Source organism: Clostridium thermosuccinogenes (genome assembly GCF_002896855.1).
GTDB classification, from domain to species: domain Bacteria; phylum Bacillota; class Clostridia; order Acetivibrionales; family DSM-5807; genus Pseudoclostridium; species Pseudoclostridium thermosuccinogenes.
Window position 1 is genome coordinate 57,672 of record NZ_CP021850.1, and the last position, 230,686, is coordinate 288,357.

The window sequence follows — 230,686 nt, forward strand, 5'->3', positions numbered from 1 at the left end:
GCCCAGGACAGCACTCTGGAAAAGGCAGTAAACCAAGTAGGCGCAGTAAGATAGGGGGATAAAACTATATGATGAGAGCACTCTGGACAGCAGGTTCAGGAATGACCGCACAGCAGTTTAATGTTGATGTTATATCCAATAACCTGGCAAATGTAAATACAACGGCTTATAAGAAAGACAGGGCAGAATTCAGGGATCTTTTATATGAAACTTTGGAACGGGCATATGTATTAGAAAACGAAGGCAGGCCTGTCAATCTGCAGGTGGGACATGGAACTACCGTAGCCGCTACGGCGAAGGACTTTAGCAAAGGTAATTTTGAAAGGACGGACAACCCCTTGGATTTCGCAATCGATGGCGATGGATTTTTTACCGTATGGGGGCCAAAGGGTGAAGTGGCATATACGAGAGACGGCAGCTTCAAATTAAGCGCATCGGATTATGAACTGAAGCTTACTACGTCCGAAGGCTATCCTGTTCTGGATGACATGGGAAATGATATTGTTTTCAGCTCTGATTTCAATGTGTCCAAGCTGGTGGTTTCTTCCACCGGTGAGCTGAGTTATATCGACGAGACAGGAAACACCGTGCCTCTTGGTCAGACCATCGGAATCGTTTCCTTCCCGAATGTGAATGGTCTTGAAAGCATAGGTGGAAACCTTTATTCGTGGACTTCAGCGTGTGGAGAGCCAATATCAAATTATGACGCCACAAACAAGAGCCTGATCGTTCAGAACTTTTTGGAAGCATCCAATGTTAAGGTAGTGGAAGAAATGGTGAAGCTCATAGTAGCCCAGAGAGCCTATGAGTTGAATTCAAAAGCGATACAGTCAGCGGATGAAATGTTGGGCCAGGCCAACAACCTGAAGAGATAATGGTTGACTGCTGATCCGTTTTTGTGGAAGCGGTCCGGCGGTCGTTAATATATGGCAGAACAGGTATCAAGGTGATGAATTATGGATATAAGTAAAATAGGCAATAATCTGATGGACAGCATGATACATGAAGCAAAGAGCATCAAGGTTGATGAAAGCGATTTTGAAGCCAGGCTTCAGAAGGCTATGGATGAAGGCGATAAAAAAGCTCTGAAACAGGCTTGTGCAGATTTTGAGTCCATATTTCTGAGCATGCTTTACAAGCAAATGAAAGCGACGATACCAAAGTCGGATCTTGTTCCGGCGAGCGCAGGCAGGGATATATTTGAATCCATGCTGGATGAAAAGATTGTGGAGAAGGCTGCTGAAAGCGGAGGAATCGGCCTGGCGGATTCATTGTATAAGCAGCTCAGCAAACAGGCAGAAAATCGGTATAAGGTTGCAGGTGAGGATGAATAGGGCGTTGAGAAAGATACCCGCATTGATCATATTTACATTAATAATAGCAATTATGTCCTTCATATTAATATATGCAGGACATTTTTTGTTTGAAGAAAAAGTGGATGAAGAGAAAAAAGAAGAACCGGGTCCGGTGGAAATTCTGCCGCCACCGGTTAATTATCTGAGGCTTAAGGAAACAATAAACGGCAACAAGCAGGAGATAAACATATTGGAAATCGACCCCGGCAGTGAAAAAGTTAGAGTTAAACCCGTACTATCCTTTGACAGCATCTTCGGCTTCGAAAAATTGACTGAAATAGCCGCAAGGAGCAATGCCTACGCTGCAGTAAATGCAGGCTTTTTCTACGAATATGGGCAGCCCTCGGGGATGGTTATGATAGACGGAAAGCTGATTTCAGCATCTACCGGGGAGTATCCTGTTTTTATAATAGCGGGAGGGAAGGCGGAATTGAAGGAAATTGACATGGAATTGCGCCTTTCTTACGGCACAGGGGAAATCGAAATTGACAGCATGAATACTTTAGGAAATAGTGGAAAAGCTGTTGTATATACACGTGAATTTGGAACAACCAACAGAGCGGAGACGGAAAATATCACAGTTACTGTTCGAAACAACAAGGTGGAAAGCATCTCCGAGTATTCAGGAGAAGTGAGCATACCAAAGGACGGTTTCCTTCTTACCTTTTACAAGCCTTACAGGTATGATTTGAGCAATATGCCGATACAGGAAGGGGAAAGGGTAGAACTTATACAGGCTCCTGCCTTGGGAGAAGATGCCCAGGCATACGAATGCGGCGATTGGATAGTTAAGGATGGACAGATAGTCATAGGAGAGCGCAGCAAATGGGTAGGCTCGTTGGAAAACCGGGACCCCCGCACAGCTATAGGCATCAAGGCGGATGGTACCATAGTTTTGATGACGGTGGACGGGCGACAGCCTGAACACAGTGTTGGATTTACAGGAAAGGAGCTCGGAGATTTCCTTCTGAAGTACGGTGTTGTAAATGCAGCGATGCTGGATGGTGGAGCATCTACTGAAATGGTGCTGGAGGGAAATATCGTGAACAGGCCTTCGTACAAAGGTGCCGAAAGGCTTGTTGCCGGAGCGTTTGTGGTAATAATGGAAGATTGATGGTTGACAATTATGACCAGATGATATAAATTAGTAATATGAGGTGATTGTCATATGCTTTCAAACATGGAAGTCCGTAAAATACTTCCTCACAGATACCCTTTTCTGCTGGTGGACAGGGTTGATGAACTGGAGCCTGGGAAGAGGGCGGTTGCAATAAAAAATGTTACGGCCAATGAGCCTTTTTTTCAGGGCCATTTTCCGGATTATCCGATAATGCCCGGTGTGCTTATAACTGAAGCTCTCGCCCAGACCGCAGGCATAGCAGCTTCCGTACCGGAGAAAGACGAAGGCAAACTGGGAGTGCTGGCCGGAATTGATTCAATGAAGTTCAAAAAGCAGGTGATGCCGGGGGATACTCTGAAGCTGGAAGCTGAAATATTGTCAAACAGGATGGGCGTTGTTAAAGCAAAGGTGCGGGCATCGGTGGACGGACAGACTGCAGCAGAAGGAGAGATAAAATTTGCCATGGTAAAGGTGGATAAATAGCTTTTTGCTTTGCTACTCATAACAATCAGTACATCCGTTATTAGCTGAATATATTTCAAAACTACATAGGTCTAATATTGCTAAATGGGGGTGGGATTTGATCCCACCCCCATTTGTTTAATCAGCAGCTGCTAAACGCCTACCGCCGCAGCTTCTGTATTTTTGCTGAGGAACATTTCACCGACTTTGTATATATCTCCTGCTCCCATAGTGATAATAATATCTCCGGGAGCAGAATTAGCGGTAAGATAGTCGACAATAGTGTCAAAACTGCCCAGGTAGATGGCATCCTGCCCATTATTCCTGATTCTGTCCGCCAGCATGCTGGCATGGACAGTTCCGTTATCCGCTTCCCGGGCAGCATAGATATCGGCGATGATTACGGAATCGGCATATGTAAAAGCTGTGGAGAAGTCATCCATCAATGTCTGCGTTCTCGTATAGGTATGGGGCTGGAATACACACCATATCTTCGATGCCTTGACGGCTTTCGCTGCCTTTAGAGTCGCACGTATCTCAGAAGGATGATGAGCATAGTCGTCTATAACCCTTATTCCATTGACAAATCCCTTTGTCTCAAACCTTCTGTGAGTACCTCTGAAAGCCGCAAGCCCTTCTTTTATTGATGGGATGCTTAAGCCCAGAGAATAACAGGATGCTATAGCTGCAAGGGAATTGCTGACATTATGTAATCCTGGTACGCTGAGCTTTATTTCGTCGATTTCCTCGCCATCATGCAAAAGGGTATAGGATGCGCATCCTCTGTCATCAAATTTAATATCTTTCGCGCTCCATGTGGCGTCTTTCGATCCTACCCCGTAAGTCACCTTGTTACGGGTTACTTTATCCATCAGGGTTCTTATGTTTTCATCATCAACACAAGCGACAACATAGCCATTTTCGGGAACACTGCACATAAACTTCAAAAAAGCGGATTTTATGTGTTCTATGTCTTTGAAATAATCTACATGATCGAGTTCTATATTTAAGACAACTGCCAGGAAGGGATGAAATTTCAGGAAGCTCTCATAGTATTCGCAGGCTTCTGCTATAAAATATTCATCTCCACCGAGCCTCGTATTTCCTCCAATCGATTCCAGTTCTCCTCCAATATTTACAGAGGGATCCTTTCCGGCTTTCATCATGATGGTAGTTATCATCGATGTAGTAGTTGTTTTGCCGTGAGTTCCGGATATTGCAATGCTGTAAGGATATGATTTCATAATTTCGCCCAGAAGGGCAGCCCTGTCGATCACGGGTATGCCCATGTTCCTGGCCTTGACAAGTTCGGGATTATCTTCTTTGACAGCAACGGTGTACACGACCATGTCGGCACCGGTAACATTTTCTTCGCTATGATAAGGATATATTTTTGCTCCCATTTTTTTCAGCTTATCTGTTATGTATGAAACCTTTTTGTCAGAACCGGATACTTTGTATCCCAGATCCAACAGAATTTCTGCCAAACCACTCATGCTGCTTCCGCCTATACCTATAAAATGTATATGCTCTATATTTTGTGAGTCAAGCAAGGTTAATCGTTTCAAAATAAACACTCCTTCAATTGAAAAATGTGCAGCATATAATAATACTTCTTTTTCTAAATAATACACCTTTTTTGGCTATTTGTAAAAACGCAAAATTCCCAATTATTATTATATGCATAATCTGGCATAATTATTAACAATAATTAGAAATTTTTATTAAATATCAATTATTCTGTTATTTTTCCGAATAATTAAAATAAAAAGTGTTAAAATATTCGTAATTATATAGTATAATATATCTAATAATTTTCTGAATTGAGGTTGAAATGATGGATAAACTCCCAAGAAATGAACGCATAGCGACATTAGTAAAATTGCTTTCCGACTCCCCGGGCAAAATTTTTACCCTAGGAGGCTTTGCTGAAATGTTCGGGTCTGCAAAGTCAACCATCAGCGAGGATATTGATATAGTAGGGAACATATTGTCAAAACTGGATTTGGGTCATGTGGAGACAATATCCGGAGCCTTGGGAGGAGTGAGATTTATTCCTTCAATGAGCAAAGACAGGGCTGTACGTATCCTGGAGGGCCTTTGTGCTGAGCTATGCAGGAAGGAGCGCCTTCTTCCTGGGGGGTTTATTTACATGCTGGATATAATATATAATCCTGAGTGGATCGACGATATAGGTTATATTTTTGCCGGGCATTTTTTCCCCAAATCCATAGACTACGTAGTAACTGTGGAAACAAAGGGAATACCTCTGGCTCTTGCTACCGCAAAGCACCTTGGCGTGCCCCTGGTAATAGTCAGACGCAATAGTGAGGCTGCCGAAGGAGCATCCGTAAGCATCAATTATGTATCCGGTTCTTCGAAGAAGCTTCAGACAATGGTGCTGTCCCTAAGATCCCTCAAGAGAAACTCCAGGCTGCTTTTTGTGGATGATTTCATGAAGGGCGGAGGTACGGCAAAAGGGATTGCTGAACTGGCAAAGGAGTTTGAGTGCGAAGTTGCAGGAATCGGGGTGCTTGTCGAAACCGCGGAACCAAATAAAAAGTTGGTAGAGGAATATTTTTCATTGCTGCTGCTTCAAAAGGTTGACGAGGAAGCAGGTGTAATCGATATTAAACTAAGCCCCAATTGGAGCCGGATATAATGTTGGTATAATTAAGTTAAAAGTAGACAATATATTATTGAATATTAAAAATATATAAAAAATAATTTATAAAAGAAGGAAATATGAAATTTATATCGAATAATTATATATACATTATATTACGGAAGGTGGTAGCATCTTATGGAGATCACGGACATTCGCATTAGAAAGATCGATGTTGAAGGCAAGATGAAAGCGGTTGTTTCTGTAACATTTGATAACGAGTTTGTTGTCCATGATATAAAGGTTATAGAAAGTCAGAACGGCCTATTTATTGCAATGCCAAGCAGAAAAACTCCGGACGGTGAATTCAAAGATATCGCACATCCTATAAATGCGGCTGCAAGAGAAAAGATACAGAAAGCAATCCTGGAAAAATATGAGACTACTGCATCAGCCGAATAATTGGTAAGATAAGATTTCATTTCCACGAAATTAAGTTCTTGTTTATTAACAGCTGAATTATATTAACATTGCACATGATGAGGACAAACCTTTCGCTCAACGTGAAGGGTTTTTTTATTATTCCGGGTTTTGGAAACAGCTTTAATTTTAGGGGTTTTAATACGTCACTAAATTTGCTTGTTGAAAAAGGAAAGGAAAAGTGAGAAAATATAACCGGAAAAAAGGAGGGTAATGGAAATGGAATATATTGCGGCCCTTATCCTGGCAGCAGGAGAAGGAAAAAGGATGAAATCTAACACTTCAAAGGTTTTACATAAAGTTGCGGGAAAACCTGTTGTAGAATGGGTTTACGAGTCGGTGAAAAAGGCAGGAATAGAAGACAGCATATTGGTTGTGGGGCATAAAGCCGACCAGGTTAAAGAATATATGAAGGACAGAGTAAAATATGCTTTTCAGGAGAAGCAGCTGGGTACCGGCCATGCGGTCATGCAGGCAGAGGAGTTCCTTGCCGGTAAAGACGGTTATGTGCTGGTGCTTTATGGAGATACACCTCTGATAACATCGCAGACAATTTCAGATACATTAAAATTCCATAAAGAAAATAACAATTCTGCCACGGTTATAACGGCAGAATTAAGCGACCCTACAGGCTATGGAAGGATAGTAAGGGATGATAAAGGGAATGTATTGAGGATAGTTGAGCATAAGGATGCCAATGATGAGGAAAGAAGCATAAAAGAGGTTAATTCCGGAATGTACTGCTTCACTATAAAATACCTCCTCGAGGCTCTTAAGGGATTGAGCAATAATAACAGCCAGGGAGAGTATTACCTTACCGATACTCTGGAAATACTTATTAACAGAGGCTTAAAGGTAGGCACCATTAAAGTGGCAGACTCCAGCGAGATTCTTGGAATAAACGACAGGGTTCAGCTGGCAGAAGCTTCTGAAATCATGAGAAGGCGCATACTTACAAAGCTTATGAGGTCCGGAGTTACGATAATTGACCCTGCTTCGACATACATAGATGATGGTGTGGAAATCGGTATGGATACCATAATATATCCGGGAACAATACTGGAGAAGGGCACTGTTATCGGAGAAAATTGCATTATTGGGCCAAATAGCAGGATAGTAGGCGCCACAATAGGCAATAATGTTGAAGTGAATAATTCTGTAGTGCTGGAAAGCACGGTAGGGGATGACACACATGTCGGTCCTTTTGCTTACATGAGGCCGGGAAGCACAGTGGGAAGGCATGTAAAGATAGGAGATTTTGTTGAGATAAAGAACTCAAATATAGGGGATGAAACCAAGATATCTCATCTTACCTATGTTGGAGATGCAGACGTCGGAAAGAATGTAAACTTAGGCTGCGGCGTTGTATTTGTCAACTATGACGGCAAGAAAAAGAACAGGACGGTTGTTGGCGATAACGCTTTTATTGGATGCAATGTGAATTTGGTATCTCCGGTGAAGGTCGGGGAGGATGCCTATATAGCTGCCGGATCAACCATAACGGAGGAGGTTCCGGAGAACTCTCTGGCTATTGCTAGGTGCAGGCAGACAATAAAGGAGAACTGGGTAATCAACAGAGGTATGCAGAGGAAGAAGGATTAATTATATTTAGGTAGTGTCAAAAGTTCTATGAAAGAATAAAATTTTGACGCCAGAAATGAGAGTATTTACCAAATATGCACATTGGAAACCAAATAAGCAACAAGAAAAACCATGGGAATATAATACCTGTGGATTTGATGGATAACCCGCCCGAGGCATGGATAACAAGTGGATAAAGCATTGGCAACGAAAAGCGTGTTGCCAACACTTTATCACACAAGTTACCCACACCCCTCAAATCAGCGGGTTACCCACAAACTCCACAGGTTCGGCGGCGACTGTTTTGCTATGCTATGCTACAAAAATAAGAGGATGAATTTCGTTCCTTAAGCAGATTGTTGGGCTTTGATGTATTCTTGGGACATTTTAATGAGTGTAACCCACCTGGCAGGCATATTAGGCCGGTCTTTGAGCTCTTCTAAGACCACCGGCACCCTGCCTTCCAGAGAGGAATGAGGCCTTAGGAAGTTGAAGTAGGCTACAAACAGTGTAAGGAAGGATACTGAACCTGCATAGTTGTTAAAACCGTTGGTGGGTCTGTAGTTTCCCTTGAAGGTGCGGTTTAACCTTTCGATGATCTGCTTTAAAGGCCTGTATTCTTCGGAGATAGGGTCGTCGTTGGTAAGACCGATTACCTGCTTTATGTCAAAGTGGATGCCGTACTGGGCGAAATAGTGTTGAGCAAGCATGTAAATAGGGTTCCCGTCAAAGATCAGGGTAAGATCCTCAGGAAGCTTATCGAACTTGGACAATGCTTCGTCAAGAGCATAAATTGCAGCTTTAACATCACGGTTGGCAGAGACGGGGTATGAGAGGATAATCTTCTTTACTGCGTCGAATATAAAGAATACGTAATGCCATTTGCCCAGAACCTTTATGTACGTCTCATCCCCGCAGATGGAATCTGAGAGATCATACTTGTAGTTGTCAATGAAGGGTTTAATGTTTGTGGCAACAGCATCGGCATAATTTGATACCGACTGATGAGAAACACTTACACCATGTACTTCACGCATAAGGGCAGCTGTCATCCGGGTAGAAAGGCCAAAATTGACATGGTATGTAAGTATCAGCCCCAGGACGTGAGGAGAGACATAAAGCCTTGATATATCTACACTCGGAGGCTGGGAAGGCTTTCTTACCAAAGGCTCAAAGTCAATATCAAACTCCCTGTAGATGTAATGGAGCTTGAAATCATGTGGAGAAGACTTGTAGCGCTGCTTGTCTTCCTCGGACATGGAATTGAGCCTGTCAAGGTAATAGGGGCACTTGGAGTTGGTGCACTTATGTACGTTGAAGTCCTTACGCTCTTTCTTAAGTTCCAGTGTCCTTCCACAGTGGGGGCAGAGGAAGATGAGATTTTTTAGGTAACGGTTTTTCTTGTTGAAAGTGCACTTGCAGACTTTGCATAAGTACTGGCCTTTACCACCGGTATTGTCGTAAAGGTATTCATGAGGAGCTCCACATCTTGGGCAGGCCATAGTATCAGGGACTGTAGAAGCTTTTCTCCTTGTAATAGGGGTTATAAGCTTACCGGTTTCCTTGAGATGATTTGAAATAAGCTGCTTATAATCAAGCTTCTCAAGTGTCTCAATAATCGGCATGGTATCCACCACAAGCTTGCGGTAAGGCTTCCTAACAGGCTCATCGTAGTACTTGCGGACGGATCCTTTACTAAAGAGTGCACACATGAGGTAAATGATAATTTTAGCTTGTATTTGAATGTATAGTAGTAAAACTGTTATAATGTTGTTCAAAGGTACTTAACTCCTTTCTTTGGGGGTTGTCCAGCAACAACATTATACCAAAAAAAGGGCAAGTACCTTTGCCTTTCTATACATTCTTAATTTCCAGTTAAATGAGGGTAAAACCCTTAATAATATAAAAGCAAGTAAAACCAAGGGTTAGAGGTCAAAAGCATATCAAAACTTTTGACACTACCTATATTTAGGAGAGGGTAAATCTATGAATTTGCATGGAAAAGATATTAAAATTTTTTCTGGAAATTCCAATAGGGCTTTGGCAGAAGAGATAGCGGAAAGAATCGGGTTGCCTGTAGGTAAAGCGACGGTTGGGAAATTCAGCGATGGAGAGACCAGCATAAATATCGGAGAGGTTGTAAGAGGATCGGATGTTTTTATCATCCAGTCAACCTGTGATCCTGTGAATGACAATCTCGTTGAGCTCCTTATAATGATAGATGCCATGAAAAGAGCTTCTGCGGGCAGGATAACAGCAGTCATTCCATATTACGGTTATGCAAGGCAGGACAGAAAAGCCAGGGCCAGGGATCCGATTTCAGCTAAGCTGGTGGCCAACTTAATAACAGTGGCCGGCGCCGACAGGATTCTGACAATGGATCTGCATGCCCCTCAGCTTCAGGGCTTCTTTGATATACCGGTGGATCACCTGCACGGAGGCCCCATATTGGCCGAGCATTTTAAAGCTAAGTTCCAAAGTCTTGATGATGTCGTAGTGGTTGCGCCGGATGTAGGCGGAGTTACCCGTGCCAGGAAGTTCGCCGAGGTTTTGGAAGTACCTCTGGCAATTATCGATAAAAGAAGGCCCAAAGCCAATGTATCTGAAATAATGAACATAATAGGTGATGTGGAGAATAAGAGGGTAATCCTCATTGATGATATCATAGATACCGGAGGCACTATAGTAAATGCAGCCAATGCACTTAGGGAAATAGGGGCTAAGGAAGTATACGCCTGCTGTACCCATGGTGTGCTGTCCGGACCGGCAATTGAGAGAATACAAGCATCCCAACTGGAAAAGCTTGTGATGCTTAATACTATACCCTTGCCGGAGGAAAAAAGGATAGACAAGATTGTGCAGCTATCTGTGGCAGGAATATTAGCTGAAGCCATCGAAAGGATTTACAGTGATAAATCCATAAGTACACTGTTTACGCAGCGCTAAAGTTTTTACATGAGGTGTTCGCTTTGGAGGATATTTTTATAATCGTGGGTTTGGGAAATCCCGGCCCACGGTATGACAATACAAGGCATAATGTGGGATTTGATACGATAGACCTGCTTTCTGCCAAACATGGAATAAAAGTTAGCAAGTTAAAGCATAAGGCACTAATAGGCGACGGTATGATTGAGGGAAAAAAGGTAATCCTCGTCAAACCGCAGACTTTTATGAATCTCAGCGGAGAAAGCGTGAGAGACATTCTGGAATGGTACAAGGTGCCTCTCAAAAACCTGATTATAATATATGACGATATTGATCTGGCGCCAGGAAAGATCCGCATACGCCCCAAAGGAAGTGCGGGCACACATAACGGCATGAGGTCTGTCATATATCAGATACAATCGGATGAATTTCCCCGGGTCAGGATAGGAATAGGCAAAGCGCCTGAAGGATGGGATCTGGCTGATTATGTTCTCAGCAAATTCAATCCGGATGAAAGGGAAGTTATATCCGAAAGCATATGCAACGCTGCCGATGCTGTTGCCACGATAATAAAATCGGGAACAGAAACAGCAATGAACAGGTTTAATGGATAGGGCGGCAAACAGTAAGTAACAACCAACAACTATATTGGATGGTGAATATGAAGTTTTTAACGGACCCGCTCCTTCAAATTCAGGAATATAATGAAGCTTTAAACAGCATCAAAAATTATACAATGCCGGTCGGTATAAACGGACCGGCTGATTCTCAAAAGGTACATATCTCATACTCCATATTAAGTCACACAGGGTACAGAGGACTTTTCATAACCTTTAACGAAATGCAGGCACGGAAAATGTATGATGATTTTTCCTGCTTCCTTGGCGATGATGTGGTTTTCTTTCCTTCAAAGGAAGTGATGATGCATGATGTGGAAGCCAAGAGCAATGATGCTGCATTCCAGAGGATAGAAGCCCTGGGAAGGATAATTGAGGGGAACTGGAAGGTCATAGTTACCTCTGCCGAGGCAGTGGCTCAAAAGCTCGTGCCCTTGGAACAGTTCAAAAGCAACTTTATAAAAATGGGGTTGGGCGACAGAATAAATATCGATGAGTTTACTCAAAAGCTTATTTCCATGGGTTATGAAAGGGTGGCCGTAGTTGAGGGGAAAGGGCAGTTTTCCATACGCGGAGGAATTATTGACGTATTTTCCATAGACAGCGAGCAGGCGGCACGCATAGAGCTTTTCGACGATGAGATAGATTCGATGAGAAGCTTTGATATACGCTCCCAGCGCTCCATCGAAAGACTGGACAGCGTAAGGATAATACCTGCTCGGGAGGCCATATATCCTGCGGAAAAAAGAGCGGACATAATGCGGCATATTAAAGAAGACCTTAAGGAATACACTGAAAAGGCCAGAAAGAGCGGGGCTGAACACCTGAAGCAGATCAAATCAAAAATTGAGGCGGATATCGACAGGATAGAGAGCGATTACTATTTTCCCGGAATTGACAGGTATATACCCTATATAATTGACAATCCTTCCTTTATAGCGGATTATGCCCCCGATGCGGTCATCTTCATGGATGAACCGGCTAGATTTGCAGAGAGGGTGGACAATATCCTGCTGGAGCATCATGAGATCTGCAGGAACCTGATGGAAAAGGGGCAGATACTTCCCAAAAGCTTTGAAATATACTATGATGCTGACAGTTTAAAGGGGAAGCTGGAAAAGGGCAGGATGGTATACCTAAATACCATGCCCCTGGAAAATAAAAGGCTTAAAGAATCTAAAAGCTACAGCATACCTGCAAAATCAGTGACATCCTACCAAGGCCACCTAGAGCTACTGATAGAGGATATAAAAGCATGGAAAGCAAAAAAAAGCAGCATTGTCATACTGTCCGGGCCAGGAGGAAGAGGAAAGCGCCTTTCTGAGTCGCTCATGGAAAAGGAGATCGAAGCTCCTTATGTTGAGGAACTGCCTGAGGATATCCAGCAGGGACAGATACTAATAACTCACGGCAGCTTAAACAAGGGATTTGAATACCCATCTGTGGGTATTGTAGTAATAAGCGACCGGGAAGTATTCGGGCAGGACAGGAGGAGCAGGAAGGGTTCGTCGAAAAAAAGCGGAGTTAAGCTTAAAACTTTCACCGATCTAAATATTGGTGATTATGTAGTTCATCAGGCCCATGGCATAGGCCAGTATGTAGGTATGCAAAAGCTGGTTGTAGATAATGTAAAAAGGGACTATTTGAAGATAAAATATCAGGACGGAGGATATCTATACATACCTACAAACCAGATGGATCTCATACAGAAGTATATAGGTGCGGAGGGAAAAACACCTCGGCTTAATAAGCTTGGAGGGACGGACTGGGCAAAAACAAAGAAAAAGGTTAAGGAGTCCCTGCAAGAGCTGGCCGGTGAGCTTGTAAAGCTGTATGCCCAGCGGCAGGCGGTGAAAGGTTTTGCTTTTTCTAAAGACACGGTATGGCAAAAACAGTTTGAGGAAATGTTCCCCTATGAGGAAACCGAGGACCAACTTAAGTGCATAGAGGAGATAAAAGCGGATATGGAAGCCCCAAGGCCTATGGATCGGCTGCTCTGCGGCGATGTGGGCTACGGGAAGACCGAGGTTGCCATAAGAGCAATTTTCAAGGCTGTTATGGATGGGAAACAGGTTGCGTATCTTGTGCCTACAACTATCCTTGCTCAACAGCATTACAACAATTTCAGGGAAAGGATGAAGGAGTTCCCTGTAACTGTTGAGGTAATCAGCCGCTTCCGTACCCAAGCCGAACAAAAACGGATAATAAAGGGTTTGAAGGCAGGCAGTATAGATGTGCTGGTGGGTACCCATAAGCTTCTTCAGAAGGATATACAGTTCAAGAATCTGGGGCTCCTGGTTGTGGATGAGGAACAGCGCTTTGGAGTAACCCACAAGGAAAAGCTTAAGAGCCTGAAGACCAATGTGGATGTTTTGACTCTTACGGCGACACCTATACCAAGAACCCTGCACATGTCGCTTATCGGCATCAGAGATATAAGCGTAATTGAAGATCCCCCCGAGGAACGCTATCCTGTTCAGACTTACGTAATGGAGTATAATCCTGATGTCATACGGGATGCGATAAACCGTGAATTGGCCCGGGGAGGACAGGTATTTTATCTTTACAACAGGGTCCGTTCTATACAGCTGAAAGCGACCGAAATACAGAACCTCGTACCTGATGCCAGAATCGGAGTTGCTCATGGGCAGATGGACGAAAAGCAGTTGGAGGATACCATGTTCAGCTTCTTAAACAAGGAGTTTGACATCCTTGTGTGCACTACCATTATTGAGTCGGGGCTGGACATGCCAAATGTCAATACGATAATTGTGGAAGATGCAGACAAATTAGGCCTGGCCCAGCTGTACCAGATAAGGGGGAGGGTTGGACGCTCAAACAGGCTCGCTTATGCTTATATAACCTATAAGAAGGATAAGGCTCTTTCGGAGGTGGCGGAAAAAAGGCTTCAAGCCATAAAGGAATTTACGGAGCTGGGTTCCGGATTTAAGATCGCCATGAGAGACCTTGAGATAAGAGGGGCAGGAAACCTTCTTGGTCCCGAACAGCATGGACATATGGAATCTGTCGGCTATGACATGTACTGCAAGCTGCTGGATGAAGCGGTAAGGGAGCTGAAGGGAGAACCCTTGAGAGAGGAGGATGAAGAATTATCCATAGATATCAATGTCAGCGCCTATATAGATGATGAGTATATAAGCGCGGAGGACCAGAAAATAGACATGTATAAGAGGATTGCATCCATCCAGGATGAAGATGATGTGATGGATGTAGAGGATGAGCTTATGGACCGCTATGGAGATATCCCTGAGCCCGTGAGAAATCTTATACAGATAGCTTATCTTAAAGCTTTGGCAAAAACCTGCGGATTCATTTCGGTGCAGGAGAAGAATGATGCCGTGATTTTACAGTATAAAGCCGGAGTGCATGTGGATTTAGGATTATTAAGTGCCCTGATGGACAAATATAAAAGGAGAATACTGTTTACTGCCAGCAGCGCTCCTTATATATTACTTTCAGGATATCGGATGTTAAAAGGCAGGATTTGTTGGAAAATATTAAGATTCTGTTACAGGACATTATTAAATTGAAGTGTAAACAATAATCAATTATAATAAAGAGGGAGTATCTGACCAAAGGGTTGGTATCGACTTATTTAAATTAGATGAGGAGAGATAAATTTGAAGAAACTATGGATTTATGTCATAGCTGCGATACTTGTAGTTGCTCTTGCGACTGCCGGAGCTATATACTATTTGAATGACAATAGCTATGTTGCAAAAGTTGGAGATGAAAAGATAACCAATACTGAATACAAGTTTTTTCTTGGTTTGATCAAGTATCAGCTTATGAATCAGCTGTATATAACAGATTGGAGCAGCAAGGTAGGAAACCAGACTGCTGAAGAGATGGCAAAGGAATATGCCTTGGAAATGGCGAGAGAACATAAAATAGAGCTGATGCAGGCGAAAAAGAACAATGTAAAGCTTGATAAGGAGGAGGAAAAATCTCTGAAAGCAAGCTTTGACAACATAATAGCCCAGACAGGTAGCCGGGTGGAAGCAGAGAATACAATAAAAGAGCAGTTCGGAATAAGCTGGTCCGAATATAAATCCATAATGAGAGATGTAGAGCTGGCAAACAAGTTCAAAGCAACCGAAGTAGGTAAGTTCAATCCTACGGACGACGAGGCAAAGGCATATTATGATGAGAATAAAGATAATTATGACAAGGCAACTGTAAAGCATATATTGATCTCAATCCTGGATGATTCCGGAAACAAGCTGCCGGAAGATGAGCAGAAGAAAGCAGAAGAGAAGGCTAAGGACATTCTGGAAAAGGTCAAAAAAGGAGAAGATTTTGCAGCTTTGGTAAAAGAGTATTCCGACGATACCGCATCGGTTGACGACGGCGGAGAGTATACTTTTACCAAGGGTATGATGGTGAAAGAGTTTGAGGATTGGTCCTTTGATGAAAAACGCAAAGCCGGGGATACGGATATTGTAAAGACGGAATATGGATATCACATAATGTTGTTTGTGAAAAGGGAAATGGTACCCTTTGATGACGTTAAAAACAGCATTATAGGAATATTGAAGGAAGAATCCTACTCAGACTTGATGGAGAGCTGGAAGCAGGATTCGGAATTCAGTATTGTAAAAAATGAAGGGGAATATAATTCAATTAAAATAGATTAAACTGTTATGCTATTATCTTATGTGAGTAAGTTTCGAGATTAAGAAGTGTTTGGCTAGCTTCTTTACAAGTGCAGTGGATAGAGAAGACTTTCTATCCACTGCACTTATTTTTTATACAATGAGGGAAAATAAGAAAAACATCAAAACGAGGACCGTGTGCAATACGGAAGACGGGATATGAAGTGATGCGTTGTAAAGCTCATAAAAAGCCGAAAGACGGGGCTTTATACCGGTTTATTTTAAAATAGAAGCAGAAAGAAAAAACAAGAAAATGGCTAGGTGACCGGATAAAACAAGCTTATAAAATATATCATTTAAGGCTGAATGAAGTATATCCGGCATAACTCCACTGGTATCATGCAAATGGTATCATAAAAAACGACGAGACCGGGTATATGCCGGCCTATTTGTGTAGACAAAATCAAACGAACACATGCCGGAAAAGTTGAGATTTTCTCTTAACTTTTCCTAGCATGTTTTTATGGATTTCACAATGTATGCAAATCCGGCTTAAGATACTGGATTTCTAAATACAACACAATTAACCTATTATGTATAAAATTTCGGTAAAGAATAAATAATATGTGTAAAGAACTTTGCACCTAAAATGTTGTATTTTAACTTTTATTATGCAGGTTACTAATCAAACTAATCTTATTTAAGGAGGTAATAGCATTTGAAAGCAACAGGGATTGTTAGAAGGATAGACGACCTGGGAAGAGTTGTTATTCCCAAAGAAATCAGAAGAACATTAAGAATTAGAGAAGGAGATCCTCTGGAGATATTTACTGATAAAGACGGAGAGGTCATATTGAAAAAATACTCTCCTATCGGTGAATTGAGCGACTTTGCAACTCAGTATGCCGAATCCCTCCATAAAACAAGCGGACACATTACTTGCATCACAGACCGGGATACAATTATAGCAGTATCAGGAGCGTCAAAAAGAGAGTTCCTTGAGAAGCCGCTGAGTCCGGACCTTGAAAGAATCATAGAGGAAAAGACAACCTTGGTCGTGAAATCACCGGATGATAAGGCTATATCCATAACTGCGGATGAAAGCCCCGATAAAAAGTATACTTCACAGGTAGTAACACCTATAATATCAGAAGGAGATCCTATAGGAGCGGTTATCCTGCTGTCCACTGATCCGGATACCCGTATGGGCGAAGTGGAAGCTAAACTTGCTCAATCCGCCGCAGGATTTTTGGGCAAGCAGATGGAACAGTGAGATCAATCGTGTAAAAATAACAGGTAATCGGTCTGATTACCTGTTATTTTTATCTTCACTTTTCATCCCAAGGCTACATCCAGCAGCATCATTAATGCAAAACCGAGCATCACGCCTGCCGTTGCCATGTGGGAATTGCCTGAGGACTGAGATTCAGGTATGAGTTCTTCCACCACGACAAATATCATGGCTCCTGCTGCAAAGGCGAGGGCATATGGGAGAGCCGACCCCATAGTCAGAACTGCCGAGGCTCCTATGATACCTGCGATAGGTTCAACAACACCGGATGCTTGACCATACATAAAGCTCTTTGTACGGGACAGGCCTTCCCTGCGTAAGGGTATGGATACTGCTGCGCCTTCGGGGAAGTTTTGTATTCCCATACCTATAGCCAGGGCTATAGCTCCGGCTATGGAAGCTGAAGAAGACCCTGATGCAACTGCTCCAAATGCGACTCCAACCGCCAAGCCTTCCGGTATATTATGTAGGGTAATGGAAAGAACCAAGAGAACGCTTCTCTTCCAGTTTGTTTTGATACCTTCTGCATCTTCCCTGGGCAAACCCAGATGTAAATGGGGCAGGATCATGTCAACAAACTGAAGAAAGAATCCTCCCGCAAGAAAACCGGTTATGGCAGGTATCCATCCCGGTATTCCTGAGGCTTCAGCCATCTCTATTGCAGGATTGAGCAAAGACCAGAAGCTAGCAGCAATCATGACCCCAGCAGCAAAACCCAGCATGACATCCAGGACCTTCTTATTTATGTTCTTGAAGAAAAAAACCAATCCGGCACCAAGAGCTGTCATGAACCAAGTAAAGCATGTGGCAATAAGTGCAAGCATCACCGGGTTAATATCTTTCAAAAGGTCTATCAACATACCACATCTCTCCTTTAAACCTGTCACTATATAAAAACTGTGCAGTTAATCTAATAACAATATTACACAATACACCAATGTATGTACATATATATTTATACCCCTATAGCTATGATTAACACAGTGGAGGTGAGAACTATTGCCGGGGAAATACCTTCGGCTTATGTGCTGCCTTATATCAATGTAAATTAATTTGCTTTATTTAATTTGCTTGAATAAAGGACTGCTGCTTAGGCTTTTACAACCTTCATGCTGTCGAAATGCCGTATGTTTGATTTATTATAATTAATGGCTAATGAGGATGATAAAAATGTATAGATTCGAAGGTCGGTCATACGGATCATTTGCCAAGCTGAATCCATTTATCACTTAGTTCTGTTTATGCAGGTATAAGTTGAATTTTGTGCTTTATACCCTTATAATAAGCATATGATGCGCTGTGGTATATTATGGGATGATAATCCGGCACTGGGATTGCCGGATAAATTAATTCTACTTTATTGTTATGAAATTTAGGTGGGAAGCAATTGCCGGAAAGCTTGCTTAATCCAAAGGGCAGCAAACAGGCTTAAAACTGAAAGGCCATGTTCCTGCGGTTTTAGCATATTGAATTATGCGCTGCCATAGGAGGTTGAAGGAGCCTTAAAGCTATTGTTTTCCAGCGTAACAATGTAGTATTAAATTGCTGCTATGGAAAATCTACTAATGTACTTATAGATAAAGGTGCTAAGGAGATGGTGCTATGCTGAAGGATAAATATGAATTTTCTGATCTGCTCGATATTATGGCCCGTTTGCGATGCGAGGACGGATGCCCGTGGGACAGGGAACAGACCCATGACAGCTTGAAAAAGTATTTGATAGAAGAAACTTACGAGGTTCTGGAAGCAATTGACCTAAAGGACAAGGATAAAATTTGCGAGGAGCTGGGGGATGTTTTGCTCCAGGTGGTTTTTCATGCCCAGATAGGCAAGGAGGAAAATGAATTTAGCATTGATGATGTGATCACGCGAGTGTGCCGCAAGCTTGTTCAGCGCCATCCCCACGTTTTTGGCGAAGTCAAGGCAGATACTTCGGAGCAGGTGCTGGAAAACTGGGAAGCTATTAAAAAGAAGGAAAAGGGCATTAAAAGCCATACAGGAGTTCTAAAAGATATTCCGTCAAACCTGCCCGCTCTTATGAGAAGCTATAAGGTTCAGCAAAAGGCAGCCCTTGCAGGGTTTGACTGGGATAACATAGATGATGTGATAAATAAGGTTTATGAAGAGATATCTGAATTAAAGGATGTATATAAAAGTGAAAATATGGAAAGAATATCTGATGAAATTGGAGATGTTTTCTTTTCCATAGTAAATTTGTCAAGGTTCCTGAATGTTCAGCCTGAACTGGCTCTCACCGGAACTATAAACAAATTTATTAAAAGGTTTGAATATATGGAAAAAGAATGCGCCAGGAATGGAAGAAAGCTGGAGGATATGAGCCTTGCGGAAATGGATGATTTGTGGAATAAGGCAAAGGAGCATTTCTCCGGTGAACAGTCCTGACAGCCATAATTTAAGCTTTTATTATAAAAAGGAGGATGACATATGAACAAATCAGAGCTTATACAGAGCATGGCTGAAAAAAGTGAATTATCAAAAAAGGATGCAGAAAAGGCATTGAATGCTTTTCTTGAGAGTGTTGAGGAAGCCCTTGCAAAAGGCGACAAGGTTCAGCTGGTAGGTTTTGGCTCCTTTGAAGTAAGAAGAAGGGCTGAGAGAAAGGGTAAAAATCCTCAGACAAAAGAAGAGATAATTATTCCTGCATCCAACGCACCTGTATTTAGAGTAGGCAAAGCGTTGAGAGATGCTGTAAACAAATAGTTTGAAAGAAAAGGCTTCTTTTACGAAGTCTTTTTCTTTAGAAGTAATGGGGGTATAAGATGAGAATTGATAAGTATTTAAAGGTCTCGAGGCTTATTAAAAGACGCACCCTTGCCAATGAAGCTTGTGAGCAGGGCCGGGTCAAAATTAACGGGAAAACAGCAAAGCCCAGCTCCGAAGTCAATGTGGGTGACATTATAGAAATACAGTTTGGAAACAGCCTCACAAAGGTTGAAGTTACATCGGTGGCGGAGCATGTTACCAAAGCCGGTTCAAAAGAAATGTACATAATTAAGTAGGCATCAATACCTCTAAACCCTTGAGCGAGTCGCCAGGGGTTTTTTTGTACGCATTTTTTCTTTGGTACATGCATAAATATTGAATATGAGAGCGTAGATTATGTATTCAGGAAGGAAAGTGAAGGGGGAGGTCTTGACATGATAGAGGAGAAAAAGATTTCAAAACCAAAGGTGCAAAACCTTATTCTCGAGAATAGAGAAAGACTTAGTGTTACCGGTGTAATTGATGTGGACAGCTTCAATGACGAGTGTGTTGTCGTTGATACTGAACTGGGATTATTGGTAGTAAGGGGCGAAGATCTGCGGATCAGCAAACTGAATCTCGACAGTTCGGAACTCAATATTGAAGGAGAAATCATAAGCTGTGAATATACGGAAAGTGAAGGTTCCAAGAAGGGCGGAGGCTTTTTCAGTAAAATGTTCAGATAGTGTTTACGCTTTATAAATCATTAGGATAGTATGTGCCATGGGACATAAGTAATCCTGCAAAAGGGGTCAGTGTTATTTGGAAGTATCTGTTATCAATCAGGCTAATATTTTTTTGTTTGCAGTTGCAGGCGGCATGCTGATCGCCTTCATATATGACATCTTCAGGATTAAAAGAAAAACCGTCAAAACCAGGAGTTTCGGAGTTTTTATAGAGGATTTCGTGTTTTGGGTACTGGTTGCTCTGATAATGTTTGCTGTTGTCTATTTTAGCAATGAAGGCGAAGTAAGAGGATACATTTTTTTAGGGGCCGCCATCGGCATTGTGTTATATTCCCTCCTATTGAGCAGGCTTGTTATGAAGCTTTTCCTTGCAGTTATTGGTATATTGAAAAGGATATTTAAAGGTATATGGTTTGTTGTATCCTATCCCTTCAGAATTATAATAAGAATATTAAAAGTGCCTTGTGGTTTTATGGCAAAAATCAGCAGGAAAGCCGCAAGAAGGGTAAACCGTGTAAGGAAAAGCCAATTTGCAAAGCTTTATATATGGAAGAAGATGATCAAGAATAAAATAAAAAAAATATGAAGCAGGAGGATTTTAAAGGATAGCATAGAATAAATAATATAACTAAGTAGAAATATGCCTTACAATCTGAACCACGTGGAAATTTTTTGCAGCAGACAGAAAATATAATGATCGCTGCTTTTATTTTATAGTGTTATTATTCCAAAGGCCAGGCTGTTTCCGGTTAAGTCTATAGGAAGGCGCCTACAGGAAGGGAGTATTGCGGGTGAACAAAAGAAAAAAGAAGTCTGCACTGGGGACTTTTGCTGTATTAGGCTTTTTAGTGTACTTTGCATATACCATGGTAACCCAGCAGAGCATGATCAATGCCAAAAATAAGGAACTTGCAAGTTTGCAGCAGAAAATAAACAGTGTGAAAAGTGAAAATGATGAATTGAGAAAGAAAAAGGAAATGCTGGATACCGATGAGTATTATGAAAAGGTGGCCAGGGAGAAGCTTGGTATGGTAAAGCCCGGGGAGAAGGTATTTTTCGATATAAACAAATGAAATTGTGTGGGGAGCGTTAAAGGAATTTAGAATACCGGAAGTGTTAAAAATTCTTTTAACCCAGCAACTACATACTTGACTAAGTACGTAGGAATACTATATAATCGAATTGTTTTACAATAGAATATTTGTATATTTTTAAGGAGGATTTCTTATTCTATGCCAGTTCAGGTTGGTCAGGTAGTCGAAGGCAAAGTATCCGGTATTACAAGTTTTGGTGCCTTTATTCAGCTCCCGGATGGAAAAACAGGGTTGGTGCACATCTCAGAAGTGGCCGACGAGTATGTAAAGGATATAAATAATCATCTTAAAGGAAATCAGATGGTTAAGGTAAAAGTTCTTTCAATTGATAATAATGGTAAGATAAGCTTGTCAATTAAAAAGGCACTGGAGAAGAGACCTGAACTTAGATCAAGCAAGCCCGCGGAAATAGAGTGGAGCAGGCCAAATAACGAGAATCTATCCTTTGAGGACAGACTCGCAAAATTTATGAGAGATAGCGATGAAAAAATGCATGATCTAAAAAAGAATTTTGAGTCTAAGCGCGGCAGTGGAGGATATAAGAAATCCGTGCAGTTTTAGCTCGAAAATAATTCATATTTGGAATCAATTGAATGTTGACAGTAAACATATAGTGCTTTATAATATTTAAAGTCCTCATTATTTGAGGACATATAAATTAGCCGCTGTGGCGGAACTGGCAGACGCACAGGACTTAAAATCCTGCGGGCCTAAAAGCTCGTACCGGTTCGATTCCGGTCAGCGGCACCATGTATGTTTAAAAGACATCAATTTTGACGGTAGAATTGATGTCTTTTTAATTAGCATGGAAGGATTAGGCGGAATTTTCCAGATGGCTACATGGATTAAAGATGTTGATATGTGGGAAGAGTTTAAAAAATGGAATGATTCTGCAAGTTTCAAAATAGTATTTTGATTTTGCATTACGGCAGGGTGTGGAAATTTGGCCGCATGCAAGCCAAAATAAAATCAAGGATAATTTCTACTGCGGATTAAGCATTTAATAGCGTGTTTTTATGCATAAAAAATTTTAATTTGGTATAAAATTCTACTTGCAATTCTTGAAATGTTGTGCTATACTTTTATGTGTCGCTTGGAAAGGCGATAAATTAAATATCGCGGGGTGGAGCAGCTGGTAGCTCGTCGGGCTCATAACCCGAAGGTCGTAGGTTCAAATCCTTCCCCCGCAACCAAATTAAAACCGCTAAGCCTTACGCTTAGCGGTTTTGTTATATGTGTGCAATAGTTAACATAATTCAACTATAACTGATGTTCAGCATTTCCAAGAATACGCTTATGTGATAATAAAATTAATATCAAAAAGAAAAAAGCTTATGTGAAAAGATGTGTTTGAAGACGGATAACAGCTTGCTATAGTGGAGATGACAATTTTGGCCCGCTATGGCAAACTGGAAGCGCCGGTGGGTTTAGGTATGCATTAAGGAATATGCACGATATCCTTTCGTGATCTGGGAACCTTTTACTTCATAACTGATGAAATGGGCAAAATAAAACAACAACTGAAAAAGTTGTTGAGACTAAAAATCACTTAATATTTTTGAAAATTCCCGGTGGATCAAAGTAAATGATGTAATTTCCTCGTTTTTTGAACTTGCCGTATATGCTGTTGTAGCTGGCAAACGCCTTTTCAAGAAAATCCTGGGTGACGCTTAAGTACTCCGCCATTTCATAGAGGTTATTACAGCCGGCTTCATAAGCCTTTATGATATTTTTAAGAGATACGAGTCTGCTGAATGCCCACCGTTTTGCTTTGGTTTCCTGCTTTTGGATAATGGCTTTGCTGACCGAAGGATCCGTAAGGAGGTTGCCGCAGGATGTATAATAGTGGCCTAACTCCTCTGCCAAAACGCAGGTTTGCTCCGATTTTGTCTTGAGGCATTCATTTAAAGCGATTAACGGCTGATTGGTTCCGTCATCATAATACAGTCCGGATATTGATTCCGGAAGTTCGGCTCTTTGAACATTTATTCTGGATTTAAATGCTTCATTCTCGAGTTCTTCCAATTTATTCATCCTTATCAGTCCTTTTTACTTTGTTTGCCTTTTCTGTATGCCTCTAAAAATGCATTTACTGCTATCACTTCATCATCGGTGAGCGGTTTGTCGTAACCGTCTAACCGATGGGCTGCCAAAGTCTTAATACCGGAGGTGTCCTTTATTTCTGTCCGTCCCAAAAGATAATCCGTTGAGACATTGAAATAATCCGCCACCTTTTGGATCTTATCAACCGACGGAGAATTTTTATCCCATTTGTAAATAGCGCCCTTTCCGAAACCTAACTCCATTTCGAGTTTTGAAGGATTTATGCCTTTTTTTGCACACAGATCCTGAATTATTTCCAATATGCTCATACTATACCTCATTTCTATAATACTGAAATATTTCAGTTTAAAAGATTGACATGCTGAAAATTATCAGTATAATAAAATTAAACTGAATATTTTCAGTAATATATATATAGTCACTGAAATATTTCTGCTCAGTTGTGCGCTACAACACCATTTTAGAATATTTTCAGTGACCGGTCAAGGGCTTGCTCTGAAAATTTTCAACAACTACATAAACATAGCAGAGCTTTAGAGATGAACGAATATAATTGCTGATTCAAAGGAGGATGATGATAAAATGAAGGGCTGACTATAGACGTACTTTTCCACCACGGAAATCCAATGAAGCATGCAATAGCAGCTTTTGCAGGCAGCTTCGTCAGAAGTATATCATATATGCAGTTCATGCTGCGGTCGATTTCATTATCAAAAAATAATGTAGGTATTTAATAGGAGGGATTATAGTGATAACAAAAGAGGAATTGAATGCGATAACACAAAACCTGGATAAACAGGTTAAAAAGGCAGTTGAAAAATTTTTATACACCAATGGTTTGGTAGAGGATTATCAGAGAGATTATTTCAAAGATACAGAAAAACTGCTGTATGCGTATCCGGATTTAAAGCTGAAGGTTGAGCAGGATATGGAGGATCTTAAAAGTGGCGTCCTGGCAATGAAAGTAAACAGGTCGAAGGATATTATAAGGTTGTCTGCAAATTCCGGAAGCTGGAAACCGGAAGAATATGTGCAGGAAGAGATAATTCGCAGCAGAAAAGCAAGCATGGAGAGGACACGGCTTCAGGTGCAGAGGATTGACAGAGCGTTGGAAACCATAAAAGATGATCAATACTATGATATAATTCCGATGAGGTACTTTGACAGAATAAAAATAGAAGAAATAGCCGATAGGCTGGTGTGTGATGAATCCACAGTAAGACGCAACAAAAACAGGCTTGTAAACAAGATTAAGATAGTGCTTTTCGGAGCCGATGCTCTATAGGATGGATGCCTGTTTTGTGCACGAAACATGCCCTTTTAATATGAAGTATGTGTGCTATAATAAAATTACAATAGGTTATTAATGATTAAGCCGTCCGGTTAGCCGGTACGGTTTATTTTTTTGCAAAGACTTGGATTCAAGTCTTTTTTTTATGTAAAAATCGTCACTTTGGTATTTCGGACGTTAACTGCAAAGAGAAGAAGACCGGTCTGAAAATATTTTTGAAAGGGGGGATGCCTCATGCCTGCATTGTGGAAGCCATAAATTCCGGATACAGCATCAAAGCAGTTAGAATGCTTAAGAAAAGCAAAAGGAGAGGGGGATGAGCAGAAAGCATGATATCTATCATAAAGCAGGATATAGCAGATAAGTTGACGGAAATATATCCTGATGGGTATACGGTATATGACGAATATATGCCGCAAGATTTTGAAAAACCGTCATTTCTCATTGTCTCCACCGGACAAAGCTACAGCAAAAGGATGAACAACAAATATAGTGGCAAGGTTTCCTTTGATGTGGCTTATTTTTCGGATAAGGATGCAACAGAGGTTAAAAAGGACTGTCTGGATAAACAGATGAGTCTATTAAGGGCTTTTTCTTCAATGAATGCTTTCCATGCTCAGAATATGCAGGCAAATATTACAGATAACATTTTGCATGTCACATTCGATGTCAGGTATTGGGAGATTAAAGAAAAAACAAGCACAATGATGCAAACACAACAAACAAATACGTATCTTTAAGAAAGGGTGATTAAATGTCAGGAACATGGAATAGTCAAAATAAAATACTTCCCGGCGCATACATAAATTTCCTCACCAATGCTCCGTTATCCATTACACCGGGTGACAGGGGCATTGTTGTATTACTGCAGGAAATGGGAGCAGGTGCGTTCAGGGATATGTATACCGTAACAGCATCGGAGAATGATTATCCGGATGGTATTGCCGATGAGGATAAACTGCTTGCAAACGAGGCATTAAAAGGTGCCCGGACAGTAATCGTCTACAACCTGGGGACAGCGCATACGGATGATACGATTACTACAGCTTTGTCAGATCTTAAGACGGTTGCATTCAATACTTTAGCCTATCCGTATGACGGTGCGGCATATGAAGCAAATAAAGCAGCCATTGCGGCATGGATAAAGTCAATGCGGGAGGATGAAGGTGTCAAGATACAGGGTGTGCTGGCCAATTACGCAGCCGATAGCGAAGCAATTATAAATGTAACCCATGGGGTGAAATTGTCGGATGGCACAGAGCTATCACCGGCACAGACTACAGCATGGGTGGCAGGCATAACTGCCGGGGCAAATATCAATGAGTCGAATACCGGCAGAAAGTATGACGGAGCAATTGATGTCGTGCCCAGGATGACAAAAACGGAGATGGAGGCTGCCATTACTGCAGGCCAATTCATTTTTAAAGTTGATACAGCCCAGAACGTTACGGCAGTTTATGATATCAACAGCCTCACCACATCTGCACCGGAAAAGGGTGCCCAGTTTAAGAAAAACCGGGCAATCCGCACCATTGACGGTATAAACAATGATATTGTTGAGATATTCGAATCCAATTACAAAGGCAAGCTCAACAATAATGCCGATGGCAGATCCTTGCTGAGGGCAAGCCTTATTGAATACTTCAATGAGCTGCAGAGGTTGCAGGCGATCCAGAACTTTACGCCTGAAGATGTGACCGTAGAAGCCGGATCAGATACTGACGCTGTAGTTATAAACTGCTATATACAGCTTGTTGATTCGGCTGAGAAGTTTTATATTACAGTAAACCTGTCATAAGGAAGGAGGAATAAAACGTGGCAGATAATTATATTAGGTTATCCGATACCATTTCTTCTCATGAGGGCAAAGCCTATATTACAATAAATGGAGTCAATAGGGAGTTGTTTGAGGTATCCGCCCTGTCCGCGCAGATTGATATGATAGTGCAGGAGAAAAGAATGCTTGGGCATAGGATGACACAGCATAAGGTGGTAGGTGCATCGGGAACCGGAAGCCTGACGATGTACTTTATGAACAGTGAAATGCTCAAGCAGGCAATACAGTACATCAGAACCGGCAACTACAGGGGATTAAAGCTGCAGGTCAAGAATGAGGACCCGCAGTCTACAGTAGGAAAGCAGGAGGTAGTACTGTTAAATGTAATTTTGAACAGCATACCTGCTGCAATCCTTGATGATGGTTCGGATGATCCGATAACCTTCGATACGGATTTCACATTTGATGACATTGAAAGTCTTCATTCTTTTAAATTGCCAGAGAATTACAGATAAGGGGTAGGTATAAACCTACTCCTTTTCTAATTTTAAATTATGGAGGGATAGTATGAGTTCGTTAAAAGCATTTTTGAATCCAATTAAAGTGGAAAACAAGGAAGTGATTGTGTCCAACAGGTTTCAGGAGGATGGAAAGCCCGTCCCCTTTGTGATAAGGCCAATCACTCAAAAAGAAAATGAGGAATTGATAAGGAAATACACAAAAAAGGATAAAAAGGGCCAGGAAACGTTTAACCGCACCGAATATATTCATGCATTAACGGCAAGTGCTGTTGTATTTCCGGATCTCAAGAACGCAGAGCTCCAAAAAAGCTATGGAGTTTTGGGAGAGGCAGAGCTGCTAAAGACAATGCTCTATGTAGGGGAGTTTGCTGAGCTGGCAAAGGAGGTCCAGGCGTTGAGCGGCCTCGATGTGGATATTAACGAGGATATTGAAGAAGTAAAAAACGAATAAAGCAAGGTGATGCCGAGTTCAATCTGGCTCACTTTGCTTTGCAGAAGCTTCATATCCTGCCGTCTGCCCTGGTGGATATGAGTGAAAAGGAAAGGACCTTTATTTATGCCAGCATACAGTTAAGGATAGAAGATGAAAAGAGGGAAAAAAGCAAGATTAATAAAGCTAGGGCAAAAGGGGGGAGGAGAAGATAATGGTCACTCTTAAAGCTATGCTCCTTCAAATAGAAGGTTGGAATGAGGCTATTGAAATTTTTAACAGAAAAATAGAGGTGACAGCACAAAAAATGCTGAAGGCGAGCGGGGAGGCAGATCAGCTTGACGACAAGCTGAAATCTGCCGGAGCCAGCGCCGGCATAATAAGTAAGGCTTTGGACAGTTTGAAAAATCCCTCTTTTATAATAGACAAAGTGGTTGAGGGGATGAAAATAATGGATCAATTCACCAATGCTGCCACCAAGCTGAAGTATATCAATAGCGACCTTAAAACACAGGCAGAGCTTCAGGATAAGGTTTTTGCCGCCGCTAACAGGTCCCGATCTGCCTACTCTGATATGGTCGATGTTATAGCCAAATTGAAGCCTATAACAGAGAAGCAGTTTTTATCCAATGATGAGTTGATTGCCTTTGCCGAATTAGTGCAGAAAGGCTTCAGGATAAGTGGCGCAGGCACAGAAGAGCAATCATCCGCCATGTCACAGCTAATCAATTCTATGGCAGCAGGAGGATTGCAGGGTGGTGAATTTGAGTCCATCATGAAAGACGCCCCTGTGATTGCAGATGCGATAGCAGAGTATACCGGAAAGAGTAAGGATGAACTTAAAAAGCTATCGGCAGAAGGTTTGATTACTGCTGATATAATTAAAAATGCAATATTTTATTCGGCAGATGATATCAACTCCAGATTTGATGCCATGAGCTCCGAGGCTGAATTAATACCTATGACCTTCGCTGATGTATGGAACAGGGTGAAAAATTCTGCGCTACAGGCGTTTAGCGGTGTAATGGAGAGCATTAGTAAGCTCATAAACAATAAAGCCTTTACTTCGTTACTGGGCATGGTTACCGGTGCATTGAATGTTATTGTCTTCCCATTGGATAAAATTTTAAAAGCGATATCCTATATTGGAGACGTAATCTCCTATCTATGGCCAATTATTGAACCAATACTTACTGCTGTAGGATCTGCACTGCTATTTTGGACTACCACACAAATTCCTCTGCTTACTTCCAAGATATCATTGATGGTTATGGAGCTATGGTCGGCGGTTCGGCCAATATTGGCGCAGGCAGCAGCCTGGGCTATGGCTAACATGCCTATTTTATTATTAGGAGCGATGATCGGTCTACTTATTTATGCGATTTTAAAATACGGGGATTGTGTCATCGAGGTGGTTGGCGTAATCGGCGGGGTAATTGGAGGTATCGTAGCAGTTTTGCTTAATGTTGGTCGGACTATTGTTAATATTCTTATCAGCCTTGCAGAATTCATAAAAAATGTTTTCAAAAATCCCGTATATAGCATAAACAGGCTATTTGTTAATTTGGCAATTAGCATACTGGATCTTATTCAGTCTATTGCTAAGGCTATTGATAAAGTTTTCGGAACAAGTTTGGCCGACGGGCTACAAAGTTTTAAAAACTTTTTGAATAACCAGTTGAGTATACGGGTGGGTCCGAAGCCGGAGGATTACACGGAAGAAGAAAAACACAATATGTTGGATATCGTTGATACTGTAAATTTTGGTTACGACATAGGTAAAAAAGCAGGTACGACCAGTGTTCAGGAGTTATCTGGTCAATTAAGAAGCTTGTTTTCTCATGACGGCTCCATAAGTATACCTCATTATGACACTTTTGATGGATTCGAAACTCCAATGGACCCATTGACAGTTGCAAATTTTGATTACAACATGGACACCATAAGCATGCCTAATTATGATCCTTTTAAAGGTTTCGGAACTCCGATGGACCCATTGATAGTTGAAGGCGTCGGTCCGGGAGGTAAAGTTGAAGTTGATATGTCGGATGAGGACATGAAATACCTGAGAGACATTGCTGAAAGAGATTACATTAACAAATTCAGCACGGCCACATTGGCTCCCAGCATTTCCGTGAGTTTTGGAGATGTGCATGAAACGGCAGATGCCGACAAGCTGGCAGGCAGAATACAAAAGATATTGGCAGAGGAGATTGCTATGGCTGCAGAGGGGGTTTATGCTTAATGTATGCTATATTTTTTGACAAGGACAACATAACATACAGGTTGCCCGTGAATCCTGAGCAGATAGAGATAACTTCCACCCAGGCTATTGAAAGGTATGAGATATTAAAATCAGGACAGGTGGCAATACCAACACATATGGAGCTGAAAGAATATAGCTTTGAGTGTGAGCTGCCCCATACTGTTACGCATTATACGGAAACCTCCAGAGGCTTCAAGAATGCGGATTACTACCTTCGGTTGTTTGAACAGTGGAGAAAAAACCTTGAACCGGTAAGGTTTATTGCCTGCAACGGAATGGGTGATGATATCAACTCTCTGGTGCTGATAGAAGACCTCAGAATAACTGAAAAAGCTGGGGAAGAAGGCGATAAATATGTAAGCTTTAGCCTGCTGGAATACGTAGATTTGGAAAAGCAGATAATCCCAAAGCCAGCCGATCAGTTACTGCCTGGAGTTATAAAGGAAGAGCCCCCAAAGGGGGGCAATCCCAAACATAACGGAACTTATACGGTTGTAAGAGGTGATAGCCTGTGGGCTATTGCAAAGAAATTTTACGGTGATGGGTCCCTGTACACAAAAATTGTGGAAGCCAACAGGGACAAAATAAAAAATCCCTCTTTGATCTATCCCGGACAGAAGCTGGTGATCCCCGAATGAGTATGGAGTTCCTCGTTAAAGTAGATAACAATGTATATGAAATAAGCGGGCTTGTTACATCCATATCATATTCAGACAGGCTGAATGACGGATGCAGCAAGCTCGAATTTTCATATGTTGGTGATATCCTGAAAGTTAAAAATGGGAGTGTCATAAGTTTTAAATATGATAATGTCGGCATCTTTTATGGATATGTATTCAAGCATGGACAAAATAAGAGAAAGGAGATTACTGTCACTGCGTATGACCAGCTGAGATACTGCAAGGCAAAGGATACCATTGTGGTCAGGGGTGATTCGGTGACCAGCCTTGTGAAAAAGATGTGCAATTATTTTGGACTCAAAACAGGGGCTCTTACCAATACAGGTTATACGCTTGCCACAAGTATTCAAGATGACAAGACCTGGCTTGACATTATATATTCCGGAATAGATGACACTCTTACCAATACCGGCAGATGGTATTCATTGAGGGATGAGTTTGGCAGCATAGCGCTGCGGGATCTGGTGGATCTGCAGCTTAACCTTGTGCTGGGAGATGAAAGCCTTGTTTATGACTATAAGTATGACAAGTCCATTGATGATGAGTTTTATAATCAAATCAAGATAGTGAGCGATAATGAGTCTACGGGGAAAAGGGATGTTTACATTACAAAAGACAGTGGTTCAATAGCCAAATATGGCCTGCTGCAGTATTTTGAGGTGCTTAATAAAAATGCGAATCCCTCCCAGGCGAAGTCAAAGGCGGATATGCTTCTAAAGCTGTATAACAGGGAGGTTGAGACAATAAGCCTGGACTGCCTGGGGGATACAAGTGTACGAGCCGGGTCCAGTTTTTATGGTCGGATTGGTGATATAGAACTCAACAGAAGATTGATTGTCCGTTCAGTCACGCATAAATTCCTGCCGGTTCATACGATGTCTCTGGAGGTGGCAATATGATAAATGAAATTAAAACTATAGTGCAGAACTACCTGAACAACGCTAAGCTGTGCAGCATTATGCTGGGAACGGTAACCGATGATGGGATTAAGGTCAGCGATAAGCTGGTCATTCCTAAGGAACTTGTTGTCGGAAATTTAAAAAACTCCGTTCTCGTTGGACAGAAGGTCAGGCTTTTGAGGAATCACGGAGGACAGCAGTTCTATATTTTGGAGGTGGTGGCTGAATGATACCTCAGGGTTTTATTGATTTTGACCTGATAGCTGCCAAGACTGCAGGAACTACCAGAACTTATAAACTATCGGGCAATAGGATACAAGGTTTTGCAGACGGGCTGGAAGCTTTAGAACAAGCTATATATAAGGTGCTCAATACTGAGAAATATGAGTACCCGATATATAGCTTTTCTTATGGCATTGAGCTGGAAAACCTTATAGGAAAGGACCCTCTGTATGTCCAGGTGGAACTAAAAAGAAGGATCCTAGAGTGCCTTCTTAAGGATGAACGAATACAGGGAGTTGACAATTTTAAGTTTGAAACTTCCGGGGACCGCCTGTTTTGTGTTTTTGACGTAATAAGTACCTATGGAAAAATCACAGTGACAAAGGGGGTGGAAATCTGATGTTTGAAGACATGACTTATGAAAACATACTGAAAGATATGTTGAGCAGGGTGACATCCGATGTGGACAAAAGAGAAGGCTCGGTTATTTTTGACGCACTGGCCCCATGTGCCTATAAATTAGCGGAAACTTATTTTAAGCTGAACAATTTTATTGATCTGGTAAGCGCTGATACTGCTGTGGGTGAATATCTGGACCGTGTTGTGGCGGACTATGGGATAAAAAGAAAGGCTGCCACCTATGCAGTAAGAAAGGTTGAAGCAACAGCGCCAGTTGACATCGGTACGCGATGGGGACTGAAGGACACAACATATGTTATCACAGAGAAAATGTCGGATACTGAATACAAAGCGAAGTGCGAGCAGTTGGGTTCCATCGGGAATCAATATTCCGGCCTTCTGGATAACATTGACAATGTGCCTGATGTGGCTGCAGCCCTGACAGACATAATCATTTCCGGTGAGGATGAGGAAACTGACGATAGCCTAAGAGCAAGATTCTATAACCAGATCCGCACTCCAAGCACTTCCGGAAATGCAGACCATTACAGAAAGTGGGCTATGGAAGTTGCCGGATGTGGAGATGCGAAAGTGCTTCCTCTCTGGAATGGAAACGGGACCGTCAAGGTGTTGGTGGTTGACGAAAATATGGCGGTAGATGAGGCTTTGCCGGCTGCCGTGGCAGCACATATCGAGACAGTACGTCCGATAGGGGCAGCGGTAACAGTGGAAAGCCCGCAGGAAAAGGTCATATCCATATCGGCAGGTGTTGTTCTCGATGGTTCCAAGACACTGAATGATGTTTACAACAGCTTTTCTAAAGCATTCTCAGAGTATCTTAAGGATATTGTTTTTAAGAACTATAGCATAAGTTACGCACGCATAGGGAGCCTTTTGTTATCTACGGACGGTGTGGCAGATTATGTAAATCTGCTTGTGAACGGTGGTGCTGCGAATATAACAATTGGCGAAACTGAGGTGCCCGTAGCCGGAACAATTGCCTTGACGGAGGTGGTATAGCATGAATCTGATGGATCTGCTGCCTGACTATTATAAAGGCAATCTTACGATGGAAGAGCTGCAGGATATTTTAAGCGCAGATATGGACAATCTGGCAACGGCCTTCGATAAGACGATAAACCAGTGCTTTGTGAACACTGCTACTGACCTATTGAGCCGGTATGAAAAGATTTTCGGGCTTCAAGTTGATGTCAATAAACCCGATGAGTTCCGACGTGAACGCATCCGGGCAAAGATTAGGGGTACCGGAACGGTAACAAAGCAGATGATAAAGGATGTGGCGAGCTCTTATTCCAATGGTGAAGTGGAGGTAATAGAAGACCCTTCTAATTACAGCTTTAAAATAAAGTTTATTGGCACAAAGGGAATTCCTGCGAATATGACCGACCTGACATTGACCATTCAGGAAATCAAACCAGCTCACTTAGCTTTTGAATTTGAATTTACTTATAATACCTGGAAGGATGTTGAGGGTATGACCTGGAGTGAGGCAAGTACTTATACATGGAATGAATTAAGAGTGAGGTGATTATATGGCTGAATATACAAATAATTATAATTTGGAGAAGCAGCAAGCGAATGAATATATCAGCATCGAGGGAATAAATGATAACTTTGATATAATTGATGCTCAAATGAAAAGCAATGAGGAAGCAGCTTCTAAGGTGCAAACAGACCTCAATGAGCACATGAAAGACAATATGAAGCATATAGTCTACGCTGTAGCAAGCGGTACAAATACTTATACGGCTGCAATCAATGGTATTACATCGCTTGTTGAAGGGATGAGCATTAAAATCAAGTTCCCCAATGCAAACACAGGAGCAAGTACCCTTAATATTAACGGTCTGGGAGCAAAAGAAATACGTAAGAGCAATGGAAATGCTTTGTCCAGTGGAAACATAAAGGCAGGACAGATATGCCATCTGGTTTACACTGGTTCGGTTTTTCAGTTATTGGGTGAAGGGGGTGAGTATGGAACAGCCACATCCGATAAAGTATTAGCTGGTTATACTATAGGGACAGAAAGTGGAGTTATGGAAGGTACGATGCCCAATAATGGACCTGCTGCAGCAGATACAATCAACCTTACGAACCAAAACCAGGAGTATACTATTGCACAAGGGTATCATTCCGGATTACGCAAAATAAAGGCTGCAATTAGTGGATTGGCAGCAAATGTAATAAAAGCTGGCACCACGGTGGGTGGTATAGTAGGTACATTTACATCAGATGCGAATGCAGCAGCAGGTCATATATTGTCTGGAATGACAGCGTATGTCAATGGTAATAAGATTACAGGCAATATTCCAAGCAAAGGTGCGGCAACATATACACCGGGAACAACCAATCAGACTATTGCAGCTGGACAGTATTTATCAGGAACTCAAACTATTATAGGCGATGCTAATTTAGTAGCTGCAAATATAAAAAGTGGTATTTCTATATTTGGAGTTACAGGCTCTTATCAAACTCCTGTAATAAAAAGCATACAAAGAGGTTCATACACCTTTGATGATACAACTTCTTCTGTAAATATAACTATATCTGCAGTAGATTTAAATGCAGCCATTGTATTGTTTTCTCATAAGTATATAAGTGGAATAACAACGCCTTATAATGTACTTATTTGGGCAAGACTTACTAGCCCGACTACACTTGAATTAGCAAGGGCGCAAGCACAAGGTCAACAACAAGTGGAATGGCAAGTAGTTGAGTTTAATAATGTAAAAAGCGTACAAAGAGGTACTGTAAATATGAATTCATCTGCTACGGTTACTATAAATGCAGTTGATTTGAGTAAATCGTTGTGTTTTGCATCTTTTAAAGATTCAGGGTCGGGAGGTGATATGAGTAATGCATTTGTGGCAATTAAATTTAATAGTACAACTCAATTGTCGTTAAGCGCATACGCCACAATTTCTAATACACGAAGTGTGCATTGGCAAGTAATAGAATTTAAGTAATGGAGGTGTATATATGTTTTACTATGCTCAGTTAAATGAAAACAATATATGTGTTGGAGTGTCTATGCTTTCAGGTGAAGTTAATGCTTCAAATATGGTGCAAATTTCTGATTATTCAGAAGATTATATTTATCGAAAGTATGATGCTGAAGCTCAGACATGGGGCACAGAGAAGTATGAGCCAGAAACTAATACTAGGCTAACAGAGTTTGAAGAAGCTAGACAACGCATATCCGACATTGAAATGGCATTAGCTGCTATTATGGGAGGTGCTGTATGATGCCAGAATGGAAAAAGAACATATTTGTGAGAGTTATAAGTACAAGAATGACAACCGAAGGCAGGACAGCAGAGGATATTTTGCTTGACTACCCAACACTAACGGAAGCAGAAAAAGCTGAAATTCTGACAGGGCTTGCTTAACGGCAGGCCCTTATTATTTTTTCGAAAGAGGGTGTCTTATGGGAGAAGGCGAGCATAAATGTATAATGGAGGAAAGAGTGAGGGCATTGGAGACAGATCAGGCTGAAACCCGTATTTATGTCAAGGAAATCCGTGAGGATATACAGGAAATTAAAGCAGACATCAAGAAGGCGGCTCAGCACCCTCAACCTAAAGAAGACAGCAGGATTTGGAGTCAAATTGTGATAGAGCTCATTAAACTGGTAAAGTACTGTGTTGCTGTTCTAGGAGGTGTTATAGGCGCCGCCAAGATTATCGGAAAGGGTGGCTAATAGTACGCCTATTAGTGTGCCTATTAAAGTGAAGGAGGTAAAAGATGAAGGTATATATTTCGCCCAGCACGCAGGAAAAGAATATCGGAGTTGGAAATTATGGTACGGAAGAAAAAAGGATGAATGAAATTGCGGACATCGTTTGTCCTCTCCTGGAGTACAACGGATTCACAGTCAAAAGGAACAGGCCGGAAATGACATTATCACAGATTATAGCCGATTCCGATGCGTGGAAACCAGATATACATGTGGCAATACACAGCAATGCAGTGGGTGGAAGTGGTGCAGGACAGGCTAGAGGTTGTGAGGTTTACGGATATCTGATTGATGGGAGGGTTACCAACAGCCAGAGGCTTTCAGAAGCAATATATAAGGAAGTGTCTGCTATTACTCCCACGTCCGACAGAGGAGTAAAAAACGGAGTGCCTCTTAATCTTGCTGAGATTGTGACGGTCAAAGCTACCAGTTGTATTGTTGAGGTTGCCTTCCACGACAATATGGAGGATGCTATCTGGATAATGAACAATATACCTCGGATTGGCGAGGCAATAGTAAAAGGTATCTGCAATTACTTTGGTGTAAGTTTCAGAAAGCCTTCCGATACTGTGGATTGGAAAGCAAAATATGAGAATCTTGTGGCACAATTGAAAAATCTTGTGAAAGGGTTAGATTGATGGGTGAAATGAAAAACTTCATGATAAATGACTGGCCGACTATATTGATTATAGCGGCCTTTTTAATTTGGATAGGGTATCTGGTAGTCTGCAAAAAATGGGATCAGCTAAGGGGCATAGCATACCAGCTAATGCTGCAGGCTGAAAAGGCAATTACCGGAACCAAGAAAGGTCAGGAAAGATTTGAAGCTGTATTTAAACAGGTTTACAGTCTGATTCCTCCCTGGATGCAATTTTTCTTTCCCGAAACCATAGTGAGAGAAAAGCTGCAGGAGTGGTTTTACGACATCATGAATTATCTGAATGATAAAGGTGCATAGCAATGTTATTATAAACATGATATCCGGTGTTTTTTCAAAGCTTCACAACAACCAATTCTAGGCTGTTTCATCCTTTTTGCTTCCTCAATACAGAAAAAGTTGAAACCTTTGATTTATATACAATAAAGGTGTAGTATAGGTATGTAGGCATAAATATAATTTTTATTTTAAAAATCAAAGGGGGCTTTTGCATGATATTATCTACACAAACCTTCTATCTGAGCGAGCTTTTTGGTGATGAAACGGCAGTCAGGATGCTTGCTGAAGCAGGATATGATGCTCTGGACTATTCGATGTTTAGGATTACCGAGGACAGCCATATTTTGAATTCGGAAGGATATAAGGAATATGCGTTGAATCTGAAAAGAACGGCAGAGGAAGCCGGGGTACACTTCAACCAGGCTCATGCTCCATTTCCATCAGTTCGTTATGGTAATGATGAGTACAATGCCGACATGTTCAGGAAAATTGTACGTTCCATGGAGGTAGCATCAATCCTCGGGGCAAAGATAATAATCGTGCACCCTTTTGCCTGCCCTAAGGAAGTTGACCAAAAGGGTGAAAATATAGCTTTCTACAATCGTCTGATGCCTTATTGCAAGGAGTATGGAATAAAGGTTGCCCTGGAAAACATGTGGGGATATGACGAAAGGAGGGGCTGTATCGTTCCCAATGTGTGCAGCACCGGAGCGGAACTGGCTGAATACGTCGACGAATTGGACAGTGAGTGGTTTGTAGCATGCCTTGATGTTGGACACAGTGGTCTTATAGGGGAAGAAGCCTCAACAGCTATAAGGGTATTGGGAAAAGAGAGGCTTAAGGCGTTGCATGTACACGATAATGATTATAAAAGGGACTGTCATGTTATTCCGTTCGTGGGAAAAATGAACTGGGAGGATATTACGAAAGCCCTGGCGGACATTGGATATGAGGGTGATTTTACTCTTGAGGCGGACTCTTTTCTTTATGGCTATGATAAAGAATTTATTAGCTCTGCTGTAAAATTTATGCATGATACCGGCAGATATTTAATCAGCAGAATTGAAAATGCGAAAAAGTGAGATAAGCTTTAGAAAACGCACTGGGAGCGCTCAATGGGGAATTTGAAAAGTTGACTCCGGACCGATGGGAGAAAAGCGCACCTACCATTGACTGATTCGCTGATGGCCTGACGATAGGCCGAAATGGCAGCAAAATGGTAGGGTGCGCTTTATTGTATGAATGAAAGGGAATGGGTTAAGCTTTTGGCGTATTTGCCATTTCCCCATTGAGTTATATCCTGCTTTAAAATGATAAAAGTTTACAAAAAAAATGTTTACTTTACAAGGACGATAGCATGAACTATGATAGAATATAAAACATAATCAGCTAATTTGTACTTTGAAAATTTAGTGGTTAATACTTGGGGCAAAGTAGGGGTCAACGCGTTAAGTGCCGGTTGGATGGGAAGTTGCCGCCGGACGAAAAATCCTTATGGCAAAGGCGCCATAGTAAGTGATTTGCGGTGTTGATTCTGCATTCCGTTGCCACATAAGTGAGTCTTCTCTTTATGTGGCATATACCACTTAGAAGGGGAGATTTTTTTGAAAATATTAATATGGAAGCTCAAATCATCTCTGGATGAATTTGGAAATGCCCGGACTATTGCAATGTCCGGAATGTTGGTCGCTCTCAATGTAATTCTGACCTTTTTTGATATTTCCTTATCAAATGTGCTGAGGATCAGCTTTTCCTTTCTGCCGCTGGCTATGGGCGGCATGCTTTACGGGCCTGTTGTCGGAGGTGCAATGGGTGTGGTAGGGGATATCCTTGGATATCTTGCCCGTCCTGACGGTCCGTTTTTTCCGGGATTCACGCTAAATGCCCTGCTTTCGGGGGCTCTTTATGGACTTTTCCTGTATAAGCGGCCTGTGAAACTGAAAAGCGTTATAGCTGTGTCTTTGCTGATTACTGTGTCAATTAATCTGTTGTTGAACCCCGTCTGGCTCAGCATGATGTATGGGAATGCGTTCATCGTATTGCTTACAGGACGTATTGTCAAGAATGTGATAATGTTTCCCATTAATACGGCACTGCTTTTTGCTGCCTTGAAGCTCGTTGAAAGGGTAAAAATCCGGAGCAATTCTTAAATAAAAGAGCCAAGGGACATTTTGCTCCTACAGGAGGTATCCGGATTTACAAAAGGCGGCTATCTCTGATTTCCCTCCGGCACATAATTGTGGTCGACAGTGATTATCGAATGATAAGTTCTGTTAAACTCGTGGATTTTGTCCGATATCAATTCGGCAAGCTCATCATCGCTTAATTCGAAGTCATAGGGTACCACTACATCAAATATCAGGTTGGAATGGGTTAGGCCAAAAACCACGCGAAAATCGTGCATGCTTATTTTGGGGGAGATCTTCTGGAGGATGTCTTCTACAATGGCCTTCAGTGCGTTGATTCTTTCATCGTCGGTGACGACAGGATCGAGATGAATGACCATATGAATGCCTTCATCCTTCAGAAAATCCCTTTCGATATTGTCAATAATATCATGGCTTGCCATAATGTCCTGATCGGCAGATACTTCACAGTGCACTGAAGCAAAGCATTTGCCCGGCCCATAGCTGTGTACTGTCAGGTCATGCAGGCCGATAATGCCGTCATAGCTAAGGATTTTTTTGTAGATCTTATCCACCAGTTCCTTGGTAGGTGCCATTCCCAGCAATGGACTGATGGTCTCCTGAATAAGCTTGACCCCGGAAAACAGTATAAAAAGTGCAACAGCAGCTCCCATATAGCCATCCAGGTTATATCCGGTGGAGCGGGTTATGATTGCAGCGGCCAGTACTGCTGATGTGGAGAATATATCATTCCGGCTGTCCACAGATGTCGCCATAAGAGTTGTGGAATCTATCATCCTGCCTATCTTGCGGTAGAACATGGATTGCCAGAGTTTTATGAGGATGGAGACTATCAGAACCATTATGGAAATAGCGTTGAAATTAGCCTCCTGAGGATTTATGATTTTTTCAACAGAGCTTTTGAACAACTCAAAACCCAAAAAAAGGACTAAAAATGAGACAATAAGACCCGATATATACTCCATGCGGGCATGGCCGTATGGATGTTTTTCATCTGCCGGTTTTCCTGATAGCTTGAAACCTGTGAGGGTTATCAGCGATGAGCCGGAGTCGGATAGGTTATTTATGGCATCTGCGGTAATGGATATGCTGTTAAAGAGCATGCCCACAGTCATTTTAAAAATAAAAAGAAGTATGTTGGTGGCAATGCCTGCAATACTGGCAAATTTTCCGTAGCGCTCTCGCACCTTGGAGCTGGATATGTTTTTATAATCTTTTACAAACAGCCTTATTAATAAGTTTGTCAATATTACACCTCTATTCTGAAAAATATAAATCTTCGACATATAAGTTAATTATACCCTCGAAAGTATAAAAAAAAGCAACAAATTACCTGGCTTGCACCTGTAATTCCCTAAAGGTGATCACAAGCAGCATTTTCTTAATACTATAGGATATTTGGGATTCCCTTGACCGGTGCAACATGTTCAAGCAATTTGTTTCTTTTTCGCGTGGATTCTTTGCTGCTTCTTCTGAGCAGAGGGTTCTTACCAGCAGTTGCCTGCCATGCCCGGGATCTATTTTTGCCCATAATAGGCGTTGGCGCCATGCTTTCTTAGAAAATGCCTGTCCAGCAAAGCTTGATGGATGGGATCGGCTTTGGGGTTTAACATAAGAGTATTATAAGCCATCATAGCTACTTCTTCCAGGACTACTGCATTATGTACTGCTTCATGGGCATCTTTGCCCCATGTGAAGGGACCGTGGTTATTCACCAATACACCGGGAACATGCATGGGGTTTTTATACCGGAAGGTTTCAATTATGACATTTCCCGTCTCCTTTTCGTATTCGCCATTTATTTCTGCAGGAGTCATTTTTCTGGTGCATGGAATCTCCCCGTAAAAATAATCCGCATGGGTGGTTCCCAGGACAGGTATGCTTCTGCCCGATTGAGCCCATACGGTAGCCCATCTCGAATGGGTATGGACTATGCCTCCTACCTCCTTAAAGCTTCTATACAAAGCAAGATGGGTAGGAGTATCGGAAGATGGATTCAGGTCTCCTTCGACAACATTGCCGTCAAGATCCAGAACGACAAGATGTTCAGCCTTGAGTTTTTCATAGGGGACACCACTGGGTTTTATAACTATCAGGTTTTTCTCGCGGTCGATCCCGCTCACATTGCCCCAGGTATAAGTAACAAGGCCTCTTTTTGGAAGCTCAAGATTGGCTTCCAGCACTGCCTGTTTCAGGTCCTCCAGCATATAAGCAACTCCTCCTTTATGCACTGGCATTTTCCATGCTAAACCAAGAAGCTTTATATCTACTATACCAATTTAAATAATTCTAAGGAAAATATGATAAAATTCGGATTCAATTATATCATTTTACAGTTGTACGCACAAGTGCATGATGTTGTACTTCTATTGGCATGTATGCTGATAAAGTAAATCTTTCAGTGGAGAATTGCTAAAACAGCAGATTCTTTGACATGCACAGTTTATTAAGCCTTTAGGGCTTAGAGTTTGAAAAGCCGGAGGCTGGGATATATAGCGACAGAAATGATGCCTTGAATTTAGTGAATTCGAAGAACCACCTCTAGATAGATATTGCGTAATGCCTGGGGTGTTAAATCATTAATGCATTTTGTAGGAAATCCTCGTAGGAAATTTGCGGAATGGAAACAGGTTATCAAAACCACACGGTTGGAACGACGGGTTTGATGCGGTATGTCATATATAAAGGCTGCCGTCATATTCATGATAGCAGCCTGAAACTGTTAATAGAGAGACAAACTCAATCTTTCGGCATCGCCCTTTACAGAAACTGACTATGGGAAGATAAACTTAAGTTTTCTATCATCACCCATCACAGATATTTTCCATAGAGAGGTAATTTCAGTTTTCAGCATCAATCATTGTGGATGATGTACATAGAGAGATAAAATCGATTTTTCAGCATCACCTAATACAGATACCGACTATAGAGATAAACTCAGTTTTTCGTCATCATCCAATACAGGTGTTGTACATAAAGAGGTAAATTCAGTTCTTGCATCATCCATTACGAATGCTGTCCATGGAGATGGGTTTTCCGCCAAGGATTCTTGACTGTTCTGCCGCAAGAGCAATAAAATGGCTTTCCACGGATTTGTCAATGCTGGTTAACAGGTTATCGCTCCTACCTGAAATCAGGGAATCAATGAAATCCTCCACCATGCGTACATCTCCTCCCCCGTGGCCGGACAGGTTTTCAGCGATCTCTGTGATGTCTATCCTTTCATGCCGGCCTCCAAAGGGATAAACATCTATTATGTTTGTGCCCATATCAGCATTGATTTCGCCCAGGGTGCCCATGACTTTAGTATGGCGGTAGATTTTGTCGGTGAAGGCGCACATTGTAAAGCTGATGGTGGATCCATCCTCCATCCTCATATTAACCACCTGGTGGTCGACCACATTGTTATCGCAGTGGTATACGCAGCGGCCGTAAGGTCCGGTTTTCAAGGCATGACGTATGCTTTCCACGGTGGGATGCAGTGCCAGAACATCCAGAGGCCAGCCGGTGTTTCCGCTCAATATCCCTGTTGCTTTATTGGTTATATAGATTTTTTCCGCATCATAGGGGCAGTTTTCCTTGGCTTTGCAGCCATCGGTACAGCGCAGGGCAGCACCTGCAGGAGCTTTTTCCGCCTTGAAAAGGTAGGTATCGCCGAAGGAGGTCACCGTATTGCAGGTCTTACCGGTCAACCAGAGGAGTATATCCATATCATGGCAGCACTTTTGCAGGATCATAGGGCTGCTTAAGTCGGAATTACGCCAGTTTCCCCGCACGAAACTGTGAGCCTGATGCCAGTAGCCTACGTTTTCAATGGCCTGCACGGATACGATTTCTCCTATAATACCAGAATCTATAATTTCCTTTAACTTTGAATAGAACGGCGTATAGCGGAGCACATGGCACACGATGACCTGCCTTTTAGTTTCGTGGGCAACCTTGACAATTTCACGGCACTCATTAAGATCAGGAGAAATGGGCTTTTCCAGCAGTAGATGATATCCTTTTTTTAGTGCGGGTATGGCATGCCCGAAATGCTGCCTGTCCTGAGTACAGATGAACATCATGTCAGCCAGTTTATCCTGGGCGAGCATTTCCTCAGCACTGTTAAAACAGCGATCTTCCGGTATGTTATAGGTTTTTGCCACTTCCTCCAACTTTTCACGATCGATATCAGCGATGGCGACAATCTCCATTTTATCGGGAATGATCCTGGCAACCGGGGCATAGGTATCTTTACCGCGGCTGCCCAACCCTGCGATGGCGACAGTTACTTTTTTGCTCATTTCACAGCACTCCTTTTTTGTATTCTGGTTGTTCTTGTAGAATTCCGACTATCCACAAACTTGCCTCGATGTCCCTATAATAGTAAATTTATTGGTTGATGCAAAGGCTTGATTGTTGCAGATATTTGCATATATGTTGCCACGTCTTTTAATTTTGGTGTACAATGACAGAAGGAGCTTGCAGGGATAATCAGATGTTGGAATGCGGGAACAAGGGGATGACTGCAGGACGATTGCAAGCTTGCTGAGAGGGGAATGTGTATGAATTACATATCCGAATACTATGACGCCGAAACCAAGCCCAGCACCAGCCTATCGGTATATCAATGCGGCTGGCAGGATTGCGGCCCGGGACACTCCTATGGACCTGCCATCCGGGACCATTATGTAATTCACTATATTATCCGCGGCAGAGGCGAATACCATGCTGACGGCAAAGTCTATCAGCTTGCCAGGGGGGACGGATTTTTGATCGTTCCCAACCAGTCCACCTTTTACCGTTCCGATCTGGAGGACCCTTGGGAGTATTTTTGGGTTGGATTTCACGGATCAGAAGCTAAAAATCTATTGGAACAGGCCAATTTGAACAGGGAGTCCCTGATCTTTCGTTATGATAGGGATGATATGTTGAGGCACCATCTGGCCAGCATCCATGATGTCACCAAGCGTAAGAACTGCCTGGGACAGCAGGCGATGGAATATGCCATGATAGGATATCTTTACCTGTTCATTTCCTGCCTCATAAAAGAAAACAGCTCCAACAGCGGAGCCAGCCAGAAACAGGACTATTTTGCCCGGGCACTGCGCTTTATCGAGGAAAACTTTTCTTATGATATATCTGTCGAAGATATCGCAAGCTTCGTGGGAGTGGACCGCACTTACCTTTACCGTATTTTCATTGAGCAGCTCTCCATATCTCCCAGCCGTTATCTGATGGATTACAGGCTTAACCGGGCGGCACGCATGCTGGCGGCCACAGATCTTTCACTGAAAGAGGCGGCTTATTCTGTAGGATTTCGAGATGTTGCCCATTTCTCCAGGTCCTTTCATAAAAAATATGGTATGTCTCCCCTTAAGTATCGCAAAATGAGGGGTGAAAAATCCATTTAATTTTCACATTTGTGAAAGCCACCTTGCAGCAACTCAGCAATCCCGATTTATAAAGTTATAAAAGGAGTGGAGTCAAGATGTATAAAATACTTATCAAGGAAAAGGTATTAAAAGACAGGAAATATTTTAAAAGCTGCCATGCATCCACACTTACGGTGCTTCCGAATGGAAATATACTATCCGCATGGTTCGGAGGAACGCAAGAGGGAGCCGATGATGTTGCCATATGGGGAGCAGTGCGGGAAAACGATTCATGGTCGGAGCCTTTCAAAATTGCGGATGAGGAAGGACTGCCCCACTGGAATCCTGTGCTCTTCACAAGAGGCGGCAGGGTATTCCTCTTCTACAAGGTAGGGCATGAGATCAGTGATTGGTACACAAGGTATACGGTTTCGGAGGATAACGGTAAAACATGGTCTGAGCCTGTTGAACTGGTAAAGGGTGACAGGGGAGGAAGAGGACCTGTGAAAAACAAAATGCTGGTTCTTTCCAACGGAGCATGGATTGCGCCTGCTTCAACGGAAAAAGGCATGTGGAAAGCCTTTGCGGATATATCCTATGATGATGGGCGGACATGGTTAAGAAGCGAGGATATCTGTATCGATTTCCTGAAGCATAGCCCGGCTGATACTGATAATGCAACGGTTTCTGAGCAATCCTTTCTGAGGAGGGGAGTGATACAGCCAACCCTTTGGGAATCGGAGCCAGGCAAAGTCCATATGCTTCTTAGGAGCACGGAAGGGTTCATATATAGAAGCGATTCGGAAGACTACGGAAAAAGTTGGTCGGAAGCATATCCAACAGCGCTTCCTAACAACAACAGCGGCATAGATCTGGTAAGGCTGGGTAATGGCGTGCTGTACCTCGCATACAACCCTATAGGGGAGAACTGGGGACCGAGAACACCCATAGTGCTGGCTGCTTCCTCAGACAATGGCATCTCATGGAAGGAGCAGCTGGTGTTGGACGATGGCCCCGGAGAATTTTCCTATCCGGCGGTTATTTCCGACGGGGAGGATATTTTAATTACATACACGTGGAAGAGGGAAAATATCGCTTTCTGGAGGATATCCACCCAGGTGTGATTTAAAAGCATGGAGCAAGGAAGAATGGCGGGAATTTGCTTTTTCGATGGTGCCGTGAGGTGGATTTGCATGGGATAAGACAATAAGCCTGTTTCAGAATGTCCGGCTTTAAAAGAAAAGGAGGATGGGTATGAATTTCAGAGACAAAGTATGTGTTGTGACAGGTGGAGCGCTCGGCATCGGCCGATGCCTTACAAGAGAATTTGCAAAAGCTGGGTCAAAGGTGGCTTTTATCGATATGAATAAGGAGGCTGGAGAGGAGAATCTCGAGTTTATAAAACAAAAGGGAGGAGAAGCTCTTTTCTATTGTGGAGATGTTGCACGGGAAGAAGATTTGATTAATTTTAAAGATGAAGTAATCAACCGTTTCGGGAGGGTTGATTATCTCATTAACAATGCCGGGTTGAGCCGGAGGGGCATTCTGTCATCCTGCAGCTATGACGACTTCAACTATGTATTGAAGGTGGGAATCACTGCTCCCTACTACCTCACAAAGCTATTTCTTCCACATTTCAGCCGGGGAGGCTCCGTCGTGAATATTTCCTCCACCCGGGCCATGATGTCCCAGGCTGATACCGAAAGCTACACTGCGGCAAAGGGAGGAGTTTCGGCCTTGACTCATGCCCTGGCAGTAAGCCTTGCCGGGAGAGTCAGGGTTAATTCGGTTTCTCCCGGGTGGATTGATACCGGAGCTTATCATGATGAAAACTATCACCCTGCCTATACGGAGGCTGATACCGCCCAGCATCCGTCGGGCAGAGTGGGAGAGCCGATGGATATAGCCCGGGTAGTTATGTTCCTATGTGATGAGGAAAACAGCTTCATCACAGGGGAAAACATCACGGTGGATGGAGGTATGACCAAATTGATGATTTACAGCGGGGATGAAGGTTGGGAATACAAGGTGACTAAACGCACATAAGGATCTGCCTTTAGTTGATTTTGCTCTGTTTGAATCAAATATTATTTTAGTTTATTACTATATTGCCAAAAGGGGCTTAATGTGGAAGAATTATATGTATATTAAAATAGTACATTATTTCTATATTCGGAGGGTCTTTCAATGATTGCAAAGCTAAAACCTACCCCCCGTCAGCTGGAATATCAGGACTGGGAATTTGGACTTTTTGTGCATTTTGGCATCAGGACTTTTTATGAGGGCCACAGGGACTGGGACGGCAAGGAGATGGATGCGGCCGCATTCAATCCTACCCAGTTGGATTGTGAACAGTGGATAAGTACGGCCAAGGAAGCGGGGATGAAATATGCCGTTCTTGTGGCAAAACATCATGATGGTTTCGCCAACTGGCCTTCAAAATACACGGATTTTTCCGTGGCAGCGTCTCCCTGGAAGGAAGGAAAAGGGGATGTCGTAAGGGAATTTGTCGACGCATGCCGCAAATATGATATGAAGGTTGGCCTATACTACTCTCCTGCCGACGCATCCACCAACAAAATCAAGAGAACGGATAAAGAATATGACGATTACTTTATTTCCCAGATAAGCGAATTGCTTACGGGATATGGGGAAATAGACATACTGTGGTTTGACGGCTGCGGTTCCGAAAACCATCAGTATGACTGGAAACGCATAATAGGGGAAATAAGAAGAATGCAGCCGAACATCCTCATATTCAACATGGGAGATCCGGATTTCCGCTGGGTAGGAAATGAAGCTGGAATTGCGCCATACCCCTGCTGGAACGTGGTGGATTCGGTGCCCTTCTCCATTCAGACAGACAGGCTGGACCGCTTTGACGATAGAGGTTATATGTGGCTCCCTGCCGAATGCGACTGCATGATGAGGGAGCACAACTGGTTTTACAGCGATAGCGATGAGCAGGACGTAAAAAGTCTTGATCGTTTGATGGGGATGTACTACTATTCAGTGGGAAGAGGGGCAAATCTGCTGCTCAACATCGGGCCGGACCGGAGAGGACTTCTTCCTGACAAGGACAGGCAGAGGCTTATAGAATTCGGAAACGAGATTAGAAGGCGTTTTTCCAACCCGCTGGCTTCCACATCCGATTTTGCAAAAGACGGTCTGAAATGGTCATATAACTGTACCAAGCCTGTATTATTTGATCATATGGTTATAAAAGAGGATCTGAGAGAAGGGGAAAATGTCCGGAGATTTCGAATTGTTGTTGTACCCTATCCCTATGGGCAGGAGATTACAATTTATGAAGGTATGAACATAGGACATAAGGCCATATGCAGTTTCCCTCCAATAAAAGCCGGAAAGGTTATGCTGGAAATAACCGAAGCGGACGAGGAACCAACCATATCAAGCATTGAGCTGTACTATGCCGGTGGAAAATGCTAAATTTCAGAGATGCCATCATCACAGTTTTTCTTTAATATAAGGCCTACCGGAGTGCTTTCGGAGAGCAAAAAGAAGTAAGAGCAGGAGGCCTTGGAAGGTTAGGCCAACACAGCAAGGATAAAAAGCGTAAGGAGGTTGGCCGGCTTGAGAGAAAATGAGATAGCGTTTTCAAAAGAGGCTTTTGCTATCCTTTGACATGAAAAAGACATGCCCTACCTTGAGTGAGGTGCATGTCTTTTTTTGATATTAAGGCTGCTTTGGATTTGGAAAGAGGTTCTTTTGTAAAGAGCGAGTAAAATTTGCAGCCGAAGCGCTAAAAGTTTCCATATTGCAGTTTTATACGTTAAACAGGAGCTCCGAGTAAGTCGGGAATGGCCACAAGTCTTTCGGAACGATGGCTTCCAGCAGGTCGGCGTCCGCACGCAGAGCTTCCATCGCAGGGATTACAAGGTTTTTGTATGCCACCGCTTCCTTATAGGCGTCATGTTCTGCGCAAGCTTCTTCCACAGCTTTTTCCAGAGCAGAAATGTTGCTGCTGAAAGAGTTGATAACTCCGGATATTTCGGTGAGGGCTGACACCTGAGCAGAAACATCAACCGGACATCCTGTTGCTTTTATAGAGTTTACAGTGTCGGACAAATCCTTGCAGTACCGGAAGGCTGCAGGCAGTATTTCGGTTTTTGCCATGGACAACATGGTTAAAGCTTCTATGTTGATAGTTTTGATGTAGTTTTCCAGCATTATCGCATATCTGGATTCAATTTCGGTTTTCGACAATACTCCATGTCTTGTAAAGAGCTCCACATTCTTTTCCTTTATAAACATCGGGATGCAATCGACAGTGGATTTCAAGTTGTAAAGGCCCCTCTTTTCAGCTTCGGCAACCCATTCCTCAGAATAGTTGTTGCCATTGAAAATAATGCGTTTATGTGTTTTTACCACTTCCGACAGGAGGGCTTTTAATTCTGCATGGAAATCTTCAGCCTTTTCCAGGCGGTCGGCAAATCTCATGAGCACGTCGGCAACAATTGTGTTAAGAACATAGTTGGGGTCGGCAATGGAAGCTGAGGAACCCACCATGCGGAATTCGAACTTGTTTCCTGTAAAGGCAAAGGGTGAGGTTCTGTTTCTGTCGGTGGCATCCTTGGGGAGCTTAGGCAGGCTGGTTACACCTATTTCCAAGGTCTCGTAAACTTCTTTCCCTTCAGCCTTGCCGTTTTCAAGCTGTAACAATATATCTGTAAGCTGGTCGCCCAGGAATATGGAAACTATTGCCGGAGGCGCTTCGTTGGCACCCAAGCGGTGGTCATTTCCGGCGCTGGCAACGGAAAGACGCAGAAGATCTGCATACTCATCCACAGCTTTTATAACAGCGCATAGGAATACCAGGAACTGTGCGTTTTCACAGGGTGTGCTGCCCGGGTCCAGAAGGTTCTGCCCGTCATCCGTAGACATGGACCAGTTGTTGTGTTTGCCTGAACCGTTTACCCCGGCAAAGGGTTTTTCATGCAGAAGGCAGGCGAGGTTGTGCCGAAGGGCTACTTTTTTCATAAGCTCCATGGTGAGCTGGTTATGGTCTGTAGCTATGTTTGAAGTGCTGAAAATGGGAGCCAGCTCATGCTGCGCAGGTGCAACCTCATTATGCTTGGTTTTTGCTGATATGCCCAGTTTCCACAGTTCTCTGTCCAATTCCTTCATATATTCGGAAATCCGTTCCTTTAAGCTTCCAAAATAGTGGTCTTCCAGCTCCTGACCTTTGGGAGGCTTTGCTCCAAACAGGGTCCTTCCGGTCATGATCAAGTCCTTGCGCTTGGTATATAAATCTTTATCCACCAGGAAATATTCCTGCTCTGGGCCGACGGTGGTGGTTACCTTTGTGGCCGTCGTGTTTCCAAACAGACGGAGCACTCTTATTGCCTGCTTGGACAGGGCTTCCATGGAGCGGAGAAGGGGTGTTTTCTTGTCCAGAACTTCTCCCGTATAAGAACAGAAGGCTGTAGGAATGTACAATGTCCCGTCCTTTATGAATGCCGGGGAAGTACAGTCCCAAGCAGTATATCCCCGGGCTTCAAATGTGGCCCGCAATCCGCCGGAAGGAAAGCTTGAGGCATCAGGCTCGCCTTTGATGAGATCCTTGCCGCTGAATTCCATTATGACTTTGCCGTCATGGGTGGGAGATATGAAACTGTCATGCTTTTCCGCGGTAATTCCAGTAAGAGGCTGGAACCAGTGGGTGAAGTGGGTGGCGCCTTTTTCAATTGCCCAGTCCTTCATAGCGTTTGCCACAACTTCCGCAATGTTTTCGTCCAGGGGCAGCCCATTATCTATCGTCTTTTTAAGGGATTTGTAGGCTGCCTTGGGGAGTCTTTCGCGCATAACCGCATCATTGAATACCGATATTCCGAAAATGTCGATGACTTTCGTTTCATTGTTTGCCATAATATAACCTCCTAAAATACATTTTTTAAAATATAAAAAAGGCGTTTCCAATCAACAGATGTTGATTTCGAAACGCCATTGTTTCAAAACATAATATTGTACTAAAGTTTCTATTAAATTTTCACTTAAGTTTATAAGCAATTAAAAATATTAATCTGCTCAAAAACCGGTGGTAAATAACCATCGTTTTTTAATATTATAGGCTTATTTCAAAGCTCCGGGATGATGTTCGGGAAAAGCAAACATCTCTACGCCTGAAGGTTTTGGTCAAAAGCATTGGAACGCTGTTTTCCCATCCCTTCTTATGGGTCCAGATGGGTCAAATCCCTGGGGAACAGGCTTGCCTGTCGGATATTCTGGAGATCCAGAAGCTTCATCACCAGGCGTTCAAGACCGATACCCAAGCCTCCGTGGGGAGGCATGCCATACTTGAATATATCAAGGTATGTCCTGAAATCATCAGGATTCAACCCCATTTTCTGCATTTTTGCTACCTGCTCCTTATAATTATGGATGCGCTGGCCTCCGGTGGTGATTTCAAGCCCTCGGAACAACAGGTCGAAGCTTAGGGCCAGCTTGTCGTTTTCGGGATCATTCATTGCGTAAAATGGCCGTTTTGCTGCCGGAAAGTGGGTGATGAATATGAACTCGCTGCCAAACTTTTCTTTTGCATAATTGCACAGCTTCACTTCATCCTCCGGCTCCAGATCGTATTTTCTGGGGCTGCCTATGGCTTCTAAAGCCTCAAAAAAGGTTAATACCGGTATTGAATCTATCTCCGGAAGCACAGCACCTGTTATTTCCAGCTCATTTTTATAATGCTCCCTTAAATGCTGGAGAATGTGCTTGAGCATAGCTGTTTCCATGTTCATAACATCCGTCATGTCATCTATGAAGCCCATTTCAAAGTCCAGGCCGATATATTCATTCAAATGCCTCGTGGTATTATGCCTTTCCGCCCTATAAACCGGTCCTATTTCAAACACTCTGTCAAAAAAGGCAACGCAGGTTTGCTTATAAAATTGAGGACTTTGAGCCAAAAAGGCATTTTTGTCGAAGTACTTCAAGGTAAAAATGTTCGCCCCGCCTTCAGCTCCTGCTGCCACGATCTTGGGGGAGTGAATTTCTGTAAACCCTTCTTTAAGCATAAATTCACGGAAGCCTGACACAACTCCTTCCGAAATTTTGAATGCCGCTCTTTCATAAGGGTTTCTCAAGGCTACGCTTCTGTATTCGAGGTTGGTCTCAATGGAGCAGCCGAGATGTTTATTAGATACGTGAAGAGGGTAATCGGCTTCAGGAAGCGATAATATATCAAAGCTTTCCAGGATGATTTCCAGTTGGTAATTTGCTCTTTTATCCTCTTTCACCTGGCCGGTAATATTTATATAACATCCCTCTTTAAGCGCGGAAATATCACTGGTGCAGATCTTTTCATCATGAACCGACTGAATGAGGTATCTGCCGGTTCGGAGGATCACAAAGGCAAAACCGCTCATGTATCTGATTTTATGAACGCAGGCGGAAAATGCAACCCTTTGTCCCACTGAAGCTTTCAACTCATCAATGGTTATGCATTTTTTTAATTTGAGACCATCCAGAGTCAACATCCGTTACCCTCCTTTCAATGCTTTAGTGAGTTCTTCCCTGATTATTTTGGGGTTGGAGCCTTTGCCCAACTTTCTTGTAACCTGTCCCATAAGGAAGCCAAACACTTTTTCACTGCCGGCTTTGTATTCGTCCACGGCTTTTTGATTCTGATCCATAACTTCTTTTATAGCAGCTATTACGGCATCGACATTCGTATCCATCAAAAAGCCGTTCTCTTTTGCGATAACTTCAGGCTTGCCGCCTTTTTCAAACATTATGCGCAGAATGTCCTTCGCTGCATTTTTGCTGATCTTGCTTTCATCGGAAAGCCTGACCAACTGGGCTATTTCCGAAGGAGAAAACGCAAGAGAATCTATAGATGCTTCGTTTTTATTCAACTGGTGCAAAAGCTCCACCAGTATAAAATTAGCTATGCCCTTGTAGTTCGGGTATTCCGCCACTGCATTGTCATAAAAATCCGACAGCGCTTTATCACTTATTATAAGCCTTGCATCGTCTTCCGAAAGACCAAAATCCTTTGTGTACTCCTCAAATCTTTTTTGCGGCATCTTTGGCAGAGAGGCCTTTATATTTTTTATGTCTTCTTCCGTGAAGATGACGGCTGGTATGTCAGGCTCGGGGAAGTAGCGGTAATCATGGGCTTCTTCCTTGGAACGCAGGGCATTGGTGGTGCCACGGTTGTCATTGAAGCGCCTCGTTTCCTGTACGACCTTTCCCCCGCTGTCCAAAATCTCGCTCTGACGGCTTATTTCGTATTCTATCGCCCTAACTATGGATTTCAGTGAGTTCAGGTTTTTAATTTCTGCCCTCGTGCCTAACTGGGCAGAGCCTTCCGGCATAATTGAGATATTGACATCCACCCTCAGAGACCCTTCTTCCATCTTGCAGTCGCACACGCCTGCATATCTGAGCCTCAAAGAAACAGCTTCCACAAAGGCTCTGGCTTCTTCGGCGGAAGAAATATCCGGCTCCGTAACAATTTCTATCAGAGGAACCCCGCAGCGATTAAAATCGGCCAGGGATATGCCTTCAAAATCGTCGTGAATGAGTTTTCCTGCATCCTCTTCCAGGTGGATGCGGTTAATGCGTATTATCTTTCCACCGATATCAACGCCTCCGTTGATGCATACCGGCTTGTCAAACTGAGTTATCTGGTAAGCCTTCGGTAAATCGGGGTAAAAATAGTTTTTGCGGTCGAAGCTGTTGTACATGTTTATAGCGCAATCCAGGGACAGCCCTGCTTTTACTGCATATTCCACAGCCTTTTTATTTAAAACCGGCAGCGTCCCCGGGAGTCCCGCACATCGTGGACAGCAGCGGGTGTTTTGCTCACCTCCGAACTGGGCGGAGCATGTGCAGAAAACCTTTGAGGAGGTAGACAATTCGGCATGGATTTCCAGACCTATAACTGGAATATATCTCATATTGACACCTCCTGCCTTTCAAAATTTCTCTCAAAAGCATCGGCGACGCCTATTATAGTTGATTCATCAAAGGGACGCCCTACTATGGACATACCTATCGGCATGCCTTTTCCATCATACCCGCAGGTGGTCGATATAGCCGGAAGACCTGCGATATTTACGGTAACAGTGCATATATCCGCAAGATACATCTTAACCGGGTTGCTTTCCTGCTCACCGATCATATATGCCGTGGTTGGTGCGGTAGGAGTGATTATCACGTCGCAGGTATTAAATATCCTGTTGTAATCCTCCTTAATTTTCTGCCGAACATAGGCAGCTTTTTTATAATAATCGTCATAATATCCGCTGGAGAGGGCATAGGTACCCAGGAGTATCCTGCGTTTAACCTCATCTCCGAAGCCTTCCGCCCGGGTGTTTTTTATAAGTTCCTCATAGGATTCGCCGTTTTTGCTCCTGTAACCGAATTTTATTCCATCATACCTGGACAGGTTGGAGGATGCCTCTGCCGATGAAATCAAGTAGTAGGCGGCAATGGCATATTTAAGGCTTGGAAAGGACACCTCCAACACCTGGCAGCCCATTTTTTCGTATTCTTTGACAGCTGCAAAAACCGCTGCTTTTACCTCTTCGTTTATTCCATCTCCGAAAAATTCCTTTGGAATTCCTATTTTTAAATTGTTAAGCGGCATCCCGATTTTGCTGCAGCTGCCTGGTGCACCCCGATGTGCTGTTGTAGGATCGTCGGAATCATATCCGGCAATGCTGTCCAGTATTATTCCACAATCCTCTGCACTTTTTGCAATCGGTCCGATCTGGTCCAAGGATGATGCAAAGGCTATGAGACCATAACGGGAAACAGTCCCGTATGTCGGTTTGAGTCCGGTCACACCGCAAAAGGAAGCCGGCTGCCTTATGGAACCACCGGTATCCGAACCCAGGGAGACAGGTGCCAGTCCTGCAGCCACCGATACAGCTGCACCTCCGGAAGAGCCTCCCGGAACACGGCTTAAATCATAAGGATTTTTCACGCCTCCGAAATACGAAGTCTGGGAGGAACCTCCCATAGCGAACTCATCCATATTGGTTTTTCCCAACAACACAGCCCCACAGGCTTTGAGTTTTTTTACCACGGTTGCGTCATAGGGCGGATAAAAATCCTCAAGCATTTTTGAGGCACAGGTGGTCTTTATATCCTTTGTGCAGATATTGTCTTTCAGGCTCACGGGAATTCCCGTAAGGCTACCGGAAGAACCGGAATCTATAAGCTTCTGGGCTTCTTTTGCCTGCAAAAGAGCCTCCTCTTCACAGATAGTGATATAGCTGTTGGTTTTGTGATCCACTTCTTTTATTCTCTTTATATAAAGCTCAACAAGCTCAACGGCAGATATTTCCCTCTTGTCAAGCATACTCCTTAAGGAACGCAGATTATGTTTATGTATTTCCATCTATTCCACCACCTTTGGTACAGAAAAGCAGCCTTCCCTGACACCTTTTGAATTTTTTAACATTTCATCCCGATCAAAGGACTTTTCAATGATATCTTCCCTAAGATTTTCGTAATAGGTGCCATTATTCGAATTTAAATTATTATTATCTATATTGACTTCCCTGATACTGTCCATTAGATTAATGATGCTGTTCATTTCTTCAGCTTTGATTTCCAGCTCTCTTTCCGTCATATTGATTTTACAAAGCTCTGCCAGATGGCTTATAAGCCGAACATCAGCCATTAATATTCAACCTCCTTTGGTTTATGTTGAGGCAAAAAGATTTTCTTCTCCATGTTCTGAGGACCAATTATGTGCTTCAGGTCTTGAACCTGTCTTTCGCCTCTTTGGAAACAGCACGCTGCGATGGTGTGCCAACGCGCCTCCGTTGTATAAAAAAAGGCACTATAAAAAATGCTTATGCATTTTTATTATAGCGCCATTGCTATACTTATAAATTATTTTAGTAATTATAGCACATATCTATACGTTATGCAATATTCAATATAATTTTTACTGAAGTTTTGAAGCTTGGTTTAATTGAAAAAGTTATTTCCACCCCACCGGTAGCCCAAATAAAGCTTACTTTTTCAAACTTATGAATGAATGATAAACGTAGAAGTTACTTTCGCAAAGTGGATTTTAGTTCTCAACTAGCCTTAATTTTTATAATGTATCATTAAGTATATTTAATTAACAATATATCCTGTAAATGCAATATAAAAGGCTAATGAAACCAAGCATGATTATTTTTCTACCAGGTCATGGGATTTGCTCCCGGGCTATGATTAAAATTTCCGTATATTAACAGCAAAATAATATTAAATTTAAAGAAAAATGCTATTGACTTTATGTAATATTACTGCTAAAATAAGAAAGCGTGTTAACGATAGTTAACACTAGGAAGCAGGAATATGGCGGCGTAGCTCAGTTGGCCAGAGCATGCGGTTCATACCCGCAGTGTCGTTGGTTCAAATCCGACCGCCGCTACCATACGGCCCGTTGGTCAAGTGGTCTAAGACACCGCCCTTTCACGGCGGTAACAGGGGTTCGAATCCCCTACGGGTCACCATCTTGGGCGCTTAGCTCAGCTGGGAGAGCACCTGCCTTACAAGCAGGGGGTCATAGGTTCGAGCCCTATAGTGCCCACCATCAAAAGGATTCGGTTTCGAATCCTTTTTTTGCATTTATACTGCATATACGCCGCTGAACGGTGAAAATCCAACGTGCTCAGATATATTGTCTACCTTTTCCTCCTATCGTTGTTAATTAGCCTTTAGTGATATTGTCGCTTAAAACTTGTTGTTAATATAGGGCATACTGTAGTATAATAAAGTGTAGCAAAGGATATGTGACAATATCAAAGAGTGAAATTTCGGCCCAATATTCCATAATGCAAGCAGATTTTTAAATTTTCCTAAATTTTTAGGCTGCTGGATTTAATAATTATTATTGAAATGCTATATCCATGACCGCTTCAAATTGGCTGTAGTTGTGAAATTCGTTACCGAATATATAAAATTAAGGGGGATATTAAGTATGATTATTAAAGGTGGATCAGTCTGCAGTTTCGGTAATGGTTTTGAAAAAAAGGATATAATGGTAGAGGGATCAACTATAAAAAAGATTGATGGAGAAATAGATGTCCACGGAGAAGAAGTCATCGATGCGTCGAACTATTATGTATTGCCTGGTTTTATAGATATACATACCCACGGTGGAAATGGCAATGATACCATGGATGCGACTTACGAAGCACTGGACAATATGTCGAAATTTTATGCATCCAAGGGTGTTACCGCTTGCCTGCCGACGACCATGACAGCACCGATAAAAGATATAGTAAAGGCGCTGGAAAACATAAGGGATACTGTCAAACGTGGCACTTCGGGAGCAACGATACTGGGGGTCAACCTCGAAGGCCCTTTCATCAGCAAAAAGTATAAAGGCTCACATCCGGAAGAGTATATTGTAAATCCTTCTATTGAACTTATAGAAGGCTTCATTGAGAAATCAGGGGATAATATACGTGTGATGACAATTGCGCCTGAGCTTGACGGTGTAGATGAAATAATTGAGCATTTCAAAGGCCGTAACATAGTATTCTCAGCCGGTCATACTGCCGTAAATTATAAAGAAGGAATGAAAGCCTTTGAAAAAGGATTTAACCATGTTACCCATCTATTCAACGCCATGATGGGAATACATCACCGGGAGCCTGGTTTTACAGGGGCTGCACTGGATAACGATCAAGTTACCGTAGAGCTCATATGTGACGGTATTCATATAAACCCCGCAGTAATCAGAATGGTGGTAAAGTGCAAAACCTGTGGAAGAGTTGCTTTAATAACTGATTCTACAATGGCTGCCGGACTTGAAGACGGAGAATACACCCTTGGTTTTGAAAAAATATTTGTTAAAAACGGAGAGGCCAGGCTGGAGAACGGTGTACTGGCAGGAAGCACCCTTACATTAATTGATGCGGTAAAGAATATGGTAAATAAGTTTGGTATATCCCTTGAAGAAACCATACAAATGGCTACCTTGGTTCCTGCAAAAGCCATTCATGTCGATGACCGGAAGGGAAGCATTGACGTAGGTAAGGATGCGGATTTGGTTATTCTTGATAAAGACTTGAATGTAGTGAAGACGATAGTTATGGGAAGAGTAGTCTTCTCCGCAAAATAAGTCTGATTTATTTAAAATTCTAGTATAGCGGATATAGGATAGATGATTTTATATAATTATCTATCCTATATTTTTCTGTTTTTTGGAACTGCCTAAAGAAAGCAGTGACACAATTAAGAAAACAAATATAAATCAATTATGCTTAAATCAATAAAAACATATAATTATATGACAAATACTGGTATAATAAAATCATATGTTACAACATGTAAGCAGAATTATGGAACAAAACTATCTTTATATTAGGAGTGAATTTTATGCAATGCCCATACTGTGGTAAAGAGATGAGATATGGAGTAATTCAGAGTCCACATGAAATCAGTTGGAAACCTGAAAAAGGAAAGATTTTTGCATCTTCTCAATTTAGCAAAGGAGCGATTATTCTTTCTGAGTTTTCTTTTCTGAAAGGCTCATGTGTTGAAGCATACTGTTGCGATGATTGTATGAAAATCATTATAGATTATGGCGACAGAAAAATTTCAGAATAATATCATTTAATTTTTTGTTCGCCTTCTTTATAAAGTCATTTTGTTGTAACTTTTGACCTTATTCAGAATAAATTAATTATTTTCCAGAGTTAGTACTTGGTTTTAGTGCATTGTAATAATGAATGACAGAGGAACGTCTCCTTTTAAACATGGAAGTTTTATATAATTAATATATTATATGAATCAAGGATTACAAGCCAATCGACTAGTAAGCTTTAAGGAGTGTTAATTTAAGTAATACTAAAAGAAAGGATATACTATGCATATAATATATCCTTTCTATATTAGTAATTCTAAATATTTCTTTTTATTAGGACTTGGTAAATTCATAAGGCTTTATTTTATATGACTTTACTTTTTGCAGAGTCCTGTATAGCAGTTAAACCCTTCTCGTATATCATGGTGCAGTTTTTATTTGAGTGCTTTGCTTTGTACAGAGCTATATCGGCGGTTTTCAAAAGCTCCTGCTTGCTGCCGCAAAGGGTCGGATAGGTGGATATTCCAAAACTGCAGGTTGCAAATAGTACATTGTTGCCGTCAAGGCTTCGTATCATAGATTTTTCCAGATTGATGCGCATCCTCTCACTTACGGCAAAAGCTGTTTTGGTATCTGTGGAAGGGAGGATCACAACGAATTCATCGCCCCCATATCTTACAACAACATCAGTTTTGCGGATACATTTCATAAATATTTCTGAAACATGGATCAGCAAATAATCCCCTGATGCGTGGCCATAAGTATCATTTATGGCTTTGAAACAGTCTACGTCTATCATAATAATGCTGAGCGGCTGCTTTGACAGGTTGGAAACTTCTATCTGGTTTTGCAGGTACGTATCAAGGAAATCCCTGTTATAAAGCTTGGTAAGATAATCCGTGGTAGCCTTCCTGTTCAGTGCATTGAACTCATTTTTTATTGAAATAATCGGTCTTGCTATTTCTACGTATGATTTTATGGCTGCTATTGTTGCCTGGCTAAAAGATCCGTCTTTATTCTTATAGAGCTGTAATATGGATTTATAATGTTCTTCATCCACTATAGGTACGCAAAGATAGCTTCCTTTTCTAAACTTTTTTGTGTCCAGAGGACACCCACTGTCACTGTTCGGAGTTCCGCATATGTAATCCCTGCTCTTATTGAGCAGCGGGCAAAACTCGTAATGCATATCACATGCTGCGGCGTCCTCTGCCGAGATATCTTTCCAGGAAAAGCCGTTATCCTCATCCCTTGCCTTATAGACTATAGAAATCTTATCGGCTACGCGGAGCATTGAAATAAAATCCCTGAGGGTATCGTAAGCTTCAATGTCCGTTGATGAATGATGCAGTGCATCTATAAAGGTTTTAATCTTTTTTAGCTCCACCATCCGTATTTGCCGGCTTTTAAGCTTGCTTAAAGCTATAAAAGTCAGGATTATTAAAGCCGGCATCAGTATAGAGATGACAGAGGCAATAACGTTAAGAAACCTGGATACTGCCGGTGGCCGCTGGGATAAAATTAATGCAAAAAGTGCAAAAATCAGCACCCCTAGAAGTACATTCGTACCCACAGATATAGCAATAACTAAATAAGGTTTTGGCTCACCTTCCTGGAGTAACCTGTGCCTTAACATGGCTTGTCACCCCTTTCCATAGGTAGTATACATAATTTGGACTATAGCGTAAATAACACGTCAAATACATATAGTCACATTGATAACCATATATTAACATATATTAGGTCAAACCTTCAATTACATAAATAAGAAATTTTTATTTCAAACCGCTCACTTTGTCAAATATCTCCTCTTCACTGAAGCCGGCTTCCTTTAAAGGCTGCAGCACATCCTTTTCAAGGTTGGGAACGTAGGATTTCAGAGCTTTGAAATTTCCTACCATCTTGTAATTGCCCATTGAAGCAGGAATAAGAATGGATTCACCCTTTACGGCCTCTACTTTGCTTCCCTCCGATTCTATTACGCAGTGACCTTCTGTGAAAACGTAGACATGGAACTTCTGTCCCTTGGGATTTTCTTCTATAGCTCCATCTACATTGTATAACTCAACTGAGAAATACTTGTTGGCGACATAGAAGGTTTTATAGGAGTTGTCAGCGAGTTTGACGGTCAGACCTTCAGCCTTCTCCTTTCTGTTTTTGGCATTAAAATCAATCACATCCAGCGCTTTTTCTATATGCAGAGGTCTTTTATTTCCGTTGCTGTCCGTTCTGTCATAGTCGTAAACTCTATAGGTAGTGTCGGAATTCTGCTGAATTTCCGCCAGCATTATCCCTTCCCCTATAGCATGGACTAAGCCTGCAGGTATATTTATTACATCTCCGGGGAAAACCTCCACCTCTTTCAGACAGCTGGCGATATTGTTATTTTTTACGGCTTCGGCAAAAGTTTCTTTTGTAGTACCGGGAATAACGTCATATATGAGTTTCGCTCCAGGCTTGGCCGACATTATGTACCACATCTCGTTTTTACCGTACTCGCCGTTCTCATGGGTAAAGGCATAGTCATCGTCCGGATGGACCTGGACCGATAGTTTGTTGGATGCGTCTATCAGCTTCACCAGCAGCGGGAATTTCTTAAGATCTTTATCCGGCAGAGCATCACCTAAAACTTTCCTGCCATATTGGTCTATTAGCTCCTTAAGAGTCATGCCTGCAAACTCTCCGTTGGAAATCACGCTCAACCCGTTAGGGTGACAGGATATTTCCCAGCTCTCTGCTACGATTCCATCGGGCAGGACTCTTCCTAATTTTTCAAAGTTTCTTCCGCCCCATACGTAATCTTTATATATAGGCTTAAACTTTAATGGATACATCATAATCTCTTTCCTCCGATTTTTAGTTCTTGTTTATATGATCTTTTGTACCGGTTCCGTGCAAAAAGACATGCCTCTTTAGTCCGTATCAGATTACCGGCATCAGGCCAACCCTTTGCATCGGGATGCCGGTCTGCTGCTCCGATAAACCACAAAGCTGTATGAACAGCACATTATAAATAGTTTACTATAACTTTATATTATTTACAATATTAATATGGTCAATTGAAAAGGTAATTTCCACTTTGCAAAAGTAAATTCCATGGATGCTGTTATCATTGAGAAAAATAGTAATTCAGCGGGTTTTGGATTAGTTTATTTAGGCAAATTTTTAATGCTTTTCAGTCAATAATAGGTTAAAATATGAAGTAGAGGAACAAAGCCAGCCCTTTTTTGGGTATATCAAACTAGAGGTGTGAAGATTAACTAACTTTTTGCAAGAGTAATTTCCACCCTGTTTGTAAATGCTTATAGAGTTGTGGCTGGTGGTGCCTCTGGTTATTTAATATTTATTTCTTAAGAAGGGATGAATGCAGGGTGACATTATCTGTCGGGATGAGTTCTACATTCATCCTTCTTAATATTTCTTCCCCGTAGAGCAATCCAAAAGCCCAATAAGGGGTTTTATCCCCGAGATTCAGTCGACTGTACGAGTTGATATGGTTCATCATAAGAGTTATGTCCCGCTGAGTAAACTCATCAAGAGAAGTACCCTTTGGGATAATGCGTCTAATCAAAGCATGGTTGTTTTCTGCTGCGCCTTTCTGGTAAGGAGCCAGCGGATTACAGTAGAATACACAGGTTCTGCGTTGCCCATGTGAATCGAATTCAATAGCGGACGGATTCGAGAACTCACTGCCGTTGTCACAAAGTAATACCGGGAACAATTTGCGGAAGGTATCCGGGCCTAGTTCCAGGTAAAGCTGATCAAAGATATCAATGACAGATTGGGAGGTATTAGCATCTCTAATGAATGCGAGCATGAGCTGTGGGACAGTAAAATGCAGTGTCAGCAGGACTTTGCCGCCTATTCTTCCTATTACCGTGTCCATTTCCACTACGGGAAGGTCCGGATGCTCTTGCATAAATTTAAGAAAGTCTTGATAAGTTCGGCCTATTCGGCATTTTTTATCCACTTTGAACTGGTCTTTTCCCTTTTTACGTCTGCCCATACGTACAACTCTTGGCATATCGATATTTTTTGCTGTAAAGATACCCTTGTCCACATAGTTGTAGAGTGTGCGTTCATCGAGCATGATTTCATCAGCATGGTTAATGCATATATGGTGGAGTGACTGGCCTTTAATTAGCAGCGGGCTAATAATGGAATCCAATCTTATCGCTTCTTCTTCAGTGATTTGTAAACCCTGACGGCACTCAGAGCGTACTGTCTCGTATTCTCTTTGTGCATGTGTTGCAGAATAAATCCTCTTCTCTAATGTACAAGACTGTTTGTCTTCACAACCATTACAAACATAGGGCGGCTTCGAAAGCTTGGGACAAATTTCCTGTTGATACTCATGACATAGTGATGAACACATGCGAGACTTGCAAGCGCGACAATAACGGCTACAACGCAAACTGCCGCAAAGATGCTTAACAGGGCAACCAATACGATGTTTACAATCATTGAACACTCTTCCATAACAGCCGGTTTTCCTAAATTGGATATGGTTCTTCACTTCCTTGGATATCGTGGTTGGGTCCTTTCCAAGCTCGCGTGCTATGCTTTTGAATGATTTCCTGCTGATTAACCTTTGTTCAATTATATTTCTTTCTTCCTGACTCAAATGTTTAAAGCCACGCATATATGTACCCCCTTCAGAGGCACCACCATATATATCATAGCTTTTTGAGAGACAATATTCCAGCTTTCACAAGAAAATAGGAACAGTGTGATCTTTGCAAAAGTAACTTCCACCTTTCTCATTTCTAGCGATTTGCAAAACTAAATTCCACTGTCTATGAATTTGGGGTGGAAATAACTTTTTCAATTAAACTACAATATTAATATGTTTACTATAAAAAAATCCTACTTGTATAATTTTTTTTATTATGATAGAATACTTATTTGTAATATCCTTGCTCTGCACTCGCGATGCAGGGCCTTAGTCCGGGAGGAGGTGAAGTCGAATGGTAAACAAATATGAATCTATCTTTATCATCAATACTGAAATCGGAGAAGACAACATTAAAGCTCTTGTAGAAAAGTTCAAGAACTTTTTGGAAACTTCGGCTCAATTGGAGAGTATTGATGAGTGGGGCAAGAGAAGATTAGCCTATGAGATAAAAGGTGTAAACGAAGGCTATTATGTACTTGTTAATTTCAGCGCAGATTCCAGTTTCCCCTCTGAACTTGAGAGATTATACAAGATAACCGACGGTATATTGAAATACTTGATTATTAAGAAGGATAAGTAAGGTGTGGTTGTATGAATAAGGTTATTTTAATGGGAAGGCTTACGAAAGACCCTGAGTTAAGGTATACCAGTGTTAATAATACGGCTGTATGCAGCTTTACTCTCGCTGTCGACAGAAGGTTCTCAAGGCAGGGTGAGGAGAGGCAGACTGACTTTATACCGATTGTGGTTTGGAGTAAGCTGGCAGAGTTTTGCAGCAAGTATTTTCAAAAAGGCCGTCAGGTTGCCGTAGTCGGAAGAATTCAGACCAGGACATGGGATGATAACGAAGGTAAGAAGCATTATGTAACTGAAGTTGTGGCAGAAGAAGCGTATTTTGCCGACAGCAAGAAAGCTGATGATGTTCCTTCAAGCAGTAAGATATTCGGAACGCCGGATGCCGGACAGACCGATGGATTTTATCCGATGGAGGACGACGACGAACTGCCCTTCTAGCAAAGGGCGCTCGGACGCTATATAGCTTTGGTATGTGCGCTTTTAAGCTGTCGCTAAACTGATGGATTTTATAAATTAATGAGCGGATTGGCGATTTAATTGCCAGTTGAAGTGGAAGGAGGTTTTGAAATGCCTGGACAGAAAAAAGACAAGAACAACAGCAGAGATGGCTATGATAAGAGCGAAGGCAGAGGCGGCATGAGGGTTAGACGTGCAAAAAGAAAAGTGTGCGCCTTCTGTGTCGATAAAGTTGCTGATATAGATTACAAAGAAGTTGCCAAGTTGAGGAAGTATGTTTCCGAAAGGGGCAAGATTCTTCCCAGGAGAATATCAGGAAATTGTGCAAAGCATCAGCGCCAATTGACAGTAGCTATCAAGAGAGCAAGGCATATTGCTTTACTGCCATATACGGCTGAATAATTAAAACTCCCTGCAGTGCCGACTGTCAGGGAGTTTTTTTCTCTGCTTTTCCCGTGGATTGCTGTTTTATACAAAAAATGCTATTATATTAATGTCACTTGAAATATACACGGCAAAGCATTATCTTTTCTGCACCAATAAAAAAGTCTTACAGCCATGTGGTAAATATATATGGGAATAATGCAACATATTGATGGGGTGTTTATGCTTAAACTGGGTTTTTTAGGGCCTAAAGGCACCTTTTCGCAGGAGGCAATGCTGCAATATGCCGGGGGCTTAAAAGATTATAAGGCAGTGGAATATGGCACGATAAACGATTTACTGCTTTCCGTACAGGATAATATCATAGACGAAGCGGTAGTACCAATTGAAAATTCACTGGAAGGTGCGGTGAATGCTACTTTGGATATGCTCGCTTCGGAAGTGGATGTAAAAATAAAGGCCGAACTGGCGGTTACCATACGCCAAAACCTGTTGGTTGCAAAGGATACGGATATGAAGGATATCAGATGTATTTTATCGCATCCGCAAGCTATAGGACAGTGCAGAAAATACATAGATAGCAAATTTCCGGGCGTGCAAATAAAATATGTATACAGCACGGCGGCAGCAGCGGAGGAAGTGGCCGGAGGTGACGGAAGTTTAGCAGCAATAGGCTCGATGGCAGCAGCTGATGTTTACGGACTTAAAGTGCTTGCCAAGGATATTCAGGATGGGGATACAAACATTACAAGATTTGTGGTGGTCTCCAAGGAAGACGGGGTAAGGACAGGCAGGGACAAATCCTCCATCGTGTTTTCCACTGAGGATAAGCCGGGAAGCCTTTACAGGATTCTGGACATATTCAACCTGTGGGATATCAATATGACCAGGATCGAATCAAGGCCTGCAAAAAATCAGCTGGGAAGGTACATTTTTTTTATAGATGTGCTGGGACACAGAGAGGATGACGATCTGGCCGATGCTCTGAAAATGGTAAGAAGGAAGGTGTCCTTCTACAAGTTTCTGGGTTCTTATCCATGTCTCAAAGAAGGGTATTCCGCTATAGAACGATGAAGCCCTAAACAGTGTGTTTTGTGGGAAATAGACAAAACAGCATGGTTTAGTGATATAATATTCTAGCGGATCATTACCCTGAATATGAACTTGGAGTGGTTATATGGCTTTGCATGACAAGGATATAGACATCACAAGGAATATTAAAATCATAGAGTGGTTGAAAAGCGAGCTGCTGACCGATATAGCGAACCTTTTTAAAGTTCTGGCCAACGGAATAAAGGAAGAGGTCCACGAGACGGTTACAGACACACTGTCCAATATAATATTGATATCCTACCTTTTGGGAAGGCGTTTGGGAATAAGTTATAATGCAATTGAACTCAAAATTGAGAATAAAGTTAAGTTAGGCTTAATAGAGAATCATGATGTGGAAAAATATTATGGGGATTTATCTGAACTGGCTAAACACCTTAACTCATCACGAATCAGAGATAATCGACGGAAACCCTGATGAGTAATGGGTAATACGGTGTGATGCGGATTTTCTTTCAGGGAGATAATGATGGATAATAAAAAATTTTCAACCGTTTTTATACCGCGGGCAAGTTTTTATCTATGGGTCATTCTGGTTCTGGTGGCGGTAATAGGCGTGCTGAACTGGCTAATCGCCATACCGGGGCTGGTTCTCCTGATCGCCCTGGTATATTATCATTTCAGATCCAACTATAGGAGAAAGCATGAGATAACCAGATATATAGAAAATCTCATGTTCAATATTGATACCGCCACAAAGGATACACTGCTGAATTTTCCCATGCCGCTGGTAGTTATACAGCTCGATGGCACTATCATATGGTACAATTCATCCTTCAGGAAGATCTTCGAAGGCAAGGATCTGCTGGAGAAGACTATAGGTTCCTTTGCGGAAGGACTTCAGTCCGATTACCTGCTGAATGGTGAACCTAATATTTCTAAAAACATCACTATCAACAACAAAAGCTATAATGTCCTGGGAAATATCGTCAAGACCGACCATAAAAATGAAAATGATGAATACATACTTTTGCTGTATTTCATAGAAAATACGGAACTGGTGGAACTTAAAAAGAGGTATGAGGATGAAAAAACCTCGGTATGTATAATAATTATCGATAACTATGACGACCTTATGCAGAGCATGGAAGGTGCCATGCAGCCACAGGTACTGGCGGAAATAGACAGAAAGCTTGTGGAGTGGGTAGGCTCCACCGGAGGTATTCTTAAAAAATATGAACGGGATAAATACCTATTTGTATTCGAGAAAGCGCATTTAAAGGGATTCATAGATAAAAAGTTCGATATTTTAGACAGTGTAAAAGAAATAAATACCGGAAATAAAATACCTGTCACTTTAAGCATGGGCTTTGGCATAAACGGGAGTTCCTTCCTGGAGAGCTTTAATTTTGCCGCGGCCTCCATAGATATAGCATTGGGGAGGGGCGGAGACCAGGTAGTCATCAAGGATGGAGAAAAATTCAGCTTCTACGGCGGAAAAACCAGAGAGCTGGAGAAGCGCACAAGGGTCAAGGCCAGGGTTATTGCTTATGCCTTGAGAGAATTCATCGACCAGTCCCCTCTGGTTTTGATAATGGGTCATGAAAAGGCCGATGTGGATTCTCTCGGCGCTTCCCTTGGCCTGTATAGGATTGTCAAAGAAAGAGGAAAAAATGCCCATATCGTGCTTAATGAAGTGAATTCTTCCATTAAAAATATAATGTCAAAGATAGAGCAGGACCAGGCTTATGATGGGGTATTTATAAGCGGGGATACAGCTATGGAAATCGTAGATAACAATACGCTGCTTATCGTTGTTGACACCCATCGGCCAGGCTTTACGGAATGCCCTGAACTGCTGAAGCAAACCAGCCAGGTGGTTGTTATAGACCATCATAGAAAAGGTGCGGATTTTATCCAGGATGCGGTGCTCACATACCAGGAAATATACGCTTCTTCCACCTGTGAGCTGGTCACTGAAATACTGCAATACGTGGGGGATAAAATCAAACTGAGGCCAATTGAGGCTGAAGCCCTTTATTCCGGTATTGTAGTTGATACTAAGAACTTCACCTTCAAAACAGGAGTCAGGACTTTTGACGCTGCTTCCTTCCTGAAAAGGCAGGGTGTGGATACTATATCTGTAAAGCAGCTGTTCCAGAATGACCTGGAAACATATATTAATATATCCAATGTGGTGATGGCGGCGGATATCATAGATGACAGGATAGCCATATCGGTATGCCCGCCGGATATGAAGGATGCCCAGTTGATAGCCGCCAAATCTGCGGACCAGCTTCTGACCCTCACAGGAATTGCCGCTGCTTTTGTGCTCTGCCATGCCAACGGTGAGGTGGCTATAAGCGGAAGATCTTTGGGAGATATCAATGTGCAGATGATCCTTGAAAAATTAGGAGGCGGAGGACATCTCTCGGTTGCGGGTGCGCAGCTTCAGGGAATTTCAATGGAAGATGCGGTCGAAAAGCTAAAATATGCTATAATAGAATATATAAATGAAAGCAATAATGAAAAGCAATAACAACAGCGAATTGTCGGTGATGATTAAAAAAGTTCCATACGATAGACATTCGATAAATATTGATGCCGGCTCAGGAAAAAGGCAGCCGGCTGGCTGCGTTTCATCAGTGGCTGAAAATTAATGAACCAAAGAGGAGGTTATGTTATGAAAGTCATATTGAAACAGGACGTTAAAGGCCTTGGTAAAAGTGGAGAAATGCATGAGGTCAGCGACGGATATGCAAGGAATTTTCTTTTGCCAAGGGGATTGGCAGTGGAAGCCAATGCAACTAATATAAATGAAATGAATGTAAAAAAAGAAGCCGAAAAGATGCGCAAAGACAAGGAACTGGCTAAAGCCAAGGAGCTGGCTGAAAGGTTAAAGGACATAACAGTGGTTATAAAGGCAAAAGCCGGTGAGAACGGCAAGCTGTTTGGCTCCATCACCAGCAAGGAAATAGCGGATAGGCTGAAGAGCGACTTTAAGATAGATATAGATAAAAGGAAAATACATCTTCCCGATGCGCTGAAATCCCTTGGTACGACAGAACTGGATGTGAAGCTGTATCCTGAGGTTAGCGCAAAGCTTAAGGTAAGGATTGAGCAGGAATAAATGCTGAAAGCGTGATATCAAACATTATTCTTGGATATAATCTGGCGGTTGTGCCGGTGTTTTACCGGGACAACCGCTCATGCATGCGTATATGACCAAAAAGCTTTGGTTGTATTTTTATATTAAGAGTAAGCTTAATTATTAAAATTGATTAAATAAGAGGTAATGCTATGGATATTGGTTCACTGGGAAGAATACCCCCGCAGAGTATAGAAGCAGAACAGTCCGTGTTGGGATCCATGCTTCTTAACAGGGAGACTATACCGATAGTAACCGAAATTATAAAACCAGAAGATTTTTACAGGGAAGACAACAAGGAAATCTATGAGGCCATTCTGGATCTTTTTGACCGGGGCGAACCAATTGATTTGATAACCGTGTCGGAACAGTTGAAGTTAAGGGGGACAATGGACGGGATAGGAGGCTTAGAATACCTCACCTATCTGGCCAATTCTGTGCCGACTACTGCAAATGCCAGGCATTATGCGCAAATCGTCGAGGAGAAATCCATTTTAAGAAATCTGATAAAGGCTTCCAGCGAGATTGTAAACATGGGATATGAAGCTTCGGAAGAAGTTAACTATGTCCTGGATAAGGCGGAGAAAAGCATATTTGACATACTGCAGAAGCGAAACCTCAAAGGCTTCACCCCGATAAAGGAAGTGCTGGTGGAGACTTTTAACAAGCTGGAAGAACTTTACAACAATAAAGGGCATGTAACAGGAATACCTACAGGGTTCAGCGATCTTGATTTCAAGACCTCAGGGCTTCACAACTCGGATCTGATATTGATTGCTGCCCGGCCTGCCATGGGGAAGACGGCATTTGCCCTTAATATTGCCCAACATGCTGCAGTTCACGAAAAGGTTCCTGTAGCCATATTCAGCCTTGAGATGTCCAAAGAACAGCTTGTGAACAGGATGCTTTGCTGCGAAGCGATGGTGGACAGCCAAAAGATGAGAACCGGAAAGCTGGAGGATGATGACTGGCAAAAGGTTGCCAAGGCTTTGGGGCCTCTGTCTGAAGCTCCGATATACATAGATGATACCCCTGGCGTTTCAGTAATGGAGTTAAGGGCGAAATGCCGAAGACTTAAGCTGGAAAAAGGTCTTGGCCTTGTAGTTATAGACTACCTGCAGCTCATGCAGGGTAGAGGGAAGAGTGACAGCAGGCAGCAGGAGATATCAGAAATATCCAGATCATTGAAAATCCTGGCGAAGGAAATCAATGTCCCTGTCATTACCCTTTCCCAGCTCAGCCGCGCCCCGGAGGCCAGAACAGACCACAGGCCGATGCTGAGCGACCTCAGGGAGTCGGGGGCTATAGAGCAGGATGCGGATATAGTAATGTTTTTGTATAGGGATGATTATTATAATCCTGATACGGAAAAAAAGAATATTGCTGAAGTGATATTGGCCAAACATAGAAACGGTTCGACCGGGACGGTGGAACTGGTATGGCTCGGGCAGTATACAAAATTTGCAAATCTGGAAAAGTTCAGAGGATAGGTGGTTAGTTGCCAATTAGAATATGCTGAAAGATAGGATACTGGATACCATCAATAAGTATAAACTGATAGAAAAGGGAGAAGGTGTGGTCGTTGGTGTTTCCGGCGGCCCGGATTCCGTATGCCTTTTGCACGTATTGAATTCCCTTTCGGAAAACTTAAAGCTCAGGCTGTTTGCGGTTCATATAAACCATATGCTGCGCGGTGAAGAGGCAGATGCTGATCAGAAATATGTAGAAAGCTTGTGTGAAAAACTCGGGGTGCCTTTGTATGTGCGTTCCTTTGACATAGGTGGAATTGCTGCCCGGGAAGGCATTTCCCTTGAGGAAGCCGGCAGGGAAATCCGATACCGCGAGTTTGATAAAATATCCCGGGATGTGGGCGCTGATAAAATAGCTGTAGCCCATAACAGGAATGACCAGGCTGAGACCGTGCTTATGAATATTATGCGCGGTACAGGCATGGATGGACTGAAAGGGATGGATTTTAAACGTGGAAATATAGTCCGGCCCCTTTTGGAAATAGACAGAAAAGATATTGAGGAGTATTGCAGAATCCATTCGTTAAACCCCAGAACTGACAGCTCCAATCTGGAAAGCTTATATACAAGGAATAAGATACGTCTTGAATTGATACCGCATATGAGCAGGCTGTCCGGGACAGATATAACGGAAAGCCTTTTCAGGATGTCGAGACTTATCAAAGAGGATAGCGAGTTCATAGAAGATGCAGCAATTCAAGCTTTTTGTGAAAGCACTTCAGCAAAGGATGCCGGGGAAATATGTTTGGATGTTGAAAAGCTGAAGAAAAATCCCCCGGCAATATTAAAAAGAGTAATCCGCTTGGCAGTGAGGGAAATCAAGGGTAATCTGAAAGGCATTGAAAATGTGCATGTGGAAAAGGCTGTAGATCTGTGTATAAACGGTCAGACGGGAAAACAGATTCACCTTCCTTCCGGGCTTAAGATATCAAAGTCTTACAATGTTCTTAAGATATCCAAAATCAAAGACCTGAAGAAAACACCAGCCTTTTGCGAACAGGTTAAAATACCGGGTACGACTGTGGTTGAACATCTCGATGCTGTTCTCACCGCCGATATTTTGCCCAATGACGGAGATTTTTCATTCCAAGGAAATGTCAAAAACCGGTCCCTGGTTCAATTTTTTGATTATAATAGGCTCTATGATGGAATATATATCAGGAATAGAAAAAATGGTGATGTTTTTAAGCCATATAAATCCAATGGGACAAAAAAGCTTAAGGAATATTTCATTGATTGCAAAATTCCTAAAGAGATAAGAGATGAAATACCCGTCATTGCCTGCGGCAACGAAATAGTTTGGATAATCGGGCATAAAATAAGTGATAAATTTATAGTAACTGAAAATACTAAAAACATATTAAGGCTAGAATATAAATGCGCAAAGTAATAGCTGGTATTTATTGTGTTTTATTTTCGTTTATGTTAATATATTAGTTAATATTGGGCAAAAGTGAAGTAAATAACAGGTTGCAAGATACAGATATTTTGGATATAGATTTTGACAGCTTTTTATTATTCAGAATGAGGAGGGAGCTATTTGAAGTATTTCAAGGGATTAAGTTTTTATATAGTACTTTTCGTAATAATTATTTTTGTCCTTATGATGTTACAAGGTACTGATAATCCTCAAGAAAAAAATTATTCGGATCTGTTGACTGAAATAAACAATTCCAATGTAAAGACAATTGTGCTGCAGGGTAATGAGGCCACCGTAGAGTTTGTTAACAATCCGGATCCTGATTCAAGAAATAGGTATCTGGTAAATATACCATCCGTAGATTCGTTTACTGAATTGGTCAATGATGCGGTCTTGAATAACAAAGTGAAGACCTTTAGGTATACACCACCACCATCACCTCCGTGGTGGGTAGCTATACTGCCAACTTTAGGATTGATAGTGGTATTTGTGCTCTTTTGGGTGTTTTTTCTCCAGCAGTCCCAGGGTGGTGGAGGAAATAGGGTGATGTCCTTCGGCAAAAGCAGGGCTAAAATGACCACCGACGATAAAAGGAAGATAACCTTTGACGATGTTGCTGGTGCAGATGAGGAAAAAGAAGAGCTGAAGGAAATAGTTGAATTCCTTAAGCAGCCCAAGAAGTTTGTGGAACTGGGAGCCAGGATTCCCAAAGGCGTTCTGCTGGTGGGACCTCCCGGTACAGGAAAAACCTTGCTGGCAAAAGCAGTTTCAGGAGAAGCCGGGGTTCCGTTTTTCAGCATAAGCGGTTCGGACTTTGTGGAAATGTTCGTGGGTGTCGGTGCTTCCCGTGTAAGGGATTTGTTTGAACAAGCGAAGAAAAATGCTCCGTGCATTGTGTTCATAGACGAGATAGACGCAGTAGGAAGGCATAGAGGCGCTGGCTTAGGCGGTGGACATGATGAACGGGAGCAGACACTTAACCAGTTACTGGTGGAAATGGATGGTTTTGGAGTCAATGAAGGTGTTATAATACTGGCTGCTACAAACCGTCCTGATATTCTGGACCCTGCCCTTTTAAGACCTGGCAGATTCGACAGAAGAGTTGTAGTGGGACTGCCGGATGTAAAAGGAAGGGAGCAGATACTTAAAGTTCATGCGAGAGGAAAGCCTTTGGGAGACGATGTTCATCTGGATGAGCTTGCCAAGAGCACTCCCGGATTTACCGGAGCTGATCTGGAAAATCTCCTGAACGAAGCGGCTCTCCTGGCTGCAAGAAAGAACAAGCGTCAGATAAATATGGAAGAAGTCAAGGAAGCAACCTTTAAAGTAGTCATGGGCCCCGAAAAGAAGAGCAGGGTTATGAGCGAGAAAGAGAAGAGGCTTACGGCATATCATGAAGCCGGCCATGCTATAGCAGTAAAGGTAGTGTCCACTACCGACAGGGTGGACAGAATATCCATAATTCCTTCGGGAATGGCAGGAGGATATACCTCCTTCAAACCCGATGAAGACAAGAGATACCATACCAAGTCCCAGTTGATGGAGTCCATAGTGATTGCGCTGGGAGGAAGAGCAGCAGAAGAGATCGTGCTGGGAGAAATAAGCACAGGAGCTTCCGGAGATCTGAAGCAGGCTAATAACGTGGCAAGAAGCATGATAACCAAATATGGTATGAGCGAAAAACTTGGAAACCTCATTTTCGGAGATGAGAATGATGAAGTTTTCATCGGCCGCGATTTAGCTCATTCCAGGAATTACAGCGAGGAAGTTGCAGCCGCTATTGACAAGGAAGTCAAGAATATAATAGACGAAGCATATCAGAGGTCAAAGACTGTATTGATGGAAAACATAAATAAGCTGCATAAGCTTGCAGAAGCCCTTCTGGACAAGGAAAGAATCGAAGGGGAAGAGTTTGAAGAAATATTTGCAAATGCTTAGTAAGCATAGGGCATGCTGCACGTGGGGCAGAAAGCAGTATGCCCTTGTTTGCTGGAAATAAGCGGTATTTCTCCATACCCCGGCATGGATTTGAGACGGTGTTTATTCTTGGAGTCATTTTCAGTGGTGATTTCCAACGGTGATTTCCAAAAGTGAGATGATGTTTTGTCTGGATTTGATGTTTGGCTTGACTTGAAATAGCATGTATGATAGATTTTAGATGGGTTTTTGTTGAATAAAGCTTTTCAGTAGAATTAATTTTTAATATAATACGGAGAACCTTATCAAGAGAGGTGGAGGGACTGGGCCCTATGAAACCCGGCAACCGGCTTATTGCATCGGTGCCAATTCCTGCTGGCTGTATATGCAGTCGGAAAGATGAGGATAGAAAAGGACCTCTTCTTCCAAGAGGCTTTTTTTATAAATAATTAATGAAGCAGTATGGCAGACAGTATCATATTATTTATCTCTGTTTAAGATTAAGGAGTGTTTATTATGGGAAGAAGATTATTTACTTCAGAATCAGTTACCGAAGGGCATCCGGATAAAATCTGCGATCAGATATCCGATGCCGTATTGGATGCAATTTTAGCAAAGGATCCGGCAGCGAGAGTAGCTTGTGAAACAGCTGTGACCACCGGCCTGGTGCTGGTTATGGGTGAGATAACCACCAATTGCTACGTGGATATACCTGATATCGTTAGAAAGACAATAAGAGAGATAGGTTATGATAGGGCAAAATACGGTTTTGATGCGGAAACGTGTGCTGTTCTGACCTCTATTGATGGTCAGTCTCCTGATATTGCCATGGGTGTGGACAAGGCATTGGAGGCTAAAACCGGGGAGATGACTGAAGATGAAATTAATGCCATAGGTGCCGGGGATCAGGGAATGATGTTCGGTTTCGCATGTGATGAAACTCCGGAACTAATGCCCATGCCGATTTCACTGGCTCATAGAATTGTGAAAAGATTGAGCAGCGTGAGAAAGGACGGAACCCTTCCCTATCTTCGCCCGGATGGTAAGTCCCAGGTGACAGTTGAATATGATGGGGACAAGCCTGTCAGAATAGACACCGTTCTGGTTTCCACCCAGCATGGCCCTGAAATTGACCATGATACCATCGAAAGAGATATAATAGAAAAGGTAATAAAGCCTACATTGCCGGAAAGTCTGGTTGACGACAGGACAAGGTTCCTCGTAAATCCTACGGGCAGGTTTGTTGTAGGTGGACCTCAGGGGGATTCAGGACTTACGGGAAGAAAGATAATTGTTGACACATACGGAGGCTATGCAAGGCATGGTGGAGGAGCATTTTCAGGAAAAGATCCCACCAAGGTGGACCGTTCAGCGGCTTATGCTGCCAGGTATGTGGCAAAAAATATAGTTGCTGCAGGTCTTGCCCGTAAATGTGAAGTCCAGCTGGCCTATGCCATAGGGGTTGCCAGGCCGGTATCCATAATGATTGATACTTTCGGGACAGGCATAATTCCGGAGGACAAGCTGGTGAGCCTGGTAAACAAGCATTTTGATCTCAGGCCTGCCGGCATAATTAAAACTCTGGACTTAAGGAGACCTATATACAGAAAGACAGCGGCATATGGGCACTTTGGAAGAAATGATGAAGACTTTACATGGGAGAAGACCGATAAGGCTGAGATTCTAAGAAACGAGGCCCTGCATTTATAATATGAAATATATATGTTGGATTCCCTTTTGGGTAGAAAACCGGACAGCACATACTGTCCGGTTTTTTTAGTGTAACAAATGCCACCCTGAAGCATATCATATAGGTACGGGGGGATGGTATGGGTAAAATACTTTTTGAAGTGGTTGTAAGCGTTTTGGCCATATACGGAGCTATTACCCTGGCTTCACAAATTATCAATTCCATACGTTGTGGCAAGTATAGAAAGAATCCCGGAATAAAATTGATACTGGCAGTAAAAAACCAGGAAGATGTGATAGAGGGAATCATCCGGGGAATATATAGAGCAGGGCTGTTGGAGAAGGCAATGTGCAGCGGGCACCTCACAGTTCTGGATATGGGTTCGAAGGATGATACGGTAAAGATTCTTATGAAGCTCAAGAAATATTACCAGGATTTTGATATAGCAGAAGCCGGGGATATTAATGCTATATTGGAAAGCTTCAGCAATAAAGATCCTTAAGAGGCTTCCCGCACAGTGAAAAATCTATGAATTGCCGGCAATACATATTGGGCTTTTATTAAGCAGCAATTTGGTTTATACTTAAATTAACTCATTGTGTTAGCATTTTCGATAGCAAAGTTCCGAGTAAAAGAGCTAGTAAAGCTTGTTATGGGGCAAATCAACTCACTTCGTTCAGGTGATTTGCCTTATCCTCCACTTCGCTAACATGGATGTCGCATTTTGAAAAATAGAAAACGAGGAAATGCGACTTACCATTTTAGCCAGCGTTGGACTATGTACAAGCTTGAAACTTTAGATTACGCTGTCTATACTTCTATTGACTCTCCACAACGCTATCTTAAATTAGCTAACACAACAAATTAAAATATATCGATTTTTCTATAAAATAACTCGGCCGACTTTACTAACTAATTATACTGACTTTGCAGTTGCTTATGGAGAATATTTACAGATGAACAACCGGAACGGACACGGAATTTTGGGTACAACCGGCGAGTTTAATAAATGTGCATGAGGGTAGTAAATGGAATCATATGTTACAATTGAAGGGACTGTGGAGGAGATAATTTTCTCCAACGAGGCCAATGGATATACTGTTTGTGATATAAAAGTGGATAAGGATACTATAACTGCAGTTGGATACATGCCTTTTGTAAGTGCAGGAGAAACCCTTAAGCTGTCCGGAAAGTGGGTAAATCACCCGGATTACGGTGAACAGCTTAAGGTTGAAATGTATGAGAAAGTGCTGCCTAAAACCACAGATGATATAGAAAGATACCTGTCGTCGGGAATTATCAAAGGAGTAGGTCCCGCAACTGCCCGGAAAATAGTTGACAGGTTTGGAGAGGATGCTCTCGATATCATTCAGTATAATCCGGAACGCTTGTCGGAAATAAAAGGAATTAGTCTCGATAAAGCCATAGCTATTGGACAAGCCTTTGATGAACAGAGAGAGCTTAGGTCGGTGGTCATGTTTTTTCAACAGTATGGGATCAGCCCCACCTATGCCGCCAAAATATATAAAGTGTTTGGAGAAAATACCATAAATGAAATCAAGACAAACCCTTACAGGCTTGCTGATGAAGTGTTCGGAATAGGGTTTAAGAAGGCTGACAGGATAGCTATGAATCTTGGTATTGACCCAGTTTCCATTTACAGGATACGCAGCGGTATAAAATATGTCTTGTCCCAGGCTGCAGGCGCCGGGCATACATATTTGCCGGATGAAGATCTCAAAAAACATGCATCGGAGCTTCTGAATGTAAGGCTGGAGAGCATTGATGACGCCATGGCTTCCCTTTTGTTGGATAAATCTGTTTGTGTGGAAAGGGAGGAAAGCTTCAACAGGGTATACCTGAGTTCCTTTTACAACGCTGAAATCGGAGTAAGCAGGAGGCTGGCCGAACTTTCCATGGTAGATTTCAGCGGCAATCTGGATGGCTTTGAGGAAAGGATAGAGCGAATACAGAAGGAGGAAGGCATAGCACTGGCAGATATGCAGGTCACTGCCATCCGGGAAGCATTAACCGGTGGAGTGCTGGTTATTACCGGTGGCCCTGGTACTGGGAAAACTACCATCATTAAAAGCATCATAAAACTCCTTTCCCATGAAGGTTATGAGATCGCTTTGGCAGCTCCGACCGGCAGAGCGGCAAAAAGAATGTCCGAAGCTACCGGTCATGAGGCAAAAACCATCCATCGTCTTCTGGAAATCGGTTATATGGGGGAGGAAACAGAACTGGTTTTCCTTAAAAATGAAGAGAACCAGTTGGAAGCAGATGCGGTTATTATCGATGAAATGTCCATGGTGGACGTGCTTCTCATGAATCATCTGCTAAAGGCTATCAGGCCCGGAACCAGGCTTATACTGGTAGGAGATGCCGATCAACTTCCTTCTGTTGGAGCGGGAAACGTTTTGAAGGATATAATAGCAAGTAAAGTCATAAAGACGGTAAGACTTACAGAAATCTTCAGGCAGGCCGAAGAGAGCATGATAACCGTGAATGCCCATAGGATCAACAGAGGCGAATACCCATTCCTGAATAAGAAGGAAAAGGACTTCTTTTTCCTTCCCAGAAATAATGCCGACGATATACTTCGAACCATAGTGGATCTTTGCATAAGAAGACTGCCTAAAACCTATGGCTATGACCCGATGAAGCATATACAGGTTTTAACTCCCACACGGAAAGGGACTGTAGGAGTGACAAACCTTAATATAGAGCTTCAGAAAGCACTGAATCCCCCAAGTAAAGATAAAAACGAGAAAATATTCAGGGATTATATTTTCCGAGAAGGGGACAAGGTCATGCAGATAAAGAACAATTACAACCTCAGGTGGAAAAAAAGCTCCGACCCTGATATTGATGGGGTTGGGGTGTTTAATGGGGATGCCGGGATAATTCTAAAAATTAATAATGAAGAAGAATTTATAGAGGTGCTGTTTGAAGATGACAGGGTTGTAGAATATGATTACAGCATATTGGATGAAATTGAACCGGCTTTTGCAGTTACCGTCCACAAGAGCCAGGGCAGTGAATTTCCCGTTGTGATAATCCCATTGTATCCGGGACCTCAGATTCTTATGACCCGAAATCTTCTTTATACCGCCATCACCCGGGCTAAAAACCTTGTAATCCTTGTAGGTCAAGAAAGCACATTGAGGGATATGATCAATAATGAAAGGGAAACCTTGAGATATTCAGGACTTAAAGACAAGCTGGAAAACATTTTTCTTGGACCGCAAGGAGTGATGGACATGCTTGGCCATACCAGGAATATCCCTTAGGAGGTTAAATCATGTTCTCACGCCTGCTCAATCTGATATTTCCCCCGAAATGCATTTTTTGCGGAGGCATACTGGATGCCGGATCAGATATTTTTATATGCGATGACTGCTACCTCAGTATACCTTTCATGAAAGCTGATTATCTTGGCAAGAGTGGAAATTACTGCGATTCCATAATATGTGCCTGTGAATATACAGGAGTGATAAAGGAGTCTTTAAAAAGATATAAATTTTATAACAAGCCTGGCTATTACAGCACTTTCGGATGGATTTTGTCGGAAAAAATAAAAAAAGTGACAAATTTTCACAAATTTGATATAATTATAAGTGTACCTTTGCACAAGAAACGCGAGAAGACACGAGGCTATAACCAGTCTCTGTTGATTTCCAGGGCTGTAGCAAAAACACTCGGCATTCCTGAGTGCTCATGGCTCCTTGAAAGAGTCAGGGATACCCACAGCCAGAGCCTGTTGGGCATGCGTGAGAGGCATATAAACATCAGGGAAGCCTTTCGGGTCACCTATGCCAGCAAGGTGAGAGACAAGGAGATATTGCTGATTGATGATATCCTGACGACCGGAAGCACTGTCGAAGAATGCGGAAGAGTTTTGAAGGAGTGCGGAGCAAAGCATGTTACAGCAGCAGTGATTGCTTCTGGAAGGAAATATTAGAAATGCCGGGAAATGCTATATGGCAGGGATTAGGGAGAAAGTCTGAGATCTTAATTATTCTTGAAGTTTATCTTGACTTACGATGTTTGCATACAAAAATGGAATTCCCAAATAACCAATCTACCGGAGGTGATGAATAAATGCCGGATGTACGAAATTGCAAAAGGTGTGGAAGAGTATATAATTACATAGGAGGACCTCCGCTGTGTCCTGTTTGCAGGGATGAAGACGAGCAGGAATACAAGAGGGTAAAGGAGTACCTCTATGAGTACCCGGGAGCGACCATGACTCAAGTGTCGACGGAGCTCAACGTCAGCGTGGAGAAAATTAAGCGCTTCCTGAAAGAAGGCAGGCTTGAAATTGTAAATGACGACCCCAATTTTATACTTCAGTGTGAAATGTGTGGAAAATCGATAAAAACCGGACGCTACTGCAATGCGTGTGAAAGGGAGCTCACCAGCGGCTTTAAGAAAATATCGGACAGCTTTAGGCCAAGAAGGGATGATACCCTTTCACGAGATTTAAGGATTCGTTATATGTCAAAGGATCAAAAGGGTAAAAAATAAAGGACAGATTCAAGAGGATGCAGGAAACTCCAACCATGAGGTTAATAGCTTGCGATTTTAGTCTATTATTTTCTGCTCAGAGTTTAGTGATTTATCAATATCAGAAATCCAGCTAAGAAAATATTATCCGATAATAGAATTTCATCAAATTTATAGATTAGCTGCTTTTAGATTCATATCTTAAGCAGCTTTTTTATTCTAGGCTCAGTATGATTTATCACGATCTTTTCCTTAATCTGGAAGCAGAAATATGAAATATATATTAATGGATTTTTGGGAAATACCGATATCTATAATGAATAAATTTAGCAAAGGATGAGATGGCTTGCTCTGCAAAAGGTCGTATAACGGCGGTGGCAAGTATGTATATACATAGGAAGACATAATAAAATATGATATAGTACGACCAGGCAATATTGATGAAAGTGGAGTGATTAAATGAAAATCTGGGGAGAGATCCCAAAGGTAACAGAGATTTACGGCAAGCAAAAAAGCGTAGGAAAAGTAGTTAAAACACACCCTGCAGTGTCAAAAGAGGACGTGGTGGCAATATCAAACAATGCAAAGGATTTCCAGACAGCTATGAAATATATAAAAGAAATTCCGGATATACGTCAGGATAAGGTAAATGAGCTGATAGAAAGATATGAGTCTGGAAATTACAATGTAAAAGGCAGGGAAATTGCTGAACGTATTGTTAGATCAGTTTTTGACAAAAAAGCGTAATCCGGTTGAACATCTGCGGGATAAAATTTTATCCCGCAAAAATTTATCCTTTATATGACACCTAAGTCAAGCTTCAGTATAAAAAGAGCATCATACATGAACAGTATAAATAAACCCGATATTTGACTTTCAGGAGGTGGAGATAGCCTTGCAGGAATTGGTGAAAGAATTGCTGGAAGTTTTGGATGCTGAGAAAAACATATATGATGGATTGCTGAATATTTCGAAGGACAAGACAAAGATTATTGTAGAAGGCAAAGTGGATGAACTGGATAAGATTACAAAGATGGAACAGTCTGCCATGCTCCAGATGTCAAAATTAGAGGATAAAAGAGAGAAGATTATAAACCGTATAGCTTCAATTACAGGTGAAAAACCTGAGAGTCTTACGGTATCAAAGCTTATAGATTATGTTGACAATGAGGATGGAATCAAGCTTCGAAGCATGAAAGACGGCATCACGAAAGTTCTGACGGAATTGAAGGAACTGAATGCTTTAAATTCCAAACTGATCGAGAATTCATTGGAGTATATCAACTTTTCATTGAACCTGTTTGCCAGTGTTGGGGTGGAAGACAACAATTACAATATGGGAGCAGAAAAGCTGAGCAATAAAGGAAAGAACTTTTTGGACTTCAAGGTATAAGATAGGCCAAGCATGCTTTGTAGCGCATCAACATTTCATTAAGAGCAAGCATAGGAGGGTTAAAATGGCTTTAGGTTTCGGCAGCCTTGAAATCGCAAGATCCGGGCTGTATACAAATGAACGTGGACTTTTTGTTACCGGGCATAACATATCCAATGTAAATACCCTGGGATATGTGAGACAGCAGGCTATGATCACTACAGCGAATTATTATAATACAATGAAATACCAGTTGGGTCTTGGCGCTGACATAGCAGGAATAAGGCAGATTCGCCATCAGTTCCTCGACAATATGTACCGCTCGGAAGCAAAGACCTTAGGTTATTGGGAAGCCCGGCAGAAAACTTTTACAGATGTCCAGGCTATCCTGGGAGAACCTATGGCTGATGGATTGCAGGACAGCATGAATATGTTCTGGGATGCATGGCAGGAGCTGTCTAAGGATCCCGGCAGCCTTACTACAAGGGCTATGGTAAGGCAGCGGGCGAATACCCTTATCCAGTACATAAATCATATGGGTTCCCAGTTGGATCGGCTGCAGGAGGATTTGAATTCTGAAATCATAGTCAGGATAGATGAAATAAATGACCTTACCGCGAGCATTGCAAAGCTTAATGTAGAGATAGCCAAGGCTGAAGCTATGGGAGATGCAGCCAATGACTTGAGGGATCAAAGAAATCTCAATATTGACAAGCTAAGCAAGCTGATCGGCTGTGAAGTAAGTGAGGGTAAGGACGGACAGGTTTCTATAACCGTAGGTGGATACTTTATAGTAAACAAAGATAGGTTTGAACCCATCAAAGCTGTTCCTAATAAGCCGGGAAGTCTTTTTGTAGCTCCGGCTATAGGGGAAGAAAACACGATCCTTCAGATAAACAGTGGTACGCTGAAAGGATTGCTGGAATCCAGAGGTGAAGTAAAATATACCAAGGGCAGCACGGAAAACGGCAGCCCTTATGATAAATTGAATCTCGTGTTTGCATTCAATCTGAATGATTCTGTGGATGCCAGGGATGAACTGCTGGTCCGAATAGACTCCATAGTGAAGACCTATACCGAAAAGGGTATACAGGTAAAGCTGGGTTTTGTTACCTTTGATGAAAACGGAGTCAGGAACAGCACAACCTTTGCGAATGATGTGGAAGATTTTAAAACTCAGGTGGGTTCGCTGGTTTTTGACGGAGGAGTTGCTGATGCAGGCGATGTGAGTGCCGCATTGAAGGATGCGCTGGACAAGACCAATCAGGAAGATGAGGATTCCGGTTGGACCAATGCTGCAAAGCAGTTTATTCTCTTCTCCGAATCAACGGTGGATGTATCCGATGCAGCCAACGTCGATGCTTTGATTAAGCAGGCAAAGCTCATGCAAAAGGAAAATGCCCATACTCTGATATTTTCCGGCGATGGAAACAAGGATGTTCTGGGGGCGGTTTCGGAAATATCGGGAGACAGGTTTATTATTAGCGGTTTGTCCACTCCTGATACCTCGGATGATGTGGCAATAGATGAGACCATCCTGGAGAGCATGCGAAACAGCATATTTGGTGATGTGGAAAGCACAGGGAATATAATACCGGATATAAGAAAACAGCTCAACCTTATTGTTAGCGCTTTGGTCAGGGAGGTCAACCGGCTGCACAGAAGCGGTACGACACTGGAGGGCAACCCGGGTGAGGATTTCTTTGTGGCAATCGATCCTAGTTATCCGCTTCAAATGGGAAATATACAGATCAATCCCATATTTTCCGACGCCATTGGAGGTCTTAATAACATAGTTGCTTCCTTGAACAATTCTACCGGAGACAACACAATAGCACTTGAAATAGCCAACTTGAGGAGCATGGATTTGGTAGGTAACTTTGGACAGGTACAGAATTTGGATGAATTTTATCAGTCGATAATTATGTTGGTGGGCAATGGAGGTTCGGAGGCGACAAGCATACTAAAGAGCCAGGACACCCTTGTAAATTCCATAGACAATCAAAGGCAATCCATCATGGGAGTATCCATGGATGAAGAGATGACCAATATGATGAAATATCAGTTTGCCTACGGGGCTTCCGGTAGGGTGATAAATATATTGGATGAGATGTATGATACGATAATTAACAGAATGGGGGCGTAATAGGTGAGGTCGTCATTTTTCGGTTTAAATGTCGCTATTACAGGACTGTACGCAGCACAGCGGAATTTGGATACCGTAGGACATAATCTATCTAATATAAATACCGAGGGGTATTCCCGTCAGGAAAATATACAGAGAGCATCACGGGCAATGTTGACATACAATGGTTCGGGGATGGTGGGAACCGGAACAGAAGTTGTTTCGACTGTGAGAATACGGGATGCATATCTCGATTACAAATACTGGAGCGAGAACATCTCTCTGGGCGAGTGGGAAGTTAAGAGCACTCAGTTGACGGAGCTGGAAAGGCTATTTAATGAACCATCTATGAATAAATCAGGATTTAATGCTATAATGGACAGCTTTTTCAACGCCATATCCGACCTTTCAAAAAACCCTAGCGACCTGAGCGCCAGAAGAGTAGTGATAAACAGGGGAGTGTCCATGGCGAAGTATTTCAACAGTATTGCCACCCATTTGGAGAAATTGCAGTCGGATTTGAATGAATCGGTAAAACTAAAAGTTGATGAGATAAATGCCCTTGCATCACAGATAGCTCAGTTAAACCAGAAGATACACACCTTTGAAGTCGGAGGGGATGTGGCCAACGATCTGAGGGATCAAAGAGGTGTGCTGGTGGACAAGCTGTCCAAGATTATAAATATTGATGTTAATGAGGTAGTGGTAGGAAAGCTGCCCAATGGTGAAAATAATACGCACTTTGTAATAACTGTAAGCGGCAAAGCCCTTGTGGATCATGTTAACGGATATAAGCTTGAGGTTGTGCAAAGGGATAAAAAGATAAATGTGGAAGAAGACATAGACAGGCTGTACGATGTTCGCTGGGAAGACGGCAACAAACTGGAGATTACAGGCGGAGAATTAAAAGGGTATCTCGACATGAGGGACGGAAATGAAGGCCTGGATCAGGGTAACGGGCAAAGCCCCAGATTTAAAGGCATACCTTTTTACATAAGAAGGCTCAATGAATTCGTCAGAAAATTTGCATTGGCTTTTAATGAGGGAATTGTCCAGACTGCCGGAGGAACAGACAGCTGGATTAAGGAACATGCAGGACATGCCGACGGTTATGGCATGCAAAAGCCAGGGACAACGGTTAATCCTACCGGTATAAGATTTTTCACCATGACGGGATGGTCAAATATAGATAATAAAACCACCGAACTGACATCGGATGAATTTATAGACAATGCCGACACTGTTGATGATATAGTAAAAAAATATAAGCTGATTACTGCTAAGAATTTCAGCGTAAGTGGAGACTTGCTGAACCAGCAGTATGGAGAGTATAATTTAGCGGCTTCGTTGGATTCGGGGCTTGGTGAGGACAATTCCAATCTTCTTAATTTTCTGGATATGCGTGAGAACTCACATCTATTCTCAGAGGGTACACCGGAAGATTATATGACATCACTGATTGCGACCCTGGGTATAGACTCTCAGCAGGCTGCTCAGTTTTTCAGCAGTCAGGAAAACCTCACCAGCCATATAGACAACAGGAGGGTATCGGTTTCGGGAGTATCCATCAATGAAGAAATGGCAAACCTGGTGAAATTCCAGCAGGCATATAATGCCTCGGCTAAGATGATTACCACCATGGCTGAGATTTACGATAAATTGATAAACGGAATCGGAGTATAAAAACCCATAACTGTTCTATATGTTTCTCTCTGCGAATGAAAGGAGTATGATTTATGCGAACCACGAACAATATGTTGATTAACAATATGATGTTCTATATGAAGAGCAACTTGGAAAGGGTCAGCAAATACCAAACACAGCTGGCCACGGGTAAAAAGATAACCGTACCTTCGGATGACCCTATAGTTGCGGCAAGAGCGCTCAGGTTCAGAACCGATGTGTCCCAGGTGACCCAGTTCCAAAGCAATGCAAAGGACGCAAATTCATGGATGGATATGACTGAAGATGCCCTCGGCAAGATGGGAAATATACTGCAAACGGTTTATGATAAGGCAGTGGAGGCAGCAAATACAGGTACGCAGGGCTTTGATGAAAGAAACAGCATAAGGCAGGAGATTATGCAATTAAAGGATCAAATCATCCATCTGGCTAATTCTTCGTATGCAGGGAGATACATTTTCTCCGGTTACAGCACTGATTCAAAGCTCCTTAATGATGACGGAACTTATGCTGTGTCAGTTTCCTCACGGGAAACCGCCGTTATTACCGGGGCGTTGGTTAATATGCCGGTTACCATTGACGGAACCAATAATACTTTTGACATAAGCCTTACCGGTGGAGGGTATACTACAATTACCCTTGCGCCTAAAGCTTACACCTCCTTGGATGAACTGGCAGCGGATATACAGAACGCCATAACTACTAAAGACCCGGATAACCTTGGAGGAATAAGGGTAAAAAACAATGGCGGCAGATTGGAGTTTTCACTGCCAAACACTGTTGATTCCAATGGGAATTACCGGCAGATATATTTGCGGAAAGGAACCAACGATCTGCTGAGCGCAGTAAACATTAAGACAGATGTCATTACAGGAATAGTAATCTCCAAAAGCGAGGATATAAATTATCAGGTAGGCATTGGAGATCTGCTTAATGTAAATGCTCTGGGGTCTGAGGTTTTTGGCTCCGGAGTAAAAGGTGATATGGGTGAACTCATATTGAAGTTGAATAACTTTATAGATTCCCTGGCGTATACGGATGACAGAAGCTATATTTACGGGCAGCCCCTTAAGGCTGATAGCCTCAATCCCCTGACTTTTACCGGCAATGAGGAGTTCAGCATAACCATAGATGGAATCACCTATGACCATATAAAACTATCCGCTAAAACCTATGACGGGGATGCCGCTGCTAATCAGACTCTGGATGATCTGGCCTTGGATATTCAAACCCAGATAAATAATGCTATCGGTGCTGATGGCTATAGCGTAACTGTAAAAAATGACAACGGCAGAATTGTAATATGTGAAGACAGTGGTAAACAGATAACCCTGACGGAAGGTGCGGCCGGGGTGGATGCCCTGAGGAAGCTCAATATTTACACCAATACGGACAAGAAGGTCACCTCCTTTACAGGTGAAGAAGGATTACAGAATGCGATCGGCGATATGCAGCTTTTGCATAATAAAATATTGAGCATACAGGCTGACATAGGTGCGAGGACAAACCGGGCGGAACTGACCTTAAACCGTCTCGGAAGCGACGAGATGAACTTTACGGAGCTTATGAGCAACAATGAGGATGTGGATATTGCCGAGGCCATCATGAATCTCATGAACGAATATAATGTATATAATGCTTCCCTGGCGGGAGGCGCCAGGGTTATAATGACATCTCTGGTGGATTTTCTAAAATAGCTGAATGGAGAGAATATATATGGATATAAATACCAGGCACTTTGGAAAGATTACAGTGAAAGATGAGGATATAATAGACTTTCCTGAAGGGATTCCGGGATTTGAAGGCACAAAGAAGTTTGTGCTTCTGGATGATGGAGATAAAAGTTCCCCTTTCAGGTGGCTGCAAGGCGTGGACAATCCTGAGCTGGCCCTCGTTTTGATTGACCCTAGATATTTTAAGCCTGATTATGTGGTGGATGTAAATGATGCTGATGTGGAAATACTAGATATCAAGGATACCGACAAGGTTATCGTTTATAGCATTGTAGTGATACCTGAAGATGTCTCAAAAATGACAGCGAATCTCAAGGCTCCTGTGCTTATAAACACAGAAAACAGGACGGGCAAACAGGTGGTAACCGAAAACAACGACTACAGGGTCAGGCACTACATAATGGAAGAGATGAAGCTGATTGGAGGACAGGTATAGATGCTGGTGCTGACAAGAAAAAAGGGCCAATCAATCATGGTGGGTGAAGATATAGAAATAACCATCGTGGACATCCAGGGAGACCAGGTGCGCCTTGGAATAAACGCTCCAAAAAACGTCGCTATCCACAGGAAGGAAGTGTTTGTCGAGATACAGGAGGAAAACAGGATAGCGGCGGATGTTAATCCGGAAAGGCTGAAAGGCATATTGTCGAAAAGTTGTAAAGAAAAAGATGAAAAAAGGTATAAAGTATTTTTCCGGGTGTTCGATATATATAATAAGAAACCAGAATAAAGCATATTTTCTGTGCCGGCCGGGCAGTAAATAGAGCTTTGTGTATGGTTTATATACCAAATAATAAACTAAAGCCCCATGGATGGAGCTTTGGGAAAAATCAAGGAGGATGAATTAATATGATTATCAATCACAATCTTTTGGCTATGAACGCTCATCGCCAGCTGTCAATAAACAGCAATGCACAGACTAAGTCACTGGAAAAGCTCTCTTCTGGTTACAGGATAAACAGAGCCGGTGACGATGCTGCTGGTTTGGCAATATCCGAAAAAATGAGAAGCCAGATCAGAGGTTTGAACCAGGCTTCAAGAAATGCTCAGGATGGCATCTCCCTCATACAGACTGCAGAAGGCGCATTGAATGAAACCCATGAAATACTGCAGAGAATGAGAGAACTGGTTGTACAGGCTGGTAACACTGGTACAAACGATACAAATGATTTGAAGAAAATCCAGGACGAAATAGACGCTCTCCAGAAAGAGCTTGGTGGAATTAGCGGAGATAGTGGAATTTCAGACCGTACTCAGTTTAACGGAAAAGCTTTGTTGAATGGAAGTGTGACAACAGGCTTTACTTTCCAGATCGGTGCTAACTCTGGACAACAGGTATCACTTACTATTTCATCAATGTCAGTTGCAAGCTTGGGAGTAGGTGCAGGTTCAATTGCCGTTGCTTCTTTTGCTACAGACAGTACTGCATTCAATACTCAGCTGAAGGCTATTGATGATGCTATAGAAAAGGTTTCAACTCAGCGTTCAGCTCTCGGTGCTATGCAGAACAGGCTTGAACATACTATCAAGAACCTGGACAATGCTGCTGAGAACCTGCAGGCTGCAGAATCCCGTATCCGTGATGTAGACATGGCTAAGGAAATGATGGAGTATACGAAACAGAGCATACTCAATCAGGCAGCTACTGCAATGCTTGCTCAGGCAAATCAGGTGCCACAGAATGTGCTTCAGTTGCTGAGATAATTCATAACTGTAAAAAGGAGAGTGAATCAGCTCTCCTTTTTTATTACATATTAGCTTTATAGAGTGCTTCGGAAGGAGTGTTGTATAAAGCTAATAAAACACTGATGAAGAAAGGGTCATACTTTATGAAATTGAGCATAGCTATGATGGTTAAAAATCAATCAAAACATCTTGATGAATGCTTGAAGAGTTTACAACCTGTCAGAGAAAAAATAGATTCAGAGCTTATAATAGTGGATACAGGTTCTGAAGATGATACTGTTGATATTGCGAAAAGATATACCGATAAGGTGTATTTTCATGAGTGGACCGGGAATTTTGCCGAGATGAGGAATATTTCCATCAGCTATACCAAAGGAGAATGGGTTTTTATTATAGATGGAGATGAAGTCATTGAAAATGCTGATCCGTTAATAGATTTCTTTAAAAAAGGCATTTATAAAAACTATAATGCAGCTGTTATTACTGTCCGAAGTTTTTCAAATGACAAATATGATGCATATTATGATGCGTGCTTGCCACGGCTGTTTAAGAAGACTGCCCAATTTAAGTATGAAGGAGCTATACATGAACAGCCGGTAGTAAGCTTGCCTGTGTGCAGGATTAATTTGATGCTTCTTCATTATGGTTATATAACTACGGATAACAAGCTTATGGAGTATAAATTTAAAAGGAATGTGGAAATGCTGAAAAAAGAGCTGGACAGGGACCCTGAGAATATTTACTACTGGTTTCAAATGTCCCAGTCCTATGGTATGCATAGAGATTTCAAAGATGCGATGGAAGCCATAGATATTGCCTATAACCTGCTTAAGCAAAAGGGGAAAGATTTGAACGATTATTATTATGTGTTGCATCATATGGTGTACGTTTACAATTTGAATGGGAAATACAAAGAAACGGAGAAGCTATGTCATGAGGCCATAAAAGTAAAGGACGGCTATATCGATATATATTATCACCTGGGAAAAGCTCAAATGAATCTTGGAAAGTATGATGAGGCGGTTAAAAGCTTTAGTGCATATCTTTCCATGTTGGAATGTCCCGAAAAATTTACCGGTAAAAACGATGCAACGCTGACTCACTATACATTGCAAGCATATGAAGAAATATACAGGGACATGGTTCTGCTGTATGAAGCATTGGAAAACTATTCTGAAGCACTATCATATGCAGAAAAGATCAATGATAAGAGTTTTCTTGTCTCTGCATTTCCTGGAATCATAAAGTCCTATATAAAAGATAACAGGATTACAGGCTTAAAGGATTATTTTGATAATGTGGTTAAGGGTAAGTTTCCTGAATTGGAGAATGACTTCATTATCAGCCTTGAAAACATAAAATATAAAGAGTTTAGTTCTGAAATACAGCATAAGCTGACCGAAGCTTTTGCAGCAGGTGATGGGAACTATGCTTTATTGAATAAGATTAGGCTGCATGAAGATAAGGATGATCTGGCTTCAAGCCTGGTTGATAGCATAAAAGGTTGGGATTTTGCTGCTTTGCCTGCTGCATATGGCGATATACTATATTACCTTATGAAGAGAAATATATCCATACATCCATTTTTTGACAGATTAATGGAGAAGTATTTGATCGGCTGCATTGAATATATTTCCGTTCTTCATAAAGATGCTGCAGCTGTCATTTATGACTATATTGCTAATGTGATGTCTCATGCCGAATCCCTTGAAGAGCTTAGTATAAAAAGGGCTCTGGAAAGATGCGCTTTACTGATTGGTGGATTGGATGAGAAACAATACAGTGATGTATTCAGTAAGTATATAAAGGATGGAACTGAATTTATTAATAATCTATACAAGAGGGAAATAATTGAGAATGAAGCAGTTCATCTGGTGAAAACCGAAGAAGATGCTTTTCTCATTTACATGATTCTTGCTGAACAGAATAAGGAAAAGAGCCCTTTGAAGTATGTTCAATATTTGCGAAAGGCTCTAAAAGTATATCCAGCTATGAAAAAGGGCATAGAGCTGTTGCTTGATGATATTAAGAAAGAAGAAGGATCTGAAGAGAAAAATCTGAATGAATATAAAAGAATATTTAAAGAGAACATCAAAAAGCAGGTGGAATCCGGGGAGATTGCCCTTTCTTTGACATTAATAAATGAGTATAAAAAACTTGTGGGTGAGGATGTAGATATATACTCAATCGAGGCGGTTATTGCCATGATGGAGGGAAGGCTGGATGATGCGGAAAGCTTGCTGAATAAAGGAATGAATATAGATGGAGCTAATTTCGATATTCTTTATAATTTAGCTTATGTTTATATGCTTAAAGAAGATAAAAGTAAGGCATTTGTATATTATTCAAAAGCGTATGAAGTATCAAAGGACAGTAACCTTAAAGATGAAATAGCTGCAATATTGGATCAAATCAAAAATGAAAAAGGATTTGATGAAATCCTCTATGAAACGGAAATGGCTGGGCAGGATAATGAAAAGGATCCTGGCAGCATGCTGAATAAATATAAAAGAGAGGTAAAAATCAGTATTCAGTCCATGATAGAACAAGGATTGCTGCAGGAAGCCAAGGCCTTAGTAAGCGAATACAACGAAATTGTAAAAGACGATATAGAGATATACTCCATGCAAGGAGTTATTGCCATGATGGATGGAGATATGGAGGTCGCAGAAGAGATCTTTAAGGCAGGTCTTGCTGTGGATGATGAAAATTTTGATCTTCTATATAATCTAGGCTATCTATATCAGTCTAAACAAGAAAATGATAAGGCAATAGAGTTTTATCAGAGAGCTCTTAAAAATGCTAATGATGAGAGTACTGCGAATGGTTTATATGAAATACTCCGGGGTTTAGGAGTTCAGAAAAGCAAAGATAGCCTTGTGCGTAAGGCTTTGCCAAAGACAAGCATTATTATACTAACCTATAACAATCTGGAATACAACAAACTGTGTATAGAGAGCATCAGAAAGTATACAGAAAAAGAAACCTATGAAATAATTGTGGTAGACAATCACTCAACTGATGGGACAGTAGATTGGCTGAAACAGCAAAATGATCTAAAACTGATTTTGAATAATAAAAATTATGGCTTCCCCAAAGGATGCAATCAGGGAATTAAGGCTGCAGAGGAAGGCAATGATATATTGCTGTTGAATAACGATACGATTGTTACCCCGAACTGGCTAAAAAATTTGAAAAAATGTTTATACAGCAAAGATGATATAGGTGCAGTAGGATCGGTAACAAATTCTTGCTCAAATTTACAGGTTATACCTGCAAATTACAGTAATCTTGAAGAAATGATCGCCTTTGCTGCTAAGAACAATGTGAGCAACAGTTCTTTATGGGAAGAAAGGCTAAGGCTTGTAGGCTTCTGCATGCTGATAAAAAATGAAGTGGTAAAAAAGATAGGCTTACTGGATGAAAGGTTCACACCTGGAAATTTTGAGGATGATGATTTCTCATTTAGAATAAGAAAAGCCGGATATAGGCTGATTCTTTGCAAGGATAGCTTCATTCACCATTTTGGAAGTACTTCTTTTAAAAAAGTATCCGATAAATATAATGAGTTGCTTATTAACAACAGGAAGAAGTTTGCTGAAAAATGGGGGTTTGATCCTTATTATATAATAGATATTGATAGGGGAATAACGGAACTAGTGAGTAAGACAGGCAAAGAAAACATCCGTGTTCTGCATATTGGTTGCGCAGGTGGCGGGACATTGCTGGACATAAAAAATACTGTTCCTTCATCTGAACTGTTCGGAATAGAACCTGTAAAAGAATGTATTGTTAATGTAAACCATTTTGCGGATATAAGAGTTGGTGATTTAGAAGCAATAAAGACATTTGATAAGAATTATTTCGACTTTATAATATATACACAGCCGCAACGTAAAGAAAGTATAGTGGAAGATTTATTGCTGATAAAAGAATATTTAAAAGAAAACGGCACTATGTATATTGCTATTACCGAAGAGTCAGTTAACGCAGATAGAAATTTCATTAAGAGCTTGAGAGAAAAAATTGAAGGTTATTCATTCAAGTTTATTACAGTGATGGGCCGACAGTTTTTAGTAATGGAGGAAGCAGGTGACGAAGGTTCTGGTAGTGTTTTAAAACTGAAAGTATACAACAAAGAGAATATATGCAAATTGGTAGCTAATGGGATACCAGGGAGTGGATTGCCAGATCATGATGCTATAATAAAACTCATTAGGAGACTAGACAGCAATATTGATTATGATAGGTGTTTGGAAAGGATTGGTATACTGGTTGAGGAAGGCAAGCTAGATAGTGAAAAAGTAAAAAATATTATTCAAAAGCATGGAACTGACAAGATAAGATTGTTTAATTTGATGGGGTTATTATTCTTTCAAAATAGATTTTATGATAAGGCATTAATGCTTTTAAGAGAGGCCCTAAAGTTGGACAGGAAGAACAGGGATACTATCTACAATATTGCCTTTGTTTTGCACCGGTTAAATCAAAATGAAGCGGCACTTGGATTTTTAAATGAAATAAACTATTCAGAAAAAGATACAGAATTCGCCCAATTAAAGCACCAGATAGAGGAGGCATTATAATGAATGATAAAAAGATATGCTTTATAAGCTGTGTTAATGATCATGAGCTCTATCGGGAAGCTCTCTTTTACATCAATCAGTTGGAAGTACCGGAGGGTTATGAAATAGAGTGCATTTCCGTAGAGAATGCCGAATCTATGGCTCAGGGATACAATGAAGCTATGAAGGCCTCAGATGCGAAATACAAGGTGTATTTGCATCAAGACGTGTATATAAGGAATCGTTTTTTCATTAGAGATATTATAAATATCTTTAAAAGTGATGATAGAATTGGGATGATTGGTGTTATAGGTTCCAAAACAATTCCTCCAAGCGGTATATGGTGGGAATCTGGTAGAAAGTGTGGAAAAGTATTTGATAGTCATACAGGTGAAATGCAGCTGTTGTCTTATGGCGATGTACAAAGCGAATACGATATAGTGCAGGCTATAGATGGTCTTATTATGATTACACAGTATGATGTTCCATGGCGCGAGGACATATTTGACGGATGGCATTTTTATGATATTTCACAATGTATAGAGTTTAATATGAGAGGATACAAAGTTTCCATTCCGAGACAGGAACAGCCTTGGGTAATACATGACTGCGGCCTTGTAAATGTAAGAAACGGATATGATAAGTATCGTTCCATATTTGTTAGTGAGTATAGCAAGTTTTCTATCTTTACTGATGGAGAAAATGATATGAATTTTTATAGCTTTGGTATAAATTCTAGGATTGACAGAGGATATGATATTTTTTGCCCTGAGGGTATCTCTATCGGTAATAATGTTTTAATTCAAAGAGATTGCTGGTTAATGCTTCCTTTTAATAATTTTTATGGTAGTCCCAGGATTGTTATCGGTGACGGTTGCGATATAGGTAGAAGATGCAATATTTCTGCTGCTAACCGAATTGAGTTAGAGAAAAATGTACTTGTGGCTCCTAATGTTCATATATCAGACCATAACCATGCATATGACTTGATTGGGATTCCCATAAAAAACCAGGGCATAGATTCATTTAACAACGAGGTTGTAATTGGTGAAGGCTCTTGGATTGGAATTAACAGCGTTATCGTTGGGAATGTACATATCGGTAAGGGTAGTGTAATTGGTGCTAATAGTGTGGTTATTGATGATTTACCAGAATACTGTGTGGCAGCAGGCAATCCTGCTAAAGTAATTAAGCTGTTTGATAGAGTTTCTGGAAAATGGATTAGAGTGAAAGACAAGGAGCATCTAGATGAAATTCTTAAAGCTAGAGAGACTGCATCCCCTTTATTATCAATATGTATACCTACATTTAACAGAGCAAAAAAACTAGAAAAATGCTTAAACTCAATATACAGCCAAATTGGTAATGATTCTAATTTTGAAATTGTAATATCAGATAATAATTCTCCTGACAATACAAAAGAGGTAGTTGAGAAATATAAAGCAACGTATAGTAATATAAACTATTATAAAAATGATACGAATATTGGTCCAGAAAGAAATTTCATAAGTTGCATTAAAAAAGCTAATGGTAAATATGTTCTATTGCATGGTGATGATGATTATTTTAAGGCTGGTACATTATACAAATTATTAAATATCATAATGAAAATTAGTAATTGTTCTTTGTATTTTATTAATGTTTTAAAAGATGATCAGAGTGTAGAGATTTTAGAAGGCCTAGATGTTTTTTTAAAGGAGACATCAATAAATTCAACTTTTGCTTCATCTATCCTTTTTAGCAAAGAGGAATTTGATTGTATTGATGATATATGTAAATTCATTGGAAGTAGCATAAACCATTTATACTGGCAGTTTATGCTTTTGAAAAAGAATCCAACCTTTTGCTTGATCAACGAATCTATCTTTTATCAAGATAAGAATGAGAATTCTGGATATAATTATGGAGAAGTTTTTATTAAAAATTACTTAGCAATACTAAACTATTTTGTAGAAGATGGAAGTCTTAGCGCAGAAGTGGTGAAGGAAGACAAAAAGAAAATTTTAGATTCAACAATATTCTACTGGTATAAGTATATTCTTGATAACAACCTAGACTTGGATGTTAGCAATCTGGAGAACATATTTATAGAGCATTATAAGGATGAACCTTATTTTGAAAAAGCTCACTCAATTATAAAAGCTATAAAATATAATCGATAGTGTTCTCAAAAGTATAAAGGGGGGTACAGCATGAAAGTAGTAATACTAGCAGGCGGTTTTGGCTCTCGCATAAGTGAAGAATCACATCTAAAACCTAAACCTATGATTGAGTTAGGTGATAAGCCAATATTATGGCATATAATGAAAATTTACTCGCATTATGGTTATAACGATTTTATCATATGCTTAGGGTATAAAGGCTACTATATAAAGGAGTACTTTGCACATTACTTTCTTCATGAATCGGATGTCACTTTTGACTTTGGAAATGGAGGAAATATGACGGTTAACAGTAATTTATCCGAACCGTGGAAAGTAACCCTTGTTAACACGGGAATAAACACAATGACTGGAGGTAGAGTTAAAAGAATTGAGCCATATATAGGAAACGAGACATTTATGTTAACTTATGGAGATGGAGTAGCCGATATAGATATTAATGAATTGCTTAGATTCCATAGATCACACGGAAAGCTTGTTACACTTACATCTGTACAGCCGGAAGGAAGATTTGGTCATCTTAGTATTAGTGCTGATGATAGAGTGTTAGGGTTTGAAGAAAAGCCAAAAGGAGACGGCAACTGGGTAAATGGAGGATATTTTGTAATGGAACCGGGTATTTTTGAATACTTAAATGGAGATGACACAGTGCTTGAGAAGTACCCACTAGAAAGATTAGCTATAGAGGGAGAACTTGCTGCATATAAGCATACAGGCTTTTGGTATTCTATGGATACCATGAGAGATAAAAACTATTTGGACCATATATGGCAAACCGGTAATGCACCATGGAAAGTATGGAGGTAATCAATAAACTTATGATAGATGTAGGCTTCTGGAGCAATAAAAAAGTATTAGTGACAGGACATACAGGGTTTAAAGGCTCATGGTTGAGTATATGGCTTTATTCTATGGGTGCCAAAGTAATGGGATATTCATTAGAACCACCTACAGAACCAAGCCTTTATAAAATATGCAGAGTAGATGAACTAGTTGTTTCGCATATTGGAGATATTCGTGATAAGGAATCTCTAATTACCTATTTTATGTCATTTAGACCAGAAATCGTCATACACATGGCAGCTCAACCAATAGTACGTGAGTCCTATAAAAATCCGGTTGGTACATATGAAATAAATGTTATGGGGACAGTTAACCTGTTGGAAGCTGTTAGAATGAGTCCAGGAGTTAAAGCCGTAATTAATGTTACAACAGATAAATGCTATGAAAATAAGGAATGGGTTTGGGGATACAGAGAATTAGACCAGCTTGGCGGGTACGATCCTTACTCAAATAGCAAAGCTTGTTCCGAGCTTATAACCGAATCATATAGAAGTTCGTTTTTTAACCCAAATGAATACGATACTCATGGAGTGGCTATAGCAACAGCGAGAGCTGGAAATGTTATTGGTGGAGGGGACTGGGCGACAGACAGGCTTATACCAGATTGTATCAAAGCATTGCTTAGTAATAATGAAATCTTAGTAAGAAACCCTAACTCTGTTAGGCCATGGCAGCATGTACTAGAGCCCCTTTCTGGATATCTAATTTTGGCACAGAAGCTTTTTGAACAAGGACCAGAATACTCAGGAGCTTGGAATTTTGGACCGGAGTTTCCTGATGCCAGACCGGTAAGCTGGATCGTAAGTGAATTGTGTAGACTTTGGGGCAAAAATGCGACTTTCAGAATAGACAAAAGCAAGCAACCTCATGAAGCAAATTATCTTAGGCTGGATTGTTCCAAAGCTAAGCAAATGCTTGGGTGGAGCCCAAGATGGGATATTGAAACTGCGTTGAAAAAAGTCGTAGATTGGACACTAGAATATAAAGATGGATTAGATCCAAGGGAATCCTGCATTAGACAGATTAATGAGTACTTAAATACTTAAGACGGAGTGTGATAGCTTATATGGAAAACTCATTAGATAAAGAGAAAGCACTTAGAGAGAAAGTAATTAATGCTGCAATTGAGCATTATAAGGTAATGCATGGTCAAAACAAAGGTAGATTTACCCCTGGTGATCGCATCTCCTATGCAGGAAGAGTTTTTGATGAAAAAGAAATATCATACTTGATAGATGCTTCATTGGAATTTTGGCTGACTTCAGGTAAGTATGCTGATATGTTTGAAAGGAAATTCGCAGAATTCCTGGGTGTAAATTATTGTTCCTTAGTGAATTCAGGTTCTTCTGCCAACTTGCTTGCTTTTATGGCATTAACATCTCCGGAACTAGAAGCAAGAGCCATAAAACGAGGGGATGAGGTTATTACTGTTGCAGCAGGTTTTCCAACTACAGTAGCGCCTATAATACAGTACGGAGCAGTTCCAGTGTTTATCGATGTTACTATTCCAGAATGTAATATTGACTGTTCGTTACTTGAGAAAGCATTGTCATCAAAAACAAAAGCAGTCATGCTTGCTCATACTCTTGGTAATCCTTTTGATCTTGAAGCTTTGAGAAACTTTTGTGACAGACATGGATTATGGCTTATAGAAGATAATTGTGACGCCCTTGGAACTAAGTATTATTATAATGATTGCTGGAGATATACAGGTACAATTGGTGATATTGGCACTTCAAGTTTTTATCCTCCTCATCACATAACTATGGGTGAGGGAGGGGCAGTTTATACTAATAATTTAAGATTAAAGAGAATAATTGATTCTCTTAGAGATTGGGGAAGAGATTGCTGGTGCCAATCGGGATATGATAATACATGCAATAAAAGATTCAGTCAGCAATTTGGTGAGCTACCGTATGGATATGATCACAAATATGTATATTCACATTTTGGTTATAATCTGAAAGTAACCGATATGCAGGCTGCAATTGGTTGTGCTCAGTTAGAAAAACTCCCAGCATTTATTGCAGCTCGAAAACACAACTGGAAAATTTTGAGATCTGGTTTAGACGGTTTTAGTGACAAGTTTATATTGCCAAAGGCAGCAAAAAATTCTGATCCCAGTTGGTTCGGATTTTTGATTATGGTTAAAGAGGATGCAGGATTTACAAGAGATGAATTTGTTGATTATTTAGAAAGCAATAATATTCAGACAAGGATGTTATTTGCTGGTAATCTTATTAAGCATCCTTGTTTTAATGAAATGAGAAACACAGGAGAAGGTTATAGAGTGGTTGGTAAACTTACTAATACTGACAGAATAATGAATCAATCTTTATGGATTGGCGTATATCCAGGTATGACACATCAAATGCTTGAGTATATTATCTCTAAAATTACTGACTATGTGAGGAGATATAGGTGAATGCAATTTTAGTAGAAGACTTTAAAATCATAAATAAATATATCGACAAGTCAGCATTAATGAATAGTAAATGGTTTATAACAGGCTCTACGGGAATGTTGGGCTCATATTTTGTATCATTTCTCAGTTGGTTAAATGAAAATGAGCTGAATAATTCACTTACAATGACGCTGACGCATAGAAGTAAATCGATAAAAGATGATGCAAATATAGGTTACCTGACGAACAAAAAATATATTAATTTTGTGCAAGTTGATTTAAGTTCTGAGTTCGAAGCAATAAAGTATCATGGTGAGTATGACTATGTTGTACACGCAGCATCGAACGCTGCTCCAAGAATATATCTCGAAGATCCTGTAGGCACAATAAATACAAATGTGAGAGCAACACAAATATTGCTTGAAAGTCTTAAGAAATCTAAAAAACTTAAGGCATTTATGTATGTAAGCTCAGGAGAAGTATATGGTAACCCTCCAATGGAAGCAGTGCCTACTCCTGAAAGCTATATAGGTGTGACAGATAATCTTTCAAATAGATCATGTTATGTCGAATCAAAGAGATTTGCAGAAACAATCTGCTGGAATTATTATAAACATTATGGAATGCCTGTGAGGATTATAAGACCTGTACATCTATATGGTCCAGGTTTCAGAGAAAACGATAGCAGAGTTTGGGCTGATTTTATTATGAAAGCAGTGAATGCTAGGGACATAGAAATATTGGGAGATGGGCTTTCACGAAGAGGTTTCTGCTACTTAGCGGATGCTGTTGTACAAATATTACTGGTTTTGTTACATGGAGAAAACGGGGAAGTATATAATATTGGAAGTGATAAGCACATATCAATCAAAGAGTTAGCTGATGTTATTGCATCTTTGACTAATGATACAGTTAGTGTAAAGATAAAAAACGATCTGCCGGACTATTTAAAAGGGAGTCCTCAGATATCATGTCCATCGGTAGAAAAAGTTAGTTCTCTTTCAAAATTACATTATACTACTATAAAAACAGGGTTAGATAGAACAATGAAATGGTATAATATCAAGTTAAAAGGAGAATACGATGAGTGAGAATTATTTTAATCTTATTAGTGAATGCAGGTCATGTAGGAGTAAAAATATTATAGAAATGTATAAGACTGAATACATACCAGTTGCGGGTATTTATTATGATGAGGGTTCTAAACCTCTTAATATTAAGTCACCAATGACTTTGCTATTTTGCGAAGACTGTGGGCTAGTGCAGCTCAAAGAGACTATTAGTTCTAATATATACAGCGACTATAATTTTAGTGGAAATACTATGAATTCGTATAAGAACCATTTGGAAAAGATAGCCGGGCTAATTGTTGACGAATGGAATATTAAGAATAAGCATGTATTTGAAGTAGGTGCAAGTGATGGAGCATTGCTTAAATATATAGCAGACAAAGGAAACAATAAAGTTGCAGGAGTAGAGCCCTCAAAAAAGCTTTGTGATTATGCACATAGCTTAGGTATAGATCTCAAGAATGATTATTTTAATGGAGATTATATAAGGAGAAATCCTGAAGAGAAATATGATTGTGTAGTAGTTAGACATGTAATGGAGCATATTGATGATTTAAATGATATAGCGGATTCCTTACGCAAAATACTAAATGAAGATGGACTGCTTGTAGTAGAAGTGCCTGACGTTGAGGCTATATTAACCAATAATCTTTATTCAAATATATTTCACGAGCATTTGAACTACTTTTCGCAAGTGTCAATTAACAGGTTATTTGCAAGATATGGATTTAAGTCTGTTTATGAAACAAAAGTTAATATCCATGGAGGCTCCTTACTCGTATTTTATAAACTAAGACAATTAGATGAAATAAGCAATATTAGTAAAGAATTCCGTAATAAGCTTAAAAGTTTTGCTGAGAATATTAGCAAGTACTATTCTCGAATTAATAGGCTTATATTGGATTTGTCCAGAGAAAATAAGATTATCCATGGGTATGGAGCATCTCACAGAACTTTCATTTTGCTTGGTAATGCTCATTTGCACGACTGTATACCTATTATATATGACAGTAATCCTTTCCTAGATAATAGAAGACTTAATGGCTTTCATTCATTGGTCATGAACCCTGATACCATAGTAAACAATAATCCTGATACTATTGTGGTTTTTGCAACTTCATATGAAAGCGAAATAGTAAAGGATTTAAGAGAAAAATATCACTATGATAAGCAGATAATATCCTTAAGATTTGAGGCGGATGAATCTAATGATTACAAAAGAGATTAGGAAATCCATATTGCAAATGGTGTATAGATCAAAATCATCTCATATTGGGAGTTGTCTTTCTATAGTTGAAATTCTATATGTATTATACTTCAAAGTTATGCGCATAGATCCTGCTCATCCAGACAATGAGAGCAGAGATAAATTCATTTTAAGCAAAGGTCATGCAAGTGCAGCATTATACGCTACACTTGCTGAAAAAGGTTTTTTCCAAAAACAATTATTGGAGCGATTTTATGTAGATTATGGTTTGCTTCCGGGACATGTAGATATGAAAGCAGTCCCGGGCATAGAAGCTTCTTCTGGTTCTCTTGGACATGGGTTATCAATAGGAATAGGAATGGCTATAGCAAATAAACTTTCAAATAATCCAGGGCATATTTATGTTTTGCTTGGTGATGGTGAATGTAATGAGGGTTCTATATGGGAGGGTGTAATGATTGCTCCAATGTTAAAGCTCGATAATCTTACAGTTATTATTGATTTAAACAAACTTCAGGGGTACGGTAGAAGTGACGAAATTATAAATCAATCTAATATCATTGAAAGATGGAAAGCCTTTGGGTGGGACACTTACGATATAGATGGGCATGATACAGAAGAAATTGAAGTTGCGTTAAAATATTACCATAGCATGCCAAAGGTAATAGTCGCTAATACAATAAAGGGAAAAGGAATATCATTTATGGAAAATAAGTTAGAGTGGCATTACAAATCTCCAAACACTGAGGAATATCAAAAAGCACTGGCGGAATTAGGTGATTAAAATGAGAAATGCTTTTGTTAGATGCCTTATGAAGCAGGCAAAAAAGGATGATAGGATTTTTGTTATTACCCCTGATTTGGGTTACTCGGTGTTTGATACTTTTGCAGAAGAGTTTCCCGACAAATTTTTGAATGTAGGAATTGCTGAGCAAAATGCAATTGGCATTGCTTCCGGATTAGCATTATCAGGAAGACTTGTATACGTATACAGTATAATACCTTTTATGACAATGAGATGTTACGAGCAAATAAGAGTCGATGTAGCATATATGAATACAAACGTAAGAATTGTGGGAGTAGGAGCAGGATTATCTTATGGTTCGGCAGGCGCTACCCATCACGCTATAGAGGATATTGCTATTATGAGAGTTCTTCCCAATATGACAGTATGTTGCCCTGGAGATCCTTTAGAAGTGGAGTGGGTAATGAATAAAAGTGTAATGTATAATGGACCTATGTATATAAGGCTTGGTAAGAGTGGTGAATCAAATATTCACCAGCAAAAAATAGGATGTGAATTTGGTAAGGCAATACCATTACTGAAAGGAGATACTCTTGCAATATTAACTACCAGCAATATGCTTGAAATCGGATTCGAATTAAGTAAGAGGCTCAGGGAGGTTGGACTAAGCATAGAGTTAGCGAGTATGCCTGTAGTAAAACCTTTAGATGTTGAGTATATTATGCAATTAGTAGAGAGAGATCTCTCTATAGTGACTCTTGAAGAACACAGCATTATTGGTGGATTTGGTAGTGCAGTAGCTGAGGTTATAGCAGAATTAAATTGTAAAGTGAAATTCAAACGAATAGCTATTAAAGATTGTTATTCACATTGCGTTGGAGGGCATAGAGTCTTAAGGGAGCACTTTGGTTTGTGCACTGATAAGATATTTTGTGAATTAATAGGCTTTTTGGCAGATAAGTGATAATATCGATATGACAATATTAATCGGAAATCATAGTCCACTAGGCTATGAAATTAAAGGGTTTTGGATGATAAACTGAATAGTAAGGAATTTATCAGTACGAATATTGAAGGAACTTACACATTATTGGAAGCAGCAAAAAAAGCCTGGCTGGAAAACGATATCTGGGCAGAGGGAAAGAAGTTTGTTCAGGTTTCTACCGATGAAGTATATGGCTCTTTGGGAGAAACCGGATACTTTACCGAAACAACTCCATTGGACCCTAGAAATCCTTATTCTGCAAGCAAAGCTTCTGCAGATATGCTGGTAAAATCCTATTATGATACCTACGGAATGCCGATAAATATAACAAGATGCTCTAATAACTATGGACCGTATCAGTTTCCTGAGAAGCTGATACCTTTAATGATTAACAATTGTCTTAATGGAAAAGACCTGCCTATTTATGGAGATGGGAAAAATATCAGAGACTGGATTTATGTCAAAGATCATTGTCGTGCTATTGATTTGGTTGTAAACAATGGTCAAATAGGGGAGATTTATAATATTGGTGGTAAAAGTGAAAAAACCAACATTGAGATAGTAAAGACAATTATTAATACTCTGAAGGATTTGCTGGAAGATGGTGATGAATGTAAGAGTTCTCTTGGAGAAAACAGGATCAGGTATGTAAAGGACAGAAAAGGTCATGACAGAAGGTATGCAATTGATCCGTCAAAGATTAAAGCCCAATTAGGCTGGGAACCTGAGACATCCTTTGAAGAAGGAATTATTGCGACTATAAAATGGTATCTGGAAAATAGTAAGTGGTTAAATGAAGTAACTTCTGGAGAATATGAGAAATATTACAGTAAAATGTACCCTAATAGGGAAAGGGAGTAGGTATTTTGAGGGGGATCATATTAGCAGGGGGCAGCGGAACACGCCTATACCCAATAACCAAACCCATAAGCAAGCAGATAGTGCCGATTTATGATAAACCGATGATCTACTATCCCCTATCTGTTTTGATGCTTGCAAATATAAGGGAAATATTGATTATTTCAACACCGAGGGATTTACCGTTATATAAGGAGCTTTTTGGTGATGGAAGTCAATTGGGAATGTCCTTTTCCTATGAAGCACAAGCTCAACCAAATGGGATCGCAGAAGCGTTTATTGTTGGAGAGAAGTTTATAGGAAATGACTCAGTTGCTTTGATATTGGGAGATAACGTTTTTTATGGCCATGGCTTTTCTGGCATACTACAGGAAATTTCTCTCTTGCGCGAAGGTGCGTGCATATTTGGATATTATGTAAACAATCCGAAAGCATATGGAGTGGTGGAATTTGATGAAGAGGGACATGTGCTATCCATTGAAGAAAAGCCTGAGAAACCTAAGTCCAACTACGCTGTGCCGGGACTTTATTTCTATGATAATAATGTAGTTCAGATTGCCAGAAACCTGAAGCCATCGCCGAGAGGAGAATTGGAGATTACAGACGTCAACAGGGAATATCTCAGGAGAGGCTGCTTAAATATGCAAATATTAGGAAGAGGCTTTGCATGGCTTGATACCGGAACTCATGATTCCTTACTGGAAGCCAGCAATTTTGTCCAAACGGTTCAAAAAAGACAAGGCCTTTATGTTGCTTGTATAGAAGAAATAGCATACAGGAATAGGTTTATAACAAAAGAGCAGCTACATACACTAGCGAAGCCATTAATCAAGACTGAATATGGACAGTATTTAATGAGATTATAGGATTTATTTAGGAAGTACCGATGTCAAATGTATGTAAACATATTCTACCTTCAATCCGATATATTTATTAGCACGCTATATGGAGGGATAAGTATGCAAATAAATGGCATGGATGCCGCTTCTATGATAAAGACAAACACGGATGTTACTGCAGTTGCAAAAGCTAATACCAATACAGTGCAAAAAAAAGGCGATTTGCTGGAGAACAAAAGCATATCAAGCTTGACGGAATTTGATAAAATGACGATGCCTGTGGCTGAAAAGGTACTGATTGATGCCATTGAAAGGGCTAATAAATCCTTGGCAGGCACCAACCGCAAATTTGAGGTTTCAGTGCATGAAAAGACCAACGATATCATGGTAAAGGTTATAAATACGGAAAGCAATGAGGTAATCAGGGAAATACCTCCTGAAAAAATCCTTGACCTCGTAGCTAAGCTATGGGAGCTTGCCGGAATTATCGTGGATGAAAGGAGATGATGGGCATGGCTACCAACAGTTATATCAATGCGATGAGCAACAGGTTCAGGATGACAGGAACCAGCGGTTTAGATGTCGAGAGCATGGTACAGCAGCTTATGAAGGTTGAAAGGCTGAAAATGGACAAGCTTGTCAAGAGCAGGCAGTTGAAAACGTGGATGATGGAAGACTATAGATCTATAACCAACAAAATGAGGGAGTTTTATGATACATATTTCAACATAGCTAAGCCTGCTACCAACTTTACTTCTGCCAGCGCTTTTACTGCATATAAAGCAGTATCTTCCAATTCAGCCATATCAGTTACGGCAGGAAGTGGAGCTACTACAGGTGTGCGCCAGATTACAGTGAAATCGACCGCTTCTGCTGCGACAAAAAACGGAGCTTCAATGCCAGCTTCATTAAAAGGTGCTTCGGCAGTAGATATGACCAAGATGAAGAAGGGAAAACAGTTTACCATCACCTTGGATGGAGTTACAAAAACCATTACATTGGACAAGGATTATTCTTCAGGCACGGTATCAGAACTGGCGGGAGACGGGACAAGCGGCCTGCAGAAGCTGATAGATGATGCTTTTGGAGCAGGTAAAATAAAAGTGGAAGAAGACAAGAATAATCCCGGCGCATTAGTATTTACACCGGCTCTCAAAAGCAGTTCCTTAAGCATAGGAAATGCTACGGACAGTTACCTGTCAGTACTGGGACTGGTAAATGGAAAGAGTAATGCGATTACCAGCGGTGCTATAACGGATTTCAGCGGAACGGAGTTTAAGGATAGGGAGTTCAAAGTACAAATAGGCTCCGGTACTGCGGTTACCGTAAAAATTAATGCAGAGGTCAATAGTATTGACGAACTTATCAATAGTATAAACGACGCTCTCATTGGAACAGAAGTCAAAGTTGACGGAAAGACCAGCAATCTTGGTAAATATGTCAGGGTGATAAAAGACTCCGGTTCATCTGAATCTGACAAGTTGAAGTTTGTAGCCATTGATTCGTCCCAGACGATTAAGCTTCAAAGCAGCGACAATTCCGATGCCGATCTTTTATCAAAGATTGGCATAAGCTCAGGAACGTCCATTAGCAACCTGTCGGGTTCTGTTAATATCAGCGCTTCCGATGCATATAAGAGTTTCAATATAAAGGTTGATGACGGTACTACTGTCAAAACTGTAAACATTTATTTGGACGGCGATTATACCGATTTCTCTGATTTGCAAGCTGCAATACAAAGCCAGATAAGTGACAAAGTATCCGGAGTATCCGGAGTTGAAGTGCGAATTACAGATGGAAAGATCAGCTTTGTTTCTACAGATCAAAATGCTGTAAAGCAGATCACTGTGGAGGCTGAGGATGTCAGGTCCGCTTTAGGGTTTAGCTCATCCCAGACTAGCAGCAACAGGATAAACCTGAACGATACCCTTGAGAATATAAACAAAAGTGGGATTTTAGCTGAGAATTTTAATTTTGGAACAGATGATGAACTGTCTTTCACAATAAACGGCGAGGAGTTTACAGTATCCAAAACGGATACGTTGAGCAGCATAATATCAAGAATCAACAGCAGCAGCGCTGGGGTTACAATAAGGTATGATACGGTAAACAACCGTTTTGCCATCCAATCCAAAAACACAGGAAGTGCTGCCGTTATTGACAATGAGGACAATACCGACGGTGATGGGGGCAACTTCTTTAAAGCCCTTGGCATAACAACTACAACGGATCAGGGAGGAAGTATTACCAGAGGTACCAATGCCAGCCTTACTATAGATGGAGTGGATGTGGAGCGCTCCACCAACGAATTCACCATCGAAGGAGTGACATATAAGCTGCAGGAAATGGCCAGTGGTGCCGACCCAATCAGTGCAACCGTCACGGTATCCTCCAATCCCGATGAGTTATTTGAGAAGATAAAAGGCTTTGTAGATAAATACAATGAATTGGTGGGGCTTATCAATACCAAGTTAAATGAAGAAAGATTCAGGGATTATGAACCTCTTACTTCTGAACAGAAAGCTCAAATGTCGGAAAATGAGATAAAGCTGTGGGAGGAAAAGGCGAGGTCAGGTTTGCTGCGCAATGACAGCACATTGAGCAGTATTTTAAACAACATGAGAAGAGCTCTTTATGACGCTATCTATTCTGACGCTTCTGACAGCGATTCGAAACTGTCTTTGCACCTCAGCTCCATAGGAATAACTACAAGCAGCAACTATAAGGACGGAGGCAAGCTGGTGATCGATGAGCAGAAGCTTAAAAATGCCATAATCAACAATCCTGATGAAGTGGTGCAGCTGTTTGCCAAGGATGATTCTGGGATATCCTATTACAATACCCTTTCCGACTCTTCAAAGAAGTCTGAAAGGTATAAGGAGTCGGGCCTGGCTGTGAGGCTTTCCGATATAATACAGGATAACATAAGGGTTATTGGAAACAGCAACGGACAAAAGGGTGCACTGCTGGAGAAGGCAGGAATGATAGGAGATTCGTCTGAATATACCAACCTTTTATATAAGGAAATAAAATCCTATGATAAAAGTATTTATGAGATGACTATAAAGTTGATCGAAAAAGAAAATAGTTATTACAACATGTTTGCAGCCATGGAAGATGCTCTGAACAAGATGTATTCCCAGAGTAGCTGGCTGGCTGCCCAATTTTCGCAAGGTTAAGATGTAGCAATAATACGGAGGTGTGCTAATAGTGATAAATAACCCCTATGCCCAGTACAAGGAAAATTCTGTTTTTACCGCGACTCCTGAGGAATTGACCCTCATGCTTTATAATGGGCTCGTGAAGTTTATATTGCAGGGGATTAATGCTATAGAGGAAAAAAACATAAAGAAGGCTAACGGTTGCTTAATAAGATGCCAGGATATAATTACGGAATTCAGAGCGACTCTGGATATGAACTATGAAATTTCCAAAAGTTTCGACAGTATTTATGAGTACATGTACAGGCGTCTGGTGGATGCGAATATCAGGAAGGACAAAGCCATATTGGAAGAAGTCCTCGGATATGCGAAAGAGCTCCGCGACACCTGGCAGGAAGCAATGAAGTTGGCGAAACGCGGAAGATAGTAATACCTCCAAAAGCGCAAGAGTAAAATTCTCGTCGCCTGCAATGAGTTGGCGCTTTCCTTGCAGTCTTGTAAATTGCTTAGTTCATGTGTGAATCCATCTGATATAATAGTAGATGGATTCATATTGTTTTAGAGGTCTTAAATTTCACAGGGACGTTATTGATGTCCGGAAGGAGTTATATATGGTGGATATTTGTATAAGAAAAATGATAGAGTTATCGTCAAAAAAATATTCTCTCCTGCAGGACATGCTGGAATTGACCCGGGCCCAGTCCGGGACTATAACAGAGGATGGGATTGAGAATCTGCAAAAACTCATAGCAGAAAAGCAAACTAAGATAGAGGAAATCGACAAACTTGATGAGGAGTTTACCTCCTGCTTCCAGCAGCTTAAGCAGGAATTGAAGGTAGAGAGGCTCGAAGAAATCAATAATGCTTCCATTCCAGGCATAAAGGAACTGAAGGATACTGTCGGGAGGATAATGGAGCTCCTGGAAGAAATAAGAAAGCTGGAATCCCGGAACATTGAGAATGCTGAAAAGTTGATGGATGGGCTGTCAACTCAAATAAAAAAGCTCAATCAGGGTAAGACTATAAATGCAGCATATGGAAAAAATGTAGTTGCAGCACCGCCGTCATTCTTTGTGGACAGCAGAAAGTGAGAAATGAATTTGCCGGGATAATTGCCGAAGCAATATATAACACGAAATTGATTCTTGGAACCGGTAATTCTATTGACATGGGATAAAGCCGGATATATAATAAAAACACTATTGAGATGTAGATTTGCATCGAAACATGAAGAATTAACTTGCTTTTTTATGTTCCGATGCTTATAAGAATATTAAATAAAAAATGCTTTGTTAGGCGAGGCTCCTTTATAGACACATGCTGCTACCCGGAAACGTCGAGAGACGCCAAATGGGTCAACAGGCACTGCCGGATTAAGGTTTTGCTTAATGTAGCTGGTTGGTTAACACCTACGCTATAAAGTGCTAAAGCTCAACGAGGGAAGAAACGTATATATTAATATGTATATTAATTATATTAAGCTTCCACTCGTCTGGAAGTTTTTTGTTTTTATATAGAAAAATAGATAAGATATGATAAATTGCGCAAATTCTATAAGGAGTACAAATAGAAGATTTACATATAGAATTTTACACATTTAAAGGAGGGTGCCGGGTATGATGGAAATATTCAAAAGCAGTGAAAATGGACAGGAACTCTATAGCATAGAAAATATTGAAAAAGGATGCTGGATAAATCTAGTTGCTCCTACGGAGGATGAAATGAACCGTATCCAGAGCTCCCTGGGTGTATCATCCAATTTTTTAAGGGACCCGCTGGATGAAGAGGAAAAGCCCAGAATAGATGTTGATGGCAACCAGACCCTGATTATTGTAGACGTGCCTTATGTTTATGAAGAGAATAAGGAGCTCAAATATGAAACCATCCCTATGGGTTTGCTTGTGGCAGAGGACTGTTTTATTACCATATGCCTGAAGGAAAACACTGTCCTTAGGGTTTTCAGGAGTAAAAAGGTAAAAGAATTCTTTACTTTTAAAAAGACGAGGTTTACATTCCAGATACTTTTTGAGATAGCAAGGGAGTTTCTCACCTATCTGCGGCATATAAACAAGAAGACCGACGATGTGGAAAGAGCGCTTCATAAGTCTATGAAAAATAAAGAACTGCTGAAACTTCTGGACTTTGAAAAAAGCCTTGTGTTCTTTACTACATCTCTCAAATCCAACGAAATTGTGATGGAGAAGTTATTAAGGGGAAAATATCTTAAAATGTATGAAGAGGATCAAGACTTGCTGGAGGACGTAATCATTGAAAACAAGCAGGCTATTGAAATGGCAAATATATACAGCTCCATTTTGAGTGGCATGATGGACGCTTTTGCCTCAGTTATATCGAACAACCTGAATATCGTGATGAAATTTCTGACATCGGTGACGATAGTTTTGTCTGTACCTACGATGATATCCAGCTTCTTTGGAATGAACGTCCCTGTACCGTATGCGTCTAATCCTCTGGGATTTTTCTATGTGTTGCTTATATCTCTGGCAGTATCACTGGTGGTAATATATATCCTATCAAAAAAGGAGATGTTTTGAAAAGCCCATATCCTTTATACGCTATACTTCCGATAGATATCCTTTAATTCACTCCCCTGAATTGAAGGATATTTTATTTATCAGCTCTGATACAACATCGCTTATATCCCGCCCGGAAAAGAAGGAATATATGACAATTGCTATTATTGCTATCAGGGCTAGAATTGCCAGGGTCAGTAAAAAGTTGCGAAATCTATGCTTCTTACGGGATACATAAGTTACTCCGCTGATTTTCATATGCAAATACCTCTCTTGACTATAAACTCATTTAATCTTATTATATTTTTATTTAAATATAATGTAAAGTATGTTTATGTATAGTGACTTTTTGGAGGAAAATATGACTTGCAATATATGTCCCAGAAATTGCTCTGCCAAAAGAAGCAAAAATCCGGGTTTTTGCTGCATGGGAGAAATGCCGGTGGTTTCCAAGGCCTATCTGCACATGTGGGAAGAACCTTGCATAAGCGGTGTGAATGGTTCGGGCACCGTCTTTTTTTCCGGATGCAATTTAAAATGCGTTTTTTGTCAGAATTATAAAATAAGCCAGGAGAATTTCGGAATAGAGATAACTACAGACAAGCTGGCGCAGATTTTTATCAACCTCCAGCAAAAAGGCGCCCATAATATAAACCTTGTAAATCCAACACATTTTGTAAAACAGATAAGGGAAGCTCTTCAAAAGGCTGAAGGGCTCAAGATTCCTGTGGTTTACAATTCCAATGGGTATGAGAAGGTTGAAACTTTAAGAACGATGGAGGGTATGATAAACGTATACCTGCCGGATCTAAAATATTACAATCCCGAAGTTTCAAAAAAATATTCAGCAGCTTCCGACTATTTTGAGGTCGCTACTGCAGCGATTTTAGAGATGTACAGGCAGGTGGGGGGAGTTGTTTTTGATGAAAACGGGCTGCTAAAAAAGGGTATGATAATACGCCACCTGATATTGCCGGGTATGGCGAAACAATCCATTAAAATTTTGGACTGGATAAAAGCAAACCTTCCCGGGGATATTCTAATAAGCCTTATGAGCCAGTATACACCTTATTATAAGGCAGAAAAGCATCCGGAAATAAATAGGAGGATTACAAGGTATGAGTATGATATGGTGGTGAACCACTGCATTAAAATAGGCCTGGACAATGGCTATATCCAGGAGCGGGATTCAGCTGAAGAGGAGTACATTCCCGATTTCAACCTGGAAGGTGTTGATTTCTGAGCAGATTTTTACTTTACTTATTATGTCTATTTTTCTTGCCTATTAGCCATGTGCCATAATTAGCATAAGATGCCAGCATTCTAATAAAGAGCTGGCTTTGCTATTTTAAAGGAATATTAGCAGGGGTTAAGCTGCTGATTTTTCGTGAATATTCTCCAAGAAGGAAGTTTATGTATATAAAGAAAAACAAAAAAATATTTTATAATATGGAAAAAAGTGTAGAAATTTACGATAATATGTGTTATTATAATACTGATCCCTATTTTATAAATATTTACATATAAGGCAATTAACATAAATAATGTAGAATAAATGCTGGGATGGTAGTTTTATATGAATGCTAAACTGTTTGAAGGTAACTACAGGATTCTCTCAACTCTTGGAAAAGGTGGGATGGGCACGGTGTACCTGGCGGAAAACATACGACTGGGAACACTGTGGGCAATCAAGGAAATTACCAGAAAGTCCGGATCTAAAACCGATATGTTTGTAGAGCCTAATATTCTTAAAAAGCTAAATCACCCTGCCCTTCCAAGAATTTTTGACATATTGGAGGATGAAGAATCCATATATCTCATCGTTGATTATATTGATGGAGAAAATCTGGAAGAAATCCTGAAAAGAGAGGGAAAATTCCCGGAAGCAAAAGTAATCGACTGGGCAAAACAGCTCTGTGATGTTCTCAATTATCTCCATACTTTTAAGCCAAACCCCATCATATACAGGGATATCAAACCATCCAACATCATGCTCACAAAAGATGAAAAAATAAAATTGATTGACTTTGGAATTGCCAGGGAGTATAAGGAGGATGCCGGCAGCGATACCGTTTATATAGGAACTAGAGGTTATGCGGCTCCGGAACAGTATGGACTGGGCCAGACCAGTGTGGCCAGCGATATATACAGCCTTGGCATAACCATGTTCCATCTGCTGACCGGTATCAGCCCAATGGACCCATCTTTTGAACTGAAGCCGGTGAGATATTTTGATAAAGACCTTTCTGTGGGAATTGAACGCATAATCAGCAAGTGCACCATGTATAATCCATCTGAAAGATATTCAAAAGCTATGGAGCTCCATACAGCCTTGGAGCAATTGGAAAGTTCTCAAAGGAGTAGCTTTCTGGGGAACTCAGAAGTGAGGTTGGGAGATGCTGTGACACTTTCCACAGCGCCAGAAGGCAGGATCATCAGCTTCAAGAAACTCATCATCACGGTTTTTGACAATGCGGAATTCGCATGCGAGTTGGCTTATACGGCTGCCCGCTGCACAAATCTGAACGTACTGCTGCTGGATCTCGATACCCTAAACGCCACCGCCGACGAATATCTTAATGTACCAAAATATCCGAAAAATATCCGTTCCTTTGAAGAACCACTGGACAATACCGGTCTCAACATCTGCATGGATGCGGCAGATAAGAAGATTTTAACCAGGGAGCTGTTCCTGGAGTCATTGATACAGAAACTGAAGAATTTCTATATACTAACCGGCAATTACAACCTCTCCAACTTTGAATATTATAGTGAAGCGAGCTTAAATACCCTGATTGAAAAAGCTTATGAGCTTTTTGACATTACGATCATTATAACGAACGGCTTTATTTATGATGCTTTTACTCTCATAGCCCTTCGTAAGTCCGATTATAATATAGCTGCGGTAAAGGCAGATAAAATCACAGTCAGAAAAATCAACAGATACCTTGTCTATCTTAAAGAGAAACAGAACATTCCACCGGAAAAGACCAAGTTTGTCGCTTATGAATATAACGGCCGGACTGACCTCAGGAAGGATATTATGAATGAGCTTACAGAAGGAAATTACATAGGTTGGGTGAGCTGCAGCCAGAAACGCCAGGTTTACCGGAATATGAGGCCGACGTATGCCAAAAACATGGATAAAAAAATCCGGAACGAATATATCCACATTCTTTCCAGGTTCAATATCGTACCCAGAAGGACATTGCTTGGCACCATAAGGGACAGCTTGACTCTGGGAATGAGAAAGCTCAGGAAGGCATTTGCCATGAGGAGAAAGGCAGAGAATGCCTGAATCATAGGAAATCAAAAGACTAGGAGGAAAGCAGAATATGCCGGTAGTTCAAACCTTGAACAAATGTGATGAAAGTATTGTCCACCCGGGAAAAAGCTCAGTGAATGATCTGGTAGAAAAAATCACTTTTGATATATTGAGAGAAATACCTCAGCTGGTAGTGGAAGTGGAATCCGGAAACCTCGATAAAAGGATGCTGGAAAAAGAAATTATCAGAAATATTGATAAAAACAAGTACTTTTTAGGAAGCAGCAGGGAAGAGCTGATAAGAAAAGTCTTTGATTATATGTTCGGATACTGGGATCTGGAGCAGTATATTCAGGATGAGAGCATAAGTGATATCGACGGGATACGGTATGATTATTTCACTGTAAAGAGAAATGGTATAAAAGAGGAGATTCCTCTGAAGTTTTCCACAGAACAACAATTTGATAGTTTCTGCAAGCTGGTTGCTATAAGAAATGGCGGGATATTAAATGAAAATGACAGCCACTGCCGGGTGACGGATGAGAAAAATCGCCTCAGGATAAATGTTTCCATCCGGCCCAGAAATATCACCGGTCCTGCTATAAATATCAGAAAGCATCCAAAAGAGAGCCCCGGCTTGAAGGAGTTGGAGCAACAGGGCATGATGGATGGAAGGCTAAGGGCATTCTTTGAAGAGCTGGCTTGTTCCAGCGCCAATATTGTGTTCTGCGGAAAAGGTGCTGCAGGCAAGACCACACTTTTGAGGGCGCTGTCCAAATCCTTTGATTCTAAAGAGCGGGTTCTGGTATGCGAATCGGATTCGGAAATCTATCCTGATAACCCCAACTTCATTGTGCAGAGAATAAAGAAGAACAATGAGGGAGGCAAGGCGATAACGTTGAGAGATTTAGTGAAAGACGGCTTGACCATGTCCCTGGACACATATATCATCGGGGAGATTGTAGGGGACGAGGCCTGGGAATTTGTTAAAGCTGGGCTTACAGGGCACAGAATATTGGCAACCACCCACTCCCAGTCTTCGGAGGATGTATTTGACAGACTTATAACTTTGATAAAAAGCGCCAATGTGGATCATACGGAGAAAACTCTGAGGAGGATGCTGGCTTCCAGCATTGATGTGGTAGTGCTTCTGAAAAAATTCAAGGTGGTTGAGGTAATCGAGGTTATTGGCTATGACGAACATAAGGATACTATAAATACAGCCTGCTTGTTTGGTTTCAACATACTTGAGGAAGACGAGGAGAGGATATCGGGAGAATTTGTGCAGCACGGGGAAATCAGTGGCAAACTGGGGAAGAAAATGATGAAAAAGGGGTAATCATTTTGAAAGAGTTCATAAAATTATTATTAAGTGATGTACGTCTTTCATTAATTTTCGCCTTACTGGTTTTATTGACCATAGTGTTGATTATGCTTTTGATACCGTATATACATATGAGCGGCATTAAAGGATACCTGGACTATGGCATCAGCAAAATGAATGATATTTACAATGAGAAAAGGCTGTTAAACCAAATAAAGAAATATTCAAAGAACATAAGCATAAAGATGAGCATCATAGACAGGATTGAGCTCACCTTGATTGACAAATCCAACATCAGAACCTATATACCTTTTGTAAACTTCTATTCTCTGGCAATTCTCTCGGCGGCTCTGTTCATTGTAACTTTCAAACCTGTTTATGCTCTATTGTATTCTCTTCCATCCACGTTCATAATCTGCAGCCTGTGTGCATGCTTTCCATACCTTGTGCTGGAAATATGGGGCAGGTACAATTCAGAAAAGGTGAGAAGGCAGCTTGCCAGTTTTATAAGTACATTGAACCGCTGGTGCGCAGTAAAGGAAGACATAATTTATGCCTTTGAAAAGTCTACGGATTCCGGATTAGGGGAACCTTTGAGAACGTATATAAAAGATGCAGTTATACAGGTTAAAAGGGGCTTGGATGTCCAGGAAGCCCTGGAATTGCTTCAAATGAAGGTGGATAGCGAACAGTTCAGGGATTTCATACTGAATATCAGGCAGAGCATAAAACACCGGGGAGACATCAGGAAGCTGCTTACCAATATGGAGGATGAGTTTTACAGGCTGGAAGAGGAGTATACACGGCGCAAGATATCCTCCTACAGGGACAAATTCCTTATATATGGGACCATGATAGCTGTGCTTGTGGTAGCATACTTTTTCCTGAAATTTAATCCCAACGTCATGCAGTTTTATCTGTCCACCTCCAGGGGAAGGGCGTTGATCACAATATTTTCAATAATGTATTTTACTGCTTTCATATCATCCTTGAGGATTTCAAGATTTGATTACTAAACCGGGGGTGAGCTGCCATTGAAGGACCTTGTCGTTTCTATCCATAATCAAGGTGCTATTTTTACCATGATACTGATTCTGGATGCAATATTGGCGATTATCATCGCTCCCAGGCTGTACCTCATACTGAACAGGCATCTGGTTGAAGCTCTGGGGGGCCGGGGGGAGAAAAAACGTCCATACCAGAGATATGCCGGGTATGTCAGGAAGTATATTGAAAGATATGGCAGCAGAGCAAATAAGGATAATTTTTTTACCCGATTGTTTCGCAAAGCAAAGGCAGAAGTTAAAAGATGCGGTTATTACAGCAATTTGGCTGCCTTTATGTATATATTCCTGCGGTACGTTTTGCCTGTAATAGTATTTATCCTTGGGCTTTTGCTGAACTACCCGAGAGTGCTTCCGGCAGTTTCCGGTGCTGTCCTGATATTTCTGCTGGTGAACTACAGCATGCGAAGGATGAGACAGAAGCTGGAAAATGAATTCAAATATTCCGCCTACAAGATATACCGATATCTCCACAACCAGATATCGTCGGGGGTGAGCGTTACGGATGCTATAAAGACCGTCTACAAGGTGGCGGACGACAGCAAGCTCCAGGACAACCTCATACTGCTGGCAGCCCGTTATGCCAGGACTCTGGATATAAACTCATCGCTGGAGGAGTTTAAAAGCAATTATTCCCTACAGGAAGTGGAAAGCCTGTGTGTAGCCTTGAAACAGGGAATAGAAACCGGTGATAACAAGGATATACTGGAAAGGCAGGAAAAGCTCATGTTCAGCCAATATTTCAACTACATACAGGCGGAGACGGACGCATGCCGGAGAAAAAGGACTTTGATCACCGCTGTCTATGCTTTGATCATCATAATAATGCTGTCAATTCCCATGATAAATGACGCTGTTGATGCGGTGGGAAAGATTTTCGTAGGATGAATATGTGGAGAACGGCCCCGATTATTTTTGATGCCGGAAGTATTTTTGGTGTTCCAGCAAAGGTGAATTGCAGTTCAAATAACTCTATGAAATTGCGGTGTTCCAAATCTGATAAAAGCTTAATTGCAAATATATAAAAGATTAACATATCAAAATGGAGGGATTAAAATGTTTGATTGCTTTAAGGTCAAGCACCTTGTTAAAAGCAAAGTGCGCAAGCTTAGGAGAGACGAAAGGGGGCAGAGCTTTACCGAGCTCGTGATATTGATATGCGTAGGACTGATAATTGCAGCGTTTATCATCGTGCCTAATCTGAAAGCCTTTGCTGTTACTATTGTAACTGGCCTTTCCAGCTGGTGGACCAATACGATATCAAAAGTGCTTTTCCCGACCTCTTATTGATCCGGAAGGAGGGCTGTCATTCTTTTGCGGCCCTCTCCCATGTTGGGAAAGGGCTTTGCGAATCGAAAATTCAAGTGGGAAAGTCCTTATTTGTGCTTGGCTGTTAAATCACTTATTACCTTCGCGGTTCAGATATGGATTTCCGCTCATATAGATTTAGAAAGGAACTATTTGAGAAAGAATGATATGCAAAGGAGGATGGGGGGAATGGAAAGACCTATCATTGCAGGCATTATAATTGTTTTCTTGATTGCCATAGCCGTAGGCATTATTGAATATTTCGTACCCCTCAATGCACGGTTCGAAATGAACAGCGACTGCAGAAAAGCATTGCTTCTTGTTGAACAGCAGGCTGGGCTTACTGAGGAAGATAAAAACAAGCTGCGGGAAGATCTGGCTGAGGATGGTTTTAAAAATATTGTGATTACCGTCACCGGAGGCTCTGCCCAGGGAAGCAAGATTACACTGCGTGTTGAGGCTGATTTTGAGTATCCAAAGCTGGTTGACATATTTACACGCAACATGGTGTTGCAAAAAGCAATATATGAAAAAACGACAACCGTTAGAAAGGTAGTAAACTGAATGAAAAATAGGCTGAGGATCTTAATCTGCAGGGAAAAAGGCGATGCTGTAACCGATGTCCTGCTTTTTGCCTTCATATTGGTGTTTGCAATATTTCCGGTGGCTTCTGTAATATTGGAGAAGTACATAGCCATGGCAAAAGGGCAGCAGATACAGGATGCTCTTGATATCACGAATGTGGCGGTATATAATGCGATGAGCCTTCAGGCTGCCAGCATGGCTTCGGTGGATTTTAACAGCGCGGAAGCAATGGACATTTATAGGGAGCTGTTGGCGATGAATATGAAGCTTGACAGCGACCTTGCCCCACTGCCAGGCTCAATTGCGGAAAGTAATGTGGTCATAGAAGAACTGCACTTGTATACCGGGGGCTTTCCGATCAACTGCTCGAAGGGTAAGCTGCTGAACCGGCCTACAATTCACACCTGTGTAAGCGTGCCTGTAAGGCCTTCCCTGTATAGAGCAGTTTTGCTCCAACTCATGGGGAAGGAATATGTGGAACTGAAGGTTCATGTGGATACGGAACTGCCTGTAAACAGATAGGGGGGATATCTTATATGAAGCGGCTATATATGGCTTTAATCGTTGCAGTGGCGATAGTGGCGCTTGTGGCAACTGAGGTTGTGATAATCAGGAGTTTATCTAACTTTGAACCAAAAATACCGGTGGTGTATGCTAAAAGGCAAATTTTGCCGCAAGACGAAATAACAGCCGACATGGTGGAAATAAAGAACGTGAATATAAGTTATGCTCATAAACTGGCTGTCAGGAGGTTGGAGGATGTCGTAGGGCAAAAGGCCAGAGTGGCAATAGAAAGCGGCGAGATGATATTATCCAGCAGGATTGGTTATGTGGATGATATTCCGGCTATTGAGCTTAAAAAAGCCGAAAACAGGCTGTTTACAGTAGAATTTAAGCCCGATCAGGCCAATGGATGGTGGCTTCTGGTGGACCAATATGTAGATATACTGTATGTGCCGGACGAAGAACCGACCATTGTCGTGGCACAGGCTTCAGCACCCCAGGATTCCCAGAATCAGGCGCGGCATGGATATGATGAAAGCAAGGTGGTAAGGCTCAGCAACATCCGGGTAGCGGCAATTATAGACGAAAGAGGAAACCTTTTATCCAACGGCAAAAGGGATATTGTGCCTCGGTATGTGAGCTTTGAGGTGGATGACAAGCAGGATGCATTTTTGGCTTATGCAAAAAGCCATGGCAGGCTGGAGATATCTGTGCGGCCATCGAGGAAATAAGGTTGAAAGTGGAGGGGTACCGCCGGTAAGCGATGCTGCCTGTTTGATTCATGGATTGAAGCAATCTGAAATTAGTTCATTGATGGAGGAGGATGTATATGATAAAGCAAAAAAAATTCAAGGTATTAACCGGTATATTGCTCATATTTGCAATATTGAGTTCATTGACTTTAAATGTATTTGCTGCAGATGAAAGCAGCACGGTAACAGGTATGCGGATGCAGCCGTTAATAAATGAGCTGGCTAAAATGACCCAGGAAGATATTGATGCCAGCATAGCCAAATTCACTGACATAAGCAAGCACTGGGGAAGGCAGGAAATAGGCAAGCTTACTAAGTTGGGCATCCTTGCCGGTGTGGGCAACAACAAATTTGACCCGGAAGGGGATATGTCGGTGGCAGCCTTTTTAAAGGTGGTAGTATTGACCCTGGGACATAAAATATCTCAGCCGGTGAGCGGCTATTGGGCGGCCCCATATATTGAGCAGGCCAAAAAGGACAGGCTTATCGATGAAAAGGAGTATACCGACTATAACAAGCCTATCACCAGGGAGCAGGCGGCCAAAATCATATACAGGGCGGCAACCTTGTTCCGTCCGGCAGTAGAAAATGTCGGCTATGTAAATGTAATGAGAAACAGGGTAAAGGACTATGCAAAGATAGGGGACGCATACAAGGACGACTTTATGAAAGCATACATAATGGGATATTTTGTGTTGGACAATACAGCCCTTTGCAACCCTAAAGCAAAACTTACCCGTGCCCAGGCTTGCACCATAGCCATAAGGCTTTTGCAGTCAGACTCCCTGCCGGAGTTTGAACCGATGGAAGGCGAATATTTTATAGATAAATACGGTGAGATATGTTATCCGGCTGGCACGGATGAAGGTGTTAAAGCTATAAATTTTGTAGAGAAAATTTTGAGTAAATCTAAAGGGTATTTAGATAAAACCATATATTCAACTGCAGGGATATATAGATTTTATAAGAATGAACAGGAGAGGAAAACAGATCCGGTAACTGGCACAGATTTTAGTCTTTGGATTAAAAACGATATAAATATATATCCCGCAAACTGGATATATGAATTGAACATATTTGACACAAATGAAACAAAGCAGTACCATATGGAATTTTTAAAGGAACTGTTCAAGTATATATTTGAAGACAAATATGAGGATGCTATTAAGGAATTAAATGCCGTGTTTTCAGCCAACGGAAAGGAAATAAATAAGGAAGTAAAGCTGGGTGATAGATATATCAGCATTTGGGGCGGAGGCAGCATAGGAGGAAATGGTTATACAATAGCCATAACATGCAGAGGCGGCCTGTCCTTTGAAGATTTCAAAAAGAAACATCCTGAGTGGTAAAGTGGGTGAGGTCTCCTATGAATCGAATTAAACGACCAATAGCGTTTCTTTTGATTATGTCCATAATAGCTTCCCTTCAAATTATTATTTCCTATACCGGTGGCATCGAAGTTTTAGCAGCAGAGCCTAAAGAAGAGCCTAAATATGAAATAGGGATGGACAAAATAAGGGTTTCCAATGGAACGATGGGAGTTTATGCCCCGGAGGTATACAATGTTTCAAACCCGAATGCCGATACCAGCGCCAAGGCATGGAATACTCTTAAATCCTCTGGGCAGCTGCCGGAATTTGTAACTTCTCCTTACGTTCAAGTCGGAGGGAAAAAGTATGGCTTTAATTTCAAGCTTTGGAACGATAAGCACATCGTTGTATACGGCAAGGCCACCGATGTGGGGGTAAATCCCAGGTTGACAGCAGTTAACGGTTACAAGGACTGGAAAACAAAAAAGGATGATCCTACATGTGGACAATACTACGCTAGAGGGGGAGAAAGGGGAGAATACCGGTATCATGGTTATGATGCCTCCGGAAACCTGTATTCCAACACTTCCTTTCCCATAGACGGTGTAGGAAAGAACATGAATGAATACAAGTGGATATATAAGCCATGGGATAATAGGATTGTTGAAATAAGTGACTGGAATGATTATGCATTGCAGTATTATGATATGGATATTCGTCAAGGCAAGCAGCCTTCGGAAGAAGCGCAGACGCTAGCCGAATGGATCTCCAAAGGCTTTTATAAAGACGAAGCCGATACCAAAACCAAGCAGCCCATAACTACCCTGGACTGGAGCAATGCCGAAGCGCCTGACGACTTATCGGGAGTCGTTTCCAGCTATAACGGAAGGTTGGCATATAATTACGCCAACGTGATGTCGGCTCCAACTCCTTTATATCCCGGTGAAGCAAAAATGTGGATAAGGGCCCAGGATGGCACATATCGCTATAGAACGGCTTTTATACCGGCTTTTGGTGATAAGCTAAAAAAAGGAGAAGTTTCAGCAGAGATCGTTGTGCTGACTAACGAAATGCAGGATATAAGTATCAGAGACTGGGATGATTCCGACGATTATAAAAAGCATCTGAATGAAACGAAAAAAGTTGAATTACAGGTCATAAGCACCCTACCTGATAAAGACATATTCAACGACCCGATAAAAAAGACCATATACTTCAACAGAAATGACATGGTGGCAGGGGAGGACGCATGGAGGATTAATCTTACGGATAAAACCAACCTTGGCGGTGTGCCTAATGCCAGCTGGGACAAAAAATCCCCATATTATGTGGACTGGCAGGGCGATGGCAATGCTCATGGCCGGGCTACCTTCACAATAACCATGAAAGTATCGGATATAATAAGGGCATATAAGGAAGGAAAAACCGGGATAGAGGTATCCTATAAGGCAACTGCAAGGTTTTACAGCAAAGAAAATAAGTCGGAGCCTACTGAAATAAGCAGCAGTGTTTATACCTACCATATACCATTTGAGGTGAAAGAAGGCCCTCCTCCCCCTCCTCCACCTCCTCCTAAGGAAGAAATAGAAGAGGAAGTGGATCCGCCGGATTTTATAAACCCCGATGTATACCTTCCTGAACCGGCTTTTGACATAGTGCCATATAAGCCAGAGGACAGGACTGAATATAAGGATGCTAAGGGCGGGGCTGTAGATATAGTAAGCAAAAAGGTTTATGTGGACGGTGATCCGGTAAGCTATGATGAATTTTTCAGTGGTGAATTTGTGTTCGGAGAGTGCGGATATGACAGGCTGGCAAACATAATAGTTGTATATACGGCATCGGATGGTTCGGTATCCTATACCTCAAGATGGATAAGGGTATTGAACACCAAGCCCAGGGTGCAATTTATCTTCTCCGGTGATTACAAGCAGAACAGAAAGCAGTCCGTCGAAAACACATCACCGCTGGCCAACACAAAAGAGGTCATTGAAACATACCCCATAGTAAAATATGAATGGACGGTGGAAGCAGTTGGGGGAGGGGCTTCCAACACAGCCATAAAAAGCGGAACTCTTACCGACATGTACCGGGAGTTTACCTTCAAAGAGCCGGGTTCATACAGAATAACCCTGGTAGGAACTAATACCCTGGGACGAGTATCCGATCCCTATGTATTGGATTTTGAAATTCTACCGGATACGCCGCCGGCAGTTATATGTGAGCTTAACAATGTATCCGTTGCCAGGGGCGAAACTATAAAATCGTATTTCTTTGAATCGGTAAGCACTGACGGCGACAGCATTGAGAGTACAACAGTACAGCTTTACCATGATGCCGACAATGACGGTGAGCCGGAAACCCTGTTGAAAACCTGGAACAACGTTGCCAATGGGGAATTCCCCGAATATACCGTTTCAAAGCTGGGCATGTACAGGTTTAAGATTACTTCTAAGGAAAAGATGCATGGAAGCTTTATCGACGGACATGTTACAGCTGCCGATGCCCAGGTAAAAGTAATCGAAAGGGATTTCTGGGTTGACAACTATGTACCGCAGACGGATATATACACCGATGTGCCCATGGAGAGGGCACAAGTGGATGTACATATCCTGACCGACTCCCAGCTGGCGCAGCAGAAAATTGACCATGTAAAAAACGGAAGGATGGATCTCAATAACTACCTGAGGATGTATAATTTTAATCCTGTAGTTGAGCATTGGGATTTAAAGACATACACCTATTCCCAGTCGGCAAGCGCTAGCAGGAATACCGGTACATCATATCCTCCTTCCAGCGTATACTACTCAAGCGGTGGGTATTCCGGAACATTGTCCAGGACAAGCGTAAGCGATAACGGAAGCTACCAGGATTTCGGCCACTATGAGGAAAGGGAAGAATCAAAAACCGCAACAAGTACAGCTGGTGGATACAACTATAATTATTACAAATACACAAATGGTAGTTGGGTCGAGACTGGTTCTAGCGGCTCCGATACCCCTACCATAAGCTATAGTGATGCCGATGGATTTACCGGAACTTTAGAAAAAAGGAATGTCGAAAAGACATATGATAGCGGAGTACCTTCGGGAGAGGCTGAGGAAGGTGCTACATATACAAGGGTTAGATATTATACCGCATATTATTCCGGTACTGTTACAAGAAAGGTGCAATACTGGGTATCGGATTGGCAATGGGTTCCTAACTATACAGGCTTTTATAGCGGAACTATTTACAAATATGTAAAGGCGCCTTATATCGATCCTTTCCGGGCAACATCGGAAAAGTATGTGATATATATAAGCGATGGAAAAATTAATGATATGCCGGATCTTCAAAGTGTATTGAGCAAGTCCGGAGCAAAGCTCATATTGATAGGCAGCTCTGCTGCTGCATCCCAGGTTTCATCGGTCAAATATATACCGGTTACAGGGGACATAAGCGCAGATATAAACAATGCTCTCAACTTCATAGTTGAAACCATTCCGAAAAAAGATGGGTACTATGTTCTGGCAGGGGTTGACACTATAGACTTTAAGGTTGATGATTTCGACCAGGAGAATGACCCGATAGTTGAGGCTAAATTCCTGTATGTCCAGGATGCCAACTACTTTGACAATACTCAGGGCTTGGATAGCTTTGCAGTGCCGGAGTTCAGCCAAACCAGTGGATGGACAACAACAAAGGCCACAAAGCTCAATAAAGTGGGCAAATACAATATTTACAGGAGGATAAAAGACCAACCTTCCACCGATCCGAGGTTTGCCGGTTACAGCTATTATTCCGGAACACCGTATATTACGGTCTATGCCCACAGGAAGCCTATAGCCCTGGCTGAACTGCAATGGACATTTGACAAAACCACCACAACATACAACACCACCTGGGCGGACAAGTCCTATGACTTGGATCATCAATACAGCAGGGCGGATAAGGGTATAGTGGAAAGGAAAATCAAGTTCCGTCAGGTAGGCGCCGACTGGAACTATTACATCCCGGCAAAGCTTTCTCCGGGCAATTATGAGCTGGAGTACTATGTCAAAGATGTAGAAGGTGTATGGTCTGATCCCTTTAGAATGAACTTTACACTTTTGGCCAATCCGGCGCCGACAGTTGACGCAACCCCTACAAGTGTAGATTGGACAAATGCCAATGTAACCTGTACTATCACGGCCAGCGATCCTTCGGGGGATTATGCCTACACTAACTATATGTGGAGCACATCAACCACAAAGCCGACTTCCGGCTGGACAATGAATATCGCCGGCACATTTAATGTAACACAGTCAACGCAAGGTGTATGGTATCTGCATATGGAAGCGTTCGATTACGGCGGAAACAGATTTTACCGCATGAGAGGGCCATATAAAATAGATAAGACACCACCTTCGGCAGTGTTTAACCCCAATTCTGCTTCCTGGAGAAACACTAATGTAAATGTGGTTATCGATCCTTCGGATACAGGCGGCAGCGGCATTAAACAATGGAGGTACAGGAAGTCCACCGATAACGGCAGCACCTATGGGGAATGGAGCAATTATGTAACAGGGGACACAAACTGGACTGTAGTCGTTGATACTACCGGTCTTAACAAGATACAGGCAGAGATCCAGGACAATGCCGGTAATATTGGCTATGTAACATCAGGAACCTATTATATAGACAAGATAGCCCCTACAATAACTGCTAACCCTGCAACATTGGAAAGCACCAATCCGGTCACCGTGGCGGTGACATCTGTTGATACTGGAGGAAGCGGATTAAAACAGACTAACTACAGGTGGTCAACTACTACTGCAAAACCCACAAGCGGATGGTCAACATCAACTGCCGGCAGTTTTACTACTTCCCTTACTATAGAAAATGTTGCACATTACCTGCATGTTGAAGCTTTCGATAACGCCGGCAATTCGACCTACAGAGTTTTCGGGCCGTATATATATAATCCTGTAAAAATCACCAGCGTAACCATATCCGGCTATTGGAATCACTGGCGCGGGCAGACAGACCTATTGGGAAAACGCATGACCAATGAGCCTCATAGGTTCCTTAGCCTTGAAAAGGTCAGAGTAGAGGTAACGACGATAGGTAATCCCGAAAGGATAGAAGTGAGATTCAGCCCTGAACTGGAAGCTATGATGTATGTTGATCCTAAGGGCAACAGATATGATTACAGGGAGATGGTGGGCTATTATGTGGGATTTCCCTACCAGCCTGCTGTTAATGACAATAAAGCAGTGTGGGAATACATCCTGCCGCTGGCTCCAAGTACCAAAGACTGGGACAACAATGTGTTGAGGAGCCCGTACTGGATGAAAGTAACGGCATACAAGGGAAGTTCCTCCGACACTTATATGATCACAGATATAAATATAACCGGCAATGTATATGATTTGATATACATACAGCCGGTAGATTAGTTGGATATGCACCATGCTTTTTGTAGAACCCTTTTGGGAGGAAAGTCTGTTTACCCCTTGCCTGAGATTGCTGTTATGATAAAATATTAATCAGTAAGTTCAATCAGAAATAAACATAAACGGTTCGGAGGGTCATATAATGGATGATAAGATTTTAGAATTGTTGACCAGGATGTACAGTGAATTCACAAACAGGTTTGAAAGTCTGGAGAACAGGTTTGAAGGTCTGGAAAAGGATTTTAACGAATTCAGGAAGGAAACCGATGACCGGTTTAGAAAAATTGAAACTATTCTGGAGAGTGAAATAAAGCCTGATATAAAGGCCTCTTTGGAAGGCTACCAAATGGTATATGAAATGCAGAAGGAACAGGCAAAGCGTTTGGATTCCATCGAGGAAAAGCTTGAAAAGCAGGATGTTGAGATAACTGTAATAAAAGGCGGAGTAGAGAAAAGGGTTAAGTAGCTGTAGTGGTCGGCTTCGGTCTGAATTACAAATTTTGGGGAGTAGTAAAATGATTGATTTCCTAATTTATCAGAAGATTCTTGGTATAAGCCATTTTTTCTTGGCAGTATAACCGGTAAATAGTAATTATTATAGTAAAGATTTTTATATCCATCGTTTTTTTCTTTAAGGCTTTTAATGATGCTTTCTCCAGGCATTTCATTCCCGGTACCCATCTGTATTACGGCGTATGTTATAACTTTTGCATCTTTGATGCTAACAGGCATATATCGTATTTTTCTTTTGGCAGATGGCTCATCGCTTTGATAGGGGGCAATTTATAAATCATGAGATTATTAGCTTGTTAGCAGGCTATCATCCATGCATAAACCTGCTATTGAGCTACAATAGACTTTTTGTAGATTCGTCAAATCCATGCTTATAACATCTTAGAAACTCTTATGTAGTGCTAAATTGCATGCAATAATGAAAAGCTCAGAATTCTTGGTGTTCATTTACATACATGACATCTTTTGAAGCTATCTTTCAAACTAATTTTTAGACTATCTTTTTAAACTATCTTTTAACCATCTTTTAAACTATCTTTCATAACCACACGCTCAGTTGACATAAATTTATAATGTGAATTGGAGACAAAAATGCATGCTGTAGTAAAATGTAGCTAAATATATTATAATAAATGTAATGTTTGAGAATAGGGGGATCGGTTGTATGGACATGGATAAAGATGTGTCTGTTCTTCCAAAGGCTTGGGAAAGCTTGCTCAAATCTTCGGATTATCTGCCAGTGATAGTCAAGAGCATTGAGAGGGTGCATGATACCAGCTGGTCTATGGAGCCGAATATCCATGACTTTTATGAAATGGTATATATGAAAAAGGGAAAAGCCGTTTTTGAAATTTCCGGCCAGCCTGCGCCCATAGGACCCAATGACATAATCATTATAAAACCGAATCAACCGCATAAATTCATTGTAAAATCGGAACCGGGATGCGAATTCATCGTTTTGAGTTTCAAGTTTGCCGGTCAGATGCACAGCGATTATTCGGAGGTATCCCTGGGGGATTTCCTTAACTTTGTAAGCGGACGGGAATCCGGACCTTTTATTTCCCTCAAGGTAAGCCAGAAGAATGATATAATATTGCTGTTAAACAGGATTTTAAAGGAAAGGGAAAGCCAGGAAATAGGCAGTGAATTTTTGAATTACCTCCTTGTGCTGGAATTGTTTGTGCTCATTTCAAGAGCGCTGAAAATGGAATGGGAGAACAGCATAAAGGACAAGAGCCCCAAGCTTAAGGAACTGATCCGGATTGCGGTAAATTATATAAACAACAACTTTGAAAGGGATATTTCCCTGGGAGATATAGCAAGGTTCGTGTTTCTGAGTCCGAGCTATTTTACAAGGGCTTTCAAGGAAGAGGTGGGCATAAGCCCTATAAATTATCTGCTCAAGGTTAGGATTGCCAGGGCGGAGGAGCTGCTTGTTGAGACAAACCTTAAAATAAGCGATATCGCGCTGAGCGTAGGATTTTCAAATCAACAGAGGTTTAATGAGATTTTCAAAAAATATGTTAAGCAGACACCCCTTCAGTACAGAAAGCAGGAAAAGGAAAAGATTCTGAACCGGCGAGGATAAAAGAGAAGATTCTTAAGCAGATCAGGGGAGGGATCAAGTTAACATAATACTTAGCCGAAAGCCTGTGACTTTAGTCACTGGGATGAAGGCCTGTCTTGATCTCATGAAACAGTTTACAGCTTTAGAAGGTTGCTTTTATGAGGAAAATAAGAGGAAATTGTCAATTAAATCAATTAGTTATAAATCAGCTGATAGTACGGAAGTCGCAAGGTAAAGCAAGCCTGCGGCTTTTTTCATGTTCAAAAGCATCATGTCTTTGAGCTTTTATTTCTATTAATATTGAATCTTTTCCATAGCAGATAAAGTAAATAAAAAAGCGAACCAACACCGGATGATCGCCGCTAATGATGGGCAACATAATTACACAGCCTTCCTGTGCGATGAAGTTTAGCAATTTGATTGGCATTCATGGATTTCCTTTTTGGATGGGAGGATGATATTATAGATAACAAGAAACCTTTTAAAAGAGTAGGAACCCACAATGGAAAATTCCATGCCGACGAGGTGTTGGCGACTGCAATTCTTAAAGAAATATATGACATAGAGGTAGTCAGAAGCAGAGACCCGGAGGTGTTAAGCAGTCTGGAGCTGGTATATGACGTGGGAGGCGGCGAGTTCGACCATCATGACAATGATAAAATTTATCGGGAAAGCGGCACCCCCTACGCAGCTTGCGGCTTAATATGGAGGAAGTTCGGGAGAGATGTGATAAGAGCCAGGGATAGTTCCCTGACGGAATCTGATATAGACTGGGTCTTCAAGCAAATTGATGCGGTCTTGATGGAAGGGGTGGATGCCAACGATAACGGAGTGAAGACCAGTGAAACCATTATTCCCACCATGTGCATATCAACCATCATTTCAGGCTTCAATCCGCCATGGTATTCGCACAAGGACGAGGATGATGCTTTTCATGAAGCAGTGAGCCTGGCATCAATGGTTCTTGACAATACTATCAATCAGCAATTTTCAATCATAAAAGCGAGAAGCAAAGTGATTGAGGCTTACAAAAACCGCACCAAGCCCCAACTGCTGGTTCTTGATCAATATTGCCCATGGGGAAGGATACTTCAAGAAATCGACACCGAAAAAGAGGTGTTATTTGTTGTGTACCCCAACAGGGAAGGCTATGCCCTTCAGACGGTGAGAAAGGAAGGCGGCTCCTTCGAATCCAGAAAGAATTTGCCGAAAGAGTGGGCTGGAAAAAGGGATGAGGAGCTCGGTAAAATTATAGGCATCGATGATGCGGTATTCTGCCACCCTGCAAGATTCATTGCCGGAGCGAAGTCCTTCGAAAGCATAATGAAGATGGCGGATATAGCGATCGACAGGCGTCCGGAAATTATTATCCCGAAGATCCTAAAAGCACCAAAAGACTTGAAGTCATCGAAAACTTTGAAAGCATTTAAAAATCTGTTCGGAAAGGTAAAAAACAAATCAAGATACAAAGTTCGGATAAGGATATAGAAAAAAGCCCTGGAGAAACCCGGGCTTTTTTTCTAGTCATTGGTAGCCATTCTGTCAATGGGTCCGTTGTCTGCCGCAATTTCCTGAAGCTCAAAAACTGAAATGGGAAACATGGGAAGTCCCACCACATAAGGGGTGATTTCATACGTCTGAAAATACACCACCAGAGCCTTGTCGGCGATATAGTAGTCCTGGTTGGGGCTTATACCTTTAAAGTTGTCCAGCAGTGGTATATCCCTTTCCGCAATCTGCTTTCTTATGTTCTCCGAAATCAGGCTTACATAATCACTGCCCGGCTTAAACAGATCACTTAATTGATATTCCCTTCCTGTCTGAATGTCAAAAGTGAGGGACTTGATCACTGTCAATCCATGGGCAGCCATGGGTGGGTAAGAATAATTGCCGATATTTAGGCTTAGTATACCCCTTAAATTGGACTTTAGTTCGTACCAGCCTGTAACTTGGGTTTGTGGGTTCTCATAATATCCCTGTTGAGCTATAAGTTGAATGACAAGGTTATAAATCCTGTTGTTTATGCTCTGCTGCACTGCCATGTTTGGAAGTCCTGACACAACAGGATAAAAGAGGTTCATATTCGGCATCAAAAGCCTGCGGGTGAACACCATGACCGGCGGCATCACTGTATTCATCACCGTACTCATAACTATCATTTCTGCTCCGTCAAAAATAATCCTGATGTAAGTTTATTCCTACCGGGCGGAAAATGTGCTCGGTTACCACCGGGATGCAGCAAAAATTGAGGAAACAGGTCTTCTATGTCCGCAGACTGTTATATATGCTTATGATGGCGCATATATCAAAAAACGTGAAAAAACCGTTCAATTGTCAATAAGTATCGGGAAGAAGACAGAGTGATAAGCATGTATAATCTATTTAACAATAAGGAGGGTTTTATTATGGGCATGACGATGACACAAAAAATACTGGCTGACCATTCCGGACAGAAAAGCGTCAAGGCAGGTCAGTTGATAAGCGCCAAGCTGGATATGGTGCTGGGCAATGATGTCACAACTCCTGTGGCAGTCAAAGAGTTCAGGAAAGCAGGGCTTAACAAGGTTTTTGATATAAATAAAATCGCTATAGTACCGGACCATTTTACTCCGAACAAGGATATCAAATCTGCCGAGCAGGTTAAGTTTATCCGGGAGTTCGCCAGGGAAATGGGTATTGTTAATTTCTTCGAGATAGGCCAGATGGGAGTGGAGCATGCGCTTCTTCCGGAAAAAGGTCTGGTTGTACCGGGAGATGTGGTTATAGGAGCTGATTCCCATACATGTACCTATGGAGCATTGGGAGCCTTTTCCACAGGTGTGGGAAGCACCGACATGGCAGCAGGTATGGCAAGCGGCGAAGCATGGTTCAAAGTTCCGGAAGCAATAAGATTTGTTCTGAAGGGCAAGCCTTCAAAATGGGTAAGCGGTAAAGACGTCATACTTCACATAATAGGCATGATAGGAGTAGATGGTGCGCTGTATAAATCAATGGAGTTTACCGGAGAAGGCCTGAAGCATTTGTCGATGGACGACAGGTTTGCCATGGCAAATATGGCTATTGAGGCCGGCGGTAAAAACGGCATTTTCGAAGTGGATGAGAAAACCCTCGAATATGTGCGGGAGCATTCAACAAAGCCTTACAAGGTGTATAAAGCAGATGAAGATGCAGAGTATGAGAAAACTTATGAGATAGACCTTTCCAGCATAAAGCCTACGGTTGCGTTTCCGCATCTTCCTGAAAACACCAGGACAATTGACGAGGTGGGAGATGTAAAAATACACCAAGTGGTGATTGGTTCATGCACCAATGGAAGGATTGAGGATATGAGGGTTGCGGCGGAAATTCTTAAAGGCAGAAAAATACATCCTGACGTGAGATGCATCATCATACCTGCCACCCAGAAGATATGGAAGCAAGCTATGAATGAAGGCCTGTTTGATATATTTGTTGATGCTGGAGCGGCAGTAAGTACGCCTACATGCGGACCATGCCTTGGCGGCCATATGGGCATACTGGCAAAGGGCGAAAGAGCCGTAGCGACTACCAACAGGAACTTCGTAGGCAGAATGGGGCACCCTGAAAGCGAAGTGTACCTGGCAAGTCCTGCAGTAGCGGCTGCATCGGCAGTAGCCGGAAGAATAGCAGGACCGGAAGAGCTATAATCAGCCAATAATCGATATGCAGTGTTTGGCAAGTATTTCTGGATATATTTATAAGTAAAGTTAAGGATCAAATCAAAATATTCATTACATTATATAGAGATATGCTTACCGGCAAGATGCCTTATGAAGTCATTTTTACTTAGGTACTTGCCTTAAAGGTATCCGTTAGGAAATTCCCTTTAGTGAGATATAAATGGTTCGTATAAGCAGATTTCGTATCATCAACTGCGATAAGGAGGTTTGAGGTAGATGAAAGCACAGGGAAAAGTGATCAAATATGGCAACAACGTGGATACCGATGTCATAATCCCGGCGAGGTATCTGAACACGTCTGACCCTGCGGAGCTGGCAAAGCACTGCATGGAGGATATTGACAAGGATTTTGTGAACAAGGTGGAAAAGGGCAGCATAATGGTTGCAGGAAAGAATTTCGGATGTGGCTCCTCGAGGGAGCATGCTCCTATCGCAATAAAGGCTTCCGGTATATCCTGCGTCATAGCTGAGACCTTTGCGAGAATATTTTACAGAAATTCAATAAATATTGGACTGCCGATCCTCGAGTGTCCGGAGGCGGCAAGGGATATTTCGGACGGCGACCAAGTAAGTGTCGATTTTGACACCGGAAAGATAATCAATCTCACGACGGGTAAGGAATATCTTTCAAACCCGTTCCCGGAGTTTATAAAAAAGATAATAGCATCCGATGGCTTGATGGGATATGTAAAAAACCAATTGTCGGTTGATTGATGGATGCAGTGGGCAAAAGAGGAGAATGGTCTTATGAGATATAGAATTACAGTGCTTCCCGGTGACGGGATAGGGCCGGAGGTTACGGAGCAGGCTGTCGAGGTCCTGAAAACCGTAGGAAGCAAATATGGATATGAGTTTGATTTTAATGAAGAATTGATAGGCGGATGTGCAATAGATGCTTGCGGCGACCCTTTGCCGGAAAATACTCTGCAAGCCTGCAAGAAAAGTGATGCTGTTCTTTTGGGCGCCGTAGGAGGAGCAAAATGGGACTTGCTTCCTGGGGATAAGAGGCCTGAAGCCGGATTGCTTAGAATCCGGGCAGGTCTGGGACTATACGCTAATTTAAGGCCGGCAGTGATTTATCCGGCTCTCCAGGATGCTTCACCGTTAAAAAAAGAGGTTGTAGGTACAGGTATCGACATCATGGTGGTTCGTGAGCTTACAGGGGGCATGTATTTCGGAAAAAAAGGCCGGTTCCAGACAGAAGCAGGAGAAGCGGCTTTTGATACCGAAACATACAGCACTGCTGAAGTTGAGAGGATTGCAAGAATTGCATTTGAAGCGGCGCAAAAAAGGCGCAGCAAGGTGACATCGGTGGATAAAGCCAATGTGCTTGAAAGCTCGAGACTGTGGAGAGAGGTTGTGCAGAAGGTGGCCGGGGAATACCCGGAAGTGGAGCTAAATCACATGTATGTGGATAATGCGGCTATGCAGCTGGTAAGAAATCCTGCACAATTTGATGTCATAGTGACCGCCAATATGTTCGGCGATATACTCTCCGACGAGGCTTCAATGATAACCGGTTCTATAGGAATGCTCCCTTCCGCCAGCCTTGGTAAAGGTACACTTGGGCTTTATGAGCCTGTTCATGGCTCGGCTCCGGATATAGCAGGCCAGGACAAGGCCAATCCCATAGCAGCTATCCTGTCCGCGGGCATGCTCTTAAAATACTCCCTGGGCCTTGATGCTGCGGCAAAGGATATTGAGAACGCTGTAGAAGCAGTCTTAGATAAAGGCTACAGGACAGGGGATATAGCATCGGAGGGCAGCAGGATAGTAGGCACGAAGGAGATGGGCAAGCTGATAAGGGACCAACTGGCAGGTAAATAGCCTTATGAGCAAATTCACCTTTTGTGAGATTTTAGCGGGACATGGTCTTTTAATTCTGCTGTAAATAGCTGCCATATATAAAGTATAATATGCCGGGGAATATTCCGCTTTCATATGCGGGAGTTTTCCCGGCATTTTGTTAAAATACGGCTCTTTAAGCTGAGACGCATATGACAGTGAAAAACTAAAAATATAAGCTATGCCTTACTGAGTCATATGTTATGCCATGTCCTTTCTAAACTAAAACTATCAGCATCCTCTGCAGAAAACACTATATAAAAAATATAACCGGCTTTGCAGCCGGTTATATCATGAATCTGTCTCAACTTTGCAGTTATTTTATAGAATATTAATAATCCTGTAAACCTATCGGTTTATTTTTCAACTGTTGCGTACATGAAGTACTTGAATCCGAGAGGTGAATTATAGTAGTTTTTAAGGTAATCCTTTACTACGTATACATCAGTGTAGTAGTAAACAGGAATGATAGGAGCTTCTCCCATGAGAAGGTCTTCCGCCTGGTGCATTGCTTTCATTCTTTCAGCCCTGTCACCGGATACCTTTGCAGTTTCAATGAGCTTGTCATAATCTGCGTTCTTCCATCTTGCATCATTCTGACCGCTGTAGGATGTCCACATGTCAAGGAAGGTCATAGGATCGTTGTAGTCTCCCAACCAACCATGTCTTGCAATCTGGTAATTGCCGGTCTGTCTTGTATCCTGGAATACTTTCCATTCCTGTCCTGTGAGTTTTATTGAAATTCCCAGGTTCTTCTTCCACATTTCCTGTACTGCTTCGGCAATCGCCAGATGGCCGCCTTCGGTGTTATATGCGAGCTCTACCTGCGGGAAGCCTTCTCCGTTAGGATAGCCTGCTTCAGCAAGAAGCTTCTGTGCTTCCTTTATATTGTTCTCATAAGCTTCTGCTGACGGATCATAGTAGTCTTTGCCTACAGTTCTGAAATCAGGATTAGCTTCCACATCCGGCACTGCAAAAGGAACAAATGCACCGGCAGGTATCTGATTACCCTGGGCTATATTGTCGATTATATACTGCCTGTCTATTGCCAAGGAGAGTGCCTTTCTAACTTTTACATTGTCAAAAGGTGCCTTCTCCACATTCAATACATAGAAGTAGGTTCCCAGCTGGGGATCTATTTTTATATCTCCGCTTTGCTGCAGAGCAGGGATTTCTTCCGTAGGAATGCTATCTGCCAGCATTATTTCATCGTTTCTGTAAGCAGCCAGTGCCGCATTGTCATCAGCTATAAGCATGAACTTGATGGATGAGGGCTTGATCGTATCTGCGGCATAGTAATTTTCATTCTTTTTGAATACTATCTCAGAGTCATGTTCCCAGGATGCCAATACGAAAGGACCATTGCCTATATAAGTTTCCGGTTTGGTTGCCCAACCATCAGGATCCTTTGAAACCGCATCCTCCCTTAATGGGAACAATGTAGGGAATGCAGTCAGCTCAAGGAAATAGGATGTGGCAGATTCCAGAGTGACTTCGAGGGTTTTGTCGTCTTTGGCAACTACGCCCAGTTCTTCTGCCGGCATTTTGCCTTCATTTATAGCCTGTCCATTCTTGATGTAGTACAGCTGGTAAGCATATTCAGCTCCAGTTGCAGGGTCGAGGGCTCTCCTCCAGGAATATACGAAATCCTGGGCCTTTACCGGTTGCCCGTCGGACCATTTAGCGTCCTCCCTGATGTAGAAAGTGAATTTGGTTCCGTCTTCTGACATGTCCCATTTTTCAGCCACACCTTTGACTACCTGGCCATTCTCATCCAGCTTGGTAAGTCCTTCAAAGGCATGGATTATCATTGTAGCACCATCCACTGCATTGTTGAGAGTGGGATCGATGGTTTTAGGTTCTGATCCTATGGTAACAACTATCTCCTGGCCGCCTTTGTTACCATCTCCGGCGCTTTGGTTTTTTGTATTTCCACAGCCTGCCATGACTCCGGCCAGCAGTATCATTGCCATGAATAAGGCAATAACTTTTTTTGCCATTTATACTCCTCCTTTTAACTTTGGGATTTTTATTTATTAATAAATGACTTCAGTCATTTATTTGCACAATAATGGTTAAGTATACATAATACCAATAAGAGTGAAAATTATGACTGTTTTCGCACAAACATCTTTTAAAAAACATAGAAAACAGAATTTTAATCCTTACCGATATTATTTGACGATATACATAATCTATATTCTCCGACGATGCACATGGATTTTCAGGCATCCTTCGCAAAAAAGCATTTTATTGGCTTTAAAAAAGCGATATTATTTTTTATCCATAAGATGGCATGCGGACATATGACCTGGTGCTACTTCTTTAAGTTCAGGCTCTATTTCGGCACATTTCTTTGTAGCATATGGGCACCGCGTTCTGAACTTGCATCCGGACGGAGGATTTATCGGGCTTGGCACGTCGCCATTCAGGATTATCCTCTTGCGGCTTCGGCTTGTGTCGGGGTCGGCTATCGGTATTGCCGACAGCAGCGCCTGAGTATAAGGATGCAATGGATTTTTATACAGCTCATCGCTGGATGCCATTTCAACCATTTTTCCAAGGTACATAACTCCTACTCTGTCGCTTATATGCTTGACAACAGCCAGGTCATGGGCGATAAACAAGTATGTGAGTCCTAAATCCTGCTGAAGATCCTCCAGCATGTTGATGACCTGCGCCTGGATGGATACGTCCAGGGCGGATATGGGCTCATCACATACTATAAATTCCGGTTCCACGGCAAGAGCCCGGGCAATACCTATTCTTTGGCGCTGACCGCCACTGAATTCATGAGGATAGCGGTTTGCATGCTCTGAGTTTAAGCCCACCAGTTCCATAAGCTTTGCAATTTTGTCTTTTCTGTCCTGCTTTCCTGAAGCCAGATTGTGTATATCTATTGGTTCGCCTAAAATATCGCCGACAGTCATCCTGGGATCCAGCGATGCAAAGGGATCCTGGAAAATTATCTGCATCTTTCGACGATAGGGCTTCATGTCAACTTTGGTTATATCCTCACCGTCGAAAAAAATCTGGCCGGAGGTAGGTTCATAAAGCCTCAGCACAGTTCTTCCCAAGGTAGTCTTTCCACATCCGCTTTCACCCACAAGGCCAAGGGTTTCGCCTTTTTTTAATGTGAAGCTTACTCCGTCAACGGCTTTAAGATATACTGAATTTTTGCTTATGAAGCCTTTTCTAGCGACGAAGTGCTTTTTTAAATCTTTAACTACCAGCAAATCTTTGTTGTCTGATATTTTGTTCATTTTACACCAGCACCCTCTTCCTGAACCTTTTCTGCTTTTTGAGCATCTTTATGCAACAGCCAGCAGGCGGCCTTATGATCGCCGGAAGCCTCAAAATAGGGAGGATTTTCCGTAAGACATATCTTCATGCAGTGAGAGCATCTCGGAGCAAACGGACATCCGGCAGGAGGATTCAAAAGATCCACAGGCGATCCTTCTATGGGCACAAGCTTTTCATATTTATCGGCGTTAAGCTTTGGAATAGACTTCAAAAGCCCCCAGGTATAAGGGTGCTTAGGCTTGTAGAAGATGTCGTTTATCGAGGCCTGTTCGACTATCCTTCCCGCATACATGACTATTACCTTGTCACAGATGTCGGATATGATGCCGAGGTCATGGGTTATCAGTATAACCGACATGTTGATTTTGTTTTTCAGTTCTTTAATCAATTCAAGAATTTGGGCCTGTATGGTTACATCAAGAGCAGTAGTAGGCTCATCGGCAATGAGCAGCTTTGGATTGCAGGAAAGAGCCATGGCTATCATTGCCCTCTGCCTCATACCTCCACTAAACTCATGAGGATATTGGTCAAGCCTCTTTTCAGGACTGGGTATCCCTACCAGGGAAAGCATCTCTATGGCTTTTTCCCGGGCTTCCTTTTTTGATACCTTTTGGTGCTTCATGATGGCTTCCATCAATTGGTTCCCAATCTTGAACACCGGATTAAGAGAAGTCATGGGATCCTGGAATATCATACTGATTTCATTGCCCCGGATTGACTGCATTTCTTTCTCATCCAATTCAAGGAGGTTTTTGCCATCAAAAGTGATGGTGCCGCCGATGATTTTTCCGGGAGGGCTGATAAGCCGCATAATGGCATAAGAGGATACACTCTTGCCACTGCCGGACTCGCCGACTATTCCCATAACCTCACCCTGGTTAAGACTGAAGGATACTCCGTTGACAGCCTTAACCTCACCGGCCGGGGTGAAAAACGAAACTTTTAAATTATCTATATCAAGCAATTTTTTGGTATTTTTCGTCATTTCGCTTCTCCTTAACCTTTCTAATTACTTTTTCATTCTTGGATCGAGGGCATCCCTCAGACCGTCTCCCAGCAGGTTGAAGGCCAATATTATAATGCTGATAAATAATGCCGGAAAAATCAATTGGTACGGATAAGAATATATACCGTTCATGGCGCTGGCCGTCAGAGAACCGAGGCTGGCCATGGGAGCATCAACGCCCAAGCCTATGAAGCTTAGGAACGATTCGGTAAATATGGCACTGGGTATCTCCAATGTGGCGGTAACTGTTATCTGACCTATGCTGTTAGGTATCAGGTGTTTGAATATTATCCGGCGGCTGCTGCCTCCCAAGGCTTTTGCCGCAGTGACATATTCCTGTTCCTTCAGGCTGAGCACCTGACCCCTCACAATTCGGGCCATGTCAACCCAGTACAGCAGTGCAAAGGTTATAAATATGCTTATGAGACCGGGTCCTATAGTGCTGAGATGCTTAAGCACGCCACTGGTGTTGAAAGCTTCCTTAAGAGGCTCTTTTAACACGACTGACAGCAAAATAACCATGAGAGTTGAAGGGACTGCACTTAATACCTCAGCAAAACGCATCATTATGTTATCGACTTTGCCTCCGAAGTATCCTGCAATTGCTCCATATACGGTACCGATGACCAGGACCATTATGCTGGCAACAATACCGATGGAAAGGGATATCCTGGTACCATACAACACTCTTACAAAGAGGTCTCTTCCGAGATAGTCGGTGCCGAACCAGTGCTGCGCGTTGGGAGTCTGATGTTCTTCGCCCCTGAACTGGTCCGAATAGGAGTAAGGAGAGAGCATTGGTCCTACTATCGCCAGCAAGGTGATCAATATGATCACATATAATGATATAATGGCTACCTTGTTGCTTTTCAGCTTTTTCCAAACATCTTTCCAGTAAGTAGTGGATTCCCTCATCACCACCAGTTGGGTTCTCTCTTCTTTGCTTGCCGGCTTGAAAAGCTCTTCCTTGATATTCAGTTCAACCTTATTTATATCTGAGTTCACTTCTATTCCTCCTATTTTTGCAGTTTTATTCTCGGATCAATAAATACATAAATAATATCAACAACAAGAGTCATCAAAATCAGAAGTGCTCCATAGAAGATGGTGACACCCATAATAACCGAGTAGTCCCTGTTGGTGATGCTGTTTATGAAGTATCTTCCCAGTCCCGGGATTGTGAATATTTTTTCTACAACGAAGCTACCGGTCATTATTCCTGCCATAAGAGGTCCGATGTAGGTAACAATGGGCAGTATCGAATTTTTCAGCGCATGCTTGAAAACCACCAGAAAACTTGACAGCCCTTTGGCTCTTGCCGTGCGTATATAATCTTGATTTATGACTTCCAGCATGCTGGTTCTCATCATCCTTGCAATGAAAGCTGCAGGGAAGAAAGCCAGAGAAATAGACGGCAATATATAATGCTTTATCGATTTTAAGCCAACTATCGGCAGCCAGCGAAGGTTGACACCGAAAATTATCATGCCTACGGTGGCGATCACAAAGCCTGGTACGGCAATTCCAATCGTAGCTATGAGCATGATTACCCTGTCCTGCCAATGTCCTCTTTTAAGAGCTGCCAGCACTCCCATGGGTATTCCCATAAGAAGGGCGAGTATAACCGCAGCGCCGCCAAGCTTGGCAGAAGTCGGGAAAGATCTGGATATTATCTCGTTGACAGATGTGCCTATCTGGCTGTATGAAGGTCCGAGATCCAGCTTTATGAGACTTAAAAGATAATTTCCATATTGCACAACCAGCGGCTTGTCAAGGCCATACTTTTTATTAAGATTTTCAAGAATCTCCGGTTTTAGCGTTTTCTCACCTGTGAAAGGTCCTCCTGGAACTGCATGCATCAGGAAAAATGTTATGGTAACAATAAAAAATAACGTAACCAGTGCGAAAGCTATCCTTTTCAAAATATACCTGTACATTTCAACACCTCTTATAAAGTTTACATAATGTATAAAAATAGCAGCAATATTTACGATTTTGCCATATAAAGCTTTAATATACTAAAGCTTATGGTAAAAAATATAACATCAGCTATTGCAGTATAATCAAGCATTTGGAGAGCTAAAACCGATTGAGGGCCGGATGCATATGGGAAAACCTTACATCCCTGTTTTTATATGCGCTTACATGCCCGTGAAAAATAAATATCCTTGCAAATGCATATTTATACGGCATTGGAAGCTCCTCTAAACTCGAAAAATTATACCATCATTAGTCCTAAATTTCAACTACATTTAGCAAATAAGTTATGTAAACAATATGGAAGCTATGGATAAAACGCTGGATTTATGCGTCTTTCAGCTTAAAGGAGAGGTTGGAGGTTATTTTATACTTCCAAGGGAAATGTGGGAAAGCATGGTCTAAAATGAAGGAAAGCTGTTGGATTATTGCAGATAATAGGTATATATGGAATGGCTGGATTTTCATAGCATCATAAAAAAGCTGAAAAATATTCATAGAAGAGGTTGGAAAAGCGATGGGAAGAAAACGGCAAAAGATGAAAAAGAAGTAGAAAAACATTGATATTTTACGGGGGACAGAATATGCCCCCCAAAATAATTAATATTTCATTATCATGCCAACAAGCTTACCGACGATGCTGACTTCATCGGTGGAGAAGATGTCTTTGCCAAGAAGGTCCAAATCCGCTACAAGCTTGATATATCCTGGAACATCAGCAGGATAGTATTTACGCAGCAAGGCATGGTTTTCATAAACGGCAAGAACAGTATCCCCTTCGGATAATTCAGCATCCCTGCAAACCAGCAGCATAATGTCTTCCTGATGGTTGCTTTCCGGCAGGATACAGTTTTTATAATCTACCAAAATACAGTTGTCATATTTTCCTAATATAGATGGTGAAAGAGGATGATAATGTAAAACATTGTAAACGCTTAAAAGATCATTTAAAGTGCGTTTGCTTACTTTTTTGACTTCGGGTACGAAGGTCGGCTTGAGATAATGGGAATCATTGGTGGCTAACTGTATGGACCTTGCCATTCCCACTTCCCTTTTTATAACGCCTTTCTTTTCCAGGCGGTTAAGTATGCCCTGTACGGCTCCCGGAGTCTTCTCGCCTGCCAGCTCGCCAATTTCCCTTACTGTGGGAGGGATGCCCTTCTCACGGATAAAAGCCTCTATTACCGAATAAACTTTCTTTTGCTTGCTGGTTAATGAATTGAAATCAAAATTCATAGCAATCACCTTTCAGTTTTTTCTTTAGTTGAACCGGATTTTTGCTTAACTTGTTGTGTCGGCATTTTAAAGCGTAAGTTCCGAGTTAAAGAGATAGCAGACTTGCTAAAAAGGCCAGGCAATTCCCTGCGCCAGGACATTTACCTTGGCCTTTTCTGCGCTAACATGGATGCCGCATCTTAAAAAAGGAACCCAAAAATGTGGCTTTTCATGTTAGCTCAGCACCGGGCTGTCAGCAAAGCTGATGCTTTGATAGCGTTGTCTAATATCTCTAGCGCTCTCCGTAACGATGTCTCCAAATAGCTGGCACAACAGATTAATTTACATAATACGCATAATAGTTTAACAGACTTAATTCGATTTTTCAAATAAATTAATTACATTATAGTAAAATTAATCTAAACCTCAAAAGGAGACGCTATGCCTGAATTTTTCGGCTTTGCGCCGCATTGGAGGTGGTTGGTTTGTTGAGGTGGAAAATATTAGTATCACTTAGGGTATTAAATTTTTGCGATTGGATAATATTAATTTATAGCTTTAACTTGTTGTGCTAGCATTTTCGATAGCGGAGTTCCGAGTTAAAGAGCTAGAATTGATAACAAACAATAAATTTATAGTAAATTAAGGTAGTTATCGATATAATTCGCCAATTTACAATTAGCGAATTACAAGCTTGGCAGAAGATAAAGCAATTCCCTGCGTTCAGGTGATTTGCCTTATCCTCCACTTGGCTAACATGGATGTCGCATTTTGAAAAATAGAAAACAAGGAAATGCGACTTACCATTTTAGCCAGCGTTGGACTATGTACAAGCTTGAAACTTTAGATTACGCTGTCTATACCTCTATTAGCTCTCCACAACGCTATCTCCAATTGGCTAGCACATCAAATAGTATTAATAGATATAAAGACCAGGAGGACTTGTGTTTAAGCTGTTAAAAAACGGTCACTGTTTTACGCCTGGTGACGCAGGCAAAAAAGATATATTGGTGGCTTATGGAACCATATGCAGGATGGAAGACTGGATCGGAGAGGATAATCTATGGGACGTGGAAGTGTTCGATTGCAGTGGGAAAATTGTCTGCCCCGGGCTTATAGATCAGCATGTGCACATAGTAGGAGGTGGTGGGGAGGAAGGCCCTGTAAGCAGGATACCTGAAATAATGCTGGGCGACATAATAAGCGCCGGTGTCACCACACTGGTGGGCGTGCTGGGAGTTGATGACATTACGAGAAATATAGCAGGGCTTTTGGCCAAGGCAAGGGCTATTGAGGCAGAAGGCCCTTCAACATATATTTATACGGGCAGCTATGGCATACCTACCGCTACTCTTACAGGCAAAGTCATATCAGATATTACCCTTATAGACAAAATCATAGGAGTGGGAGAGGTTGCTATTTCGGATTACCGGTCGTCCCATCCTGATATGCAGATGCTGAAAAGTCTGGCCTATGAGGCCAGAGTGGGAGGGCTGCTCGGTGCAAAAGCAGGAGTGGTTCATATACATGTAGGAGACGGATTTAAGGGCTTGACACCTCTGACCGATATGCTGGAGGATTCCGATTTCCCGATGGAAATGTTTGTCCCTACTCATCTAAACAGGAGTAAGAAGCTGTTCGAGCAGGCGGTGGAATATGCCGCCAAAGGAGGGAATATCGATCTTACCGCCGGAGAGTCTTCAGAAAAAGGATACAGCATACCGGATGCGATGGAGATGCTCATAGGCAGAGGTGTTGACATGCAAAAGGTAACGCTTTCCTCGGATGGCAACGGAAGCATGCCTTCCGGGCAGGGAGACAGCACCGGGGTAGGTAAGATGGTGCAGCTTTTGAATGACGTCAGAGCGTGCATTGTTGAAAAGAAGCTTGATGTCGGGACTGTTCTGCAAACAGTTACATCAAATGTGGCAAGGATATTAAAGCTATATCCGAAAAAAGGCATATTGTCGGTCGGGAGCGATGCGGACATCCTGGTTCTTGATGAGAAGGATTTAAGTCTGGATACCCTGTTTATAAAGGGTTCACCTTTTATCAAGCAGGGCAACATTATAAAAAAAGGAAGGTATGAAGGGTGATTTTATGAAAGAAGCATACAGTTCACAAAAAACAAGGATAGCCGTCCGGGGAAGGAGCATAATGCTGATGGTGTTAGGATGGGTATCGGCAGTATTATCGGTATTCGTATATCCTTTTATTTTTGGGTTTTTAGGAGTGGTGTCCGGCATACTGGCGTCCAAATATCAAAGCAAGGCCGGTTTGCCGCTGGTGGTAGCGAGCATAGCTCTTATGGCCGTTGGACTGATGTTTGGAAATAGTATCCTGGATTATGCGATGCAAATTTTTAATTACATGCGATAGATTTTGAATAAGACTGAAAGTAGAGGTAAAAATAAACAATATTAGCCGGTGAGATTTTGTGTTCCTGGGAAAAATGACAGCATCCGGATAAAAAGACGCACCGGAAGGATACGGCTGCTTTTTGCATATGCACGTTGCGTCAGTGTACTGATTATGCAGATTGATATAATTTGACTTTTAACGGAGGATATAAATGGATGAAAAAGTGAAGGGAAATCTCATTATCATAGGAGGAGCGGAAGATAAATATGGTGAAAGCAAAATATTAAAACAGGTGGTTGAGGTTGCCGGAGGAGCCGATGCCAGTATAATGGTGCTGACTACTGCAACGGAAAAACCGATGGAAGTGGGAAATGAATATAAAAGAGTATTCGAGAGGCTGGGAGTCAAAAATATAGAAATACTGGACATAAGCTCCAGAACCGAAGCAGATAGAGATGATTATGCCCAAAGGATAGGTAAATGTACGGGTATCTTCTTTACCGGAGGAGACCAGCTTAGAATCACGAGCATTCTGGGGGGCACAAAAGTTCATCAGGCCCTGCAGGATGCACATTTGAAGGGAGCCGCAATAATAGGCACCAGTGCCGGGGCTTCGGTTATGAGCGCTACAATGATTGTCGACGGCGACAACAATGAGCCTGCCAGAAAATGCACTCTAAAAATGGCCCCCGGTCTGGGCTTATTGGAAGGAGCCATAATAGACCAGCATTTTGAACAGCGGGGAAGGATTGGAAGGCTTCTGTGCGGAGTGGCAGAAAATCCGTATATTCTTGGGATTGGAATAGATGAGGACACAGCAATCCAGGTTTTCCCCGATGCCCATCTGGAAGTGCTGGGGACTAACGCCGTTACAATTATTGACGGTACCTCAATTAAAAATTCCAATGTCTCGGAGCTGAAGCCGGATGAAATCCTGGCAATAACCAACGTTACATTGCATGTGCTCCCCCGTGGATATGGATTTGATATGAAAAATAGAAAAGTACTAACTTATGATGAAATCAAAGGATAGATATTGTTGCGGCACAGGAAGTCTGATGACGGCTTCCTGGCATGACAATATTTTAACGACTTTTAGGAGGATAAAAAGTGCAAATATACAGTATTCAGTGCTTTTCAGGCAGGAATATTTACAGCCACAAACCTGTTGTCAAAATGGTTCTAAATATAGGAGACTATTATAAGACAACTACCAAGGATATTCCTGGCTTTAATGAAAAGCTTATTAAACTTTTCCCAGGACTGGGAAAACACCATTGTTCCCTTGGCTACGAGGGAGGATTTTTGGAACGTCTGAAGGAAGGAACCTATATCGGACATGTCACCGAGCATCTGATTCTGGAACTGCAGTGCCTGACCGGCAGCAATGTAAACTATGGCAAAACCAGAGTTATCATGGAACCAAGTCTGTATTACATCGTCTACCAATATGAGAATGAGAAATGCGCAGTAGAGTGCGGTAGAGCTGCCGTTGACATAGTTACGTGCTTGGCAGAGGGTAAGGAAATCGATATTGACACTATTCTGCACAATCTGAAAAAAGTTGCGATTGAGTCGGAGATGGGTCCCAGCACAAAATCCATATATGATGAAGCCAGAAGAAGGGGAATCCCTGTAACGCGAATAGGAAACGAAAGCCTTCTGCAGCTAGGCTATGGGAAATATCGAAGACTTATCGAGGCTTCCTTAAGCGATGCCCCCAGCTGCATTAACGTAGATATAGCAGGAAACAAGCATCTGACAAAGCAGATACTCATGGATAGCAATATCCCCGTTCCCTTTGGGGAATTGGTTTATACAGAAGAATCCGCTGTGGCTGCTGCCAGGGAAATAGGATTTCCGCTGGTTTTGAAGCCATATAATGCAAACCAGGGAAAAGGCGTGACCCTGGACATCAGGAATGAGGATCAAGTGCGCAGGGCATACAGGGAAGCGGCAAAATACTGTAATACCGTGATAGTGGAAAGATATATACCCGGTAAAGATTACCGTGTTCTGGTCGTAGGGGGAAAGGTGGCGGCAGTAGCCGAAAGAAGACCTCCCATGGTGACAGGGGACGGGGTGCATACGGTGAAGGAATTGGTGGATATCGAAAACATGAATCCGCTGCGGGGGGATGATCATGAAAAACCTCTCACAAAGATAAAGCTGGATGAGGTTGCCCGGCAGGTTCTGGCTAAATACGGAATGGATGAAAACTATGTCCCTGAACCGGGAAAGACAGTCCGGCTCAGAGAAAATGGAAATTTAAGCACCGGTGGGACAGCGAAGGATTGCACGGACCTGATACACCCATATAACTGCGCCCTGGCAGTTAAAGCAGCTGAATTGATCGGCCTCGACATAGCTGGTATTGATATCACGGCAGAAGATATTTCCGTTCCTCTGAACTCTACAAACGGAGCCATAATCGAGGTGAATGCAGCGCCCGGGCTCAGAATGCATTTGTACCCTACAGAAGGAAAGAAGCGAAATATAGCCGGGGATATCCTGGACATGATGTTTCCGGAAGGCAAACCTTTCACCATACCGATAATTTCGGTGACAGGAACAAACGGAAAGACGACCACCACCCGGCTTATACGGCATACCCTCTCCCTCACCGGGAAGGTCGTCGGCATGACATCCACCAGTGGTATCTATATTGGTGATGAATGCATATTAAAAGGTGACAATACTGGCCCGATAAGCGCCAGAATGGTTTTATCCGACAGCAGGGTGGAGGCAGCGGTCCTGGAAACAGCCCGGGGAGGCATTGTAAGGAAAGGACTGGGGTATGACCTGGCGGATGTGGGGGTTGTCATCAATGTAAGCGATGACCACTTAGGCCTGGACGGAATAGAGACTCTGGAGGATCTTGCCTTTGCCAAATCCCTCGTTCTTGAGGCAGTAAAACCGGATGGCTATGCGGTCATAAATGCGGACGATGAGATGGCCGAATATATGATTTCCAGGGTGCGCTCAAGGATGGTGCTTTTTTCACGCAGTCCTGACAATCCACTGGTAGTAAGCCATATTGGCTCAGGTGGAAAGGCGGTATATATGGAGGGCAGCTCAATATATATCTGCAATGGAAAAGTGAGAAGCTTTGTAATGAACGTGGAGGACATCCCTATAACTTTTGGCGGGATGGTGGACTGCAACATTGAAAACTCCCTTGCAGCGGTATCTGCCCTTTTTTCTGTCAATGTTTCCATAAGTGCCATAAGAAAAGGCCTCAGGAGCTTCAAGCCTGATACCGTATCCAACCCCGGCAGATTCAACCTGTTTGATATGGGCAATTTCAAGGTGATGCTGGATTACGGGCATAACCCTGCAGGATACAAGGCTTTGATCAAATTCCTCCAAAAGACGGATGCCAAGAGACTGGTAGGGATAATCGGTGTTCCGGGAGACCGGCTGGACAGAAATATTCGGGAAGTGGGGGAAATCTGCGGCAAAGTGTTTTCCAACATATATATCAAGGAAGACCGGGACTTGAGGGGAAGAAAGCCGGGAGAAGTGGCAGATATACTATATGAGGGGGTAATGAAATCTCCCATAGAAAAGGAAAATGTAAAAATCATAAGGAATGAGCTGGAGGCTCTTGAGACAGCCATGCTGGATGCACAGCCGGGAGACATGATAGTAATGCTTTATGAGGAGTTTGAACCGGCTGTGGAGCTTGTCAGCAGATTTGCCCATGAACTTGAGAAAAACTCCCTTTGCACCGATTTAGAGGTGAAGGAGCACGTAGGGTAGGTAAATGGCTGCGATTTATGCTTAATTGCGGTTTGCTTGGAAATATATAGCGAGAAAATATAGCAAGAAAAGTGTAATTTTAAAGTCAATAAAATTCAACTTGGCAATGAGGAGAAAGCAATTGCCGGAAGGTAACTCAATGATATATAAGGAACGTATTCTGAGGAAATAATTTTAGGCTCCCCTGCTTTAAGACATTTTCCTTAAGAATTCATCTTCCGATGCTATTGAAGTTTATCCGAGAGGCTAGGCTTTCTCTTTCATGCAAATAAATATGTAAATTCTTTGTTGATGTGCTGTATAAAGAATTTCCTGCATAAAACCATGCCTGTCCCTTCCATGCTCTGGACACTTTAGCCGGCAGTGAAGTATAATTAAACCTGTATCAAAGTAAATTTTCTTTGTCATTCATTGTGGTATTACGAGGGATGCTTTTAACAGCAAAGGCAATATTTAAGTTAAAGTTCATTGTGCTGTCGAAAACGTTGGAACAGTAAGTTAAATTATTACCAAAGCAAATATAGTGCAGATTTGACAAGGACGAGATTTTGAAATGAGGTTGCGAAGGATATGGACAAGGAGAGGATTAAAAAGGCAGTGAGGGAACTGCTGGCAGCTATTGGAGATGATCCTGACCGGGAAGGCTTGAGGGAAACACCGGACAGGGTGGCGAGGATGTGCGAGGAGATATTTGCCGGGATGTACATGAATCCCAAAGATGTGGTAAAAATTTTTCAGGAGGAAAACCATGAGGAGATGGTGCTGGTAAAGGATATACCGGTTTATTCAGTCTGTGAGCATCACCTTCTTCCTTTCATAGGTGTCGCCCATGTTGCCTATATCCCCAGGAAAGGCAGAGTAATGGGCCTGAGCAAGCTGGCAAGAATAGTGGATATCATAGCAAAGAAGCCTCAGCTTCAGGAAAGGTTGGGAAGCCAGGTGGCAGACACCATCATGGAGACCCTCGAACCCCTCGGTGTGGCGGTGGTGATTGAGGCAGAGCACCTGTGCATGACCATGAGGGGGATAAAGAAGCCTGGAGCCAAAACGGTTACATCTGCCCTCAGAGGAATAATGAAAACGGATGCAAGAACGCGAGCTGAGACCATGTCCCTTATTAACGGACGGTAGATAAGTATTTTTTTAAAAATATGATTAAGCATAAAATTATAACAGATACTTTGGGGTAATAGCTTAAAAAGAATTGGAGATAGCTCTTTTTACATGCAAAAATTATATACAAAAATTATATGCAAAAACTTATTTGCAAAATAAAAAATTATATGCAAAAAAACTTATATGAAGAGAAATGAAAAGTTAGAAAAAAAGACCCTGGCTTATTGCCAAGGTCTTTTTAAAATATTAGTTGGCGTATCTGTTCACCATGAACTGATGGTGCTTGCTGCTGGATATGTATTGCTTTAACGCCGGTTCAATTTCTGACTTTTTCAGGTAACGAAAACGGATTGTGGTATGATTTTCAAAACCGTTCTCATATACCAGCTTCATGACGGTCTTATGGTCCACATGGTACTTGTTCATCAATTCCTGAACGGTGATGTAGTCCTCCAGCGGCCTTGGTATCAAAGGGTCGCCTCCGAAGTACTTGTTGCATAGTTTCGTTATTGTAGTAGGATTGCTGCAGAGCTTTTGGGCTATCTGGACATAAGTTAAACCCTGCTTGCGCAGCCTGTATACCTCGTCCTTATCGATTTCGCCGGCATCCTTTTTCGCGGTTTTATAGATGAACCCATAACTGGCTACAAAATCACTAATCGACATATTTTTGCTTTTTGCGTGACGTTTGATAAAATTGTATAATGTAATATGAGTGCGTAAATTATATATATACTTGCCTTTAGCCACCTGTTTCAGGCGTTCGGCTATTTTCTGGTCACGCTTTTTGTCTGCCAGATTTTTTATGTCTTTTATAAGCTCACTTTTATGCTCAGGATCATCTATTGTCTTATACAAATAATATTCCTTTGCCTTTAGCACCGACGAATCGAACAGAGCCGCCAGCATCCCCGCTAGTCCCAGCTTTCTGAAATCCGAAGAATTTAACAGCAGGATATCATCCAATGTATATCTCTTTTTTTTGAAAGTTGTGTGCATGTGATAAAATGCATTATCAAGAGATTCGGATGCAGCCCATTTCACCTTGTACTTGAAGTCGGTAGGGTGAAACCTGCCAGGGTAAACAAAGTCAAAAAGGGCGAAAATAGACCAGTTGAAGCGGGAAAGCACATTGTATATGCCGTACTTCAACAGCCTCTTTTTCCAATCCAGAGTAGGAATATCCTCAACCCTGCGGATGCCCTCATTCCTTACCATATACTGTACAGCTTCGATAACAGCATTGTCATCATTCCAGATTCCATGCTTGCTCCACATCCATTCCCGGAGAGTCCTGTTCTTGAACTCCTCGGGGTAAGCGTTCTTTAACAGAGCCAGGATGTCATGGTTAAAAACCTGCTGTACCATTCCAAAGAGCTTATGCTCAATAAGTATGTTTTTTATCTCTTTCAGGTTATACTTTGGAAGGTCGGTGACTTCAATATGTGCTAGGTTTTCAAGGCAATAACGGGTATATATCCTGCATTTTGTCTTAATGCCGCTAAGCTGGTATTTTTCATAGTACCAGGTGTTTTTTGGAAATCTTTTGTCTTCGTTTTCGAGCACTTCCTTATACTCAACCAGAGCCTTTAGCTCATCTGTGCTTAGTTTAAACAAATTTACCATTAGCCTTGATGATTCCTTCCCTGTATTTTAGTAAAGTAATTGGTTGATATCAATATATTAGTACTTTTATAATTCAGCTTTCAATATGAATTTTCTACAAACTTTTCAACAATATATAGGGAATTTAGCAAAATGAATTACTACAGAAAACCAGCGGTTAAATGACCATTGCCTGTGCTGCTAAAATACCCTGTACTGATAAAATACAAAGAAGCATTATTGCTTTTAAAAAATGGATATTTATTATATAATAAGAGCAATAATAAGGATGATACGGCATGTCCGCAATGAACGCGGCTTTGAAGAGAGTAAAATTCTATATTCCTATTCGGGATTTTTCCTAAAAAACTCAAATACAACATCGGGCCTTTGCTTGGCGCGGACATGCGGCAAACCTTCAGGTAAAGCTTTGCTATAGCCCGTAATTTGCCGAAGGCACCGGTGTGCACCCGTATTTTGAGAAAGGAGTGGCTGCTTTGGTAAATGCAAGACTTTTATATATAGAAAAAATAGGCGAAGCAAAGGAAGAAGTCAGAAAGATCGGTGCAGATGCAGCATCCATATCATGGCTTGCGCCAAAAGCGGTGCATATGACAATAAAGCTGGAGAACGTGAGCTCTTTTGCGGCAAATATCATCAAGCAGGAGATGCTTGGATTAGGCGGCGATGCAGCAGTAAACAAAGGATGTGCCGACTGCAGTGTTGAGAAAACCGGCGTGCTGCTGATGGGAACTTACAGTCAGATCAGCAGGCTTGTGTACAAGCTCAGTCTGCATTCTGCCGGCTTGAAGGGGATAGGCGAGGAGATCCGGCAGGTGATAAGCGCTGTGGATCAGGGAAAGCCGAAGTATTTTGAATGCGGAAAGCACAAGCTGGAAATAGGTGAAAAAACATATATCATGGGCATATTGAATGTAACTCCCGATTCCTTTTCTGATGGAGGTAAATATAACAGTATAGAGGCAGCAGTGCGCAGAGCTAAGGAAATGGTAGAGGATGGAGCTGAGATAATTGATGTTGGCGGGGAGTCTACAAGGCCCGGATATACACCCGTAGATGCTTCTGAAGAAATTAACCGGGTTGTGCCGGTTATCGATATTTTGTCTAAAGAGCTGAACGTACCCATATCGGTGGATACCTCCAAGGCGGCTACGGCGGAGAAGGCTCTGAAGGCTGGTGCACATATCATAAACGATGTATGGGGACTGCAGAGGGATCCGGCTATGGCGGAGGTGGCATCGAGATTTGGAGCCGGAGTGATATTAATGCACAATGGGAATGAAGTGGTCCGTGGAGACGTTATGGAAGAAATTCTGAGATTTCTCCGTAAGAGCATCGAAATAGCCGAAAAAGCAGGGATAAGCAGGGAGTGCTTATGCGTGGACCCAGGAATAGGGTTTGCCAAGACTCTGGAGCAAAACCTGGAGACAATGAGAAGGCTAAAGGAGCTGAATTCGCTGAATCTGCCAGTGCTGCTGGGGACCTCAAGAAAATCCCTCATAGGCAACGTATTGGAGCTGCCTGTCAATGAAAGGCTGGAGGGTACGGCGGCAACCGTCACCCTCGGAATAGCAAACGGAGCTGATATAGTGCGTGTGCATGATGTCAGGGAAATGTCCAGAGTGGTCAGAATGACCGATGCCATGGTGAGAGTATAGATGGCCGAATTATGCCACTACTGTTGCCGGTAGAGAAAATAACCATAAATAGTGAGGAGGCAATGGCTATAGATAAAATTACACTGAAAAATATGAAGTTTTTTGCTTATCATGGGGTCTATGAAAAGGAACGGCTGGAAGGTCAGAATTTTTTCATAGATGTGGAAATGTACTTGGATTTAAGAAAGCCTGGGGTTACGGACAATCTTGAAGATACGATAAACTATTCCGATGTTTACAAACTTGTACAAAAAATCACGCAGGGCAATAGTTTCAAGCTAATTGAGAAGTTGGCCGAGAGTATTTCCGGGGAAATATTGTCCACTTTTACCCGTATAGAAACAGTTAAGGTACGGGTCCGAAAACCACAGGCTCCTATAGGCGGTGTGCTGGACTGGGCCGAAGTTGAAGTGGAGAGGTCTGCCCATGGCGCATAAGGCATATATAGCCCTGGGATCCAACCTGGGGGACAGGGAAGGACATCTGACCGGTGCACTGCAATATATATCCGGGATAACCGGTACGCGCATTCTTTCGATTTCAAATATTTACGAGACTGATCCCGTCGGATATACCGAGCAGGGCAAATTTCTCAATATGGTGGTTTTGGTCGGGACAAGCTTGTCTCCTCTCAGGCTTCTGGATGAATTGCAGAAAATGGAACAGGAGTTTAAAAGGTCCCGCGAAATCCGCTGGGGTCCAAGGACCCTGGATGCGGACATATTGCTTTACGATGATATAAAATTAGATGATCCAAGGCTTGTAATACCCCATCCGCGGATGCTTGAGCGGGCTTTTGTGCTGATACCGCTTAAGGATGTGAACCCTGGTTTTATGGTGGGTGAAAAAACTCTGGAAGACATGATCCAAGAATGCTGTGACAAGGATGGGGTAAAGCTGTATAAGAAAATGGACAATGGGGTGGGATTTTGTGGCTGAGGTATACTTTTACATACCTGCAAACGAGGCTGACAAGGCGGTTGAATGCGGATTAAAGCTTTCCCAATGGCATGACAGGGTGGTTAACATAGGTGGAGAAAATAAAAAATGCATATCTGCCCTGCTAAATCCAAAAGATGATATGATCAAATTTATGTCGTCGGAATTCCGGTGCCTGAAAATTGAAGTCCAACCCGGATACAGTCTTGTTTCTGACGGATATCTGTATGATATAGGACAAAAATTCCCGGAGATGCTATCTCTTTATGAAAGGTCTATTATGCCTTTGGAAGATTACACCTTCGGGTTGTACCGTCTGCCCGTATGCCTTATCACCAGCACCATAATGTCGGAGCAGATAAGCATTATGGACAAACGAATAGATTCCCCTGTCCTGTTCAACAATTCGGAGGAACTATATGTAAGCAGCATCATCGAAAACAACAGGGAGATAAATGATGATTTTTATGATATGCTGCTGTATTGTTTTTTGTGCAGCCTCGCTGATGACGGCAAGGTTGCCAAAATAGAAGACAGGGATGCCGGTGTTGCTGTATTTATTAACAAGGATGAAAGCAGTACCTGCACCGTCAGGATACCTGATAAAAAGCGATGGGCATTGGAGACTGCCGATATATTCCGTGGAAAACCACCCGTGAGAAAGGACAATATGTTGCCATATATGGCATGAATTGAAGCCGGGCACGGATAAAATAATCAAAAAGACGATGAGGTAGAAAAGATGAGCGATATGAAGGAAAAAGTGCTGCAGGCGCTTAAAGAGAATACTCAGGAATATGTATCCGGGGAAGCTTTGAGTGAGTTAATGGGTGTTTCGCGGACTGCCGTATGGAAGTATATCAGTGAACTGAAAAAGGAAGGATATGTTATCGAATCTTCACCCAAAAAGGGATACAGAATAATGCCGGTTTACGATATGCTTAATGAGTACGAAATCCGCTGGGGCTTGAAAACCAAAATAATAGGAAGAGATATACGGTACTTTAACGAGATAGATTCTACTAACAATTATGCGAAAAAAATTGCGTATGAAGGATGCGATGAAGGCACGGTGGTAGTGGCTGACTGTCAGACGGCCGGAAGGGGAAGGCTTGGCCGTGCCTGGGACTCCGCAGGCGGCAAGGGAATATGGATGTCTGTTGTTTTAAAACCATCCATCGCTCCTGAAAATGTGCAGATCATCACCCTGGCGGCTTCCGTTGCTGTTGCCAGGGCTATTGCCGGGACATGCGGAATACGCACCGGAATAAAGTGGCCTAATGATATTGTGCTGGACGGAAAGAAGGTTTGCGGTATCCTGACGGAGATGAACTCCGAAATGGAACGGGTAAATTTCCTCGTACTCGGCATAGGAATAAATGTAAACCATGAGGAGGGTGATTTCCCCGATGAAATCAAGGATAGAGCCACTTCATTAAAATGCTATGCCGATTCCGGCAGGGAGGCTTCAAAAAAGGAAGGGCATGGAAGCGTTTTTCCCAGAAGTCAAATAATAGGGAGAATACTGTTGGAACTTGAGGAGATGTATAGTAAAATAAATAAAGGCTTTACGGATGAGATTATAGATGAGTGGAGGAGCTATTCAGCTACTTTAGGCCGAAAGGTTAAAATTACAGGCAGAGACGGCGAATATGAGGGAACAGCAAAAGATGTCACCAGAGACGGCAAACTGGTGGTGGACTGTACCGACGGCATAACACGGGAGGTTGTATCAGGAGAAGTGTCGGTAAGAGGTTTGATGGGCTATGTATGATTTCGCCGGATAGTTTGGTTTTGTTATTGTAGTATTTATTGAGGTAAAGATTCCATAAATGTGTGTTGCGATGGGGAGCAATCGCTCCCGTTGTCATAAAAACAGTTAGCGCTCTACAAAGGGGGAGAAGTAGTGAACAACCAAAAGGAAGAAATTCAGAACAAAGAAGTTCAGAGCAAAAAGGAAGATACGAGGAGCAGGAAGGAAGATTTCCAGAAAAGGCACAAGAGCCGTGTTAACAATTTGCAGACGCTGCAGGGAGGCAATCAGCCGCGAAAGAACGGATCGGAGCAGCCGACTAACAGGGAACGCAGTTTTGGCAAAAACCATACAAGGGACAATGCTTACCCTGGAAGGAACAACCACCAATACCAGGCCCCTCCGGCAAAACATACGGCTAAAGCCAAAGCTGTGGAGACAATTGACGATATAAGGATGGATATTGGGCGTATAGAGAAGGAAATAGAACTGGAGATAAAAGAAATAAGGAGTCTGAGGCTTGGGATATAACGAGGCTAAAGATATCCTTACCTCTTATAGGTGGCGGGTACCTGATTTCACAATAGACGGTGAGTTAGAATCTCCCGCCTTGTTGAAACGGTGTGTTGAAATTGCTGCGCAATTTCTTCCGTTGCTTTAGGTAAACATACGATAAGACAGATTTATTTCGCGCAGGCGGAGTTGAGGTAGATATGATTCTTGGAATAGACGTAGGAAATACAAATATTGCCCTGGGAGTTTATCAAGGCCGCAAGCTGCTTCATCACTGGAGATTTGCTGCCGACAGGAATAGAACTTCCGATGAGATCGGCATGATGATGATAAGCCTGTTCAATATCGCTAAACTTGACTATGAACAGATAGAGGCTGTAATCATAGCATCCGTTGTGCCTCCGATGATGTATTCCCTGGAGCATGCCATAAGGAAATACCTTAAAAAGAAGGCGATGGTGGTCGGACCGGGCACTAAAACCGGCATAAACATCAAATATGAAAATCCAAGAGAAGTCGGAGCCGACAAGATTGCCAATGCTGTCGCCGTCTATGAATTATATGGCGGACCGGCTATAATTGTTGATTTTGGCACGGCAACCACCTTCTGTGCATTGTCTTCAAAAGGGGAATATCTTGGCGGAGTCATCTGTCCGGGCATAAAGATTTCATCGGAGGCCCTTTTCCAGAAGGCTGCAAAATTGACGAAAATAGAGCTTGTTAAGCCGGAAAGCGTTTTGGGGCGCAACATCGTAAGCAGCATGCAGTCGGGAATCTACTATGGTTATGTGGGACAGGTGGACTACATAGTTGAAAAGCTGAAAGCGGAATTAAATGAAGATAACATCAAGGTGATAGCTACAGGAGGCATGGCCAGGCTTATCGCCGGCGAGTCCAGGACCATAGATGAAGTAAATGGCTTCCTTACGCTGGAGGGATTAAGGATTATCTATGAAAGAAACCGGGAGAGGTATTAGTTAACCGATTATCTGTATGCCGGATTTTGAATAAAATATTGCTTGAAATCCTCAATTGTTATGCTATAATAACATTGTGTTTTTTTTGACAATTAAGATTTCCTATATAGATCTTAATAACCAACCATTAAATAACTGTTAGAAAGCCTGATTTTAAAAGGCCTTCACAGAACAACAGGAGGATTTGATTATGGATATTCGTGAAGAATCACTAAAATGTCATGGCGAATGGAAGGGCAAAATTGAAGTTATAAGCAAGGTTCCCGTTGAGAATAAAAGGGACCTCTCTTTAGCATATACGCCTGGAGTTGCGGAGCCATGTCTTGCGATAAGCAAGGATGTAAACCGTTCTTATGAACTGACAAGAAGATGGAACCTCGTAGCTGTTGTTACCGATGGTACCGCAGTTTTAGGGCTGGGAGATATAGGCCCGGAAGCAGGAATGCCTGTCATGGAAGGAAAATGCGTTCTTTTTAAGAGCTTCGGCGATGTTGACGCTTTCCCTCTGTGCATCAAGTCAAAGGATGTAGATGAAATCGTCAAAACTGTAAAGCTTATCTCAGGAAGCTTTGGTGGAGTAAACCTGGAGGATATCTCAGCTCCAAGGTGCTTTGAAATCGAAAAAAGGCTGAAAGAAGAATGTGATATTCCGATTTTCCATGATGACCAGCATGGTACAGCGGTAGTTACCCTGGCTGCGATGCTCAACGCATTGAAGCTGGCTAAAAAGAATATTGAAGATATAGAAGTTGTGGTTAATGGCTCCGGTGCTGCCGGTATAGCTATCACAAAGCTGCTCATGTCCATGGGGCTCAAGAAAGTCATCCTTTGCGACACCAAGGGCGCAATTTATGAGGGTAGGGAAGGTCTTAACCCCATAAAGGAAGAGATGGCCAAGATATCCAACCTGGAAAAGAAAAAAGGAACACTGAAGGATGTTATTGTTGGTGCTGATGTATTCATCGGAGTTTCTGGTCCTGGAGTGCTCACAAAGGAAATGGTTAAGTCGATGGCAAAGGATCCTATGATATTTGCAATGGCTAACCCGGTTCCTGAAATAATGCCGGATGAAGCTAAGGAAGCCGGTGCTCTGGTGGTTGGTACAGGCCGCTCCGACTTTGCAAATCAGATAAACAACGTGCTGGCATTCCCTGGAATATTCAGAGGAGCTTTGGATGTAAGGGCCAGCGATATAAATGATGAGATGAAGATAGCGGCTGCAAAAGCTATAGCATCCCTCATCTCTGATGAAGAATTGAATCCTGAATATGTAATTCCTGCTCCGTTCGATCCGAGAGTAGCTAAGGCAGTTGCTGCGGCAGTTGCACAGGCAGCAAGGGATACAGGCGTTGCAAGGATATAAGGATTAAAATTTTAAATATACATACAAGCTGTATGTATAACGTATTAAGCTGACAAAAAAGAACGGCTGATATATAACATGTCATTCAGTTAAATAAAGCGTGTCATAAAGAAGCTTTAATTCCGCAGGCAGATGGTGCAGCCGAAAGCTGTGCCGTCTGTCTGTTTTTTATGGTATTTAGAATCAAAAAATATGAAATGCCAGGGGCTGAATATTGTCTTTTCAGAAGCTGAAAGCCATCGTTTGATTTACACTGTTAACATGAAAATAAAATGGTATGTTCATTATTGGTCGTTCTTTGCAAGCATAAGTAGTCATGCCAGACAGCCTGGCTTTCCCCATGAGTTGATAGTTTCTTCCATGATGTGTTAAAATTAAATAAAGAGATGCAAGTCCCATATATGAAGGATGCAAGCCTCATGTATGAAAGGTTGTTTATATAACAATATAGTGCAGCATAGGCAGCAAAATAGAAAGTACATTCATCATAAAAACGCAAAATTTTTGGAGGGATAAGACATAAGCAATATAGATAACTGGAACATCCCTATTTACAAGGCACTTAAGGAATATGCAGCATCTAGCCCTCTTCCCTTCCACATGCCGGGACACAAAATGGGCAAGGGCATACCTTCCGGCTTTGCAGAGTCAATGCCTTTATTTGATGTTACAGAAATTCCGGGAACCGATAACCTTCATTTTCCGGAAGGCCCGATATTAGAGGCACAGAAGCTGGCAGCCGAAGCGTTCGGTGCAGAAGAGACCTTTTTTCTGGTAAACGGCTCCACTACGGGCATACATGCCATGATTCTTACCATATGCAATCCCGGAGACAAACTTATAGTTTCCAGGGACTGCCACAAATCGGTCATAAACGGTATGATGCTGGCCGGAGTGATGCCCGTATATATAAAGCCTCATTTTGACAGCAAATTTGGAATACCAACGGGGGTGCTGGCCAAAGAGGTGGAAGACGCCATAAGGGACAATCCGGATGCGGTAGGAGTCCTTTTAACAAGACCAAACTATTATGGCGTCTGCGCAGATATTGAAAGTATCGCGTCGGTGGTTCATGCCTATGGAAAGGTATTGGCTGTGGATGAAGCCCACGGTGCCCATCTGGCTTTTGAGGGAAGCCTTCCAAAGGCTGCTATGGATGTAGGAGCGGACATTTGCGTGCAAAGCGCCCATAAGACCCTTCCGGCTTTGACCCAGGGCTCATATTTGCATGTGAGGAAGGATAGGATAGATATCGAAAAATTGAAGTTCTACCTGAGGATGCTGCAGACTTCAAGCCCATCGTATCTCATAATGGCTTCTCTGGATATGGCAAGGGCATTGATGCAATATGAAGGATGCCGTATTCTGGGAAGATTAAGGCAGTATGTAGAAAGGTTAAGGCATTCGGTGGACAGGATGCACGGCATAAAAATGCCGCAAATTACCCATTTTGGCCGGGAAATGGCGCAGGATTGGACCAGAGTGGTGCTGAATGTGGAAGGGCTGGGATGCTCAGGTTTTGAGGCGGAAAGGAAGCTAAGGGCTGAATATGGCATCCAGGTGGAAATGTCCGACCTGCATAATGTGGTTTGCATAGCTACGGTAGCCGACAGGGAGGAAGATTTTACGAGACTTATGGAGGCTCTTGACGGAATGGATAATCAGCTAAGGCAAATTGAGGCAGAATCCGATATAAAAATTAAGAAGCAGCCCGGCATACCGGAGATGAAAATTCCACTTAGCCAAATTTCAAGATGTGAAAAGGTTAAAGTGAACTTAAAGGAAGCTTCAGGAAAAATCAGTCTCGACATGCTCACTCCATATCCTCCGGGGATACCGGTGGTATGTCCCGGGGAAGTCATCAGCGATGATATTGTGGATTATCTTCTGAGTATTTTGGAATCCGGAGGAACGGTTAACGGACTGGACGGCAACGGCCGCATAAGTGTGGTTGCTTGAGATATGTGGTATAATAATTGGGGTAGAATATGAAAGACAATAGGGGAAGAGACCCGCAAAAATCACCGGAAGCAGTTTTCCGGGGAAAATGACCGGATATGGAGGTACAGAATGGATCGGGGCATTTTTATAACGGTAGAAGGGACCGACGGTTCGGGTAAGACCACGCAAATCCGCCTCATGGAAGAATATCTCAGGGAAAAAGGATACGATGTGGTGATCGCCCGGGATCCCGGAGGTACAGATATCAGTGAGAAGATACGAGAGATAATATTGGACCCCGGAAACGGAGAAATGGCAAAAGTGACTGAAATGCTGCTGTATGCATCAGCCAGAGCCCAGCTTGTGTCCGAGGTAATAAAGCCTGCAGTAGAGAGCGGAAAGGTGGTCATCTGCGACAGGTTTGTAGATTCCAGCTATGTATACCAGGGATACGGCCGGGGAATAAGCTTAAAAACCATTGAAGATGTAAACCGGGTGGCAATGGACGGCGTAATTCCCGATATTACGTTTTTCTTCGATATAAGCCCGGAGATTGCTTTAAAGCGGAGATTTGCTTCCACAGAAGCTGACAGGATAGAAAACGAAAAAATGGCCTTTCATATGAAGGTGTATGAAGGGTATAAAAGCCTGGCATCCAGATTTCCCGAAAGAATCAAGACCATAGATGCCACAAGGGGAGTTATGGAAATCGCGGAAGATGTCAGAAGGTGGCTGGACGAGATAGTTTAGTTGCCCTCAGAAAACTAACGGGTGGTAATTAACAATTGATTATTTGCACAATGAGTTAATTAATAATCAAGTACTGATGGATGTCATACATTGGATTTTAACCGATTACCATTAACAATTAATCGGAAGAGGTTTGATAAGATATGAAAATTGCGGATATGTTGAACAACCCGACGGGAATTGCATCCGCTCAGGGCAGAGATGACAGGAGAATAAGCGGGAGTAAGGTATCTGAGTTCCAAAGCAGGCTTTTGAGCATAGAGGAAAAAAACTATGATGAAAAGCTTAGGACTCTTGCCGACCAAATTTTTGCCCAGGGAGAGAAGCTCGGGGAAAGAATAGACATAAGAGAGCTTAAAGTGTATAAAAGGCTGGTTTCCGAATTCTTAAGGGAAGCAGTAGGCGGTTCCCATAGATTTTCAAAGGAAAGCTTCCTGGACAGGAGAGGAAGGTATAAGGTTTTTGCTACAATAAAGAAAATAAACCACGAGCTGGATGAGCTTACAAAGGATGTCCTGAAAGAAGAAAAGGACAACATCAGGATATTGCAAAGACTGGATGACATAAGGGGAATGATTTTGGACATTATGATGTAGGGGGCATAACCCCGCTTGAAAGTATTCTGTATGACCAGGGATATTATAAAAGGGATTCAGCCCTGTAAAAAATATTTTTATATAGCTAGGGATATGTCCGGGATGGGAAAGGGACACATTCCTGCATGAGATATCCCAATAAGGTTTGGGAAATGCCAGAGAAAGGAAAAAAGGACACACCTCCCACAAGATGTACTGCTTTAGGATTTGGGATGTGTCTGTGACAGGAAAAGGGACACGCCCCTACAAGATGTGTTCTTTAGGGCTTGGGATGTGTCTGTAATAGGAAAAGGGACACGTCCCTACAAGATGTATTTCTTTAGGGCTTGGGATGTGTCCCTTTAATGAAGGAAAAAGGTGAAGAGATGGGTTTTGACGATATAATAGGCCAGACGGAGATTGTGAACACTTTAAAAAGAGCTGTAAAGAACGATCATGCAGGACATGCCTATGTGTTCAGCGGTCCGGAGGGGATTGGCAAAGGAATGATGGCAGAAGCCTTTGCAAGGCAGCTTCTTTGTCTTGATGCGGATGCCCCGGAACGCTGCGAAGGGTGCACAGCCTGCAGACTGCTGGATGAAGGTACGAATCCTGATTTCATTGTGATACGACCTAGTGGAAGCAGCATTGGAATAGATGAAATCCGGGGTATTCAGAGTGATATCATCATCAAACCGCTGTATTCCAGGCGAAAGGTTTATGTCATAGTCAATGCGGATCTCATGACGGTTCAGGCGCAAAACTGTCTTTTAAAGATTCTTGAGGAGCCACCCCGTTACGCAGTCATAATTTTAACTGTCTCAAACTATAATGCTTTGCTGGAGACTATTCGTTCAAGAACCATAAGATACAATTTCAAAAGGAACAGCATAGAAGAAGTTACCGGCCTGCTGCGGGAGAGATTCGGAAGCAGCCTGAAGGGCATTGACTTTATTGCGGCCTATTCCGGCGGCATAATAGGTACAGCATTGAAACTGGCTGAATCGGAGGAGTTTATATCCCTCAGGGACAGGACGATAGATATGGTTTTCAGGATTGCAAACTCAGGTCTTGATGCAATATTTGATATATATGATTTTTTTGATGAAAACAAGGACAATATAAATACGGTGTTGGATATCATGCAGATGGTTTACAGGGATATCATGCTGCTGAAAACCAACCAAAAGGAAAATATGTTGATTAATTATGATAAAAAGGATATCATATTATCAAATGCTGATGCTTTCACAGTTCAGAAGCTTATACGCAACATTGAACTGGTAGAGCAGACTTATAGGAATCTTAAATATAATGCAAATTTTCAGCTTTCAATCGAAGCAATGCTTATGAAACTTCAGGAGGATTAGGATAGATGGTAAAGGTGGTAGGAGTACGGTTTAAGGAGGCGGGAAAGGTATATTATTTCGATCCGGGAGACCTGGAAATAGAATTGTACTCCAATGTTATAGTCGAGACAGCGAGGGGAATTGAGTTTGGCCAGGTGGTTGTTGCCAACAGAGAAGTACCGGAGGAAGAAATAGTTGCACCCCTTAAGAAAGTTATACGGATAGCTACGGAAGAAGATAAGCAGCATGCTGCCAGAAATGATGAAAAGGAAAAGGAAGCTTTTGAAATATGCCTTCAGAAAATCCGCGCCCACAACCTGGATATGAAGCTCATTGATGTGGAGTATACTTTTGACAATAACAAAATATTGTTTTACTTTACTGCCGAAGGAAGGGTCGATTTCAGGGAACTGGTGAAGGACCTGGCTTCAGTTTTCAAGACAAGGATAGAACTTCGGCAGATAGGAGTCCGCGATGAGTCAAAAATGATGGGCGGCCTGGGTATTTGCGGAAGGGTGCTTTGCTGTAAAAGTTTCCTTGGCGAATTTCAGCCTGTCTCAATCAAAATGGCCAAGGAGCAAGGGTTATCCCTCAATCCGGCTAAAATATCCGGGGCATGCGGAAGGCTTATGTGCTGCCTTAAATACGAGCAGGAAGCTTATGAGGATCTGCTGACCAGGGTTCCGAAGGTAGGAGCTATTGTCGATACCCCGGAGGGACAGGGAACGGTGGAGGAAGTCAGCCTGTTGAAAGAAGAGGTAAAAGTAAAGCTTGATAAAGTGAACGAAACTGAGCTCAAGATATACAAAGCCAGCGAAGTCAAGGTAATAAAGGAAGCGTCCGCAACAAATGATGATACTGATGATTTGGACATAGATCTGGAGGACTTGAAAGAACTGGAGGATTAGCAGGCCTTAAATCTTAAATATAAAACTTAATAAAGAAGGATGTGTTCCATTTAATTAAGGCTTAAGGAAGGCTTTTCGAACAAACTTCCGGTTATGTTATCCATGCGTATTTGTCCAAAAAGGGATGCATATCTTTATCAGTTTAGAATTATTTTTGCTTGAAAAGTGTTTCCTTTCTTTAACTTTGGTGGTAGAATAGACTACGGTAATAATATCATAAGAAACCATCTTGTGATTAATTATTAATATGCTGATTACCAATATATTTAAGTTGGGAGGTGCTAATAATGGCATATTTTATAACTGACGATTGCATCAGCTGCGGCGCTTGCGAAGCAGAATGCCCTGTATCATGCATATCAGCAGGAGATTCCAAATACGTTATAGATGAAGATGCTTGTATAGAATGTGGCGCATGCGCAAATGTATGCCCTGTAGATGCTCCACAGCAGAAGTAATTTTGAATAATAAAATGGCCAGGTGAGGTAATTTTCTTGCTTGGTCTTTTTATATTGCGCGGGCAGTCGGATTGCGAAACCGCCAAAATGGCTGGCAGCCTGCGATCTGAATTTTACCGATGGAGAGGATAAATTGCAAGTACGGATATATGACAATGAGAGGGTTGACGACCTGCAGTACAAGGGTTTGAAACTCATACAGAAGAAGGACGGCTTTTGTTTTGGTGTGGATGCAGTCCTTCTGGCAAACTTTGCCGACGTAAAAAGGGGTGCGGAAGTCATTGACCTTGGGACAGGTACAGGAATAATACCGGTATTGATAGCCGGCAAGACCGAAGCCCGCCATGTAACAGGCTTGGAAATACAGGAAGAGATGGCCGAAATGGCATCCAGAAGCGTATCCATGAACGGGCTGGAGGAAAGGGTGAAAATTGTATGCGGGGATATCAGAAACCACTCCAGGCTCTTTGGATCTTCTACTTTCGATGTTGTGGTGACCAACCCTCCATATATGAACCAGGGTGGTGGTCTTATAAATTTGTCGGATACCAAGGCCATTGCAAGGCATGAGATTTTGTGCACCCTGGAGGATGTGATAAGCGCAGCAAGCAAGCTTTTAAAGCCCGGAGGGCAGATGGCTATGGTTCACAGGCCTGAACGCCTGGTGGATATCCTTTGCCTTATGCGAAATTATAAAATCGAGCCTAAATACATAAGGTTTGTTCATCCTTCACCTTATAAAAAGGCAAACCTGCTTCTAATTAAAGGTTCAAAAGGCGGAAGGCCACAGCTTAAAATGATGGATCCCCTGTATATTTATGATGAAAAGGGGAATTACTCCGAAGAGATAAACAGAATTTACTGCAGGGGTATGGAGAACTCATGGGGAGATGGAAAGCATGGAAATTAAAACGGATTCGGCGGAAAAAGGCATGCTGTATCTTGTATCTACGCCTATAGGAAATCTTGAGGATATAACCTTAAGAGCCCTGCGGATACTGAAGGAAGTTGACCTGGTGGCCGCAGAGGATACAAGGCAGACGCTGAAGCTCCTGAATCATTTTGAAATAAAAAAGCCGCTGGTAAGCTATTATGAGCATAACAAGATTGAAAAGGGAAACCAGTTGATCCGGCAGATGTTGGAGGGAAAAAATATTGCACTGGTATCCGATGCCGGCACCCCGGGTATTTCGGACCCGGGTGAGGACCTTGTCAGGCTGGCGATAGAAAATGGTATTGAAGTAACTGCCGTTCCCGGACCGGTGGCTGCGGTGACTGGTTTGATCACATCGGGACTGCCTACAGGGCGTTTTGTTTTTGAGGGATTTCTTCCGATGAACAAAAGGGTGAGAAAGGAACATCTTAAAAATCTGGTGGGTGAGACAAGGACAATTATTTTTTACGAGGCTCCCCATAAGCTGATTTACACCCTTAAGGATCTTTATGAGGTGCTGGGGAACCGTAGGATCGTTCTGGCCCGGGAACTCACCAAAAGATTTGAGGAAAAGCTGCGGATGACCCTTGAGGAAGCAATACGAAAATATGAGGAGGAATCTCCCAAGGGTGAATTCGTTTTGATATTGGAAGGAGCTTCCGAGGAAGAGCTAAAGCAGCAGCAACGCAACAAATGGGAGGACATGGGCATCGCAGAACATGTTGAGATGTATATGGAACAGGGCATGAGCAAAAAGGAAGCTATGAAAAAAGCTGCTGAGGACAGGGGTATAAGCAAAAGGGATATATATAACAGCCTATTGTGACCCAAAGGCCGGAAACCAGGTCTTTATCACAGGGTGAGCCCATATTTGAGCAAATTGAAAAGGGATCTGGAAACCAGACCCCTGAATATATATCTCTCTATCTGTCTTTTTCTATCTTTTTTTCTATCTTTCTTTCTGTCTTATTTCTTCAATTCTTTCATGCAGTTAGGGCAAATGTTCTTTCCTTTGTAAACGGTTACGTCTTTAGCGTCACCGCAGAATATACATGCGGGTTCATATTTCTTAAGGATAATGGTAGAACCATCAACGTATATTTCCAATGCATCCTTTTCAGCAATATCAAGAGTTCTCCTCAACTCGATGGGAAGTACAACTCTGCCTAATTCATCAACTTTTCTAACTATACCAGTAGATTTCATAAATATCTCCTCCTAATTTGTAACAGTATTCGACAAACTTTCTATAAATATAGTACCATATATTCCAATAAACGTCAACAATATTTTAAAAAAAATTCAAAATAATGTTATTAACATAAATTTCGAAAAATGACGCAATGCGCCCAAATGCCACAGAAATCGGACTTAATGTAAAATATCCCTGCGAGACTGTCAGAATTGGGAAGATACTATAGACTATCCTATGGTTAATGAAGGATATAATCGCGTAAAGAATTGCTGAATTTCGAACAATTTCGACATCTCGCATATCCTTAGCTTTACAGAAAGATTTAAACCTTTAACAACAAAGCAGAACTAGATAGCGTGTCAGAGGCATATCAAGTCAGTAGTATATCAAGTAAGAAGTGTATCAAGTTAGATGCTTATCAAGTTCAGAAAGTTAGAGTAATTAAGACTGACTTGACTTGGAAAGGACAGTAGTAACCGTTAGAATGCAGAGATCAATTCAGCTTTTGAGAAAAGTTTGCCACACCTCGTGGAAACAAGCGGTATAGTTGAATGCTGCCTTTCATATACATAGAACAAAGCTTTTGTGAAGTGGGGATAATCATTGCCATGCTAAATTATGTCTGGATGGGAATGTTGGTAATAGGTTTTTTTGTAGGGATATTGAACGGAAGGGTGGAAGAGGTCACCAAAGCTGCCATAAATTCAGCGGGTAAGGCGGTAGAGCTGGGCATTGGTCTTTTGGGCATAATGTGCCTCTGGACGGGATTGATGAATATAGCAGAAAAAAGCGGAATGATGCAGTATATATCCAGGGCCTTGAAGCCCGTACTGAAGTTTCTTTTTCCCGACATCCCCGAAAAGCATCCTGCAATGGGTGCGATAGTGATGAATCTTGCGGCTAATTTCCTGGGGTTGGGCAATGCCGCAACGCCGCTGGGACTAAAGGCCATGAGCGAACTGCAGAAGCTTAACCGACACAAGGATACTGCCACTGATTCCATGTGCATGTTTCTGGTGCTGAACACGGCGGCAATACAACTGATACCGGCAACAGTCATAGCCATACGTACAAAGTTCAATTCGCAAAACCCTGAGGAAATCATAGGCACGGTGTGGATTGCATCCATATGTGCTACCATAGCAGGCATTATAGCAGCGAAGGTTTTATCGGCAGTGCGCAGCAAGGGCAGGAGGGCGTAGTGCGGATATGGAAGCAGTGAAAATAGTTTCATCCTATGCAATACCCGGGATATTCCTTGTGATTTTGGGGGTAGGAGTTTACAGGGATGTAAAAGTCTTTGATGTTTTTGTAGACGGAGCGAAGGAAGGCGTCGCTACGGTAGTGAGGATAATTCCCTCCCTGGTGGGTCTTATGGTCGCAGTGGGAGTATTCCGCGCATCTGGAGCCCTGGACCTTTTGATATACGCTACCCGTCCTGTGGCATCCTTTCTTGGCATTCCATCGGAGGCAATGCCCCTTGCCTTTATGAGGCCAATTTCGGGAAGCGCCTCCCTGGCATTGGTTTCCGACATTATAGAAGCCAATGGTCCGGATTCCTTTGTCGGAAGGGTTGTTTCCACCATGATGGGCTCCACGGAAACTATATTCTACACCCTTACGGTATACTTCGGATCGGTGGGCATAAAGAACATAAGGTATACCCTGGTGGCAGCCTTGATAGCCGACACCGTGAGCATCATCGCATCTGTCCTCGCCTGCTGGATGGTATTCGGAATGTAAAACAAAGCGTCTTTATCAATACAGCCCTCGTTTTTTCATTCTCCATTCTCCCGGTGCCATGCCGGTCTGTTTTTTAAATGCTTTATAGAATACCGACAAATCGCCATATCCGATGCTGCCGGCGATGGACGAAAGGGTGTAATCGGTATTTGCCAGCAGCTCTTTTGCTTTTTCAATCCTGAGGTGCTGCAAATACTGCCATGGGGTTATCCCGGCATACTGCTTCATCTTGCGGGTAAGATAGTCCTCCGTGAAATGAAATCTGTCAGATAATTCTTTGCAGGTAACAGGTTTGTTATAGTTTTTGGCAAGATACTCCATCATTTGGTTGATAATGCTCTGAATGTGGTCCGTATTTGGGCGGGCCGTATCTGTAAGGCAGTTAAGTATATTAAGAAAAACCGCCTGCTTTCCCAATATGTCTGAAGGAGACCTTTTTGAAAAATGCTCCAGCTGCTCAAACATTGGTTTGAAAAACTGAGGGTCAAAATTCCCTCGGATTGGGAGCGAAAGGGTTGCAGGCTTTCCTTTGAACTCTATTCTGCTTTGGAGCATGCTTTCTTTGCTTGGACCTGCCTGTCCCGACGCTTTGAAATGGATATAGTAGTATTTGGGGGCAGGGCTGCCCTTTAAACCTTCCTGTTTAAGTCCCGGAATCTGCATATACCATTGGCCAGGCTTTACTTCTATGTGACAATTGTCCTCGGTGAAATAAAGCTCGCGCTCCAGCATGAATATGAGCACAAAATCCTTGCATATGCGCGTGACATGCTTCTCTCCTTCATTGAAATGGCGGTAACTGCTTATGAGATATTCAGGCCATGGAGGTATATCAAAAATGAAAGATTCTGCCATAATCCACCCTTTTGTTCGGTTTTTGCATATTTCAAGTATCTTATTGCAATATGCTATCTTTATTTTAACTGATAAAATTATATTTGCATAGTCAACAGACATTAATAGATGTTCGATATTTGAAATATGAGAATGGAGGGGTTAAATGAAATCAGCATTGCGCAAACCGGCATTTACATTTTTAAAAACGGAAGAGATCAGACCTGAAGGCTGGCTGCTGAACCAGCTCAAGATACAGGCTGCCGGTCTTTCCGGCAATCTTGACAAATTTTGGCGTGATATAAAGGACAGCAAGTGGATAGGAGGATCTGCCGACGGTTGGGAACGTGTTCCCTATTGGTTGGATGGATTTATTCCTCTGGCCTGGCTGCTGGATGACGAAGATATGAAGGCCAGAGCCAACAAATATATCAATTATATTCTTGACCATCAGCAACCCGACGGATGGCTCTGTCCCGTAAGCGATTCCAATCGTTCAACCTACGACATGTGGGCTTATTTCCTTATTCTCAAAGTCCTGGTGGTATACCATGATGCCACCGGAGACCAACGCATCGAGAATGCCGTGCGTAAAGCGCTTATCGCTCTGGACAGACATATAGACAACAATACTCTTTTCGGTTGGGGACAAATGCGTTGGTTTGAATGCCTCATACCGCTGCTCTGGCTATATGACAGGACGGGCGAGGAATGGCTGATAAATCTTGCTTCAAAAATCCATTCCCAGGGTTTTGACTGGCAGTCCTTCTTCAAAATATGGCCTTACAGAAAGCCGGACCCCAAAGGACGCTGGAGCCAGATGAGCCATGTGGTAAATAATGCAATGATGCTGAAATCGGGGGCTTTGCTGTGGAGATTTACCGGTTCCCAGGATGATTTGCAAAGCGCCGAAAATATGGTGAGTCTTCTGGACGAATATCATGGCATGGTGACAGGGGTGTTCTCCGGTGACGAATGCCTTAATGGAAAAAGTCCCATTCAAGGTACAGAATTATGCGCAGTTGCTGAATACATGTATTCTCTGGAGCACCTGCTCTCCATTACCGGATGCTCCGCATGGGGAGACCGTTTGGAGAAAATCACCTTCAATGCCCTGCCGGCCACTTTCAGCCCCGACATGTGGACCCATCAGTATGACCAGCAGGTAAATCAGATAGAATGCAGTTATCAGGAGAATCCTGTTTTCGGCACTAATGGAGGATATTCCAACACTTTCGGCCTGGAGCCCAACTTCGGATGCTGTACTGCGAACTTGAACCAGGCATGGCCTAAATTTGCCCATTCTACCTTCATGCGCAGCGATGATGGATTGGTTGCGGCGGTCTATGCTCCCTGCACCGTAAATACCAAAATAAAGGATGCCAATGTGTCGGTAACCCTGGAAACCGGATATCCTTTCCGGGATACCCTGAAATTTAAGGTTGTAACCGACAGGGAAGTGGATTTCGCATTACATTTAAGGATTCCTGAATGGGCTTGCGACGCTGTAATAGAGCTGGATGATTCCAGCATCTCACCGCAGAAAGGAGCTTTTTATAAGCTTAGCCGCAGATGGTCGGGAGAAACGGTGTTCACCCTTCGCCTTCCGATGAAGCCACAGCTGGTGCAGCGTCCTAATGACCTGTATGCCGTCACCCGCGGCCCATTGGTATATTCTCTGGCTATAGGCGAGCGCTGGGTGCGGATCAACGAGGACGTCCCCGGGCATGAGTTTCCTCACTGCGATTATGAAATATATCCCACAACGCCTTGGAATTACGGTTTTTATCTTAGCAAAACCGATCCGGAATCCGGTTTGGTCTTTGAGGAGCATCCGATAGGGGATTGTCCTTTCTCACCAGAAGGTGCGCCGGTTTCCGTCCGTGTCCCGGGAAGAAAGGTGGACTGGAGCAAGGAGGGCAATTCTGCGGCTCCTTTCCCGGCAATGAGTTGGATTGCCGATGAAACCGAAACGCTGAAGCTTATTCCTTATGGATGCACTAATCTCCGCTTGACGGAGCTTCCCTGGATAAAATATTGATTCAGGAGCAAAAGCGGCCCTGTTCTGGCCAAAAGTTGATTGAATATGGGGGAGAAGAACAAAGGCCAGAACTTGACGCTTTCATAATAAATATTATTTTAGATTAATGAGTTTATATGCCGGCACCTGCCAATATGACAGGTGCCTCCTTTTTTACTGCCTGTTGTTCATTGGGACAACATCGGTGTTATATGTTGGAGAAGTATTGGACAGAATAAACCTGACGGCAGGTTTTTTAACCCTGCAAAAAACAGGTAAAGGACGATGTTTGTTGACAGTAGTACAAGAAAAAATGGTATCAGAGCTCAAAAGCATTAAGTTTAATACAAGCAAGCTGGTGGGCATTGAAAGAGTAGAGCAGGAGCTGCTCAATGCCTTATCGGACAGCGAAGGAACCATAAGGGAAATGTGCATGCACATCCTTAATGCCGGGGGAAAAAGAGTGAGGCCAATGCTGGTGATGTACAGCGGCCTTATCTTTTCCCGGAACATAGACAATATCCTCAATGCCGCTGTAGCTGCAGAGCTTATTCACATGGCCTCTTTAGTGCATGATGATATAATTGACAACTCCTATCTCAGAAGGAGCAAGCCTTCGGTAAATAAAATGTGGGGAACCCATTTTGCGGTTCTATGCGGTGATTATCTTTTTGCCAAGGCTTTCGGCATATTATCCGGCAAAAGGCTGACAAAAAGCATGGATTATATGGTTGAAGCCATACAAAATATGTGCCATGGTGAGATATTGCAGGCAGAAAGCAGGTTTAACCATGATATCAGCCTGGAAGAGTATTATGAGCTCATATCCAAGAAAACTGCCATATTTATAAAATGCTGCTGCGAATCAGGAGCTTGTGCCGGTGGTGCCGGAAAAGCTCATCTGAGAGCTATAAGCGGATACGGTCTTAATCTTGGACTGGCTTTCCAGATAATTGATGATATACTGGATTTTTGTGGTGATGTCGATGTCATGGGAAAGCCCAGGGGGGAAGATTTAAAGCAGGGCAGCATTACCATGCCTTTAATATATTTGATGAGGGATGGCAACCATAGAGCCAGGATTAAAGAGATATTGGCGGAGGAGAAAATAACCGACCAGCATATGGAGGAAATCGCCGGAATACTGGAGAAATCAGGCGTGATAAAAAAATCCTTCGATGTTGCCCGTACCCATATTGAAAAAGCCCAACGATACCTGGAACTGCTGCCGGAGTCGCCTTACGTCGATCTTCTGAATGAGATGGCAGAAATGCTTAAGTCAAGAGCGAATTAGCATAGTGCTTTAATATAAAGCTGACCTGAAAATAATCAGATGACCAGCCAAGTGTGCTTCCAAGTAACAATCAAATAAAATTCCAAGGGAACAGCTAAATGGACAGCCAAGCAAAACCGAATGAACAGCTGAATAAACAACCAAGTGAACAACTTAAAATCAACTAAGAAGCAAATAAGCATGCAACTAAGCAAACGGCCAAGTAAGAAGTTTTAATAAGCAGTTAATAAAGCTATAAAAAGAATTTAGCAATTAAGCAAGCAAGGGATTGTTTTGTGAAGGATTAAAATCACATATCATATTTCCTGTAAGAGCAGGACTGCCGGAATCCCTTGAATTCCTGTTACAAAGCTATCCGTGCAGCCTATATCTTTCCTGCATGCCTTAGCATACGGCAAATACGGTGATACAGCACGGCACCGTATCCACCTTTCTTTAAAAGTGTTCTGGTTGTTCTCCTTATGCCTTCTGTACGGGCCTTTGGGTCAGAAAGATACATGGCAAGGAGACCTTTTATTATCGTGGTATGGAACTTCGGGTATTTCAATTGGGAACAAAGTTCCAGGCATTCCCCGATGAACAGGGAAAGACGCTCCTCCATCTGTAGGGGGCTTTCATAGAAACTGGTGAAATTCAGATCTCCTGTTTCAATATCCTCCCGGGCATCTATATAATAGTCCAGAAGTATGTGAAGGCCGCATACCCACGGGAAATATGCTTTTTCCAGAAGGTCTATCTCATCGGGGGAGAGATGCGGGTCGGAGGCTATAGCGTACAAAAGGAAAACATAAAGGGTAGATCCGGCTGCAGCTGCAAATTCCCACCAGTATATGCCCGGATATTCTTTTAGCAAACCTTCAGCCCAAGACGACAGACGCTTTTCCCGGACATCCGGTTTGATGTGCTTCAAAGACTGCATTTCCGAGTACAGGCAGATATATTTTTTCATTTTTTCCAGGATGATGCTATGGGATGGCAGAGTCAGAACTTGTATACGGCACATATCGACGAGGGCTTCAAGATACCCGCCGTCTTTTTTGCAGGGGTAATACAGGTAGTAGTCGCTTTTATCCCTGTAAGGATCCACAGCATCCAGCATGGAAATATGAAGCTGCCGGAAAGCCGCTTCGTCCGACACACCGGCTCTGTCACACAGGTTGTCCAGGTAGTCGCTTATGGTTTGCAGCGCTGTGATGAATTTGACCGTATTCTCAAGATCTGTTCCGGGATAAAGAGCATAAACACTTCCTCCCAGGGCATGGAACCTTTTCATTTCAATGCTTGCAAGGGCCTGCTTTTTAAGTTCATCATCTTCCGCCTTGCCGCAGACCTCCTTCCAGTGCTCCAGTTCCCCGTCCACAATGGGAAATGCTTTGCCAACAAAGCTCTTTATAAGGTTCATTCCATGACGGTAGTTATTGTCTATATATAAAACCTCCCTGTCTAAACATGTTAAATATTTTATCCCAAAAGCACTGTTATTTTGTGCGCATATACTATTTTCACCATAAAGCAGGGAACAATAACATAAATTACTTTGTTCAAGGCGGATGGTTTTGTGATTCGAATTTTCGCGTTTTGCGGCCTGTACATGGAGAAATTCATTTTGGACAGCAAAATTGACTTTTTTCGGTGAAATTACATTTTATATGCTATAATAATGATAATATTAATAAGGTTGATATTCCGCTTGAAAAAACAAAATCCGCAGGGTATAGTAATAATATATTGGCAAAGCGGGATGGTCATTGCGATTGTAGCATTTAAAATTTAAATGCGCCATTAATGTATTTCATATTTCATCCGGGCAATAATCATATTGACACCTGTACAGTACGGAATTTAAAAAAGCTGAAAAGGCATTTTTATATATAAGGGAGGAAGCAGATTTGGAAAAAAAGACATTTTATATTACGACGCCGATATACTACCCCAGTGACAAATTACATATAGGCCATTCCTATACCACAGTTGCAGCGGATGCCGTGGCAAGGTACAAAAGGCTCAAAGGCTACGATGTGATGTTTCTTACCGGAACCGATGAGCATGGACAAAAAATTCAGAGAAAGGCCGAAGAAAAAGGCGTTACTCCAAAACAATACGTGGATGGAATCGTGTCCGGCATTAAAGATATGTGGAAGCTGATGGATATAAGCAACGACAGGTTTATAAGGACAACCGACGAGTACCATATAAAATCCGTCCAGCAGATATTCAAAAAGCTTTATGACCAGGGAGATATATATAAGAGCGAGTACGAAGGTTGGTACTGTACCCCCTGTGAATCCTTCTGGACAAAGACCCAGTTGGTAGACGGAAAATGCCCTGACTGTGGGAGGGAAGTGGAGCTTACCAAAGAGGAAAGCTATTTCTTCAGGCTTTCCAAGTACCAGGACAAGCTTATAAAATACATAGAGGAGCATCCGGACTTCATACAGCCGGTTTCAAGGCAGAATGAAATGCTCAACAACTTTCTGCGCCCAGGGCTGGAAGACCTCTGTGTTTCCAGAACCTCTTTCGATTGGGGAATACCGGTGACTTTTGACGAAAAACACGTAGTCTATGTCTGGATAGATGCCCTTTCCAACTATATTACCGCTTTGGGATACGGGTCTTCGGATGATTCCGATTATAAAAAATACTGGCCTGCCGATGTACATCTGGTAGGAAAGGAAATAGTCCGTTTCCATACAATCATATGGCCGGCAATGCTCATGGCCCTTGGAGAACCACTGCCGAAGCAGGTTTATGGACACGGATGGCTGCTGCTGGAAGGCGGCAAAATGTCCAAATCCAAAGGAAATGTCGTAGATCCGGTTATATTGGTGGAAAAATACGGCCTTGATGCGATCCGGTACTTCCTTTTGAGAGAAGTTCCCTTCGGTTCGGATGGGGTATTCTCCAACGAAGCGCTGATAAACAGGATTAATTCGGACCTTGCCAACGACCTGGGAAATCTGGTCAGCAGAACGGTGGCAATGATTGATAAATATTTCGGTGGTACCCTGCCTTCGGAAAAGGTGTCCGGAGATTTCGACGAGGATTTGAAGAAGATGGTGACAGAGTTGACGCCCAAGGTGGAGGAGCTTATGGACAAACTGCAGTTCAGCTCAGCCCTGGCGGAGATTTGGAAGGTAATATCCAGGACAAACAAATATATTGACGAAACAATGCCATGGGTATTGGCCAAGGATGAAGCGAGCAAGCCAAGGCTTGCGGCAGTTTTGTACAATCTTGCCGAGAGCCTCAGGGTGATTTCCATACTGCTGCAGCCCTTCATGACCCAGACTCCCGCAAAGATTTGGCATCAGTTGGGACTGGCCGGCTCCGATGTTCTTACATGGGAAAGCGCCCGCGTTTGGGGCGGATATCCGGAAGGCATATCGGTCAACAAGGGCGAGGTCATATTCCCCAGAATCGACGTGAAGAAAGAAATGGAGGAGCTGGAGAAGCTGACTGCAGCCAAGGATGAGAATAAGGCCGATAACTCCGGGGATAAGGATAAATCCCAAAAGGGCGGCAAGGAGGATAAGGCTGAAAAGCAGCAGGAGATGATTACGATAGATGATTTTGCAAAGCTGGACTTGAGAGTAGCAAAGGTGCTGGAAGCAGAAAAGGTGGAAGGCGCCGACAAGCTGCTGAAACTCAAGCTGGAAGTGGGAAGCGAAACCAGACAGGTGGTGTCCGGCATAGCGAAGCATTACGCTCCCCAGGATCTCATAGGCAAGACCATCATACTGGTGGCAAACCTTAAGCCTGTCAAACTCAGGGGAATAGAATCCCAGGGTATGATCCTGGCAGCGACGGATGAAAACGGACTGGTTCTGGCAACCACCGACAAACCCATAAAATCAGGCTCTAAGATAAGCTAACAAACAGGGACATTCCACGATGATTATGGATGTAAAGAAGTGGTGTGTCCCTGCACCTAATACCCAGGGACATTCCACGATGATTATGGACGTAAAGAAGTGGTGTGTCCCTGCACCTAATACCCAGGGACATTCCACGATGATTTTGGATGCAAGGAGAGGTGTGTCCCTGTACCTAAGCTCCAGGGACATTCTGCGATAATCATGAGCGCAAGGTTGTGGTGTGTCCCTATACCTAATACCCCATTGGAGGATATAAATGCTGTTTGATACCCATGCACATTTTGACGATGAGAGATTTGATGACGATAGAGATGAAGTGATACGCAAGGCTCATGAAAGTGGCGTTTCATATATATTGAATGCTTCTTCCGATATGGATTCTTCCAGGAAAAGCATGGCACTGGCCGACAAATATGATTTCATTTATGCGGCTGTAGGGGTGCATCCCCACAGTGCCGGGGAAATGAAGGAGGATGACCTGGAAATCCTGGCAGGATATGCTTCCCACCCGAAAGTTGTGGCAATCGGGGAGATAGGGCTTGATTATTATTATGACAATTCCCCCAGAAATGTGCAGAAATACTGGTTTGCCCGACAGATAAGGCTTGCCCGGGAGGTGGGGCTGCCTGTGGTCATCCATGACAGGGATGCCCATGAGGACACCCTGGCCATAATCAAAGCCGAAGGCGCCTCAGAAGTCGGAGGGGTGTTTCACTGCTACACCGGCAGTGTTGAGATGGCAAAGGAAGTGCTTAAAAATAATTTTTATATAGCCCTTGGAGGAGCCGTTACCTTTAAAAATGCCAGGAAGCTTCTGGATGTGGCTAAGTTTGTTCCCGAGGATAGGCTTCTTATAGAGACAGACTGCCCGTATATGACCCCTGAACCATACAGGGGCAAAAGAAATGATTCAGGATATGTCCGGCTGGTCGCGGAAAAAATTGCGGAGTTAAGAGGAGTGACTTTTGAAGAGATAGCACAGATAACAGCGCAGAATGCCAGAAGGCTCTTCAAAATTACATAGATCGGCTTTTATTATTTTTTATTTGGGGGTAGACTGATGAAGAAATTGGTGCTGATACTGGTTTGCACTGCACTGCTGACGTTCTTTATCGCTTTTGACTATTTGCTGTGGGACAGGGAAAAAAACACTCAGAGCATTCAGAATCTTGAGGACTCCATAGACAGCAAGGATGCCACCATAGGAGCTTTAGGCAGAGAAATCAAGAATCTGGAGGACTATAACAACCAGCTGTCAAACAAACTGAAGCTTATGGAAGAAGAAAAGAAAGCCCAGGAGGATAAAATTTCCCTCCTGGAGGACAGTGTTCTTGAATTGCAGAGCCAGATGGAGCAAAAGGATAAATTTATCAGCACACTGGAGCGGTTTGCCGATTTCAGCCCCTTGGAAAGCATAATCCTGGACTGGATCGCCAAAATAAACGAAGGCCAATATCAAGAGGCATACCAATTGATGAAGCTGAAAACCAATGCCGGGGATAAGCCTTTAAGCCCGGATGAATTTGCCGGTACCTGGATGAATTCTGTCAAGACCATGGAGCTGGCCTCGCTGGAGCTAAGTCCGGATAAAGCCCGACAGGAAAAGGGAGCCGATATCCTTATGCTGGCCGGAGTAAATGTGGTAGTTCCGGAAGAGGGAAGAGGAAGTAAACTTAAAGAAGGCTTAAATAAGATGTATTTTGGATTCTCATATGACCAGGAGAAAAAGAACTGGTTTATATCCGTTGTAGATGTAGCCCCCCTGAATTAACTAAGTAATTATCACCAATTTTTCATCTCTTCATATAATGTATTGTAACTAGTAGAAATTTTACTCCGGAGGTAAATTATATGAAGGATGAAAGAAAGCTCAAAGAGGATAAGGCCAAAGCCAATAGCAAGGTAACCGGTCTTGAAGACGTTCAGAAGATGCCGCAGACTCAGATGGCACCAGAAACACCCCATATGCAGGGAATGCCGGAAATGATGCAGATGCCGGCAATGGATCAGATGCCTTACATGGATCAGGCACCCTATATGGATCAGGCACCTTATATGCAGCAGATGCCCTACATGCAGCAGATGCCGTATATGCAGCAAATGCCATATATGCAACAGATGCCAATGGTATGCTGTCCTGTACTTATGAATGCTCAATGCCCTATGCTCTACGGGCAGGCAGGGATGACCCCCAGCATGTATGGCCAGAGCATGTATTCTCCTGCTTCAATGCAGAATCCATATATACCAGGCCCACAGAATCCATGCATGACCAATCCCCATATGCCTTCCGGCATGATGCCTTATTAGTTTGATGGCATCCTGCGGAATAAAAGTCAATAGAAATGAGCGGTTATATGATTTTATCTTAAGGCAGATAGCTCTATCTGCCTTAAATCTTATCAAAACCTCCTGAGTTATGAGTGAAAAATATTGCTTTATGCGGATTGTGGCAGCTTTTCCGTGATAAGGTATATTTCCCCTGGCAAAAATGTATAATATATAGACTTTTAGTGAATAATTCCATAATGGGATACTTATGTTAATAAATTTGACAAATATTCTATTTTGGAATAGAATAGCCACAGTCCCCTAGATATTTTTAACAGGAGGTTAATTAAGTGATACCACTTGAGAAAAATATTAAGAGGTATTTTTCATTGAAAGAATTTGCAATTGTGTTTTTGTCAGTTGTACTTTCAGTTTTGGCCGGGACTGCAGTATTCTACAACCTGAAAAGGGAAGTAATAATTAATGACAACGGAAAGCAAATCATGGTAAGAACGATGAAAACTACCGTAAGTGAGGTTCTACAGCAGAACGGGATTACGATAGGTGAATATGATGAAATCAGTTTACCGCTCGATGCAAAATTACAGAAGATAAGTATTAATGAGATATACATTGAGAGAGCCGTACCGGTTAACATATTTGTTGACGGTAAAAGCATACAGGTAATGACATGCGAAGATACTGTGGAAGATGTTCTGAAGAGCAGTTCCATAGAACTTTCTGAGTTGGACAAACTGGACAATGTCAGCCTGAATGATAAGATAGAAGCAAATATGGATATCCGGATCATAAGGGTTAAGGAAGAACTGGTTACAGAGCAAATACCCATACCCTTTAGTGAAATCAAAAAAGAAAACCACAACATGGATAAAGGCACAAGCAGGACGGTAAGGGAGGGCAAGGACGGCATCCGGGAAAAAGTATATAAAGTGGTTTTTGAAGACGGCAAGGAAGTTTTAAGAGAACTTATCGAAGATGTGGTGGCAATCGCTCCGGTGAACAAAATAATTGAGTACGGAACTGTATTGAACTTTAAAACATCCAGAGGAGAGGTTGTCAGGTATAAAAAGGTGCTCAATATGAAGGCAACCGCTTATACCGCCTCATATAAGGATACCGGAAAAAAACCGGGGGATGCCGGATTTGGAATAACTTACACAGGAAAAAAAGTGAAAGAAGGCATTATTGCCGTAGATCCCAAGGTAATACCTTTAGGTACCAGAGTGTATATAGAAGGCGTAGGAAATACACCGGATTACGGTTTTGCCGTGGCTGAGGATATAGGCAGCGCGGTGAAGGGAAATGTGATCGACCTGTATTTCGACACCCAGGAAGAAGCTGACAGATGGGGACGCAGATCGGTCAGAGTATATATACTGAAATAAAAAAAGGAGAAAATTACTAACTAGGGGCTTAAATGAGTACTACAAAGGAAATCATAAACAAATATAATATACGAATGACAAAATCTCTGGGTCAGAACTTTCTTACAGATGAGAATATTGTGCGGAGGATTGTCGATACGGCGGAGGTTAACAAAGACGATCTGGTTGTAGAGATAGGACCCGGAATCGGAAGCATGACAAGGGAGTTATGCGCCCGGGCAGGCAAAGTGGTTGCGGTGGAGATAGACAAGCATCTGATGCCTGCCCTTACAGACAATTTAAAAGACTTTGATAATATTGACATAATCAATGGAGATATTCTCAAGGTTGATATAAGGAAGGATATTCTTGAAAAATATGTCGCTACCGGAGCTTTCAAACCTGGATGCTTCAAAGTGGTAGCCAACCTTCCCTATTACATAACAACTCCCATTATAATGAAGCTTCTGGAAGACGAATATGGCATCAACCTTATGGTGTTCATGGTGCAGAAGGAGGTTGCCGACAGAATGGTTGCCGCACCCGGGGGAAAGGACTATGGTTCCCTGTCGGTTGCCGTACAGTACTATTCCATGGCAGAGAAGGTATTTGATGTACCTCCCCATTGCTTTATACCCCAACCGGATGTATATTCTTCGGTGGTACGGCTGAGGGTGCATGAAGATCCACCTGTTAAGGTTAATGACCGGGCGGCGTTTTTTAAGACAGTAAAGGCTGCCTTTGGGCAGAGAAGGAAGACTCTGCTCAATGCCCTCTATAATTCCGGATATTTTGCCAAGGACAAGGAGCAAATCCGGGAAATACTGAAAAGTAAGGGCTTAGATGAGAATCAAAGGGGAGAAACATTGACCATCGAACAGTTTGCCGATTTATCCAACGCATTAGAAAAAAACCGTCATACTAATTAAAGTATGACGGTTTTTTTTAATTTTACAAACATATATATAATATCAGGAAAAAATATCTTAACAGGTGGTAATTCTGGTGGATGTGAAAATGAGATATTATAAGAGCTTCCTGATATTCAACCAGGAAGATGTGGGGTACGGAAGTGGCCAGACACCTTCGGGATATGTCAGGATAGAAGCGAGGGACGGCAAAGGCAAGCTTTCAGCCTCAGTCCAAAATTTGCGGGAAGAGCAGGGCAAGCTGATCTATAAATTGTACATACTGAGCTCCGACGGGAGAAGCATATATCCTGCATATGCAGGCATAATACCTCTTAAACGCGGCAGAGGAGAACTGCACTGGGAATTTGATCCCAAGAATGTAGCAGGAACAGGAAAGGCTGCAGATGCCTTTAACGCCGCCGTAGTGCTGGCAGAATACCCGGAAAGGGAAAGCCGGCAGATCATCTGCCCTCTGGCGGCATATAAGGATAAAAGGATAGCATGGCGGGAAAAGCTAAAAGGAATCATCTATGCCGACAAGGAAGCAAAGATTCAAACCACCGAAATCCAAAAAGGTTCGGGAGGTAAGGTACTTCATATCGAAGAAAAAATAACGGCTGAAAGGGAAAATATAAAGCAGGAAGGGAAAACTTCCTTTTATATGGCTGAAACCCGAAAGAAGGCGGAGGAAACAACACCGAAGACGACGACCGATAGGAAAGGACCGGCTCTATCGCATACTGGGGTTCCGGCGCCTGAGGGGAGCATTTTTATAAAGGGAAAAGAGTCAACCCTACGAAAAGAAGAAGTGCCGCCGTATACTGGAACGATGGAGCATGAAGGGCGTCTTTCCGGAAAAGAAGAAAAGTCCTTCGTGGTGAAAGCAGTTCAGGATGGATACGGTGAGGAAGCGCCGGACCGGGAGATGCTATCGGGTGAGCATGAAAAAGAGACCTGCGAATATGAAATGAAATCCGAAGGTTATGAATCAGCAGCCTACGGACGGGATGCGCAGGCTGAAAAGTTTGAGAATGACGCATCCGGACAAGAAAGACAGCAGTGTGAGTATGAGATAGAAGCCTCAGGGCAGGAAGGTCAACCGGAAGGATACGGGCAAAGAACTTATGGATGGGAAATACCGACAGATGAGGATGAGGGGGAATCTTCCGAACAGAATAAACAGCGGAACGGGTACGGAGAAGAAGCACCCGGACAGGTAGGTCAGCCGGATGGATACAGGGAAGGAACCTCCGGATGGGATATGCAGAAGGAAGAGTATGAGGAGGGAACCTCCAAACAGGATAGGCAGTCGTATGAGTATGAGGGAGAAATATCCGGACAGGACAGCCAGCCGGGAGAATGCGGGGAAGGAGCCTCCAGGGCGGAAATATCGCTGAATGAAAATGGTGGTGAATCCCCTGAAGGGGAAGAAAGGCAATCAAACGGATATGGGAAGGAAGTGCCCGGACAGGGAAGGCAGACGAATGGATACAAGCAAGAGTTTCTTAGACCGGAAGCGGAATATGACAGAGAAAGGAAAACACCAGCTTCACCGGAGCAGAGAGGAGTAAAGGAAACTCCAGGGCATTCCGAAGAATCACCATACCATGCGTCATCACCGGAAGAGTATGGAAGGCTTGTGGACAGAAGCCTTAATGAAGAACTGTACGGCAAAGGAAATTTTGGTTTTAGTGGCTGCAGCGCTGCGGGGAATACAGTATGCCCTTTTCAGGCACCGGGAAGGAATTTTAACCAGTGCATCGGCTGCATAGGAGGGATGCCCCAAAAGCCGGCTGCCGTTAATGGAAAGCCTTCCGAAAGCAACTTTGAAAGCTTTAAAAATGCGCTGGACATGTATTTTGAAATATCCGACCCCTTTGGCAGTAAGAGAAAGGATTATAAATGGTGGAAGGTGAACAGTCCCGTTTATCTGAATAATATACTCTATCAGTACAATATACGCACTCCGCTGCTTTTTAATCCCTTGGTAATAACCGCGAATTTCAAATACCGTCATTTGATCGTGGGAATATATACTGACAAAACAAGGTTCAGGGAATACATAGTATGCGGAGTACCAGGGATATATGGTATTGACGAGAAGCCTTTCGGCGACATGTGCCGATGGGTGCAGTTGGAGGGCAGCAAGCCGAAATATGGAGCCTTTGGATACTGGCTCGTGTACATAGATCCGAAGACGGGAAAGTTCCTGCCGCTGAATTAATAGTATTCTGTCGCTGTGAACCGCCCATCAGGACACAAGATACCTTTATCCCACATGTTAAAATCAGAGGTGATTTTCCAATAGAGGGATTTCACTGTCGCCAATAAATCAGCTTGGGAGCTGGAGATCCCTTGATTTAAGGGTGAATTTTAAAAACGGCAGGAGCAATTAATGCTCCTGTGTTTTTTATCGACTTTTAATATAAACTGTGATATTTTAAAAGAGAAATCAGAGTTTAAAAGGAGGGAAGCCTTTTGAAAGATTTCCATGAGAGGGAGAAAAACGGTTGGGCTTGCCTTACCACGGTATCCAACGATATAGAATTCAACATATTGAAAGGCTTGCTCGAAACAGCCGATATACCTGCCATAAAAAAAGTGGAAGGCCTCGATGGACTGGCTGAGATCATCACCGGTGCTCCTTTGACAGGAATTGAGGTATGGGTGCCAACTGACAGGTTTGATGAGGCGATGCAGCTTTTGCAGTCCGGTGCAATAGATGAAGAGGAGTCAAAACCCGGAGTGGAAGCCGAAGAAGGTACGAAATCGGACGAAGGTAATGAATCAGACCAAGGAAAACCCGATGGTGCAGATGCGGAATAGATGAAGGCGAAAAATCAAGCGAAGGAAAGAAAACGAATGTGGATGTAAGATGAACGAAGGCGAGGAATCGGACAAAGGCATGAAATCAGATGGGGAAACAGGGCAGGCTAAAACGAAGGATGAGCGAAGGCATGGAATCGAATGGGGAAGCAAGATAGATTAAGTAAATAAATGGATTAAGGTATGGATTAAGATGTAATGCAGGATAGATGAAGATGCTAAACATGATATAGGTACAAAGTTTTGATTAAAGCATGGAATCTGATAGATAGTAAAGAGCAGTTATTGACATCCTCTCATATAAAGTGTATTATAAAGATACATAGAGTTGAACACTACATTATATAGATTATAAATACCTAGATTATAGAGAGGATGATATAGTTGTGAAAGATTTCAGTAAGGAACGGCTGCTCAATCTTGCGAATGAGATAATAGAAAAGGACGACCAGGTGAAAATTGCCACATTAAGTGATGAACTTACCATATCCCAGGTTGTAAAATTCTTTGAAAAGCAGGGAAGGAGCTTTACCAAGACCATGATTCAAAATTACGTAAGAGTTGGTGTTCTCCCTCCCCCTATTGACAAAAGATATTATACAAAAAACCACCTTATTATGCTGACATTGATCGACAATCTGAAAAACATATACTCTCTGGATGAGATAAAAACCGTTTTAGAGCCGATACGCAACAATCCCGACATCTTTGAAGATGACATAATAGATACTTCCAATGTATATAAGAATTATCTCACCATGAGGAAGGAAGCTTTTAACAAGTGGAAGGAATCCTTGCCACACCTGATAGACAAGGTGGATGACCTGTTGCAGGAGAACAGCGTAAAAGATAATGATAAGGACAAGGCTATGGCCTTCATGATTGCTCTTACCATAATGGCGGAGACTATAGCCCTTAAGGATATGACAGGCTCTATCATCCGGGAATATATAAAGCAAGGGTAAATTTTGTGAAAGCAGCATGCAGTTGAAGGAAATGTTCAATTGCATGCTGTTTTTGCATATTTGGGCATGGTCCAGATAGGAGCAGGGATTGGCTCACACTACTGTACTTGCCAGAGAAACTTAGGAAAAAGCAGAAAACGCGCGATATTGCATGATAATTTGCTATAATTGCCAATGTTATATCTTTCACAATTCAGTCAGCACTTGTTATTGTTAAAGATATACTGTAATATAGATAGTGTTACAACAGTATACATATCATAGAGTAAAACACAACATAATGCAATCGCCAGTGCCGGGTGGCTTCAAAGCAGTATATTGTACTTGATGTTCCCACAAACTCTGGTATAATTGGTTTAAGGAAGGCAGAAATCCTTGCCCGGGACAGCAGTATGTGATTCCGGAAAAATGAATTTTAGGAGGTGAAATTGTGCTTTACGTATATATCGGATGCTTCACTTTCGGAATGTTGTACTCCCTCATATCTGCGGTTCTGGGAGGAGACGGAGCAGATGGGGGTGCTGACGGCATAGACTTGGATGTTGATGCCGGCGGTGATGGCGTCGATATACCTTCCCCATTGAACCCGTTGGTTATTGCCAGCGCAATAACTGCGTTTGGAGCGGCAGGACTGATTGCAAAGCTGAGCTTTAAGCTTAGCGACATGGTAAGTTCGCTTTTAGCGTTAGGTTTTGCAGGGTTGATCGGGGCTGTGATATTTTTTGGAGTAGTAAAGCTGATGTACGGCGCTCAGTCCAATTCCACCTTTTCCATGGAGGATTTGATAGGTATTGAGGCAGAAGTGATAACACCCCTCCCAAGCAATGGACTGGGTGAGATAGCATACATAATGAACGGAGTAAGGTACAATATGACCGCCAAATCTGCATACCAAAAAGAAATACCAAGAGGAGAAAAAGTCATTGTGAAAGAGATTGCGGGAAATGTTGCTGTTGTAACACAGAAAGTCACAATAGATGAAGTGGACGGAATGGTAGAAGACATGGCAGACAGAAAGACCAGGCGTAAGATGGGCGAGGGGCAGTAAATGCCAAATAAAAACAAACAAAGGAGGTATTCTGTATGAACGGTTTTGCAGGTGGAATAGTATTCATAATTGTTGCAGCTTTAGTTGCAGTCTTGTTTTTGCTGATATCGGTTTTCGTGAGCAGGTATGTAAAAGTCGGACCTGATGAAGCTCTTATAGTTTCAGGCCGCAAAAAGAAGCTTGCCAATGGTCAGGTGGTTGGATTCAGGATAGTACGGGGTGGCGCCACCTTTGTATGGCCTATTTTTGAAACGGCCAAAACAATTTCCCTGAGGATTATGCCCCTGGATGTCAACTCCAGTGCTTACACTTCCCAGGGCGTGCAGGTTACGGTAGATGGTGTTGCTCAGGTCAAGATAGACTCTTCTTATGAGATGATCGCTACGGCAGCAGAGCAGTTCCTCAGCCTCAAGGATGAGGAAATAAGAAGGATAGCTACCCAGACCATGGAAGGCCACCTCCGCTCCATAGTAGGTAACCTTACAGTGGAAGAAATCAACCAGAACAGGGATGCTTTTGCCCAGAAGGTGCAGGAATTGGCTGCAGCAGACCTGTCAAACATGGGCTTGAAGATCATATCCTTTACCATCAGGGAAATATCCGATAAGAATGGATACTTGGAGAGCCTTGGTAAAGCGCAGATTGCAAGAGTTCAGAGGGATGCCATCATAGGCCAGGCAGAAGCGAAGAGGGATGCTGATATAAAGAGCGCCGAGGCTTCTCAGGCCGGGCAGACGGCAAAATATCTCGCAGAGACCAAGATAGCCGAAGCCAACAGGGACAAAGAAATACTGTTAGCCGATTATCAGGCCGATATAAATGCAAAGAAAGCCGAAGCAGATCTGTCCTACGACAGAAAGAGGTTTGTGCTGGAGCAGGATGTACAGAAGGAAGCAATGCAGGTTGAAATAGTAAAGAAACAGAAGGAGATAGAGCTCCAGGAACAGGAAACCATAAGGAAGGAAAAGGAACTGGAGGCTACTGTCATCAAACCTGCCGAGGCTGAAAAAATCAGAACGGAAACCCAGGCTGAAGCAGACCGTGTAAGAAAGTCCAAGGAAGCTGAAGCAGAATCTTACGCCATCAAAGCTGAAGGTCTTGCAAAGGCTGAAGCCATCAGGGCAGCAGGTCTTGCAGAAGCGGAAATCATCAAGGCGAAGGGTGAAGCCGAAGCCCAGGCTATGATTAAGAAGGCGGAAGCATACAAGATGTTCAACAATGCCGCTATGGCTCACATGATGATAGAAAAGCTGCCTGAAATCGCAGCGGCTATTGCTCAGCCTCTGTCCAAGACTGAAAAGATCGTCATGATCGGGGATTCCGGAGCATCTAAGCTTACAAAGGATGTGACCAACATCCTGGCAGAGCTTCCGGAAACAGTTAAAGGGCTTACAGGAATAGATCTGGCAGGAATTATTAAGAGCTATGCAAGTGCAGCAGGAAGCGTAACGGTAGAGAATCCGAGTGATAATTAAGAAAAAAATCGGGATTGGAATGACCCAATCCCGATTTTTTAATTTTCTACTTATAATACTTCTCATATTAAAGGTTATGATATTTTACCTACAGCGCTGCAATAAAATTCCACTGAAGCTCTCAAGTCGTACCAGGTCATGCCGCTATACTCAACATACCCTTGTGCCGCTACATAATAAGTGCGGCCACCGTCAATTATGCTATCATCTATAAAGTTGCTATACCAGGTATAACCGGATGTTGCGGACTTGATGCTGCTAACATAGCTTTGACTGGAAATCAACTGTCTGTCATGGAAATCGCTGTAATAGGTTTCGACTTTAGCAGTTATGTCAATTTTTACGCTTTTTGTGCCCACTGTTACATAATCGCTCTTTGTAACGGTCTGATAAGCCATTGGACTTATTTCTCTTGAATTTATTTTTTCTAACTTTTTGGCATACTCTTCTGCCGTCATAGCATTAGAGCTATTCAGTTTTGGTTCGGGATTATGCCATTTTGATTCTCCCAAAGCTTTAAGGGTAGCCTTGAATTCATCGATGGGAGCTGCAGTAGAGAAATCAAATTCTTCAAAAGGCTTGAGTTCAATTCTGGCATTGTACTTTTCTTTTGCTTCTTCTACGGCTGCCCGGTACTGTTCATAGAGCTCTTTTTTATCTAAGGTGGCATTATCAGGTGCTGCAAAAACTGTTGTGGCTATTGAAAATATCATTGCTATTGCCAGTGTATAGCTAAGGATTTTTTTCCTTATAGATAACATATTCTTAACCTCCATACATAGAATCTATAATTTTTTTCATTTCCTCGACCGTGATATCACCGTTGATGCTATAAGTTATGTTCAAATTGCTCCATACTGCCTGGGCCTGACTAATATTTTTCATAATGTAATACTTAATGCCGTTTTTCTCATAAACCTGAACCGGGCTGTCATCCTTTTCAAAGGCAGCGTCCAGTTGTGCTCCATTGCCTCCATTAAAAATGGTAAAATCAAAAATGATTATTTTATTTGCATTGTCCATATAATGCAAAAGCACATTTGTGCTGTCTTTTCTGATAAACCTCTCGGCATACTTAAAAGCAAATCCTTCGGGAACCCACTCCGGCAAGCTGGGTTTTGATTCAATATCTGCAAAAGTCTTCTCGATGCTGTTGAAAATTTCACTATGGGCTATGTTCCCAGTGCCTTCAAAATCACTGCTTTCCTGTTCTAACAGTTGACTTTGGATGGATATATTAAATGTATCCTTCCCCCAGCGTACCGTCATCTGTATCAGATTATAACCCAAGGCATTGGCTACAAAGGATGTTGCAAAAAGAACCAGGACCAGGCAGGCTGCAATTTGAGCCGATAATTTCCTGAGCCGTCGCCTATGTTGAGCCTTATGCCATTCTTTATACCTGCGGTCGATATTTTGCCGCATGGCTTGAATTTTTTCCTCAGGTATATGCTGTTCATCACCTTCCATCATGCCAATGGTTTTTACACATTCGTCAATAAAGTCGGTATCCATATGCTCTTCATCCACTAATGAAGCTTCGTACAGCATTCGATACAGTTTATCCCTGACAGCAGCATCATCCTCCTTTTCTGAAAGGATTTCTTTGATAATATCTTTATTATTGTCTTTTTCATTGGGGCAGTGGGGCTTATCCACTTTAGGTTCCATTGAACTTCTCCTTTCTAAAACCTCTACTATATACATTGCACATGTCGAGCAAAATCACATTATTTTTTGAAAATTTTTATAATCAGGTATCCAAAAAGCATTCAAAGACGATGCTTTAAATTTTTTTAGCACGGCTAAAGTTTTCCTTCGATTTTTCTTCCGGTTTGTGTATGTGATTGGATATAGCTTTATCCATGTTAGCTTTTACTTAAATATAATTTCGTTATATCTATCAGGACATATTTCTTTTATTAACGGCCGTACAACCATATCAGCCGCTATCTTTAGCCTTTCTTTGTCTATGTTATCGACATTGTCTTCCGGAGTGTGTATTTCAAAGCTTGTATCAATCTGGCCTATGGTCAGTGAAGCAATTCCTGCCTGAGCAAAAGTGAAATGGTCGCTTAAAGGAGCTATTCCGATTTCCAAGTCTTTATTCTCATCAATTCCTGTTATTATGCTCGTTGCATGGTTTATTTTTCCGTCGATGGTTAATAGACGAGGATCATCGGGCCCTTTTCCAGCAAGAGTATCCAGGTTTATATTTGCTTTTATCCGCTTCAACTCATTTTCACTCAAACTTTTTACATAGTACCGGGAGCCATAAAGCGCATTTTCTTCGCCTCCAAAGAGTATAAAGCGTATTTCTTTATTGCTGGGCAGGTTTTTTATTAGCTTTGCAATTTCAAGGAGAACAGCAACACCTGAACCATTATCGTTTGCACCGGGTGAGTTTTCTGAGCTGTCATAATGAGCACTGATGATAATGATGCTGCTGTCTTCATAATCTGAATCTGCCTTTTTCACGGCAATCAAGTTTTGGCTGTCTCCATCTTTTCTATCTCCGTTAATATCCCAAAAGGCATCATGATTAAATGCGCTTAAGGTTGCGGTTTCGTATGGGAAAGTTTGTACATGCACTTCGTATCCGTATGAGCTTAAAGTTTCCTCAAGAAAGCAACAAGCGTTTTTTTCTTCTGAAGAACCAACCGGTCGTGCACTTTTGCATAGAGTATTGATAGTTTCCATCATATCTTCTATGCTTGGGATTATAGATATTTCGGAAGAGCTTGCCTTATCATCATGGGATTGAGTTTCTTGCTGCAGGGATTGCTTGTCCATTGCTTGTTCGATTTGATTTGATGGGCTTACTGTATCGCAAGCAGTAATTGCTATGGATATTGCAAGAAGGCATATGATGATTTTACATATAGTTTTTGATTGATTGGGCTTCATTTCTATAAATAACCTCCAAGAATTTTATTTAAATGGATAGTATACAACATTATTATTTGCTTTAAATTTAATAAAGCTATTATTGTAGGTAAATAACAAGGGATTATCTCAACGTATTTGCCTGCTATCCGGCCAGTTTACCATCCCTATCAATGGCAGGCTATCATTTATAACCGTTACTACTATGTGTAAAGCCTACGATATAAAAAATAGCTTTCTCCATAAATAACATTGCACAAGTTATGCAAAATCACATGCTTTAATTTGTTTGCATAATCAGTTATCCATAAAATATTCACGGACGATGTTTTTAATTTTCTTTTTCAACCGGTATATCCTTGTCGTTGTAGCTGTGGCCGATATGCCGTATTTCCTGGAGAGGTCGGAAACAGAAGCTTTATTTACAAAGTAATCCACATACAGATCATGTTCGCTGGGTGTGAGCTTTTGCAGTATTTCTGCGCTTAATTTGTCCAAATCCGCAGCGCTGCTAAAAAGTTCCTCCAAATTTATCTCCGGTTCGCATATGCAATTGGAAAAAGCATCATCCATACTGACTTCATGCTTTCTTTTTATGTACATGCTTCTGTATGAGCTATTGATCAGATTTCTTGCGGTAGTGTACAGCCAGCCTTCAACATTGGGGTGGTTTCTTAATTTTGAGATTTGCTTCCGGGCTTCCAAAAAAGTGTTCTGGGTGCATTCCTCAACAAAGTCCATAAATTGCTCCTGTCCCTTGACCAGCCTTTTACAGTAAAAATATATCCGCTCAAAATATTTGGTGCAGAGCGACTCATAAAAAGCATCATCATTGTTAAACTTTATCTTTAGTATATAAATCCCTCCTAATGACAAAAATTTTTCTGCAGAAGGCCAGGATAAAAATTACTATGGCAAGTTATGATTAACACTGCTCTTAGATTACAACAAAAGATAGCAATGAAATACTTATTTAGTTAATTATACCAGACTATTACAGACAGTAAATTAAATTTTCTTTACATTTTTGTTGAAGTTTGTAAGCAATGATATGTTTGACTATTATTTTACATCATATAAAATATGATGCTTTTTATATCGAAATATGGTACAATATAGTAAAATAAAGCCCGTTTTGCAACATCGTGCAGTTTGCTTCCATCAGGCGAAAGGCAAGATTGGTATAAAGGAGCTGATAAGCGTGAGCCAGAAAAACAAGGTAGAAGTCAGGATCGCCGGCTACGACTACACCTTGGTGGGTACCGAGTCGGATGAGTACATCCAGAAAATCGGGCTGTATGTGGATAAAAAAATGAACGAGATAATGAAGGCAAACAGCAAGCTTAGCACCTCGATGGCAGCAATACTTACAGCAATAAATGTTGCAGATGATTATTTCAAGACATATGAAAGAGAAGCCAAGGCGAAGGATGAACTGGAGCAATGCAAAGAAGAACTGGAGAAGCTGAAGCAGGAAAAACAAAGGCTGATTTCGGCCAACAAGGCTCTGGCAGATAAAAGCACAGCACTGCAGCTGGAACTGGCAAAAAGGGAAGCTGAGCTCAAAGAAGTCAGAAATTCGCTGGATAAGGCGAGCATGTATAAGGTTGTCGGGGAGCGGTAGGAGCAGCCTTAAGTATTATCTTTGAAATATCTGAGGTTTTGTAACCAAAAAACCGCTGCCTGAATATCAATTTGTTAATGGGAATTCATCGATGTAATAAGTGGCCGGTATAAATCTTGCCTAGTGGAAAGGGGTATTCTGGTGGATAATATTGTTTGGACGGATGTGGGTCAGATAGTTTTAATTGTTTTGGGCATTGTTGCATGCGTATATCTTATAATTTTGATCAACAATCTCAATAAGAGTATTGCAAAAATAAAAACGATCCTGGATGAAAATGAAGTTAACATCAATCAGGCTTTGAAGGACATACCTGTTGTCACTAAAAACTTGATTGAGATCAGTGAAACTGCAAAAAAAGAAGTAAAGTCAGTGGAGTATGCCATAAGCAGCGTGAGCGAAACCGTAAGCACAACGGCGGCAGCTGCAGGCGCATTTAAAAACAATGTTCTGGATAAAATAAAGACGGTGGTAAGATTTATAGAAATAGCTAGATTTATCATACCGAAGGGTAAAAAGAAATTAAAATTGAAATAAATGTAGATTTTACTGCAAGATTGACTTTATACATAAAACAATTATACCTAAGAAGCGCATAGGCGCTTTTTTGATAAGGGGGCATTCCGCAAGACCAAAACTTAAGGATGGCGGTGTGCCCCCATACACTATTGCCATAGGAGAAATCTATGATAAGTAAAACCGAACTGCTCGCTCCTGCCGGCAACTGGGAAGCATTTATAGCGGCGGTCGAGAACGGGGCCGACGCTGTTTACCTTGGAGGAAAGCTTTTTAACGCCCGGCAGTTTGCAGGAAACTTTGATAATGAACAACTGGAAAAGGCCCTGGATTATGCCCATGTCCGGGGAGTTAAAATATATCTTACCTTGAATACCATCATAGCGGATGATGAAATAGAATCCGCCCTGGGATTTATTGGAGAAGCATACCGCATGGGCATTGACGGAATCATTGTGCAGGACATCGGGCTTGCAAGGCTGATAAGGGAGATATTCCCCGATCTCGACCTGCATGCCAGCACCCAGATGACGGTATACAACTTAGAAGGGGTAAATTTTCTGGAAAAGATGGGCTTTAAGCGCGTTGTCCTGGCCAGGGAGCTCTCCATCGATGAAATAAAACATATAACGTCCAATACCGCTTTGGAAATAGAGGTTTTTATCCACGGAGCCCTTTGCATTTCCTACTCTGGACAGTGCCTTATGAGCAGTGTCATAGGCGGAAGAAGCGGTAACCGGGGGAAATGTGCTCAGCCCTGCAGGCTTCCCTATGAGCTCCTGGGAAGAAAGACAGGCGATGGAGATGCTTCTGACTCCATAAGCAGGTTCCGACCATATGGGAAAGGGTATCTGCTCAGCTCAAAGGACCTGTGCACTGTGGAGGAAATGGGGAAAATTGTGGGCGCCGGGGTGCGTTCCCTCAAAATAGAAGGCAGGATGAAATCGCCGGAGTATGTTGCTGTTGTAGTGGGAACCTACAGAAAGTATCTTGACTTACTGCAGGCATCCGGAAAGGGAGAAGGAGATCATGATGTGCCGGTGGACCACAGAGATCTGGGTAATCTGGCTCAGATATTCAACCGGGGTGGATTTTCCGCCGGGTATTTCCTGGGCAAGCTGGGAAAGGACATGATGAGCTATGAAAAACCTAAAAATTGGGGCATATATCTGGGTGAAGTGATATCCCATGATAAGGCGGCAAAGACGATAAAAGTAAAACTGGCCGAAGAGCTGTCCCTGGGTGACGGAATAGAGGTCTGGAACGGTGAGGAAGGGGAAAGCCCCGGAAATGTTGTGACTCTGCTTAGAAAAGGAAGCAGGGATGTAGATGCTGCCGGTGAGGGTGATATCGTGACGGTGGGCAGTATAAGCGGACGCATATATAAAGGAAACAAAGTGTATAGGACTTCATCAGCAAAGCTCAACGATGCAGCGAGGGAGACATATACAAGACCGGGCCGGCGCGGGGTTCTGCTGTGGGGCCGTATGACCGTAAGGGTAGGAGAACCTGTATGGCTTGCAGTAGGCGATGAAGAAGGGAACCAGGTTGAGGTGAGAGGAAATATTTTGCCGGAGCCAGCCATAAACAAACCTCTGACGGAGGAAAGGCTCATAGGGCAGCTCCTAAAGACCGGAGGTACACCCTTTGATCTTGAAAAACCGGAAATAATCCTGGAACCAGGCTTGTCGCTCCCTATAAGTGAAATAAACAATATCCGGAGGAAAGCCCTCGAGGAGATGGAAAAAAGGAGGGCAGGACAATATAAAAGGAGGTTGCCGGATACGGCAGCGGAGAAAAAGGAAAAGCTGCTGCATTTCCCGGAAAGCGGGCAAAAGAAGGCAAAATGCCCTGAAGTCTCAGTCCTTTTTTATGATGCCGGAGAAAGCTGGGATTATACCCAGCTGGATGCCGACAGGATTTACCTTCCCTTTAGAGGATTTCTGGAGGGGAGGGTAGACGCTTCGACAATAAAAGCCATTAAAGAGGCCGGAAAGGAAGTCTTCCTATGGCTTCCGCCCATAACCCGGGGAAACTATGACCGGCTAATTAAGGCGAAGCTGGATGAGATTGAAGCCATAGGGGTAGACGGAATACTGGCAGGAAATTTAGGCTCTTTGGAATACCTAAGAAACAGAACGAAGCTCATACTGGAAGGGGATTATTCCTTTAACGCCTTCAACAGCTATAGTCTTGAGGAATTATACAAGTCAGGACTTAAGGAGATCACCCTGTCGCTGGAAATGAGCCTGGCTCAGATAAGGAGCCTGAAGGAGGTACCAGGACTTTCAAAAAACGCCGTAGTATATGGACGCATTCCGGTGATGACCAGCGAGTACTGCCCTGTGGGAAGCATTGTCGGAGGATTCGGAAAGGGGCAGGCTTGCAACAAAGCTTGCATGAAAGGGGAATACAGGCTTAAGGATCGCAAGGGTGTGGAGTTTCCGGTACTATGCGACCGCATTGACTGCCGTGCCATTGTGCTTAACTCCAGCGTGATCTTCGTGCCTGACAGCATTGATGGGTTAAGGGATGCAGGGATAAACAGGATACGCCTTAACATAACGGATGAAAAGGCAGAGGAGGTATACCACCTGGTAAGGCTCTTTAGAAGCGCAGCAAAAGACGGTGTCAAGGCTTTGAAGGAGTATGGAGAGTTTATTGATGAAGTAAAAAGCAAAGGATTTACAAAAGGGCATTATTATAGGGGTGTGTGAGCTAAGCTAAATATTGCAAAAGGTTCCGGTGCGTAAGCTCAATACGCGGATGCCTTGATGGAAACTAAAAATAAAAAAGATGAAAAGGGGATAAAAAATGAGCAAAGAGATAGAGGTCTATGTGGAAATCTGCCGGGAAGGCGCCATACTCCCGGAATATGCCCGGCCAGGGGACGCAGGCATGGATGTATATGCCGCTGAAGAAGCTTTTATAAACCCGGGGGAGACCGTGGTGATACCTACAGGACTGAAACTGGCCATACCGGAAGGCTTTGAGATACAGGTAAGGCCCAGGAGCGGTGTTTCCTTAAAGACGCCCTTAAGGATCACCAATTCGCCGGGTACGATAGACAGCGGTTATAGGGACGAACTGGGCATAATAATGACCAATACCTCGGAGACAAACGGAAAGGAATCCGAAGAGGTATTCACCATCGACAGCAAAGGAAACAAAAAAGGCATCTATCATATCCGAAAAGGCGACCGCATAGCTCAGATCGTTCTCCAGGAAGTGCCACGCATGAGGCTGTCAGTAGTGGATTCGGTAAAAGGTATCGGCACGGATCGAGGTGGAGGTTTCGGATCTACCGGGATAAGATGAAATAAATATTCATAAGTTTAATCATTTCCTGCAAATATTCCCCGAAAAAAGTTTCGGCAAATACTTGCAGGGTAGTACTTGAGTTGCCGGATTTCAAGGCACTTACATATAAAAATTGGATGTTTTTTGTAGAGAAATAGGCTAAATTGGCAATGCTTGAAGGAATTTTATGTTTTACAAAAAGCATACTCGTATGTATAATTTACAAAGGGAAGCGGGCAAGCATATGGCGCTGCATACAGTTAATGCTTGTTGACACTCCGTCCCATACGGTTTAAAATGAAATTGCCTATCCGCTATCTCACAGCAGCATGGCGGATAAGCTGCAATCAGCATAGCCGGTACAATAAACCGCAGGGTGGTGATATTACGGAGCAAGTGGTATTTAGCGATGATTGGTATGCCTTGTTTGTTCGCACCGGTAAGGAAGACCAGGTAAAGGATTATATACTGAAGAACTCTGACGGCAAATTAAGGGCTGTAGTTCCCAAGAGGAAGCTAAAAGAGAGGAAAGGCGGTTCCTGGTCATATGTAATACGCACCCTTTTTCCCGGGTATGTGCTGCTAAATGGTGACATCGAGGATGAAAAGCACAATTATTACAAGGATATACCCGGGGCTATAAAGCTCCTGAGAGGCGGCTATGAACCTTTAAAGATTGAAAAGCATGAGATATGGACGATAAGCAGCCTTATCTGCGATGATGAGACCATCGGTTTTTCCAGCGTGATGATAAAAGGCGGAAAAGTTGTGGTGGTAGATGGCCCTCTTGTTTCGATGGAAGGACTGATTGTAGATATCAACAGGAGGAAGGAAAGGGCGAAGGTAAGGCTTAACTTTATGGGTGAGCCGAGAATTGTGGAGTTGGGGATATCGGTCCTGCAACCGGTCTGAAAGCAGTTTATCCTGCTGATGGAATGGATACAGGTTCTTGCAAAAAATATCAATTTACTTATTAATTTTGGCAAAAAAAATCACATTGCCCCATAAAAGCAGGTAATGCTTCAAAGACAGGTATATGTTGACATTTTTAGCTAACGTAACTAAAATTAAAACTGCAGATTGATTTGCTGTTTTAGTAATTTGCTTAATCTTTTGAACCAGTTTACAGCAGGCCGGTTTTGCGCCTGCTTTTAAGTAAGACAAAATCCGAAGTTCTGCTCTGGTGTTTCGGCCCACTGCCAGAATAAGGAGGAGATACTAATCTAATTTTGTAGCATGGAAGAATCGCCATGTGAAAGGGCGAAGCTATGCTTTCAGGTCTATGAAGAAAATTTGCTTAATAATAATAGATAAATAAAGAATTAGTATATTTATCCGTTTGTGATGGAAAAACGGGTGAAAAATATAGAAACTTAACTCCTGAAAGGGCAAGTTAAAACTCTTGGTAAGTCCTCAATGGCAATTCGTTGGGTTCATTGGACTAAGGAGTTAAGATGAAAGGCAGGAGCAATCAAAGCGGCGTGTATGGCAAGAGTGGCTTTGCTTCCGGCCTTAAGCAGGGGGGTAAAATGGTTGCTGATTTATACTCGTAAATTGCTACTGGTAATAGTAGATTTTGTCCTTATCAGTTTATCCATATATATAGGTTTAGTTCTTAGATTTGACGGGGAGATACCCGAGTTATATTTGTCCAGATTTGTCAATTCTTTTGCCATACTAGCAGCTGTAAATGTTCTTATATACTTCATTTTCGGTATTTATCACAGTTTATGGAGAAATGCAAGCGTAGACGAGCTTTTTATGCTGTTTTTTGCGACAGTATCGGCAAGCATAATCGACCTTTTGATTGGCTATGGCTTCGATATCAGGCTCCCCAGGTCCGTATACATCATTTCCTGCCTTTTGGCCTTAATCTTCATTGGAGGATTCCGTATGAGCTACCGGGTGCTCAGGAGACTTAAAAATGTGGGTATTTCAATGCACGACAAAAGGAAGAGGGTAATGGTGATAGGCGGCGGCGATGCCGGCTCCATGGTGATAAAGGAGTTGAAAACTGCCGGATGTACGCAGTATCAAGCAGTGGCTGTGATTGATGATGACAGATGGAAGCAGAAATTGAAAATACATGGCGTTCCTATAAAAGGCGGCCGGGAAAAGATATGTGAGGTTGCTGAGAAAGACGGCATTGATGAAATAATAATAGCCCTGCCGTCAGTAGACAGAAAAGAAGTATCGGAGATTCTGGATATATGCAAGAAGACAAAGTGCAAGCTGAAAACCCTGCCTGGTGTATATGAAATAATTAATGGTAAGGTGGGTCTCAGCCAGATAAGGGATGTAAGCATAGACGACCTCCTGGGAAGGGATGAGGTCAAGCTGGATATGCATGAAGCCTCAGGGTATCTGAAAGACGAAGTGGTATTGGTGACAGGGGGAGGCGGGTCCATAGGCTCCGAGCTCTGCCGGCAGATAGCCAGGTTTAAACCTAAAAAGCTGATAATCCTGGATATATATGAGAATAACGCTTATGACCTGCAGAATGAACTTCTGCAAATATATAAAAATGATATAAACCTTGAAGTGGTCATAGCATCGGTAAGGGACAGGAAGAGACTGAGGCAGGTATTTGAAACCTACCGCCCTGGTGTAGTATTCCACGCAGCGGCTCACAAACACGTGCCCCTTATGGAAGCTAATCCTGCCGAGGCTGTGAAGAACAACATTTTTGGGACACTAAACACGGCCCAGTGCGCTGATGAGTTCGGAGTAAAGAGGTTTGTGCTCATCTCCACAGACAAGGCCGTAAACCCGACAAATATCATGGGAGCCACCAAAAGAGTGGCTGAGATGATAATCCAGTCTTTGGACAAAATCAGCAAAACTGAGTTTGTGGCTGTAAGGTTTGGTAATGTTTTGGGAAGCAATGGCAGCGTCATTCCTCTTTTTAAGAAACAGATAGCCAATGGGGGCCCGGTCACGGTAACCCATCCTGAGATAACCAGGTTTTTCATGACCATTCCGGAAGCGGCCCGTTTGGTGCTGCAGGCGGGAGCTATGGCCCGCGGAGGGGAAATATTCATACTGGATATGGGCAAGCCGGTAAAAATAGTGGATCTGGCTAGAGACCTTATACGTCTGTCAGGCTTTGAGCCGGATAAGGATATTAAGATAGAATTTACTGGCCTCAGACCGGGAGAGAAGCTTTATGAAGAGCTGCTGCTGGCTGAGGAGGGTATCCAGGCTACCCGGCATGACAAGATATTCATAGGAAAACCTCTGGATATTGAATACATGGATCTGATGGAAAAGCTCAGGAAGCTGGAAGTCAATGTAGATGACCCGGAAAAGCTGAGGGAGACTATGGCTATGGTAGTGCCGACCTATAATTATGCCAGGGAAGAAGTTGCCGCAGCTGGGATTTAGAAAGTTGAAATATTAAATTTTTAAGTAGTAAGGTATATAGACTAGCATTCTTTAAAGAAGTGCTGTGTCAGCACATGCTGGAATATAATAAAAACGCAAGAACTTAGATTCATGTAGAAGTATGGGGGTCTTAAGCAGTGGTTTACTTAAAAATAAAGCGACTATTAGATATTGTGATTTCGCTTGTAGGATTGGTTTTATTATCTCCGCTGTTTTTAATTTTGGTTGTGGCAATTAAACTGGATTCCAAAGGACCGGTATTGTTCAAGCAAAAACGTGTAGGGATTCATAAGAGTCATTTTGACATATTGAAATTCCGCACAATGCGTATAGATACTCCCAAAGATACACCAACACATATGCTCAAAAACCCCGAGCAATATATAACAAGAGTAGGCAAGTTTTTGCGCAAGACAAGCCTGGATGAGCTACCGCAGATATGGAATATTCTCATAGGACATATGTCCATTATAGGGCCAAGGCCTGCTCTCTGGAACCAATATGATCTGATAGCAGAGAGGGATAAGTACGGAGCTAATGACGTGCGACCAGGATTGACCGGCTGGGCGCAGATCAATGGCAGGGATGAACTGCCGATTGAGGTTAAAGCAAAGTTAGATGGAGAGTACGTTAAGAGAATTAGCTTCTTGTTTGATCTAAAATGCTTCTTTGGCACCATTGTCAGTGTAATCAAAAGCGACGGCGTGATTGAAGGCGGAACCGGCGCGATAGAAGAAGCTAAAAATAAAGCTGAAGCTGAGAAGGTTTTAGAGGAGGCATAATAGATTGAAAAAGATTCTTATTACTGGTGCCAACAGCTATATTGGGACAAGCTTTGAAAAGTGGGTGGCACAGTGGCCGGATAAATATTCTGTTGATACTGTTGATATGATAGATGGTACCTGGAAAGAGAAAGATTTTTCCGGCTATGATGTTGTATTTCATGTGGCTGGGATTGTTCATGTAAAAGAAAAAAATACAAGTAAATATTTCGAAGTAAATAGAGATTTGGCTGTAGATGTAGCGGAGAAAGCAAAGTCTGAAGGAGTAAAACAATTTATATTTTTAAGTACAATGGGGGTTTATGGAACTGAAACAGGATATATAACAGAAAAAACTTTACCTGACCCGAAGACACCATATGCCAAATCAAAATACGAAGCAGAAAAGTTGCTATTGAAAATGAATGAAGATAGTAGTTTCAAGGTAGCGGTTCTTAGACCTCCAATAGTTTATGGAAAGGGTTGTAAAGGTAATTATCCAAGATTAGCTCGCTTGGCTGTTAAATTGCCTATCTTTCCTGATGTAAATAATGAGCGAAGTATGATATATATAGATAATTTATCTGAATTTACTCGGTTATTGATAGAGTATTGTGCTGAGGGATTATTTTTCCCTCAGAATAAGGACTATGTAAATACTACTGAATTGGTAAGACTCATTGCAAAATCGCATAATAAAGAGATTAGAATTACTAAGTTTTTTAATTTTGCTATTAGTATAGGTTTTAAGATGTCAGAAACATTAAGAAAAGTTTTTGGATCTTGTGTATATGATAAAAAAATGATTGGTTATCATGGTACAACTATTGATGGATGGAAGATGGAATATGAAACTGTTTCCTTTGAGGAATCGATTAAACTGACAGAAAGTTAATAACTGAGGGAAAAAGTATCTATGAAACAGAAAAAGGATATTTTGTTTTTATGTCAATATTTTTATCCAGAATATGTATCTTCAGCCACGCTTCCATATGACACAGCAGTAGCATTAGTAAAGGCTGGTTTTAGTGTTGGAGCTATGTGTGGGTATCCAAAGGAATACAATAAGTCAGGAAAAGTTCCTTTGAAAGAAGTCTATGAAGATATAGAAATAAGAAGATTAAAGTATATCCAACTAAAGCGAAGTAATTTTATTGGAAGATTAATTAATTATTTTTCATTCACTTTTTCTGTTGCTTTAAGATTTCCTAGTTTACGAAATTATAAATCTATAATTGTTTATTCCAATCCACCAGTATTGCCTTTAATTGCAGCATGGGCAAGCAAGCTCTTTCACACAAAAATAGTTTTTGTTAGTTATGATGTCTATCCTGAGATTGCTCATATTACAAATAGTATTTCAGTAAGTAGTATAATTAGTAAAATGATGAAAAAATTTAATAAGACTATTTTTAAACATGTAAATAAAGTAGTGGCTTTATCAAATGAGATGAAAGATTATCTGCTAGAACATAGATTATCGTTAAAGCGTCATCAAGTAGAAGTAATTCCTAATTGGTATGAAGATAAGGGAATTATAGATACTTCAAAATCCTATAAGAATGAGTTATTTAAAGATTTGGCATTAGGGGAGAACCTTGTGGTTTCTTATTTTGGAAATATGGGAATCTGCCAAGATCTGGATACTATATTAGATGCAATAAGAGAACTAAAAAATATAAATGACATAAGATTCATATTCGCCGGGCATGGAAATAAAATGGAAGCTTTTAAGTCTATAGTAAAAGAAGAAAACCTACAGAATGTTACTATATATGATTTTTTACATGGTCAAGATTTTCAAGACGCTTTGAATATAAGCGATTGCTTTCTTGTAAGCTTGGCAGAGGGTTTAACAGGCCTTGCAGTACCTAGTAAAACATACAGTTATATGATGGCTGGAAAACCGGTAATTGCCATTATGGGCAGAAACTCAGATATATCAAAGGATTTATTAGAGAATGATGCTGGTTTTGCATTGGAAGTTGGAGAGGTATCAAAATTAGTAAATGCAATACTTGAATTAAAGAACGACAAAACAAGAAAAGAATTGATGGGTAAAAACTGTAGGGAGTTATTTCTTAAGAAATATACAAAAGAAAAGTGTACTCAACAGTATGTAGATATGATGAAAAAAATATTGGAGGCGCATTAATTTGTTTAAAAATAAGACTCTACTAATTACAGGTGGTACAGGGTCCTTTGGAAACGCTGTGATGAAGAGATTTTTAAATACGGATATTAAAGAAATCCGAATTTTTTCTCGTGACGAAAAAAAGCAGGATGACATGAGAAAACATTATAAAAATGATAAACTGAAGTTTTATATTGGTGATGTGAGAGATTTGCAATCTATAAAAAATGCTATGCATGGCGTTGACTATATATTTCATGCAGCTGCTCTCAAACAGGTTCCGTCCTGTGAGTTCTTTCCGTTGGAAGCCGTAAAGACTAATATTTTAGGAACAGATAATGTACTTACTGCAGCAATAGAATATGGAGTTAAAAAAGTCATTTGCCTGTCAACTGATAAAGCAGCATACCCGATAAATGCCATGGGTATTTCCAAGGCTATGATGGAAAAAGTATTTGTTGCAAAGTCAAAAACAGTAGATCCAAATAAAACTCTTATTTGTGGCACCAGATATGGTAATGTAATGGCATCAAGGGGATCTGTGATACCACTTTTTGTTGAGCAGATTAAAAGTGGACAACCCTTGACAGTAACAAACCCAAATATGACAAGATTTTTGATGAGCCTTGATGAAGCTGTTGAGCTTGTAGTTTTTGCATTTCAGAATGCTGAAGCCGGAGATATTATGGTACAAAAAGCTCCAGCATCAACCATTGGAGATTTAGCTCAGGCAGTTAAAGAATTATTTAACGCGGATAATGAAATAAAGATAATCGGAACTCGTCATGGAGAGAAAAGGTACGAGACTCTTCTCACTAAAGAAGAGTACCTGGTAGCTCAGGATATGGGGGGATTTTTCAGAGTTCCTGCCGACAAAAGAGATCTTAACTATGACAAGTATTTTGTAGAAGGAAATCAGAGGCTTTCTTCCGATGAAGAGTATAACTCTGATAACACTGAAAGGTTAAATGTTGAACAGATAAAAGAAAAACTTCTTTCTCTTGATTATATAAAAGAAGAACTAGATAGGTGGAATAGGTCATGAAAATTTTAGTCACCGGTGCCAAGGGGTTCATAGGTAAAAATCTTGTTGCTGAACTAAAGAACAGAAAATACATGGATGTATTTGAATATGATAAAGACACGGATCCCAGCTTACTTGATGAATATTGTAAGAAAGCGGATTTTGTATTTCATCTTGCGGGAGTGAACCGTCCAAAAGAGCAATCGGAGTTTATGGAAGGGAATTTCGGATTTACTTCTATTTTGTTGGATACCCTAAAAAAATACCATAATAACTGCCCAGTGATGATTTCATCTTCAATACAGGCAGAATTGAATAACCCTTATGGTAAGAGCAAGAAAGCTGGAGAGGATTTACTCTTTGAATATGGGAAAGAAACAGGAACAAAAGTGCTTGTTTATCGCTTCCCTAATGTATTTGGCAAATGGTGCAGGCCAAATTATAACAGTGCAGTTGCAACATTTTGCTATAATATTTCTCATAACCTGCCTATCACTATTAATGATCCAAATGTTGTTATGAGATTAGTTTATATAGATGATGTAGTGGATGAATTGATTAATGCTTTAAATGGTAAGGAAAATAGAGTCGGTAATTTTTGTGAAGTGCCGATAGTTTACACTATCAAACTAGGGGAAATTGCCGATTTACTATATTCATTTAAGAAAAGCCGTGAGGAACGCTCAATTCCGGATATGTCTGATGCGTTTACAAAAAAACTATACAGTACATATTTGAGCTATTTACCTGAGGACCAGTTCAGCTATGAGCTTAAGATGAATGTGGATAACAGAGGGTCTTTTACGGAGTTTATTAAAACGCCTGAAAGAGGACAGGTATCTGTTAATATATCCAAGCCTGGAATAACCAAAGGAAACCACTGGCATCATACAAAAATCGAAAAGTTTCTTGTGGTAAGCGGCAAAGGAGTCATACGCTTTAGAAAAGTAGATTCAGATGAGATTATTGAGTATTACGTAAGTGGGGACAAGCTGGAAGTGGTGGACATACCTCCAGGCTATACTCACAACATTGAAAATCTTGGAGATACGGATATGGTCACCATAATGTGGGCAAATGAGTGCTTTGATCCTGAGAAGCCGGATACTTGCTATTTGGAGGTTTAGTTGATGAAGAAACTTAAAGTAATGACAGTAGTTGGGACAAGACCAGAAATTATAAGATTATCTGCGGTTATAAATAAATTGGAAGAATCAGAAGCAATAGAGCATATCCTGGTTCATACCGGTCAAAATTATGATTATGAACTAAATGAAGTTTTTTTTAAGGATTTAAAACTAAAAAAGCCGGATTATTTTCTTAATGCTGCTACAGGCACGGCAGTAGAAACTATAGGGAATATCCTTATTAAAATAGACCCAATTTTAGAAGAGACAAAGCCAGATGCTTTACTTATACTGGGAGACACTAACAGTTGTTTGTGTGCTATTGCAGCTAAAAGAAGGCATATACCCATATTTCATATGGAGGCAGGTAATAGATGTTTTGACCAAAGAGTACCGGAGGAAACCAATAGAAAGATTGTAGATCATATATCGGATATTAACTTGCCCTATAGTGATATAGCAAGAGAATATCTGCTGAGAGAGGGATTGCCTGCTGATAGAATCATAAAAACCGGCAGCCCAATGTTTGAGGTGCTTAATTCCAGAAGAGAAGATATTGAAAAGTCCGATATACTAGAAAGGTTAGAGCTTGAAGAAGGAAAGTACTTTGTAGTTTCTGCCCACAGGGAAGAAAATATCAATGATGAGAAGAATTTCTTGGACTTGGTTGATAGTCTGAATGCTGTTGCAGAAAAATATAAGTTACCTTTAATAGTAAGCACACACCCTAGGACAAGAAAAATGATTGAAGCTAAGAGGGTTGAATTTCATCCCTTAATAAGGACAATGAAGCCTTTAGGCTTTATTGATTATGTGAAGTTGCAAATTAATGCAAAAGCGGTACTTAGTGATAGTGGTACAATAAGTGAGGAATCGTCTATTCTTGGACTTAGGGCGCTTAATATCAGGCAAGCACACGAAAGGCCAGAAGCGATGGAAGAAGCATCGGTTATGATGGTAGGACTGAAGAAAGAGAGAATACTGCAGGGATTAGCTATGTTAGAAACTCAAAGAAAAGGGGCATTGAGGACTGTAGCAGATTACAGTATGCCTAATGTATCAGATAAAGTAGTTAGGATTATATTGTCGTATACTGATTATGTGAATAGAGTAGTGTGGGGTAAATAAGATGAAAGTACTTCAAATTAATACTGTTTGTGGAATTGGAAGTACAGGTAGGATTGTAACAGATATCCATAATACCTTAATTAAGCTAGGATATGATAGCTATATCGCATATGGCAGAGGAATAGCTAAAAATTGCAATAATGCAATTAATATTGGATCGAAGTTTGATGTATATAAACATGCTTTGCAAACTAGAATATTAGATATTCATGGATTTGGGTCGAGAAAAGTTACTCAAGGTTTTGTAAAAAAAGTTGAAAAACTAAATCCAGATATCATACACTTGCATAATATTCACGGGTATTATATAAACATTGAAATATTGTTTGATTGTTTAAAAAAGTTGAATAAACCTGTTATTTGGACATTACACGATTGTTGGGCATTTACAGGACATTGTGCATACTTTGATTATGTCGGATGCAATAAATGGAAGACAGGTTGCTATAATTGCCCACAAAAGAGAAGCTATCCATCGAGTATACTGTTTGATAACTCTAAAAAGAACTATAATAAAAAGAAAGAGATATTTTCTGGATTAAAAAATATGACAATTGTCACACCTTCTAATTGGCTTGCGGAATTAGTTAGGGTATCTTTTTTAGGAGACTATAATATAAAAGTTATAAATAATGGTATAGACGTGGAGATATTTAATCCAACTGAAAGTGAATTTAGAAAAAATTATAATCTTGAAAATAAGTTTATTATTTTAGGCGTTGCGAATATATGGGATAAAAGAAAAGGCATTAAGTACTTTTTTGAATTATCTAGCAAGTTACAATCAGACGAAGTGATTGTTTTAGTTGGCTTAACTAAAAAACAAAAAAAAGAACTTCCAAGTAAAATAATTGGAATATGCAGAACTAATAATGTAAAAGAATTAGCAGAGATTTATACAGCAGCAGATGTTTTTGTTAACCCGACTTTAGAAGATAATTTCCCAACAACTAATTTAGAATCATTAGCTTGCGGGACACCAGTAATAACTTTTAGCACAGGTGGAAGTGTAGAATGTATAGAGCAAGATACTGGTTTTGTAGTGTCAAAAGGGAAAACTGATGAATTATTATGCAAAATTAAAAAGATAAGGGAAAAAGGAAAAGAGTTTTACTCAAAAAATGCCGTAGTACGTGCTAATAAACTATATAACAAAGAGGATAGATGTAGAGAATACATAGAGTTATACGTTAATAATTTACATTAGTGCAAATGGGGGATATTTAGTTGATAAGCGTATGCATGGCTACATACAATGGAGAAAAATTTATTGAAGAGCAGCTGCTATCAATTTTAAAGCAAACAAGACAACCTGAGGAAGTGGTTATTTGTGATGATAATTCTTCTGATAATACTGCCAAAATAATTGCTCAGTTTATAGAAGATAATGGCTTACAGGATAGATGGAAGCTCATAATAAATAAAGAAAATAAAGGATATCCGATGAATTTTTTCTATTGCATTGATAATTGTAAAGGAGATATAGTATTTCTTTCTGATCAAGATGATGTTTGGAAAATAGATAAAATTGAAAGAATGGAAACAGTTTTGAATGAGAATCCAAATATCCAGTTACTCAGCTGCAACTATGGTGTAATAGATGCTGATAATAATAAAATTAATGGTTTAATGACTCCTAAAACCTCAGAAACAATGAAAATTACACCGGTTTATATCCAGGACATTTTACGTTCTTTTAGGTGGCCAGGAATGACAATGGCAATTAGAAAAAATTACTATAAAAAAATATGTAGTAATTTTAGAAACTTAAGAGCCGCTCATGATATGATTTTTGCAATTTTTGCTTCTAATGATAACGGGTTTTATTATTATGACTATATTGGTGTATACCATAGGCGTCACAGCAATAATACAGCCAAGGAAGAACACCGCATTTTTAAATTATTAAATTTAGAAAGAAAATTGTTTGAAGTAGAAAAATATAACAATATACTAGAAGAGATTGTCTGTAAAGAATTTAACTTAAATACAGAGGTGAATACTGCAATAAAGGAGAGGTTAAAAATATCTAAATTCAGGTATGATATTCTTAAAAAGAGGAAATTTAGTAAATTATTTAGTTTATATATAAAAAATATGAATTACTTACGTGTGAAATCGTTTATTTGTGATTTTTGGCTGCTATGCTTTGGTGGTTATGGCAAATATAGTAATTAAGATGGAAAATAAATTTAATAATTACTATTCTTGTATGCATTTAATATTATTGGTGTTGTACATTGACAAGTAAATAATTGTATTAGCAATAAGAGGTAAAACAAAAAATAAGTTAACCGAGTGTGGCAACTTTTAATTGATACGAACAAATTATTTCCATGAGCGGCAAGCTTATGCTTGAGATAATAATAGGACAAATCAAAGAAAATTAATTATATAAATGTGCTAAATTTACCTTATAGTAATGCTTTAAGCAACCTATGGCATTTATGGTCTAAGTTATTATTACCAATGAAAGAATCAAAAAAAGTTTCTAGGATCTATTCAGAGCATACCTGTATCGGGATAGAAGCTATGGTTCAAGATTTCTTGGAGAATATAGGTGGAATAATTGGTATGAAGATTACAAGAGAATTAACTATTCTCTAAAATATTATCCTAATTTTTATGGAGACATTCCGATTTATATGATAAACTAGCATTTATAATAAGTGCAATGTTAGCTATACCACATATGAAAGCATATTATAGTTCCAGAGTCATAGGATATTGAAATGAGTTAACAGTATCATTAAAACTCAGTTAGGTTTGATTAGTACTAGGTGGAATCCTAAACAACAATAATGCGTTTCAGGTGTAAGGTCTTTATGACCTAAACATTTCCGGAGCTTTTCAAGGTTCCGAACAAGAAATCCTTACAGCTTCAAAATCTGGGAGATACTATAAGGTATTTCAGAAATCAATACTTGGTTTCTACTAACAGGTATGTATATACTATGCAGTAAATGAGGTAACTGTCAATATTGTTATTACAAAATTAGGGATAGCCATGAAAACATTTACATTTTACTATGCAACTTAAGTTTAATAAATGCAATAATAGACAATGGATAAAGAAAAAACAATGATAGGATATAAATCGAGGGGGAAATATGGAATTACTATTTTGGTTTACCGCGTTTATTTGCTTTTCTCAAGGAATATACAGAATAATATTTAGAAAAGATTACTTTAATATTTATACATATTTACTTATTGGAATAAATCTTCCGTTACTTATGTATTTTTTAAAGTGGTCTACCTTAATTGAGGACGGTATAGCGCCGGTTTTCTATTTTATCTTTATTATTCTAAATATGCTTGTAATTTTGGCTAATTTAGTCGATAGAAGAACAATTAATGAAAAAGTTATAATTATAAAAGCTAAAAAAAATAAGGGAGTTTTACTTGCTATTAATATAGTTTACTTTGGACTTACATGTCTGGAAAACTATTTAGGGTCAGGATATATATTCCCAGCATTGCATAATGTAGATATACATACTTATTCAGCCCCTTTTATATCGTATTTTACTAATAGCTTATTTGTTGTTTTACTAGCGAATTTTCTATATTGGTATACAACTAAAAAAAGGATATATCTATTTGGGATAGTTTTTTTCATACTACTACTTATGATAGGTAAGTCTTCAAGAATGATAGTTTTAATAAGCTTTATTCAACTTATGTCGTTTGCATTCTTTCTATATATTAATGATAAAAAGCTAGGGAGATATGTTAGAAAGAAATTCTTTAAGAACAAAAAACAAAAATATGTTTTTGTAATATTTGGGATATTATTAATTCTATTCATGGTGAAATATACGGATTATAGGATGAGTCATTATGGGAAATATGATATTAATTATGCTGATACAATAGGTTATAGTGGGCCTGAGACTTTTAAAAATGTGATTTCGGTATATTATGGTTATTTTCCAATGTCACTAAACAACCTCAATATTAATATTAAGTACCGAGATATATATCCAAATTATATAGGTTTATATTCTTATAAATGCTTATATTTTGGTATTCTTCGGATTCATAATATATTTGATTTAAATCCGTATCAACCCGAAGTAGGTGGTTTATATGCATCTAAAAGTGCAACGGTACCAACAGGTTTTTTTGATTTTTATTATGATTTTGGGTTTTTGTGTATAATACCTATATTTATAGCAATTTTAATATATGTTTTATTAAAAAGAATAGTGTTAAGAAAAACATCTTCTGTTGGAACTTATGCTATATATTTTTACTGGGTACCATTATGGAGTTTTATGTCGTTTCAAAATACTATTTATGGGAGCTTAGTTTTAATTGTTACAATGATCTTATACTTTATTATTAACTACTTATTTAGAATAGAGTATATCAATGCATCCGAGAGCAATATTAGTAAAGAAAATAATGATGTAAATTCTAATCATAATAAACATATTACTAATTAGTGTTATTGTGCATTGAAAAGGGATAATTGGATTAGTATAGTATGACAAAACAAAAGTATAAATTAACCGAGTGCGATAAAGCTCGAACTGACACAAAATATACATTATAATATTTCTGCAGTCAATATTTGGTGCGTGTTACAAAGTTTCCATATGTTTGTGCAGAAAATGATGTAAGTTATAACATTATATTTACAAAGTTGGGTTTATTGTATAAAGTTTTACATTTCCAGGTATAAATTTAATATAGTATCATTTGGAAGGTGAGAAATAATGAATTATAAAATAGCGACTGTAATTGTTACTTATAATCGAAAAAATATGTTATTAAAGAATATTGAATGTTTATTAAAGCAATCTAGACAGATTAATAAAATATATATAATAGACAACGCAAGTACAGATGGTACGGAAGATTCTATTAAGAAATATTTAGATAATCCAATAATTATATATAAAAGATTAACTGAAAATATAGGAGGCTCAGGAGGATTTTATACTGGAATTAAACAAGCATATGAAGATGGATTTGATTATATATGGGGAATGGATGATGATGCTTTTCCAAAAGTAAATGCTTTACAAGAAATATGTGATATAATAGACACAAGGAAAGAATTAGCATGTTATTGGAGCAATTGTAACAATGATAGTGATTTTTGTTCAAATATAAAGGAAGTTACAACATGGATGTTTGTTGGATTTTTTATTCCAAAAGAAATCATAGATAAAGTTGGTTTACCTAGGAAAGATTTTTTTATATACTATGATGATGATGAATATGCTCGCAGAATAATAAAAAAAGGATACAAAATATATAAAATTAGAGATTCTATAATTAGCCATAGCGACTTTGGTCATAGAGAGAATTTTGAAAAAAAAATTCTAGCAAAGCAGATTGTGTTTCCTAAAATGGCTAACTGGAGAATGTATTATTTTATAAGAAATTCAATATTAATGTATGATTTCTATGATAAGAAAAAATATATACAGTTATTATATGTATTGCCTAAAATATTTATGAAGTTGGTTTTATTAGGAGTACCTCAAAAAAAAGTATTTTTTAAAGCATATATTGATGGAGTTAGAGGAAAATCGGGAATAGTAATGAGGCCTTAGAACTTAACATATTAAAACTAATGACTGCATTTTTGGAATTTGTACATATTATATAACTGAATTGTTAAAAGTATAGAATTTATGATTTTTGATATAGATAAGGAAAAAGTAAAAAATAAGGATTATTTAACCTTATACTATGAAAATAAGTGTTTATTCTTGGTGCCAAAAATTCTGTTTTGATAAAGTTTCTTTTAATGAATTCTATCTTTATAAATTACCCTTATTATATATTGGAGGAGATTCAATGAAAATAGTGTATATAGCCGATAATCGAAACAGAGGTAATTATGGCTGTCGAGCTACAAGTACAGCATTGTCACAATTAGTTTCAGAAAAACATGAAATAGTAGGTCGCATAAGTGGTCGCTATACAAATTACGAGACAGGAAGACTTTTTTTTGCAAAATATCTACCATCGTGGGTTTATGGAAAGCTCGGAAATATACCTAATTGGGAATACATAAAAAAAGTTATTTATATGTGGACAAGATTTAGAGCTAAAGATAAGTATCTGCTGGGTCGATATGATTATGTTTCTCAAGATCTTGATAAGTCAATTAGTAATTTAATTAAATGTCTTCCTGCAAATCCTGAGTTAAACGAATTCGATTTAAGACAATATGATTTTGATGCTATTGTTGTAAATGGAGAGGGATCATTCATTTTTTCAACACCGCCAAGAAGAGAATCATTGGTAATAGCTATGTTGATACATTGGGCGCAAAAAATGGGAAAAAAGGTTTTCTTTATGAATGCAATGTTTTCAGATTGTCCATTTAGCGAAAGAAACACTAAAACGATTAATATTGTGGATGAAATATTGGCAAAAAGTGATTTAGTAGTTGTACGCGAAAATTACTCATATGAATATGTATCAAACTATCTTCCCCATGTACATCCTGTGATAATTCCAGATGCTTTGTTCTCTTGGTATGATTTGGTCAATGACGAACATCAAGTGTTGAATGGTAAATATTACATGCCACAAAAAAATGAATCAGATGAATTTTATTATTCTTATGATTTTATTCAGCCTTATATTTGTATCTCAGGAACTTCAGCACGAATTAACTATAGTGATATTAATGAACTGATACAGTCATTTTGCATGTTGACTTTAAAGGTAAAAAATGAATTTAATTTAAAAGTGTATTTAGTTCAAGCTTGTGAAGGCGATGATTTTCTATACGATGTAGGGAAAATTACAAATACTCCGGTTATTCCATTAGAAACACCAATTATTGCCGCAGCTAAAATATTAGCAAATGCTAGATTGCTTATTTCAGGAAGATATCACCCTAGTATCATGGCTTCATTAGGTGGAACACCTTGTATATTTATGAAGTCAAACTCGCATAAAACATTAAGTTTACAGCAACTGTTGGAGTACGATAAAATTTATGAATATGAATCAACACCGGATGAAAATGAATGTAATGAAATAATAGTACATGCTCGTTCTATGTATGATTCTGGGGAAGCTTTAAGAAATAAGATAAAAAATCGATGCAAAGCACTGAGCATCGAAGCACGAAAAATGATTGATCTCATTAATTGAACTGTAACATATAATTAAAGTATTAAGAAAAACACAATAGCAGATAAGTGCTGTACTTATATCCAATTGTGCTACAATATCAATAAGACTGCTAAGGCTCAGAAAAGAATTTGGAAAAAGTTACGGGAGCTAAAAGATGAACTGCTTGAAGGAAAGCGAGTTCCTGAACATGAGCTTCTCTAGATAAAGCACTTTGGGAAAAGACCATATCGGTTTGAACACACAGGTGTCAGTCAGAAAAAATGTAGTTAAAAAGCTAAGTGTTATTAATGTTTCTTGTATTAATCAAAAATGAAACAATGGGCTCCATTACCAACTTATATTGCATCATAGCAATGATGTATTGGAGAAAGCTTTTGCTAATCTTGAGGAACTGCCAATCTATGCTGATCAATGGCTTCATTGGAACAGAACCGTGATGTAAAACTGTCTGTGAAGTTTATTGCATTAATCTGTATTTCATACATTATGAAGCAGATGTAGAATTTATTTAGGTTTACACACTCCAAGGTGCCCTAGATGAGCTTGACGTTGTTGAATGCGTTAAGAATCTGGGTCAGGAACTACGTGCTGGTGGTGAGCTTCTTTGTAAATTAAAAGGATTTACATATGGCTCGGAGTGAAGCAGCCAGTATTGTTATGACTGTGCGAGAATTCGAGATTCAACCTGCTAAATACAAATATTTACAGCTTAAGTATTGAGCCATGTAATAGGTATCATAGTAACAGAACTTTAAATACAGAAGTCTAATATTATACAAAAGAACTTGAATAAATTATGCACACATGCATTACGATTAGTTTTAAAAACTATATTACAAGTATAAAAGGATGCAAAGTTAAAAATCAAGATTCTTGCAGTACTAATGATTTAAAATGGACAAACAAGTTATAGGTGTCTATTAACTTGCATAAGTCAGATTTCACAATACAGAGGTGGATGCACAGATATAACCAATTTGGAGTGCTCGTTCTTCATATCAGAACCTATGGCAATAGAAAAAGTTATTTATCTGTAGAGCAGAAGAAATTAGTAAATGGGGTTCTGCAAAAATCTTCAAGAGAAAGCGGCTTTAGCCACAGCTATCGGACAATGAGATATTCGCTATATGGATAATTAAATAATTTGATATAAAGTATTAACCAGGTAGTTACTACAGGTTGGTTCGCTCACTTTGATTCGCACTACAACAACCTAAGAAACAAAGCTGTAATGCTAGCAATGAAATGCAAAATTAGTTAAAGGAAAAGTAGAATAATAGAGTGTTCATTTACCAGAATGAGGCTATAATAACTGATGAAGCAACTTCAATGGCTAAGTGGTCTCTTAATAAAAATCAAGCTATGGTACTAATAACTGGCAAAAATTCACGCAAACGGGAAGATGTGTTTGGAGCAGTAAGCCTTGAGACATGAGAAGTTTACTACAAGACTTTTGATAAAGGAGACATAGATCTTTGTAGTATTTTAAAGTAGTCTTGCAGAGTATTATGTAAACTAGGGAGTTATCTTGTTAATGGCTTGTGTACGGTAACATTCCACCATTGCTGTTTGAGAGTTTGTGTTTTTTGATAGTATTGATAAGCATCTACCTCCTTACAGTTCGACTCTAAATACAATGGAGAACCGGTGGAAATATATTCGTAATAGTGAAACTCATAAGGAGTTGTTCGACGGTATCAATCAAATAGTAAAAGCTATTAGCAAGTACTTTACGTACTTTAAGTGTTAACCAGCTTAGGTAAGGGGATTGTGCAAGTATATATTTTAATTGCTTGCTGTTATTTATCTGTTTTACTGAAAATTATATGGTTAGTTGAAATATTATGCTGAAGTTTTCAAATCACAAGTTTTTAGCTTAAGTTAGATTAGGTAAAGAAATGTAGCTTTTCTCATAATTGAGTACTTAACTTTATTTAGGATGGATATTATGAATAAATACAAAAAATTACTTGGTAATTCGATCGTATTTGGAATAGGTAATTTCGGAAGTAAATTAATTTCTGTAATTTTAGTTCCTTTGTATACCCATTATCTGTCTACCTCAGAATATGGAATAGTGGATATAATAACGACGACAATTAATTTATTACTGCCTGTTATTTCATTAAGTATTTATGAATCTGTTTTAAGATTTGCTATGGATGAAAGTGAATCTAGATTTTCAGTTTTAACTAATGCTTTAGCTGTAACAATATTGGGTTCATTAATTGCTCTTATATTTTATCCATTACTAAGATATTTCAATGTTTTAGATGGACTACTTAATTATATGTATATAATTTTAATATTACAAGCTTTTCAAGCCTTGCTGTCTCAATATGCAAGAGCTATAGGAAAAGTAAAGGAATATGCTATAAATGGTATTATTCAAACCTCAGTGATTAGTTTAAGCAACATTTTATTATTAGTAATTTTTAGGGAGGGTATTAGAGGTTATCTTCTTAGTATAGTGTTATCTAACATAGTATCAATATTATTTTTTATTATGGCAACGAATATGTTTGTAGATAGTAGTTATGGCAAACTCAATAAAAAATTGATAAAAAATATGTTACAATACTCAATACCACTAATACCAAATTCCTTTATGTGGTGGCTTGTAAATACTTCAAATCGTTATTTTATAATGTATTATGAAGGAGTTGATATAAATGGACTTTATGCAGTAGCGAATAAAATACCGACTTTACTAACATTATTCACCTCGGTATTCAGCCAAGCATGGCAGTTATCAGCTATTATGGAGTATGATTCTGAAGATAGTTCTAAATTTTATTCAAATATATTCTCTTGTTTTCAAGTGTTATTATCATTATGTACTTCAGCTATTTTAGTAATGTTAAAGGTTATAATGAGGATAACTGTAGCTGACGAATATTATTTATCATGGAAGTATGTACCGTTTTTGTTACTAGGTGTTGTGTTTTCGAGTTTTTCAGGCTTTTTAGGAACTAATTATACTGCAGCTAAAAATACAAAAGGGGTTTTTAAAACTTCATTAGCAGGTGGTATAATTTGTGTTGTATTGAATTTTATCTTAGTACCAGTTATAGGAGCAGTTGGAGCTGGCATATCAACAGCAGTTGGGTATTTGATAATGTGGATTTTTCGTGTTATAGATACAAAGCGATATATTGATATGAGTATAGATAATAAAAATTTAGTTTGTAGTTTTGTAATAATATTATTGCAAATTATTGTGTTGTTTTTGAATTTTAACACTATCATCGAAACATTAATTTTGGCATCATTATTAATTATGTTATTAATATTAGATAGAAGAAAACTTCAGTTGTTATTATCGACCATGAGAAAAAAATAGTGTAATTAGAATATTCCTAAGAAATATAATGTTATTGCTATAAAAGAGACTGGTATAAAAACTATGGCAACAGAATTCTGAATGAGACTGTGAATATAATTGCATTAATGAAAATCTTGTTTGAAGTTAAGTAATAAGCTATAAAAGCATAATGGTAAATTCCATAAAACAGTGATGTATGAGGAGGTAGAAATGAGGTACGATTATTTAATAGTTGGTGCTGGAATATTCGGTAGTATATTTGCTCATGAAGCAAATAAGCGTGGAAAGAAATGTTTAGTAATTGATAAACGAAACCATGTTGGTGGTAATATCTTTACTGAGAATATTAAAGGTATTAATGTTCATAAATATGGTGCACATATTTTTCATACAGACAATAAAAGAGTTTGGGATTATATGAATAATTTTGCTGAGTTTAATAGGTATACTAACTCTCCGATTGCTATTTATGAAGATGAACTTTATAACTTGCCGTTTAATATGAATACGTTTTATAAGATGTGGGGCGTAAAAACACCTGCTGAAGCTAAAGCAAAAATAGAAAAGCAGATTGCAGAAGCTAATATTTCAGTACCAAAAAATTTGGAAGAACAAGCTATAAGTTTGGTTGGCAGGGATATTTATGAAAAATTGATAAAAGGATATACAGAAAAACAATGGGGTATGAAAGCGACAGAGTTACCTCCCTTTATAATTAAAAGATTACCAGTTCGTTTTACTTACGATAACAATTATTTTAATGATAAATTTCAGGGTATTCCAATTGGAGGATACACACAGATTATTGAAAAGATGCTTAAAGGTATAGATGTAAAATTAAATACTGACTTTTTTATATATAGAGATGAATTAGAATCACAGGCAGACAAGGTGCTATTTACTGGTATGATAGATGAATTCTACAATTATTGTTATGGAGAGTTAGAATATAGGAGTTTAAGGTTTGAGCATGAGATACTTGATATGGAAAACTATCAAGGTAATGCTGTAGTAAACTATACAGAGTACGAAGTGCCATATACTCGTATAATTGAACATAAACATTTTGAGTATGGAACACAACCTAAAACTGTAATTACTAAAGAATATCCGGTAAAATGGAAAAAAGGTGATGAACCTTACTATCCAATAAATAATGATAAGAATAATTTAATATATTCAAAATACAAGGAACTTGCTAATAAAGAAACTAAATATATTTTTGGTGGTAGATTAGCAGAATATAAGTATTATGATATGGATCAAGTAATAGAGCGCGCATTATATATGGTTGAAAAAGAAATTTAAAGAATGAAATATTGATAATAACTGAATGGGGGGTGCGGACATAAAGTTGGACACTATTGAGATTCGGGAAGGAGTAACAATACGTGTATTCAAAATATCAGCGAAAAAAGGCATTGCAACTTTATGATCAATGTAAATCTGTAAGTAAGGTTATTCAACAACTGGGATATCCAACTCGAAAAAGACTGTATGATTGGATTGCCGAGCGTAATTCCCTGCCAAGCAGAAAAGCTCCCAGACAAAAATATAACAATACTCCTGAACATCCTAGACATCCACCACTTGAACTTAAGCTTGAAGCAATTAAGCGTTGCTTTGAAATGGGAGAGAATGTACAATTAGTATCAGAAGAAATTGGATATAGCAGAGCCAGTATCTATACGTGGCGAAAAAAGTATATCCTGAAAGGAGCTGCTGGACTTATGAATACCAGTGACAACCCCCGTGGTAAATTGCCCCCAGGAGATACAGTCTCTTTCAAAGAGGTTGAACAGTTGAAAGCTCAGATACTGGATATGCAGTTAGAAATAGATATCCTAAAGGAGACACTAGATGTCTTAAAAAAAGACCCAGGCGCCGATATAACAGTTCTCAAGAATCGGGAGAAGGCAGTGATTATCGGTGTCCTGAAAGATAAGTATTCACTGCCATTGCTTCTACATAAACTTAATCTGCCAAAAAGCAGTTATTATTATCAATGTAATCGGATGAAGTGTTCCGATAAATATGCAACATTACGTACTCGTATTATAGAATTATTCAATAAAACCACGGAGAGATATGGATATCGAAGAATTTATGCATTATTAGTCAAAGAAGGCATTCGTGTATCGGAAAAGGTAGTAAGAAAAACCATGCCTGAAGATAAGTTGATAGTGCGAGACAAACGCAGAAATAAATACAATTCATATAAAGGTGATATTTCACCTGAGGTTCCCAATATCGTTAAACGTGATTTTCATGCTGATGCACCAAATAAAAAGTGGCTTACTGATATAACAGAGTTCGCTATTCCAGCCGGAAAGGTATATCTGTCACCTATAGTAGATTGTTTTGACGGAATGCTTCCTGCATGGAGAATAAGCACAACACCGGATGCCCAACTAGTCAACAGTATGTTAGATGATGCAATAAGTACCCTTAATAATAATGAACATCCAATCATCCATACAGATCAAGGTTGCCATTATCGATGGCCGGGCTGGATATCTAGAATGGATAATGCAGGCCTATGCAGATCCATGTCAAAGAAAGGATGTTCACCAGATAATTCAGCTTGTGAAGGATTTTTTGGAAGATTGAAAAATGAAATATTTTACAATCGTAATTGGGCAGGTGTAACTATAGAACAATTTATAGGAATCCTTAATGATTATCTTATATGGTATAATGAAACTAGAATTAAAATATCACTTGGAAATATGAGTCCATTGGAGTACCGACGAAGTCTTGGATTAGCCTCTTAAGCTGTCCAAGAAAACGTCCGCACCCCCAGATAAGTGCCTGGGACTCTTAGATGCAATAAATGAGGTTTATCCAGATGCAAAGTATCAGCGTTGTACCGTTCATTTCTATCGAAATGTATTTACAGTTACCCCACGTTCCAAGATAAAAGAGGTAGCCGTAATGCTGAAAGCCATTCATGCGCAAGAGAATAAAGAGGCAGCAAGGCAAAAGGCACAGAGTGTGGTTAAGAAACTACGAGAAATGAAACTTAAAGAAGCAGCTGATAAGGTAGAAAGGGGCATCGAGGAAACGCTGGCTTACATGGATTTCCCCTATGCCCATTGGCAAAAATTGCGGAGTAATAATGTTATTGAACGACTTAATCGAGAGATCAGGCGCAGGACAAGGGTTGTAGGAACCTTCCCTGATGGAAACTCAGCCTTAATGTTAGTTTGTGCAAGGTTACGCTATGTTGCAAGCAAGGACTGGGGAACTAAGCGCTACATGAGCATGAAACACCTTGAGGAAATAAACATTGATGAATCACTAATGACAGTTAGTTAGCAGCTGGCTACCAAACGGAATGAATTTGCGAAAAAATCTTGACGGTACCAAGAAGTTTTTAATGAGAAAAGAATGGTAGAAGTTTACAGATTAATATGAGGGGAATATTATATATTGAAAAAGTTACAATTTATCTTATTGATTTGCGTGACATACTTATTGATAAGTTAGTGCTATTTATTTTAGAGAAAATCTCCATTATAACAAATCGAATTTCCCAAAGTGAGTGAGAAGTTAAACTTAAAACAAACTTGTGGGGAAAGATGTGAAGCATTCCATGAATTTTCCGCCACGCTATTTAATGAGAGTTTATCAAATGAGTTTGAAGTAATAATCATGTTGAGTTACTATATTTTAATATTTTGCATTTATGTAATTTAAGTTCTGAATCCTTAAGGAAATACGTTTTGTAAAAGTGGCAAATCAGAAGTACAATTTTGGAAATTTATTATACAGTAGTAAACGCACCATTATAAATTAATTATGAGCAAATAGGTGATAAATATGAAAGGTATCATATTAGCCGGTGGTAGCGGAACGCGCCTCTACCCACTTACAAAAGTAACATCAAAGCAATTGCTGCCTGTGTACGACAAGCCAATGATTTACTACCCTATGAGCATATTAATGGAAGCAGAGATCCAGGATATATTAATCATATCCACGCCTGAAGATACACCAAGATTTGAGGAATTGCTGGGTGACGGAAGCCAGTTTGGCATAAACTTGTCCTATGCAGTGCAGCCTTCACCGGACGGCTTGGCTCAGGCCTTTATCATAGGAGAGGATTTCATAGGTTCTGATTCTGTAGCAATGATTTTGGGAGACAATATATTCCACGGTCATGGATTGAAAAAGCGTCTGGTGGCAGCAGCGAACAAGAGGACAGGAGCGACCATATTCGGATATTATGTAGATGATCCGGAACGTTTTGGGGTAGTGGAGTTTGATGAGGAAGGCAGAGCTATATCTATTGAGGAGAAACCAAAAGTGCCAAAATCCAATTATGCAGTAACCGGCCTTTATTTCTATGATAACCGGGTGGTGGAATATGCAAAGAGCCTTAAACCTTCTGCCCGTGGAGAGTTGGAGATTACCGATTTAAACCGCATTTACCTGGAGGCTGGCGAGCTGGATGTAATACTTTTGGGACAGGGCTTTACCTGGCTGGATACCGGAACCCACGAATCCCTTGCAGATGCGACCAATTTTGTAAGGGAAATTGAGACCCACTCCCATCGAAAGATAGCATGCCTGGAGGAAATCGCTTACCTAAATGGTTGGATTACTAAAGAACAGGTAATGGAAGCGTATGAGGAGTATAAAAAGAATCAGTATGGGCAGTATCTAAAAGATGTAGTGGATGGTAAGTTTATTGACAAGAATTTAATGTATAATAAATACTTACGTGCTGTATATAGAAAAGAGAGGAAGAAGTATGAAAGCTATAAAAACAGAATTGGAGGAAGTATTAGTAATAGAGCTTGACTGTTATGGCGATAACAGGGGATGGTTCATGGAATGCTATAACCAGGATAAGTTCCATAAGCTGGGTATTGATACAGTGTTTGTTCAGGACAACCACTCCATGTCGGCTGTAAAAGGGACTCTTAGGGGACTGCATTTTCAGAATAACCCCATGGCTCAGGCAAAGTTGGTAAGATGCACAAAAGGTGCAATACTGGATGTTGCTGTGGACATCAGAAAGAATAGCCCTACGTATAAAAAATGGGTGGCTGTCGAGCTGACGGAGGAAAATAAGAAGATGCTTTATATACCGAGGGGCTTCGCCCATGGGTTCCTTACTTTGACTGACAATGTGGAGGTTCAGTACAAGGTGGACAACCTTTATTCCAAAGAGCATGACAGAAGCATTCGTTACGATGATCCTACCATAGGAGTGAATTGGGGAGATATCGAACCTATTTTATCCGATAAAGATAGAAATGCTCCATTATTGGATGACAGTGATGCAAACTTTATATTTGAGTAATTGCATTGGAGGATATTGATATGAAAATTCTAATCACTGGCGGTGCCGGGTTCATTGGCGGCAACTTCGTCCATTACATTTTAAACAAGTATCCTGATTACAAAATCCTGTGCCTGGACAAGCTGACTTATGCCGGCAATCTGGAAACCCTGAAGCCTGTAATGGACAATCCTAATTTCAAATTCATAAAAGGTGACATTTCAGACCGGGAATTTATATATGAATTGTTTTCGGAAGAAAAACCCGACATGGTTGTAAATTTTGCAGCGGAGAGCCATGTAGACCGATCCATAGAGGATCCTGGGATATTCCTTAAAACCAATGTGATTGGTACAGGGGTGCTTATGGATGCCTGCCGGAAGTTTGGCATAAAAAGGTACCATCAGGTTTCCACCGATGAGGTGTACGGAGATCTTCCCCTAGAAAGGCCTGACCTTTTCTTTACTGAGGAGACTCCCATTCATGCATCAAGCCCCTACTCAGCGTCAAAAGCATCGGCAGATCTGCTGGTGCAGGCTTACTACCGCACCTACAAGCTGCCGGTTACTATATCCCGCTGCAGCAATAACTACGGGCCATACCATTTTCCTGAGAAGCTTATACCACTAATCATTACCCGTGCTCTGGCTGATGAAGAGCTGCCTGTCTATGGAACCGGAGAAAATGTCCGGGATTGGCTGTATGTAGAAGACCACTGCTCGGCCATCGACCTCATCCTTCATAAGGGAAGAGAGGGAGAGGTATATAATATAGGCGGGCATAATGAACGCACCAATCTCCAAGTGGTAAAGACCATCTTGAAAGAGTTAGGCAAGCCGGAAAGCCTGATCAGATTCGTGGCAGATCGCCCGGGGCATGACCGGCGTTACGCCATTGACCCGACCAAGATTCATAATGAACTGGGATGGCTGCCAGCCACCACTTTTGATGAAGGCATCAAAAAGACAATAAAATGGTATCTGGACAACAGGGAATGGTGGCAGCATATTTTAAGCGGCGAGTATAAAGATTATTTTAACAAAATGTATGGAAACAGACTGGCTGAAAGCTAGGTTTAGAGCGGCTTTCAATTAGCCCTGCCTTGTTATTCAGGTATCACATTGGAAGCAATTGCCGGAGGTTATTGCTTACCAGTGTGGCAAAGAGGTAGTTTTTAGGAGGTAAACGATGAAAGTACTGGTAACCGGTGTTAAAGGTCAGCTAGGCTATGATGTAGTGCTGGAATGTAAAAAACGGAATATTGAAGCCATCGGAGTCGAGATTGACGAAATGGATATCACCGATAAGGCAGCAGTGGAAAAAGTGATCACCGAAGCGCAGGTGGATGCTGTGATACATTGTGCGGCTTACACTGCAGTTGATGCGGCGGAGGACAATGTGGATCTGTGCCGCAGAGTAAATGCCGATGGTACGAAAAATATAGCAGAGGTATGCAAAAGGCTGGATATAAAGATGATGTACTTTTCCACCGACTATGTTTTTGACGGCCACGGCGAGAGACCATGGCAGCCGGAGGATGAGAGAAAGCCTCTTAATGTCTATGGACAGACGAAATATGAAGGGGAGCTTGCCGTGGAAGAATTGCTGCAGAAATATTTTATCCTGCGCATCTCCTGGGTGTTTGGTGTAAACGGAAAGAATTTCGTTAAGACAATGCTGCGTCTGGGTAAAGAAAAAGGGGCAGTCAGCGTTGTTAATGACCAGATAGGTTCACCCACTTATACCGCTGACCTAGCAAGGCTGGTGGTGGACATGATCCAGACTGACAAGTACGGAATATATCATGCAACCAATGAGGGTTTCTGCAGCTGGTACGAATTTGCCTGTGAGATATTCAAGCAGGCTGGAATGATGGATGTGAAGGTAACTCCTGTGGACAGTACAGCTTTTCCTGTAAAAGCTCTAAGACCTAAAAACAGCCGGATGAGCAAGGATAAGCTGGACGCTAATGGTTTTAAAAGGCTCCCCATCTGGCAGGACGCGCTCCAGCGGTATTTGAAGGAGATTGGGTGTAATGAAATTTAAAGCTTTCATATTAAGAGTACCACGTTGTATGCATTATTTTTTTAAATTTGATAATACCAATACTTGGAAAATAACTTGCTTAGAACATCATAAAGAATCTTGTTTGCAGTGTTGAATTCTATGTAAATAGATTCCTTTTAACTTACTCTTAGAAGATAAACTTAAGTATGGAAAGCTAAATCATGCATGCAATACTTGGGATTATGCATTTTGAATTAACAGTGTAATTTTTGGACTCTAGCATATAATATAGTGTAAATAAATTTTATAGAATAAGAATTTTGAACTTGACAGTAACTCTTGAATAATATACAATCTAATTGTCAAATATTTGTCGCTACTCGATATGCGACTAATAAGAGGTCGAGTTCAAATGATTGTCGCTACTCGATATGCGACTAATAAAAGGTCGAGTTCAAATGATTTGAAAGCTCTATCCTTAATTGGATAGGGCTTTTGTTTAATTTTGAGCCATCTATAAAACCACTGCTGTCCTGGATGTATGCAAATATGAACCCTATGCCGTATATACACTTAAATTCTCTGATAAATAGCGGTACAAGAACCACCGGCTATTCGCGCGCGTCCTTATCGGCTCTTATTTATGGACCTGTTGATTTGCCCGAAGCGGAACCACCGGTACGGAAAAGCTTTTTGCTTAAAGCCACGGGTATAGCGGTACTGCAAAATGATAACTTAAGGGTGACTCTTAAGTTTACTGGTGACGGGGGAGGCCATGATCACAATGATAAAAATTCCATCGAGGTTTATGCTTATGACCAATTAATAAGCTATGATGTTGGTACCACAGGCTATGGCATCGCTTTTACCAAGGAATGGAGTCGTTCTTCTATTGCCCATAATATGGTTTGCATTAATGGCCGGCCGCAAAAAAGATCCAAAGCGAGTGTATTGAATTATGATGGCAAAAGCGTATGTGCGCAAGCAAGCGATGCTTATGAAGGGGTGTGTCTTGAGCGCAGTATTTTATTAGAAGAGGAAAGCGGATTCAAGGATATATATGGAGTAAGGTGTGCCAGTGAGTCACAGATTGATTGGGTTTTTCATTGCAAGGGGCAGGTGGAAACGGATTTGCCTTTGGTGGATAAGGAACCCTTTACAGAAGGAAATGGATACGACCAGTTATTTGACCTGAAGCATACATATTTTGATGGTGAATTTGCTGTGAGTTTTTTGCATGAAGGTTATAGGCTTGATATGCATTTTGAAGGAGAAAAAGGTACCGAAGTCATTATTGGCAAATGCTATGGGGCAGATAGGACCGATATTTTGTCTTTTATAATGCTGAGACGGAAAAGAAAAGAGACAGTATTTTCACAGCAAACATACATTACTAAACAATAAAGCCGCAGGGTCTAATAGAGGGAGAGTGAAACATCATGGATACTATCATGGAGCCTGCTAAAAGCATCCCGGTGATTGAGGAAGCAGATGTCTGTGTTTTAGGTGGAAGCTGCACGGGTGTATTTGCTGCGGTAAGAGCAGCCAGGCTTGGGGCAAAGGTTGTTATAGTAGAAAGGCAGAACTCCTTTGGAGGGGTTGCCACATCAGGTTTGGTAAATGTCTGGCATTCATTATATGACAATGAAAAACGGCAGCAAATTATTGCGGGGCTTTCCTATGAAATGATTGAAAGGCTGAAAAAAAGAGATGCCATTATAGACGTGGAAGCAACATTAGGGGTCAATGATTGCAATGCCTATAGATTAAATACGGAAGAGTTAAAAATTGAATTGGACAATCTTATATTGGAAGCAAAGGTTAAACCTTATCTGCATACTCATTATGTTGGGGCAAAAATGGGACAAGATGCAATTGAGGCTGTTTTTATCCACAACAAATCCGGAAGAGGAGCAATCAAAGCAAAGGTATATATTGATGCCACAGGGGATGGGGATTTATGCCGCGATGCAGGGTTACATGCTTATACCGCTGAAAATATGCAGCCACCTACAGCCTGTGCGAAAATATATGGAATGAATTTATTGGGCGATTTCAACTTGCCGTTCATGTTGCAAAAGCATGGTGAAGAATTCGGACTTCAGAAGGATTGGGGCTGGAGAGGAAAGATTCCGGGCATGCCGGAGGTAAGCATGCATGCCGAGACTCATGTTTTTGATGTGAACTGTGCTGTGGCAGATATGCTTACTTACAGTGAGATGGAAGGAAGACGGCAGATCAGAGCGGTTATGGATCTTATAAGGAAATACGCGCCCAATGGAAAAAAGATATCTTTGGTGAATCTTTGCTCTTATATCGGCATACGCGAGACCTATCATATAGAATCAATGTATAAGCTAAAGAATAAGGATGTACTTTATGGAACGAGGTTCCAGGATGCTATTGCTAACGGAAGCTATCGTGTGGATATCCATCATAGCAATGAGCCGGGAATCACTTTAAGATATTTAAACGGAGTCGAAGAAGTGGTTCGTGGTAATGGCATGCCCCATGAGTTCAGAAGATGGAGAGAGGAAACGGAAGTCAATCCAACCTATTATCAGATCCCTTATCGCTCACTAGTATCACAAAAAGTCAAAAACCTGCTTATGGCTGGCCGCATGCTGGATGCGGAAGAAGAAGCATACAGTGCTGTCAGGGTAATGGTGAATACTAATCAGACCGGAGAGGCAGCCGGGGTGGCAGCATATGTTTCTCTTGCACAGGACGGAGACGTTAGAAATGTGAATGCCAACGACGTAAGGAAGCTTTTAAAGGAAGGCGGCTCTATTATTCTCTAAGAATTTATAGAATAAAATAGAAAAAATGATGGGGGTAGCAATGAACATCTATACCTTAAAAGAAAAAAGATTCAGTTGGATGATTCCTGGGATGTGATAGTGATAGGAGGTGGCCCTGCGGGCTGTACGGCTGCAGCAGCAGCTGCGCGGGAAGGTTCAAGGACACTTTTGATAGAGGCTACAGGATGTCTGGGTGGCATGGGTACCTCGGGTTTAGTGCCTGTCTTTTGTCCGTTTTCGGATAAAGAAAAGATTATTTATAGAGGTCTTGCTGAAAAGGTACTGAATGAAATGAAAAAGGGAATGGCTCATGTCGATGATAAGAAGCTGGATTGGGTTCCAATTGATTGTGAGCTTTTAAAACGCATTTATGATGACATGGTAGTGGGAAGTGGTGCACAGGTCCTGTTCAATACATTTTTAAGTGCGGTTGACACTGATGGGCAGGGCAATGACAAAATAGGTCCCGGAGCTCCGCCTGTTAAAACAGAAAAAGGATGGCTTACCACCTTTCATGCGGTAGATTTGGATCCCAGCAGGGGAAAGAACGGTTGGGAGTCTGCATGGAAGAAAAGATACTGTGCCGGTATAATGCTTCTGGATCTGGAGGATCCTTCCAAGGTGATAGGATTATGCAAAGATCCTCTTATTGCTCCTGAAACAGACTATGAAACTGTAGATGGATTCAGAACTAATGTAATATTCCCAGGGGGAATGATTCTGGAAGATGACGGAGAGGTCAAGATATATTACGGTGCTGCAGATACTGTAGAATGTCTTGCCACAGCCCATGTTGATGATTTGATTAAGCTGTGCAAGCCTGTTGGATAGAGATGGGCTGGAGGGAATGGATTTACTAATGCTTCGGGGATTTACCGGCACTATAATAGTGGACAAGTTTGCTTATACCATTCCTGCAAAAGCTCTAAAGCTGAAAAAAGTCGAATGCCGATGATTTTAGGCGCTTTTTACCTTTTCATTATACTTACATAAGCAGAGCCGGTATGTATGCCGGCTCTGTAAGGCTTATTACACTTTATATCTATAATTGTCCTATCTTAACCCATGTCAAATACTCTAGTGTCTTTTTTTTACATGACTTACTTCTATTACAAGCCATAAATTATAATTTTTTTCTCAATAATAGAAGGGTTTTCCATTGTTTTGTCGAAATAATTATACATATTATTGAAATTACTAGTAATTATGGTATAAATGCAAGCCCAGCTTATTATCGGAGTGAAAATATGACTATTGATATTAATGAATATCTTGAAAGAAAAGAAGAGCCAAAGAAAAAATGGTTTATTTCAGAAAGTGAACTGGATGATGAACAGTATAATGTTTTATATGCAGAAAAAGGCAATCTTATAATAGAAGGGTGTGCAGGTAGCGGAAAAACAAATCTTGCTATGCATAGGCTAATCAAAATAATTAAGGAGGAAAAAGAAACAGCTTTATTTGTTGTTTTTACAAAAGCTTTAAAGAGTTTTATTGAAAGTGGAGTAGAAGCCAATATTTTTAAGAAAGAAAATGTTCAGATTTGCTATGCACACCAAATAGAACAAAAAATTAAAAATAATGATATTCAAAGTTTTGATTATGTTATAATAGATGAAGTTCAAGACTTGGATGTAAGTACTATAAAGAAGATTCTTAGTCTTTGCAAAAAGGAATTTATCTTTTTTGGAGATGATAAACAACAGATTTTTGTTGAAAAGAACAAAGGAATAACATTGGAGCAGATAAGGATGGTTTCCGGGGTTAGTAAAGAAAAATATAAAGTACTAAATAAAAACTATAGGCTTCCAAAGCAAATAGCAAAACTTTCAGGTGCAATCATTGATGATAATGGTGAGTTGCTTTCCAAATGTGTTAGAGATGACGGAACAAAACCGGTACTTGTTAAATGCAAGTCTTTTATTGATGAAATAGATTTTATAATAAGGAAAATTAAGAGTGAAAGATTAACAGATGTAGGAATTATATATAACAGGAACGAGTTGGTGGAGAAGGCTAGACAAGCTTTTGAAAGCAAGGGCATGGAAGTAGAATATAAGTATAAAACTTGGAATTACCTGAATTTTAATACGGACTTGCCCAAAATAGTAACTTATCATAGTGCTAAAGGTTTAGAGTTTGATACTGTTTTTTTGCCATCATGCTCAATGGACTATGAAAAGCATAATTATAGAGAATCTTTATATGTAGCTTGTACAAGAGCAACGAAGTCATTATATATAACTTACATAGATCACTTAACTCCTTATATAAAAGTTGAATTTTGCAATCAAATATCATTTTAAGGAGATTATACGATATGATATTTTATATACCAATAACATCATTAAATTTTAATGATATATTTGCAACAGAAAGTATCTCGCCTAAAATTTACTACGAGCATAGGTTGTTTGGAACAAGTAGGCACTTTAGTACAAAAAATGCAGCATTAACCGATGGCATTTTGTTGTTCAAAAATCCTGTAGATGTTGATCTTGATGAAAGTTTGAAATTAATTCAATATCCTCTAGTATTAAAGATGTCATTAAGTAAAAATGATATAGATATGGATAATTTGAAGCAACTAAGTGGTAACATATATGTATACTTAAAAACTATTTACCTGTCTCCAATGAATGTTAAAGTATTGTTTTATTCCGAGGAACATCTTAAAAAAGTTATAGATAATTCATTATATAATTTAGAAACAAAGACATTAAGAAAGTATGCTAATAACTTTGCTATTATTAAAAAGGAGGATAAGGAAAAGAATTTGTGTAACGAGAAACCAAGTGTTTCATATGATATAACAGAGGATTATATAATAAATGAGGTAAAAAACGATTCTTTCTTTAATACAATTAAAGGTTTTTATTACGGATTGCTCTACACCAAACCAGAAATTATTTATAGTAGTGAATATGATATACAAATATTTCAGGTACTGACTTTATTGAATAATATTATATCTAAAAAAAGAAAGTTTTTTAAGAGAATAAATAGAATAAAAGACTTTACTATTAAAGAAAGAGACTTTAATAAGAATAATACAAATATGATAAGAATAAATAATACCAAAAGGAGTATGACGCTTAACAGAAAATACTTTACCAGTGTTTTAGAAGAAGAAGAGATTGGTGTTTTAAACATTATTTTAAATGAAATAGTTCAAGCAAACATGGAAATGAAGCAAAAATTCACTTTTGATTACATTAAAAAATTACTTGTTTCAATTGGTATGAATGTTAGTAAAAGATATGGCGAAAACTCTGTGTATAAAGCAGACTTAGTATATATTTATAAAAGGATGATAAATGGGCAAGCTACTATAGATAGCTCTTATTTAAAATCTGATTTAATGAAGAACTTTTTTGCTGTTTTACTAAAAGGAAAGGACATGCAAGCTTTAAAATCCTATCTGTCTGCTGAAGCAAATAGGAAACCATGTATTGCCTTTGCTATTGCAGGAGCTATAATAGGCTTCGCAGATTTACCAAAAACTTTTACAAAGCCAATATTTGATAATGCTCAATTATCTATGGATATTGATTTTCAATTGAGAAATATAAGGATTATGATTTGGAAATATAATAATAGTAAATATATATATTGTAAGAGATTATTTTCTCTTATTACGATTCTGAAAAGATGTGATAACTATTATAATTTTATAAAAAAACTTCCATACATCAAAAGTTGTATTGATAAAAACATTGAGTTAATTAATACTGGTGATAGACTAAATGTAATAATACATAGTAGTACCGACACCAGGTACGTGATTGTTTTATATATGAAAAAGTACAAAAATGTCGCTTCGAGGTTTAAGAAAAGAATTGATACAATGGGAATTTCTAAAAATATAATAAAAGGTATTTATCCAGTTTTTACTTACTATAAAATTTCTAATAATGATAGACAGAATTTAAATCCTGACGATGAAAAAGATTTGATTAAAATACTTGAACAAATAAACGGATATTTAACATCAAAAAAGAAGGATGGGTAAGTTATGTATTGCTATAATAAAAGGTCGGCGTATTCTGATAATGAGATAGCAAAGCTCATTAGGGATAAAATGGAAGACAATAATCATACAGCAGCAGACTTGGTCGATATGTACAAAATAAAGTACAAGGACTTAAATGAACAGATTATACAATATATGTGCTCTGGAACGGTTACCTATAACCTAGATATGTATAAGATTGCAGCAGATTATCTGAATATATCTTTTGAAGAATTGACAAGTATAATTGAAGATAATGACGAGTTAAGCTATAGAAAATATTCAGATGAGACATATAATGAGTTTACTGAAATACTTAATTATTTGTTTTCAGAGATGATCAGGCAGGAAAAGCTTAGCCAATGAATAATATGCCTTGTGATAATAATATGCCTTGTGATTGGGAGATTTATATGAAAACGACCTATGAATATATAATTGAATGCGTGAGTACATTCCGTAAAAAATTTGAATTAGGGGAACATGAACCCATCAATGATATTTTTAGCATTGTTGATGATAGTTTCTTAATTCTAAAGTTCCCAAATAAAATGGGTGTTTCAGGTGTATCAACAGAAAAAAAAGATAGAAATAAAACATATAAATGTATATACATTAATACCAATGAGCCGATAGGAAGACAAAACTTTACTTTTGCTCATGAGTTATATCATATATACTTTAAAAAAGCTACTAGTGCTCTTTGCCTAGAGGATGAGCGGGATAAAGATGAAGTTGAGAAAGAAGCAGAAATGTTTGCAAGCAATCTATTAATTCCACGGTATTGGCTATTGAAAAAGTTTAAGGATTATGGTTTGAAAAATAATAAAAAGATTGAAATGCATCATGTATTTTGGTTGCAAAGGGAATTTAATGTATCATTTCAAGCAATTATATATGCAATTGATGATTTGGGAAAGCATGAAATTTATGGTAAATTTTCGGAATACATACCTCAGATACCGGAGTACTTTAAGCAATATTACAATAGCAATTGGGACAAACTTGAAAAAGAAACCAAAAAGTTTTCGCCGGATCTTAATTTGAATTCTGTTATCCCTGTATATGAGTTTCCGGAAAGGTTTAAGAAGAATTTAATTAATAATTTCTTAAGGGGACTTGTTGAATTTGAAGTGGTAGAAGATATTTTCAACTTTTTTGAAAAAAGAGATGAACTGGAAAAATACTTATGAGGGTCAGAAAGAGAGGTTATACTTACATATGCCTTTAGAATCAAGTTTCCTAGACTATCCTATTTGTGATACGGATATTTGGATAGACCTTTCGAAAGTATCCAAAAATTATATAATCTTCAATGTTTATGAAAAGGCATTTCTTTCAGATGCCGTGGTTTTCGAGCTAAAGAATAAAAGCATTGATAATGAACAAGTCTTTAAATGTGCATTAGATGCTTATAAAGCAGAGAAAAATAAGGGCAATGTTTATAGATTGGATATTAATGACTCTAATATCTTTGACGAAAATGAAAAAAGAGTAGTAAAAAAATTATTTGTGGACAATGACATCGAATACGATGATTCTAAAAAGTGCTTTAAAAGAAAAAAACATTTAGGAGAAAAGGTTTCATTAATATATGCTGCGGTACTAAAATTAAAGGTACTACTATGCGATGAAAGAGAAAGCGGGATTGAAAGGCATAGAAGTGATATAAAGCTTTCTTTTGGTAATAAATTTCCTTACATTCAGATTGTGAGACTTAAAGAATTGCTTTTGCGTAGTGGACATACAGAGGAATCTGCATATCAAATAATAGATCAAGCAAAAAAACATCAGCAAGAGCTAGTTCAAGTAGATGCAGATGATGTGGATATTGAGGTTAACATGAAAAAGGGAGTCGTTACAATGAATAGTTTGAGTGCTTTGAAAAAAGGGCTTGAACTAAAAGGAAAAATGTAAGGTTCGACTAATACTACAGCGCTAACAAAAGTATGAACATTGGCAACAGAATATGGTAAAGTAATATTGAGGGTTCGGTAAAAGGCATTGCAGTGATTAATGTATATGATATTATATTGTCATAAAACAGTAACCGAATTCTCAATATTATGAAAGTGGTAGGTAGATGGAACTGAAGTTAATCCTTGAAACAATACCATTGTGTAGCTCTCTTTCCAGCATACTTCCTACCCTGAAATTACCTATCATTAGGACTTTTCTTCTTTTCGAACGCATTCACCTCACATGAATTTCAGCGCTTTCAGCTTATCTGGAACAGCATACATATATTCACAGCATATCACTCATGATATCATCCAATTTTTGGACCTATCCTTTTCATACTACTGTCGTTCTTTCAAAGACTTATCTCCTAAAATCAAAATTAGTATAATTGAAAAGTGTCAAAGATATAGAAAAGTCATTTCGATATCAGAAGAGAGGTTAGTCAATTGAGTCAAAAAGTTAAGTCTTTCAAGGCCCGCAAATGGACAAGGGATGATAGTGAGCTGGCGCTCTTGGGACTCCCGACATTTGTATGGTATGTGTTGTTTTGCTATTTGCCCATGTTCGGGTTAATTTTAGCCTTTAAAGATTACAAAATCAAAGCTGGTCAGGGCTTCTTGTATAGCTTGATTCACAGCGAGTGGAGCGGCTTTAAGAATTTTACCTATTTTATCAACTCCAACGCCTTCAGCATGGTTCTTCGCAATACAATATTATACAACCTGGTGTTTATTGTTTTGGGCATAGCTATACCGGTAACCCTGGCAATTCTCATCAGCTACATTTATAGCAAGACCCTGGCTAAGGTATACCAGACCACCATGTTTTTCCCACACTTTATGTCATGGGTTGTGGTAAGTTACTTTGCTTATGCCTTCTTAAGCCCGGACAAAGGCTTCCTTAATAGCATGATAAGCTATTTTGGCGGCGAAAGGGTCATGTGGTATATGGAATCAAAATACTGGCCTTTTATTCTTGTTTTTATGCAAGTTTGGAAAACCACAGGCTACAACATGGTAGTTTATTTGGCCAGCATAACGAGTATAGATACATCTCTCTATGAGGCTGCTACTATTGACGGAGCCAACCACTGGCAGCAGACGAGATATATAACTTTACCGTGTATGAAGCCTATCATGATCATGATGTTTATATTGAGCGTAGGTAGGATATTCTATTCCGATTTCGGGCTGTTTTATCAGATAACCCGGGGAGTGCCCAATGCCCTTTATAAGGTTGCCTCTACTTTTGATACGTATATATACAACAGCTTGCAATCCAATATGCCGATAGGAAAGACTGTTGCGGCTTCTTTCTTCCAGTCAGTTGCCTGCTGCATTACGATTTTGATAGCTAACTGGATTATTAGAAGGATTGATAAGGATAGTGCGATTATCTAACACTGCAGGGGAGCGATGAATGGAATGAGTAAACTTAATAGAATTAAACCTTTGACAAATTATATGTTTAATTTGTTGTTTGTGATATTGTCGCTGATCAGTATCCTGCCGGTGGTTCTGGTATTTATGGCGTCGATTTCTTCCGAAACTTCGATTGCGAAATATGGATATCAATTCTG

At 41.0% G+C, this 230,686-nt stretch carries 206 protein-coding genes, 5 tRNA genes, 3 pseudogenes and 3 riboswitches (2 of these 217 only partly in view); of the genes and pseudogenes, 181 read left to right on the forward strand and 33 right to left on the reverse strand.

Annotated features, from left to right (window positions below; genetic code table 11):
* The 5 genes from CDO33_RS00220 to fabZ all read left to right on the forward strand — a co-directional run.
* Window positions 1–54 carry the final stretch of a flagellar hook-basal body protein gene (locus CDO33_RS00220; protein ID WP_103082166.1) on the forward strand. It extends 726 nt beyond the left edge of the window, so 54 of the gene's 780 nt are visible here — the last part of the coding sequence; its start codon lies off the left edge, out of view; it ends in the stop codon at window positions 52–54.
* 14 nt (window positions 55–68) lie between these two features.
* Window positions 69–875 (forward strand): flagellar basal-body rod protein FlgG, encoded by an 807-nt coding sequence (gene flgG, locus CDO33_RS00225; protein ID WP_103082139.1) that lies wholly within the window; start codon window positions 69–71, stop codon window positions 873–875.
* A gap of 81 nt (window positions 876–956) precedes the next feature.
* A complete protein-coding gene (locus tag CDO33_RS00230; RefSeq protein ID WP_103082138.1) occupies window positions 957–1,334 on the forward strand; it encodes a rod-binding protein in 378 nt (125 codons plus the stop codon).
* Between the two features lie 4 nt (window positions 1,335–1,338).
* The gene (locus CDO33_RS00235; protein WP_161496549.1) at window positions 1,339–2,469 is read left to right on the forward strand and encodes a phosphodiester glycosidase family protein; all 1,131 of its coding nucleotides are present in this window, start codon (window positions 1,339–1,341) and stop codon (window positions 2,467–2,469) included.
* A 54-nt stretch (window positions 2,470–2,523) separates the two neighbouring features.
* The gene (gene fabZ, locus CDO33_RS00240; protein ID WP_103082136.1) at window positions 2,524–2,958 is read left to right on the forward strand and encodes a 3-hydroxyacyl-ACP dehydratase FabZ; all 435 of its coding nucleotides are present in this window, start codon (window positions 2,524–2,526) and stop codon (window positions 2,956–2,958) included.
* A gap of 131 nt (window positions 2,959–3,089) precedes the next feature.
* Here the strand turns inward: fabZ and murC are convergent, their stop codons facing one another.
* Window positions 3,090–4,508, reverse strand: coding sequence for a UDP-N-acetylmuramate--L-alanine ligase (gene murC, locus CDO33_RS00245; protein ID WP_479690682.1), 1,419 nt, complete (start codon window positions 4,506–4,508; stop codon window positions 3,090–3,092).
* 266 nt (window positions 4,509–4,774) lie between these two features.
* On the opposite strand from murC, the gene purR reads away from it, so the two are divergent.
* From purR to glmU, 3 genes are all read left to right on the forward strand, one after another.
* Window positions 4,775–5,599, forward strand: coding sequence for a pur operon repressor (purR, locus tag CDO33_RS00250; RefSeq protein ID WP_103082134.1), 825 nt, complete (start codon window positions 4,775–4,777; stop codon window positions 5,597–5,599).
* A gap of 141 nt (window positions 5,600–5,740) precedes the next feature.
* Window positions 5,741–6,004: a septation regulator SpoVG gene (spoVG, locus tag CDO33_RS00255; RefSeq protein ID WP_103082133.1), complete on the forward strand. Its 264-nt coding sequence runs from the start codon at window positions 5,741–5,743 to the stop codon at window positions 6,002–6,004.
* Window positions 6,005–6,241: 237 nt separating this feature from the next.
* A complete protein-coding gene (gene glmU / locus CDO33_RS00260) occupies window positions 6,242–7,624 on the forward strand; it encodes a bifunctional UDP-N-acetylglucosamine diphosphorylase/glucosamine-1-phosphate N-acetyltransferase GlmU (RefSeq protein WP_103082132.1) in 1,383 nt (460 codons plus the stop codon).
* 326 nt (window positions 7,625–7,950) lie between these two features.
* Here the strand turns inward: glmU and CDO33_RS00265 are convergent, their stop codons facing one another.
* On the reverse strand, window positions 7,951–9,315 hold the full coding sequence (locus tag CDO33_RS00265; protein ID WP_207655289.1) for a DDE-type integrase/transposase/recombinase: 1,365 nt from the start codon (window positions 9,313–9,315) through the stop codon (window positions 7,951–7,953).
* 274 nt (window positions 9,316–9,589) lie between these two features.
* Here CDO33_RS00265 and CDO33_RS00270 point away from each other — a divergent pair, with 274 nt between their 5' ends.
* The 5 genes from CDO33_RS00270 (at window position 9,590) to spoVT (ending at window position 17,034) form a co-directional block, all read left to right on the forward strand.
* Window positions 9,590–10,549: a ribose-phosphate diphosphokinase gene (locus CDO33_RS00270; RefSeq protein WP_103082038.1), complete on the forward strand. Its 960-nt coding sequence runs from the start codon at window positions 9,590–9,592 to the stop codon at window positions 10,547–10,549.
* Between the two features lie 23 nt (window positions 10,550–10,572).
* Complete coding sequence (gene pth / locus CDO33_RS00275; protein ID WP_103082037.1) at window positions 10,573–11,142, forward strand: aminoacyl-tRNA hydrolase; 570 nt, start codon at window positions 10,573–10,575, stop codon at window positions 11,140–11,142.
* Window positions 11,143–11,189: 47 nt separating this feature from the next.
* The gene (gene mfd / locus CDO33_RS00280; protein ID WP_479690731.1) at window positions 11,190–14,696 is read left to right on the forward strand and encodes a transcription-repair coupling factor; all 3,507 of its coding nucleotides are present in this window, start codon (window positions 11,190–11,192) and stop codon (window positions 14,694–14,696) included.
* A gap of 90 nt (window positions 14,697–14,786) precedes the next feature.
* On the forward strand, window positions 14,787–15,803 hold the full coding sequence (locus CDO33_RS00285) for a peptidylprolyl isomerase (RefSeq protein ID WP_103082035.1): 1,017 nt from the start codon (window positions 14,787–14,789) through the stop codon (window positions 15,801–15,803).
* A 676-nt stretch (window positions 15,804–16,479) separates the two neighbouring features.
* A complete protein-coding gene (gene spoVT, locus CDO33_RS00290; protein WP_103082034.1) occupies window positions 16,480–17,034 on the forward strand; it encodes a stage V sporulation protein T in 555 nt (184 codons plus the stop codon).
* Between the two features lie 62 nt (window positions 17,035–17,096).
* Here the strand turns inward: spoVT and CDO33_RS00295 are convergent, their stop codons facing one another.
* The gene (locus CDO33_RS00295) at window positions 17,097–17,912 is read right to left on the reverse strand and encodes a ZIP family metal transporter (RefSeq protein ID WP_103082033.1); all 816 of its coding nucleotides are present in this window, start codon (window positions 17,910–17,912) and stop codon (window positions 17,097–17,099) included.
* A gap of 742 nt (window positions 17,913–18,654) precedes the next feature.
* Here CDO33_RS00295 and mazG point away from each other — a divergent pair.
* The 9 genes from mazG (at window position 18,655) to CDO33_RS00340 (ending at window position 22,788) form a co-directional block, all read left to right on the forward strand.
* Window positions 18,655–19,455 (forward strand): nucleoside triphosphate pyrophosphohydrolase, encoded by an 801-nt coding sequence (mazG, locus tag CDO33_RS00300; RefSeq protein ID WP_103082032.1) that lies wholly within the window; start codon window positions 18,655–18,657, stop codon window positions 19,453–19,455.
* Between the two features lie 42 nt (window positions 19,456–19,497).
* Window positions 19,498–19,773, forward strand: a complete 276-nt coding sequence (locus CDO33_RS00305; protein ID WP_103082031.1) for an HU family DNA-binding protein — start codon at window positions 19,498–19,500, stop codon at window positions 19,771–19,773.
* A gap of 59 nt (window positions 19,774–19,832) precedes the next feature.
* A complete protein-coding gene (locus tag CDO33_RS00310; RefSeq protein ID WP_103082030.1) occupies window positions 19,833–20,072 on the forward strand; it encodes an RNA-binding S4 domain-containing protein in 240 nt (79 codons plus the stop codon).
* Between the two features lie 138 nt (window positions 20,073–20,210).
* Window positions 20,211–20,501 (forward strand): sporulation protein YabP, encoded by a 291-nt coding sequence (gene yabP / locus CDO33_RS00315; RefSeq protein ID WP_103082029.1) that lies wholly within the window; start codon window positions 20,211–20,213, stop codon window positions 20,499–20,501.
* Between the two features lie 76 nt (window positions 20,502–20,577).
* Window positions 20,578–21,087, forward strand: coding sequence for a spore cortex biosynthesis protein YabQ (gene yabQ / locus CDO33_RS00320; RefSeq protein WP_103082028.1), 510 nt, complete (start codon window positions 20,578–20,580; stop codon window positions 21,085–21,087).
* Window positions 21,088–21,292: 205 nt separating this feature from the next.
* Complete coding sequence (locus tag CDO33_RS00325; RefSeq protein WP_103082027.1) at window positions 21,293–21,574, forward strand: FtsB family cell division protein; 282 nt, start codon at window positions 21,293–21,295, stop codon at window positions 21,572–21,574.
* A gap of 159 nt (window positions 21,575–21,733) precedes the next feature.
* A complete protein-coding gene (locus CDO33_RS00330) occupies window positions 21,734–22,156 on the forward strand; it encodes a S1 domain-containing RNA-binding protein (RefSeq protein ID WP_103082026.1) in 423 nt (140 codons plus the stop codon).
* Between the two features lie 100 nt (window positions 22,157–22,256).
* Window positions 22,257–22,345 (forward strand) — tRNA-Leu (locus tag CDO33_RS00335).
* 367 nt (window positions 22,346–22,712) lie between these two features.
* Window positions 22,713–22,788: transfer RNA gene (locus CDO33_RS00340), tRNA-Met, on the forward strand.
* 352 nt (window positions 22,789–23,140) lie between these two features.
* Here CDO33_RS00340 and CDO33_RS00345 read toward each other — a convergent pair.
* Together CDO33_RS00345 and CDO33_RS00350 are read right to left on the reverse strand one after the other, a co-directional pair.
* Complete coding sequence (locus tag CDO33_RS00345; RefSeq protein ID WP_117433636.1) at window positions 23,141–23,629, reverse strand: ImmA/IrrE family metallo-endopeptidase; 489 nt, start codon at window positions 23,627–23,629, stop codon at window positions 23,141–23,143.
* 5 nt (window positions 23,630–23,634) lie between these two features.
* Window positions 23,635–23,967 (reverse strand): helix-turn-helix domain-containing protein, encoded by a 333-nt coding sequence (locus CDO33_RS00350; protein ID WP_103082024.1) that lies wholly within the window; start codon window positions 23,965–23,967, stop codon window positions 23,635–23,637.
* Between the two features lie 440 nt (window positions 23,968–24,407).
* Here CDO33_RS00350 and CDO33_RS00355 point away from each other — a divergent pair, with 440 nt between their 5' ends.
* From CDO33_RS00355 to CDO33_RS00450, 20 genes are all read left to right on the forward strand, one after another.
* The gene (locus CDO33_RS00355) at window positions 24,408–24,944 is read left to right on the forward strand and encodes a sigma-70 RNA polymerase sigma factor region 4 domain-containing protein (RefSeq protein ID WP_103082023.1); all 537 of its coding nucleotides are present in this window, start codon (window positions 24,408–24,410) and stop codon (window positions 24,942–24,944) included.
* Window positions 24,945–25,279: 335 nt separating this feature from the next.
* The gene (locus tag CDO33_RS00360) at window positions 25,280–25,690 is read left to right on the forward strand and encodes a phage tail terminator family protein (RefSeq protein ID WP_103082022.1); all 411 of its coding nucleotides are present in this window, start codon (window positions 25,280–25,282) and stop codon (window positions 25,688–25,690) included.
* Between the two features lie 14 nt (window positions 25,691–25,704).
* Window positions 25,705–26,748 carry a phage tail sheath subtilisin-like domain-containing protein gene (locus CDO33_RS00365; RefSeq protein WP_103082021.1) on the forward strand — a complete coding sequence of 348 codons (1,044 nt, stop codon included), beginning with the start codon at window positions 25,705–25,707 and terminating at the stop codon, window positions 26,746–26,748.
* A gap of 17 nt (window positions 26,749–26,765) precedes the next feature.
* Window positions 26,766–27,242, forward strand: coding sequence for a phage tail tube protein (locus CDO33_RS00370; protein ID WP_103082020.1), 477 nt, complete (start codon window positions 26,766–26,768; stop codon window positions 27,240–27,242).
* A 52-nt stretch (window positions 27,243–27,294) separates the two neighbouring features.
* Window positions 27,295–27,699 carry a phage tail assembly chaperone gene (locus CDO33_RS00375; RefSeq protein WP_103082019.1) on the forward strand — a complete coding sequence of 135 codons (405 nt, stop codon included), beginning with the start codon at window positions 27,295–27,297 and terminating at the stop codon, window positions 27,697–27,699.
* Window positions 27,700–27,892: 193 nt separating this feature from the next.
* Window positions 27,893–29,923, forward strand: a complete 2,031-nt coding sequence (locus tag CDO33_RS00385; protein WP_103082017.1) for a tape measure protein — start codon at window positions 27,893–27,895, stop codon at window positions 29,921–29,923.
* The gene (locus CDO33_RS00390) at window positions 29,923–30,582 is read left to right on the forward strand and encodes a LysM peptidoglycan-binding domain-containing protein (protein ID WP_103082016.1); all 660 of its coding nucleotides are present in this window, start codon (window positions 29,923–29,925) and stop codon (window positions 30,580–30,582) included. Before CDO33_RS00385 ends, CDO33_RS00390 begins: the two co-directional genes overlap by 1 nt.
* The gene (locus CDO33_RS00395; RefSeq protein WP_103082015.1) at window positions 30,579–31,523 is read left to right on the forward strand and encodes an XkdQ/YqbQ family protein; all 945 of its coding nucleotides are present in this window, start codon (window positions 30,579–30,581) and stop codon (window positions 31,521–31,523) included. The genes CDO33_RS00390 and CDO33_RS00395 overlap by 4 nt, the downstream gene beginning before the upstream one ends.
* On the forward strand, window positions 31,520–31,753 hold the full coding sequence (locus CDO33_RS00400; protein ID WP_103082014.1) for a DNA helicase: 234 nt from the start codon (window positions 31,520–31,522) through the stop codon (window positions 31,751–31,753). The genes CDO33_RS00395 and CDO33_RS00400 overlap by 4 nt, the downstream gene beginning before the upstream one ends.
* Window positions 31,750–32,145: a DUF2634 domain-containing protein gene (locus CDO33_RS00405; protein WP_103082013.1), complete on the forward strand. Its 396-nt coding sequence runs from the start codon at window positions 31,750–31,752 to the stop codon at window positions 32,143–32,145. Before CDO33_RS00400 ends, CDO33_RS00405 begins: the two co-directional genes overlap by 4 nt.
* Complete coding sequence (locus CDO33_RS00410; protein ID WP_170045763.1) at window positions 32,145–33,164, forward strand: baseplate J/gp47 family protein; 1,020 nt, start codon at window positions 32,145–32,147, stop codon at window positions 33,162–33,164. Before CDO33_RS00405 ends, CDO33_RS00410 begins: the two co-directional genes overlap by 1 nt.
* A 1-nt stretch (window position 33,165) precedes the next feature.
* On the forward strand, window positions 33,166–33,693 hold the full coding sequence (locus tag CDO33_RS00415; protein WP_103082012.1) for a putative phage tail protein: 528 nt from the start codon (window positions 33,166–33,168) through the stop codon (window positions 33,691–33,693).
* Window positions 33,694–33,697: 4 nt separating this feature from the next.
* Window positions 33,698–35,131 carry a hypothetical protein gene (locus tag CDO33_RS00420; protein WP_103082011.1) on the forward strand — a complete coding sequence of 478 codons (1,434 nt, stop codon included), beginning with the start codon at window positions 33,698–33,700 and terminating at the stop codon, window positions 35,129–35,131.
* A 13-nt stretch (window positions 35,132–35,144) separates the two neighbouring features.
* Entirely contained in the window at window positions 35,145–35,411 is a 267-nt protein-coding gene (locus CDO33_RS00425; protein ID WP_103082010.1) for a hypothetical protein, read from the forward strand.
* The gene (locus CDO33_RS20645; RefSeq protein WP_161496547.1) at window positions 35,408–35,554 is read left to right on the forward strand and encodes a hypothetical protein; all 147 of its coding nucleotides are present in this window, start codon (window positions 35,408–35,410) and stop codon (window positions 35,552–35,554) included. Before CDO33_RS00425 ends, CDO33_RS20645 begins: the two co-directional genes overlap by 4 nt.
* 38 nt (window positions 35,555–35,592) lie before the next feature.
* Window positions 35,593–35,865, forward strand: a complete 273-nt coding sequence (locus CDO33_RS00430; protein WP_103082009.1) for a hypothetical protein — start codon at window positions 35,593–35,595, stop codon at window positions 35,863–35,865.
* A gap of 44 nt (window positions 35,866–35,909) precedes the next feature.
* Entirely contained in the window at window positions 35,910–36,539 is a 630-nt protein-coding gene (locus CDO33_RS00435; protein WP_103082008.1) for an N-acetylmuramoyl-L-alanine amidase family protein, read from the forward strand.
* Window positions 36,539–36,859, forward strand: coding sequence for a hypothetical protein (locus CDO33_RS00440; RefSeq protein WP_242973921.1), 321 nt, complete (start codon window positions 36,539–36,541; stop codon window positions 36,857–36,859). Before CDO33_RS00435 ends, CDO33_RS00440 begins: the two co-directional genes overlap by 1 nt.
* A 191-nt stretch (window positions 36,860–37,050) precedes the next feature.
* Window positions 37,051–37,920 (forward strand): sugar phosphate isomerase/epimerase family protein, encoded by an 870-nt coding sequence (locus tag CDO33_RS00445; protein WP_103082007.1) that lies wholly within the window; start codon window positions 37,051–37,053, stop codon window positions 37,918–37,920.
* Between the two features lie 345 nt (window positions 37,921–38,265).
* Window positions 38,266–38,387: riboswitch (THF riboswitch) on the forward strand.
* A 55-nt stretch (window positions 38,388–38,442) separates the two neighbouring features.
* Window positions 38,443–38,988, forward strand: a complete 546-nt coding sequence (locus CDO33_RS00450; protein ID WP_242973920.1) for a folate family ECF transporter S component — start codon at window positions 38,443–38,445, stop codon at window positions 38,986–38,988.
* 59 nt (window positions 38,989–39,047) lie between these two features.
* Here the strand turns inward: CDO33_RS00450 and CDO33_RS00455 are convergent, their stop codons facing one another.
* The 3 genes from CDO33_RS00455 to CDO33_RS00465 all read right to left on the reverse strand — a co-directional run bounded on the left by CDO33_RS00455 (window position 39,048) and on the right by CDO33_RS00465 (window position 43,271).
* The gene (locus tag CDO33_RS00455; RefSeq protein ID WP_103082006.1) at window positions 39,048–40,232 is read right to left on the reverse strand and encodes a cation diffusion facilitator family transporter; all 1,185 of its coding nucleotides are present in this window, start codon (window positions 40,230–40,232) and stop codon (window positions 39,048–39,050) included.
* A gap of 270 nt (window positions 40,233–40,502) precedes the next feature.
* A complete protein-coding gene (gene araD / locus CDO33_RS00460) occupies window positions 40,503–41,192 on the reverse strand; it encodes an L-ribulose-5-phosphate 4-epimerase (RefSeq protein WP_103082005.1) in 690 nt (229 codons plus the stop codon).
* Window positions 41,193–41,984: 792 nt separating this feature from the next.
* The gene (locus tag CDO33_RS00465) at window positions 41,985–43,271 is read right to left on the reverse strand and encodes a Gfo/Idh/MocA family protein (protein WP_103082004.1); all 1,287 of its coding nucleotides are present in this window, start codon (window positions 43,269–43,271) and stop codon (window positions 41,985–41,987) included.
* Window positions 43,272–43,532: 261 nt separating this feature from the next.
* Here CDO33_RS00465 and CDO33_RS00470 point away from each other — a divergent pair, with 261 nt between their 5' ends.
* The 4 genes from CDO33_RS00470 to CDO33_RS00485 all read left to right on the forward strand — a co-directional run bounded on the left by CDO33_RS00470 (window position 43,533) and on the right by CDO33_RS00485 (window position 47,792).
* On the forward strand, window positions 43,533–44,381 hold the full coding sequence (locus CDO33_RS00470) for an AraC family transcriptional regulator (protein WP_161496546.1): 849 nt from the start codon (window positions 43,533–43,535) through the stop codon (window positions 44,379–44,381).
* Window positions 44,382–44,458: 77 nt separating this feature from the next.
* Window positions 44,459–45,466, forward strand: coding sequence for a sialidase family protein (locus tag CDO33_RS00475; RefSeq protein WP_103082002.1), 1,008 nt, complete (start codon window positions 44,459–44,461; stop codon window positions 45,464–45,466).
* A 130-nt stretch (window positions 45,467–45,596) separates the two neighbouring features.
* Window positions 45,597–46,388, forward strand: coding sequence for an SDR family NAD(P)-dependent oxidoreductase (locus CDO33_RS00480; protein ID WP_103082001.1), 792 nt, complete (start codon window positions 45,597–45,599; stop codon window positions 46,386–46,388).
* A gap of 141 nt (window positions 46,389–46,529) precedes the next feature.
* Complete coding sequence (locus CDO33_RS00485; RefSeq protein WP_103082000.1) at window positions 46,530–47,792, forward strand: alpha-L-fucosidase; 1,263 nt, start codon at window positions 46,530–46,532, stop codon at window positions 47,790–47,792.
* 336 nt (window positions 47,793–48,128) lie between these two features.
* Here the strand turns inward: CDO33_RS00485 and CDO33_RS00490 are convergent, their stop codons facing one another.
* From CDO33_RS00490 to gatC, 5 genes are all read right to left on the reverse strand, one after another.
* Window positions 48,129–50,231 (reverse strand): glutamine synthetase III family protein, encoded by a 2,103-nt coding sequence (locus CDO33_RS00490; RefSeq protein WP_103081999.1) that lies wholly within the window; start codon window positions 50,229–50,231, stop codon window positions 48,129–48,131.
* A gap of 302 nt (window positions 50,232–50,533) precedes the next feature.
* Window positions 50,534–51,841, reverse strand: coding sequence for an aspartate--tRNA(Asn) ligase (gene aspS / locus CDO33_RS00495; RefSeq protein WP_103081998.1), 1,308 nt, complete (start codon window positions 51,839–51,841; stop codon window positions 50,534–50,536).
* A 3-nt stretch (window positions 51,842–51,844) separates the two neighbouring features.
* The gene (gene gatB, locus CDO33_RS00500; protein ID WP_103081997.1) at window positions 51,845–53,266 is read right to left on the reverse strand and encodes an Asp-tRNA(Asn)/Glu-tRNA(Gln) amidotransferase subunit GatB; all 1,422 of its coding nucleotides are present in this window, start codon (window positions 53,264–53,266) and stop codon (window positions 51,845–51,847) included.
* Window positions 53,263–54,714 carry an Asp-tRNA(Asn)/Glu-tRNA(Gln) amidotransferase subunit GatA gene (gatA, locus tag CDO33_RS00505; protein ID WP_103081996.1) on the reverse strand — a complete coding sequence of 484 codons (1,452 nt, stop codon included), beginning with the start codon at window positions 54,712–54,714 and terminating at the stop codon, window positions 53,263–53,265. Before gatA ends, gatB begins: the two co-directional genes overlap by 4 nt.
* Complete coding sequence (gatC, locus tag CDO33_RS00510) at window positions 54,715–54,999, reverse strand: Asp-tRNA(Asn)/Glu-tRNA(Gln) amidotransferase subunit GatC (protein WP_103081995.1); 285 nt, start codon at window positions 54,997–54,999, stop codon at window positions 54,715–54,717.
* A gap of 673 nt (window positions 55,000–55,672) precedes the next feature.
* On the opposite strand from gatC, the gene CDO33_RS00515 reads away from it, so the two are divergent.
* From CDO33_RS00515 to CDO33_RS21635, 5 genes are all read left to right on the forward strand, one after another.
* Window positions 55,673–55,749, forward strand: a tRNA-Met gene (locus tag CDO33_RS00515).
* Window positions 55,750–55,752: 3 nt separating this feature from the next.
* Window positions 55,753–55,828, forward strand: a tRNA-Glu gene (locus CDO33_RS00520).
* Window positions 55,829–55,832: 4 nt separating this feature from the next.
* Window positions 55,833–55,908: transfer RNA gene (locus CDO33_RS00525), tRNA-Val, on the forward strand.
* Window positions 55,909–56,295: 387 nt separating this feature from the next.
* Complete coding sequence (gene nagA, locus CDO33_RS00530; protein ID WP_103081994.1) at window positions 56,296–57,444, forward strand: N-acetylglucosamine-6-phosphate deacetylase; 1,149 nt, start codon at window positions 56,296–56,298, stop codon at window positions 57,442–57,444.
* A 257-nt stretch (window positions 57,445–57,701) separates the two neighbouring features.
* The gene (locus CDO33_RS21635) at window positions 57,702–57,932 is read left to right on the forward strand and encodes a PF20097 family protein (protein ID WP_103081993.1); all 231 of its coding nucleotides are present in this window, start codon (window positions 57,702–57,704) and stop codon (window positions 57,930–57,932) included.
* Window positions 57,933–58,273: 341 nt separating this feature from the next.
* Here the strand turns inward: CDO33_RS21635 and CDO33_RS00540 are convergent, their stop codons facing one another.
* The 3 genes from CDO33_RS00540 to CDO33_RS00550 form a co-directional block, all read right to left on the reverse strand.
* Window positions 58,274–59,482 carry a GGDEF domain-containing protein gene (locus CDO33_RS00540; RefSeq protein ID WP_161496670.1) on the reverse strand — a complete coding sequence of 403 codons (1,209 nt, stop codon included), beginning with the start codon at window positions 59,480–59,482 and terminating at the stop codon, window positions 58,274–58,276.
* 202 nt (window positions 59,483–59,684) lie between these two features.
* Entirely contained in the window at window positions 59,685–60,746 is a 1,062-nt protein-coding gene (locus CDO33_RS00545) for a type I phosphomannose isomerase catalytic subunit (protein WP_103081991.1), read from the reverse strand.
* A gap of 506 nt (window positions 60,747–61,252) precedes the next feature.
* Window positions 61,253–62,551 (reverse strand): IS30 family transposase, encoded by a 1,299-nt coding sequence (locus CDO33_RS00550; protein ID WP_103083328.1) that lies wholly within the window; start codon window positions 62,549–62,551, stop codon window positions 61,253–61,255.
* A gap of 325 nt (window positions 62,552–62,876) precedes the next feature.
* On the opposite strand from CDO33_RS00550, the gene rpsF reads away from it, so the two are divergent.
* The 41 genes and pseudogenes from rpsF (at window position 62,877) to CDO33_RS00745 (ending at window position 109,256) form a co-directional block, all read left to right on the forward strand.
* Window positions 62,877–63,164 (forward strand): 30S ribosomal protein S6, encoded by a 288-nt coding sequence (rpsF, locus tag CDO33_RS00555; protein WP_103080397.1) that lies wholly within the window; start codon window positions 62,877–62,879, stop codon window positions 63,162–63,164.
* An 11-nt stretch (window positions 63,165–63,175) separates the two neighbouring features.
* Window positions 63,176–63,598, forward strand: a complete 423-nt coding sequence (locus CDO33_RS00560) for a single-stranded DNA-binding protein (protein WP_103080396.1) — start codon at window positions 63,176–63,178, stop codon at window positions 63,596–63,598.
* A gap of 129 nt (window positions 63,599–63,727) precedes the next feature.
* The gene (gene rpsR, locus CDO33_RS00565; RefSeq protein ID WP_103080395.1) at window positions 63,728–64,018 is read left to right on the forward strand and encodes a 30S ribosomal protein S18; all 291 of its coding nucleotides are present in this window, start codon (window positions 63,728–63,730) and stop codon (window positions 64,016–64,018) included.
* A gap of 204 nt (window positions 64,019–64,222) precedes the next feature.
* Window positions 64,223–65,074, forward strand: coding sequence for a prephenate dehydratase (gene pheA, locus CDO33_RS00570; protein ID WP_103080409.1), 852 nt, complete (start codon window positions 64,223–64,225; stop codon window positions 65,072–65,074).
* A gap of 103 nt (window positions 65,075–65,177) precedes the next feature.
* Entirely contained in the window at window positions 65,178–65,528 is a 351-nt protein-coding gene (locus CDO33_RS00575) for a MazG-like family protein (protein ID WP_103080394.1), read from the forward strand.
* A gap of 48 nt (window positions 65,529–65,576) precedes the next feature.
* On the forward strand, window positions 65,577–67,589 hold the full coding sequence (locus tag CDO33_RS00580; RefSeq protein ID WP_479690670.1) for a DHH family phosphoesterase: 2,013 nt from the start codon (window positions 65,577–65,579) through the stop codon (window positions 67,587–67,589).
* Window positions 67,564–67,710, forward strand: a complete 147-nt coding sequence (locus CDO33_RS20650) for a hypothetical protein (RefSeq protein ID WP_161496671.1) — start codon at window positions 67,564–67,566, stop codon at window positions 67,708–67,710. Before CDO33_RS00580 ends, CDO33_RS20650 begins: the two co-directional genes overlap by 26 nt.
* Window positions 67,711–67,733: 23 nt before the next feature.
* The gene (rplI, locus tag CDO33_RS00585; protein ID WP_103080392.1) at window positions 67,734–68,180 is read left to right on the forward strand and encodes a 50S ribosomal protein L9; all 447 of its coding nucleotides are present in this window, start codon (window positions 67,734–67,736) and stop codon (window positions 68,178–68,180) included.
* Between the two features lie 170 nt (window positions 68,181–68,350).
* Window positions 68,351–69,688 carry a replicative DNA helicase gene (gene dnaB, locus CDO33_RS00590; RefSeq protein WP_103080391.1) on the forward strand — a complete coding sequence of 446 codons (1,338 nt, stop codon included), beginning with the start codon at window positions 68,351–68,353 and terminating at the stop codon, window positions 69,686–69,688.
* Between the two features lie 22 nt (window positions 69,689–69,710).
* Window positions 69,711–71,117, forward strand: coding sequence for a tRNA lysidine(34) synthetase TilS (gene tilS, locus CDO33_RS00595; RefSeq protein ID WP_242973848.1), 1,407 nt, complete (start codon window positions 69,711–69,713; stop codon window positions 71,115–71,117).
* Between the two features lie 150 nt (window positions 71,118–71,267).
* On the forward strand, window positions 71,268–73,085 hold the full coding sequence (gene ftsH, locus CDO33_RS00600; protein WP_103080390.1) for an ATP-dependent zinc metalloprotease FtsH: 1,818 nt from the start codon (window positions 71,268–71,270) through the stop codon (window positions 73,083–73,085).
* Window positions 73,086–73,363: 278 nt separating this feature from the next.
* A riboswitch (SAM riboswitch) is annotated at window positions 73,364–73,470 on the forward strand.
* Between the two features lie 110 nt (window positions 73,471–73,580).
* Entirely contained in the window at window positions 73,581–74,774 is a 1,194-nt protein-coding gene (gene metK, locus CDO33_RS00605) for a methionine adenosyltransferase (RefSeq protein ID WP_103080389.1), read from the forward strand.
* A gap of 119 nt (window positions 74,775–74,893) precedes the next feature.
* The gene (locus tag CDO33_RS00610) at window positions 74,894–75,256 is read left to right on the forward strand and encodes a glycosyltransferase family 2 protein (protein ID WP_103080388.1); all 363 of its coding nucleotides are present in this window, start codon (window positions 74,894–74,896) and stop codon (window positions 75,254–75,256) included.
* Between the two features lie 526 nt (window positions 75,257–75,782).
* Entirely contained in the window at window positions 75,783–78,047 is a 2,265-nt protein-coding gene (gene recD2 / locus CDO33_RS00615; RefSeq protein WP_103080387.1) for an SF1B family DNA helicase RecD2, read from the forward strand.
* 11 nt (window positions 78,048–78,058) lie between these two features.
* Complete coding sequence (locus tag CDO33_RS00620; RefSeq protein ID WP_103080386.1) at window positions 78,059–78,718, forward strand: ComF family protein; 660 nt, start codon at window positions 78,059–78,061, stop codon at window positions 78,716–78,718.
* Window positions 78,719–78,858: 140 nt separating this feature from the next.
* Window positions 78,859–79,284 carry a MerR family transcriptional regulator gene (locus CDO33_RS00625; protein ID WP_103080385.1) on the forward strand — a complete coding sequence of 142 codons (426 nt, stop codon included), beginning with the start codon at window positions 78,859–78,861 and terminating at the stop codon, window positions 79,282–79,284.
* A 438-nt stretch (window positions 79,285–79,722) separates the two neighbouring features.
* Window positions 79,723–80,010 carry a flagellar biosynthesis anti-sigma factor FlgM gene (locus CDO33_RS00630; protein ID WP_103080384.1) on the forward strand — a complete coding sequence of 96 codons (288 nt, stop codon included), beginning with the start codon at window positions 79,723–79,725 and terminating at the stop codon, window positions 80,008–80,010.
* A gap of 148 nt (window positions 80,011–80,158) precedes the next feature.
* A complete protein-coding gene (locus tag CDO33_RS00635; protein WP_161496440.1) occupies window positions 80,159–80,656 on the forward strand; it encodes a flagellar protein FlgN in 498 nt (165 codons plus the stop codon).
* A 64-nt stretch (window positions 80,657–80,720) separates the two neighbouring features.
* The gene (gene flgK, locus CDO33_RS00640) at window positions 80,721–82,781 is read left to right on the forward strand and encodes a flagellar hook-associated protein FlgK (RefSeq protein WP_103080382.1); all 2,061 of its coding nucleotides are present in this window, start codon (window positions 80,721–80,723) and stop codon (window positions 82,779–82,781) included.
* Window positions 82,782–82,784: 3 nt separating this feature from the next.
* Complete coding sequence (gene flgK, locus CDO33_RS00645; RefSeq protein ID WP_103080381.1) at window positions 82,785–84,443, forward strand: flagellar hook-associated protein FlgK; 1,659 nt, start codon at window positions 82,785–82,787, stop codon at window positions 84,441–84,443.
* Between the two features lie 53 nt (window positions 84,444–84,496).
* On the forward strand, window positions 84,497–86,140 hold the full coding sequence (gene flgL, locus CDO33_RS00650; RefSeq protein ID WP_103080380.1) for a flagellar hook-associated protein FlgL: 1,644 nt from the start codon (window positions 84,497–84,499) through the stop codon (window positions 86,138–86,140).
* Window positions 86,141–86,159: 19 nt separating this feature from the next.
* Window positions 86,160–86,612, forward strand: coding sequence for a flagellar assembly protein FliW (gene fliW, locus CDO33_RS00655; protein WP_103080379.1), 453 nt, complete (start codon window positions 86,160–86,162; stop codon window positions 86,610–86,612).
* Window positions 86,613–86,906 carry a carbon storage regulator CsrA gene (gene csrA, locus CDO33_RS00660; RefSeq protein ID WP_103080378.1) on the forward strand — a complete coding sequence of 98 codons (294 nt, stop codon included), beginning with the start codon at window positions 86,613–86,615 and terminating at the stop codon, window positions 86,904–86,906.
* Window positions 86,907–87,025: 119 nt separating this feature from the next.
* Window positions 87,026–87,880: a flagellin Hag gene (hag, locus tag CDO33_RS00665; protein ID WP_103080377.1), complete on the forward strand. Its 855-nt coding sequence runs from the start codon at window positions 87,026–87,028 to the stop codon at window positions 87,878–87,880.
* A 146-nt stretch (window positions 87,881–88,026) separates the two neighbouring features.
* Window positions 88,027–88,899 (forward strand): annotated as a pseudogene (locus CDO33_RS21640) (glycosyltransferase); the annotation flags it as partial.
* A gap of 102 nt (window positions 88,900–89,001) precedes the next feature.
* Window positions 89,002–92,448, forward strand: coding sequence for a glycosyltransferase (locus CDO33_RS00670; RefSeq protein WP_242974831.1), 3,447 nt, complete (start codon window positions 89,002–89,004; stop codon window positions 92,446–92,448).
* A complete protein-coding gene (locus CDO33_RS00675; RefSeq protein ID WP_103080375.1) occupies window positions 92,448–94,589 on the forward strand; it encodes a glycosyltransferase in 2,142 nt (713 codons plus the stop codon). Before CDO33_RS00670 ends, CDO33_RS00675 begins: the two co-directional genes overlap by 1 nt.
* Before the next feature lie 30 nt (window positions 94,590–94,619).
* Window positions 94,620–95,396 carry a glucose-1-phosphate cytidylyltransferase gene (gene rfbF, locus CDO33_RS00680; protein ID WP_103080374.1) on the forward strand — a complete coding sequence of 259 codons (777 nt, stop codon included), beginning with the start codon at window positions 94,620–94,622 and terminating at the stop codon, window positions 95,394–95,396.
* On the forward strand, window positions 95,378–96,478 hold the full coding sequence (rfbG, locus tag CDO33_RS00685; protein WP_242974832.1) for a CDP-glucose 4,6-dehydratase: 1,101 nt from the start codon (window positions 95,378–95,380) through the stop codon (window positions 96,476–96,478). Before rfbF ends, rfbG begins: the two co-directional genes overlap by 19 nt.
* A gap of 20 nt (window positions 96,479–96,498) precedes the next feature.
* Window positions 96,499–97,857 (forward strand): lipopolysaccharide biosynthesis protein RfbH, encoded by a 1,359-nt coding sequence (gene rfbH / locus CDO33_RS00690; RefSeq protein ID WP_103080372.1) that lies wholly within the window; start codon window positions 96,499–96,501, stop codon window positions 97,855–97,857.
* Window positions 97,854–98,927, forward strand: coding sequence for an NAD-dependent epimerase/dehydratase family protein (locus CDO33_RS00695; RefSeq protein WP_103080371.1), 1,074 nt, complete (start codon window positions 97,854–97,856; stop codon window positions 98,925–98,927). The genes rfbH and CDO33_RS00695 overlap by 4 nt, the downstream gene beginning before the upstream one ends.
* Complete coding sequence (locus CDO33_RS00700; protein ID WP_103080370.1) at window positions 98,920–100,134, forward strand: class I SAM-dependent methyltransferase; 1,215 nt, start codon at window positions 98,920–98,922, stop codon at window positions 100,132–100,134. Before CDO33_RS00695 ends, CDO33_RS00700 begins: the two co-directional genes overlap by 8 nt.
* Window positions 100,115–100,897: a transketolase gene (locus tag CDO33_RS00705; RefSeq protein ID WP_242973844.1), complete on the forward strand. Its 783-nt coding sequence runs from the start codon at window positions 100,115–100,117 to the stop codon at window positions 100,895–100,897. Before CDO33_RS00700 ends, CDO33_RS00705 begins: the two co-directional genes overlap by 20 nt.
* Before the next feature lie 28 nt (window positions 100,898–100,925).
* Window positions 100,926–101,822, forward strand: coding sequence for a transketolase family protein (locus tag CDO33_RS00710; protein ID WP_202972409.1), 897 nt, complete (start codon window positions 100,926–100,928; stop codon window positions 101,820–101,822).
* A gap of 90 nt (window positions 101,823–101,912) precedes the next feature.
* Window positions 101,913–102,704: pseudogene (locus CDO33_RS00715) on the forward strand (dTDP-glucose 4,6-dehydratase); the annotation flags it as partial.
* Between the two features lie 5 nt (window positions 102,705–102,709).
* Window positions 102,710–103,567 (forward strand): glucose-1-phosphate thymidylyltransferase RfbA, encoded by an 858-nt coding sequence (gene rfbA, locus CDO33_RS00720; RefSeq protein ID WP_103080366.1) that lies wholly within the window; start codon window positions 102,710–102,712, stop codon window positions 103,565–103,567.
* A gap of 93 nt (window positions 103,568–103,660) precedes the next feature.
* Window positions 103,661–104,047, forward strand: a complete 387-nt coding sequence (locus tag CDO33_RS00725; RefSeq protein WP_103080365.1) for a flagellar protein FlaG — start codon at window positions 103,661–103,663, stop codon at window positions 104,045–104,047.
* A gap of 5 nt (window positions 104,048–104,052) precedes the next feature.
* A complete protein-coding gene (gene fliD, locus CDO33_RS00730; protein WP_161496438.1) occupies window positions 104,053–106,719 on the forward strand; it encodes a flagellar filament capping protein FliD in 2,667 nt (888 codons plus the stop codon).
* A gap of 28 nt (window positions 106,720–106,747) precedes the next feature.
* Entirely contained in the window at window positions 106,748–107,128 is a 381-nt protein-coding gene (fliS, locus tag CDO33_RS00735) for a flagellar export chaperone FliS (protein ID WP_103080407.1), read from the forward strand.
* Between the two features lie 184 nt (window positions 107,129–107,312).
* Window positions 107,313–107,792 (forward strand): flagellar protein FlgN, encoded by a 480-nt coding sequence (locus CDO33_RS00740; RefSeq protein ID WP_161496437.1) that lies wholly within the window; start codon window positions 107,313–107,315, stop codon window positions 107,790–107,792.
* Between the two features lie 190 nt (window positions 107,793–107,982).
* A riboswitch (M-box (ykoK) riboswitch) is annotated at window positions 107,983–108,151 on the forward strand.
* Window positions 108,152–108,317: 166 nt separating this feature from the next.
* On the forward strand, window positions 108,318–109,256 hold the full coding sequence (locus tag CDO33_RS00745) for a magnesium transporter CorA family protein (protein ID WP_103080362.1): 939 nt from the start codon (window positions 108,318–108,320) through the stop codon (window positions 109,254–109,256).
* A 48-nt stretch (window positions 109,257–109,304) separates the two neighbouring features.
* Here CDO33_RS00745 and CDO33_RS00750 read toward each other — a convergent pair whose 3' ends face one another.
* Window positions 109,305–109,493 (reverse strand): hypothetical protein, encoded by a 189-nt coding sequence (locus tag CDO33_RS00750; protein ID WP_103080361.1) that lies wholly within the window; start codon window positions 109,491–109,493, stop codon window positions 109,305–109,307.
* A gap of 169 nt (window positions 109,494–109,662) precedes the next feature.
* On the opposite strand from CDO33_RS00750, the gene CDO33_RS00755 reads away from it, so the two are divergent.
* The 13 genes from CDO33_RS00755 to CDO33_RS00815 all read left to right on the forward strand — a co-directional run bounded on the left by CDO33_RS00755 (window position 109,663) and on the right by CDO33_RS00815 (window position 126,865).
* Window positions 109,663–110,478 (forward strand): radical SAM protein, encoded by an 816-nt coding sequence (locus CDO33_RS00755; protein WP_242974833.1) that lies wholly within the window; start codon window positions 109,663–109,665, stop codon window positions 110,476–110,478.
* A 333-nt stretch (window positions 110,479–110,811) separates the two neighbouring features.
* Window positions 110,812–112,533: a serine/threonine protein kinase gene (locus CDO33_RS00760; protein WP_103080360.1), complete on the forward strand. Its 1,722-nt coding sequence runs from the start codon at window positions 110,812–110,814 to the stop codon at window positions 112,531–112,533.
* A gap of 37 nt (window positions 112,534–112,570) precedes the next feature.
* Window positions 112,571–113,839 carry an ATPase, T2SS/T4P/T4SS family gene (locus CDO33_RS00765; protein WP_103080359.1) on the forward strand — a complete coding sequence of 423 codons (1,269 nt, stop codon included), beginning with the start codon at window positions 112,571–112,573 and terminating at the stop codon, window positions 113,837–113,839.
* Between the two features lie 5 nt (window positions 113,840–113,844).
* Window positions 113,845–114,840, forward strand: coding sequence for a type II secretion system F family protein (locus CDO33_RS00770; RefSeq protein ID WP_103080358.1), 996 nt, complete (start codon window positions 113,845–113,847; stop codon window positions 114,838–114,840).
* A gap of 18 nt (window positions 114,841–114,858) precedes the next feature.
* Window positions 114,859–115,776, forward strand: a complete 918-nt coding sequence (locus CDO33_RS00775; protein WP_103080357.1) for a hypothetical protein — start codon at window positions 114,859–114,861, stop codon at window positions 115,774–115,776.
* 168 nt (window positions 115,777–115,944) lie between these two features.
* A complete protein-coding gene (locus tag CDO33_RS00780; RefSeq protein WP_103080356.1) occupies window positions 115,945–116,178 on the forward strand; it encodes a hypothetical protein in 234 nt (77 codons plus the stop codon).
* A gap of 207 nt (window positions 116,179–116,385) precedes the next feature.
* Entirely contained in the window at window positions 116,386–116,760 is a 375-nt protein-coding gene (locus CDO33_RS00785) for a hypothetical protein (protein ID WP_133158678.1), read from the forward strand.
* A complete protein-coding gene (locus CDO33_RS00790) occupies window positions 116,761–117,303 on the forward strand; it encodes a hypothetical protein (RefSeq protein ID WP_103080354.1) in 543 nt (180 codons plus the stop codon). It abuts the gene before it with no gap.
* Between the two features lie 14 nt (window positions 117,304–117,317).
* Window positions 117,318–118,016: a Flp pilus assembly protein CpaB gene (gene cpaB, locus CDO33_RS00795; RefSeq protein ID WP_103080353.1), complete on the forward strand. Its 699-nt coding sequence runs from the start codon at window positions 117,318–117,320 to the stop codon at window positions 118,014–118,016.
* Between the two features lie 98 nt (window positions 118,017–118,114).
* Window positions 118,115–119,386, forward strand: coding sequence for an S-layer homology domain-containing protein (locus CDO33_RS00800; RefSeq protein WP_161496436.1), 1,272 nt, complete (start codon window positions 118,115–118,117; stop codon window positions 119,384–119,386).
* Between the two features lie 17 nt (window positions 119,387–119,403).
* Window positions 119,404–124,767: an Athe_2463 domain-containing protein gene (locus CDO33_RS00805; protein WP_103080351.1), complete on the forward strand. Its 5,364-nt coding sequence runs from the start codon at window positions 119,404–119,406 to the stop codon at window positions 124,765–124,767.
* Window positions 124,768–124,906: 139 nt separating this feature from the next.
* The gene (locus CDO33_RS00810; protein ID WP_103080350.1) at window positions 124,907–125,230 is read left to right on the forward strand and encodes a hypothetical protein; all 324 of its coding nucleotides are present in this window, start codon (window positions 124,907–124,909) and stop codon (window positions 125,228–125,230) included.
* A gap of 711 nt (window positions 125,231–125,941) precedes the next feature.
* Window positions 125,942–126,865: an AraC family transcriptional regulator gene (locus tag CDO33_RS00815; RefSeq protein ID WP_103080349.1), complete on the forward strand. Its 924-nt coding sequence runs from the start codon at window positions 125,942–125,944 to the stop codon at window positions 126,863–126,865.
* 184 nt (window positions 126,866–127,049) lie between these two features.
* Here CDO33_RS00815 and CDO33_RS00820 read toward each other — a convergent pair whose 3' ends face one another.
* On the reverse strand, window positions 127,050–127,271 hold the full coding sequence (locus tag CDO33_RS00820) for a hypothetical protein (RefSeq protein WP_103080348.1): 222 nt from the start codon (window positions 127,269–127,271) through the stop codon (window positions 127,050–127,052).
* A 2-nt stretch (window positions 127,272–127,273) separates the two neighbouring features.
* Between CDO33_RS00820 and CDO33_RS00825 the strand changes: the two genes are divergently transcribed.
* Window positions 127,274–128,332, forward strand: a complete 1,059-nt coding sequence (locus CDO33_RS00825; protein ID WP_242973842.1) for an MYG1 family protein — start codon at window positions 127,274–127,276, stop codon at window positions 128,330–128,332.
* 32 nt (window positions 128,333–128,364) lie between these two features.
* On the opposite strand, the gene CDO33_RS00830 is transcribed toward CDO33_RS00825, so the two are convergent.
* A complete protein-coding gene (locus CDO33_RS00830; RefSeq protein WP_103080347.1) occupies window positions 128,365–128,982 on the reverse strand; it encodes a DUF3298 and DUF4163 domain-containing protein in 618 nt (205 codons plus the stop codon).
* A 267-nt stretch (window positions 128,983–129,249) separates the two neighbouring features.
* Between CDO33_RS00830 and leuC the strand changes: the two genes are divergently transcribed.
* The 3 genes from leuC to leuB all read left to right on the forward strand — a co-directional run bounded on the left by leuC (window position 129,250) and on the right by leuB (window position 132,369).
* Window positions 129,250–130,509 (forward strand): 3-isopropylmalate dehydratase large subunit, encoded by a 1,260-nt coding sequence (leuC, locus tag CDO33_RS00835; protein ID WP_103080346.1) that lies wholly within the window; start codon window positions 129,250–129,252, stop codon window positions 130,507–130,509.
* Window positions 130,510–130,758: 249 nt separating this feature from the next.
* Window positions 130,759–131,256, forward strand: coding sequence for a 3-isopropylmalate dehydratase small subunit (gene leuD / locus CDO33_RS00840; RefSeq protein WP_103080345.1), 498 nt, complete (start codon window positions 130,759–130,761; stop codon window positions 131,254–131,256).
* Between the two features lie 33 nt (window positions 131,257–131,289).
* On the forward strand, window positions 131,290–132,369 hold the full coding sequence (leuB, locus tag CDO33_RS00845) for a 3-isopropylmalate dehydrogenase (protein ID WP_103080344.1): 1,080 nt from the start codon (window positions 131,290–131,292) through the stop codon (window positions 132,367–132,369).
* Between the two features lie 374 nt (window positions 132,370–132,743).
* Here leuB and CDO33_RS00850 read toward each other — a convergent pair whose 3' ends face one another.
* From CDO33_RS00850 to CDO33_RS00875, 6 genes are all read right to left on the reverse strand, one after another.
* A complete protein-coding gene (locus CDO33_RS00850) occupies window positions 132,744–134,387 on the reverse strand; it encodes a peptide ABC transporter substrate-binding protein (RefSeq protein WP_103080343.1) in 1,644 nt (547 codons plus the stop codon).
* A 273-nt stretch (window positions 134,388–134,660) separates the two neighbouring features.
* Entirely contained in the window at window positions 134,661–135,641 is a 981-nt protein-coding gene (locus CDO33_RS00855; protein WP_274540077.1) for an ABC transporter ATP-binding protein, read from the reverse strand.
* 5 nt (window positions 135,642–135,646) lie between these two features.
* The gene (locus tag CDO33_RS00860) at window positions 135,647–136,675 is read right to left on the reverse strand and encodes an ABC transporter ATP-binding protein (RefSeq protein ID WP_103080341.1); all 1,029 of its coding nucleotides are present in this window, start codon (window positions 136,673–136,675) and stop codon (window positions 135,647–135,649) included.
* Window positions 136,676–136,699: 24 nt separating this feature from the next.
* A complete protein-coding gene (locus tag CDO33_RS00865; RefSeq protein WP_242973839.1) occupies window positions 136,700–137,701 on the reverse strand; it encodes an ABC transporter permease in 1,002 nt (333 codons plus the stop codon).
* Window positions 137,702–137,712: 11 nt separating this feature from the next.
* Window positions 137,713–138,633: an ABC transporter permease gene (locus CDO33_RS00870; RefSeq protein ID WP_103080340.1), complete on the reverse strand. Its 921-nt coding sequence runs from the start codon at window positions 138,631–138,633 to the stop codon at window positions 137,713–137,715.
* A gap of 640 nt (window positions 138,634–139,273) precedes the next feature.
* Window positions 139,274–139,909, reverse strand: a complete 636-nt coding sequence (locus CDO33_RS00875; RefSeq protein ID WP_103080339.1) for a LexA family protein — start codon at window positions 139,907–139,909, stop codon at window positions 139,274–139,276.
* A gap of 923 nt (window positions 139,910–140,832) precedes the next feature.
* Between CDO33_RS00875 and iadA the strand changes: the two genes are divergently transcribed.
* The 5 genes from iadA (at window position 140,833) to folE (ending at window position 147,142) form a co-directional block, all read left to right on the forward strand.
* A complete protein-coding gene (gene iadA / locus CDO33_RS00880; RefSeq protein ID WP_103080338.1) occupies window positions 140,833–141,984 on the forward strand; it encodes a beta-aspartyl-peptidase in 1,152 nt (383 codons plus the stop codon).
* A gap of 4 nt (window positions 141,985–141,988) precedes the next feature.
* Window positions 141,989–142,267: a hypothetical protein gene (locus tag CDO33_RS00885; protein ID WP_192874996.1), complete on the forward strand. Its 279-nt coding sequence runs from the start codon at window positions 141,989–141,991 to the stop codon at window positions 142,265–142,267.
* Between the two features lie 193 nt (window positions 142,268–142,460).
* A complete protein-coding gene (locus CDO33_RS00890; protein WP_103080337.1) occupies window positions 142,461–143,282 on the forward strand; it encodes a cyanophycinase in 822 nt (273 codons plus the stop codon).
* Between the two features lie 77 nt (window positions 143,283–143,359).
* Window positions 143,360–146,011 (forward strand): cyanophycin synthetase, encoded by a 2,652-nt coding sequence (cphA, locus tag CDO33_RS00895; protein WP_103080336.1) that lies wholly within the window; start codon window positions 143,360–143,362, stop codon window positions 146,009–146,011.
* Window positions 146,012–146,581: 570 nt separating this feature from the next.
* Window positions 146,582–147,142 (forward strand): GTP cyclohydrolase I FolE, encoded by a 561-nt coding sequence (gene folE / locus CDO33_RS00900; RefSeq protein ID WP_103080335.1) that lies wholly within the window; start codon window positions 146,582–146,584, stop codon window positions 147,140–147,142.
* A gap of 231 nt (window positions 147,143–147,373) precedes the next feature.
* Here folE and CDO33_RS00905 read toward each other — a convergent pair whose 3' ends face one another.
* A complete protein-coding gene (locus tag CDO33_RS00905) occupies window positions 147,374–148,753 on the reverse strand; it encodes a DUF4046 domain-containing protein (protein ID WP_103080334.1) in 1,380 nt (459 codons plus the stop codon).
* Window positions 148,754–149,229: 476 nt separating this feature from the next.
* Here CDO33_RS00905 and folP point away from each other — a divergent pair, with 476 nt between their 5' ends.
* From folP to rsmI, 16 genes are all read left to right on the forward strand, one after another.
* A complete protein-coding gene (gene folP, locus CDO33_RS00910; protein WP_103080402.1) occupies window positions 149,230–150,411 on the forward strand; it encodes a dihydropteroate synthase in 1,182 nt (393 codons plus the stop codon).
* Window positions 150,412–150,422: 11 nt separating this feature from the next.
* Window positions 150,423–150,848, forward strand: coding sequence for a dihydroneopterin aldolase (gene folB, locus CDO33_RS00915; protein WP_242973483.1), 426 nt, complete (start codon window positions 150,423–150,425; stop codon window positions 150,846–150,848).
* The gene (folK, locus tag CDO33_RS00920; protein ID WP_103080332.1) at window positions 150,838–151,350 is read left to right on the forward strand and encodes a 2-amino-4-hydroxy-6-hydroxymethyldihydropteridine diphosphokinase; all 513 of its coding nucleotides are present in this window, start codon (window positions 150,838–150,840) and stop codon (window positions 151,348–151,350) included. Before folB ends, folK begins: the two co-directional genes overlap by 11 nt.
* Window positions 151,343–152,041 (forward strand): hypothetical protein, encoded by a 699-nt coding sequence (locus tag CDO33_RS00925; protein WP_242973484.1) that lies wholly within the window; start codon window positions 151,343–151,345, stop codon window positions 152,039–152,041. The genes folK and CDO33_RS00925 overlap by 8 nt, the downstream gene beginning before the upstream one ends.
* 51 nt (window positions 152,042–152,092) lie before the next feature.
* Entirely contained in the window at window positions 152,093–153,124 is a 1,032-nt protein-coding gene (locus CDO33_RS00930) for a biotin--[acetyl-CoA-carboxylase] ligase (protein WP_103080331.1), read from the forward strand.
* A gap of 132 nt (window positions 153,125–153,256) precedes the next feature.
* A complete protein-coding gene (locus tag CDO33_RS00935; protein ID WP_103080330.1) occupies window positions 153,257–153,634 on the forward strand; it encodes a hypothetical protein in 378 nt (125 codons plus the stop codon).
* Window positions 153,635–153,816: 182 nt separating this feature from the next.
* On the forward strand, window positions 153,817–154,593 hold the full coding sequence (locus tag CDO33_RS00940) for a type III pantothenate kinase (protein WP_103080329.1): 777 nt from the start codon (window positions 153,817–153,819) through the stop codon (window positions 154,591–154,593).
* 190 nt (window positions 154,594–154,783) lie between these two features.
* Window positions 154,784–155,956, forward strand: a complete 1,173-nt coding sequence (locus CDO33_RS00945) for an NAD(P)-dependent malic enzyme (RefSeq protein ID WP_103080328.1) — start codon at window positions 154,784–154,786, stop codon at window positions 155,954–155,956.
* Between the two features lie 549 nt (window positions 155,957–156,505).
* Window positions 156,506–157,915 (forward strand): aminotransferase class I/II-fold pyridoxal phosphate-dependent enzyme, encoded by a 1,410-nt coding sequence (locus CDO33_RS00950; protein ID WP_274540231.1) that lies wholly within the window; start codon window positions 156,506–156,508, stop codon window positions 157,913–157,915.
* A gap of 111 nt (window positions 157,916–158,026) precedes the next feature.
* The gene (tmk, locus tag CDO33_RS00955; RefSeq protein ID WP_103080327.1) at window positions 158,027–158,647 is read left to right on the forward strand and encodes a dTMP kinase; all 621 of its coding nucleotides are present in this window, start codon (window positions 158,027–158,029) and stop codon (window positions 158,645–158,647) included.
* Between the two features lie 143 nt (window positions 158,648–158,790).
* The gene (locus CDO33_RS00960; protein ID WP_103080326.1) at window positions 158,791–159,243 is read left to right on the forward strand and encodes a YaaR family protein; all 453 of its coding nucleotides are present in this window, start codon (window positions 158,791–158,793) and stop codon (window positions 159,241–159,243) included.
* 344 nt (window positions 159,244–159,587) lie between these two features.
* Complete coding sequence (locus tag CDO33_RS00965; protein WP_242973834.1) at window positions 159,588–160,592, forward strand: DNA polymerase III subunit; 1,005 nt, start codon at window positions 159,588–159,590, stop codon at window positions 160,590–160,592.
* 5 nt (window positions 160,593–160,597) lie between these two features.
* Entirely contained in the window at window positions 160,598–161,479 is an 882-nt protein-coding gene (locus tag CDO33_RS00970) for a PSP1 domain-containing protein (protein WP_103080325.1), read from the forward strand.
* A gap of 287 nt (window positions 161,480–161,766) precedes the next feature.
* The gene (locus CDO33_RS00975; RefSeq protein WP_103080324.1) at window positions 161,767–161,937 is read left to right on the forward strand and encodes a DUF362 domain-containing protein; all 171 of its coding nucleotides are present in this window, start codon (window positions 161,767–161,769) and stop codon (window positions 161,935–161,937) included.
* Between the two features lie 133 nt (window positions 161,938–162,070).
* Window positions 162,071–162,847, forward strand: coding sequence for a tRNA1(Val) (adenine(37)-N6)-methyltransferase (locus CDO33_RS00980; protein ID WP_103080400.1), 777 nt, complete (start codon window positions 162,071–162,073; stop codon window positions 162,845–162,847).
* Window positions 162,837–163,697: a 16S rRNA (cytidine(1402)-2'-O)-methyltransferase gene (gene rsmI, locus CDO33_RS00985; protein ID WP_103080323.1), complete on the forward strand. Its 861-nt coding sequence runs from the start codon at window positions 162,837–162,839 to the stop codon at window positions 163,695–163,697. Before CDO33_RS00980 ends, rsmI begins: the two co-directional genes overlap by 11 nt.
* A 140-nt stretch (window positions 163,698–163,837) precedes the next feature.
* Here rsmI and CDO33_RS00990 read toward each other — a convergent pair whose 3' ends face one another.
* The gene (locus tag CDO33_RS00990; protein ID WP_103080322.1) at window positions 163,838–164,077 is read right to left on the reverse strand and encodes an AbrB/MazE/SpoVT family DNA-binding domain-containing protein; all 240 of its coding nucleotides are present in this window, start codon (window positions 164,075–164,077) and stop codon (window positions 163,838–163,840) included.
* A 597-nt stretch (window positions 164,078–164,674) separates the two neighbouring features.
* Here CDO33_RS00990 and CDO33_RS00995 point away from each other — a divergent pair.
* Both CDO33_RS00995 and CDO33_RS01000 read left to right on the forward strand, forming a co-directional pair.
* Window positions 164,675–165,268, forward strand: a complete 594-nt coding sequence (locus tag CDO33_RS00995; RefSeq protein WP_103080399.1) for a nucleoside recognition domain-containing protein — start codon at window positions 164,675–164,677, stop codon at window positions 165,266–165,268.
* Between the two features lie 7 nt (window positions 165,269–165,275).
* Window positions 165,276–165,809: a spore maturation protein gene (locus CDO33_RS01000; RefSeq protein WP_103080321.1), complete on the forward strand. Its 534-nt coding sequence runs from the start codon at window positions 165,276–165,278 to the stop codon at window positions 165,807–165,809.
* A 15-nt stretch (window positions 165,810–165,824) separates the two neighbouring features.
* On the opposite strand, the gene CDO33_RS01005 is transcribed toward CDO33_RS01000, so the two are convergent.
* A complete protein-coding gene (locus CDO33_RS01005; RefSeq protein WP_161496435.1) occupies window positions 165,825–166,664 on the reverse strand; it encodes a helix-turn-helix domain-containing protein in 840 nt (279 codons plus the stop codon).
* A 145-nt stretch (window positions 166,665–166,809) separates the two neighbouring features.
* Here CDO33_RS01005 and CDO33_RS01010 point away from each other — a divergent pair, with 145 nt between their 5' ends.
* Both CDO33_RS01010 and CDO33_RS01015 read left to right on the forward strand, forming a co-directional pair.
* On the forward strand, window positions 166,810–168,684 hold the full coding sequence (locus CDO33_RS01010) for a beta-L-arabinofuranosidase domain-containing protein (protein ID WP_103080319.1): 1,875 nt from the start codon (window positions 166,810–166,812) through the stop codon (window positions 168,682–168,684).
* Between the two features lie 271 nt (window positions 168,685–168,955).
* Window positions 168,956–169,957 (forward strand): polyprenyl synthetase family protein, encoded by a 1,002-nt coding sequence (locus CDO33_RS01015; protein WP_161496434.1) that lies wholly within the window; start codon window positions 168,956–168,958, stop codon window positions 169,955–169,957.
* 364 nt (window positions 169,958–170,321) lie between these two features.
* On the opposite strand, the gene CDO33_RS01020 is transcribed toward CDO33_RS01015, so the two are convergent.
* Window positions 170,322–171,359 (reverse strand): tetraprenyl-beta-curcumene synthase family protein, encoded by a 1,038-nt coding sequence (locus tag CDO33_RS01020; protein ID WP_103080317.1) that lies wholly within the window; start codon window positions 171,357–171,359, stop codon window positions 170,322–170,324.
* A gap of 487 nt (window positions 171,360–171,846) precedes the next feature.
* Here CDO33_RS01020 and metG point away from each other — a divergent pair, with 487 nt between their 5' ends.
* The 12 genes from metG (at window position 171,847) to CDO33_RS01075 (ending at window position 184,713) form a co-directional block, all read left to right on the forward strand.
* Complete coding sequence (gene metG, locus CDO33_RS01025) at window positions 171,847–173,829, forward strand: methionine--tRNA ligase (protein WP_242973486.1); 1,983 nt, start codon at window positions 171,847–171,849, stop codon at window positions 173,827–173,829.
* A gap of 25 nt (window positions 173,830–173,854) precedes the next feature.
* A complete protein-coding gene (locus CDO33_RS20560) occupies window positions 173,855–174,031 on the forward strand; it encodes a hypothetical protein (protein ID WP_161496672.1) in 177 nt (58 codons plus the stop codon).
* Window positions 174,032–174,088: 57 nt separating this feature from the next.
* Window positions 174,089–174,856: a TatD family hydrolase gene (locus CDO33_RS01030; RefSeq protein ID WP_103080315.1), complete on the forward strand. Its 768-nt coding sequence runs from the start codon at window positions 174,089–174,091 to the stop codon at window positions 174,854–174,856.
* A 36-nt stretch (window positions 174,857–174,892) separates the two neighbouring features.
* Window positions 174,893–175,603 (forward strand): coiled-coil domain-containing protein, encoded by a 711-nt coding sequence (locus tag CDO33_RS01035; protein ID WP_103080314.1) that lies wholly within the window; start codon window positions 174,893–174,895, stop codon window positions 175,601–175,603.
* Between the two features lie 80 nt (window positions 175,604–175,683).
* Window positions 175,684–176,142 (forward strand): hypothetical protein, encoded by a 459-nt coding sequence (locus CDO33_RS01040; protein WP_103080313.1) that lies wholly within the window; start codon window positions 175,684–175,686, stop codon window positions 176,140–176,142.
* A gap of 311 nt (window positions 176,143–176,453) precedes the next feature.
* Window positions 176,454–177,509, forward strand: coding sequence for a 3D domain-containing protein (locus tag CDO33_RS01045; protein WP_103080312.1), 1,056 nt, complete (start codon window positions 176,454–176,456; stop codon window positions 177,507–177,509).
* A gap of 32 nt (window positions 177,510–177,541) precedes the next feature.
* On the forward strand, window positions 177,542–178,417 hold the full coding sequence (gene rsmA, locus CDO33_RS01050; protein ID WP_103080311.1) for a 16S rRNA (adenine(1518)-N(6)/adenine(1519)-N(6))-dimethyltransferase RsmA: 876 nt from the start codon (window positions 177,542–177,544) through the stop codon (window positions 178,415–178,417).
* Window positions 178,418–178,505: 88 nt separating this feature from the next.
* On the forward strand, window positions 178,506–180,623 hold the full coding sequence (locus tag CDO33_RS01055) for a putative sodium/potassium/calcium exchanger (protein ID WP_133158676.1): 2,118 nt from the start codon (window positions 178,506–178,508) through the stop codon (window positions 180,621–180,623).
* A 254-nt stretch (window positions 180,624–180,877) separates the two neighbouring features.
* Window positions 180,878–181,225, forward strand: coding sequence for a putative signal transducing protein (locus tag CDO33_RS01060; RefSeq protein WP_103080309.1), 348 nt, complete (start codon window positions 180,878–180,880; stop codon window positions 181,223–181,225).
* A 386-nt stretch (window positions 181,226–181,611) separates the two neighbouring features.
* The gene (locus tag CDO33_RS01065; protein WP_161496433.1) at window positions 181,612–182,190 is read left to right on the forward strand and encodes a DUF1836 domain-containing protein; all 579 of its coding nucleotides are present in this window, start codon (window positions 181,612–181,614) and stop codon (window positions 182,188–182,190) included.
* A 430-nt stretch (window positions 182,191–182,620) separates the two neighbouring features.
* Window positions 182,621–183,238: an NfeD family membrane protein gene (locus tag CDO33_RS01070; protein ID WP_103080307.1), complete on the forward strand. Its 618-nt coding sequence runs from the start codon at window positions 182,621–182,623 to the stop codon at window positions 183,236–183,238.
* A gap of 35 nt (window positions 183,239–183,273) precedes the next feature.
* Complete coding sequence (locus CDO33_RS01075) at window positions 183,274–184,713, forward strand: flotillin family protein (RefSeq protein ID WP_103080306.1); 1,440 nt, start codon at window positions 183,274–183,276, stop codon at window positions 184,711–184,713.
* A 74-nt stretch (window positions 184,714–184,787) separates the two neighbouring features.
* On the opposite strand, the gene CDO33_RS01080 is transcribed toward CDO33_RS01075, so the two are convergent.
* The 4 genes from CDO33_RS01080 to CDO33_RS01095 form a co-directional block, all read right to left on the reverse strand.
* Complete coding sequence (locus CDO33_RS01080) at window positions 184,788–185,474, reverse strand: hypothetical protein (RefSeq protein ID WP_103080305.1); 687 nt, start codon at window positions 185,472–185,474, stop codon at window positions 184,788–184,790.
* 4 nt (window positions 185,475–185,478) lie between these two features.
* Window positions 185,479–186,384, reverse strand: coding sequence for a DUF4367 domain-containing protein (locus CDO33_RS01085; protein ID WP_103080304.1), 906 nt, complete (start codon window positions 186,382–186,384; stop codon window positions 185,479–185,481).
* Between the two features lie 204 nt (window positions 186,385–186,588).
* Window positions 186,589–187,620, reverse strand: a complete 1,032-nt coding sequence (locus CDO33_RS01090; protein ID WP_103080303.1) for a M28 family peptidase — start codon at window positions 187,618–187,620, stop codon at window positions 186,589–186,591.
* 276 nt (window positions 187,621–187,896) lie between these two features.
* Entirely contained in the window at window positions 187,897–188,475 is a 579-nt protein-coding gene (locus CDO33_RS01095; protein ID WP_242973487.1) for an RNA polymerase sigma factor, read from the reverse strand.
* A gap of 325 nt (window positions 188,476–188,800) precedes the next feature.
* On the opposite strand from CDO33_RS01095, the gene CDO33_RS01100 reads away from it, so the two are divergent.
* The 35 genes and pseudogenes from CDO33_RS01100 to CDO33_RS01280 form a co-directional block, all read left to right on the forward strand.
* The gene (locus CDO33_RS01100) at window positions 188,801–189,223 is read left to right on the forward strand and encodes a cell division protein ZapA (protein ID WP_103080302.1); all 423 of its coding nucleotides are present in this window, start codon (window positions 188,801–188,803) and stop codon (window positions 189,221–189,223) included.
* Between the two features lie 141 nt (window positions 189,224–189,364).
* Window positions 189,365–189,760, forward strand: coding sequence for a hypothetical protein (locus tag CDO33_RS01105; RefSeq protein ID WP_103080301.1), 396 nt, complete (start codon window positions 189,365–189,367; stop codon window positions 189,758–189,760).
* A 149-nt stretch (window positions 189,761–189,909) separates the two neighbouring features.
* Window positions 189,910–192,456, forward strand: a complete 2,547-nt coding sequence (locus CDO33_RS01110) for a U32 family peptidase (RefSeq protein WP_103080300.1) — start codon at window positions 189,910–189,912, stop codon at window positions 192,454–192,456.
* Between the two features lie 97 nt (window positions 192,457–192,553).
* Window positions 192,554–193,057, forward strand: a complete 504-nt coding sequence (gene dut, locus CDO33_RS01115; RefSeq protein ID WP_103080299.1) for a dUTP diphosphatase — start codon at window positions 192,554–192,556, stop codon at window positions 193,055–193,057.
* 279 nt (window positions 193,058–193,336) lie between these two features.
* Entirely contained in the window at window positions 193,337–193,951 is a 615-nt protein-coding gene (gene loaP / locus CDO33_RS01120) for an antiterminator LoaP (RefSeq protein WP_103080298.1), read from the forward strand.
* A gap of 573 nt (window positions 193,952–194,524) precedes the next feature.
* Window positions 194,525–196,423 (forward strand): nucleoside-diphosphate sugar epimerase/dehydratase, encoded by a 1,899-nt coding sequence (locus CDO33_RS01130; RefSeq protein WP_103080297.1) that lies wholly within the window; start codon window positions 194,525–194,527, stop codon window positions 196,421–196,423.
* 137 nt (window positions 196,424–196,560) lie between these two features.
* The gene (locus CDO33_RS01135) at window positions 196,561–197,205 is read left to right on the forward strand and encodes a sugar transferase (RefSeq protein ID WP_103080296.1); all 645 of its coding nucleotides are present in this window, start codon (window positions 196,561–196,563) and stop codon (window positions 197,203–197,205) included.
* Between the two features lie 4 nt (window positions 197,206–197,209).
* Window positions 197,210–198,079: an NAD-dependent epimerase/dehydratase family protein gene (locus CDO33_RS01140; protein WP_103080295.1), complete on the forward strand. Its 870-nt coding sequence runs from the start codon at window positions 197,210–197,212 to the stop codon at window positions 198,077–198,079.
* Between the two features lie 21 nt (window positions 198,080–198,100).
* Window positions 198,101–199,339 (forward strand): glycosyltransferase family 4 protein, encoded by a 1,239-nt coding sequence (locus CDO33_RS01145; protein WP_103080294.1) that lies wholly within the window; start codon window positions 198,101–198,103, stop codon window positions 199,337–199,339.
* Between the two features lies 1 nt (window position 199,340).
* Window positions 199,341–200,363 (forward strand): nucleoside-diphosphate sugar epimerase/dehydratase, encoded by a 1,023-nt coding sequence (locus CDO33_RS01150; protein WP_103080293.1) that lies wholly within the window; start codon window positions 199,341–199,343, stop codon window positions 200,361–200,363.
* Window positions 200,360–201,469: a capsular polysaccharide biosynthesis protein CapF gene (locus CDO33_RS01155; RefSeq protein WP_103080292.1), complete on the forward strand. Its 1,110-nt coding sequence runs from the start codon at window positions 200,360–200,362 to the stop codon at window positions 201,467–201,469. Before CDO33_RS01150 ends, CDO33_RS01155 begins: the two co-directional genes overlap by 4 nt.
* A 3-nt stretch (window positions 201,470–201,472) precedes the next feature.
* Window positions 201,473–202,597 carry a non-hydrolyzing UDP-N-acetylglucosamine 2-epimerase gene (gene wecB, locus CDO33_RS01160; RefSeq protein WP_103080291.1) on the forward strand — a complete coding sequence of 375 codons (1,125 nt, stop codon included), beginning with the start codon at window positions 201,473–201,475 and terminating at the stop codon, window positions 202,595–202,597.
* A gap of 1 nt (window position 202,598) precedes the next feature.
* Window positions 202,599–203,804 carry a glycosyltransferase gene (locus tag CDO33_RS01165; RefSeq protein ID WP_103080290.1) on the forward strand — a complete coding sequence of 402 codons (1,206 nt, stop codon included), beginning with the start codon at window positions 202,599–202,601 and terminating at the stop codon, window positions 203,802–203,804.
* Window positions 203,805–203,839: 35 nt separating this feature from the next.
* Window positions 203,840–204,775 carry a glycosyltransferase gene (locus tag CDO33_RS01170; protein ID WP_151898641.1) on the forward strand — a complete coding sequence of 312 codons (936 nt, stop codon included), beginning with the start codon at window positions 203,840–203,842 and terminating at the stop codon, window positions 204,773–204,775.
* Window positions 204,776–205,707: 932 nt separating this feature from the next.
* On the forward strand, window positions 205,708–207,048 hold the full coding sequence (locus tag CDO33_RS01175; RefSeq protein WP_103080288.1) for a hypothetical protein: 1,341 nt from the start codon (window positions 205,708–205,710) through the stop codon (window positions 207,046–207,048).
* 273 nt (window positions 207,049–207,321) lie between these two features.
* Window positions 207,322–208,167, forward strand: a complete 846-nt coding sequence (locus CDO33_RS01180; protein ID WP_103080287.1) for a glycosyltransferase family 2 protein — start codon at window positions 207,322–207,324, stop codon at window positions 208,165–208,167.
* Window positions 208,168–208,414: 247 nt separating this feature from the next.
* Complete coding sequence (locus CDO33_RS01185; RefSeq protein WP_161496432.1) at window positions 208,415–209,728, forward strand: polysaccharide pyruvyl transferase family protein; 1,314 nt, start codon at window positions 208,415–208,417, stop codon at window positions 209,726–209,728.
* Between the two features lie 1,930 nt (window positions 209,729–211,658).
* The gene (locus CDO33_RS01190; protein WP_161496431.1) at window positions 211,659–213,053 is read left to right on the forward strand and encodes an oligosaccharide flippase family protein; all 1,395 of its coding nucleotides are present in this window, start codon (window positions 211,659–211,661) and stop codon (window positions 213,051–213,053) included.
* A gap of 192 nt (window positions 213,054–213,245) precedes the next feature.
* Window positions 213,246–214,343: a UDP-galactopyranose mutase gene (gene glf, locus CDO33_RS01195; RefSeq protein WP_103080284.1), complete on the forward strand. Its 1,098-nt coding sequence runs from the start codon at window positions 213,246–213,248 to the stop codon at window positions 214,341–214,343.
* 83 nt (window positions 214,344–214,426) lie between these two features.
* The gene (locus tag CDO33_RS01200; protein ID WP_103102754.1) at window positions 214,427–215,809 is read left to right on the forward strand and encodes an IS3 family transposase; all 1,383 of its coding nucleotides are present in this window, start codon (window positions 214,427–214,429) and stop codon (window positions 215,807–215,809) included.
* A 28-nt stretch (window positions 215,810–215,837) separates the two neighbouring features.
* Window positions 215,838–216,353, forward strand: a pseudogene (locus CDO33_RS01205) (transposase); the annotation flags it as partial.
* 504 nt (window positions 216,354–216,857) lie between these two features.
* On the forward strand, window positions 216,858–217,841 hold the full coding sequence (rfbA, locus tag CDO33_RS01210) for a glucose-1-phosphate thymidylyltransferase RfbA (protein WP_103081718.1): 984 nt from the start codon (window positions 216,858–216,860) through the stop codon (window positions 217,839–217,841).
* Window positions 217,792–218,346 (forward strand): dTDP-4-dehydrorhamnose 3,5-epimerase, encoded by a 555-nt coding sequence (gene rfbC, locus CDO33_RS01215; protein ID WP_103081719.1) that lies wholly within the window; start codon window positions 217,792–217,794, stop codon window positions 218,344–218,346. Before rfbA (CDO33_RS01210) ends, rfbC begins: the two co-directional genes overlap by 50 nt.
* Before the next feature lie 20 nt (window positions 218,347–218,366).
* Window positions 218,367–219,398 carry a dTDP-glucose 4,6-dehydratase gene (rfbB, locus tag CDO33_RS01220; protein WP_103081720.1) on the forward strand — a complete coding sequence of 344 codons (1,032 nt, stop codon included), beginning with the start codon at window positions 218,367–218,369 and terminating at the stop codon, window positions 219,396–219,398.
* Between the two features lie 115 nt (window positions 219,399–219,513).
* Window positions 219,514–220,371: a dTDP-4-dehydrorhamnose reductase gene (gene rfbD, locus CDO33_RS01225; RefSeq protein ID WP_103081721.1), complete on the forward strand. Its 858-nt coding sequence runs from the start codon at window positions 219,514–219,516 to the stop codon at window positions 220,369–220,371.
* A gap of 519 nt (window positions 220,372–220,890) precedes the next feature.
* Window positions 220,891–221,736, forward strand: coding sequence for a heparinase II/III domain-containing protein (locus CDO33_RS01230; RefSeq protein ID WP_161496673.1), 846 nt, complete (start codon window positions 220,891–220,893; stop codon window positions 221,734–221,736).
* Window positions 221,737–221,771: 35 nt separating this feature from the next.
* A complete protein-coding gene (locus CDO33_RS01235; RefSeq protein ID WP_103081723.1) occupies window positions 221,772–223,133 on the forward strand; it encodes an FAD-dependent oxidoreductase in 1,362 nt (453 codons plus the stop codon).
* Between the two features lie 75 nt (window positions 223,134–223,208).
* Entirely contained in the window at window positions 223,209–223,964 is a 756-nt protein-coding gene (locus CDO33_RS21110) for an FAD-dependent oxidoreductase (protein ID WP_202972410.1), read from the forward strand.
* Window positions 223,965–224,380: 416 nt separating this feature from the next.
* Window positions 224,381–225,439 (forward strand): 3'-5' exonuclease, encoded by a 1,059-nt coding sequence (locus CDO33_RS01250; protein ID WP_161496524.1) that lies wholly within the window; start codon window positions 224,381–224,383, stop codon window positions 225,437–225,439.
* 14 nt (window positions 225,440–225,453) lie between these two features.
* Window positions 225,454–227,145, forward strand: coding sequence for a hypothetical protein (locus CDO33_RS01255; protein ID WP_103081725.1), 1,692 nt, complete (start codon window positions 225,454–225,456; stop codon window positions 227,143–227,145).
* 3 nt (window positions 227,146–227,148) lie between these two features.
* Window positions 227,149–227,511: a hypothetical protein gene (locus CDO33_RS01260; RefSeq protein ID WP_103081726.1), complete on the forward strand. Its 363-nt coding sequence runs from the start codon at window positions 227,149–227,151 to the stop codon at window positions 227,509–227,511.
* 47 nt (window positions 227,512–227,558) lie between these two features.
* Window positions 227,559–228,338, forward strand: coding sequence for an ImmA/IrrE family metallo-endopeptidase (locus tag CDO33_RS01265; RefSeq protein WP_161496525.1), 780 nt, complete (start codon window positions 227,559–227,561; stop codon window positions 228,336–228,338).
* Window positions 228,304–229,062, forward strand: a complete 759-nt coding sequence (locus CDO33_RS01270; RefSeq protein ID WP_133158693.1) for a hypothetical protein — start codon at window positions 228,304–228,306, stop codon at window positions 229,060–229,062. The genes CDO33_RS01265 and CDO33_RS01270 overlap by 35 nt, the downstream gene beginning before the upstream one ends.
* A 491-nt stretch (window positions 229,063–229,553) precedes the next feature.
* Complete coding sequence (locus CDO33_RS01275) at window positions 229,554–230,507, forward strand: ABC transporter permease (RefSeq protein ID WP_103081729.1); 954 nt, start codon at window positions 229,554–229,556, stop codon at window positions 230,505–230,507.
* Window positions 230,508–230,531: 24 nt separating this feature from the next.
* Window positions 230,532–230,686, forward strand: partial view of a carbohydrate ABC transporter permease gene (locus tag CDO33_RS01280; protein ID WP_242973488.1) — the 5' end (the start) only. It continues 742 nt past the right edge of the window; only the first 155 of its 897 coding nucleotides appear in the window; its start codon is at window positions 230,532–230,534; its stop codon lies off the right edge, out of view.

Bases quoted from the DNA above. Each gene is read 5' to 3' on its own strand.
- flgG (WP_103082139.1), top strand. From the start codon at position 69: ATGATGAGAGCACTCTGGACAGCAGGTTCAGGAATGACCGCACAGCAG.
- CDO33_RS00230 (WP_103082138.1), top strand. From the start codon at position 957: ATGGATATAAGTAAAATAGGCAATAATCTGATGGACAGCATGATACAT.
- fabZ (WP_103082136.1), top strand. From the start codon at position 2,524: ATGCTTTCAAACATGGAAGTCCGTAAAATACTTCCTCACAGATACCCT.
- purR (WP_103082134.1), top strand. From the start codon at position 4,775: ATGGATAAACTCCCAAGAAATGAACGCATAGCGACATTAGTAAAATTG.
- spoVG (WP_103082133.1), top strand. From the start codon at position 5,741: ATGGAGATCACGGACATTCGCATTAGAAAGATCGATGTTGAAGGCAAG.
- glmU (WP_103082132.1), top strand. From the start codon at position 6,242: ATGGAATATATTGCGGCCCTTATCCTGGCAGCAGGAGAAGGAAAAAGG.
- CDO33_RS00265 (WP_207655289.1), bottom strand. From the start codon at position 9,315: ATGTGTGCACTCTTTAGTAAAGGATCCGTCCGCAAGTACTACGATGAG.
- CDO33_RS00270 (WP_103082038.1), top strand. From the start codon at position 9,590: ATGAATTTGCATGGAAAAGATATTAAAATTTTTTCTGGAAATTCCAAT.
- mfd (WP_479690731.1), top strand. From the start codon at position 11,190: ATGAAGTTTTTAACGGACCCGCTCCTTCAAATTCAGGAATATAATGAA.
- CDO33_RS00295 (WP_103082033.1), bottom strand. From the start codon at position 17,912: ATGTTGATAGACCTTTTGAAAGATATTAACCCGGTGATGCTTGCACTT.
- mazG (WP_103082032.1), top strand. From the start codon at position 18,655: ATGCTGAAGGATAAATATGAATTTTCTGATCTGCTCGATATTATGGCC.
- CDO33_RS00305 (WP_103082031.1), top strand. From the start codon at position 19,498: ATGAACAAATCAGAGCTTATACAGAGCATGGCTGAAAAAAGTGAATTA.
- CDO33_RS00310 (WP_103082030.1), top strand. From the start codon at position 19,833: ATGAGAATTGATAAGTATTTAAAGGTCTCGAGGCTTATTAAAAGACGC.
- yabP (WP_103082029.1), top strand. From the start codon at position 20,211: ATGATAGAGGAGAAAAAGATTTCAAAACCAAAGGTGCAAAACCTTATT.
- CDO33_RS00330 (WP_103082026.1), top strand. From the start codon at position 21,734: ATGCCAGTTCAGGTTGGTCAGGTAGTCGAAGGCAAAGTATCCGGTATT.
- CDO33_RS00345 (WP_117433636.1), bottom strand. From the start codon at position 23,629: ATGAATAAATTGGAAGAACTCGAGAATGAAGCATTTAAATCCAGAATA.
- CDO33_RS00350 (WP_103082024.1), bottom strand. From the start codon at position 23,967: ATGAGCATATTGGAAATAATTCAGGATCTGTGTGCAAAAAAAGGCATA.
- CDO33_RS00360 (WP_103082022.1), top strand. From the start codon at position 25,280: ATGATATCTATCATAAAGCAGGATATAGCAGATAAGTTGACGGAAATA.
- CDO33_RS00365 (WP_103082021.1), top strand. From the start codon at position 25,705: ATGTCAGGAACATGGAATAGTCAAAATAAAATACTTCCCGGCGCATAC.
- CDO33_RS00375 (WP_103082019.1), top strand. From the start codon at position 27,295: ATGAGTTCGTTAAAAGCATTTTTGAATCCAATTAAAGTGGAAAACAAG.
- CDO33_RS00385 (WP_103082017.1), top strand. From the start codon at position 27,893: ATGGTCACTCTTAAAGCTATGCTCCTTCAAATAGAAGGTTGGAATGAG.
- CDO33_RS00390 (WP_103082016.1), top strand. From the start codon at position 29,923: ATGTATGCTATATTTTTTGACAAGGACAACATAACATACAGGTTGCCC.
- CDO33_RS00395 (WP_103082015.1), top strand. From the start codon at position 30,579: ATGAGTATGGAGTTCCTCGTTAAAGTAGATAACAATGTATATGAAATA.
- CDO33_RS00400 (WP_103082014.1), top strand. From the start codon at position 31,520: ATGATAAATGAAATTAAAACTATAGTGCAGAACTACCTGAACAACGCT.
- CDO33_RS00405 (WP_103082013.1), top strand. From the start codon at position 31,750: ATGATACCTCAGGGTTTTATTGATTTTGACCTGATAGCTGCCAAGACT.
- CDO33_RS00410 (WP_170045763.1), top strand. From the start codon at position 32,145: ATGTTTGAAGACATGACTTATGAAAACATACTGAAAGATATGTTGAGC.
- CDO33_RS00415 (WP_103082012.1), top strand. From the start codon at position 33,166: ATGAATCTGATGGATCTGCTGCCTGACTATTATAAAGGCAATCTTACG.
- CDO33_RS00420 (WP_103082011.1), top strand. From the start codon at position 33,698: ATGGCTGAATATACAAATAATTATAATTTGGAGAAGCAGCAAGCGAAT.
- CDO33_RS00425 (WP_103082010.1), top strand. From the start codon at position 35,145: ATGTTTTACTATGCTCAGTTAAATGAAAACAATATATGTGTTGGAGTG.
- CDO33_RS20645 (WP_161496547.1), top strand. From the start codon at position 35,408: ATGATGCCAGAATGGAAAAAGAACATATTTGTGAGAGTTATAAGTACA.
- CDO33_RS00430 (WP_103082009.1), top strand. From the start codon at position 35,593: ATGGGAGAAGGCGAGCATAAATGTATAATGGAGGAAAGAGTGAGGGCA.
- CDO33_RS00435 (WP_103082008.1), top strand. From the start codon at position 35,910: ATGAAGGTATATATTTCGCCCAGCACGCAGGAAAAGAATATCGGAGTT.
- CDO33_RS00440 (WP_242973921.1), top strand. From the start codon at position 36,539: ATGGGTGAAATGAAAAACTTCATGATAAATGACTGGCCGACTATATTG.
- CDO33_RS00445 (WP_103082007.1), top strand. From the start codon at position 37,051: ATGATATTATCTACACAAACCTTCTATCTGAGCGAGCTTTTTGGTGAT.
- araD (WP_103082005.1), bottom strand. From the start codon at position 41,192: ATGCTGGAGGACCTGAAACAGGCAGTGCTGGAAGCCAATCTTGAGCTT.
- CDO33_RS00465 (WP_103082004.1), bottom strand. From the start codon at position 43,271: ATGAGCAAAAAAGTAACTGTCGCCATCGCAGGGTTGGGCAGCCGCGGT.
- CDO33_RS00470 (WP_161496546.1), top strand. From the start codon at position 43,533: ATGAATTACATATCCGAATACTATGACGCCGAAACCAAGCCCAGCACC.
- CDO33_RS00475 (WP_103082002.1), top strand. From the start codon at position 44,459: ATGTATAAAATACTTATCAAGGAAAAGGTATTAAAAGACAGGAAATAT.
- CDO33_RS00480 (WP_103082001.1), top strand. From the start codon at position 45,597: ATGAATTTCAGAGACAAAGTATGTGTTGTGACAGGTGGAGCGCTCGGC.
- CDO33_RS00485 (WP_103082000.1), top strand. From the start codon at position 46,530: ATGATTGCAAAGCTAAAACCTACCCCCCGTCAGCTGGAATATCAGGAC.
- CDO33_RS00490 (WP_103081999.1), bottom strand. From the start codon at position 50,231: ATGGCAAACAATGAAACGAAAGTCATCGACATTTTCGGAATATCGGTA.
- aspS (WP_103081998.1), bottom strand. From the start codon at position 51,841: ATGTTGACTCTGGATGGTCTCAAATTAAAAAAATGCATAACCATTGAT.
- gatB (WP_103081997.1), bottom strand. From the start codon at position 53,266: ATGAGATATATTCCAGTTATAGGTCTGGAAATCCATGCCGAATTGTCT.
- gatA (WP_103081996.1), bottom strand. From the start codon at position 54,714: ATGGAAATACATAAACATAATCTGCGTTCCTTAAGGAGTATGCTTGAC.
- gatC (WP_103081995.1), bottom strand. From the start codon at position 54,999: ATGGCTGATGTTCGGCTTATAAGCCATCTGGCAGAGCTTTGTAAAATC.
- nagA (WP_103081994.1), top strand. From the start codon at position 56,296: ATGATTATTAAAGGTGGATCAGTCTGCAGTTTCGGTAATGGTTTTGAA.
- CDO33_RS21635 (WP_103081993.1), top strand. From the start codon at position 57,702: ATGCAATGCCCATACTGTGGTAAAGAGATGAGATATGGAGTAATTCAG.
- CDO33_RS00545 (WP_103081991.1), bottom strand. From the start codon at position 60,746: ATGATGTATCCATTAAAGTTTAAGCCTATATATAAAGATTACGTATGG.
- CDO33_RS00550 (WP_103083328.1), bottom strand. From the start codon at position 62,551: ATGCGTGGCTTTAAACATTTGAGTCAGGAAGAAAGAAATATAATTGAA.
- rpsF (WP_103080397.1), top strand. From the start codon at position 62,877: ATGGTAAACAAATATGAATCTATCTTTATCATCAATACTGAAATCGGA.
- CDO33_RS00560 (WP_103080396.1), top strand. From the start codon at position 63,176: ATGAATAAGGTTATTTTAATGGGAAGGCTTACGAAAGACCCTGAGTTA.
- rpsR (WP_103080395.1), top strand. From the start codon at position 63,728: ATGCCTGGACAGAAAAAAGACAAGAACAACAGCAGAGATGGCTATGAT.
- pheA (WP_103080409.1), top strand. From the start codon at position 64,223: ATGCTTAAACTGGGTTTTTTAGGGCCTAAAGGCACCTTTTCGCAGGAG.
- CDO33_RS00575 (WP_103080394.1), top strand. From the start codon at position 65,178: ATGGCTTTGCATGACAAGGATATAGACATCACAAGGAATATTAAAATC.
- CDO33_RS00580 (WP_479690670.1), top strand. From the start codon at position 65,577: ATGATGGATAATAAAAAATTTTCAACCGTTTTTATACCGCGGGCAAGT.
- CDO33_RS20650 (WP_161496671.1), top strand. From the start codon at position 67,564: ATGAAAGCAATAATGAAAAGCAATAACAACAGCGAATTGTCGGTGATG.
- rplI (WP_103080392.1), top strand. From the start codon at position 67,734: ATGAAAGTCATATTGAAACAGGACGTTAAAGGCCTTGGTAAAAGTGGA.
- dnaB (WP_103080391.1), top strand. From the start codon at position 68,351: ATGGATATTGGTTCACTGGGAAGAATACCCCCGCAGAGTATAGAAGCA.
- tilS (WP_242973848.1), top strand. From the start codon at position 69,711: ATGCTGAAAGATAGGATACTGGATACCATCAATAAGTATAAACTGATA.
- metK (WP_103080389.1), top strand. From the start codon at position 73,581: ATGGGAAGAAGATTATTTACTTCAGAATCAGTTACCGAAGGGCATCCG.
- CDO33_RS00610 (WP_103080388.1), top strand. From the start codon at position 74,894: ATGGGTAAAATACTTTTTGAAGTGGTTGTAAGCGTTTTGGCCATATAC.
- recD2 (WP_103080387.1), top strand. From the start codon at position 75,783: ATGGAATCATATGTTACAATTGAAGGGACTGTGGAGGAGATAATTTTC.
- CDO33_RS00620 (WP_103080386.1), top strand. From the start codon at position 78,059: ATGTTCTCACGCCTGCTCAATCTGATATTTCCCCCGAAATGCATTTTT.
- CDO33_RS00625 (WP_103080385.1), top strand. From the start codon at position 78,859: ATGCCGGATGTACGAAATTGCAAAAGGTGTGGAAGAGTATATAATTAC.
- CDO33_RS00630 (WP_103080384.1), top strand. From the start codon at position 79,723: ATGAAAATCTGGGGAGAGATCCCAAAGGTAACAGAGATTTACGGCAAG.
- flgK (WP_103080382.1), top strand. From the start codon at position 80,721: ATGGCTTTAGGTTTCGGCAGCCTTGAAATCGCAAGATCCGGGCTGTAT.
- flgL (WP_103080380.1), top strand. From the start codon at position 84,497: ATGCGAACCACGAACAATATGTTGATTAACAATATGATGTTCTATATG.
- fliW (WP_103080379.1), top strand. From the start codon at position 86,160: ATGGATATAAATACCAGGCACTTTGGAAAGATTACAGTGAAAGATGAG.
- csrA (WP_103080378.1), top strand. From the start codon at position 86,613: ATGCTGGTGCTGACAAGAAAAAAGGGCCAATCAATCATGGTGGGTGAA.
- hag (WP_103080377.1), top strand. From the start codon at position 87,026: ATGATTATCAATCACAATCTTTTGGCTATGAACGCTCATCGCCAGCTG.
- CDO33_RS00670 (WP_242974831.1), top strand. From the start codon at position 89,002: ATGGTTCTGCTGTATGAAGCATTGGAAAACTATTCTGAAGCACTATCA.
- CDO33_RS00675 (WP_103080375.1), top strand. From the start codon at position 92,448: ATGAATGATAAAAAGATATGCTTTATAAGCTGTGTTAATGATCATGAG.
- rfbF (WP_103080374.1), top strand. From the start codon at position 94,620: ATGAAAGTAGTAATACTAGCAGGCGGTTTTGGCTCTCGCATAAGTGAA.
- rfbG (WP_242974832.1), top strand. From the start codon at position 95,378: ATGGAAAGTATGGAGGTAATCAATAAACTTATGATAGATGTAGGCTTC.
- rfbH (WP_103080372.1), top strand. From the start codon at position 96,499: ATGGAAAACTCATTAGATAAAGAGAAAGCACTTAGAGAGAAAGTAATT.
- CDO33_RS00700 (WP_103080370.1), top strand. From the start codon at position 98,920: ATGAGTGAGAATTATTTTAATCTTATTAGTGAATGCAGGTCATGTAGG.
- CDO33_RS00705 (WP_242973844.1), top strand. From the start codon at position 100,115: ATGATTACAAAAGAGATTAGGAAATCCATATTGCAAATGGTGTATAGA.
- CDO33_RS00710 (WP_202972409.1), top strand. From the start codon at position 100,926: ATGAAGCAGGCAAAAAAGGATGATAGGATTTTTGTTATTACCCCTGAT.
- CDO33_RS00725 (WP_103080365.1), top strand. From the start codon at position 103,661: ATGCAAATAAATGGCATGGATGCCGCTTCTATGATAAAGACAAACACG.
- fliD (WP_161496438.1), top strand. From the start codon at position 104,053: ATGGCTACCAACAGTTATATCAATGCGATGAGCAACAGGTTCAGGATG.
- CDO33_RS00740 (WP_161496437.1), top strand. From the start codon at position 107,313: ATGGTGGATATTTGTATAAGAAAAATGATAGAGTTATCGTCAAAAAAA.
- CDO33_RS00745 (WP_103080362.1), top strand. From the start codon at position 108,318: ATGATGGAAATATTCAAAAGCAGTGAAAATGGACAGGAACTCTATAGC.
- CDO33_RS00750 (WP_103080361.1), bottom strand. From the start codon at position 109,493: ATGAAAATCAGCGGAGTAACTTATGTATCCCGTAAGAAGCATAGATTT.
- CDO33_RS00755 (WP_242974833.1), top strand. From the start codon at position 109,663: ATGGGAGAAATGCCGGTGGTTTCCAAGGCCTATCTGCACATGTGGGAA.
- CDO33_RS00760 (WP_103080360.1), top strand. From the start codon at position 110,812: ATGAATGCTAAACTGTTTGAAGGTAACTACAGGATTCTCTCAACTCTT.
- CDO33_RS00765 (WP_103080359.1), top strand. From the start codon at position 112,571: ATGCCGGTAGTTCAAACCTTGAACAAATGTGATGAAAGTATTGTCCAC.
- CDO33_RS00780 (WP_103080356.1), top strand. From the start codon at position 115,945: ATGTTTGATTGCTTTAAGGTCAAGCACCTTGTTAAAAGCAAAGTGCGC.
- CDO33_RS00785 (WP_133158678.1), top strand. From the start codon at position 116,386: ATGGAAAGACCTATCATTGCAGGCATTATAATTGTTTTCTTGATTGCC.
- CDO33_RS00790 (WP_103080354.1), top strand. From the start codon at position 116,761: ATGAAAAATAGGCTGAGGATCTTAATCTGCAGGGAAAAAGGCGATGCT.
- cpaB (WP_103080353.1), top strand. From the start codon at position 117,318: ATGAAGCGGCTATATATGGCTTTAATCGTTGCAGTGGCGATAGTGGCG.
- CDO33_RS00800 (WP_161496436.1), top strand. From the start codon at position 118,115: ATGATAAAGCAAAAAAAATTCAAGGTATTAACCGGTATATTGCTCATA.
- CDO33_RS00805 (WP_103080351.1), top strand. From the start codon at position 119,404: ATGAATCGAATTAAACGACCAATAGCGTTTCTTTTGATTATGTCCATA.
- CDO33_RS00810 (WP_103080350.1), top strand. From the start codon at position 124,907: ATGGATGATAAGATTTTAGAATTGTTGACCAGGATGTACAGTGAATTC.
- CDO33_RS00815 (WP_103080349.1), top strand. From the start codon at position 125,942: ATGGACATGGATAAAGATGTGTCTGTTCTTCCAAAGGCTTGGGAAAGC.
- CDO33_RS00820 (WP_103080348.1), bottom strand. From the start codon at position 127,271: ATGCCAATCAAATTGCTAAACTTCATCGCACAGGAAGGCTGTGTAATT.
- CDO33_RS00825 (WP_242973842.1), top strand. From the start codon at position 127,274: ATGGATTTCCTTTTTGGATGGGAGGATGATATTATAGATAACAAGAAA.
- CDO33_RS00830 (WP_103080347.1), bottom strand. From the start codon at position 128,982: ATGAATACAGTGATGCCGCCGGTCATGGTGTTCACCCGCAGGCTTTTG.
- leuC (WP_103080346.1), top strand. From the start codon at position 129,250: ATGGGCATGACGATGACACAAAAAATACTGGCTGACCATTCCGGACAG.
- leuD (WP_103080345.1), top strand. From the start codon at position 130,759: ATGAAAGCACAGGGAAAAGTGATCAAATATGGCAACAACGTGGATACC.
- leuB (WP_103080344.1), top strand. From the start codon at position 131,290: ATGAGATATAGAATTACAGTGCTTCCCGGTGACGGGATAGGGCCGGAG.
- CDO33_RS00850 (WP_103080343.1), bottom strand. From the start codon at position 134,387: ATGGCAAAAAAAGTTATTGCCTTATTCATGGCAATGATACTGCTGGCC.
- CDO33_RS00860 (WP_103080341.1), bottom strand. From the start codon at position 136,675: ATGACGAAAAATACCAAAAAATTGCTTGATATAGATAATTTAAAAGTT.
- CDO33_RS00870 (WP_103080340.1), bottom strand. From the start codon at position 138,633: ATGTACAGGTATATTTTGAAAAGGATAGCTTTCGCACTGGTTACGTTA.
- CDO33_RS00875 (WP_103080339.1), bottom strand. From the start codon at position 139,909: ATGAATTTTGATTTCAATTCATTAACCAGCAAGCAAAAGAAAGTTTAT.
- CDO33_RS00885 (WP_192874996.1), top strand. From the start codon at position 141,989: ATGAAAGAAGCATACAGTTCACAAAAAACAAGGATAGCCGTCCGGGGA.
- CDO33_RS00890 (WP_103080337.1), top strand. From the start codon at position 142,461: ATGGATGAAAAAGTGAAGGGAAATCTCATTATCATAGGAGGAGCGGAA.
- folE (WP_103080335.1), top strand. From the start codon at position 146,582: ATGGACAAGGAGAGGATTAAAAAGGCAGTGAGGGAACTGCTGGCAGCT.
- CDO33_RS00905 (WP_103080334.1), bottom strand. From the start codon at position 148,753: ATGGTAAATTTGTTTAAACTAAGCACAGATGAGCTAAAGGCTCTGGTT.
- folB (WP_242973483.1), top strand. From the start codon at position 150,423: ATGCCACTACTGTTGCCGGTAGAGAAAATAACCATAAATAGTGAGGAG.
- folK (WP_103080332.1), top strand. From the start codon at position 150,838: ATGGCGCATAAGGCATATATAGCCCTGGGATCCAACCTGGGGGACAGG.
- CDO33_RS00930 (WP_103080331.1), top strand. From the start codon at position 152,093: ATGAGCGATATGAAGGAAAAAGTGCTGCAGGCGCTTAAAGAGAATACT.
- CDO33_RS00940 (WP_103080329.1), top strand. From the start codon at position 153,817: ATGATTCTTGGAATAGACGTAGGAAATACAAATATTGCCCTGGGAGTT.
- CDO33_RS00945 (WP_103080328.1), top strand. From the start codon at position 154,784: ATGGATATTCGTGAAGAATCACTAAAATGTCATGGCGAATGGAAGGGC.
- tmk (WP_103080327.1), top strand. From the start codon at position 158,027: ATGGATCGGGGCATTTTTATAACGGTAGAAGGGACCGACGGTTCGGGT.
- CDO33_RS00960 (WP_103080326.1), top strand. From the start codon at position 158,791: ATGAAAATTGCGGATATGTTGAACAACCCGACGGGAATTGCATCCGCT.
- CDO33_RS00965 (WP_242973834.1), top strand. From the start codon at position 159,588: ATGAAGGAAAAAGGTGAAGAGATGGGTTTTGACGATATAATAGGCCAG.
- CDO33_RS00970 (WP_103080325.1), top strand. From the start codon at position 160,598: ATGGTAAAGGTGGTAGGAGTACGGTTTAAGGAGGCGGGAAAGGTATAT.
- CDO33_RS00975 (WP_103080324.1), top strand. From the start codon at position 161,767: ATGGCATATTTTATAACTGACGATTGCATCAGCTGCGGCGCTTGCGAA.
- rsmI (WP_103080323.1), top strand. From the start codon at position 162,837: ATGGAAATTAAAACGGATTCGGCGGAAAAAGGCATGCTGTATCTTGTA.
- CDO33_RS00990 (WP_103080322.1), bottom strand. From the start codon at position 164,077: ATGAAATCTACTGGTATAGTTAGAAAAGTTGATGAATTAGGCAGAGTT.
- CDO33_RS00995 (WP_103080399.1), top strand. From the start codon at position 164,675: ATGCTAAATTATGTCTGGATGGGAATGTTGGTAATAGGTTTTTTTGTA.
- CDO33_RS01000 (WP_103080321.1), top strand. From the start codon at position 165,276: ATGGAAGCAGTGAAAATAGTTTCATCCTATGCAATACCCGGGATATTC.
- CDO33_RS01005 (WP_161496435.1), bottom strand. From the start codon at position 166,664: ATGGCAGAATCTTTCATTTTTGATATACCTCCATGGCCTGAATATCTC.
- CDO33_RS01010 (WP_103080319.1), top strand. From the start codon at position 166,810: ATGAAATCAGCATTGCGCAAACCGGCATTTACATTTTTAAAAACGGAA.
- CDO33_RS01020 (WP_103080317.1), bottom strand. From the start codon at position 171,359: ATGAACCTTATAAAGAGCTTTGTTGGCAAAGCATTTCCCATTGTGGAC.
- CDO33_RS20560 (WP_161496672.1), top strand. From the start codon at position 173,855: ATGGATGTAAAGAAGTGGTGTGTCCCTGCACCTAATACCCAGGGACAT.
- CDO33_RS01030 (WP_103080315.1), top strand. From the start codon at position 174,089: ATGCTGTTTGATACCCATGCACATTTTGACGATGAGAGATTTGATGAC.
- CDO33_RS01035 (WP_103080314.1), top strand. From the start codon at position 174,893: ATGAAGAAATTGGTGCTGATACTGGTTTGCACTGCACTGCTGACGTTC.
- CDO33_RS01040 (WP_103080313.1), top strand. From the start codon at position 175,684: ATGAAGGATGAAAGAAAGCTCAAAGAGGATAAGGCCAAAGCCAATAGC.
- rsmA (WP_103080311.1), top strand. From the start codon at position 177,542: ATGAGTACTACAAAGGAAATCATAAACAAATATAATATACGAATGACA.
- CDO33_RS01055 (WP_133158676.1), top strand. From the start codon at position 178,506: ATGAGATATTATAAGAGCTTCCTGATATTCAACCAGGAAGATGTGGGG.
- CDO33_RS01075 (WP_103080306.1), top strand. From the start codon at position 183,274: ATGAACGGTTTTGCAGGTGGAATAGTATTCATAATTGTTGCAGCTTTA.
- CDO33_RS01080 (WP_103080305.1), bottom strand. From the start codon at position 185,474: ATGTTATCTATAAGGAAAAAAATCCTTAGCTATACACTGGCAATAGCA.
- CDO33_RS01085 (WP_103080304.1), bottom strand. From the start codon at position 186,384: ATGGAACCTAAAGTGGATAAGCCCCACTGCCCCAATGAAAAAGACAAT.
- CDO33_RS01090 (WP_103080303.1), bottom strand. From the start codon at position 187,620: ATGAAGCCCAATCAATCAAAAACTATATGTAAAATCATCATATGCCTT.
- CDO33_RS01110 (WP_103080300.1), top strand. From the start codon at position 189,910: ATGATAAGTAAAACCGAACTGCTCGCTCCTGCCGGCAACTGGGAAGCA.
- dut (WP_103080299.1), top strand. From the start codon at position 192,554: ATGAGCAAAGAGATAGAGGTCTATGTGGAAATCTGCCGGGAAGGCGCC.
- loaP (WP_103080298.1), top strand. From the start codon at position 193,337: ATGAAATTGCCTATCCGCTATCTCACAGCAGCATGGCGGATAAGCTGC.
- CDO33_RS01130 (WP_103080297.1), top strand. From the start codon at position 194,525: ATGGCAAGAGTGGCTTTGCTTCCGGCCTTAAGCAGGGGGGTAAAATGG.
- CDO33_RS01145 (WP_103080294.1), top strand. From the start codon at position 198,101: ATGAAACAGAAAAAGGATATTTTGTTTTTATGTCAATATTTTTATCCA.
- CDO33_RS01155 (WP_103080292.1), top strand. From the start codon at position 200,360: ATGAAAATTTTAGTCACCGGTGCCAAGGGGTTCATAGGTAAAAATCTT.
- wecB (WP_103080291.1), top strand. From the start codon at position 201,473: ATGAAGAAACTTAAAGTAATGACAGTAGTTGGGACAAGACCAGAAATT.
- CDO33_RS01165 (WP_103080290.1), top strand. From the start codon at position 202,599: ATGAAAGTACTTCAAATTAATACTGTTTGTGGAATTGGAAGTACAGGT.
- CDO33_RS01170 (WP_151898641.1), top strand. From the start codon at position 203,840: ATGGCTACATACAATGGAGAAAAATTTATTGAAGAGCAGCTGCTATCA.
- CDO33_RS01175 (WP_103080288.1), top strand. From the start codon at position 205,708: ATGGAATTACTATTTTGGTTTACCGCGTTTATTTGCTTTTCTCAAGGA.
- CDO33_RS01180 (WP_103080287.1), top strand. From the start codon at position 207,322: ATGAATTATAAAATAGCGACTGTAATTGTTACTTATAATCGAAAAAAT.
- CDO33_RS01185 (WP_161496432.1), top strand. From the start codon at position 208,415: ATGAAAATAGTGTATATAGCCGATAATCGAAACAGAGGTAATTATGGC.
- CDO33_RS01190 (WP_161496431.1), top strand. From the start codon at position 211,659: ATGAATAAATACAAAAAATTACTTGGTAATTCGATCGTATTTGGAATA.
- glf (WP_103080284.1), top strand. From the start codon at position 213,246: ATGAGGTACGATTATTTAATAGTTGGTGCTGGAATATTCGGTAGTATA.
- rfbA (WP_103081718.1), top strand. From the start codon at position 216,858: ATGAAAGGTATCATATTAGCCGGTGGTAGCGGAACGCGCCTCTACCCA.
- rfbC (WP_103081719.1), top strand. From the start codon at position 217,792: ATGAAAGCTATAAAAACAGAATTGGAGGAAGTATTAGTAATAGAGCTT.
- rfbB (WP_103081720.1), top strand. From the start codon at position 218,367: ATGAAAATTCTAATCACTGGCGGTGCCGGGTTCATTGGCGGCAACTTC.
- rfbD (WP_103081721.1), top strand. From the start codon at position 219,514: ATGAAAGTACTGGTAACCGGTGTTAAAGGTCAGCTAGGCTATGATGTA.
- CDO33_RS01230 (WP_161496673.1), top strand. From the start codon at position 220,891: ATGCCGTATATACACTTAAATTCTCTGATAAATAGCGGTACAAGAACC.
- CDO33_RS01235 (WP_103081723.1), top strand. From the start codon at position 221,772: ATGGATACTATCATGGAGCCTGCTAAAAGCATCCCGGTGATTGAGGAA.
- CDO33_RS01250 (WP_161496524.1), top strand. From the start codon at position 224,381: ATGACTATTGATATTAATGAATATCTTGAAAGAAAAGAAGAGCCAAAG.
- CDO33_RS01255 (WP_103081725.1), top strand. From the start codon at position 225,454: ATGATATTTTATATACCAATAACATCATTAAATTTTAATGATATATTT.
- CDO33_RS01260 (WP_103081726.1), top strand. From the start codon at position 227,149: ATGTATTGCTATAATAAAAGGTCGGCGTATTCTGATAATGAGATAGCA.
- CDO33_RS01265 (WP_161496525.1), top strand. From the start codon at position 227,559: ATGAAAACGACCTATGAATATATAATTGAATGCGTGAGTACATTCCGT.